Consider the following 230,686-nt stretch of genomic DNA (forward strand, 5'->3'; position numbering starts at 1 on the left):
GCGCAGGTTTGCGCCGGCTCACGCGCGAACCCGGGAACACACCTCGCATGGATCAACATAACGTCCTGATCGGCGTGCCGACCTACCGCGACGAAGTGCACGTCAACTTCGCGTTTTCGCTCGTCAACACGACGCGGGCGCTAACCGATGCAGGCGCGAAATTTCAGATGATGCATGTCGGCTCGTCCCACATTACGCGTGCCCGCAATCTCTTCGCGAACTATTTTCTAGACCATCCGGACTTCACGCACCTCCTCTTTCTCGACACCGACATGCACTTTCCGGCGGATGCGGTAATGAAACTGCTGCGGGCAAACAGGAGCGTCGCGGGCGTCGCGTACCCGTACCGGCGCGTTGACCTGACCCGTCGGATCGAACCAACGGACAGCGGCCTCTCGATGCGCGACTGGCTGGAAAAGCACGCCGACTATACCGTGCTGGTAAAAAGCAATCCGGAGGGCCGCGCACAGGTCGTCGACGGCTTTGTCGAGGCCGAACATATCGGCACCGGCATCCTGCTGATGCAGCGTAACGCTTTCGAGTCTGCGAGGCCATTCGCCGCGTGTTTCGCACCGCCGGAACAATACAGGTCGCTCATCCCCAGCGGCAACTTTTATGGCTTCTTCGACACAATCGAGGAGCGCGGCGCGTACCTGTCAGAAGATCTGTCCTTCTGCCGTCGAGCGCGCCTCGGCGGCTGCAAGATCTGGGCTCTGGTCGATCAAACGGTCGTGCACTACGGCGCGTCGGAAGTCGCCGGGCAATATTTGCGGGCGCTGCAGTTGCGCGGCAATGTCGGCTAGTTGCATCCGCTTAGCATCGCGACATACGCTGAATGCAAAGCACGCGCTTTCCCGCGCGGTCGCATCATCACGCAAAGAAGCACCATGTCAATGAAAATGCGCCCGCAGGCAGAGGCACCGAAATGTGGCGCTGCCGCCGATACCTATAGCGGTGCAATTCACTCGAAAAGTTAGATAGATCGATTCCTGCCGATAGGAAAACCACCACCGGCAAGGCGAGGAGCACGAACGCATGCGGGGTAGAAGATCGGCTTGCGTTTATGAAATGCCAGCCGGATGGAAAACGTTTGATCCATTCACGCGCATTAAGCGCACGACTTGAAATAGTTCCAGAGCCACAATGCAACGCCGGCACGCGAGCGCGAACCCGATGATGATCGGGCCGCGTGCTTTACGCACAGGACGGGTTGATTTCCATGCGCGTTGTTTCTGCGCATCGTTCCTCGGCGCCGCGTATTTCGGACATTAGAGAGAAAAGGATTCACCCCCGGTTTACCCGAGGGCAATCCCACATATTCTATCTGGAGAAAACGACGCGTTTGAACAATACTTCCCTCGTGATTCCCCATAAAACCAGAAAGAGACCTTGCCATGGAAACAATGCCAACAAGCGCGAGCGGTCTAAGAATGGAGACAGCCAATCTTTCGGATTTGTGGCGGCGACGCACGCATCTGTCGGGCGACGAAATGGCCACGATGTATAACCTCGTGCGAGGTGCGCTGCGACCCTATCACCCGCTCGAACTGCAATCTCTTCGGGACGACAAGGAAGAACTCGTCGCACAGTTCATCTATGCAAAGGTCTTTCACCTCGAACCCGGCCGTGCGGAGTCGAACGCGTGTGCCGAAAGCGCGCCGTCGAGCAACTATGCAATTTGTGCTTACTTCAGGCGCTATCTAATCGATTGCCTACGCAGTGCAAGCCACCAGCACAATGTTTCGATTGAGGCGGACGGCGTAGCGCAAGAAGTCGATAGACACGCACACGCTCTCGACGAATCAACCGAATCCATACTGATGCAATACGGACTCGATGAAGCTCGCGTGCGCTCCCTTGCGCGTCGCTTCATTCGCGGACTGGATGATCACGAGAGGATCGTGCTCGCTGGCAGCCTTGGTCGCTGTTCAGGCCTAAAGGGCGGATTATCGGGTATTGCGGCAAGCCATCGGGTGCCCTCATATCATTATCGAGCAGTGAAGCTTGGCGTCACGCTGAAAAAATCGGCGCGACCGGGAGATTTTGCCGCTACCAAGATTGGCCGGTGGCTAAGCGATGTGGTCGGTATCGCGATCGCGATTGAGAACCAAGCTGTCATATTGCTGGTCCTCAGTCTGCTTGGCGCCGAGTCCAGTGAACGAATCTCCGTTGGCTGATTCCCGGATGACCACATCTGGCATCGCGGGCCAACAAGCTGCTCGAACAGGTTCCTAGCGCGCGAGCGAACTCGCGCCAAAACACATTTGTCGGGTGACGAAATGAGCTCAAGAGATATCATCGCGATATGCCAACGCAATATGGTCTGGCATGCGAACGACTGCGCGGGCGACGTGTCGGCCAACGTCGGCTTCACTCGAGGTCATGGCACATTGAACTAAGCCTTTCGCGGAAGCGAGTTGGGCCTAGTCGCATACGCCGCCTTCACTCCAGTCACAGCGCTGCTGCCGATGCTCGGTCCCAACGAAGGTTATCTCGTGCACACGTTCATCTAACCACGTCGGGTACGCGGATGTTCCGACCGTTACGTCGTCGACATCGATATCGATATCGATATCGATATCCACGCACAGGTTATCGTGCTAATTCGCAGCACACGACAGTCTGGTGTCGGCGATAAGGTTGCGGGATCAGACAATCAACAAACGCTCTCCAAGCGTCACCACTCCTTCCCGAACGCAGCCCCTATAACTGCAATTCTGAGGACTCACCCACTTCCTTGAGCGGTTAAGCAATTGAACTTTTAGCAGGTAGATTGCCTTCGTTTGACGTGGTGTTGCGAGTTGTCCGCGGCGGCCAACTCGCGAGGCAAAGAGGTTCGGTTTTGTCCGCATGCTCGTAATGATTGAGCAAGCTTTAGCTGATCCCGTTGTAACGACGATGCGGGTTGTACAAACCGTCAACACAACACCCATATTACCGAGTCGCGGGAAGTTCTCTATCACCGGCATCCATGGTACAGATGTTCGGCGCCGGAAACGCCAACTCCGGGTATCTGCTTGAAGGTAACGTAACTACCGGCTGCGTTTGAACAAGGGAGCAAGCTCCTTCTCACACAGAAAGGCACGGCGCCCTTTTCTCGATCGTATGATCCGCATCATGCGTCCCCTCGTATCGGCTTGCCACTCCGCCGTACACGTGACGGACCTGCGCTCACGACAACGTCTAAGGTTGTTGTAGGGAAAGAAAATTATAATGGTGCGGCCCATTCACTTCCCGATCGGCCGCATGATGTGTCCCTCTCTTGCCGCGCAAGAGCATTGGGCGTCCTGACCTTCTGGCATCAGACCCCTGCTCCGCTCAAGCCGATCCATCGTATTCAGCCATGCATACTCAGTTCCGCCTTTCCTCCGCGGCTTTCGTGTTTGCGCTAGCGAGCGCACTGTCTGCGTGCTCGACGCCGAAGCCGCTTTACCAGCAAGAACAGTTCGACGCAGGCGATAGCCCCTATATGCACAAGTTCGCCGCGAAGGCGGAACCCGCTTGTGAAGCCGCCCGCCGTGCGTTGCTCAGCCAGGGATATATCGCCAGCTCGACGAGGCCCGATTCAGTCGATGGCTCGAAAAATTTCCAGCCCACCAGCGATTCGCACGCGGTGATCGAAATCCACGTGGTCTGCGCAACCGACGACCCCAAAAGCACCAGCAGTACGGCGTACGTGAACGCGGTGCAGGATCGCTATGCGCTGAAGAAGAGCAACACGTCGGCGAGCGTTGGACTGAGCGTATTCGGATCGCTGTCGCTGCCGATCGGCTCGAGCGATGACTCGATGGTGAAGGTTGCGAGCGAGACGATTCCTGCTGGCGTTTTCTATCACCGTTTCTTCGCGCTAGTCGACCATTACCTGAAGGCCGACTCCGCCCAGCCTGCCGCTGTTGCCGCCACTGCGCCGCAGAAGGAGACGCTGCCATCGATGAACGACGCCGTGCCGCCGATCGGAGCGGCCCAGACAGGTAGTGATCCGGAGAAGGCGACGAGCGGCAAGTAAGCGTCGACGGTATCGCGCGCTCGAACCTGTGCTCGAGCCGCCTTTCGTCCGCTCACTTTCCCGCCTTGCATCCAGCGACGAAGATGCGAACAGCCTGACGTGCGATGCTGCCGCGCCCGGACGCGCCGGGGCGCCGTCTCGTGGCGCAAAGCAGCCGCGTACGGATCCCGCGCAGCATCAGGTGCAGGAATTGCTCGGTCGCGAGAACCACGTCATCGAGCTGCAGCGTCCCGTCGGGCCACCGCCGCGCACAGATAGTCCGAAAACGGGCTCCATGCCGCGCAGTCTGCCCTGCTTGTCGATGCGCTTTGATCAGAAGCAAGCCGTGCAGTTCACCAGGCCCACGTCATTGCGACAGTCTTTCGTCGCGCCCTACCGGATTAGCCAAACGTTGAGTGGTACAACCTTCACCCAAGCTTTTTATCTAGCACCGACGACGGCGTCACAACCTCTTTAGATTCCGGTCGCTGCGCGCCGCTCTCGCCGAGTCGAGGAGCCATGACGACCAGAGCAACCGCCGAGATCAAAGCCGGCACAGCGAGCAAACTGAATACCGCGCCGAACTGCCAGCCGAGGCCCATCAGCGCAGCACCGACCAGCGCTCCCGCCACACCGCCGATCCGACCGATGCCGAGCATCCAGGCCACGCCTGTCGCTCTACCGCGCGTCGGGTAGAAGCTCGCGGCGAGCGCCGACATCGACGTGACAGCGCTTGTCACGCTCGTGCCCGTCAGGAAAATCAGCGTGCCGAGCCAGATCTGATGACCGACGCCACGTCCAACCAGCAGCACCAGAACCGCAACGAGCAGGTAGGTGACCGCGATCACGCGGTTGCCGTTGATGCGGTCCATGATCCAGCCCACGCACAGGTTGCCCAGCACGCCGCCTAGTGGAAAGAGCGAAGTCATCAGCGCCGCCTTCTCGCCCGAGAGCCCCGTGTCTCTGAACAGAGTGGGCAGCCAGTTGGTCAGCAGGTAGTAAATCAGCAGGCCCATGAAGTAGGCGAGCCACAGCATCAGCGTGCCGAAGCGGTAGCGCGACGACAACACAAGCGCGAGCGCCGATTGCGCTTTTACGCTCTTGCCGCTGGTGTGCGATTCGACCGCGATAAAGCGGCAACCGTCGAATCGGCTGAGCGGCGCAATGCGCTCGAGAATCTGCGCCACGCGCTCATCTGCCCGCTTGCGCACCACCATGAACTGCACCGATTCCGGCAGCAGCAGAACCAACAGCGCGGTCAATACGATCGGACCGACGCCGCCCGCCACCAGCACGCTGGGCCAGCCGAAATGCGGAATCAGCCACGCGGATGCCACACCACCGATGGCCAAACCGCATGAAAAACCGCAGAACATCGCATTCACCGCAACCGCGCGAATCCGTGCCGGCGCGTATTCGGACATCAATGTCACGGCGTTCGGCATCGCCGCGCCCAAACCCAGTCCAGTGAGAAAACGCAGCACGGTCAGCTGTTCGATCGATGTCGCGTGAGCCGCAGCTAAACTCCATATGCCGAAGAAAAACACCGACAGGACCAGCACGGTCTTGCGCCCGATACGATCCGCACAAGGACCGGCGGCAAGCGCGCCGATCCCCAGCCCGACAAGCGCCGCGCTCATCACCGGGCCCAGCGACGAGCGCGCGACGCCCCACTGCTGCACCAGCGACGGCGCGATAAAACCCACCGCGGCCGTATCGAAACCATCGGCGGCGACAACCAGAAAGCACAAGACCAGAATCGTCCATTGAAACGGCGAAAAGCGTTGACTGTCGATGAATGCCTGCACATCCACCGTGCTTTTGGCGGTCGTCATTTTGCGTCTCCTCGAATGCCAGTGGAACGGTTTGCGGCGTACGACGTGCGCGGGGCGGCCGCCCTGCTTTGCTGGGGCTCTTTCATTGCGATGTCTCCATGATGTGTAGATGTATTTGTTATGGGGTGCTGCATATATTGCGGGTGCGTTAGCTGGGCGGCCCATCGGCATCCGCGGCGCCGTATGCGTGCCAGCCGCCGTCCACGCTCAAGACGGTGCCGGTGATGTAGCTCGCTGCATCAGAAGCGAGAAAGCAGATCGCGTGAGCGATTTCATCGGGCCGTGCGAGCCGGCCCATCGGTGTGCGCCGTTCGATCGCTTTCACGCTCATCTGGCCGTTGCGCGCGAGCGTGTTGACCAGTTCTGTGGCGACATAACCGGGCGCGACGCCGTTCACGCGAATACCGTCGCGTGCCCACTCGCATGCCATCGAGCGCGTCATTGCCGCGATGCCTGCCTTGGCGGCGCCATACGCGTTGCGCGCCGGAATGCCGGCGAGTCCCGCGATCGAACAAAGGTTGACGATCGCGCCTGAACGCTGCGCAAGCATGACCTTGCCCGCTTCACGGCACGCGACGAACGTGCCGCGCAGATGAATGCCAAGCAGCCGGTCGAATGCGTCGACGCTTTGATGAATGGTGGGATGCGACTGGTCGCCGATGCCTGCGTTGTTGACGAGCACGTCCAGCCGTCCGAACTGCGCGACCACCGTCTCCACGAGTGCCATCACCTGAGCCTCCGCTGCGACATCCACGGCGATGCCGGCATGCCCCGTGCCAAGTTCATGCGCGCGCTGCCGTGCCGCCTCTGCCTGCAAGTCGGCGATGGCGACGCGATAGCCCTCTTCCGCGAGCCGCTGGGCGGTTGCCCAGCCGATGCCGTTGGCGCCGCCAGTAACGATCGCCACGGATTGTTGTCGGCTCATGTTGTCTGTCTCCTCCGGGGCGTGCCCGCTAGCGAAGCATCGCGAGGCTCTTGAATTCGACGCGCCGGATAATGCGGCTTTCCTGCGCGACGATCAGATGCGCCGATGCCTGCAGATATGCGGGCCATTCAGGATCGGCGTCCCGTGCCGTGCGACGCTGGTCGTAGTCGGCGATGCTCTCGTAGCCCCACAGATGCACGACCTGGTTAAGTGCACCGATATCGCTCATATAGAAGCCGACCGGCGCGCCGAGGTACTTCAGCTGGATCGGCATCGCGAGGCGATCGAACACATCGATGAACTCCACCATGCCGCGCGGGCGGATCGTATAGATGCGGTGGTCGATAAAGGGTTTGCCGCTGCTCATGTGCCGGTCCTCAATACGGTTTCGGACGTCTTGACGTCGTTCAGTCCGGCGATGTGCCGGCCGGTGATATAGCCGAAGGTCATGATGGGGCCGAGCGTGATGCCGGCGCCCGGATAGTTGCCGCCCATCACGCTCGCGCGATCATTGCCGACTGCGTACAAGCCTGATATCTCGGCGCCGGCATCGTTCAGCACTTCGCCAGTCACTTTCGTCGTGATGCCGTCGAAGGTGCCGAGGTCGCCCATCACGACTTTGAGCGCGTAATACGGACCGTCGCCGATCGGCGCAACGCACGGGTTCGGATGATGGTCGTGGTCCGCGAGATAACGGTTGAACGATGTCGTGCCGCGGCCGAACTCCGGGTCTTCGCCGCGCACGGCATCGACGTTGTAGCGCCGCACGGTCGCTTCGAGCGCGGCGCCGTCCAGACCCGCGTTGCGTGCGAGTTCAGCCAGTGTGCGGCCTTTCGTCAGATAGCCATTGCGCAGCAGCGGCCCGAGCGGCACCGGTGCGGGCTTGGCAAAGCCGAGACCGTATTTTCGGATCGTCGCGTGATCGCAGATCAGCCACATCGCCGTTTCCTGCTCGTTTTTGCACGCGTCGATCATCGCGGCGCCGACGTCGTGATACGAGTTCGCTTCGTTCGTAAAGCGCCGGCCACCACGTGTGACGCCGATAATCCCCGGTTTGTAGCGATCGAGCAGATGCGGAAACACGCCGAAGGTACCGTCGCGCATCGGCACACGCGACACCGGCATCCATGCCGCCGGCTGCGGATAACGGATCGCCACCTCGGCGCCGAGTCGCTCGGCCATGCGCGCGCCGTCGCCGGTGTTGCCCGGCGGCACCGGCGAAACATGCTCGCCGCCGCGCCGCACATGCGGATAGGCCTTGGCGATACGGGCCACGTCATGAGAAAAACCGCCGCAGGCGAGTACGACACCACGCCGCGCGGCAATCCGAATTTCACCGTTCTGGCCGCTGACGAGGGCGCCGGTCACACGCTTGCCGGATACGGTCAATTCACGCGCGGCCGTGTTCGTGTGAATAGGAATGCCGAGATCTAGCGCAGACTTCGCGAGGCGCGCGGCCAGCGCGTTGCCGCTCGTGACCTGCACGCCGCGCCGGTATAGCGCGAGATCCTTAAGATGGCTCGCCAGCCGCTTCGCCACATACACGGCCGACTTCAGCGAGCGAGTCGCGTTGAAGAAGTGCTTGAGATCCGCGTTCGACGAATTGAACATCATGCCGATGAACGTGATCGTCTTCAGCGGCGGCCGCAGGCGCACGATGTCCTTGCCGAGTTGGCGCGAATCGTAAGGCGCGGCCACCACCGAGCGTCCGATATCCACGCCTCCGCCGACATTCGGGTGATAGTCGGGATACAACGTCGGCACGAATTTGACATCGGTTTCGCGCTCGAAGAAATCGAGCATCTGCGGACCGGTATCGAGAAACGCATTCACGGCGGCTTCATCGAAAAACGCGCCGGTCTCGTTGCGCAAATAGGTCAGCGCGGCTTCGCGCGTGTCGCTGACGTGATGGCTTTGCGCATGGCGATTACCGGGAATCCATAGCACGCCACCTGAATAGGCGGTGGTTCCGCCGAAGAACGCTTCTTTCTCGATGACAATCACATCGAGTCCCTGCTTGCGCGCGGTAATGGCGGTAGAAAGGCCGCCCGCGCCCGAACCGATCACGAGCACGTCGCATGTCAGCCCGGATGTCCGCATTGCGGTAGTCATGATTTGCATCCTTTGAATGAGGAGTGAGCGTGCCGGTCTAGCGGGCGACGCCAGGCCCTTCGAAGCCCGGCCGCGGCACCAGATCCATCAACATGCATTCGAGCCCGCCATCGACGACGACTTCCGCGCCGTTCACATAGCCCGCGCGACGGCTGGCAAGGAAGGCGACGACTTCGGCGATATCCGCCGGACGGCCGATGCGGCGGCTTGCCGTCATCGCACTGCGGCGATTCTCGACATCGCCTTGCGCATAGAACGCTGCCGATAACGGCGTGCGGATCATGCCGGGGCACACCGTATTACTGCGTATGCCGCGCGGTCCCCATTCGGCCGCAATCTGCCGCGACAGCATCGCGACACCGGCTTTGCCCGCGCTATAGGCGCCGCTGTAAGTCTGCGGATGATGCGCGGCCACCGACGCCACATGCACGATGCTGCCGGTGCGCTTTTCCAGCATGCCGCGCCCGAATTTTTGTGAGCACAGCATGTAGCCGGTCAGATTCACGCGAAGCATGGCGCTCCATGCTTCGAGGCCGATGTCCTCAATGCCGCCGGGCCGCAGCAGTCCCGCGTTGTTGACCAGCACATCGGCCGCGCCATAAACCTCCTCGACGCGTTCGACGGCGCCCTGAACGCTATCCGGATCGCCGATGTCGCAACCGAGCGCGAGCGCCTCTATACCTTGCACGCTGAGGGTCTGTGCCAGCTCGGTGCACTTCGCTTTGTCACGGTCGAGCAACGCGAGACGTGCGCCCGCGTCACCCAGCACTTGTGCAATCGCGCTGCCGATACCGCCAGCCGCTCCGCTCACCACGCATACGCTGCCTTCGAGCACGAGCCAGTGTGCCGGGCTTTCGGTCGCCTTAATTTCGTTAGTCATCCAAATCTCCACGTCTCTGATGAACCGGCGTTGACCGCTCGACACCATTCCCGCCGACCGCTCTATGCACCCGCTCCTTTCATGGAAAAAAGTATAGCCACACGAACTCGCCCGAGATTGGACAAAGGCGGCACATCGCAGGACAATTCGTACACAGGAGACAAAACGGCATGAGGAAAATCCCTAACTACGATCTGTACGGAGAGTCGGCGCGCCCGCCTTGGTACGATGCGTTCAATTTCGAATGGATTCCCGAGCGTAGCCGTCCGAACGACTGGCATATCGAAGCCCATCGGCACGACGCGCTGCTGCAGATTCTGTATATCCGCAGCGGCGGCGGCCATGTCGTGATCGAGAGCGAAAAGCTGGCTTTCGAGCCGCCCTGCGTCGTGCTGATACCCGCGCAAACGGTGCATGGATTCGCGTTTTCGCCCGATGTCGACGGGCTCGTGATTACCGCTGCGCAACGGGCGCTGGAATCGATCTCGAAGGTGGTGTCGCCCGGCCTGTTGCCGGTGCTGCAGCGCGCGGCGCTGATCCCGGTCAGAACGTCGGCAAGCGACGATACCTTGATGCCGCTTTTCAGATTGCTGGAGCAGGAATATCGCGGCAATGCGCGCGGCCATATTGCCGCTGGCATGTCGCTGCTGATTGCACTTTTTGTGCAAGTGGCCAGATTGGGCGACGCGGTTTCCGCGCCGGTGCCCGCCGCGGTGGCGGACCGGCGCAGCAGCCAGATCAAACGGCTGCGCGAACTCGTCGCCGTGCATTTCCGCGAGCATCGGCCAGCCGAGTTCTACGCAGGCAAGCTCGGCGTGACGGCTGCGCAACTTGGCCGGATTTGCCGGGATGAACTCGGCCATTCGCCGATGTCGCTAGTCAACGACCATCTGATACGGGAAGCCCAGCGCGACCTGGTCTATTCCGGCTTGACCATCAAGCAGATCGCGCACGCGCTCGGTTTTGAGGATGCGGCCTATTTCAGCCGCTATTTTCGTAAACAGACGGGCGCCACGCCAACCGAATTTCAGGCCGCGGCGCATAAGGATTTGTCGCTAAGCTAAGACCGCGTGCGCGGCGCCAGTCGCACTGGCGCGACCGTGACAGTCACACCGCCGCGACGCCGACGTAGTTTTCCGCCATCGCGGTGGCCGCTGCGCGCGAAGTCGTGACGTGCTCCAGTTCGGCAACCTGAAGCTGTTGCTCGAAGGGCGAGGCGCCCTCGATCCGGTGCATCATGCTCGTCATCCAGTAGGAGAAATGCTCGGCCCGCCAGATGCGCTTCAGCGCGGTTTCACTATAGCTGTCGAGCAGATCGCTGCGATTTTCGACGTAGAACGCACGCAATGCATCCGTCAGCACCCGGACGTCGGCGACGGCAAGATTCAGCCCTTTGGCGCCGGTCGGTGGCACGATGTGCGCGGCGTCGCCAGCGAGAAAGAGCCGTCCGTGCTGCATCGTGGTCGACACGAAACTGCGCATGCCGACGATGTTCTTCTGGAAAATCTTGCCGTCCACGACTTTCTGGCCGTCGTACGAATCGACACGCGCATGCATCTCAGCCCAGATTCGGTCGTCGGACCAGTTATCGACCGAATCCTTCGGGTCGCATTGAAAATACATGCGCTGCACGTTTGGCGAGCGCGTGCTGACCAGGGCAAACCCGCGTTCGTGCCGCGCGTAGATCAATTCGTCCGACGAAGGCGGCCCTTCACAAAGAATGCCGAACCAGCCGAACGGATACACACGTTCATAGTCTTTGCGCAAAGCCTGCGGGATCGCCCCGCGCGACACGCCTTGCGAGCCGTCGCAGCCGATCACGAAGTCGCATTGCAGTTCGCGGTCTTCGCCTTCGTGACGATAACGGATCGACGGTGTGTCGGTATCGATGCCGTGCAGCGACGTATCCGACACGTTGAAACGCAACGCCCCGCCGGCGGCGACGCGCGCGGCCACCAGGTCCTTGATAACTTCGTGCTGCGCGTAGACCGTGATCGAATGGCCGGTGAGTCCGGTCAGGTCGATGCGCCGCCGCTCGCCTTCGAAAGCCAGTTCGAAACCATGATGCAGCGCGCCTTCGGCCTTCATCCGCGCGCCGACTCCGGCTTCGGTGAGCAGGTCCATCGTGCCCTGTTCGAGCACGCCGGCGCGGATAGTGGATTCGATCTGTTCACGGCTGCGCGTTTCGAGCACAACGGATTCGATGCCGCGAAGATGAAGAAGATGGGAAAGAAGCAGGCCTGCCGGCCCGGCACCGATGATGCCAACCTGAGTGCGCACGAGTGTCTCCTGAATGCGGCGATTGATTTGGCTCAAGTTTGACGATCACTGGCGGTATCGCGCAACGCGATATTACAGATAAGCACTATCCTTTTTTGAGATAAATCCTGGCATCAAGACGACCGGGCGCCGCGGCATTCGAGTGTAATGACAAAACGGGTAGGACCTGGGACTCACCAAGCCTGAAAACGTATCAGAGGTTGACAATCTCGCCCGGTGAATGAGGCGTGAGCCAGTGGATTTCATAGGAGCCCGCAGCGAAGCAGGCTGCGACAAGGCCGAATGTAGCTGCAGCCCATCCTGTTCGTCGAAGCCTCGAAATCCTGGCGCAATTGGGGGGTGTTCATGTAGACAGATTTAATTCGGTCTACGGCAAAAGCACGTCAGGTTGCGCCCACCTCACATCCAACGCGCGACTACCGCGAAGCGCCATCGGCGAGCCGCGCGCGGCGGCGCCGATCGAGCGTGAACACTGCGACGAACGAGATCACGTTGGCCCCTAGCAAGTACCACGCAGGCGCCATCGGGTTGGGCGTGATCGTCGCCAGCCAGGCCACCACCAGTTGCGCTGTGCCGCCGAAAATCGTCGTCGGCACGCTGTAGCAGATCGACACGCACGTGCTGCGCACGGCCTGCGGAAAAATTTCAGGAATGACGCACAGATGGAACGGCGACATCAGCACGCGCAGCAAGGTCAGAAACGCGACCATGCCGAGAAAGACACTGCCAGTGCCCGCGTGCAACACCCACGCGAACATGGGCAGCACCGCGAGAATCGACAGGAACTGCGGCACGACCAGCAAGCGGCTGCGTGGAAAGCGGTCGAAATAAATCCCCGCGCTCAACGACGCGACAATGCCGACGCCGCCCGTGACAAAGCCCACGAGCATCGAAGTCGAAGTCGGCAGATGCAGCACGCGGATGCCATACGTGGTCATGTAGTGGCCGACCACATACACGGTGATGGTCGGGCCGATCAGCACGCAACAGGCGAGCACCAGTTCGGACAGGTGCGCATCGACGATGCCGCGCAGCAGTTCGCGATTGCTCTTCACCGCGTGTTCGGCGTTGAGCGTCTCATGCAACCGGCTGCGGATGTAGATGCCGAGCGGCGCGATCAGCAGTCCGAGCATGAACGGAATGCGCCAACCCCATGCACTCAGTGCTTCGGCGGATAACACCGACGACACGGTATAGCCGACCAGTCCGCCCATCAGCGCGGCGATGCCCTGCGTCGCGAGTTGCCAGCTCGTATAGAGGCCGCGGCGACCCGCCGCCGCGGTTTCGAGCAGATAGGATGTGGCGGGTCCGGCTTCGCCTCCAGCAGAAAGTCCTTGCAGCAAACGCCCGACGACAACGAGCAAGGGCGCGAAGATGCCGATGTGCGCATAGGTCGGCGTGAACGCGATGATCGCGGTGCCCAAAGCCATCAGGGCAAACGTCAACGTCAGCGCCGCTTTGCGCCCCCGCCGATCGGCATACGCGCCGATAACCACCCCGCCGAGCGGACGTGCGACGAAGCCGACGCCGAACACGGCCACGGAAGCGATGACTTGTGTCGCCGGCGAGAACGACGGAAAGAACGCACGGCCGATGAATACCGAGAAGAATGCGTAGACAGTGAAATCGTAGAACTCTAGCGCGTTGCCGGCGACAACTGCCACGACATCGCGTATGGATGGCGAAGCGCGAACCTCGGATCGCCTCACGGACGCTGCCTGGGTACCAGCGGAAAGTTGCGACACAAACTGTCTCCCGTTTATTCGAAGTGCCGACGACCCCTGCCGTCCGCGTGAAAAAATAGTGATATTCGGCATTAATACTGTCAACGCAACGCCAAAATTCCTCATGAAATGGAAACGATGGCGCAACTCTTGCATAGCGAGGCGAAGGTGTCTGCCAGTGTGAATTGGCAGAGCGCCTCGCGGACCATGTGACCGGCTTGCGTCGCACGGCGCCGGCTGCGAGCGAACGTCTTTCCTCACGCGATTATGGGCAATCACGTTCGATTCAGCGATGCTCTCGCGCCATCGCGCGACTGAAGTTGAAGTTCACTGCGCGCGCCGTCACGCACGCGATACGTTACATCGTGAGTAGCGCTCCTCCGCGCCCTGCCGATACGTCACGCCAATCACGTCTTGAGCCGATCGCTCCATGCGCAACCAAAAGTGAACAGCGCCACCGGAACCGTCCTTCCTCTTGTCACCATCACGCAATACGCTAGAAAAAAGGCGGCGTCGACAACCCGTCCCTTTCCCTCATCGCATGTGCTGTGGGCGCGTGCAACAACGCCAGGAGCCGTAGTGAAACATATTGCAAAGGTGGTGGAACTCGTCGAGTCGAAGAAGGACGACTACATCGCGCTGGCCAACGACATCTGGTCACTTGCCGAAATGCGTTATGCCGAATTCGAATCGGCGGAACGGCACGCGTCAGCGATCGAAGCAGCCGGCTTTACTGTCACGCGCGGCGTCGCCGGCATGCCGACGGCGTTCATGGCGCAAGCCGGCAGCGGCGGCCCCGTGATCGGCTTTCTCGGCGAATACGACGCGCTCGCGGGCCTGAATCAGGAGAGCGGCGCCACGGCGTGCCGGCCCGCCGTGGGCGCGGCGAACGGCAACGGCCACGGCTGCGGCCACCATCTGCTCGGCACCGCATCGCATCTGGCCGCCGTCGTAGCGCGCGACTACTTCGCGGCGCATGGCATCGAGGCCACTGTTCGTTTCTACGGCTGCCCCGCGGAAGAAGCTGCGGCGGGCAAGACCTTCATGGCCCGCGCCGGTCTCTTCGACGATCTGGATGTCGCGTTGTGCTGGCATCCGTCGGTGGCCAACTCCGTCTTCATGAACGCGACGCTGGCCAACGTTCAGGCGTATTTCCGCTTTCACGGCAAGGCATCGCATGCCGCGCTCGCGCCGCACCTGGGGCGCAGTGCGCTCGATGCAGCCGAGCTGATGAATATCGGCGTCAATTATCTGCGCGAGCACATGCCCGATCAGGCTCGCGTCCATTTCGCCTACATCAACTCCGGCGGCATATCGACAAATGTCGTGCCGGCTCTTGCCGAGACGCTTTATACGATCCGCGCGCGAACGAGCCCCGAAGCGATCGAACTGTTCGAGCGCGTGAAGCAGATCGCAGAGGGTGCCGCACTGATGACCGGCACGCGTGTCGAGATGGTGTTCGACAAGGCCTGTTCCAACGTGCTGCACAACGACACCCTCGACACGGTGCTGGATCGGAACATGCAAGCCATCGGCAGCATGAACGTGACGGCGGACGAAGTCGCTTTCGCCGCGGAGATTCAGAAGACCATCAACCCTGACGATCTTGCGAATGCGTCCCGGCATTTCGCGGCGGCGCTGCGCGATCCTCGCCCGATCATTCCCGAGATCCTGCCGTATCGCCCGGACGTAGAGCGGCCAGTTACGGGCTCGACGGACGTCGGCGATGTGAGCTGGGCGGCGCCGACGACGCAATGCCTGACAGCCTGCTATGCATGGGGTACGGGCTTTCATTCATGGCAGATGGTTTCGCAAGGAAAGCTTTCGCTGGCTCACAAGGGCATGCTGCTCGCCGCCAAGACGCTCGCCGCCACCGGCATCGACCTCGCGGGACAACCCGAGACCTTGCGCGTTGCCCGTGAAGAACTGCATCGCAAACGCGGCATGAAGCCGTATCAATGTCCGATACCCGGCGACGTCACTCCGCCGCCGGCACGCGCTGCGGGCGCACTCGCACCTGCGTCGCAAGCCGTGACTGCCTGAGGTCACTTCACGTTCAATCGCTCGATTGCATAGCTCGCCTCACGCCAACGCGTGGGGCGATGCTCTGTTCAGAACGCCCGCGGCTCGATTAGAAGCGCTTGCGGATACCGATCGCAACCACGCTTTGATCATCGCCCGGTTGGCTCAACGAGCCGTTCGCCAACGTGGCGATCGCATTCTTCTGGTTGACGACATAGCCGAGGCGCACATAGAGGGCCGTCACTTTCGACAGGTTATAGTCGTAACCGAGCCCAAGCGCCAATGAATTCGACGCGGGCCTGCCCGCGACATTGCGATAGACGGCGGAGAACTTGACGTCGTTGGTCCCCTGCCGCGCATTCACGCCGATCATGTGCGTCGTGGCAATGCAATATTGCGCGTAATCCGGAACTGTCATGTTGAACTCATATGACAGTCTAACGCCGCCGAAGTCGTACATTGCGCCTGCGCCCAGCCACTTGTTCCTCACCGAAGGCAATGCCGCCGTCGGGTCCGTGCGGATGACATCGTAGAACGCGCCGACATACAGCGGTCCGTTCAGGTATTCCAGTTGGGCGCCCTGAAAGTAGCTTTTCGGATAGCCCGGAGTCGTGACGCCGCGCGGCGCGCCCATCACTTCGAACTGAAAGCCGCCAATGATCGGCGTCATATACGCGACCGCATTGCTGATCCGGGAGTCACCGATCGTCGCCGCCTTGCCGAGATCCAGGCTGAGCGCCGCCAGCGAGCCATAAGGAGAAAACGCGCCGACGCCATAGAACGGGTCGAGCGCGAGAGAGAGCTCGGTCGGATACTGGCGGCCCATTTTGATGCGCCCCCAGTCGTTCGAAATGAGCGAGATATTCGCTTCCCGGCTAAAGAACGTACTCTCGTTCTGCGCCGTGGTGCTGCCCGCCGTGCCGTTCGTCAGCTTGATGGCCGACTCCAGGTTAAAGCGCACGTAAAGGCCGCCGCCCAGTTGCTCGACGCCGAGAAAGCCGAATCGCGACGTCGCCCCCGCGCCGCTTTCCATGCCCAGAACTTCCTTGCTGCCCGCGTGGCTGTATTGCAGGCCGGCATCGGCGACGCCATACAGGATCGTTCCACTCGTGCCCACGAACGCATCCGGCACCAGAATCTGAAACGACTCACCGGCCCATGCATGTGATGCGCAAAGCAGTTCCGCGACGGCTAATGCGATGATGGTCTTCCCGCATTTTTTCATTTTCTACGTACTCCAAACCAATTGAAAGATTAATAGTTATTTGAAGCCAACCTGCCTGCGGACGATCAGATCCCGTTCACGAAGGACGTGCGCATCGCAAAGTGCTTTGCGCCACCGAAGAACGTGGGAAAGTTCTGGTTATCCGCCCGCATCCGCATGCGCACGGGCGACTCGAGCGCGCGCATCAACGCGTCGATCGAAGGAAACGTCAACTGGTTGCGCTGCATGTACGAGACGCGCTCGAAAGGCATCGCGTCGCACCAGTCAAGGCGAGTGAAGACCTGCACCTGAATCACGTCGGGATAGTCGAGCATGATTTGCGGATGGTGGCTGACGTAGTGGCGTAGCCACGCGTTGAAGTCCTCCGCCTGTCCGGCGTAGTGCACGAGGTAACTGCATGTTTCCTCGCCATCCGCGCCTGCCGGCAAGCGGCCGAGCGGCAGGAAAGTCCGCGTGAGCATGGCCTGCTGCGTCATCTGCTCGCCCGCAATATGCCGCCATAACGCGGAGCCGGCGAATTCGAGCAGTCGGCCTCCTGGCATCAATTGCGATTCCAGCGCCTCGATCGAATCGAATACGAGTCTCATCGCGGCACGCGGCGCGGCGCCGTCGCGATGATAAGTTTCGACGGCCGCCGGCCTGTGCAATTCGGCGCAGCGCAAATGCGGAATCCGCGCGAGCTCCGCGCGGAACTCGGCAAAAGCGTCGGCCTCCGCCGGCGACGTGTGTTCCCGAGCAGTCAGGAAGTAGGAAATCATGGTTACGTCAGACCTTCTCTTGTTCGGTTGAGGGATGCTCCGCCTTTCGCACGGGCGGCGCCTGCACGTCAGGAGGAATCGGGCTGACGTAGGGACGCCCGTCCGTATGAAGTGCGAGCTCGGCCTTCGCGGCCTCGATATGCACGGGGTCGAGGCACAATTGGACCGCCGTGCCGGCGATGACCTTCGCGGCGTGCACCAAGCCCTTGTGCGCAGCCGGCAGCTTGCCCTGCGCGACGAGCTGCCACGTGTGCATGTTCGTGCCGATCGCGTAGCACGCACCGAGATACTGCGCCGTCGGCACGATCCAGCTCACATCGCCGACGTCGCTCGAGCCCGTCAGCGTGCCAGGCTCATCGTGCAACAAAAGTGCGCGCACGCTCAGGCCACGTTCGTTCGGATCGCCGCGATACGACTCGATGCACTCGTGCAAATCGGCGTCGGTGATCCGCTGTGTCAGTTCGCTCGCGAATGCCTGGTCAACTTCGTCGAAAGGCGGTGCCCCGAGCGTCGCGAGCGTGTCCATCATCAATCGCTCGATCACCCCGTTGCGCAGCACGTTCGAGCATGCGCGATCGAATTCGATGCCGACCTGCGTATCGGTCATCAGCGCCGCGGCGCGTCCAATCTGCTCGACGCGGGCCACCAGTTGGCGGGCGTCGTCGAGATTGGGAGACCGCACAACGTACAACACTTCGGCATTGGCCTGCACCACGTTCGGCGCGTATCCACCGGCATCGGTGATCGCGTAATGCACCCGCGCATCCGATGGCATGTGCTCGCGCATGAAGTTCACGCCGACGTTCATGAGTTCGACGGCGTCCAGCGCGCTGCGGCCAAGATGCGGCGACGCGGCCGCATGAGACGCGATCCCCGCGAAACGGAACGCCATCTGAATGACGGCGAGGGACTTGTACTTGAACACGCCCGAATAGGGACCCGGATGCCAGGCCAGTGCCGCGTCGAGGTCGTCGAATGCATTTGCACGCGCCATGTAGGTCTTGCCCGCGCCGCCCTCTTCCGCGGGGCAACCGTAATAACGCACGATGCCCGGAAGCTGGTGGCGCGCGAGATAGTCGCGCGTCGCGATCGCCGCCAGCATCGCGCCGGCGCCGAGCAGATGGTGGCCGCACCCGTGACCATTCGCGCCCTCGCAAGCCGGCATCGGCTCGAACGCTCCCGCGACCTGGCTCATCTCTGAGAGCGCATCGTATTCACCGAGAAAGCCGATGACTGGACCATCCTCTCCGCACTGCGCGCTGAACGCCGTCGGAATGCCGCCGACATTGCGCGTCACGTGGAATCCTTCGCGCTCGAGCACGGCGAGCTGCGCTTCAACGGATTGAAACTCCTGCCAGCGCGTTTCGGCGAGCTCCCATATCTCGTCAGAGAGCCGGATCAAGCCATCCTTCTTCGCATCGACGAGAGCCGCTATTTCGGCCACGCGCTCATTCGACAACTGACTCACGATTGCACTCCTGCGTATTGCGACGGAAACGCGCCGCGCAACGTGCCTCGCCGGCGCGCATCACCGGCGGCAGCGGCGACGGGCGGCTCGACGTCGGACGGAATGGGACACTGGTACGCCGCGTCGGCCGACTGCTCCTGCAGCGCCCGTTTCGCGTCGGCGAGCGCGGCCGGATCGTGATACAGCGCTGCCGCCGTGACGGCCAGCACCTTGGCGGTATGCGTCATCCCCTTGTGGGCAAGCGACGACTTGCCCTGCGCGACCAGTTGCCATGAATGGAACGGCGTGCCGAGCGCGAAGCATGGCACGAGGCACCGGGCCGTCGGCACCACCCAACTGACGTCGCCCACGTCGGTCGAAGCGGCCAGCACGGGCGGAATCCGCTCCGCCGGCAAGACAGCGTCGTGGAGTTCGCCCTTCAGATGCGCAGCGCCGAATATGGCGAGGCTCGCGCGCGCTTCTTCCTTTGAAATGGCTTGCTGCATCTGGCGCGCGAAAGCCCGGTCGTCGTCGTCGAACGGGACGGGTCCGAGCGCCTGCATGCGCGCATACATCAGATCCGAGAGCGCCGGATTCGGGCGCATATTCGACATCGCCTTCTCGACGCGCGCGTGCATCGTCGTCTCGGTCATCATCGCGGCGCCCTCGGCGATCCGTAGCAGACGCGCATGGATCGACTGCACGACTTCAAGCTCGGGCGCGCGTATCTGGTAGACAACCTCCGCGCGAGCCTGCACGACGTTCGGCGCGCGGCCGCCCGTATCGTGAATCGCGTAGTGCAGGCGCGCGTCGGACGGAATGTGCTCGCGCAGGTAATTGGCCGCCACGTTCATCAACGCGACCGCGTCAAGCGCGCTGCGTCCGAGATGCGGCGCGGCGGCCGCATGAGCAGCCCGGCCGGAAAATGTGAAGCGCGCATGCAGTGTGGCGAGCGTCGACATTGCGTCGATCGCATAGATGCTGGACGGGTGCCACGTCAGCGCGGCGTCGACGTCGTCGAACACACCGGCACGCGTCATGAACGTCTTGCCCGCGCCGCCTTCCTCGGCGGGACAACCGTAATAGCGGATGCGGCCGGCGACACCTGTGTCGCGCAAATGATCGCGAACCGCCAGCGCGGCGAGCAACGCGGCGCTGCCCAGCAGATTGTGGCCGCAACCATGACCGTTGCCGGCATTCACGACCGGCGCGCGCGTCGCGGAGCCCGCGACCTGACTCAACTGGGGCAATGCATCGTACTCGCCCAGCAGGCCGATCACCGGTCCGTCCTCGCCCCATTCCGCAACGAACGCGGTCGGAATGCCCGCAAGGCCTTGCGTCACTCGAAAGCCTTCACGCGTCAGCTCTCTTATCTGAAGGTCGGCGGACACGTGTTCCGAGTAAGCGGTCTCCGCAAGGTCCCAGAGCCTGTCGCTCAGGTGCGTGCACAGCGCGCGATGAAGCTCGATGCGAGCGACCACGTCCCGTTCTGCTTCGTTGAGCTTCAACATAATGTGACTGATTGAAAGGTGTTTCAGTGCAGCGCGAGATTGCTCTGCAAGATCGACGATCGATGACTTGCGCGGTATGAGGATGCAGCGCGGTGGACACTTCGCTTGGGGCGAGGAAAAAGATCGCGGCACACCATCTCTTCATAACAAACGCCGGGGCACTGTCATCGGCGTGAGAAATGGTTATGTTTATTCGTTGACGGGTCAAACCGCGAAAAAAAAGATGCGCATGAAACGCGCGTCAAATTGCTGTGGCCCGGGTTTTGCTTTGTGCTGCGGCCAGCGCATTGCTAGGATTGGCTCAGCACGCATTCGACCGCATGAAAGACACGCCTGCTCATTGGGTCGGACGCATTGGCCTCGTCGAGAATGGTGTCCTTCAGGCTTTGAATGAAGACCTTCGCCGCCGCGCTTAGCGGGGTTCCGCGCCGATACATCAGGTTCACTTCCACTTCGGGGATGGTCTCCGTCACGGGCAGCACGCACAGCCCTTCTTTCGCGACGAGCAGTTCCGCGAGTGGCCAGGGCATGATCGAGAGGACGTCGGTGTTACAGATCAGGCCGATCATCATCGACGAGGAATGCGCGACGTGCACGCGCGGCTTGTAGCGGCGAAAGTACTCTCCGAACGGGCCGTCGCCTTCGGCGTCGTTTTCCGTGAAGTCGCGGTTCAACACCCAGCTCGCGCCCTTCAGTTGCGACAACGTGCGGCATTTCGCGAGCGGATGCCCCGCGCGTCCCACTACCGCGTAACCCGTGAGGAAGAGCGGCACTTGCTGGAATTCGTCCCGGCATGAAGGCGGACAGGCGCGATTCACCGAGAGGTCGAGTGTGCCGTCACGCAGTTTCGGTACGGCGACGCTCAGCAGGCTCTCGTAGAAGACGAGCCGCGTATCGGGCATTTCCTGCTCGAAGCGCTTCATGATGCCGCCAAGCAGCGCGATGGCGATCCACGTCGGCAGCGCAACCGTCAGCCGCTCCCTGCCCGCTCCGGAGAAGCGGTCCATCTCGTCTTGCGCGCGTCGCAACTGCTGAATCATCAGACGCGCATGCGCCAGCAAAGCCTGCCCAGCGTCAGTCAGAATGATCCCGGAGGCCTCGCGGACGATCAATGCCACGCCAACCTGGGCTTCGAGTTCGCGCATCGCCTTGGTGACCGCTGCCGGTGAAAGTTCGAGCGCCTTCGCTGCGTTGCGAATGCTTCCAGTATCGGAAATCGCGACGAGCGTGCGCAGTTGATGGATCTTCATGAGGGCGGTGTCTCCACATCCAGTTCGCAACCAAAAGTGAACGGGCTTACTTCCATTGATGCCCGCCGCAGCCCTTCTCGCCTGGTGCGCATGCGAACGGGTGCAGCTCCCTTGCGTGCCGATGGGCGGTATCGTCCTCGGATATCGGAGCACGTGACGGAACATGGTGCAAAGGTAATGCAGTCTGCCGCGTCAATAAAGCGAAAAGCGCGGCCTTGCCAAATCGACAGGCCGCACGACGCGTGGAGTGAATGACACGAGCGCAGACAGGCGGGAAAACGCACCAGGCGATGATGAATGCCGGAACGAAGACGCCGCGAGCAGCGAGGCCCCGGTCTTCCAGGGCCGACGGGCTCGCGCCGCATCAGAAGAAGTGCTGCACGCCGAAGCGCAGCGAGGCCTGCGAACTCGTCGACGAAGGAGCGAGCGACGGCAGGGCCGCCTTGGCGCCGCCGCTCGCGTGTTGATATGTCGCTTCGGCGTAAAGCATGGTGCGCACCGAAAGATGGTACAGGTCCGACAGCGCGACCGTGGTGTAGGCGTGGCCGTTGAGCCAGGTCATCGACTAGGGCTTCGGTGCGAGGAGCGTTTCTGCCCACATCGGGTGATGTATGTTGCTACCTTCAAACGGCGGGAATTTTTCGAAATCCGCACGCATCTCGTGTCTCACCGGCGAGTTCATCGCGCGCGTGATCGCTTCGGCGCTGTCGAACATCAGCTTGTTGCGCTGCATGTAGTGCACCCGTTTCCACGGCATCGCATCGACCCAATCGACCCGCGTGAAGATCTCGATTTCGCGCACGCCGTCAAAGAACTTCATGATCTGCGGATGATGCGACAGATAGTACGCAAGCCATTCGTCGAAATTCTCGGCGCGGCCCGGATAGTGAACGAGAAACTGGCAAGGCAGCGCCCCTTGCGGCACCTGCGCGTGCGAATCGAGCACCGGAAAAGGCCGCCTCGCCATGACCTGCTGCTCGACAGTACAGGTCGCGAGGCTTGGGTACTCGTCCCTCGCGAGTTGCTGCAGATGTCCGTCGGAGGCAATCGCCGACTCCAGATCAGCAAGGCGTTCGAAGTCGAGCTGCATGGCGAAGATCGGCGATGGACCGTCGTCCGTGTAATAGTCATTCGCCGCGGATGGCGTGTACAAGCGCGCGCGGCTCAATGCGGGCGTATTCTCCACGCACGCGCGGATACGCTGCCGATCCTCGTCGCTGATACGCGCACTCGGGTCGGGATGCTGGAAGGTGACGAGATAGGAGAATTGCATGTTCGGTCCGAGTGGTTCAATCGAATGGGTTGACGGCGCGGGCGGGCAATTCACTTCAAAGTTCGAGCAACATCCTTTGCACGGTGTCGCGATCCGCTTGGGCGCGATCACGCGGGGCCGCATTGTTCGTGCCGAAGCTGGCGAGTATCAGCATGAGTGCAATGCGCAACTTCTGCGGCGAGAGATCGCCACCTGCAACTAATCCGTCGGCGGCGAGGAAGCGCTGCTTCGGCACCGTGCCGCGAGGCGCGCGCGTGGCCTGCACGACCACCACACCGGCCGCGACGGCGGTGCAAAGCGCCTCGCGCTCTCCGGACGCGGGGCGCCCAGGCGCAAGCCCCGCGGAGACGATGCCGCGCGCACCCGCCGCGACAAACGCTTCGATTGCCGCGCCGTCCGCACCCGCATACGACATGGCAATGTCGATCCGCGGCAATGCAGTCGACGTTGCTGCATCCAGTATCGATGCAAAACGCGGGACCCGCCGCGACGGCCCCTCATCACGAAACACGCGACGTCGCCAGACCACGCCGGCATCCGCATCGATCCTGCCGAGCGGTCCATACGGCGCAGCCTCGAATGCCGCGAGTTCGAAGCTCGCCGCCTTGGTCACGTCACGCGCGGCGAAGAAGAGGCCGCCCATCGCAACGAGCACGCCCGCACCGCGCGAGTCCGGGGCGACGGCCAAGGCGACCGCGCCGCGCAGATTCGCCGCTGCGTCACTGCCATCCGTGTTTGCGGGGCGCTGAGCGCCCGTCAGCACCACGGGCTGATCGAGCTCCAGCACGAGGTCGAGAAACCAAGCGGTTTCCTCGAGCGTCGCCGTGCCGTGCGTGATCACGAAACCCGTCAACGCAGGATCGCTCGCAGCGGTGTCGCGGACCAGCGTGGCAAGCTCCAGCCAATCGCGCGGACCGATGGACACGCTCCCCAAACTGCGAAACGGCACAGGCACGATCTCGACATGCGGGACCAGCTCGCCCAAGCGTTGCAGCAGATCGTCGATCGGATGGATGACGCCGCTGTCGGCGTATTCGATCCAGTCGAACCGATGACGGCCATGCATCGCAAACGTGCCGCCGGTACCGATCACGGCGATGCGAGGACGCCTTGCAGGCGCAGCTTTTTCGCCGACGAACGTGGACACGGCGGTCGACACTGCGGGAGCAATCGGCTTTGTCACTTGAGCGCCGCTCATGCCTGCACCCTCACGAACAGCACGTCGGCCTCGACCTTGGTCTCGTGGTGCCGGGTGTCGCGCGACACAGGCGCGGCAAGCGCACGGCCCGTTCGCACATCCACCAGACCGGCATGTAGCGGACACTCCACTTCGTGCCCTTCGAATTCGCCATCGCTGAGCAAAGCCGCGCCGTGTGTGCAAATGTCGTCAAGCGCGTGAATCTCATCGTCGACACGGAACAGTCCGATCTTGACGCCCTCGATGTCGATGCCACGGCACGCGCGCGCGCCGAACACCTCGTCAAGCGATCCGATTGCAAACCAACCGTCGTCGCCACGCACATACTCGCGTGCGTCAGCGGAATTTATCTGAATCACTGCGTTCATAGCGCCACCCGTCGCTGGAGATCGACAGGTTCGTGCATCTTCACCGCGCCGATCAGGTCGGTGAGTTTTGCCACGCCGTGCCGCTTGCACCACTCTGTCAGATCGTCGATCAAGCGCGGCATCGCCGTCGGTGAAACGAAGTTCGCGGTGCCGACCTGCACCGCGCAGCAACCCGCGAGAAGAAACTCGAGCGCGTCCGCGGCCGTGGCAATGCCGCCGCATCCGATTACGGGAATCTTGACGGCCTGCACGCATTGATAGGCGATCCGCAGCATGATCGGCTTCGTGGCGGCGCCCGTGAGGCCGCCCATGACATTCGCCACACGCGGCCGGAATGTCTCGACATCGATCGCCATGGCAAGAATCGCGTTGCTCACCACGAGCGCATCCGCCCCCGCGTCTTGAGCAGCCAGCGCAACCTCGACGACGTTGCCCGCATTGGGCGTCATCTTCGGCCAGACAGGCAGCGAGGTCGCGGACTTCATCGCCTTGACCACTTGCCAGGTGGCTTCAGGATCCATGCCGAACGCCTGACCGTTCTTCTTCAGGTTGGGACAGGAGACATTCGCTTCGATCGCTGCGACGCCCGGTACACTGATTTTTTCCGCGAGCCTGCCGAACTCCTCGATCGTGTTGGCCGAAATGCTCGCGACGAGCGGCGGACTGTAGCGCCGGTAGTACGGGACAGTCTGTTCGACATAGTAGTCGCTGCCCTTGCTTGGGATGCCGATCGAAAAGAGCGTGGCGTCGCGAAACTCAGCGACACGCGGCGGCGGCACGCCTTCGCGCACGTCATGAGTAATCGTCTTGGTGACGATTGCGCCGAGACAGTTGAGGTCGAATATCTGCGATGTGCCTTCGGCGAAAGTACCCGACGCCGGCATCACCGGATTGGTGAGCTTGAGCGAACCGATATTGACACTGAGATCTACCATGATGTCGTTTCCTGAAGATCGAAGACCGGGCCTTCCCAGCACACACGGCGGTAACTAAGCTCCTGTGAACCCGCCTCTTTTCGAAATGGCCGCACGCATGCATAGCACGCTCCGTAACCGCAGCCCATGCGTTGTTCGAGCGCGACCTGACCAGGGATGTTCAACTGCGCGGCCACGCGTTGCAACATGACGAGCAGGCGGTTCGACCCGCACGTGCTGACGAATGTGATGCGCCGTTGCTCGTGAACTTTCCGGATCAGGCTCTCGACCTGGACCACGTCGCTGGTCTGCTCGTCATCGGTGACGGTGATGACATCGGCGCCCGCGGCTTTCAGATAATCGGCCGACATCATCAACGCATCACTGCGCGCGCTGAGGATTGCGGTGACATGCGCACCCGCCGCGATCGCCTGCTGCGCGAGCGGCGCCATCGTCGCGAGGCCGACGCCGCGGCCAAGCAGCAGGACGTGCGCCGGCTCCGCCGGTGCGGGAAGCCCGAAGCCGTTTCCGAGCGGACCCAGCGCGTCGAGCGTATCGCCCGGCTGAAGTTGGGCCAGGCCACGTGTTCCCGCGCCTTGCACCTTGTAGAGAAATTCGAGGCGGCCGTCTTCGGCGGCCACGCAGTAAATGCTCATTGGCCGACGCAGATAAGGCGTGTCGTCGTTCGAAGCCGGACACGCGAGATGAAAGAATTGCCCGGCGCGTGCAGTCAGCGCGAGTTCAGGCGCCGTCAGCACAAGATGCTTGTACTCCGCGTTGACCCATGCGTTCGAGCGCACCTGGCACTGGTTCTCCGCAATCGTCGCCGCACTCTGGCACGTGTGACCGACATCCGCGTTCGCGCGATCCGGACACAACGAGATCACGCACGCGGCCGCCACATCAGTGGCCGTCTCGCTTCGCGCCGCATTCGGGCCTGTCGAAAGTGTGTTCATAAGAATTCCATCCATCAAACGGTTCGGGTCATTTCGCCGAATCCGGACTTGCGCAATGCGGTCAACGAAGCGAAATCACTGGCTAGCGGCAACATCCGATCATCGGGCTCCATCATGTGAAGCTGCGTGAATCGCATTTCACTGACCAGCCACGTGCCGGAGGGCGTGCGCTCATACTTCTCTTCGGTGACCGCCCCAAGCAGTACCGCATGCGCGTCGTCATCACGCAGCGCGAGTTGCCAGAGCCGCCAGGTGCCGGTCGCGTGCATGGCGTCGGTGACTTCGAGTGCTTCACTCAGGTAGTAATGCATTGCGAAGCGCCAGGGCGAACGCTGAAACCATTCGCAAAGAGCGGCGCGTCCGACGAGATCGTTGCCGAATCCCGTGCCGCCGATCCACACTGCGCGTTCGGTGAAGCATGCGGCCTGTTGCAACGCGATTTCGCGCATCACATGTTGCGGCTGCCGTTGATAGTCGCTCGTGTATTTCGCATCGGCGAGCGCGGCGTAGCGTGCCTTCAACGAGCGGATCGCGTCGATCGCTTCGAGCCGGGCGACACGCGCCTCAAGCGAGCGTATCGGCGAATGACGTTCTGCCATCATGGCAGCTCCTTCAAAGGAACCGATGTGTCGGCCAATCGGCCTGCATCGATCCGCCTGCGAATGCTCACGAGACGTTCCAGATGCCGCCGTTCACGGCTCTGGTTGACCGTCACGCCTGCCGTCACGCAACCATCGCGCAGCGAAATCACCGTCGCATCCGCCGATGAAAGCGAACCGCGCACGACGATTTCATCTCCGGGTTCGTGCACGCCCGTCACCTGAATTGCGTGGCCGAGTTGATCCGTCCACATCCATTGAATCTCTGTATACGGTTCCGCTCGCCCAGTGATGATCTCAGCTACGGCACGCGCCTGGTTCTCGGCGTTGCGCCACGTTTCCTGTCTGACGTGGCGACTGGAAGCGCTGTCCAATGTGCATGCCGCGTCTCCGGCGGCGTAAAGCCAGGGCGCGGAAGGGCTGCGGCAGAATGCGTCGACCAATACGCCGCGTTCGTCCGAGAGTCCTGTGCCGCGCAGGAACGCGGGATTGCAGTCGACGCCGATCGCGATCAACACGCAGTCGGCATCGATGCTCACCGGCGCGCCGTCCTGCAGCGCGTCGATGCGCAATGCCAACCCGCAGCCGCCAGCTGCGCCCGCGCGAACGATCCCGGTGACATTGACCCGTGTTCGCAGGTCAACGCCCTTCGCGGCATGTTCCTGTGCAAGCCACCCAGCGACCTGCGGAGGCAGACAGCGCCCCATGATGCCTTCGCCCGCCTCCAGCACCGTCACCGGCACGCCGAGACGAATCGCGGACGAGGCCACTTCCATCCCAATGACGCCCGCGCCGATGATCGAGAGTTTGCGGCAGCCTTCGAGCGACGAGCGCAACGCGAGGCAATCGTCCAGCGTGCGCAGCACATGCACGCCTTCGATGGGCCGCGTGAGAAAACGCGGACGCCTCGCGAGGCCGCCCGTCGCGACGACCAGCAGATCGAAGTCGACGGTTGCGCCGTTGTCCAGATGCAGGCGCCGCGAATCGACCTCGAGTTTCCGCGCGCTCGCGCGCACACGCTCGATGCCGGCTCGCGTCAGCGACTCGCTGGTCCAATAGTCAGACGAGGTCAGCACGAGACTGTCTTGCGTCTTCGTACCCAGCAGCAGCTCTTTCGACAGCGCGGGACGCTCGTACGGCGCATGCGGTTCGTCGCCGATCAGCGTGACTCGCCCGGCATGGCCAAGGGCCTTCAGATGCTGGGCGACGCGTCCGCCGGCATGACCCGCGCCGACGATCGCGACATGTGGCGAGCTCATTCTTGCGGCCCCTTGTTTGCTTCTGCGTTGCACGTCACGCGATACAGCACGCAGCTTGCCGTGACGCAACGATAGCGGCGGGCTTCGCGCGGCGGGATCAGGATGGCCTCGCCCGCCGAGAGGACGTAGTGCTCATCCGCTGCGACGATGTCGACGCGCCCTTCCAGCACTGCGGCGAGTTCTTCGCCAAGAAGGCCTGCTTCGAGTTCGACCTGCTCGTCGCATTGCATCCGTTGAGTCGACGCTGAAAGCGCCGCGCCATCGGCGACATTTCGCTGGACCGGCAACTGGGCCGCCACGCCTTCAGAGGGAATGGCCGGCAACAGCGTGCAATGCGCGGCGCCGGCATTCGACGGAATCGCTTCGCTCACGATGCGTTCTCCCGATTGGCCAGCGGGTAATAGGGAGCTTCGTCGTCGCTGCGATATTCGGCACGCGGCGGCGTCACCACGTTCAGACGCATGCTCATGCCCGCGCCTTCGTAGGTGTTGACGCCGTAGTGACTCAAGCCGGCGGGAATGATCATGCCCTCGCCCGTGTTCAGGCGCCGCTCGATCTCCTCGCCGTTGTCGTGCACCTCGAAAATCGAACAACCGCCCTTGATCTGCAACGACGCCTCTTCTCCGTGGCTGTGCGCTTTCGCGGGCAGGCCGTGGCCCGCCGTTTCGACAAACTTGATGACCGCGACGCTCATCGTCTCGCCGATCATCGTCTTCATGTAGAGGCCGTCGGCGACAACCTCCTTGAGTGCGTGGTCAACACCAAAAATGCGGCACTTGGGCATGATCTGGTCCTTTACTGACCGAACGCGTGAGCGTCAGATGGCGGGGCGCATGGAAAACGTTTCGTCCGCCACGAAGCGGAAGGGATCGTATCCGTCGATCACGAAAGGCTGCTGATAGAACTCGATAGCGGGCGCGACTTCGGCCAGCGACAGCAGCAGATACATCAGCGTCTTTGCGTCTTCGGGCAGCTTGTCCAGTTCGAACTGGTTGAGCCATGCCACGATGTCGTCGACCCTGGCGAGCATCGCGTCCTTGAATTCGACGATGGCGGCCATGCCCGCCGTATGGCGCCGCGTCGTGCGTTCGGTTTCGGTCGGCAACGCCCACGCGTCGACAAACCGGTTCAGCTCTTCGAAGGCGGCCGGCAGCGGAGCGCGTGACGATGCGTCCTTCGTGAGATCCGCGCGCTTAGTGACGACGATGACTTTCTGTTCCATGACCTTTACTCCACAGTGGCTTCGGCTTGCGCCAACAGGCGTTCGATGACGTGATAGCTGTGCCGCACCAGCAGTTCGTTGTCCTGCAGCACCATGAATTTCTTCACGCCGGTTTCTGCCGCCCGTTGCGTACGTTCGAGCGTGCTGAGGTCTTCGAGCAGCACGTCGCGCAAAGCCACTTTCATGTACTCGAGGAAAAAGCGGCCACCTGGCGTCGTCATTTCGGGGTAGTACACGCGCGCTTCGAAAAGCGTCTTGTTATGCGCGATTGGACGGAAGTTGTAGGCCTGGCAGTAGTTGGGACGCAGCGACAGATAGAAGTCCGGAAACATCACATTGATGTCGAACAGCCAGTTCTCGCTCTTGGTCCAGTTGACGCCCTTGGGCAACGCATCGAGCGGGAACTCATGACGCGCGCTGCCGATACCCGCGCGCAATGCGGACGCGGCGATCGGGCGCTTCGAACCCGCGTCGGACAACGCTTCGGCCGCGGCCGCGCCGCCCGAGGTCACCGCTTTCGGGTTCCCATAGACCGACTTCTGGTTGCCCGCCAGCGACAGACGTCGATGGAACTCGCCACACAGCGCGTCGAGCGGCGGCATGCTGCCACCCGCGCTCCTGTCGATGGCGTCGGCGATCGAATTGCCATGCACATACGCGACGTGATACGCCTCCTGGAACGCGTCGAGCGCGAGCTTCCAGTTGCAGTCGACCACCGTTTCCCACGCGAAGCCCACCTTCAGCTTGTCGAACGGATAGCCTTCGACCTCTCCGTACATCGGCCTGAGAAAGTCGGCGAGCGAGAGCTCGGGCTGCGGGTCCATGTTGACGAAGATGAATCCTTGCCATACATCGCACGCGACGCGCGTCAGTGCGTAGTCTTTGAAGTCGAGCCCGAAAAAACATTGCTCGTCCGGAACGCCTGTCAGGTTGCCGTCCAGGTCGTACGCCCAGCCGTGGAACTTGCAGAAGAATTTGCGCGTATGTCCGGTCTTGTCATACGCAATCTGATTCAGCCGATGCGAGCAGACGTTGTGCATCGCGCGAATCTCACCGTCCTTGTTGCGCACGACGATGATCTCCGTGTCGCAAGCGTCGAGCTTCTTGACGAAGTAGTCGCCCGCCTCCGGGATTTCCTCGACACGACCGACCTGCAGCCAGGTCTTCTTGAAGATGTGCGCCTTCTCGCGCTCGTAGTACTCGGGCGAGATATAGGGCTCGACGGGAATCAGTCCAGAGCCTAGTTCCGCGTAGCGCGCGGTCAACGTGCCCTCCGGGGCGGGAATCGCATTCATGAACGGCGTCCTTCGTGAGGTGAAAGCTGAATCACTGAATAATGAATGTCATTCTGTTTTCAACCAAAACCGCTGTCAAGCGCTTTGTGAAAACTTTTTGAAGCCGCGCCGATGGCGAGGCATCCAGCGCACAGGCGATTGTTAGAATGGCGAGTCAATCAGTTGAATCACCTACCGAAGGAGGAGTGGTGCCGCAGGTAAAAAAAGCAGAAATTCGCGAGGCAATTTTGGCGTCAGCCTTCGCAGCATTCAGCCGCAAAGGCTATTCGGCGACCACGATGACAGAGATCGCGCGCGAGGCGGGGACCACCGTGGCAAACCTGTATGTGTACTTCGATTCGAAACTGATCATCCTGTATGAGATCTATCAGCCGTGGCTGACTCGGCAACTGCACGCGCTGCGCACCGAGGTGATGCTGCTGTCGAATCCGCGCAGCAAGATTCGCCGTATCATCAGCGGAATCTGGGCGGATATTCCGGCGGCCGATCATGCTTTTGCCAACTCGCTCATCGACGCGCTGGCGACCGCGCCAGCAGACCTTCGCAAGCCGGTCAATCTGCTGCAACCCGTCGAGGTGTTCGTGACGCAGCTTTTGCTCGACTCGCTTCCGCCGGAACGGGCCGGCGTAGTCCACGGCGATTTGCTGTCTCACCTCATCTGGATGGCGTTCGATGGATTCGTCATCAATCACCGTATCGGCGACGATCGCGACATCGACAAAATCTCGGGCATGATGGCCGACCTGCTGCTTGGCGAGCAGGAGTCGGAAGCGCGCTAGCAGTTCATCCGCGACGAAGCGGAATTTTGAAAACTTTGACAGCACGCAAAAAAGAATGCCATTCTGTATTTAGGCTGCTGCCTTTAGCGGCCGGACTCCCTAATCCTCTGATTGTTCACGGCGTAAGACCTCGCTGCGGCGCACACTGAATCGGCGCTGGAGCGCGGACCGAACCTGCCGGACAATCAGGTGGTCGGGCAATCAATGGCGTTACTATTTGCCTGAGGTGCTGGCATGGCCGCAATCTCCGAAAACGCGCAATTACGTTCGTTCAACCCGCCGTCCAGAACCACGTATCTGGTCCTGGTCCTGTGTTTCCTGACGATCGTCGCCGAGGGCTACGACATCGGTGTGATGGGAACGATCGTCCCGTCCCTGCTGAGCGATCCCGTCTGGAAGCTCACCCCGATGGAAATCGGCGCCATGGGCAGTGCCGCCCTGTTCGGCACCTTGTTTGGGTCGTATTTCATCAGCGTGATCAGCGACCTGGTCGGCAGAAAACTGCTGCTGATCAGTTGTGTCGCCCTCTTCTCGCTGTCGATGCTCGGCGCAGCGTGGGCGCCGACGCCGTTCGTGTTCTCCGTTAGCCGGTTCATTGGCGGGCTCGGCCTTGGAGGAGTCATTTCAGCGGCAGCGGCGCTGACCGTCGAATATTCGCCGTCTGACAAGCGCAATCTGAATTTCGCGCTGATGTACTCGGGCTACTCGCTCGGTGCGCTGCTATCCGCGGTCATCGGTATTTTCTTTGTGCAATCGCACGGATGGCGCTTCGTCGTTGCGCTAGGGGCGAGTCCGCTGCTAGCGCTTCCTCTTCTCGTGTGGCTTCTGCCTGAATCACTCGACTTTCTGCTTGCGAAGGGCGAAGAAACTCAGGCGAAGACTTTGGCCCAACGCCTGGGTATCGATTCATCCGTGTTTCAACGTGCAAGCCGCAGCGCGGCACCGAAACCCTCGCTTGGCGCCGTGTTCCGCGAAGTGTTCTCGCCGCAAAATTTCTGGGCAACGGTTTGTCTGTGGGTTGCGCAGGTTGCCGCCGTGCTGGTGATTTACGGTTTGGGCACGTGGCTGCCGCAACTCATGCGCAAGCTCGGTTATGACCTCGGTTCGAGCCTGTCGTTTCTCGCGGTGTTCATGCTGTCGTCCGCGTTGGGCGGCATCCTCATCGGTCAGATTAGCGACCGCCTGGGCGCGCGCAAGACCATCGTTGCGGGCTATATCATAGGCGCGCTCTCGGTGTGCGGCCTCACCCTCAAGGGAAGCCTCGTCTTCAACTATGTGCTCGTCGCACTCGCCGGCTTTGGCAGCATTGGCGTCGCGATGGTTCAGTTGGGCTTCATCGCCAACTTCTACCGCGCACATGCGCGTGCGAGCGCGACCGGATGGGCCGTTGGCATTGGACGTTTTGGCGCGATGAGCGGTCCGATGGTCGGCGCCTATCTCGCCGCGCACAACGTCGAAGTCCAATGGAATTTCTACGCGTTTGCCGCCTCCGCACTCGTTGCTGCGCTGGCGATTGCTTTGACTGGCAACCCGCAGTCACGCGTGGCGCGTGTCGACTCGTCGAGCGTTTCGCTGGAAGGCTGAATGGATTTGCAAAGCACGCGCAGGTCGCGAGGCACTCAGCATTGACGCACTGCGCACTTTCCCCAAAACAGACAACGGAGACAAATCGATGAGCATCGGCTTGGGCACCCTGGCCCGGATCGGTCATCTCTATCCGTCTGGAGGACTCTGCGACTTCGAGGTTCAGTTGATGGCGCCCGAGGGCGTGCAGTTCGTGACAACGCGCTTGCCGTTCCGCGATACGTCACTCGAATCCGACACGAAGATCATCGACAACCTTGAATACCATGCGGGCTTGCTCGCCGACGCGAAAGTCGATCTGATCGCGTTGAATTGCACGGCGGCAGGTGTGGTCAATGGCCCCGACGCAATCAGGCGGCGAATCACGGACGCGACGGGCATTGCCGCCGTGACGACGATTGATGCGGTACTCGCTGCTTTGGAAGCACTGTCGGCCTCAAGAATTGCGTTGCTGACACCCTATCGGCAAGAGGTCGTACTGAAGGAAATAGGCTTTCTGCGCGCACATGGGATCGACGTCGTTGGCCACGCAAGCCAGCCATGCCAGACGCCTTTGGAGCAGGCGGCCATCACGCCGGAATCCTGGCTCCATCTTGCGGCAGGAATCGCAGGCAGCTTTGACGCCTTATTGATAAGTTGTGCAGGTATTCAAGTCAGCCCGGTGATCGAGACGCTTGAAAACGAGGTCGGGGTTCCCGTCGTCACGAGCAATGCCGCTTTGCTTTGGTATTGCCTGTGCCGGTTCGGAATTGTCGAGCGGCCTACGGGCTACGGCTCACTTCTCGCGAAGATTCTCGCCCGCGGACCGGCTCTGCCCGATGCGGGCACCACGACTTTGCAAGAAGTATCGCCAGCCGCGTCACTTGCTCAACGTACGATATAGCTCGTTGGCGCGCGCCTCGCCACTGCGGTAAGGCACGCTTAGCCGGCTGAAGCCGGCCACGCACCGCGCTTCAGACCGGCTTGCCTTCGCTGCTGGCCCAGTTGCGCATCAGCGTATTGCTCGACAAGCTTTCGTCGATCAACTTCTTTGCGGTTTGGATTCCGGCAATCGGCAACCCGGTTGGATCGAGCACGCCGATCTGCACCAGCACCGACGCTTGATCCCAATAGATGTGCTCGTTGTAAAGCTTGTCACCGCGGAAATGAACGACGGCAAGCATCGGGATCTCGATGTACTTGCCCGTCGGCGCAAGACCCGGCAACAGCCAGTCGATTTCGCGATCGTGAGTCGCACAAAAAATAAATTCGTCGACGAGGCGATCCGCGCCGATGGTGCGTGAAATCGGAATGAGCCGCGTATCGTCGGGATTGGCGTAGACGAAATGGTATTTGTAAAAGCGCTTGAGTTGATCGTGGCCGACGCCGCCCGTCATCGTCGGAATGTGATTGACATACGGCTCGGCAACCATCGTGGGCAACACGGCGTCGACATCGCGCGCGGCGAATTCGTAGTAGCAGTGCAACTCCCACAAATCATTCAGATCGTAGACGGGCCCGAGCACCTTGCGCAGAATCGCGAGCGTGCGCGAATAGGCCATCATCGCGGCCGGCTTGTCGAAGTGCTCGCGCTCCGGCGTGGCGAACGCGTGGTCGCAACCGGCGTAGACATACTGCTCAATTCGCGGATTCGCACACAGCGCGGCCTGGATCTTCTCGCGCGTCGCCGGCGGGCAAAGCGCATCATTGCCCGCAAAGTGGAACACCATCGGACAGTGAATCGACGGCACCTCGTGCAAGAACGCGTCCAGACCCACGCCGTAGTAACTCACCGCGCAGTCGACATCGGTTCGCGCAGCGGCAAGCATCGCCAGCTTGCCGCCGAGGCAGTATCCGAGCGCACCGACCTTGCCGGCCTGTTGCGGCAGCGCGCGCAGTGCCTTGAGGGTCGACGCGATGTCCTGGACCGCGAGCGTCAGGTCGAGCCGCGCGTTGTAGTCGAGCGCCGCGGCAAAGTCCTCGTCGCCATAGCCCAGCTCGACGCGCGGCTTCATTCGCCAGAACAGATCCGGCACCAGCACCACATAGCCTTCTTCCGCGAAGCGGTCGGCCATGGACTTCATATATCCGTTGATGCCGAAAATTTCCTGCAACAGGACGAGGCCGGGCCCCGAGCCCTGTTTGGGCTTCGCAAGATAAGCGGAAAACGTCGCCCCGTTATCTCCGTTGATCTGAATGAACTCGCCGCTCATGATGCTTTCCCTTTCGTTTCTGAAGTGCTTGAGTTGTGGCTTCCGAACCGTTCACACGACGCCCGAAAGACTCTTCTGCGCCGCCTGCCGGTCCGCAGCCAGGCCGGCCGCAAGCTGTTGCGCCATCGCGCCGACGTAGACTTCATCGACGCCGTTCGCGAGCGCCGCAAGCGCTGCGTCGACGACCTCGGTGACCGAGAGTTTCGGCGGGGGAAAATCGCGGCTCATGTCGGTATCGATCGCGCCGGGAAGAATCGACAGCACGCGCACGCCGTGCGGCGCGAGCTCGGCCCGCACGCCTTCGGTCATGCGCAGCGCGGCCGCCTTCGACGCACACAGCGATGCCATCGACGGCAACGTGACTCGCGCGAGAATCGATGACACATTGACGATTACGCCACCCCCGCGTTGCAACGATGGCGTGAACGCCCGGATCATGTTCAGCGTGCCGAAGTAATTGACCTCCATCTCGGCGCGCGCCGCGTCGCGATCATTCGCTGCAAGCATGGGCTCGAGCCGATTGATGCCCGCGTTGTTCACGAGCAGATTTGCATCGCTTGCGACGGCTGCCGCCCGCGCCACCTGCTGCGGGGTCGTAATATCGAGCTCGACCGGCACGACACGAGCATCGCGATACGCCAGAGTCCGAACATCCCGCGCGCCCGCGTATACCTTGCGCGCGCCCTCTTCCAGCAACTTCGCCACGAAGCTCGCACCGACACCGCGATTGGCGCCCGTCACGAACGCGACACAGCCTTCAACTTGCATACTTACCTCCGAATGTTCAGCCTGCCTGGACCTGTGCCACTGCGCCACGATCCGCTGAATGCGCCCATCAAATCCCGTAAGCGAGAATGCGGCCCGCGTCGTCGATGTCGATACGCACCGCGTCGCCCGATCGCATTGCGCGATCGAGCCGCGCGATCACAATGGGCCCGGCGCTCGTCACCACGCTCGCAAGATGCACATCGCGACCGCCCTCTGCCCCGACGCGATGACGCACAACGGTCGTCTCGGCGACGAAGCCGCCCTCCACCGCGCGCTTGACCCACTCGGCGCCGCCGCATGCGGGGCAGCAATAGCGCGCGGGGAACAGCGCCGATCCACACTGCTTGCACTGGAACACGTGGAATGTCATTGCGCACCTCGCCGATCTCGCTCGAGCACCACCGCATTCGCGCACATGCCGTAACGATACTCAACCATGCCGTAGCCGCTCACGACCGCGCGTTGCGCGTCGCGCACCTGGCGCTCGCCCGCCGCGCCGCGCAACTGCGTGATCGCCTCGACGAGGCCGTGCATGCCGCCCGCGGCGCCCGCCTGTCCCGCAGACAACTGGCCGCCGGATGTGTTGACGGCAAGCTCGCGCAAGCCGATGCGCGCGATCAACGCGCGCAGATCGCCGTCCGGAGCAAAGCCGAGATCGGCAAGTTGCGCGAGAACCATCACGGGGTAGTCGTCGTAGACGGATACCAGGTCCATGTCGTCCGGCGTGAGCCCGGCTTTGCGCCAGAGATCGTCGGCAATCGCCGCGAGCGAGGTCTGCAGGCCATCGTCCGACTGGTGGTCGGGGTTGTACAGACATTGCAGCGCAAGCACGCGCACGTTCACCGTGTGGCGCACCAAATCGGCGCGCGCGAGGATCACGGCATTCGCACCGCTCACGACCGGCACGCAATCGAAGCGGCCAAGCGGCTCGGCGACCATCGGCGCGTCGAGATACGCGTCGATCGTCAGCGGCGTGCGATAGACAGCCTGCGGGTTCTGCGCGGCCCAGCCGCGTTGCGCGACGCACAGCGCGCCGTAATCGCGGCGCGTCAGGCCATGCCGTTTCGCATGACGCTGCGTGAGCATGGCGAACAGACTGTTCGGGCCGCCGTTCTCGAGCGGACGCAGCAAGTTGCGTGTCGTCAGGTTGTAATGCTCGACCAGTTGCTTGAAGTCGGCGGGTTCGAAACGGTCGCCGGACACCAGCGCGATGACCTTCGCGTCGCCGTGCTGAATCGCGCGGATCGCGTGCTGAAGCAGGTTGATCGCGCTCGCGCCGCCGTGGCAATCGTCCATGCACCAGCGCGGGCTGAGGCCGAGGCGCCACGCGACGTCGATGGCGTGATCGGGCGCGAGCGTGAAGGACGCCACGCCGAGGCCGTCCACGTCCTTCGCCGACAAACCCGACTCGGCGAGCGCCGCGCCGAACGCTTGCGCAAGCAGATCTCCGGTGGACGCCGCCGTCGGCTGACGGCGGTACGGCACCTCGACGGCCGCCGTCAGCAGCACATCATGGAGCACGTCAGGGAAGTGGCTGAATGGCATGAGGGATGTCCTTGCATCGTCGGAATCAATGCTCACGCCGCACCGCGGTTTCGTGCGTGAACAGCAGCGTGATCACGGTGATCATGCCCATCGTCATCAGCAGCACAGCCACCGGCCAGGCCGCGTGATAGTGCGCGAGCAACGCGGTCGCAATGAGCGGCGACAGTCCTCCCGCGAACACCGAAGCGATCTCGTGCCCGAGTGCGAGGCCTGAGTAACGCACCTTGGGCCGGCGACTCGCCGATGTGCTCCCGCTGTGTGCTTGCGGCAGAAAACGTTCGCGTGCTTGCCATCTTGAGCTCCTGGTGTGCATCCGGAGATGCACTCGACGTTGCTGATGCGTCTGCCGTGCCATGCTCGCGCCAAGGGCGTTCGGAGCGACGGAATGGGGGTTACGTCATGAACGCTTGAGCCGGTATCCCGACGCGTCGAGGTCCCACGTCGTCCACGTGACGCCTTGCTCGCGCAGCTTGAATTTCTGAATCTTGCCGTTCTCCGTCTTCGGCAGCTCTTGCGCGAAGTCGAGATAACGCGGCACGGCGAAATACGGCAGACGGGGTTCGCAGTAGCGAATCAGGTCGACTGGCTCGAGCGTTTCGCCAGTGCGCAACACGAGCGCGGCCATCACTTCGTCTTCGGCAAGCGAGGATTTGACCGCGAAAACTGCCGCTGTTTCGACTGCCGGGTGGCTCAACAGAACTTGCTCGACTTCGAACGAAGAGACGTTCTCGCCGCGGCGCCGGATCGCGTCCTTCTGCCGATCGACGAAACGGTAATCGCCGTTGGCTTCACGCACGACGCAATCACCGGTGTGAAACCACAGGTTGCGCCACGCCTCGACCGTCTTCTCGGCCATGCCGAGATAGCCGCTTGCGAAAGCGAACGGTTCGTCGGCACGCAGGATCAGCTCACCGGCTTCGCCATCGGGCACCGGCTGGTCGTGTTCGTCGACGACGCGCGCGTCGAAGCCCGCGGAGAGCTTGCCCATATAGCCCGGCCTGTGCTCGCCGATGACGCTGCTGATCACGCAGTTAGTCTCCGTTGAACCGTAGCCGTCGATCAAGGCGATGCCGCAGCGCGACGTGAAGTCTTGCTGGAAATGCCCCGGCACGCCCGGCGCAAGCGCGATGCGTACGCGGTGCTCGCGCTCGTTCCGCGCGACCGGACGGCCCAGCAGGATCGGCACCATCGCTCCGAGCACGAAGGTCACCGTCGCGCGGGTTTCGACCAGTGCGTCGAAAAAGCCGCTTGCGGAGAAACGCCGGTCGGCGACGAGCGCAGCGTCGTGAATTAATGCCTGAAAAAAGCTGTTGATTGCATTCGTGTGAAAGAGCGGCAGGCAGGTGTACAGCACATCACCGGCGACGACGCCGAGATCGCGCGCCGTGTTCTTGCCCCACCAGTAGAACTGCGCATGCGGACAGACCACACCCTTCGAGAGGCCCGACGTGCCCGAGGTGTAGAGCACGGCGAACGGGTCGCCATCCGCGAGCACGGCCGCGTCGAGCAACTCGCCTGCCGGCGGCAGTGGGACCGACGTGTAGCCTGCGGCGCTTGCCGTTTTTTGCGCCTCGGCTTCGGCATCACCCGCTTCGCCTTCGCCTATCAGCCAGATGGTTTGCAGACAAAGGTCTCGCGCATCGAGTGAGAGAACGGCATGGACCAATTGCGTTTCGGCGACGAGCAGGCGCGCGCCGCAGTTGCGCAGAATATGTTCCAGTTGCAGACCGCGCGATGCGGTATTGATTGGGACCACGACCGCGCCGAGCCATCCGCAGCCCAGCAGGACCTCTATGAATTCAGTGCGGTTGCCGCACAGCAGCGCGACGTGATCGCCACGCTTGACGCCTTGCGCGGCGAGGGCGCCGGCGCGACGCGCGGCGATCTCGACGGCGTCGGCGCCCGTCCATGTCGTCGTGCGATCCGAGAAGAGCGGCGCACTGCCGTTTCGGGCCGCGCGCGAGGCCAGCAAGGCCGGCAATGTGCGATTTGCGACGAGCTTGTGCGGCTCGCTGTTGCAGTGCTCGACGATTGTCTCCGTGGGTCCCATTTGCTCGTGTCTCTGATGTGTGTGAGGCGAGTCTAGGATCGGGTAGACTATCCGTCAAATTAATCAATTTCTCTACGCTGATAAATATGACTGATTTTGATAAGGTCGATCTGAACCTCTTGCGCGTCTTCCTCGTGATCTTCGTGGAGCGCAGCCTGACGCGCGCTGGACAGCAGCTCGGACTGTCGCAGCCGGCGGTCAGCTACGCGCTGGGACGTCTGCGGTCCCTGTTCGACGATCCGCTATTCATCAGGTCAACGGAAGGCATGCTGCCGACTCCGAAGGCGGAACAACTGGCTGCTCCGCTCGGCCGCGCAATCGGGTCGATCCGGGAAACGCTGGGCCATAGCGAACGGTTCGATCCCGCTTCGAGCTCGCGCGAATTCCGGCTATCGATGTCCGACGTCGGAGCCCAGGTGTTTCTCCCGCTCATCTGCGAGAAGTTGCAGCGCGTGGCGCCGCTGGTCCGCATCGCGGCAGAGCAGGTGCCGCTTCCGGTGATCGAGGAAAGACTGCGGCTGGGACAGCTCGACTTTGCGATTGGAAACATGTCCGCCCTCAAGCGGGTGACGAATTCCGCGCTCCTCTTTCACGAGGAATACGCGTGCATGACGCGCAAGCGTCCGGGGCTGCCGGCCCGGCGTCTGTCGGAGCAAAAGTTTCTCGAGTTATCGCACGTGACCGTGGCGTCGAGCGACAGCAGCCACGTGGAGATCGACGATGCATTGCGCACGCGCGGCCTTCATCGGCGCATTGTTTTGCGCGTGCCGCATTTCACGGTGATTCCGCAAATCCTTCTACGCACCGACTGGATGGTGACGCTGCCACGCGGGGTGGCGCGCGTGTTCAACGAATCGGGGCAATTTCTGATTTATCCGGTGCCGGTCGAACTGCCGCACATTGCATCCACCGTGTATTGGCACCCTTCGTTCGACGCCGACGAGGGCAACCGCTGGTTTCGCGAGATGCTTGTCGAGACCTTGCATCTGGATTAGAAGCGCCTGCGCACGGGGCATTGTCACGTTGTCGAGGCGGTCGCTTAAGATCGCGTGATGGAGAAATCCAAATCGCTCTTCTATGGGGGCGTGGAAGTCAAGGCCAGTTCGATGGAAGAATTCGCGCGCGCTGATGCCTTGGTACAGGTTGTGCATCGCCGGCCTGCGGGTCGGCTGTTACGACCATGACGCAGGCTGGCGATGGACAACCTGTAAAGGCGGAGCTTGGCGAGCCGGATGACGCTGCGAGCGCTGCAATACCGCTTCAGGGCAGCGAGGGAGGCCGCCGAAATTGCGGCTGCGGATTTCCAGTTTCGCGACCTGCGCGCCAAGGCAGGAACAGATAAGACTGAAGCAACGGGCGACATTCGGCACGCTCAGAAACAGCTCGGCCACGGCTCAGTGGTCATGACGGAGCATTACGTGCGGCCAACCCACTAGTTGGTTTTGCGGAACAAAACTGGGGTTGAAAAAATCGCTGAATCCTTTGGTGGGCCGGGTCGGATTCGAACCGACGATGTCCTTTCGGAGGCGGATTATGAGTCCTCGCGAGAATGCAAGAAAATCAATGGGTTATGCCATTTTCATTTCCGCAATCAGGCTGGTTTCACGCCCCGGAAAGCCTTGCAATTTAAGGAACGCGTATCGATTTGCGGAAATGCCATAACCCGACGCCGCAGCGCGCAAGAATAGCACCCGGTCGGCCAAATCTGAAGGATGCGGTACAACCAACCTGGCGTCATCCGTCCGTCACGTCCCGTCCCGCTTACGCCGTTCGAGATGCCCATGTGGGCATATCAACGTCGGCCATCCTGCAGTTCATCCCGTCCCGGTTACCGCCATTCCGCAATGCCTGGTTCCGGGCAGCGTGGATGGGCGCATTCGACCGTTCCGGTCCTTGGACACCACGTCGTGTCAATGGCAGGTGCCGAGTGCAGACGATCCCCCGGAGGGCAGAGGTACGAATGCACGCCCATGCGTGGCAACCGTCCGCTTGGAAACGTCAACTTATGGATCCGCCGATGAAGGAATACACGGCCTGGGCGGATGATCGAACTCGTACGTCGGTGCGTCCTGGCATCCCGGCGCGAGTCGCCCTTCCTCAAGCCGCGAATTCCCGATCTTGCAACACAAGGGTTCGACTCACGGCGCCAAACATAAAGCGCAATAGCGGCAGACGTCAAACACCCCGAGGCGCAAGCGGCCGTCTGATCAGCCCCGCTTACCCGGGTCGAGCCAACGTTGGATGCGTACTCCCGCCCCGGGTGGACGGCGACGTGCAGCAAATGCCCCACCGTCCGGTCGGTCCGGCAACTTCAAGCCGTTCCTGATTACCCTGTATGCCAGGAGGCGGACTGCCACGGAAACGCGACCGTGGATCACCGGCCGCGAGGCGCGCATGCTGGAACCGCCCTGGTGTTTATTGCCGGCTCATGCTGACGGCAAGCTGGCTGTTGACCGAGTTGACACCCGGCACAGTCTTCGCAGCATCGATGGCCTTCTGGATCTGGTCGTCGTTGGGCACCGATCCCGTCAGCGCAATGCTGCCGTGCTTCACCAGAACCACGATATGCGATGAATCAAGACCTGCCGTGTGAGTTAGAGCTTGGCGCACGGCTTTCGTCAATCTGCGGTTTGCTGTGCGCTGTTCCTTTGCGGTAGGGGCGGACGCTGCCTGAGAATCCGGTGTGGCAGACGCATTGCCCGGTTGCGCAAAGGTGTTCGCAATAGTTGCAACCAATAGTACGGCAACAATCGTTTGAATTGACTTGACCAGCTTCATTTCACTTCTCCTTTTCCATATCGCCGTAGCGAACACTTGAACCAACAGGCAAACGGTCCCGTTGACGCCTGCGATTAACCGGGCGGACAGGCGCACCGGAAGGCGCTTTCTCCGACTGTTTCCGGGTATGGACTAGAACTTGTGGCGCATGGCAATCCGCACCAGGGTCTGGTTGGTGTTCGACGAGTCGCCTGCATTGCCGATGTTGGCGACTGCGGGAGCGCCGGTCGAAGAGGTGCCGGCTGCTTTCTGGTAAGCGCCTTCAACATACACATCGGTACGCTTGGACAGCGAGTAATCCGCAATCAGACTGAACTGGTTAAAGTGTTGGTTGCCCAGATTTGTGCCATTCGCCGTCGCAATGTTGTTGCCTTTGGTGTAGTTATAGGCCGCTCCAACATAGAAGGCCGGCGTAAAGACCCACTTCAGCCCAACGTCGACATTGTTGAATATCGCAGTTGCGCCACTCAACGCGCCAATGGACGCGTACTGCGTGTTCGAATACGACAAACCGATCAAGGCCGGTCCGATCGTGTACGTCCCACCTGCCACTACGACCTGATAGGCATTTGCGCTTTCATAGCCTTTGTTCAGGATCCCGGTCAATTGGGTACCGCTAGCGTTGCCCGTAAAAAATCCGGTTCCAGGGGTCGCGCCCGTCGGGTTCTTGAAGTACAGATAGGCCACCCCCAAAGCTACCGGACCGTGGTTGTAGGCCGCGCCCGCGGAGTAGCCTCCACCGCCAGTGATATTGCCAGGCATGCCACCTACGCTAAGTTGCGCACCGAAAGACAGACCGCTGAAGCTCGGACTCGCATAGCGGATTGCATTGTTGGTACGTAGCGAGTTGGCGGTATTATCCAGATCGCCGGGGTGCATGAACAACTGACTGCCGATATAACCCTGGATGGTGACGGCCTGAGCGTAATTCACCACGGAGTCATACTGTCGGCCCAACATCACGTCACCATAACTCGCGTTGCTCAAACCTACATAGGCCTGACGTCCAAACGCTGTACCGCCTTGTGCAAAGGCCCCGGTGTTCAGGTTGACACCCGACTCAAGCGTAAAAATAGCCCTGAGGCCACCACCGAGGTCTTCCGAACCTTTCATTCCCCAACGGCTGCCAAGCGGCCCGTTAAGAGAGTCCATGTAAAACTTTCGTCCTCCGCCCGGAAGGGTTGACGCGGTGACGTTGTTGTTGAACATGAGTCCTTCGTCAAGGACCCCGTACAGGGTCATACTGCTTTGTGCATGCGCCACTGAGGCGAATGCACAAAGTGCTGCCACAGCGAGTAGCGACTTTTTCATCGAATGATCTCCAGTTGATTGCGTTCGTTTAATTTTTTAAAAACAGGGGTACACCTGAAGTTTCTCCTGTCGAACCTGCGTTTATCGAAGTCAAGACAAACGTAAGTTTTTTTTGGTGATCGATCGTCTGATGGCAGACATAATTTCAATTCATATAATTTGCAGTCCTATATGTAAAAGCGAATTTGATCGATCTTTATTGTGATGTTCGCCACACCATTAGTGGTGCGCCCGTCCTCGCCAGATCGTCAAGGGAGTCGGATTACCTTGCCACGGCTCTCTCCAGGTTTACCCACGTCAGCTCCGGCTTTTGGGCGACTCACTCCGGATGGGGGTTGCGCGAAGTCGGCATCACGAGCGCATCGCCGTCGATCACCACTTTTCCTCCCACCGTGCACACGGTCGATAGTACGACGCGCCGTTTTTGCGGAATTAGCTCCCTGACGGTCACCGTGGCGTGTACTGTATCGCCCGGGCGTACCGGTGCCCTGAAGCGCAAGTTCTGGCTCAGGTAAACGGTCCCGGGCCCCGGCAGACGGCCGGCAATGGCCGCGGAGATCACACTCGCGGTCAGCATCCCATGGGCAATACGGCCCTTGAACTGGGTCGTCTGCGCAAACTCCTCGTTAATGTGCAACGCGTTGTTGTCGCCCGATGCGCCCGCGAAGAGGACGATGTCTGCTTCGGTAATGGTCTTGGCGAACGTGGCGCTCATGCCCACCGTGAGGTCTTCAATGTCGTGTCCTTCGAGTTCGTTCATGGCTTCTTCAGTGAGGGAGCCCTGGTGGGCAAAATCCGGGTCATCGGGCGACGAATCAGACGTCCCGTCGTCCATGAGCCGATAGTCGCGGCGCGAGTGCACCAGGAGGTGACAGACTTGCCGAACGAACACATCATTGCTGTCCTCGCTCAGAGTGCGCATAGGGTTGCGGCGTCGCCGGCGATCTACATCCCGGCATAGTTGGGCCCGCCACCGCCCTCGGGCACAACCCAGACGACGTTCTGTGTCGGGTCCTTGATGTCGCATGTCTTGCAGTGCACGCAGTTCTGCGCGTTGATCTGCAGCCGGTCCGAGCCATCTTCGTTCTTCACGAACTCGTACACGCCTGCCGGGCAGTACCGGCTCTCGGGCCCTGCGAATGTCGCCAGGTTCACGGACACGGGCACGGATGCATCCTTGAGCGTCAGATGCGCGGGCTGGCTTTCTTCGTGGTTGGTGTTGCTGATGAAGACGCTCGACAGGCGGTCGAAGGTTAGCTTGCCATCGGGCTTGGGATAGACGATCGGCTCACACGCGGCTGCGGGCTTGAGATAGACATGGTCGGGTTTGTGGCGGTGGATGGTCCATGGGATGCGGCCCTTGAGCACGAACTGCTCGATACCCGTCATCAGCGTGCCAACGGTGCGCCCCTTTTTGAACCATTGCTTGAAATTGCGCGCCTTGTTGAGCTCGCGGTACAGCCACGATTTCTCAAACGCGTCCGGATACGCAGACAGCTCGTCGTGCTTGCGGCCTGAAACGATGGCGTCGTAGGCCGCCTCGGCGGCCAGCATGCCGGTCTTGATAGCCGCATGGCTGCCCTTGATACGGCTCGCGTTCAGGTAGCCAGCGTCGCAGCCGACCAGTGCGCCACCCGGGAACACCGTTTTCGGCAGGGAGAGCAGGCCACCGGCCGTGATGGCGCGCGCGCCATAGGCCAGGCGCTTGCCGGTGACTTCGCCCTGGTCGTTCTCAAAGTAGCGTCGAATACCAGGGTGGGTCTTGAAACGCTGGAATTCCTCGAACGGGCTGAGGTAGGGATTCTGGTAGTCGAGGCCAACCACAAAGCCGATCACAACCTTGTTGTCTTCCATATGATAAAGAAACGAGCCGCCGTACGTGGCCTTATCGAGCGGCCAGCCTGCGCTGTGCAGGGCCAGCCCGGGCTTGTGACGTGCAGGGTCGATTTCCCACAGTTCCTTGATGCCGATACCATAGCTTTGAGGATCGCGGCCCTCGTCGAGCCTGTACCTCGAAATCAGCTGCTTGCCCAGATGCCCGCGTGCGCCTTCGGCGAAGATGGTGTATCTGGCGCGCAGTTCCATACCGAGCTGGAAATTCCCGGTGGGCTCGCGGTCCTTGCTGAGACCCAGGTTGCCGGTGGCCACGCCCGCGACGGACCCGTCTTCGTTGTAGAGCACCTCGGCAGCGGCAAAGCCGGGAAAGATTTCCACACCGAGGTTTTCGGCCTGCTGCGCCATCCAGCGCGTGACGTTGCCCAGGCTGACAACGTAATTGCCATGATTGTTGAAGCAGTCGGGCAGCAACCGGTTTGGTACGCGTCTGGCACCCGTTTCGGTGGCCATGAGAAACACGTCCTCGGTGACCGGCTGGTTCAGCGGTGCCCCCAGTTCTTTCCAGTCCGGAAACAGTTCGTTGATCGCCGTGGGATCCATGATCGCGCCCGAAAGGATGTGAGCGCCGGGCTCGGATCCTTTTTCGAGCACCACGACAGATACGTCCGTCCCCCCGGCAGCCGCCAGTTGTTTGAGTCGGATAGCGGTGGCCAGACCCGCGGGGCCGCCGCCCACGACTACCACGTCGTACTCCATGGCTTCGCGCGGACCATACTGCGAGAGCATTTCCTCGTGTGTCATAAAATTTCCTTGTGACTCGTCACTGAACGCAACGAGTCCGACGAAAACGTTGTTCTGAGACCTACACCCGCTCCAGCACCACAGCGATGCCCTGCCCCACGCCGATACACATGGTGCACAGGGCGTAGCGCCCGCCGGTGGCGTGCAGCCGATTCACGGCCGTCGTGGCCAGGCGTGCGCCGCTCGCACCCAGCGGGTGACCCAGCGCAATCGCACCACCCCACGCATTGACGCGCTCGTCGTCGTCCCCGAGACCCAGCAGACGCAGCACTGCCAGGCCCTGCGCGGCAAACGCTTCGTTCAGTTCGATCACGTCGATCTGCTCCAGTTTGAGTCCGGTAAGGGACAGCACCTTCTGCGTGGCCGGCGCCGGGCCAATGCCCATGATGCGCGGCGGCACGCCCGCGGTGGCCATGCCAACCACCCGGGCCCTGGGTACCAGACCGTTGCTCAGCGCCGCGGACTCGCTGGCCAGCAGCAGCGCGCAGGCTCCGTCATTCACGCCGCTGGCGTTGCCGGCGGTCACCGTGCCATCGGCTCGCACCACGCCCTTGAGTTTGGCCAGCGCCTCCAGGCTGGTCGCGCGCGGGTGCTCGTCGCGACTCACGACGATCGGTTCGCCCTTCTTTTGCGCAATGGTCACGGGCACGATCTCGCGCGCCAGATGGCCGGCCTGCTGCGCCGCCACCGCCTTGAGCTGGCTTGCTAACGCCATGCGGTCCTGTGCTTCGCGCTCGATCCTGTAGTCAGTGGCGACGTTCTCGGCCGTCTCCGGCATGGAGTCCACGCCGTACCGGTCCTTCATCAACCTGTTGATGAGCCGCCAGCCAATCGTAGTGTCATAGATGGCGTTGGCGCGGCTGAATGCGGCCTCGGCCTTGGGCATGACAAACGGTGCGCGGCTCATGCTTTCGACGCCGCCGGCTACCATCATCTGCGCTTCGCCGCTCCTGATCGCACGCGCGGCCGTGCCGACGGCGTCCAGTCCTGAGCCACACAGGCGGTTGACCGTGGCACCGGGCACCTCGAGCGGCAAGCCGGCCAGGAGGCTGGCCATACGGGCGACGTTGCGATTGTCTTCACCGGCCTGGTTCGCACAGCCGTAGATCACATCGGTCACGGCCGACCAGTCCACGTTGGGGTTGCGTTCCATCAGGGCCTTGAGCGGAATCGCGCCCAGGTCGTCAGTGCGGACGCTCGAAAGTGCTCCGCCATAGCGGCCAATGGGCGTGCGGATCGCATCGCAGATGTAAGCATGGGTCATGGTTAGGATCCTGGTTTCCGAAGTTAGAATTTCGCCGGTTTTCTGGTTCGTCGGCTGCCGCTTCAATCGCGGCTGCCAACGCAAATACACTGCACGCTAGCAAGTGCGCATAGCCAGGCGTTTGGCCTCAGGCGGGAACACGCACCACGTACCGTCATGGTGCTGGAAGAAAAAAATGGCAACCGGGCCCTCCGGTTTTACTGCCTCGACGCGGACATAGCGCCCCTGATTCAAGTGTCTGCGGGCGAATCGGGTCACACGAAACCGCGTCGCCATAGTTGGCGCCAGCCATTTCTCGACAAGTACGCGCAGGGACTTTTCTGCCGTGTTCATCTGCGACTCCTTCATTGTTCCCGTTGATACGGCCTCGCCCTGGCGCACTCGCGACTACAGCTTCGGCCACAAGGTACTGGGTCACTTCGAGTGATTGATATCCTGACGTCATCCGGCGAAGCAACGCTGCTCACCAGCGCACCGTCGCCGGCGGATGTCTAACTTAGGACACTCGACATCCGGGAGCGATGTTTCGGTATGCGGAGTGATCAGGCCATCAATACGGCCAGGTCTCCTCGCACAAAGTCGCCGCCATTAGCGTGGGCCAGTTCATCCATGGCCGCTTGCAGGGCGGCCAAGCCCTGCTGGCGTGCCCAGAACACCGGGCCGCCTTCCCAGCGGGGGAAGCCGTACCCTTGCACCATCACCACGTCGATGTCCGTTGCGCGACCGGCCACCCCTTCGGCGAGCAACCGTGCAGCCTCATTGACCATCGCCAACAGCGCGCGACGTTGTATCTCTGCGTTGTTCAGCAAACGGCGTTCGATGCCGCGATCGACGGAAGCCTGTTCGATGATGCCGCGCACCGTCTCATCCGTGGCCGCAGATCGCTTGCCGTCCGGATACGTGTAGTAGCCGGTGCCGGTCTTGCGGCCCAGCCGCCCCTGCTCGCACAGGTGGTCCAGGATCGCGACGTAGCGTTCATTGGGGTTGCGGGTGGCCGCCTGGGCCTGGCGCATGCGCCAGGCGATGTCCAGTCCGGACAGGTCGGCTACGGCAAACGGGCCCATCGCCATGCCAAAGGCCTGCAGCGCAGCGTCGACCTGCTCAGGCCAGGCGCCGTCTTCCAGCATGAACTCGCACTGCTTCCGGTAGGCGTTGTAGATGCGGTTGCCAATGAAGCCGAAGGCGTTGCCGGTCACCACCGGCTGCTTGTGCAGGCGCTTCGCCAGTTCCATGCCGGTCGCCACTACGTCCGCAGCAGTCTCAGCGCCTCGCACGACTTCCAGCAATTTCATGACATGCGCCGGACTGAAGAAGTGCAGACCCAGCACGTCCTGGGGTCGAGAGGTGATCCGCGCAATGGCGTCCACATCCAGGTAGGAGGTGTTGGTGGCCATCACGGCGCCGGGACGCGCATGCGCGTCAATCTTCGCAAACACGGACTGCTTGACTGCCATGTCTTCGAATACGGCTTCGATGACCAGGTCTGCGCGGCGCAGGTGCGCCCAGTCGGTGCTCGGCGTGAGGCGGGATTCATTGTCTTGCGCCGCGCTCACCTTGAGCTTGCCGCTGGCCACGCGGCTGCCGTAGTGTTCGCCGATCCGCTCGCGGCCCCTGCGCAGCGCGGCTTCATCCTGCTCCAGCAGGATGACATCCAACCCTGCGTCGAGAGCGCTGATGGCAATGCCCGAACCCATGGTGCCGGCGCCGATGATCGCAACCGACTGCACGGGCCGCGGGGCTGTCATGACTGCCTGCGTGAGTTTCATCGCTTCGCGTTCGGCAAAAAATTGATGACGCAGGGCGAACGCTTCGGCCGATTGCCGAAGTTGCTGGAACACGACGCGCTCGTCGGCCAGTGCATCGTCAATGGGCAGCTGAAGCGAAGCCCGGATCGCCTCAACTGCCGCCACGACGGCAGGACGGTGCTTGCCCGCGCGCAACGCCGATTGCACCGCGGACTCAATGGCTGCCGGATTGTCTTCGGGTACCTCCTCGTCGCGAATGCGGCACTTGCGTCCGGCCAGACTTCGGGCGTGTGCGATGGCGGCGCCGCGCACGTCGGTATCAACCGCCGCGTCGATCAGGCGCAATTCCAGCGCCTTGCCACTCGGGATGCGCTCGCCGCTGCAGATCATCTGGATCGCGCGCGCCACACCGACCCGACGTGGCACCCGCTGGGTGCCCCCAGCGCCCGGGATGATGCCCAGCCCCACTTCGGGCAGACCGACCACCGTGCCCAACATAGCTACCCGCGCGTCGCAACCTAGCGCGAGCTCAAAACCCCCACCCAGTGCAGCGCCATGCAGCGCGGCCACGACCGGCCTGGAGCAGGCCTCGATGGCGGCGATCACCGTCGGAAGCTCAGGCGGACCCAGCGGTTTGCCGAATTCGCGCAGGTCCGATCCGGCCATGAAGGTGTTTCCGGAACCGATCAGCACGCCTGCCTGCAGACCGGGCGTCGTCTGCAGCATATCGATGGCCTGCAGCAAGCCGCGCCGGACCTCAAGCGAGCCGGCGTTGATGGGCGGGTTGTCGATGATAATGACCAGCACATCGCCGTCGCGCTCGGTACGGACCGCTGTATGGACCGCGGTATGGACTTTGGGCTTCATGTCGGTCTCCCGCCTGCTCAAAGTGCCGCGACCAGTTCGGGCACGGCGGCGAACAGATCCGCCTCCAGACCATAGTCGGCGACGCTAAAAATCGGTGCCTCCGGATCCTTGTTGATCGCCACGATCACCTTTGAATCCTTCATGCCCGCCAGGTGCTGGATGGCCCCTGAGATGCCCACCGCAATGTACAGCTGGGGCGCCACGATCTTGCCCGTCTGTCCCACCTGCAGGTCGTTCGCGGCGTAGCCCGCGTCCACCGCCGCGCGGCTGGCACCGATGGCCCCGCCCAGCTTGTCGGCGAGCGGCGTGATCACTTCGTTAAACTTATCTGCGCTGCCAAGTGCACGGCCGCCAGAAACAATAATTTTCGCGGCGGTAAGTTCCGGGCGATCGCTCCTGACAAGCTGGCTGCTGACAAAACGCGCTTTGCCACTGTCAGCCGTCGGGGTGATGGTTTCCACCACGGCAGAGCCGCCGGAAGCGGCCGTGGCATCAAAGCCGGTGGTGCGTACAGTGAGCACCTTGGTGGCATCGCCGCTTTGCACCGTGGCAATGGCGTTGCCCGCATAGATGGGACGATCAAAGATGTCGGCGCTCTCGACCCGGGTAATCTCGCTGATCTGGCCCACGTCCAGTCTGGCCGCCACCCGCGGCGCGATGTTCTTGCCGCTGGCCGTGGCGGCAAAGAGGATGTGGCTGTAGCTACTGGCTATCCCGAGTACCTGGGCGGCGACGTTTTCAGCAAGACCGTGCGCGAAGACATCGCTATCGGCGTGGAGCACCTTGCTCACCCCGGCAATCCGGGCCGCCGCCCGAGCGGCGGCTTCTGCGTTGCTGCCGGCCACGAGGATGTGGACTTCGCCACCGCAAGCAGCGGCTGCCGTGACGGTGTTCAGGGTCGCGCCGTGCACGGAGTTGTGGTCGTGTTCAGCAATAACAAGTGCGGTCATTTGATTCAACTCCTCAGATCACTTTGACTTCGTTACTGAGCTTGTCCACCAGCGTGGCCACGTCAGGTACCTTGATGCCGGCGCTGCGCCTGGGCGGCTCGGAGACTTTAACCGTCTTGATGCGCGGGGTTACGTCGACACCCAGGTCGCCCGGCTTGACGATCTCGAGCGGCTTCTTTTTGGCCTTCATGATGTTGGGCAGCGTCACGTAGCGCGGCTCGTTCAGGCGCAGGTCGGTGGTGACCACCGCCGGCAAATCGAAGGACAGGGTTTCAAGCCCGCCATCGACTTCGCGGGTGACCTCGGCCTTGCCTTCAGCGACCTCGATCTTTGAGGCAAAGGTGGCCTGAGGCAGGTCAGCGAGCGCGGCAAGCATCTGGCCGGTCTGGTTGCAATCGTCATCGATAGCCTGCTTGCCCAGAATCACAAGGCCGGGCTGCTCCTTGTCCACCAGCGCCTTGAGTAGTTTGGCGACAGCCAGGGGTTGCAGTTCTTCGCCGGTTTCGACCAGGATGCCGCGATCGGCGCCGATCGCCATCGCCGTGCGCAGGGTCTCCTGACACTGGGCAGTGCCACAGGAAACCGCGACGACTTCCGTCGCCACACCCTTTTCCTTCAAGCGAATGGCCTCTTCGATGGCAATTTCATCAAAGGGGTTCATGCTCATCTTGACGTTGGCGATGTCGACACCCGTGCGATCTGACTTGACCTGCACCTTGACATTGAAGTCGACCACGCGTTTGACCGCGACCAATACTTTCATATCTGCTCCTTGACTGCGAATGACGGATTCAAATCAACGATCGGTCAGGGTTCGTCGATGGTGATGGCGATCTTCCCGAACTGACTTCCCGCTTCCAGTCGGTCGAGCGCGGCATGCACATCACCCAACGGATAACGGGAGTCGATCACCGGGCGCAATGCCGCGCGTCCGGTGAGCGCGAGCAAATGGCGGAACTCATCGAGATCCCCCAGGGTTGAACCGAAGAGCTGAAGCTGCCGAATGAAAATGCGGCGCAGATCGGCTGGCGGCTGATCGCCGGTTGTCGCGCCGCACGTCACGATGCGGCCACCGCGAACCAGCGACTTGAGTGCGCTCGACCAGACTGCCTGACCCACATTCTCGATCACGACATCGACACCACGGCCGCCCGTCAGCGCCATCACTTCCCTGGCGACGTCCTGCGTCGTGCCGTTGATCGCATGGTCCGCTCCCATCGCCAGCGCGCGCTGCAATTTGGGGTCGTCACGGGAAGTGACGATGGCCCGGCTACCCGCCAGCTTCGCTAGCTGCAGCGCGGCCAGAGACACGCCTCCGCCGATACCGAAGATGAGCACCGTCTCCCACGGCTTGAGCTGTGCTTTGGTGAAGAGCATCCGCCAGGCCGTCAGATGGTTCACACCCAACGCGGCGGCTTCCGCGAAATCCAGCGATTCAGGCATCGGAAACACGTTCGTCGCCGGCAGGCAGACGTATTCGGCAAGCGTGCCATCGCGGTGTTCTCCGAGGTACTGGATCGACGTGCACAGCACCCCTTCGCCCCGCTGGCAGAACTCACAGCGCCCGCAGGCGATACCGGGATGCACTACCACGCGCTGCCCAGGCGACAACGAGGTCTCCGAGGCATCGACCTCCTCGACGATGCCGGCACCATCAAGCCCCATGATCTGGGGTAACCGGTGCGTGATGCCGGCGCCACTGTCGCGCATGTAGAGGTCGACGCGATTGAGGGTAGCGGCTCGCATGCGGACCAGGACTTCGCCCGGGCCGCGTGCCGGCCTCGGCCGTTCGCCGATCTCGACGACTTCGTTGCCCCCGTGACCCGTGATGAATACCGCCTTCATGATCTTTACCTCGTCGATGATTGAAGTTGCCGCCGGGGCTGCCTCAGAAAGCGGCCATCCCGGTAATCGCGCGGCCGAGAATCAGCGCATGCACGTCGTGCGTACCTTCGTAGGTGTTGACCACTTCGAGGTTGACCAGATGACGGGCAACGCCGAACTCATCGCTGATGCCATTGCCACCGAGCATGTCGCGCGCCATCCGGGCAATGTCGAGCGCCTTGCCGCAGGAGTTGCGCTTCATGATCGAGGTGATCTCCACCGCCGCCGTGCCCTCGTCTTTCATTCGGCCCAGACGCAGGCAGCCCTGCAGGCCGAGCGTGATGTCGGTCAGCATGTCGGCCAGCTTCTTCTGGATCAACTGGTTGGCCGCCAGCGGCTTGCCGAACTGTTTGCGGTCCAACGTGTACTGACGCGCACGCTGAAAGCAGTCTTCCGCAGCGCCCAGCGCGCCCCAGGCGATGCCGTAGCGGGCCGAGTTCAGGCAGGTGAACGGGCCTTTAAGGCCGCGTACGTCCGGAAAGGCATTCTCTTCGGGGCAGAACACCTCGTCCATCACGATCTCGCCGGTAATGCTGGCGCGCAGTCCGACCTTGCCGTGAATGGCCGGCGCCGAGAGTCCCTTCCAACCCTTTTCCAGGACGAAGCCCCGGATCGCGCCCTCGTCATCCTTGGCCCACACGACGAACACGTCGGCGATCGGGCTGTTGGTGATCCACATCTTCGAACCGGTCAGCGAGTAGCCACCGGCAACTTTCTTCGCCCGGGTAATCATGCTGCCGGGGTCAGAGCCGTGGTTCGGCTCCGTCAGGCCGAAGCAACCGATCAGCTCGCCTGTCGCGAGCTTCGGGAGGTATTTCTGTTTGGTGGCCTCGTTGCCGAACGCGTTGATCGGCACCATCACCAGCGAGCTCTGCACGCTCATCATCGAGCGGTAGCCGGAATCGATCATCTCGACCTCGCGTGCCACCAGGCCGTAGCACACATAGTTCATGCCCGCGCCACCATAGGCTTCGGGAATCGTCGAGCCCAGCAGGCCAAGCGCGCCCATCTCGCGGAAGATCGCAGGGTCGGTCTGTTCGTTGCGGAAAGCGTCGAGCACCCGGGGGGCGAGTCGCTCCTGGCAGTAGGCGCGCGCCGCATCGCGCACCTGGCGCTCGTCTTCGTTGAGCTGGTGATCGAGCAGCAGCGGGTCGCTCCACTGGAACGAAATATGTTTGGGGCTTGAGGTCATGATGGTGTTTCCAGCTCAACAATGGGGAAAGGAACGGCTGGCCGGCGACCGGCCCGGCGTCTGCTCAGTCGCGTCGCATCAGCTCGCGGCCGATGATGATCTGCTGGATCTGCGTGGTACCTTCGTAAAGGCGCAACAGCCGCACGTCACGATAGAAACGTTCAACCTTGTATTCGTTGATGTAGCCGGCTCCGCCATGCACCTGCACACCGCGATCGGCCACCCGCCCGACCATCTCGGTGCAGAACATCTTGGCGCATGACGCACGCATGCTGACATCCGGATCGCTCTGGCCGGCCGGCTTCGCGTCGTATCGCAGCGCACAGTCCTGCACCATTGACCACCCTGCGTACAACTCCGCTTGACTATCCGCCAGCATGGCCTGTACAAGCTGGAAGTCGCCAATACGCTGACCGAACTGCCTGCGTTCCTTTGCATACGCGACCGACTCCTGAAGCACGCGCTGCGCGACGCCACAAGCCAGCGCCGACACATGCAGGCGCCCCCGGTCGAGCACTTTCATCGCCGTCTTGAAACCCTTGCCGGGCTCGCCGCCGATGATGTTCGCAGCCGGCACCCGCACGTTGTCCAGAACCACATCGCAGGTTTTGGTGCCGCGCTGCCCCATCTTTTTATCGGGCTTGCCGAGGCTCAGACCAGGCAGACTGGAAGGCACGATGAAGGCCGAGATCCCGTTGGCACCCTCGCCATCCGTGCGCGCCATCAGCGTGAAGGCGCCGGCGCGAGGCGCGTTAGTGATGAAGCGTTTCGTACCGTTGAGGACGTAATAGTCACCGCCGGCGTCCTTGACCCGTTCGCCACGCATCCTGATCGCCGCCGCGTCCGACCCCGCGTCGGGCTCGGTCAAGGCGAACGACATGATCAGATCGCCGCTGGCCACGCGTGGCAGAACCTCGCGCTTCTGCGCTTCGGTACCGTCCATCAGGATGCCTTGCGAGCCGATGCCCACGTTGGTGCCGAACACCGAACGGAACGCCAGGGCGGTCTGTCCCAACTCATAGGCCACAGCACATTCCTGCGCCATCGACAGGCCGATGCCGCCGTACTCCTCCGGGATCGACAGGCCGAACAGCCCCATCGCCTTCATGTCCTCGACGATGTCGGCCGGCACATCGTCGAGTTCTTCGACCGTGTCCTCGGCGGGGACCAGCCGCTCACGAATGAAGCGCTGAACAGAAGCCAGCAGAAGGTCGAATGATTCGTTATCAAGAGCCATGTGTGTTCCCTAAAATGTCGATGCGCAGAATCAGGTCTCAGCGGTGCTGGAACACCGGTTTGCGTTTGTCGAGGAAGGCTGTCATGCCTTCTCGCGCGTCAACGCTCGCAAAGCGGGCATGCAGTTGGCGGCGCTCGAACAGGACGCCCTCGGATAGCGACGATTCGTAGGCGCGGTTGACCGATTCCTTGATCGCCATCAGCGCAGGCAACGAGTAGCTGGCGATGGTCGCAGCCAGCGCCATGCTTTCGTCAAGCAAGGCTTCGGCCGCCACCACGCGCGAAACCAGACCGCTACGCTCGGCTTCCGCGGCGTCGATGGTGCGTCCACTCAGACACATGTCCATTGCCTTGGCCTTGCCGACAGCGCGCGGCAGCCGCTGCGTTCCGCCGGCACCCGGCAACATCGCCAGCTTCACTTCGGGCAGAGCGAAGCGGGCACTATCGGCGGCAATGACGATGTCGCAGGCCAGGGCGAGTTCGCATCCGCCGCCCATGGCAAAGCCCGCGACCGCTGCGATCACCGGCTTGCGCACACGGCGGATAGTCTCCCAGTTACGGGTGATGAAATCGCTCCTGTACACGTCCATGTAGGACCAGCCCGCCATCGCGGCGATGTCAGCCCCCGCCGCGAAGGCCTTCGCGTTGCCGGTAATGACGATGGCGCCGATACCGTCGTCGGCATCGAAGCTCAGCAGCGCAACGCCTAACGCGTCCATCAGCGCGTCGTTAAGGGCATTCATCTGTGCTGGCCGGTTCAGCGTGATGACGCCGACCCGATCCACCGTTTCAACGACGACCGGTTGCTCCTGCATGGTTCCTGCTCCCTGTTTGATTCAGTCAAAATGATGCTGATGCGCTCGTTCAGCGCGGATGGGCCAGTCTCGCGTCGGGACTTTCAGGCTGCGCTCTGGCTTCAGCCGTCCGTGTCGCGCAGCGTGTCGCGCAGCTTGAACTTCTGAACCTTTCCAGACGGCGTGGTGGGCAAACTGTCGCGTACGATCACCCGTTCCGGGATGTATTGCACGGCGACCTTGTGCGACTTCAGGAAGTCGACGATGGCTGGCAAATCAACGTGTTCGCCTGTCCTGGGGACGACGACGGCGCAGGCGCGCTCACCGAGGCGCTCGTCCGGGTAGGCCACGATGGCCACCGCGGCAATCGCCGGATGGCGGTACAGCAGCGCCTCGATCTCGACGACGGGAATGTTCTCGCCGCCGCGAATGATCACGTCCTTGCTGCGACCGCTGATACGGATGTAACCGCCCTCGTCAATGTGCGCGAGGTCGCCGGTATCGAGCCAACCCTCCGCGTCGGTCGCGTTCAGATGGGCGCGGTTCAGATAACCGCCGAAGTTCGAGCAGGAGCGCACCAGCAGGCGCCCGATTGAACCAGCGGGTAACGGCGCATCGTTTTCGTCGACCACCCGCACCTCGACCCCCGGCAGCGGACAGCCGTCGGTCGTGAACGCACGCTCGTCGTCGTCATCGAGCTTCGTTAGCGTGACCGCGCCAAGCTCGGTCATGCCCCAGGCCGAAACGATCTTGGCGCCGATCGCCTTGCGCGCATGTTCGACCAGTGGCCCGGGAATCGGCGCGCCTGCACACAGGAAGGTGCGCAGCGTGGAGACTGCCTGCCCGCTCTCGATCACCGCGTTGGCGAGATCGGTCAGAAACGCGGTCGACGCCATGGTGAAGCTCACGCGCTGGCTTTGGATCAGCTCGATCGCCGCCTTCGGCTGCCATATATCCTGCAGCACGGCTGTGGCGCGCAGCATGATCGGCATCATCAGGCCGTACATGAAACCAGTCTGATGTGCCATGGGCGAAGCCATCAGGACCACGTCGTCCCGGCCCAGGCGCATCGCTTCGGCGTAGGGAACAATGTTTGACATCAACGTGTTGGACGAATGCATCACGCCCTTGGGCTCGCCGGTCGTGCCTGACGTGTAAAGGAGTTGTGTGATTTCGTCGGGGCCGGGGCGGTGGCGGCTCAGGATCGCCTGTGCATCGGGGTCCAGTTCCCATTTCGGGCCGCTCAGCAGCGCCTCGAAGCTGTTGACACTGGGTTGGCTATCCGTTTCACCGCCAACCACCACGACATGCTGCAGATCCGGCAACGCTGTCTTCAGTCCGTCGGCCATCTGCTCGAAGTCGAATCCGCGAAACAGCCTGGGAACGATGAATACCTTGCTGCGGCTGTGGTTGAGCATGAACGACAGTTCGCGTTCACGGAAAATATGCATCAACGGATTCAGGACCGCGCCGATCCGCGAGCAGGCGAGATACGTCAGCGTGAACTGCCACCAGTTGGGCAACTGCAACGATACAACGTCGTTGCGACCGACACCGAGACGCGTGAGCCCCACCGCGATGCGGTCGGTCATCGTCGCCATCTCGCGGTAGGTAAAACATGTGGTCGTGCCGTCTTCCACCTGCCGCGCTGTGAGCGCAGTCTTGTCAGGGCACTCGGCCACACACGCGTCGAGATCATCGTTGATGGTGCGATCGTGCCACAGCCCACCCGCGATGCTCGCCGCGCGCCGCGGCGGGATCAGAACGGCGTTGAACTCCATGTCGTATCTCCGTTGATATTTTGTGCCTGCATGTGCATTCGGCTTTATGCCGGAACGGCGCCACGTCCCGCGCGGGTGCGCGCGATGATCGTCTTCATGATCTGGGCGGTGCCGTCACCGATCTGGAAACCCAGCACGTCGCGCAGGCGCTGCTCCATCGGCCCGCGATCGTAGCCGCCGTGCCCGAACGACAGCAGACACTGATGCACCACGTCGTAGGCGAGTTTCGGGCCCCACCACTTGCACATCGCGGCCTCTGCCGTATGGGGCAGGCCGCGATCTTTCAACCAGAGCGTCTGCAGGCAGAGGAGCCGCGCGGCTTCGACCTGAGTCTCGAAGTCAGCGAGCGGGTGCGACACCCCCTGAAACGCCGACAGCGGCTTGCCAAACGCCTCGCGCTGGGCCACATACTCCCAGGTCTCCTCCAGGCTGACCTTTGCAACAGCGAGCACCTGCAGGCCGATAAGCGCACGTGAGAAATCAAAGCCCTGCATCACTTGCACGAAACCCTGTCCTTCGTCCCCAAGCAGGTGATCGACCGGCACGCGTACGTTCTCGAAGAAGATCGATCCGCGGCCAATCGCGCGCTGGCCATGACAGTTGAAACGGTTGCGCGTAATGCCGGGCAGATCCATCGGCACCAGCACCGCCGAGACGCCGCGTGCCCCCGCTTCGATCGAGCCCGTGCGGGCGAACACGACTGCCGCATCAGCCTGGTCGGCAGCGGAAATCGAGGTCTTCTCGCCATCGAGCACGTAGTGATCGCCCACGCGCTCCATGCGCAGACGCAGGTTTGCGGCATCGGACCCGCCTCGCGGCTCGGTCAGCGCGATCGCGAGGAGCGCGCGGCCCTGTGTCAGGCGCTCAAGCCAGGGCTTCGCAATCTCGGGCGCGGCGTGATGCGCGAGAATCTGGCCATTCAGCGAAGCCAGCAGATTGATGTACGACAGGCTCAGGTCCGCACGGGCGATTTCTTCGTGGATGACGCCCGCAGCGAGGCACCCGAGTCCCTGACCACCATACTCTTCGGGCAGTTCGGGCGCGATGAAACCCATCTGGCCCATCTCGAGCATGAGATCGCGATCGAGCGTGCGCGTCGTGTCCCGCTCCTCGAAGCCGGGCGCGACGCGCCCTTGCGCAAAGCGCCGGGCGTGTTCGCCGAGCGCGACGAGGTCTTCATCAAGATAGGGGTTCATGGTGTCTCCAGGATGGGGCGGATTTCGGGCGCGCTGCAATAGCGCGCCAGAGGAAATCCTTTATGTGCGATCGGGCGTTACTTCGCGTACTTACGGAACTCAGGTTTGCGCTTTTCCTGGAACGCCCTGACCCCTTCGCGCGACTCTTCCGTGTCGTAGTACAGCTTGAGTGCGTACATGCCCATGCCCGCGATACCCGCCTGGTGCGCGGTGTCCATGTTGAAGGAGCGCTTGGCGATCGCAATCGCGGTCGGGCTCTTCTCCATAATTTCGTCGCACCACTTCTGCACTTCAGCGTCGAGTTGCTCATGTGGCACGACCGCGTTGACGAGGCCCATTGCCAGCGCTTCGGCGGCCGGATAGCGGCGGCACAGATACCAGATCTCACGCGCCTTCTTCTCGCCGACCACCCGTGCGAGAAAAGCCGTGCCGTAGCCCGGATCGACCGAGCCGACCTTCGGGCCCGCCTGCGCGAAGACAGCCTTCTCGGAAGCGATCGTGAAGTCGCAGATCGTGCACAGCACGTTGCCGCCGCCGACCGCGAAACCCTGCACGCGCGCGATCACAGGCTTGGGTACATCGCGGATCGCGGCGTGTAGTTCTTCCATCGGCAGGCCGATGGTGCCGCGGCCATCGTATTGTCCTTCATGGGCCGACTGGTCGCCGCCCGTGCAAAAGGCCCGGTCACCCGCGCCGGCCAGCACGATGACGCCGATCTCGCGCGAATAGCCCGCCTTGTTGATGGCGTGGATCAGCTCGTCGCAGGTCCGTCCGCGAAAGGCGTTCATCCGGTCCGGCCGGTTGATCGTGATCCATGCCGCGCCGTTGCGTACTTCGTAGAGGATGTCTTCGTAGTTCATGATGAGTTCCTTGCAGATAATTGGGGTCAGCCGGCCATCGTCAGGCCGCCGGACACGCTGAGCACCTGTCCCGTGATGAAACCGGCGTCGTCGCTGGCGAAGAAGACAATCGCGCCTGGTAGATCGTCGGGCTGCCCGATGCGGCCCAGCGGGATCGAGCGCTGGAACGCGTCCATCAGCTTCTCGGGATTGCCCGCGCCTTCCTTGTATTCGGCGAACAGCGCCGTGTCGGTCGGACCCGGGCACACAACGTTGACTGTGATGCCGTGACGGGCATGCTCGCGGGCAATGGTCTTGGAAAACGACACGAGGCCGCCCTTGCAGGCTGCGTACACTGCCTCGCCAGACGAGCCGACCCGCGCCGCGTCGGAGGCAATGTTGACGATGCGGCCCGCCTTGCGCTGCGCCATGCCCGGCAGCACCGCGTGATGCATATGCAGCGCACCGGTCAGGTTGATCGCGATCAGGCGCTCCCACTGGGCCGGCTCAGTCTTCGTGAACGGCTTGAACACATCCCAGCCGGCGTTATTCACCAGCACGTCGATGGGGCCGAGCTTCGCTTCGGTGGCCACCACCGCCGCATCCACCTCGGCGCGGTTCGTGATATCGCAGCGGATGGCTTCGGCGACGCCGCCCGAGGCGCGAATCTCGCCGGCGACTTTTTCAGCTGCTTCCAGCGAACGATCCAGCACCGAGACGCGCGCGCCTTCCGCCGCGAAACGGCGGCACGTCGCCCCGCCGATCCCACCACCGCCGCCGGTCACGATCACCGTCTTGCCTTCGAGTCTTTGCACAGTCTTCTCCGTCAGTTGTCAGGGGTACTATTACGCCTTGATGCGACGCCGTTTGCGCCACCCATATACGTCAACATATTTACGTATAATAGTGAGGCAGCACGTCGAAAACAAGAACAACCTTATTGGGAGAATCCCTTGGTATCGAGTAAATCAGACATCGGAATCAAGTTGGAGCTGGCTAATCGACTGTTCTTTCGCCTGTATCAATGCGCAAACATGTTGCATAAAACAGGGACCAAGGCAGTGGAGGCGGAGGGGCTGACGACGCAGCAGTGGGCAGTTCTCGGCGCGCTCTCGCGGCCGGACGCGGAAGGCGGAATAAGCGTCGGAGATCTGGCTCGTTATCTGATGGTGAGCCGGCAAAACCTGTCCGGACTCGTCAGCCGCATGGAGCGCGACGGGCACCTGACCAGCGCCGCAGATGGACGGGACCGTCGTTCGAAACTGATTACGATGACGGAGTCAGGGCGAAGGCTCTGGATTCGCGAGGCGACGCCCAAGATCCACGACTACTATCAGCAGGTGCTAGAGGATTTTTCGATCGATGATGTCACTCATACGCTGCATTACTTGCTCAAGCTTCTGGACAACATGAAGCGCCTGGACGACGCAACCCGGGCGGAGACCGGTGAGGAGGACTGATCCATCCCTTCGGACACCCGCAGCGAGGGTCAGCGGGCGGCGGCTTCGTAAGCGCGACAGGAAGCACCGTGTTCTGCTCGCGTACACGCGTCAACCCTGCGCCCGAAACATCGCCCTGTCGTTCCATCTCGGCTCGCGTCTCTGCGCCCGCGCGCACGCGGGCAGAAACGCATAAAAAAGTCCAGGCCATCAAGGCCGGCGGGTCGTTCCGTCCATGCCCGGTTGGCGCCGCGGGAGGCCGGAACCGCAGGCCGACGGGGCGCTGTATTGCGGGAACTGTCGCAGCAAGGGTCGCGGTCTGCTCGACCAGGCGCTGCGTGACGGCCGCGAGCCCCGAACTGCCGCGCTAGTTTGGTCGACGCATTCAGGTGACCGGGAAGCACGAATACAGCCGCTGGACGGACTGCGAACGCAGGACCGGACAGCGGCACCGATGCGCCCAGTCCTGCATCAGGAGCCGTGCTATCCACACTCGGGCTTTAGAGAGGCCGACTTTTTAACCCGAGACCGCTCCCGGAGTGAGGTCGTTCGGCATCGTAGGCTGGATTTGAACTCAAAAGTTTTTTGAGGGGAATCGTGATGGCGGTCAATCCAATGCCACCACGGCCGAGCCGCTGAGCTTGAGCTCGCCGCACTGGTTGTGCACCGTCAATTCGAGTGCCACGCGCTTTTCCCCGTCCTCGACGAATTTGTCGGTGACCTTGGCTTGACAACGGACCTCGTCGCCGACGTGCGTGATTGCGACGAAGCGCACGCCCATTCGGCGCATGGCCCCCTGGTTGACCCAGTGGATCAGAACGCGGGCCAGGTAGGCCATAGACAGCATGCCGTGCGCAAAGACATCTGGCATACCCACCTTGCGGGCGAAGTCAATATCGATGTGCAGGGGGTTGTAGTCGGACGAGGCACCCGCGTAATGGCCCAAGGTGTGCCGGCTGATCGGCCCCTCGGCCAGACCGGGCAAGGCGTCACCGATCTGGACGGCGTCGAAGCGTAAGGTTTTCATCGCAGTCCTCCCAGCGTGGGGTTGCGGACCACCATAACGGTGCGCAGGTCCGCCACGGGCGCCCCGTCGCTCCTTTTGACCCGTGTTTCCCAAACCAGAAAACCCAAGGCCCCCTCCCTCTTCTCGTAGAGGTCGACGATTCGCGGCTTAAAGCGTAGCGTGTCGCCAGCAAAGGCCAGCCGGTGGTAGGTGAAGTGCTGCTCGCCATGCAGGACGCGCGCGTATTCGATCCCGAGCCGTTCATAGACCTCCATTGGATTAGGTGCCTCCATTTCCAGGCAAAACAGGAACGTCGGTGGAATGGGCAACGACGGGTGGCCGGCGGCACGCGCTGCTGTTTCGTCCGAATAAACCAGATCGTCCTGACCGGTTGCAATAGCGAAGGCACGCAGGCGGCCACGCTCAACCTGCACACAGAACGGTTTCAACTCCGTGCCTATATATCGTGTGTCGAACATGGCTCCTCGCATCAAATGAATGCCAACATGATCGTCATCTCTCAAGACCATGGATGTCGAGCGTCTTAGCGTACTCGACAAAGAAGTCCAGGCTGCGCGGGTTCTGCATCGTGTCGGGGTTGGCGACCTTGGCCGCCTCCATGCCCAGCAGCAGCTTGCGCACCGGGACTTCCATCTTCTTGCCACTGAGGGTCCGGGGAATCTCTCTCACCTGGACAACCGCGTCCGGCACATGCCGGCCTGAGGCCTTGGTGCGGATTTGCTGCCTGATGCGTTCGCTCAGCGCCTCGTCCAGTTCGATTCCGGGCTGCAACACCACGAACAGAGGCATGAACGAAGGCCGCCCAAGGTACTCCAGATCGATCACAAGGCTGTCGCGCACTTCGTTCAACTCCTCGACGACGCGGTAGATTTCAGCCGTCCCGATCCGGATGCCGGAGCGGTTGATCGTGCTGTCGGAGCGGCCGTAAATGACTGAACTGCCGGAGGATGTGAAACGTATCCAATCGCCTTGGCGCCACACCCCCGGGTACATTTCGAAATAGCTATCGCGGTAACGGCGCCCGTCGGGGTCGTTCCAGAAATACAGCGGCATGGAAGGCATTGGCTGGGTGATCACCAGTTCGCCCACCTCATCAACCACGGCTTGTCCCGCCTCATTGAACGCATAGGCCGCCACTCCCAACTCCGGACACTGGATTTCACCCGCGCGCACCGGCAGCGTGGGGGCACACGCGACGAAACAGGAAGCGATGTCGGTACCGCCACTGACTGAGGCGAGCCACACGTCGGGCTTCACGTCCCGGTAGATCCACTCGAACGCATCGACCGGCAACGGTGACCCGGTCGAGAGGATGGTGCGCAGCTTTTTGAGCGGTGCATAGTCTCGTGGCCGTAAGCCGTCTTTCTTGTTGCCTATGAGGACCGCTGCACCCGTGCCAAACACGGCCACCTCCTGCTCGTCCATGAAACGCCACAGCGCGTTTCCGTCGGGCCAGGACGGGTGTCCGTCATAGAGGACGATCGAGGCGCCGGTCACCAAGGCACCCACCAGCAGGTTCCAAACGGTCCACGCCGTGCTGCCCAGGAAAAGTAGGCGGTCACCCGGCCGGAGGTCGTTTTGCAGCCCCATTTCCTTGAGATGAGTCAGCAGGATGCCGCCGTGACCATGTACCATGGCCTTAGGCAACCCCGTGGTTCCCGACGAGTACAGGATCCATAGGGGGTGATCAAAGGGAAGCCGCTCGTAACGGGGAGCGGCATCGTTGGCGATGACAGCATCCCAGCGAAAGCGGTCGCGCCAGCCGACCAGCCGTTCGCAGTCCAGCGGGCCGGCCACCTGCACCACATGCTCGACACTGGGCAATTCGGCCAATAACTCCTCGACCACCTTGAGACGATCGTGTTGCTTGCCGTTGTAGCTATAGCTGTCAATGGCGAAGAGCACCTTGGCCTCGATCTGGCGCAGACGGTCCAGGACCACCGGTGCACCCATGTCGGGTGCACAACTTGACCAGATGGCTCCGATGCTGGCACATGCCAGGAACGCGATCAAGGTTTCGGGTCGGTTCGGCATGTAGCTGGCTACTCGATCGCCGGGCTGGACACCCCAGTTTCGCAACGTGGCCGCGAGGGCAGAGGTCGATCGCTCCAGATCCGCCCATGATATGTGTTGGAGCGGCACGTCCTCGCTGCGCGCGATCACTGCGGGACGTTCCGGCGTGGCGTTGCGGAACACATGCTCGGCAAAGTTGAGCCGGACATTGGGGAACCATTCCGCTCCTGGCATGGTGCGACGGCCTAGCGCCGGTTCTCGCACGCCGTCGGCGCGTATGTCGAAGAAGTCCCAGATCGATTGCCAGAAACCCTCCAGGTCATCGACGGACCAGCGCCACAGTTCGGCGTAGTCTCGAGCAACGATACCCTTTTCTTCCGAAAGCCAGCGCTGGTACTGCACCAGTCGGCTCGACTGAAGTTGTTCGGTGCCAGGGGTCCACAGGATTTGGGTGGTCTGGGGTATTGTGTCGTTTTGCATGGCAGGCTGGAATCCAAGTTGGAATTCAGTAGTAGAAATCTTCGAGGTGCCGTTCAGATCAGAGCAATTCACGGGCACAATCAGAGTCGAAATGCAGCGGGTTGTAGTCCCCGGAGGCCCCGGCATATACGCCCACGGCATGACGCGCCATGGGACCCACGATCAATCCTGGCAAGGCGTCACCCACCTGAACGTCATTAAAGCTTTCGACTTTCATTCCAGGCTCTCCTGCTTAGACTGGCGGACCACCATGACAGCGTGCGAATCGACCGGCTACCGTTCTCATCAGACCAGACCTGTCGTGTAGTAGACGCCGATCACGAAGACCACCGCGAGCGTCTTGATCAAAGTCACAGCGAAGATTTCGCGATACGATTGGCGGTGCGTCAGGCCGGTAACGGCCAGCAACGTGATCACGGCGCCGTTGTGCGGCAGCGTGTCCATGCCGCCGCTGGCCATCGAGACCAGACGGTGAAGCACTTCCATCGGTATCTGCGCAGCCTGTGCGTTCTTGATCAATAGATCCGATGTAGCGGCAAGCGCGATACTCATGCCGCCCGAAGCGGAACCCGTGATGCCGGCCAATGTGCTGACCGACACCGCAGCGTTCACAAGCGGGTTCGGAATCGTCTTGAGCGCATCGCCTATCACGACGAAGCCGGGGAGCGCCGCGATCACCGCGCCGAAACCGTATTCCGATGCTGTATTCATCGCCGCCAGCAATGCGCCCGCCGCCGCCGTTTTCGTGCCTTCCGCGAAAGCGGCAGCCACGCGCCGAAATGCCGTAAAGATCACAAGCGCAATCCCAAGCATCAGCGCGGCCTCGACTGACCAGATTGCAGTCACGGTCTTGATCGACGTCATCACTGGGACATGCACCCCGGGAAGAACTTGCGGCGCCACGGTGTACGACGCGCCATACCAGGCCGGAATCCACTTTGTGAACAGAAAGTTCGCGACGCCCACCAATACGAGCGGCATGATCGCGAGCAAAGGATTGGGCAGTGCATCGGCGGCGACGCGTTCCGGTTCGTTCACGAGCGAGTTGCCGTAGCCTTCGCCTTTCGCCATGACGCTTCGGCGGCGCCATTCGAGATAGGCCAGGCCAACCACGATCATGAAGATGGAACCGATCGTACCCAATGTGGGCGCGGCCCAACCGGTGGTCTTGAAGAAAGTGGCTGGAATGATGTTCTGAATCTGCGGCGTGCCGGGCAGCGAATCCATCGTGAACGAGAACGAGCCGAGCGCGATCACGCCGGGCATCAGCCTTTTCGGAATGTTGCTCTGGCGATAGAGTTCAGCCGCGAACGGATAGACCGCGAACACGACGACAAACACCGAGACCCCGCCGTATGTAAGAAGCGCGCACACCACGACGATCACCACGTTTGCACGTGAGCGGCCGATATACCGAATCGCGGCGGCCACGATGGCCGCGGCGAAGCCCGACATCTCGATCACCTTGCCGAACAAGGCTCCGAGCAGGAATACCGGGAAATAGAGTTTCACGAACCCCACCATCTTCTCCATGAAGATGCCAGAGAACACCGGGGCAACGGCTGCGGGCTCGGTCAGCAGCACGGCTGCCAGCGCGGCGATTGGCGCGAACAGAATTACGCTGTAGCCACGATACGCGGCCAACATCAGAAACGCCAATGCAGCAAGAGCAATAAGCAAGGTCATACACGTCTCCACTCCTGACTATTTAAGAAACCTCGACCCCGCAACTCCTTTGACTTTCAGGTACCGTGCTTTCCCCAACTTTGGCCACATGCCAATCGATTGCCGTGTGAGAGCCCGTAGCCTGTCAATCCGCGACTACGTGAAAACTGCCTGAGCATTACCGCACGCTGCCAAGACGCATCCACCGATCCATCACGGAGCTATCCACGGCGTCCACATGTCGCGACACCACGCTGAGCAGGTCGAGGTCCATACGCGTCAATATATTTACCTATATTAGGTTGATCGCACAGCGAAAACAAGAACAACCTTATCGGGATAATCCCGCGGCATTGGCCAAATCAGACTCATTATCCGAATTTCAACCGCCAATCGACTGTTCCGCCCCCGTATCAATGCGCAATGATATTGCATAAATGGGAACCGGGAGACGGAAGGGCTGAAGACGCAGCAGTGGGCAGTTCTGTGGGTTCTGTTGCAGTAAGGCGGTCCGCAATGATGTGCGGAACGACACGAACGACTGAAAGCTCGGTGAGGGCGTTGAATCCGGCGGCGGCCCGAGTGCTCAAACGCCTGCATTATCCGCTCGACGCGAGCCTGAAGTGCGTGCGCTGGTACGTGGCCTATCCGCTGAGCCTGCGGTACCTCGAAGACATGATGGCTCAGCGCGGCGTTTCGGGCGATCACGCCCCGAAGGAAGTCGCCTTGGGGGATTCGACTGTGCACCGCCTGGCCATCAAGCTGCCGCCGGTGCGGGAGAAAGCGTTGCGGCGACGCAGGCGGTCGGTTGGCAAGAGTTGGCACATAGACGGGACGTACATCCGCGTCAAGGGCGAATGGCGGTAGCTTTACCGGGCCGTCGACAAGGACGGCAACACCATTGACTTTCTGCTACGCGCCCATCGGGACAAGGCTGCAGTGCGGCGTTACTTTGAGAAATCGATCGCCCAGAATGACTCGCCCGAGACGTTGACCATCGAAAAGAGTGGCGCCAATCTCGCTGCGTTCGAAGCAATCAATGCCGAACGTGAAGCGCGCATCAGGATCCACCAACCCAAATTTCCGATACTTCCGCAATACCATCACAGCGTGATATATAGAGTCCGCTGCCCAGGTAACGCCGACAGGGCCACCGGCCAGATTTTTTTCCGCAAAAATCCGAATTGCGGAAATCGGTGTTCACTACATGAAAACCCGCAAACCCAAGCCAGGCTTGGTGGGCCGGGTGGGAGTCGAACCCACGGTGTCCTTTCGGAGGCGGATTATGAGTCCGCTGCCTGCAACCAGCACGGCGTCCGGCCCTGGGAAACTAAGACAACCAAGAAAAAGACCCGGTCTTGAAGTCCGGGCCTAGTCACTGACAGGCCGACATACTACACGAAAAAGGGGCTTCCATGACCGCTTCGCTCTCACGAAACAACCAGGAAGCCCCTAGATTTTCTACATCCCGCTTGCTTCGATCAATTCCCTTCGAGGAACGACTTCAGCTTGTCCGAACGGCTCGGGTGACGCAGCTTGCGCAACGCCTTTGCTTCGATCTGACGGATCCGCTCACGCGTCACGTCGAACTGCTTGCCGACTTCTTCGAGCGTGTGATCGGTGCTCATCTCGATACCGAAACGCATACGCAGCACCTTCGCTTCGCGCGGCGTCAGCGAGTCGAGCACGTCCTTCACGACATCGCGCATGCTGGCATGCAGCGCAGCGTCGGCCGGCGCGACCGTGTTCGTATCTTCGATGAAGTCGCCCAGATGCGAATCGTCGTCGTCACCGATCGGCGTTTCCATCGAGATCGGTTCCTTCGCGATCTTCATGATCTTGCGGATCTTGTCTTCCGGCATTTCCATCTTTTCAGCCAGCGTAGCCGGATCCGGCTCGAGACCGGTTTCCTGCAGAATCTGACGCGAGATGCGGTTCATCTTGTTGATCGTTTCGATCATGTGAACCGGAATCCGGATCGTACGCGCCTGGTCCGCGATCGAACGCGTGATGGCCTGACGAATCCACCACGTTGCATACGTGGAGAACTTGTAGCCACGACGATATTCGAACTTGTCCACCGCCTTCATCAGGCCGATATTGCCTTCCTGAATCAGGTCGAGGAACTGCAGACCGCGGTTCGTGTACTTCTTCGCAATCGAAATCACGAGACGCAAGTTCGCCTCGGTCATTTCGCGCTTCGCCTGACGCGCCTTCAGTTCGCCGGCCGCCATCTGACGGTTGGTTTCCTTCAGATCCTTCAGCGGCAACACAACGCGCGCCTGCAAGTCCAGCAGACGTTGCTGCTGCTCGCGAATCGCCGGAATGTTCCGCGTGAGGATCGCGCTATACGCATGACCTTCACCAACGATCTTGTCGGCCCACTCGAGATCCGTCTCGCTGCCCGGGAAACGCGCGATGAATTCCGCACGCGGCATGCCGCACTTGTCGACCACCGTATGCAGGATCTGACGCTCGACCTGACGCACTTCGTCCACTTGCGCACGCAGCGTGTCGCACAGACGCTCGACAGTACGCGCGGTGAAGCGGATCGTCATCAGTTCGTTCTGGATCGTTTCCTGCGCCTTCAGGTAAGACTTCGACTTGTAGCCTTCCTTCTCGAACGCACGACGCATCTTGTCGAACCATTCGCTGATCGACGCGAATTTTTCGAGCGACGCACGCTTGAGCGCTTCCATCTGCGCTGCATTGGCCGTGGCTTGCGCCGTGCCGTCGTCCTCTTCCTCGTCGTCTGCGTCTTCTTCGACGTCTTCTTCTTCGCTCTCGATCGCTTCCGCTTCCTGCACGGAAAAGCCATCCGCATCTTCCGCGTTGGCGTCGATCAGGCCGTCGACCAGTTCGTCGATGCGGATTTCCTCGTTCGCGACGCGCTCAGCCATGGCGAGAATGTCGGCAATCGTGGTCGGGCACGCGGAGATAGCCATCACCATGTGCTTGAGGCCGTCTTCGATCCGCTTGGCGATTTCGATTTCGCCTTCGCGCGTGAGCAGCTCGACCGTACCCATTTCACGCATGTACATGCGGACCGGGTCGGTGGTGCGGCCGAATTCGGAATCGACGGTGGACAGCGCAACTTCCGCTTCCTCTTCGACTTCGTCGTCTGACGAAGCCGCCGGCGCGTTGTCGTTCAACAGCAGCGTTTCAGCGTCCGGCGCCTGCTCGTACACAGCCACGCCCATGTCGTTGAACGTGCTGATGATGCCTTCGATCGCCTCGGTCTCGGTGAAGTTGTCCGGGAGGTGGTCGTTGATTTCAGCGTACGTGAGGAAGCCGCGCTCCTTGCCGAGCTTGATCAGCGCGCGCAGTTTCGAGCGGCGCTCTTCAAGTTCCTCGACGGTGCCAGGCTGCGACGACGCGAACGCGTCTTTCAACAGCGCCTTTTCCTTTGCACGACGATCGCGAGCCTTGACCTTTTCAACCTTGCCAGGAACTGCAGCAGGGGTTTCTTCGCTCTGGGTTGCGTCGTCATCGACGGGTACTTCGTTCAGCTTTTTCGTCATGGAGTTCGCCGTACCGGCTGTAGTCTCGACTCGCGGCTGGTGGACAACAGCCGGTTGAACCGTGGATACTGGAGTCTCGCGCACTGCCGCATCGTCCTGCGCGGCAGCCGCTTCCCTTGCGCTTCTGGCACTCGGCCGTTTCGTGGCCGGTTGTACAGCTTTCGCCGCCCTGACCGGCTCCGCTCGCGCAGCGGAAGAGGTCGAAGATTTCTTCCCAACTGCAGGTGTGACGCTCGCGGCAGACGTTTTTCTGGCGGAAGAAGCTAACTTGGCCTCGGTGACCTTTCTGGTCGGCTCTTTCGAGCTTGTGCCTGTCGCTTTTTTCCCGCCCGTAGTTCCGTCTGAAGTCTTTGCCATCGCATCGCCTTTTCGCCTTTGCTAGGAAAACCTTTAAAAAACAAACCGCTGGAAACCTTTTATTATAGCACCTAGGTCCCGCCCTTCCCGCCTACAGCCCAAGCTGGCGCTTCATGTCAGCCCGCTTCTGATTCAGGTCCGTTAGCTCCGCGAACTCCTCCGGCGTGTGCCGGGATTGCCGCGAAAGCTGCTCCAGGCGATCGCAGTATGCGTCGTACCGCATCTTCTGAATCGCCGCTTTCAGCTCCTCTCCGACAATCCGCTCCTGCTCGCGCCGTTCCTCGATGACGGTCGCATCTTCCGGATCCTTCAGCAGTAAATCCCGGACGTTTTCATCATAGTCTAGAATTTTGCGAAAGATTTCCTCGAAAGTTGGGGCGTTTGCGCCGTTTCGCAATAGGTCGGACAGCAACTGGAACTCCGCCGAATCGCCCAGCGCGCGCGCATGCGTCGTCACTTCCTCGAACAGTTCGCCATGTCGCGTGACGGTCAGAAGCGCCTGTTCGGCTTCTTCGTCGAGCATTGCGACAGTGCGCGGATGCATCACCAGATTGCGTAGCGTCTTTTCTTCGATACCGGTCACGCTGCGCCGGTCTTTGCGGGCCGGCGCCGAACGGGCAGCCGCCGCGATCCGGGCGTCGACCTCGCACAGCGCGGCCACTTCGTCGAACGGCACATCGAGCCGGTCGGCGAACATATGCATGATCTGCGCGCGCAGCGCATTGGCCGGCAGCGCCTGCAACAGCGGCTTGGCGTCGAACAATGCGCGGGCCTTGCCTTCGGGCTGATCCAGTTCCTTGCCGGTCAGCACCTCGTTCAGCATGAACTGCGACAGCGGCATGGCCCGTTCGACCTGCTCGGCGAACGCCTCGGTGCCGAATTCACGCACGTAGCTATCCGGGTCGTGCTCGGACGGCAAAAACAGGAACCGGATCGTCCGGTTGTCCGCCGCATGCGGCAGGCAGGCGTCCAGCGCACGGCGCGCGGCGCGGCGGCCGGCCGAATCGCCGTCAAAACTGAAGATGACCGTATCGGTCTGGCGCATCAGTTTCTGCACATGAATCGGCGTGCAGGCCGTGCCGAGGGTGGCAACCGCGTTCTGGAACCCCAATTGGGCCAGCGCGACCACATCCATATACCCTTCGACCACCAGCACATAGTGCTGCTCGCGAATCGCCAGCCGCGCCTCGAACAGGCCGTACAGCTCGCTGCCTTTGTTAAATAGAGGCGTTTCCGGAGAATTCAAATACTTCGGTTCACCGCTGTCCAGCACGCGGCCGCCGAAGCCGATCACCTGCCCCTTTACATTGCGTATCGGGAACATGATCCGCTCGCGAAAGCGGTCGTACCGGCGGTTCTGGCCCTGCGCGTCGGACTTCTCGCTGACAATCACCAGACCCGAGTCGACCAGCGAATCGTCCCGATAGTCCGCAAACGCGGCTTCCAGGTTTTGCCAGCCGTCCTGCGCGTAACCGAGCCCAAAACGGGCCGCGATCTCGCCGGTCAGGCCGCGCTTCTTCAGATACTGGATCGCGACCGGCGCGCCGCGCAGCTGCTTGCGGTAGAAATCGCAGGCGGTTTGCATGACGTCGGAGAGCGCGGTCGTAACAGCTTTCGAGGCCGCCGGCGCATAACCGCCGGCCCCGCCGCCGCCTCCATATCCGGGCGAAGGCTCGTTCGGCACGGTCAAACCGACCGATTGCGCCAGTTCGTTGACAGCCTCGGGGAACGTGGAGCCGACGTGCTCCATCAGGAAACCGATGGCCGTGCCATGCGCGCCGCAGCCGAAGCAATGATAAAACTGCTTAGTCGGACTAACCGTAAACGAAGGGCTTTTCTCGTTGTGAAACGGGCAAAGCCCCATGAAGTTCGCGCCGCCCTTTTTCAACTGCACAAACCGGCCGACCACGTCGACGATATCGACGCGGTTAAGCAGGTCCTGCAGGAATGACGGTGGAATCACAGTGAATGACGCTACCTTAAAAGCCTAAGGCTGCACGCCCCATCATGCGACGGCGCGCGCAGACCGGAAATACGGGAATTACTTCGCGAGCGCGGCTTTGACTTGCGCCGAGACGGCGGTCATGTCGGCGCGGCCGGCCAACTTCGGTTTGAGCACGCCCATCACCTTGCCCATGTCTTGCGGACCGGCGGCGCCGGTTTGTGCGACCGCGGCCTGGACTTCGGCGACGATCTCCGCTTCGGACATCTGCTCCGGCATATAGGCGGACAAGATGGCCAACTCCGCCTTTTCCTTATCGGCCAGATCCGTGCGGCCAGCGGCTTCGAACTGGCTGATCGAGTCTTTGCGCTGCTTGATCATCTTGTCGATGACGGCGGTGATTGCCGTGTCGTCGAGTGTGACGCGCTCGTCGACTTCGCGTTGCTTGATCGCGGCGAGCAACAGGCGAACGGTGCCGAGACGCTCGGTCTCACGCGCCCGCATGGCGGCTTTCATGTCGTCGTTGATCCGATCCTTGAGACTCATCATTCACCTGAATGCGTTGGAATTTGAAAGACCGGCAAAGCCATCTGCATCAACACAAAAACCCGCTTGGGACTGCTTCCTCAAGCGGGTTGGCGCAAATTCGCGTAGTGGATGCGACCCTGCCGGCTGGCCCGAAAGGGCCGTGTTTTCCGTGATGGCACCTGCTATGCCGCCACCGGTTGGATGTCGCCGCTCCGTTCTACGGGACCCGCGGCAACGCCAGAATCAATAGAACTTCTTTGGCAACATCTGGCCACGTAGACGCTTGAAATGGCGCTTCACAGCTGCCGCTTTCTTACGTTTTCGTTCCGCCGTGGGCTTTTCGTAAAATTCGCGTGCGCGCAGTTCCGTCAGCAGCCCGTTTTTCTCCATCGTGCGTTTGAAGCGGCGCATGGCGACTTCAAACGGCTCGTTATCTTTTACGTGGATGGTCGTCATTTTTCAATAACGGAACTCTGTAAAGGTTCAGGAGTATAGCAGAGCTTTCTCACAAAGCCAGGTCGCCGTCAAGCCCCTCGGGCATACTCCGCGGCCGCCTGGCCGGCCGCCACGCCCGACGCCCAAGCCCACTGGAAGTTGTAGCCGCCGAGCCAGCCGGTCACGTCGACCGCCTCGCCGATGAAGTACAGGCCGGGCGCACGCGTGCTCATCATCGTTGCAGACGACAAGTCGCGCGTATCGATGCCGCCGCGCGTCACTTCGGCCTTGCGGTAGCCTTCGGTACCGTTCGGGGTGAGCGTCCAGCGCGACAAAGCCTCACCGATGCGGCGCAGCGTCTTGTCCGGCAGATCGGCGACGCGTGCTTCGGCGGGAATCTGGTGGGTTTCCAGCCAGACGTGGGCAAGCCGCTGCGGCACCCATTCCGACAACAGGTTGACGATCTGGCGCTTAGTGCCGGTTTTTGCTTCCAGCAACGCCGTCGTCGCGTCCTGCTCAGGCAGCAGATTGATGTGGATCGGCTCGCCGGGCTGCCAGTAGCTCGAAATCTGCAGCACGCCCGGGCCGGACACGCCACGATGAGTGAGCAGCAGGTCTTCGTTGAACTCGGCACCGGTCTTTTTGTTGCCGGTTGCCAGTTGGACTTCCAGCGATACGCCGGACAGCGCCGCGAACGGCTCCCAATCGGCGGGGGCAAATGTCAACGGAACGAGCGCCGGGCGGGTATCGATCAGCTTGTGGCCGAATTGCTTGGCGAGCCGGTAGGCAAAGTCCGTCGCGCCGATTTTGGGGATCGACAAGCCACCGGTCGCCACCACCAGCGCGCGCGCGGAAATCGAACCCGACTGCGTGTCCAGCGTGAAGCCGTCCGCGGCGCCCTGGCGCACCTGCTCGACCGCGAGCGGCGCGCGCCATGCGACGCGGCCGGCGTCGCACTCGCTCTTCAGCACGTTGATGACGGCATCGCTCGACTGGTCGCAGAACAGCTGGCCCCTGTGCTTCTCGTGCCACGTCACGTGATGACGCTTGAGCAGCGCCATGAAGTCGCGCGGCGTATAGCGCGCCAATGCCGAACGGCAAAAATGGGGGTTGGCCGACAGATAATTGGCCGGCCCGGCGTACAGATTCGTGAAGTTGCAGCGGCCACCGCCGGAGATGCGAATTTTCTCTGCCAGGCGTTGCGAGTGGTCGATCAGCACCACGCGACGGCCGAGTTGCCCGGCCACCGCCGCGCACATCATGCCGGCCGCGCCCGCGCCGATTACCGCGATATCGAAGGATTCCATGGGGTCGCATTGTACCTGCGCGCCTGCGTGCTCTTACCCGCACTGCTATACTTTGAGGCTTGCCTTTTCACTTTCCGGGCGCCCGGACTCAGTCCACCGCGCCCGCCCAAGCCCACCAATCATGCTCGTTCTCGGCATCGAAAGCTCCTGCGACGAAACCGGTCTCGCGCTCTACGACACAGAGCGCGGTCTGCTCGCGCACGCGCTGCATTCGCAAATTGCGATGCACCGCGAATATGGCGGCGTGGTGCCTGAACTGGCTTCGCGCGACCATATTCGTCGCGCGCTGCCGTTGCTCGAAGAAGTGCTGGAGCGCTCCGGCGCGGCGCGCAGCGACATCGACGCGATCGCGTATACGCAAGGGCCGGGACTCGCAGGCGCGCTGCTGGTAGGCGCAAGCGTCGCGAATGCGCTGGCCATGGCGTGGGACAAGCCGACCATCGGCATCCACCATCTCGAAGGGCACTTGCTGTCGCCGTTGCTGGTGGATGAGCCGCCGCCGTTCCCGTTCGTCGCGCTGCTCGTCTCGGGTGGTCATACACAACTGATGCGCGTGACGGATGTGGGCGTCTACGAGACGCTCGGCGAAACGCTGGACGACGCTGCCGGCGAAGCGTTCGACAAAACCGCCAAGCTGCTCGGTCTCGGCTACCCGGGTGGACCGGAAGTCTCGCGGATGGCGGAATTCGGCACGCCTGGCGCGGTCGTGCTGCCACGCCCGATGTTGCACTCCGGCGACCTCGATTTCAGCTTCAGCGGCTTGAAGACCGCTGTCCTCACGCATGCGAAGAAGCTCGGTGGCGCAAACATCTGCGAACAGGCGAAAGCGGATCTGGCGCGCGGCTTCGTCGACGCGGCGGTGGACGTGTTGGCAGCAAAATCGCTGGCCGCACTCAAGCGGACCAAACTCAATCGGCTCGTGGTGGCAGGCGGCGTAGGCGCGAACCGGCAACTGCGCGAGGCGCTTTCGGCAGCGGCCAAGAAGCGCAATTTTTACGTGCACTACCCGGACTTGTCGCTGTGTACGGACAACGGTGCAATGATCGCATTGGCCGGTGCTTTGAGGCTGCAACGCTGGCCCGATCAATCGGGTAAAGACTACGCGTTCACGGTCAAGCCACGCTGGGATCTGACTTCCCTCGCACGCTAAGCTTCACAGCGATGCCGTAAAAAAGCCGCGTCGAAAAGCGGCTATTTTATTAAAACAAGCAAAGCTAGCGAGCAGTATCAAGCCGCCCGCTTATCCCGCTCGATCACCGCGTAAGCGCTGTGATTGTGAATCGATTCGAAGTTCTCAGCTTCGAGCACATACGCGACGATCCGCTCATCCGCATTCAGACGCTGCGCAACATCGCGCACCAGGTCTTCGACAAACTTGGGATTTTCATACGCACGCTCGGTGACGAACTTCTCGTCCGGGCGCTTCAGCAAGCCCCACAGTTCGCACGACGCTTCTTCTTCAGCGATGCAAATCAGTTCTTCCACCGCGACGTCACCTGCCAGCTCGGCGTTGATCGTCACGTGCGAGCGCTGGTTGTGCGCGCCGTATTGAGAAATTTTCTTCGAGCAGGGGCACAGGCTCGTGACCGGCACCAGCACCTTGAGGAACAGACGCGTCGCGCCGTTGCGGGTCTCGCCCGTCAACGTCACTTCGTAGTCGAGCAGGCTTTGCACGCCCGACACCGGCGCGGTCTTGTTCACGAAGTACGGGAACGACACCTCGATGCGGCCCGCCTCGGCTTCGAGCTTTTCGAGCATCGCGGCGAGCATCGTGCGGAAGGTTGCCGGTGCAAGCGGCGCCTTGTTCTCTTCGAGCAGCGCCACGAAGCGCGACATGTGTGTGCCCTTCTGATCAGCCGGAAGATGCACGTCGAGATTCCACGTACCCACCGTCGGCTGCACGTCGCCGCCTTGCGTACGCACCGTCAGCGGATGACGAACTGCCTTGACGCCGACCCGCTGGATAGGGATCTGACGCGTATCCGGCGTGCTTTGCACGTCGGGCATCACAAAGGCGGGGTTCATCTGGTTCATTCTTTTGTCCTCAGCGGCCGTGCGGATCAGGGCACGCAACGGCGAACGCCGGCCCCTGCCGGCGTTGGATGATGGACCCGAAGGTCCATCGATTCAAGTTGGAGATTGCTATGGCCGCCATAGCATCGCGGCGACACAACGATCGGCGGCGAAATTACGCGACGCGTTTCACCGACGACTGACCGGCGGCCGTGCCGCTCGAGAGAAAGCGCTCGCGGATCGACTTGGCAATGCCCGCGCTGTCCAGACCGCATTGAGCGAGCAGCTTGGCCGGATCCCCATGATCGATGAACCGATCCGGGAGGCCCAATTGTAGTACGGGTCGCATAACCCCACTGGCAAGCAGGGCTTCGACGCAGGCCGAACCCGCGCCACCCATCACGCAGCCTTCTTCGACCGTGACGATGGCGTCGTGCGTTTCGGCCAGTTGGCGGACCAGATCGGCGTCCAGCGGCTTGACGAAGCGCATGTTGGCCACGGTTGCATCCAGTTGTTCGGCAGCCGCCAGCGACGGCGCCACCATCGTGCCGAACGCGAGGATCGCAATCCGCTTGCCGGCCGGCTGCGACGTTTCGCGACGGATCTCGCCCTTGCCGAGCGGCAGCGCCGTCATCTGCTTGACGGTCGCCACACCAGCGCCGGCGCCGCGCGGATAACGCACCGCCGTCGGGTTCGGTTGCTGCAAAGCGGTGAACAGCATCTGGCGGCATTCGTTTTCGTCCGACGCGGCCATCACCGTCATGTTCGGGATACAGCGCAGGAACGCCAGATCGTAGGCGCCCGCGTGTGTTGCGCCGTCCGCGCCGACCAGACCCGCGCGGTCGATTGCGAACACCACCGGCAGATTCTGCAGCGCGACGTCGTGAATCAACTGATCGTAAGCACGTTGCAGGAAGGTCGAGTAGATCGCGACAACCGGTTTCATGCCGTCCGCAGCGAGGCCGCCGGCGAAGGTCACTGCGTGCTGCTCGGCGATGCCGACGTCGAAGTAACGATCCGGGAAACGCTTTTCGAACTCGACCATGCCCGAGCCTTCACGCATGGCCGGCGTAATGCCGACCACGCGCGGGTCCAATTCGGCCGCGTCGCACAGCCATTCGCCGAACACCTGCGTATAGGTCTTCTTCGACGGCGTGGTTGCAGGCTTGATGCCCTCGGCCGGATTGAACTTCCCCGGGCCGTGGTACAGCACCGGATCGGCTTCGGCCAGCTTGTAGCCCTGGCCTTTCTTCGTGACGACGTGCAGGAATTGCGGACCACGCAGTTCCTTGATGTTTTGCAGCGTCGGGATCAGCGAATCGAGATCGTGACCGTCGATCGGACCGATGTAGTTGAAGCCGAATTCTTCGAACAACGTGGCCGGCACGATCATGCCCTTCGCGTGCTCTTCGAGCTTACGGGCGAGATCGAGCATTGGCGGGGCGACGCGCAGCACGCGTTCGACGCCCGCACGCGCGGCAGCGTAGAAGCGGCCCGACATCAGACGCGCCAGATGGCGATTCAGCGCGCCGACCGGCGGCGAGATCGACATGTCGTTGTCGTTCAGGATGACCAGCAGCGGCACGTCGTCTTCGACGCCGGCGTTGTTCATAGCCTCGAAGGCCATGCCGGCCGTCATCGCGCCGTCGCCGATCACCGCGATGCCCATGCGATTCTCACCCTGCAGCTTGCTGGCGATTGCCATGCCGAGCGCAGCGGAGATCGAGGTGCTGGAGTGCGCGGTGCCGAAGGTGTCGTATTCCGACTCGTCGCGCTTCGGGAAACCCGAGATGCCGCCGAGCTGACGCAGCGTGTGCATCTGGTCGCGGCGGCCAGTCAGGATCTTGTGCGGATAGGTTTGATGGCCGACGTCCCAGACGATCCGGTCACGCGGCGTGTCGAACACGTAGTGCAGCGCAATGGTCAACTCGACCGTGCCGAGGTTGGACGAGAGATGGCCGCCCGTCTGCGATACGCTGTCGAGCACAAAAGCACGCAACTCGTCGGCAAGCGGTTGCAATTGGCGGCGATCGAGACGGCGCAGGGCCGCCGGGTCGTCGATGGTTTTCAGCAAGTCGTACATCGTCGTTCCATTGTAGGAAAACTTACGCGCCCGCACTTCATACATGCACCTCGTAGCGGGAGGTGCGCGGCGGCGGGCTTTCGCGTTCAGCTAACCCGGTTCACCACCAGGTCGGCCAATTCGGCAAGACGCTGCGCGCGCGCGCCAAACGGCGCGATCGCGGCGTGGGCGTCGGCGCGCAGTTGTGCAGCGAGCGCGCGCGATGCATCCAGCCCAATAATCGATACGTAGGTCGGCTTGCCGTCCTTCGCATCTTTACCTGCCGTCTTGCCGAGCGTCGCGGAATCGGTCGTCACGTCGAGAATATCGTCGACGACCTGAAACGCGAGGCCGACAGCGGCCGCATACGCATCGAGCGAACGCATTGCGTCCGCACTCGGCGTTTCGCCCGCCAGCGCGCCCATGCGCACCGCAGCACGCAGCAAGGCGCCGGTTTTCATCCGGTGCATGGTTTCCAGTTGCGCGCGCGTCAGCGTGTGGCCGACGCTCGCCAGGTCGATGGCCTGGCCGCCGCACATGCCGATCGAGCCGCTCGCGAGAGCCAGTTCACGCACGAGCGATGCCTGCTGCGCCGGGGCCAATACGTCCGACGTCAGCGCAACAAAAGCCTGAGATTGCAGCGCGTCGCCGACCAGCAAGGCCGTGGCTTCGTCATATTTGACGTGCACCGTGGGCTTGCCGCGACGCAGCGCGTCGTCGTCCATGCATGGCATGTCGTCATGCACGAGCGAATAGACGTGGATCATTTCCAGCGCCGCCGCCGCCGCATCGAGGCATTCAGCGCGCGCGCCGGTCAGCTCGCCGGCCGCGTGGCACAGCAGCGGGCGAACCCGCTTGCCGCCGCCCAGCACCGCATAGCGCATGGCTTCGTGCAGTTGTGCCGGCTCGGTCGCTTGCGTGGGCAAATAATGTTCTAGTGCCGCTTCGACGCGTTCGAGCACCGAGCGCGTCCATTGTTCGAATGTCATAGGTCGTCCCCGCTTTCTGTAGCGGCTGTGCCTGCGCTATTCACGGGCAGCGGCTTGAGCGTCTCGCCATCGAGCACGCGCACCTGCTGCTCGACCTTCTCGAGCTGCTGCTGGCAAAACGCCACGAGGGCCGCGCCGCGCCGGTAGGCGGTGAGCGATTCTTCGAGGCTCAGACTGCCGCCCTCCATCAGCGCGACCAGCCCTTCCAGCTCCGCCTGGGCCGCCTCGTAGTTCTCGGGCAGCGGCGTGGTGTCGACGCCCTCAGCAGGCGCGGCAGCAGTATCCTTCGATGCGGTCTTCGCCATGAATAGTCGCAAAATTAAAACAAGTCGGACATTCTACGGCAAAAGCGACATTTCCGATCCGCTCGCCGCCCCGCGCCCCGCCTTTGCCCTCCACACCCTGCCCCCAGTTTCGCAGAAAAATATCTGTAGGTCTGCGGCGAAAACCGCGAACTTCCTTGACATTTTTGACCCAAATCAGTCACTTAAGCGCCCCAAGCAGGGGGAAACGGGTATAATCTCGGGCTCCCTAAATCGAATCTTCGATGGTTGGGTTGTTCACTGCTTTCACGTCTTCATCGGGAGTGGGAATGTCCAATCTGAGCAATGCATTGCAGTTGCGGTCTGTTCACAGCCAGCTGCCAGTCACGGCTTACTTTGACGAAGCGCTTCTAACGCGCGAAATCGACACCCTTTTCAAGAAAGGTCCTCGCTACATCGGCCACGAACTCATGGTGCCCGAGGCGGGGAATTATTTTGCCTTGCCCAGCGAAAGCGAGGGGCGTGTGCTCGTCCGTAACCAGCAGTCGCAAGTCGAACTGCTGTCGAACGTGTGCCGCCACCGGCAAGCCATCATGCTCAACGGCCGCGGCCAGACGGAGAACATCGTCTGCCCCCTGCATCGCTGGACGTACGACCTGAACGGCCAGCTCCTCGGTGCACCTCATTTTGCGGATAACCCGTGCCTGAATCTTGGCGGCACGCCGTTGCAGAACTGGCAAGGCTTGCTGTTCGAAGCGCAGGGGCGCGACGTCGCCCGCGATCTGGCGCGCCTGGGCACCAAGCAACACTTCGATTTTTCGGGCTTCATGTTCGATCACGTCGAAGTGCACGAGTGCAACTACAACTGGAAGACCTTCATCGAGGTCTATCTGGAGGACTATCATGTCGCGCCGTTCCATCCGGGTCTCGGCAGCTTCGTCAACTGCGACGACCTGACGTGGGAATTCGGCGACTGGTACAGCGTGCAGACGGTCGGCGTGCACAAGGATCTCGAACAGCCGGGCAGCCCGACGTACCGCAGGTGGCACGACGCCGTGCTGCGCTTCCGCGACGGCCAGCCACCCGAGTTCGGCGCGATCTGGATGGTGTACTACCCGGGCATCATGATCGAGTGGTATCCGCACGTGCTGGTGGTGTCATGGCTGATTCCGCGCGGTCCGCAGAAAACCACCAATGTGGTGGAGTTCTATTACCCTGAGGAAATCGCGCTGTTCGAACGCGAATTCGTCGAAGCCGAGCGCGCCGCCTATATGGAAACGGCCCGCGAAGACGACGAAATCGCCGAGCGCATGGACGCCGGCCGCCGCGCGCTGATGGAGCGTGGCGAATCGCAGGTTGGCCCGTATCAGAGCCCGATGGAAGACGGCATGCAGCACTTCCACGAGTTCTTGCGGCGCGAATTGGGCGCAATCTGATCGCGAGCGAGTGAATACAAGCTTCAAAGCATGGAAAGACGGGCTTCGGTCCGTCTTTTTTTGTTTAGACTAACAGCATGTTTCGGCCATCCGCGAACGGCGCCAAAACCGCCGCGCGAGAGCCGCAATCGACTGCTCAGGAGACGTCATGCCCCACACTCACCACACCACACTGATTTCCGCGACGAATCTCGCGGAACGGCTTTCCGCTGCGCCGGGCAGCGTGTTCGTCATTGATTGCCGCTTCGATCTGGCCGATACCGAGGCGGGGGAAAGAGCCTATACGGCCGGACATCTGCCCGGCGCGCACTATCTGCATCTCGATCGCGATCTGTCGGGGCCGAAGACGGGCACCAATGGCCGCCATCCGCTGCCGGACCGTGCGCGTCTCGTGGAAACGCTGGAGTCGCGCGGCCTGAAGCAAGGTCAACAAGTGGTCGCCTATGACGGGCAAGGCGGCATGTACGCCGCCCGCGCCTGGTGGCTGCTACGCTGGCTCGGCCACGATTCTGTCGCAGTTCTCGACGGTGGACTGCAGGCATGGGCAGCAGCCGGTCAGCCGCTGACGCAAGACGCGCCGGCGCAGAATACCGGCGACTTCAAAGCCGGAGCACCGCTCTCCGTGACAATCGACGCCCAAACGGTCGAGCGCAATCTCGGCACGCGGGAGCGCATTGTGGTCGATGCGCGCGCACCGGATCGCTATCGCGGCGAAAACGAAACACTCGACCGCGTCGGCGGCCACATTCCCGGCGCGCTCAATCGCTTTTTCAAGGACAACCTCACCGCGGACGGCCGCTTCAAGCCGGCGCATACGCTGCGCGAGGAGTTCCATGCGCTGCTGGCCGATACGCCACCGGAACACGTCGTGCTGCAATGCGGCTCGGGCGTGACGGCATGCGTCAACGTGCTCGCGATGGAGGTCGCCGGGATGCACGGCGCGGCGTTGTACGCGGGATCGTGGAGCGAATGGAGTTCCGATCCGGCGCGGCCTGTTGCCACCGGCCCGAATCCTTAAGCGTAGAGCGGGACGATTAGTAAGAAGGCCGTTGCCGCTTCCCTGCGGCAACGGCCTTTTTTCATTCTTCAAGCCGGACACATCCGCTTGCCTTTACGCGACGCCGTGCTGCTTGAACCACACCAACGCGCGGCGCCAGCCATCCTCGGCATCGGCCTTTTTGTAACTCGGCCGATAGTCCGCGAAAAACGCATGACCCGCATCGTCATACACGACGAATTGCGAACCGCGTCCCGCCTGCGGACCGTGGGCGACGGCCTGCTTCATCTGCTCCAGCGTGTCCTGAGGGATGCTTTGATCCTGGCGCCCGTATAGGCCTAACACCGGCGCATGCAAATCCGCCACTTGATCGAGCGGATTGGCCGGCGTCATCGCGTCCCTCGCGCCCGTCACACGCCCATACCAGGCCACGCCCGCCTTCAGCCGCGGATTGTGCTCGGCATACAGCCACGCAATGCGCCCACCCCAACAGAAGCCGTTCACGCCGAGCCGGTTCAGATCGCCGCCGTGCTCGCCCGCCCACGCGACGGTCGCGTCGAGATCGGCCATGACCTGCTCGTCCGGGACCTTACTCACCAACTGATCGTTGAGTTGCTGCATGCTTGTGTACACGGTCGGATCGCCCTGCCGCTCGTACAGATTCGGCGCGATCGCGAGATAGCCCTGTTTGGCGAAGCGCCGGCACCCGTCGGCGATATGCTCGTGAACGCCGAATATCTCGTGGACGACGACGATCACCGGCAAATACGTCTTGCCCTTCGGCTGCGCGCGGTAAGCCGGCACCAGCGTGTCACCCGAACGCACGGCCACCTCGCCGGCTTCGAGGCCTTCGCTATCGGTATGAATGGTTTGCGCCGACACCGGCAGCACGGCCGCGGCGAAACCGGTGCCAAGTGCGGCTTTGATGAAAGTGCGTCGATTGAACGGAACGTGCGGGACCAGGCTGTCGATATCAGGTTTTAGCATGCGGCGCTCCTCAGGTGAACGTTGGAGGCAACAGGATACGCTGCACGCGCATCCTGTTGCACAACGGCCCTGCTAGCTGCCAGCGCCCCTCAAGTGCAGCTCAGTGCAGCTTGACCCGTGGCAGCGTGGTGCGGCGCAGCCAGTGCGCGAAGGTGTCGAGCACCATCCGCGCATAGCCATGCAGCGCGGCGATATGCAGCCGGTATAGCGACATGTACATGAAGCGCGCGAACAGTCCCTCGATCAGCATATTGCCGCCGATCACGCCGCCCATCAGATTGCCGACCGCGCTGAAATGCCCGAGCGACACCAGCGAACCGAAGTCGCGATAGGTAAATTCCGGCAGCGGCTTGTTATCGAGCCGGGCCGCGAGCGCCTTCATCAGAAAGCTCGCCTGCTGGTGCGCGGCTTGCGCACGCGGCGGCACATTGCGCTCGTTGCCGGGCCACGGACACGCCGCGCAATCGCCGAGCGCGAAAATGTTGTCGTCGATTTCGATTTGCAGCGTGCGGCGCACGATGAGTTGCCCGAGGCGATTGACCGGCAAGCCGTCGAGTTGGCTCAGCACAGCGGGCGCCTTGATGCCTGCCGCCCACACGGTCAGATCGGCGCGCACCGTCTTACCGCTTGCGGTGCGAACGACGCCGGGCGCGACTTCCGCCACTGTCTCGCCGATCATCAGCTTGACGCCGAGCTTGGTGAGCAATTCTGCGGTAGCTGTCGACACGCGCTCCTGCAAGGCCGGCAAAATGCGCGGCCCCGCTTCGATCAGCACAATGCCGACGTCGTGCCGCGGATCGAGCTTATGCAAGCCGTACGCGGACAACACCTGCGCCGTATTGCGCAACTCAGCGGAGAGTTCAACGCCCGTCGCGCCGCCGCCGACGATCGCCACCTGGATACGTGGCTCCGTGGAAGGCGACGTGCTCGATTGCGATTCGACGGGTTCATGCACCTGATGCTCAGCACGCATACACGCCGCGATCAGCCGTTTGCGGAAGCGCTCAGCCTGGCTGACCGTGTCGAGCGCCAGGGAGAACTCAGCCGCGCCGTTCACGCCGAAGAACGCCGTCGTGCTGCCGATAGCGATGATCAGCGTGTCGTATTCGAGCTCGCGCACGGGCAGCAACTCGGCGCCGTCGTCGTCGAGCACGGTGCTGAGCGTCAAACGTTTGTTCGCACGGTCGAGACCGGTCAGCTCGCCCTGTTGAAACTCGAAGCCATGCCAGCGCGCTTGCGCCGCATATTCGAGCTCCTGCGTGAACGGGTCCATGCTGCCGGCCGCGACCTCATGCAGCAGCGGCTTCCAGATATGGGTCGGATAGCGATCGACGAGCGTCACCTGTGCACGCGGACCACCCCTGTTCTTGTGTGGCGCATAGCGGTCGCCTAAGCGCGTCGCCAGCTCCAGCCCCCCTGCGCCCCCGCCAACGACGATAAAACGATGCATTGAATTCTCCGTGTTTGCCGATGGGTTGTGCGTCGAGACGGCGCGCATGAGATGCACGCGCGCGCCGCCCGTCAGCGATTGTCCGCGAGCAGCACGGGTTATCACAAGCCGTCAAAACACATGTGTGACATGCGCACGACGATATCGCGCCCCGTCATACGCGTGTCAATGCGCTTCTTCCCAGTTCAAACCAGCGCCCACTTCGGCGACCAGCGGCACTTTCAGCGCGGCCACACCGCACATCAGCTCAGGCAAGCGCTTGCGCACCTCGGACAATTCGCTATCAGGGACTTCGAGAATCAGTTCGTCGTGCACCTGCATGATCATGCGCGTGCCGACCTTCGATTCCTCGAGCCACTTCTGGACCGCGATCATCGACAGTTTGATCAGGTCGGCTGCCGTGCCTTGCATCGGCGCATTGATTGCCGCGCGCTCAGCGGCCTGCCGGCGCGGACCGTTGCCGCCGTTGATCTCCGGCAGCCACAGGCGGCGGCCGAACACGGTTTCCACATAGCCCTTGGCCTTCGCGCTCAGACGCGTTTCGTCCATATAACGCGCGACACCCGGATAACGCGCGAAATAGCGGTCGATATACAGCTTGGCGGCGTCGCGCGTAATGCCGAGATTCGCGGCAAGGCCGAACGAACTCATCCCGTAGATCAGGCCGAAGTTGATCACCTTCGCCACGCGCCGCTGATCGTTCGAGACTTCGAGCGGCGTCACGCTGAAAATTTCCGCGGCGGTGGCGCGGTGAATGTCTTCGCCTTGCGAGAACGCACGCAGCAACGATTCGTCGCCGGAGATGTGCGCCATGATGCGCAACTCGATCTGCGAGTAGTCGGCGGAAACGAGCTTGTGGCCCGGCGGCGCGATGAACGCCTCGCGAATCCGGCGGCCTTCGCCGGTGCGCACGGGAATGTTCTGCAAGTTCGGATCGTTAGACGCCAGACGGCCCGTCACCGCCACGGCCTGCGCATAGTTCGTATGCACGCGGCCCGTTTCCGCGTTGACCATGCGCGGCAGCTTGTCGGTATAAGTCGACTTCAGCTTCGACAACCCGCGATGTTCGAGCAGGATCTTCGGCAGCGGATAATCTTCGGCGAGCTTTTGCAGCACTTCTTCGTCGGTGGACGGTGCGCCGCTCGGGGTCTTCTTGACTACCGGCAATTCAAGCTTCTCGAAGAAGATCTGACCGATCTGCTTCGGCGAACCCAGATTGAACTCGCCGCCGGCCAGTACGTATGCCTCACTTTCGAGCTGAATCAGACGCGTGGCGATTTCGCTGCTTTGCTGACGCAGCTTCTCCGCGTCGATCAGCACGCCGGTGCGCTCCATCTTGCGCAATACGCGCGAAGTCGGCACTTCAATGTCGCGATACACGTACTCGAGCGTTTTCTCCGCGGCCACTTGCGGATACAACGCCTGATGCAGACGCAACGTGATGTCGGCGTCTTCCGCGGCGTATTCGGCGGCCTTGTCCAATGCGACTTCGTCGAAACCGATCTGCTGCGCGCCCTTGCCCGCCACTTCTTCGTACTTGATGGTTTTGATGCCGAGATGGCGCAGCGCGAGGCTGTCCATGTCATGCGTGCGCTGCGATTCGAGCACGTACGATTGCAGCATCGTGTCGTGTTCGACGCCGCGCATTTCGATGCCATAGTTCGCCAGCACCTGCTCGTCGTACTTCATATGCTGGCCGACTTTCTTGTGCTCGGCGCTCTCCAGCCAGGGCTTGAGCTTCGCGAGCACTTCCTCGCGCGGCAGTTGCACGGGCGCGTCCGGTCCGCGATGCGCGAGCGGCACATAGGCCGCATGCCCGGCTTCAACCGAGAGCGACAGGCCGACGATTTGCGCCACCATTGGATCGAGCGACGTGGTTTCCGTATCGAACGCGGTCAGTTCGGCCGCATTGATCTTCTCGAGCCACGCATCGAACTGTTCCCACGTCTGCACGGTGTCGTAGCGACGTTCGAGGTCCACGGTGGGCGCCGGCGGCACATCGGTTTGCGGACCTTCTACTGCGTCCGCGGTTTCCACTTCGCGCAGCCAGGTCTTGAAGCCGTAGCGCGTGAACACGTCGCGCAGCTCCTCGCGCGATTCCGGACGGCTTTCCAGGCTTTCCTCGAGCGACACGATATGGCCGGTCAGATCGCAATTGCGCTCGACGGTAACGAGTTTTCTCGCCATCGGCAGAAAATCGAGCGCACGACGCAGATTGTCTCCTACCGCACCTTTGATCTCATCCGCATGTGCGACGATGCCATCGAGCGAATCGTATTGCGTGAGCCATTTGATCGCGGTTTTCGGTCCGCACTTCTCGACACCGGGAACGTTGTCGACGGTATCGCCGATCAGCGACAGGTAGTCGATAATGCGCTCCGGCGGCACGCCGAATTTGGCGAGCACGCCGGCGCGGTCGAGCGTTTCGTTGGTCATCGTATTGATGAGGGTGACATGATCCGACACGAGCTGCGCCAGATCCTTGTCCCCAGTCGACACGATCACGTTCATGCCGCGTTTTTCGGCCGCGGTGCTGAGCGTGCCGATCACGTCATCGGCTTCGACGCCTTCGATCATCAGCAACGGCCAGCCGAGCGCGCGCACAGCGACGTGAATCGGTTCGATCTGACGCGAGAGGTCGTCCGGCATTGAAGGACGATTCGCCTTATAGTCGGGATACCAGTCGTCGCGAAACGTTTTGCCCTTGGCGTCGAACACGCACGCGCTATACTCTGCTGTGACTTCCTTGCGCATGCGCCGCAGCATGTTGATCATCCCATAGAGCGCACCCGTCGGGCCACCCTCGGGTCCGCGCAGATCAGGCATCGCATGGTAGGCCCGGTACAGATAACTCGAACCGTCGACCAATAGCAGGGTCTTACCTTCAAGGCTTCGTTCTTCAGGCATTATGACTAAGAGAAAAGTGATTCCGAGTCTGCGATCACTCGCAGATCAAGAGCGCGCAACGGCCAAGAAGGCCCGCGCATCGTGGCAGATGTTCACGATTATGGCAGAGTTTATCGAGGCGACCGAGTACCTCTCGGAGATTCGCCCGGCTGTCAGCATCTATGGTTCAGCACGCCTGAAACCGAACTCGCCGTATTACAAACTGGCCACGCAAATCGCGCGCAAGCTGTCGGACGCCGGCTTCGCGGTGATCTCAGGCGGCGGCCCCGGCATCATGGAGGCGGCCAACAAGGGCGCACATGGGGGCAAGGCGCCATCGGTGGGTTTGAACATCGAACTGCCGCACGAGCAATCGGGCAATCAGTGGCAAGACATCTCGTTGCGCTTCCGCCATTTCTTCACGCGCAAGGTCACGTTCGTGAAGAACTCGGACGCGGTGATCGTGATGCCGGGCGGCTTCGGCACGCTGGACGAGCTGGCCGAAGTACTCACGCTGATTCAAACCAAGAAGTCGCGCCACGTGCCGATCATTCTGGTGGGCGCCGAGTTCTGGGAAGGCCTGCTTGCGTGGTTCAAGAACTCGCTCACGCCGATGGGCCTGATCAATCCGACGGATATGGACTTGATGCAGGTGATCGACGACCCGGACCAGGTGCTCGAAGCGGTGCTGAAGTTCTACGAAGACCGCGAAGAGGCCGAGCCGCATCCGGCCAAGTCGGACGAAGACCGGATGTTCTATCTGTGATTTCCAGTACCGCGTGAGATAGCGCGATACGGGTCGACACAGATCGATGCGAGCTAACGGGCGGCGTCCATGCCGCCCGTTTCCGTTTCATCGGCCTGATCGCCTTGCGCTTGCAACCATTCGCAGAACTGCGCCACCAACGGCGCCTCCGCCACCTCGCGTCTTGCGACCCACCAATAGCCGCGTGCATCGATACGCGGACCCGGCAGCGGCACCACGAGCCGCCCCGACGCCAGTTCGTCCGCCAGCAACGGCAACGGACCGAGCGCCACGCCGAGCCCGTCCACCGCGGCCTGCAACGCCAGATAGAAGTGATCGAACGACTGCTTCTTCCGGCATTTCGCCGTCACGCCTGCTGCCGACAACCAATTGCTCCATGCTTCGGGCCGCGTGTCCGAATGCAGCAGCACGTGCCGCGCGAGATCGTCGGCGACATTGATCGGCGAGCGTTTCAGCAATGCAGGGCTGCACACCGGAATCTCGCTCTCGCCGAGAAAATGGCCGCTCACGCAGTTCTGCCAGTGGCCCGGCCCGCGCCGCACAGCGACGTCGAAACTGTCCAGCGTTTCAACGGGCGCATTCGATGTCGATAAACGCAGCTCCACGTTCGGTGCCTTGCGCTGAAACTGATTCAGGCGCGGCAGCAGCCATTTCATCGCGAAGGTGGGCAGCGCATTCACCCGCAGCACACGGACGACGCCCGTGTCGCGCAATTGGTCGGTGGCGAGCGCGATGCTGTCGAACGCGGCCTGCACGGTCGCCAGATAGCGGCGGCCGTCGTCGGTCAACCGCACGCGCTTGCCGCGGCGATGGAAAACCTGCACGCCGAGCCACGCTTCGAAAGCGGCGACCTGCCGGCTGATTGCACCGTGCGTCACATGCAATTCGTTCGCCGCCGCGGTGAAGCTTTCGTGCCGTGCGGCAGCTTCGAAGGCGCGCAGCGCCGGAAAAGGTGGAAGGTTACGAGCCATGCTTGTGATTCTAGATCACAAGCGCGGGCTTAAAAATCGTTTTGTTTGCCGGCGGTTCGGCGCTAACCTCCGGAGCATGAAATGGAAGCTTAGCGATATGGACCACAATCTCACCTCGTCCGAGCCCGCACTGGCGACTGCGCCTACACCGACGCTGCGGGAAATCTTCGGCGGTTTTCTCGGCCTTGGGCTGATCTCGTTCGGAGGCGCGCTGCCGCTCGCGCGGCGCGCGCTGGTCGAACGACGCCACTGGCTGAGCGCGACGGAATTCACGGACCTGCTTGGCTTGTGCCAGTTTCTGCCGGGCGGCAACGTGATCAATCTCTCGGTGGCAGTCGGGATGCGCTTTCGCGGCGTGCCAGGCGCGCTGGCCGGCTTGCTCGGGTTGATCGCGGGGCCGTCGCTGGTGGTGATCGGCCTTGGCGTGTTGTACGAACGCACGCAAGACGATCCGCATGTCCGGCATCTGTTCGCCGGTCTCGCCGCGGCGGCGGCCGGTCTGCTGGTCTCGATGGCCGTGAAAATTCTGCTGCCGTTACGGGATAAACCGATGGCGGCGCTGATCGCGGCGCTCGGCTTCATCGCCATCGCGATCATGCGCCTGCCGCTTCTACCGACCATGCTGGTGCTCACACCGCTCAGCATCTACCTGGCGTCGAAGGCCACACGATGACCGATACGCTCATTTCGCTCGCCGTCATTTTCAGTCAGCTTTCGCTGCTCGCGTTCGGCGGTGGCAATACGATTCTTCCGGAGATGCAGCGTCAGGTGGTGGATGTGCATCACTGGATGCCGGCCAGCGAATTCAGCGCGCTGTTCGCGCTCGCGCAAGCTGCGCCGGGACCGAATCTGATGATCGTGACGCTAGTCGGCTGGCATGTGGCGGGTTGGGCGGGGATGCTGGTGACGTCGGTGGCGAAGTTCGGACCGTCGTCGATCGTGACGATTCTCGCGCTGCATGCCTGGAATCGTTTCAAAGACCGCCCGTGGCGGTGCTATGCGCAGGCCGGGCTGGTGCCGGTGACAGCCGGCATCGTCGCGGCGAGCGCGGCCTTGATCGCTGAAGCGTCGGATCCGACGGCGATCGCGTGGGCGATTACCGCCGCAATCGCGGTGCTGGCGTTGAAAACGCGCATCCATCCGCTGTGGCTGTTGGCGGCTGGAAGTCTGATTGGGCTGACGGGGTTTGGGCAGTTTTAAGCCAAGGGTAAGGCGAGCTGTGACGACGCTCGCCTGCGCCTTATAAAAGACCGCTTACTGAAACGCTACTTCAGCGAAACTGCGCAGCTTGCGGCTATGCAAACGATGCAACCCGTTCATACGCAGCAACTCCATCGCCTTCACACCGATCTGCAGATGCTGGTCGACCTGCGCGCGATAGAACTGATCGGCCATGCCGGGCAGCTTCAACTCTCCATGCAAAGGCTTATCCGACACGCAGAGTAAGGTTCCGTAAGGCACGCGGAAGCGGAAGCCGTTCGCGGCAATCGTGGCGCTTTCCATATCGAGCGCGACGGCGCGGCTTTGCGACAAGCGCTGCACCGGCTCGCGATGATCGCGCAACTCCCAGTTGCGGTTATCCACGCTCGCCACCGTGCCCGTGCGCATCACGCGTTTCAACTCGGCGCCATCCAGCTGCGTGACCTGTGCAACCGCGCGCTCCAACGCCACTTGCACTTCGGCAAGCGCTGGAATCGGCACCCACAGCGGCAAGTCGTCATCGAGCACGTGGTCTTCGCGCACATAGCCGTGCGCCAGCACGTAGTCGCCCAGACGCTGTGTGTTACGCAGCCCGGCGCAATGGCCCAGCATGATCCACGCGTGCGGACGCAGCACGGCGATGTGATCGGTGATCGTCTTCGCGTTCGACGGCCCTACGCCGATGTTGATCATCGTGATGCCGCTGCCGTCCGCGCGCTTCAGGTGATACGCGGGCATCTGCGGCAGACGCGGCGGCGCCGTGCCTTCCTGTGCCTGCTCACCGAGATTTTCGTTGTACGTGATCACGTCGCCCGGTTCGACGAACGACGTGTATTCGCTGCGGTACGCGCGCAGTTCTTCGTCGTCGGTATGGGCCATCATCGCGCGGCCGAGTTTGACGAACTCGTCGATATAGAACTGGTAGTTCGTGTACAGCACGTAGTTCTGGCAATGCGTGGGCGACGTCGCCGTGTAGTGCTTCAGCCGATGCAGCGAGAAATCGACCCGCGCCGCCGTGAACAGCGCCAACGGATGCGGCTCGCCCGGCAGCGGCTCATACGTGCCGTTGACGATCCGGTCGTCGAGCAGCGCGAGGTCCGGCGTGTCGAATACATCGCGCATCAGGAACAGACGCTCGCGATCCAGATCCCCTTCGAGGTGAATACCTTCAGCGAACGCGAAATGAATCGGAATCGGCTGATCGGACACGCCCACTTCGATCTGCACATGATGGTTCTTCGCCAGCAAGCGCAATTGCTCGCGGTAGTAGTTGCCGAACAGATCAGGCCGCGTCACGGACGTCTCGAACACGCCCGGACCCGCGACGAAACCATATGAGCGGCGCGAGTCGATATGCGTGTTGACTTCCGTGCACACTCTGACGAACGGGTAGCACGCGCGCACGCGGCGTTCGAACAATTCGTTGCGGCGGTAGCGCGCGAAGGCGTCGCGCAGAAACGAGGTGTTCGCTTCGTAAATGGCGGACAGGCGGGTCACGGCCTCGGTGGCGTCGTCGAAAGATTCGGTTGGGAAGCTGTTGGCGGGAGTCTGCACCGCGCGTTGATTGGTATCGTTGTTCATCTTCATTCGCCTCGATTGATGAGACGACATTACCACGGAACCCGGGCTCGCAAAATGACTCTGCGGCGCTTGCGGCAAATGCGCCGACAACGGCCGCGAGATGGCGGGCACGCCGCGCGAAAGCGGCGCAAAATAAGGCGATCGCGCCCGTAGGCAAGGCTGGATTTGCTAGAATCGGGGCACCATATTGGAGAATCACCATGAAGCCGCTCCTTCCCATCGCCGTTGCGCTGGCCCTCGCCTTCGGCAACGCCGCGATGGCTGCCCAGCCCGTCGATGCCACGCCGCCCCCGGATCAACCGCAGTCCGCCAACGAACGGGCCGGCCTGCCGGACCTGAAGGCAATCAACCGGCCGGCCGCGGAAGTCAGCTCCAAGGTCGAAATCAACGTGCCGCGCACACCGAGCTTCTACGAGCGCAGCGCCAACGGCACCGAAATCACCGAATATCGCGATAAAGGCAAGCCCGTCGAGATCAACGTGCATTCGAACCTCGGCACGCGCTATCAGATGAGTGCACCGCTCGACACGTCGCCCACCGTGCGCGACAACGGCCGCGCCAGCACGCGTTTGCCGTCGGTGAATCTGCGCTATTGATGGATACCTGAGCGGCGGCCCGGCGTAAGCCGCCCCTTCGATTCCGTGCGGCCTGCGAGACATTGCCACCGGGCCTTTAGCCTGCTTGCTGAATTGCGGCACGCTGGTTACGGCGCCTAGTTGCAGCACAGGCTCGCCACCCTGTCTTACCGCGCTTTCGACACCGCTTTTTGACACACCGACACACCTCGCACTGGCCGCAACGCGCCAGCCCGACCAACCTGATCCGACGCTTCCCGCATGGCTGTCTTCACCGCTGTCACCGAACCCCAACTAGCAGAATGGATGCGCCATTACGATCTCGGCGAAGTCGTCGAATTTCGCGGCATCCCGTCCGGTATTGAGAACAGCAACTTCTTTCTGACCACGACGCGCGGCGAATACGTCCTCACGATTTTCGAAAAACTGACGGCTGAACAACTGCCGTTCTATCTCGATCTGATGCAGCATCTGGCGGCGCACCGCGTGCCGGTGCCGGACCCGATGCCGCGCGAAGACGGCGCGCTGTTCGGTACGCTGCACGGCAAGCCGACCGCGATCGTCACCAAGCTCGAAGGCGCACCGGAGTTGGCGCCCGGCGTCGAACACTGCGTCGAAGTCGGACAAATGCTCGCGCGCATGCATTTGGCGGGCCGCGATTACGCGCGCCATCAGCCGAATTTGCGCAGCCTGCCGTGGTGGAAGGAAACAGTGCCGACCATCCTGCCGTTTCTGGAGGGCGTGCAACGCGACTTGCTGTCGTCCGAACTCGCTTATCAGGAAACCTTCTTCGCTTCAGCCGATTACGCAGCGCTGCCCGAAGGCCCATGCCACGCCGACCTGTTCCGCGACAACGCGCTGTTCGCGCACGCCGCACCGGAGACCGGCCACGAAGTGCGCCTCGGCGGTTTCTTCGACTTCTATTTCGCCGGCTGCGACAAGTGGTTGTTCGACGTCGCCGTCACGGTCAACGACTGGTGCGTCGACCTCGCCACCGGCAAGCTGGACGGCACGCGCACCGAAGCCATGCTGCGCGCCTACCAGACCGTGCGTCCGTTCACCGCCGAAGAAAATCGCCATTGGGGTGACATGCTGCGTGCGGGCGCGTACCGTTTCTGGGTCTCGCGCCTGTATGATTTTCATTTGCCGCGCGCGGCCGAGCTGCTCAAACCGCACGACCCCGGCCATTTCGAGCGCATTCTGCGCGAACGCCTGACCGGCGTTGCACTTCCAGGCATTCATACCTCATGCAACTGATCGAAGTCCCCGCGAAAACCGGCTATGTGTGGTTCCGGCAGGGTATCTGGCTGTTCCGCAAGAACCCGCTCGCGTTTCTGACGCTGTTCTTCACCTACCTGCTGGTCATGACGCTGGTGTCGCAGATTCCGGTGATCGGCGGCGTGCTGCCACTGGCGTTTATTCCAGGCGTCGCAGTCGGCTTCATGGCGGCGTGCCGCAATACGATCGCCGGCAAGCCGGTGTTTCCGACCATTCTGGTGGACGGCTTTCACTCGTACGGCCCCGTGGTCGCCAAACGGCTGCTGGTGCTCGGCGTGCTGTATGTCGTCGCGATGGCGCTGGTGCTCGCCGGCTCGGCGCTGGCCGACGGCGGCATGCTGCTGAAGGTGATGCTCGGCGGCGCAGCGATGGATCAGGACGCGATCGCCAACAGCAATATCCCGCTCGCGGTGGTCACTGCATTCGCGTTCTACATTCCGGTCGCGATGATTTTCTGGTTCTCGCCGATTCTCATTGCGTGGCACGACGTGCCGCCGGTCAAGGCGATGTTCTTCAGCCTCGTCAGTTGCTGGCGCAATCGCGGCGCGTTCATCGTGTTCGGCGCGCTGTGGTTCGCAGTGGCGATGACGGTGTCGCTCGGTTTGTCCGCGGTGATGCAGGCGCTGGGCGCAGGCGACTTCGCATTTGCGATCCTGATGCCCGCCACGATGATCGTTACGACCATGCTGTATTGCTCGTTCTACGCAACCTATCGCGGCTGCTTCGGCGTACAAACGCCCGAAACACCGGACCTGCCGACCACCCCGGCGGCTTGAGTGTTTTTTGCGCGCGAGCGCCGGGCGCTGGTCCGGCGCTCGCGCGCCACGCCGCTTTGGGGCACCGCCTGTCTCCGCTGCTTCCTCGAATTCCCAACCGCACTCGTCAACGCAAGGTGATTTGCGGCACAATGGTTTGCGCGCAATCGATTTGCACGCTCTTTCAGACGAGATGCATCATGACCCAGCGCCCCGCTTTGCCCTTCACGCTTGACGAGCAACTCTGCTTCGCGCTCTATTCGACCTCGCTCGCGATGACGAAAGCGTACAAGCCGCTGCTCGACAAGCTCGGCCTCACGTACCCGCAATATCTGGCGATGCTGGTGCTATGGGAAACCGACGACGTTACGGTCAAGGACATGGCTGCGCGTCTGAATCTCGACTCGGCCACGGTCACGCCGCTGCTCAAGCGCCTGGAGGCGCAAGGCTACCTGGAACGGGTGCGCGGCGTCGAAGATGAGCGGCTCGTCTACATCCGGCTGACCAAGGCCGGCACGGCACTGAAGCGCCAGGCGCGCGAAGTGCCGGCGGAAATTTTCTGCGCGACCCAGCAGACGCCCGAATTCCTGCTTCGTCTGCGCGACGATCTGACGCGCCTGCGCACCACCCTCAACGATTACATGGACCACTAGCCAGCCTGCTGCAGAAGCATGCTATCGGTTTGATACGTAAATTAATTTGCACACAAATGATTTGTGTACTATCTTTATCGCATGCTGCTTCGATAGCGATCAGCCAGAACGGCAAGCAAGCAGCGGCAAGCATGCGGATCCTGACAACCCAGATTAAGGAGCAGCAAAATGAACGTACTTTACAAAGCAACTGCAACTAGCACCGGTGGCCGTGACGGCCGTGCAGTGTCGTCAGACAATGTGCTGGACGTGAAACTGGCCGCACCGCGCGAGCTGGGCGGTAACGGCACGGTGGGCACGAACCCGGAACAGCTCTTTGCCGCCGGCTACTCGGCCTGTTTCCTGAGCGCGATGAAGTTCGTCGCCGGCCAGCGCAAGCAAGCTTTGCCGGCAGACACACAAGTCACGGCGGAGGTGGGCGTCGGCCCGAACGACAACGGCGGCTTCGCGCTCGACATCGAGTTGCGCGTTTCGCTGCCGGGCCTTGCTGCGGATGCGGCCAAGGAACTGGTCGACGCGGCGCATCATGTCTGCCCATACTCGAACGCCACGCGCAACAACGTTGCGGTGCGTTTGCAAGTCGCGTAAGCGGCGAGCTTGCCTGAACTCCGGCGGCCGGGCGTTGCACTGGCCGATATTGTGGTGCTGCTAGTGTTGATCGTCGCGACGATGTTCGCGTTCTGGCGATCGGACCGCTGGGCAGGCGGCTTACTGATGCCCTATGTAGCTTGCGTGGTGTTCGCCGCGGAGGTGAATCACGCGTGGTGGCAATCGAACCCGGCTGTCTGTAAGTTCATGACAGCTTGGGCGCTTCACCCGAACAGCAATAGCTTAGTACTGGCTCATCCACGACGGTTGGCGGGGGTTCGCCTCGCGATCCAGCTTGCGCATACGGAATTCGAGATCGTACAGATCGGTAGCTTCGGCGAGAAATGCGTCAGCGCGTTCTTTCGCAAGCTGATCGGGCGATTTGGTCAGAAACAGGAACAAGCGGCTCAGCAGGTACATGGTCAACCTCGACGGTGAATTTAGGCGTTAACTCCTAAGGGATAACCCCTATTATAGGGAAAACCCTAGGATTGCGCCAATCTTCTTTTCGAGGTGTTGTTCCTGCGTCACCTTTCGTCGGCTGAGGCCGTACTGACGGCACCTTCCGCGATACGGCCGGCGCCCGTGCGGCGCTGATGCTTGAAGAACTCCCACACCAACGTGCTCGCATCCGGCCCTTTGGCGGAGTGAAACGGCACCGCGTCGTCGCCGCCGCTCCAGGCGTGCGCGAGCCCTTGCACGCGGCACAGCCGCACCACGCGTCGGCCGCCGCGCAGGTAGTCGCGCATGACCACACCGCCTTTGCGTTCTTCACGCACTTCGCCAGATTTGCGCGCGCCGCTCTCGTCGACGATCCGGTTCAGCCGGAGAAATTGCGTTGCCAGTTGGTCCGCATTGACAGGCGCGACCACGTGATCGGCGTCGCCGTGGATAATGATGGCCGGCATGCCGGGGTATTCCGCCACATTGACGACTTCGTCGACCAGTTCGACCGGTTCGCCGCGCGCGCCACGGCGCATCACGTCCATCGCCGTGATACCGGAACGCGCCTCGCCCAAAGCCGGGCCGGAATGCAATGCGACTGCCGCAAAATGCTCCGGATGGTTGACTGACAACAGCGCCGTCAAGCCCGCGCCCGCGGAAATCCCGGCGACATACACCCGCTCGCCGTCGAACCCATGCTGCATGACGAGTGCATCCACCAGCGAAACCACGGCGAGCGCCTCGGCGCCGCCGGCGCTTTCGCTCGCGTCGTACCAGTGCCAGCAGCGGTGCGAGTGCACGTGCTTCGACTGCTCCGGATACACCACCGCAAAGCCGAACCGGTCGGCCAGCACATTCATGCGCGTGCCTTCGGCGAATTCATCGATCGATTGCGTGCAGCCGTGCAGCATCACCACCAGCGGCATGGCTTCGAGCGCATGGCCGGACGGAATGTACAAACCATACTGAAGATGATTGACGAGCCGCCCAGGCGACGCAGGCGCCGAATGGAACGAACGGGTCCACGAACCGCTCGCCCAAGCCGATGCACGCGGACGGACGCGCGATTCCCGGGCGACGGCGCGCGGCGCCTCGCGTTTCGTGGGAATGCGCACCGCGGTCGCTTGTTTGAGCGGGCGGACCTTCGTCGAAGGCTTGGTGGTGGCGGGCCGCACCGGATGCGCGGTGATGCGCTTGGTGGTTTTGTGGGCGTGCTCGGTCTGAATCGCGAGCAGCCGCTTGAGACCGCGCAGCCAGATTTTCGATAAACTTTTTGCCATCGGCGGATAACCTCGCAAAAAGGGACAGGGGCCGTTCGGTGGAACGACACTTCGTTGTGCAATGCACAATAACACCAATCCTCATGCGATGCTGGAAGCATTGGTTACAGCCCAACACCGAAATTTCCGCTCGACGAACCTTGTCGCGGGACTCGCGTCAAACCGCTGCACGGCTTGTTCGCCAACCAACCTTCAGCGACAAAAACGCGGCACCGCGTCAAGTCCGCGCTGTGGTCCCCGTCTATACTGGCGGTTAAATAATTGACGTGCGAGCCTCGTGCTGCGTCGGCGATTCGCGCCGTTCGCGCGTTAAATCACTTCCAACCCGATTCTACGCGGCCGTGGTCGCGCTTTTTGCCATGCCCGATTTACCTCCCCATCTGTGGTATTTGATCACCAGCCTCGGCGGCGCCGGCATGACGCTGCCGCTCGCGCTCGCCATCGCGCTTTGGCTGACGGTCGGATACACATGGCGACTGGCTGCGGGTTGGTTGTTGTTGCTTGGCGCGGCTGTTGGCATTGTGACCGTCACCAAGCTGGCGTTCCTCGGCTGGGGCGTCGGCGTGCGCGAACTGGATTTCACCGGCGTCAGCGGTCACGCGATGTTGTCCACCGCCGTGTACCCGGTCGCGCTGTTCCTCATGTTATTGCCGACGCGACCGGCGATCCGTCTGATCGGCGTGTTGCTCGGCCTCGCTGCGGGCATGGCTGTCGGGCTGTCGCGGGTCGCGCTCAGTGCTCACTCGCCGTCCGAAGCGATCACCGGCTGCCTGGTCGGCGCGCTGGCCGCGCTGGTTTTCGTTCGCATGGCGTGGAACGCCGAGCCGGGCCGGCTGTCGGCGCTGTCCGTCACCGCGAGTCTGATGATCCTCGCAGTGACGATGCACGGCGTCCACGTGCCCACTCAGCGCTGGGTCACGCATATCGCGCTGAAGGTTTCCGGTCACGAAAGGCCGTTCATCCGCGCACGCTGGAAGGCCACGCGTGACGATCGCGCCACCATGGTGCCACTCTCGCAGACCTTCAACACGCTTGCGCCGCCGCGCTCGTCCGGCGTCTAACGCACTCCGTGCAGGTTCATGAGCCGCTTTATGCGTCCAGCTGAATAATCGTCATGGGCCACCGTTATAACCTTTCATATATTACGATAGCGTTTTAACCCGCCGCTCCGGCCCATGCCGGACCTCTGAGCCTCCATGACACTGTCCCGCCGCTTTCTGAAACATGCGCTGCTCATCGCCAGCGCCGTCTCCGTTGCCGTCAGCGCCAATGCGCGTGCCGACGAACTGGTCGTCTCCGCCGCCGCCAGCCTGACCAATGCGTTCAAAGCGGTCAGCGACGTCTTCGAACAGCAGCATCCGGGCACCAAGGTGCTGTTGAACTTCGGCGCGTCCGACGTGCTGATGCAGCAGATCGCCAAAGGCGCGCCCGCCGACGTGTTCGCCTCCGCCGATCAGAAGGCGATGGACAAGGCCACAGCCGAAAAAGTCATCGTGCCGACAAGCCGCAAGGACTTCGCCGCCAATTCGCTGGTGCTGATCGTGCCGACCGACAGCCGTTTCGCGCCGGCCACACTGAACGATCTGGCGTCGGCGAATGTGAAGCGCGTCGCTTACGGCGATCCGGCGTCGGTGCCCATCGGCCGTTACGCGCAAGGCGCGTTGCAGGCCGCAGGCGTCTGGGACGCTGTCAGCGCCAAGGCCGTGCTGGCGGCTAATGTCCGCCAGAGCCTCGACTACGTGTCGCGCGGCGAAGTCGACGCCGGCTTCGTATTCAGCACCGACGCCGCGGTCATGCCGGACAAGGTCAAAGTCGCGCTGAACGTGCTGACACAAACGCCGATCACTTACCCGATCGCGCAGGTCGAAGGTAGCCGCCACGCTGCGGATGCGCAGGCGTTCATCAGTTTCGTGCTGTCGCCGGCCGGCCAGGCAGTGCTAGCGAAGTACGGCTTCAAGCCGGCGCATTAATTTGCGTCATTGATTTGCATCATTAATCAGCCTTATTAAAGATCTCGCACGCTCATGCAACAGGCCTGGATTCCGCTCTTGCTGTCGCTGAAAGTGGCGGGCTGGGCCACCGCGCTCAATCTGGTGTTCGGCGTCGCCGCCGGTTTTGGCTTGGCGCGCTGGCGTTCGGGCGCGCGCGATGTGATCGATTCGCTGCTGATGCTGCCGCTCGTGATGCCGCCCACCGTGCTCGGCTACTACCTGCTCGTGTTGCTCGGACGGCGCGGCGTGATCGGCGCCTGGCTCGACCGCCTCGATATCCAGTTGGTGTTCACCTGGCAAGGCGCGGTAATCGCATCGACAGTGGTGGCGTTCCCGCTGGTGCTGAAATCGGCGCGCGCCGCCTTCGAAGCCGTCGATCCGCAGCTCGAACGGGCTGCGCGCACGCTCGGTGTCAGCGAGACAGCGATCTTTTTTCGCGTAACGCTGCCGCTCGCCGCGCGCGGCATTCTGGCTGGCGGCTTGCTGGCTTTCGCCCGGGCGCTCGGCGAATTCGGTGCGACGCTGATGATCGCGGGCAACTTGCCAGGGCGCACGCAGACGCTTTCGGTGGCCGTCTATTCAGCCGTGCAAGCCGGCGACGACAGCACCGCCAATTTCCTCGTGCTCGTCACGTCGGTGACGTGCGTGGTGATCCTGTTGCTCGCGGGCCGTCTGGTGCCGCAGCACACGCTTTTGACGTCCCGCTGATATGCCGCTCGCTGTCGACATCCGCAAGACCTTCAGGAGCGCCGAGCGCAGCTTTACGCTCGACGTATCGTTCCAGGCGACCACGCAGCGCGTCGTGCTGTTCGGACCATCCGGTGCGGGAAAAAGTCTGACCTTGCAGGCTATCGCCGGATTGCTGCGCCCTGACGAAGGCACGATCACGTTGCACGGCAACGCATTATTCGACAGCACGCGCGGCGTCGATCTGAAACCGCAATCGCGCCGGATCGCCTATCTGTTTCAGGACTACGCGCTGTTTCCGCATCTGAACGTGCGGCAGAACATCGGCTTCGGGTTGCAGCCGGGCTGGTTGAACCCGCGCGTACGGATCGCGCATCCGCAAGTCGACTATTGGCTGGACGCGCTTGAACTACAGAGTGTCGCTGGGAATCATCCGGCGCAGCTTTCGGGCGGGCAAAAGCAGCGGGTGGCGTTGGCGCGAGCGCTGGTCGCGCAGCCTCGGTTGCTGTTGCTCGACGAACCGTTTTCCGCGCTCGATAGCGCTTTGCGTCAACGCATGCGGCGCGAGCTGTCGGACCTGCAAACGCGCCTGGACATTCCGATGGTGTTGATCACGCACGATCCCGACGACGTCGCCGCCTTCGGCGATCAGGTCGTGCAGGTCAGCGACGGCTGCGTACGCGAGAATCAGCCGTTCGCCGGCTACGCGCGCAGCACGCCGTAAGCGCGCGCCTTCAGTCCCGCCGTCAGTCTTTCACGCCGAGAATCACGCTCGACGCCTTGAACGCCGCGATCGCGGTGCCGCCTTCTGCCAGGCCGAGTGCGTCGACGCTTTCGTTCGTGACGACGGCGGTTATCACGGTGCCACCTTCAAGCGCCAACGACACCTCCGCATTGACCGCGCCGCGTTTCACGCTCTGCACCGTACCGCGCAGCTGATTGCGCGCCGACAGCTTCAGCGGCGCGCCGCTGGCGTCCTCGACGAGCAGCACCACCCACGAAGCCTTGATCAACGCGAACGCCGCCGAGCCTTGCGCGAGACCGAGCGTCTCAGTACTTTCGTGCGTAAGCACCGACACGATCGTGTGACCGCCGGGCAGCGCCAGCGACACTTCATCATTGATCGTACCGCGCACAATGCTTGAAACCGTCCCATACAGCTGATTGCGCGCGCTTGTTTTCACGCCGATGCGCCCGATCAGATCCCAATCCGTTGCGAAGCCTTCGATCGCCGCCCCCGCACGTTCGAGAAAGCGCCGATGCTCGCGCTCGACGGCGCGAAACGTCTCGATCAGCTTCACCGCGCGCGGCGTGAGCGTCGTGCCGCCACCGCCTTTGCCGCCGGTCGAACGCACGACAAGCGGCTCGCCGGCGAGGTTGTTCATTGTGTCGACGGCATCCCACGCGCCTTTGTAGCTAATGCCCACCGCTTTTGCCGCGCTGGTGATCGAACCGGTTTCGCCAATTGCTGCAAGCAGCGCGATGCGTGCCGCGCCGCCGAGCGTTTGCGCGCCGGCCTGGAACCACACTGAACCACCGAGTTCGAGCGGTTCGTGGGACGAATCGGGGTGGTCGGACGTCATAGCGGAGAGTGGTCGATGAGCGGAGGAAAGGGCAGCAAATGATTATAGCGACGCAGGCGTCGATGGGCGGCTACACGAGACGCCCCCGCCGGCCGCTTACAGCGCGTACTGCGCAATCCCATTCCCAAACGACCAGTTCTCCTTCAGCACCTCGACGAGATTGATGAACACATCCTCTCGTCGCAGCCCAGGCGACTCCGCCAATTCATCCGCCATACGCTTGTACAGCGCCTTTTTCTGCTCGAGCGTGCGGGTATTGTTCAGCGTGATCTGAATCAGCACCAGATCGTCGCTGCGCTGCACGTTCAGATACTGCTTGTCGTACACAAAATTGCGGGCGCTCGGTTCGTTGTCGGTCGAGCGTCGGCGGCTGGTGTTGGGGCTGAGCGAGCACGTCGCGGGCGCGAATCTGCCGGCGTTGCTCGCCAGGCTCAATGCGCACGATCCGGGTCTGGTGGTCGAATTGCATCTCGGCACGTCCGCCGCGCTGCTCGCGCAATTCGACGAACGGCGGCTCGATGCGGTGATCATCCGCTACGGCGCCGATGAGCCGCCACGCGACGACACACAGGTGCTTTTTAGCGAGCCGCTTGATTGGCTTGCTACGCCGGAGTGGCTGCCGCGCGTCGGCGAACCGTTGCCGCTGGCTTTGCTTGCCGCGCCGTGTAACGTGCGCGCGGTCGCGCTTCAAACGCTGAACGAGGCGGGGATTGCGTGGCAGGAAGTGTTCGTGGGCGGAGGCGTGGCCGCCGTCGGGGCGGCGGTCGCGGCCGGCCTCGCGGTGTCGCCGCTGGCGCGCAGAGTGGCCCCGCGAGGTTTGATCGACGTCGGCGCACGGCTGGGATTGCCGCTGCTGCCGGAATCGCGCGTCACGCTGCATTCGCGGGTTCGCGAGAAGCGCTCGATGGAGACGCTGCGGTTGGTGGCGAATGGCTTGGCAACGCACTGACAAACCATCGCCCGCTTTAAATCGTAGGGCGGCTTCAAAGACCAAGTGGACCTCGACCCCCGACAAACCGCCGCCGTTCGCGCGGCGCTGGGTCCGCCGGGCAGCAAAACCAGGCGCAAACGCGCTGCCTGAGATCGAGGTCAGTGAAGGATCGGCGGCAGCGAACCGCTGCTGGCCGTAGCAGGATTGGCCGTTACGTTCGCGGGACTAGCCGGCGCGGTCGCGGATTTAGCCGGTGCGCTCGTGGGGGATACGGCTGGTTTGGCCGGCCCGGTTTTCGCCGCGACCTTCACCTTGTGGGCGCGCCCCGTATGACCTTGAACCAGGTTGGCGTGCATGATCTTAGCCTGACCGGGTTTCGCTTGAGCGAACTGCGCGTGCGGCTTTTTACCCTGTACCACGACGGCCGGCTTCGGCTTCAGCGCGCCCTTAACCGCCCCTTTGGCCGTACCTTTGGCCGCGACTTTCTTCACGTTGCCATGCGCCGGCTTCGCGCCGCTCTTCGACACCGACGCCACCCGCTGCGCCGCATGCTGACCGCTCGCCGCGTGCTTCGGTGCCATCTTCGCGCCGGTTGTAGACTTGAGCTTCGATCCATCCACCGTTTTCTTTGCATGCTTCGCGGCATGCCCGGTGGCCTCGGGTGGGTTCCACACTTCAGCATACCCAGCGGCCATTGCCGCGCCGGAAACACACCACACGGCAACCGCCGTTGCTACTGCTCGAACCCACATCTGCTGCTTCTCCTGATCTTCGACTTCATAACGAGCCGGAATTATATTCCCTTGCAATAATCCACAATTGGACTAATATCAATATCAAGTACATATAAGGACTCACACACTCATGTCTCACGCCGCCCGCGCCCCCCAACCCGAACCGCAGATTCGCCGGCCTGTGCCGGAACCTTCGCTCGCGGAAATGTCCGCGGCGGGCCTGCGTGCGTTCTTCAACATCGCTCGCGACTGGGACCTGAGTGCCGACGAGCAGATCGTCCTGCTCGGCTCGCCCGGCCGCTCCACCTTCTTCAAATGGAAGGCGGCACCGGAAACGGCACGCGTGGGGCGCGATACGCTCGAACGTCTGTCGCTGCTGCTCGGCATTTATAAAGCGCTACAGATTCTGTTGCCGCAGCCCAGCACCGCCGATGCCTGGATCAAGCGCCCCAACAGCGCGCCGCCGTTCGGCGGCCGCCGCGCGCTGGACCGCATGCTGGCCGGCAACATCAGCGACCTCGTCGCCGTGCGCCAGTATCTTGACGCGATGCGAGGCGGCTGGGCGTGACAGAACCGCATTGGCAGGACCGCTGGCACACCGCGCCGCTTGACTGGTCGCCAGCGTATCGCGTGATTCCGACGCGCTTTCCGGCCGTCAATCTGTTCGACCGGGTCGCTTCGCCGGAAGATTTCGACGCCCTCTACGCGCTCGAAGCGATGACCAACGACCGTCTGCGCACCGAAGTCGGCGAACTCGATCTGGTGCCTCGCGAAGAGCGCCGTTTCGGGCCGGGTTATGGGCCGATCATGGCCGCGCTCACACACCTGAATCCGCTCGGCAGCCGCTTCTCGGACGGCACCTACGGCGTGTTCTATTGCGCCCGCTCACGCGATACCGCGATCGCGGAAACGCGCTATCACACGGGTAAATTTCTGGAAGCCACCTCCGAGCCGCCGATGCGTCAGCAGATGCGTCTGTACACGGTGTTGGCGCAAGGCGAGGTGGTCGACATACGCAACGATGCATCGCTCGATCTCGCGGTGCTGTCGCCGGACGACTACCTTGCGGGACAAACGCTCGGCCGTGCCGTGCGTGAATCCGGCGCGCCGGGCATCGCGTATCCGTCGGTGCGGGATGACGAAGGCGAGTGTCTCGCCGCGTTCAGAACGACGCTTTTACGCGACTGCCATCACGCAGCGTATCTGGAATACAACTGGAACGGCAGCAGCGTCGATATGGTGTTCGAACTCAATCAGGTGGGCTGACACACCAACGGATCTCAGGCGGCCTCAAGAAGGCAAAGCCAGCGCCGCCGCGCCTTCCGCGCGCGCCGCTTCGACCGAGATCGACCAGCGCCGCAACCTGTGGGGCTCGACGATCGTCAGTTTGCCGCCCGGTCCGAACGCGCCGGTGTCGATGAACACCTGTGAGCCGATCTGCTGGATGTCGCGCATCGGCGTGTGGCCGCAGTAAGTCAGCGAGAGACCGCGCTGCCGCAGCGGATCGCCGTTGCCTATCGCCAGATCGCGGCCCCACAGCAATTGCTGGCGCACGTCGGCTGAAAAATTCGCGGCGTCGAGATCGGCGTCCGTACCGAAGAATTCGGCATGCAGAATATTGAAGCGCTCTTTACCGCTGCCGACCACACGTACAAGCGGCAGCATCCGCAGACGTTCCGCGTAATACTGCAAACGCTCGTCGGTCAAACCCATCGCCCACGTGCCGCCGATCCCGTACCACCATTGGCGCCGCAAGCGCCCGTCGGCAACGGCGCATAACGTGTCTTCGTGATTGCCGAGCACGGCGTAAAACCACGGCTTGTCGAGGAGCGCCAACGCCTGCTCGGAATGCTCGCCGCGGTCCACCAGATCGCCGACCGAAAACAACCGGTCGTGCGCCGGATCGAACGCGATCTCACGCAGCAGATAGCGCAGTGCATCCATGCAGCCATGCAGATCGCCGACGACAAAGTCGCGACCGCTCAGATTGACCGCGTGATGTTGCACGGGAGTGACGAGTACGGATTCCATTCGACCATGATAGTGCGGCGCGCGCGGATGCGTATGCGCGCTTCCTATCTTTTCGTCGTGCCTTGCACAGTGCAATCGTCGCGAAAACGGCGCATTTTCGGCATGGCTTACCGGAAATACGCCGCATACGCAGTCGTTATTGCTGCGAGCGGTACATGCGGATGCGAGCCGCGTGACGTTATGCCGATGACAGCCGTGTGAAAACAATATGAAAACGGCACGCAGTGCGACAAAAATCGCTGCCTGCCAATCGCCTTCCAACTGAAAGCAGTGCGCAAGGCCGTTGCGAAAGACTATCGCCTCTGATGCGCCCGTTCGACAAATGGCGCCCGAAGCGCAGGTAGAATCCGCGACATACCGATTGGCTCGACTCCCCGACTCCATGCTCACAAAATACTTTCCACAAGTTTTACGCAATCGACCGCGCATGCTGATCGGCCTGGCAATCGGCGTCGCCGCCGCGCTCGTGGTGCCCGAGCACACACGCTCCATGGTGCGTGGCCTGGTCGGCTGGGACGCCGCCGTATGGAGCTATCTCATCCTGATCTGGCTGCACATGGCCTCCGCCGACGAAGGCCGGGTCCGCGAGTCCGCTCTACGCGACGACGAAAACGCGGGCGTCGTGCTGGTCGTGATCTGCGTCGCGACCATTGCCAGCATTGCCGCCATCGTGCTCGAACTGGCCTCGGCAAAGGGCACGGCCGGCGCTTCGACTGCGTGGCACTACCTGCTGACCGGCCTCACGATGATCGGCGCATGGTTCATGATCCCGACCATTTTCACGACGCACTACGCGCGCCTTTACTACGACCCGGACGCGAAAGAGACCCCGCTCCTGTACCCCGACCACAAGCTCCAGCCCGACTACTGGGACTTCATGTACTTCTCGTTCACGATCGCGGTGGCCTCGCAAACCTCCGACGTCGTGCTGCGCTCGCGTACGATGCGCCGCGCGGCGCTCGCGCAGTCGATCCTGTCGTTCTACTTCAACGTCGCCGTACTTGGCTTGTGCGTGAACATCGCGGCAGGCCTGGTCGGTTCGTGACACTGTCGCGCCGCCGGTTTCTGATCACCGCTCCCCATTCTGCAAGCCCCGTGTAAAACCCGGACGACGTCCGCCCGTTTTACACGCGGCCCGTTAGCCAACACCTGCCATCCCCGCTGCGCCCCACCCTTCGGGCGCACGCTTCGCACGCCCACGCCCCGGCCGAAAACTTGCTGGCACAGCGTTTGCTGTGGTTCGCAGCGTATTGCCAATCGATCTGGCCAGCCCCCGTCCAATCGACGTCTGGCGTCGAAGCACCCATTACTGGCCAGCGGGACGACGATCTTTGCACTACATTGACCAGTACGCGCCCTCGCGTCACGCATCGCGCGGTATCCGGCTCTGGAAGCCCAATGAGCGCTGTGATCGCATGCCAATTGCATCCACACCGCAGCAGGACGAATCTGGAAAAGACCGATGGAATCTCCAAACGGGTACGCGCCACGGATCTACTTTTTTCATTCGCTTCTCGTTGGGCCACTCGATGCCTGGCCTGCGCAGTTCGCTCACGCAGCCGCGCTGGGCTTCGATCATGCGCTGATCGGCAGCATCTTCGAGCCGGGCCGGGCAGGACACGGACAGGTGGTCGGCGATCACAGCCGGCTGCATCCGGTATTCAACACGCAGCAACCGGCCACCGCGGCAATCAGGGCTCTCGCGGACGCCGCCCGTCAGAAAGGCTTGACCCTGCTGGTCGATCTCGTGATCGACCGGATGGCCGCCGATGGCGCGCTGTACGCCGAACATGCCGGATGGTTCCACCCATTCGAGTCTGAAGAGGCGCGGCTCGACCCACGCCATGCGCATCGCGAGGACAACGTCGCCTACGCGAACTTCAACGACGCCCACAGCAGCACGGCGCTAACCGGCTGGTGGACGCGTCAGCTGCTGGCGCTGGCCGACGCGGGCGTCGGCGGCTTCCGTTTCGATTCGCCGCATCGCGTGCCGGCTGCCGTCTGGCGGCAACTCGGCGACGCGGTGCGCGCGCAGCATCCGGATGTGCGCTTCCTGGCCGCGACGCCGGGTCTGACACGCGGCGATCTGCTCGGTCTCGAAGGCGTAGGCTTCGACAGCGTGTTCTCGTCGGTGCGCTGGTGGGACTTCCGCGCCAGCTGGATGACCGAAGAGCATGCAGCGCTGGCGCGCATCGGCGCGCCGATCGCGTTTCCCGAAGTTCCTTACGGCACGCGCCTCGCTGCCGATCTGAGCGATGCGCACGACGCCGCCGTGGTCGAGCGGGCTTACCGGCGCGCGCTGTTTGTAGCGGCCTCGACCGGCACCGGCTGGATGATGCCGATGGGTTTCGAATACGGCATCACGGAGCCGATGTGGCAAACGCACGGCGACCCGTCGCGATATGCCCTCGCTTGTCAGTCGAAACAGTTCGATCTCTCGGAACGGATCACGCATGCGAACGCAGTCGTACGCGATACGAAAACGCTGCACGCCAACGGCGAACTGCGTCCGTTGAGCGGGCCGGGCGCGCCGGCCGCCGTGCTGCTGCGCGCCGACCAGCCGGACCTGCGCAATGCCGGCGAAGCCGTCCTGATCGCGATCAATCCCGAACTCGGCGCGCCGGTACACGTCGATCCGGCGCGCTTCCTCGCGGGCGTGCCGGGCAATTTCACACGCTTCGTCCCGCTCGAGGCGCCTGGTCATGTCACGCCGGCCGGCTTGACGCCGTTCACGCTCGCTCCCGGCGCATGTCACCTGTTCCGCGCCGTGGCAGACCAGCCGATCCGTCTCGCACCGCCGATCGATAAGGCAAGCAGCAGGCTCAGCGGCCATAAGACCGTGCTCGACGCGATTGCCGCGCCGCGCGTGGCAATCGAAAGCGTGACGCCCTCGGTCGATAACGGACGCTTTCCGGTCAAGCGCGCGGTGGGCGAGCGCGTCGAGATCGGCGCGGCGATCTTCGCCGAAGGTCACGACAAGATCGCCGCCGCCGTAGTCTGGCGCGCCGCCGACGAAACCGCATGGCATGAAGTGCCGATGGTCCCGGCGCCACCGGCCGGCCTCGACCTCTGGCGCGCGCGCATCCCGCTCGAACGCCTCGGCCGCCACGAGTTCACCGTGATCGCGTGGCGCGACGACTTCGCCTCGCTGGTCGAGCATGTCGAGAAGAAGCTGAAGGCCGGCCAAACCGTCGAACTGGAACTCGAAGAAGCCGCGCATCTGTTCGCGCTCGTGCTAGCCGAAGTGGAAACGTCTGATGGCGCGGTGACCGGGCCGCTCGAACAAATCGTCAGAGACTTCACCAAGGCCGACTCCGACGCGAAGCTCGCGCTGATCCTCGCGCCGGCTACGGCGAAGGCGATGACCGCCGCGCGGCACCGCCCGTTCCTGAGCCGCGATCCGATCATCTACAAGATCGAAGCCGAACGCACCGCCGCGCGCTTCGCGAGCTGGTACGAGATCTTCCCGCGTTCGATGAGCGACGACGAATCGCGCCACGGCACCTTCGCCGACGTGATTACGAAACTGCCGCGCGTGCGCGACATGGGGTTCGACGTGCTGTACTTCCCGCCGATCCATCCGATCGGTCTCGCCAATCGCAAGGGCCGCAACAACACGCTGAACGCCCAGCCGGGCGACGTCGGCAGCCCGTATGCGATCGGTGCGGCGGAAGGCGGCTACACCGCCGTGCATCCGCAACTCGGCACGCTCGACGACTTCAAGAAAATGCTGGCTGCCGCACAAGCGCACGGCCTCGAAATCGCGCTCGACTTCGCGATTCAATGCTCGCCCGATCATCCGTGGCTGAAAGAGCATCCGACATGGTTCGCGTGGCGTCCCGACGGCACGCTGCGTTACGCGGAAAATCCGCCGAAGAAGTACCAGGACATCGTCAATCCGGACTTCTATGCGCACGACGCCAGGCCCGATTTGTGGCTCGCGTTGCGCGATGTGATCCTGTTCTGGATCGAAGCGGGCGTGCACATTTTCCGTGTCGACAATCCGCACACCAAGCCGCTGCCGTTCTGGGAATGGATGATCGACGATGTTCGCTCGCGTTATCCGGACACGATCTTCCTCGCCGAAGCGTTCACGCGGCCGCGGATGATGAACCGGCTCGGCAAGATCGGTTTCTCGCAGTCGTACACGTATTTCACGTGGCGCGAATCGAAGCGCGATTTCATCGACTATATGACCGAGCTCACGCAAACCAACGCGCGTGATTTCTATCGGCCGAATTTTTTCGTCAATACACCGGACATCAATCCGCGCCATTTGCAGTCGTCAGGGCGCTCGGGCTTTCTGATTCGCGCGGCCCTGGCGGCGACGCTCGCCGGCTTGTGGGGCGTGTACTGCGGCTTCGAATTGTGCGAGGCGGCCGCGCTGCCGAATAGCGAGGAATATCACGACTCCGAGAAGTACCAACTGCGCGCATGGGACTGGCACCGGCCCGGCAACATCGTTGGCGAGATCAGTGCGTTGAACCGGATCCGCCGTGCGAACCCGGCGCTGCAAACGCATCTCGGCTTAACGTTCCTGCCGGCGCACAATGACCACGTGCTGTTCTTCGAGAAAGCAACCGAAGCACGCGACAACGTGATTCTCGTCGCGATCAATCTCGACCCGTTCAATGAACAGGGCGCCGACATCGAATTGTCGTGGGACACTTTCAAGCGTTGGAATCTGCATGACCACGACGCACTGGAAGTGACCGATCAGATGACCGGTGCGCGCTTCGAATGGCATGGCCGCTGGCAGCACGTGCAGCTCGGCTCGGGCCAGCCGTTCTCGATCTGGCGCATCGCGCCCCTCGGCGGCCTGCCCGCCGACCGCCCGGATGATGCCGACAGCGACTATCACGCAGACGACGCTGGCAACCCAATCCTAATGGAAGGTGCGACATGAAGCGTGACGATCCAGCCCAAAGCACGTCGCAGGCACATGCGAGCACAGCCGCCGGCAGCGCGGCGAAAGCGCGGACGTCGCGGCGCGGCAAACCCGCCGCGCTCAGCGACGACCCGCTCTGGTACAAAGACGCGATCATTTACCAGGTACACATCAAGTCGTTCTTCGACGCGAACAACGATGGCGTGGGTGACTTTCCAGGCTTGATCGCAAAGCTCGATTACATCGCCGAACTCGGCGTGAACGCGATCTGGCTGTTGCCGTTCTATCCGTCGCCGCGGCGCGACGACGGCTACGACATCGCCGATTACCGCAATGTGCACCCCGATTACGGCCAGCTCGCCGACGTGAAGCGCTTCATTCAGGAAGCGCATGTGCGCGGCATCCGCGTGATTACCGAACTGGTGATCAACCACACGTCGGATCAGCATCCGTGGTTTCAGCGCGCGCGCCGCGCGAAGCCGGGCTCGAATCATCGTAACTACTACGTGTGGTCGGATACCGATCAGAAGTACCAGGAAACGCGGATCATCTTCATCGATTCGGAGCCTTCGAACTGGACACACGATCCGGTTGCGGGCGCTTATTTCTGGCACCGTTTTTATTCGCACCAGCCCGATCTGAATTTCGACAATCCGGCCGTGCTGCGCGAGGTGTTGCAAGTGATGCGCTTCTGGCTCGACATGGGGATCGACGGTCTGCGGCTCGACGCGGTGCCGTATCTGGTCGAACGCGAAGGCACCAACAACGAAAATCTGCCCGAAACACACGCGGTTCTGAAGAAGATCCGCGCGACCATCGACGCCGAATATCCGAACCGGATGCTGCTCGCCGAAGCAAACCAGTGGCCGGAAGACGTGAAGGAATATTTCGGCGACGAAGACGAATGCCATATGGCGTTCCACTTCCCGCTGATGCCGCGCATTTACATGTCGATTGCGAGCGAGGACCGCTTCCCGATCACAGACATCATGCGGCAAACGCCTGACCTCGCCGAAACCAACCAGTGGGCGATTTTCCTGCGCAATCACGATGAACTGACGCTCGAAATGGTCACCGATTCGGAGCGCGACTATCTGTGGAACACCTATGCGAGTGACCGCCGCGCGCGGCTGAATCTCGGCATTCGCCGCCGCCTCGCACCGCTGATGGAACGCGACCGCCGCCGTATCGAGCTGATCAATTCGCTGCTGCTGTCGATGCCCGGCACGCCCGTGATCTATTACGGCGACGAACTCGGCATGGGCGACAACATCCACCTCGGCGACCGCGACGGCGTGCGCACGCCGATGCAATGGTCGTCGGATCGCAACGGCGGTTTTTCGCGCGCCGATCCTGAACAACTGGTGCTGCCGCCGGTGATGGGCTCGCTGTACGGCTTCGATGCAGTCAACGTCGAAGCGCAAAGCCGCGATCCGCATTCGCTGCTGAACTGGACGCGCCGCATGCTCGCCACGCGCCGCGCGAAGCAAACTTTTGGGCGCGGCACGATCCGCTTCCTGAAACCGGAGAACCGCAAGATTCTCGCCTATTTGCGCGAGATGCCGGGCGAGCCGCCGATCCTGTGCGTGGCGAATCTGTCGCGCGCGCCGCAGGCGGTAGAACTCGATCTGTCCGAGTTCAACGGCTCGGTGCCGATCGAAATGACCGCGGATTCCGTGTTCCCCGCGATTGGCCAGCTTACCTATCTGCTGACTTTCCCGCCGTACGGCTTCCTGTGGTTCATGCTGTGCGAGAGCGGCCAGCGTCCGACGTGGGCGCAAGCGCATTCCGAACCGCTGCCCGAATTCGTCACGATCGTGATCCGCGAGGGTCAGGTCGGGCCAACGCCGGAAAATGTCCGTCTGCTGGAATCCGAAGTGCTGCCGTCATGGCTGAGCCGGCGCCGCTGGTTTGCATCGAAGGATCAGAAGATGCACGCCGTTCGCCTCGCCGCGCTGACCACGATTCCAAACGGCGGCTTCGCCTTCACCGAAATCGAAGCGGACGTCGGCAATCACACCGAACGCTACGTGGTGCCGATCGCGATCACGTGGGGCGGCGAAACCACCACGCCGCTGTTCATCCAGCTGGCACTGGCCCGCGTGCGCCGCGGCCGTAACGTCGGCCACTTGACCGACGCGTTCGCACTGCCGATCTTCGCGCACGGCGTGCTGCGCAAGCTGCGCGAACGCGCGGTCGTTCCGACCGTGCAGAAAAGTGAAATCAGGTTCATCCCGACCGAGCGTTTCGCCGAACTCGATCATCTGGGCGAGCGGCCCGACGTTCGCTGGCTCGCGGCCGAGCAAAGCAACAGCTCGCTGATCATCGCCGACGCCGCGGTGCTGAAGCTGGTGCGGCGTCTGGTGAGCGGAATTCATCCGGAAGCGGAAATCAGCCGCTATCTGACGCAGCTCGGCTACGCCAACACCGCGCCGCTGTATGGTGAAGTGGTGCGCGTCGATCCCGAAGGCGTGCCGCATACGCTGGCGATCCTGCAGGGCTTTATCGACAATCAGGGCGACGCGTGGAACTGGTCGCTCGACTTCCTGCGCCGCTCGGTCGACGAGCTCGCGATTGCCGTCGATGCGGACGCGCAGTCGCCGGATCGCGACGACGAGGCGATTCTGGTGGAGAGCTATAGCGAGCTGGCCGGCACCATCGGCAAGCGGCTCGGCGAATTGCATGTGGCGCTCGCATCGCCCTCCGACGACCCGGCCTTCGCACCGGAGCGCGCCAGCGCCAAACAGGTGAAGGCATGGATCGACGGCACGCTATCGATGCTCGCCGGCGCGCTCGATCTGCTCGCGCCACGCATCGATCAAATGACCGACCCGGAAACCAAAGCATTGGCGCAAAGCCTGATCGACCGCCGCCCGGCACTCACCGAAGCCGTCAAGAAGCTCGTGCCGGCCGAAGCAGGCGCGCTGCGTATCCGCATTCACGGCGACTTCCACCTGGGTCAGGTGCTGGTCGCGCAGGGCGACGCCTATCTGATCGACTTCGAAGGCGAGCCTGCGCGTTCGCTCGAAGAACGGCGTCAGAAGTCGAGCCCGCTGCGCGATGTGGCCGGTTTGCTGCGCTCGCTTTCGTATGCGAGCGCGGCAGCGCAGTCGACGATGGAAAGCGCGCCGCCGCAAACCGCCGATCGCAAGCGCGTGCTGTTCGAACGTTTCCGCGCCAGCGCTGCGGGAACGTTCCTGAAGGAATACCGCGCCGCGATCGCAACCGCGGAGCCGCCGTTGGTCGCCAGTTCCTCCGGGGAGCCAGAAGCGGAACAGGCCTTGCTCGATCTGTTCCTGATCGAGAAGGCCGCTTACGAGATCCGGTACGAAGCGGCCAATCGTCCGACGTGGATCGGTTTGCCGGTGCGCGGCCTCGCCTCGCTCACCAGCCGTTTGCTCGGCGACACCGGCACGCCGGTCCACGATTCATCCACCCAGGCGTCGGGCGCCGCCGCACCGCCTAACCCGGCCGAGGGCGACTATGAGTGAGCACGATCCGGCCGCAGGCCTTCAACCGCTCGATATCGACGCGCTCGTTGAAGCGCGCCATCCGGATCCGTTTTCGCAACTCGGCCTGCATGACACGGACGCGGGTCCGGTGGTGCGCGCGTTGCTGCCGAATGCCGCGCACGTCAGCGTCATTGCGCGCGCCGATGGTGCAACGCTCGGAGAGCTTCAGCCATTGCGGCCCGGACTGTTTGCCGGCCGCGTCACGTTTGCGGTGCCGTACCGCTTGCGCATCGACTGGCACGGCGTGGTGCAGGAGATCGAGGACCCCTATTCGTTCGGCCCCGTGCTCGGCGACGAACCGTTGGGACGCCTCGCCGGCGGCGATCCGTATGCGGTGCTCGAATGCCTCGGCGCGCGCCCGGTGGAAGTAGACAGCGTGCCTGGCGTGCGCTTTGCCGTGTGGGCGCCGAATGCGCGGCGCGTCTCGGTGGTCGGCGACTTCAATTCGTGGGACGGCCGCCGCCACCCGATGCGGCTGCGTCATCAGGCGGGTGTGTGGGAATTGTTCGTGCCGCGCGTCGGCGCAGGTACCCGCTACAAATACGAGTTGCTGTCCCGCGACGGTCATCCGCTGCCGCTGAAGGCCGATCCCTGCGCGATGCAGACGGAAAAGCCGCCGGGCACGGCGTCCGTGGTCGCGCATGTCGACGACATCGAGCAGTTTCAATGGACCGATCACGACTGGATTCAATCTCGTGCGGCCAGGCAAACCGCGAATGCGCCGATCTCGATCTACGAAGTACATGCCGAATCCTGGATGCGCGTCGCTGAGGAAGGCCAGCGCGGCCTCTACTGGGAAGAACTCGCCGAGAGGCTGATTCCGTACGTGAAAAGCATGGGCTTCACGCACGTCGAATTCATGCCGATCGCCGAGCACCCATTCGGCGGCTCGTGGGGCTATCAGCCGCTCGGACAGTTCTCACCCTCCGCGCGTTTCGGCAAACCCGAGCAGTTCGCCGCGTTCGTCAACACGGCGCACGAGGCCGGCCTCGGCGTGATTCTCGACTGGGTGCCCGCGCATTTCCCGAACGACGCGCATGGTCTGGTCGACTTCGACGGCACGCCGCTTTACGAGCACGCCGATCCGCGCGAAGGCTATCACCAGGACTGGAACACGATGATCTACAACCTCGGCCGCAACGAGGTGAGCGCGTTCCTGATCGCATCGGGCCTCGCGTGGTTGAAGCGCTATCACGTCGACGGTTTGCGGGTCGATGCAGTCGCGTCGATGCTGTATCGCGATTACTCGCGCGCCGCCGGTGAGTGGGTGCCGAACATCCATGGCGGGCGGGAAAATCTCGAATCGATCGCCTTTCTGAAACGGCTGAATCATGAGGTCGGCTATGTGCCGGGCGTGCCGGGCGCGATCACGATCGCCGAGGAATCGACCGCGTGGCCCGGCGTCACCGCGCGCATCGAATACGGCGGCCTCGGCTTCCAGTTCAAGTGGAACATGGGCTGGATGCACGACACGCTGCACTACATGCACGAAGACCCCATCCACCGCCGATACCATCACCATGAGATGACGTTCGGCATGGTGTACGCGTACTCGGAGCGCTTCGTGCTGCCCCTCTCGCACGACGAAGTGGTGCACGGCAAGGGCTCGCTGCTCGGCAAGATGCCCGGCGACGCGTGGCAACGCTTCGCCAATCTGCGCGCGTACTTCGGCTTCATGTGGACGCATCCGGGCAAGAAACTGCTGTTCATGGGCGGCGAATTCGGCCAGATGGCGGAATTCGATCACGACACGTCGCCGCATTGGCATCTGCTCGACAACGCGAATCACCACGGCGTGCAGAAACTCGTGCGCGACCTGAACCATCTGTACAGCCAGGAGCCGGCGCTGCATCTGCTCGACAGCGAGCCGGGCGGTTTCGAATGGCTGATCGGCGACGACAGCAGCAACAGCGTATTCGCCTATCGCCGCAGCGATGGCGCGGGCCGCGAACTGGTCGCGGTCTGCAATATGACGCCGGTGCCGCGGGTCGGCTACCGGATGGGGATGCCGCGTGGCGGCCGCTGGGTCGAAGTGCTGAATACCGATGCCGGCGTGTATGGCGGCTCGAACATGGGCAACGGCGGGCTGGTTCATACCGAGGAAATCTCGAGCCACGGCAGGTCTTTCTCCGCTTCGCTGATTTTGCCGCCGCTGGCGACGATCGTTTTGCGCGCGGATTGATTGTCGTTGTGCCGTAACGCGAGCGCGCGGCGCATGCGTCGCGCGCTCGTTGCATGAAGACCCACGATTGCGTCCATAAGTCAGAACAAGGAAGGGGAATCATGTCGCATGCAATGCCCGACCGGCTTCTGCCCGGTTCACCCTATCCGCTCGGCACCAGCTGGGACGGTCTCGGCGTCAACTTTGCGGTGTTCTCGGCGAACGCGCAGAAAATCGAGCTTTGCCTGTTCGACCCCAACGGCCGCAAGGAAATCCGGCGTTTCACGCTGCCCGAATGCACCGACGAAGTCTGGCATGGCTATCTGCCGAACGCGCATCCGGGCACGGCGTATGGATTTCGCGCGCATGGTCCGTATCAGCCGCAGCATGGTCATCGTTTCAATCCGCACAAGCTGCTGCTCGATCCGTATGCGCGCAAGCTGGTCGGGCAATTTCGCTGGTCCGATGCGCTGTTCGGCTATCGCGTGCATTCGAATCGCGCGGATCTTTCCATCGACAGGCGCGATTCGGCCCCGGCCATGCCGAAGTGCGTCGTGGTCGACGAAGCGTTCGACTGGTCGCACGACAGGCGCCCGAATGTGCCGTGGGGCGAAACCATCGTCTACGAGACGCATGTGCGCGGTGCGTCGATGCTGCGTGCCGATTTACGCCAGCACGAGCGCGGGACGTTCGCCGCACTCGCTTCGCCGGAATTTATCGAGCATTTGCAGAAGCTCGGCGTCACCGCGGTCGAATTGCTGCCGGTGCATGCATTTCTGAACGACCGCTTTCTGGTGGAGCGCGGCCTGCGCAACTACTGGGGTTACAACACCGCGGCGTTTTTTGCGCCGGAGCCGTCGTATCTGAGCACGCATCGGCTCGACGAAATGCGCATCGCCGTGCGCCAGTTGCACGCGGCCGGCATCGAAGTGATTCTCGACGTGGTCTACAACCACACCTGCGAAGGCAACGAAATGGGGCCGACCGTGTCGTGGCGCGGGCTCGACAACGCCAGCTACTACCGCGTGATTCCCGGCGACGAACGCCACCATATCAACGACACCGGCTGCGGCAACACAGTGAATCTGGCGCATCCGCGCGTGCTGCAAATGGTGATGGATTCGCTGCGCTACTGGTCGACCGCGTTCAACATCGACGGTTTCCGTTTCGATCTCGGCGTGACGCTCGGCCGCGAGCAACACGGCTTCGACCCCGGCTCCGGTTTTTTCGACGCGTTGCGCCAGGACCCGATCCTGTCGCAGCGCAAGCTGATTTCCGAGCCGTGGGACATCGGCCCAGGCGGTTATCAGCTCGGCAATCATCCGCCGGGATTCGCCGAATGGAACGACCGTTTCCGCGACACCGTACGCCGTTTCTGGCGCGGCGACGCCGGCTTGCGGCCCGACCTGGCCGCGCGTCTGACCGGTTCGGCCGATCTGTTCAACCGGCGCTTCAGGAAGCCGTGGGCATCGGTCAACTTTGTCGCATCGCACGATGGTTTTACGTTGGCGGACATCGCCGCGTACGAGCACAAGCACAACGAGGCGAATGGCGAAGACAACAACGACGGCCACAACGAAAATTGCAGCCGCAATTGGGGCGCCGAAGGCCCGACCGACGATCCGCAGATTCTCGAAACCCGTGCACGCGTGGCCCGCTCGCTGACCACCACGCTGCTAATGGCGCTCGGCACGCCGATGCTGCTGGCGGGCGACGAATCGCTGCGCACGCAGAACGGCAACAACAATGCGTACTGCCAGGATAACGAACTATCATGGCTCGACTGGGAGCGCGCGCAAGGACCGGAAGGTCGCAACATGACCGAGTTCGTCGCGCGGGTGATCGCGCTGCGCAAACAGCATCCGTTGCTGCGCGAGACGCGTTTTCTGTTCGGCGATCGCGAAGTGTTGCCGGGCCTGTTCGATGTCGGCTGGTTCGACCAGAACGGCGATCCGCTAACCATCGAAGCGTGGCAGGACCCGGAAGGCCGCGCGTTCACACTGCGGCGCGCCGGTCCGGGCTTGAACGGCGAAACGGAAGTATTGTTGATGATGCTCAACGCGTCGGCGGAAATGCTGCGTTTTACACCGCCCGCACCGCACCTGGAATGGCATGTGCTGTTAGATACTGCCGAGCCGGAAAGCGCGTCGCATCGGTTGGCCGTGCCGGAGATCGAAGTGGCCGCGCATAGCGTCGTGATGCTGGCGGCGCAGCCGGTCGGCGAGGCGGATTGGCAGGCGGGCTGGAAGGCCGGCGCGCAGCACGGGCGGCGGCTCCTGACTGCGCTGCCGCCCGATCCGGGTGCGCAGCAACCGGGCGACGACACGTCGCCGAGCACGTAAGCGGTGCCTGCATGGCAACACGAGCAACACGGTAAGGCCGCGTTGCGCTACGCGCAAGGCCACGTCACGACGCGTTGGAGACGTAAGGCACGGCTCGAAAGCAAAACCGAATGGTGGCGAATCATGTCCGAAAGTCCGATTGATCCTCACGCGCATCACCACGCGCATTGCCTGCCGTTCGGCGCACAGTTGTTGGGCGCATCGGGGACGAAACCGCGCACCCGGTTTCGCTTCTGGGCGCCGTCGTGCAAAACAGTGCAGGTGGAAATCGAAAACGGACCGGCGCAAGGCGCGCACGACATGACGCCCGCCGGCAACGGCTGGTTCGAAGCAAGCGCCGATTGCGGCGCGGGCGCGCTCTACCGATTCCGGCTCGACGGCGCACTTGCAGTGCCCGATCCGTCGTCGCGCTTCCAGCCGCAAGACGTGCATGGTCCGAGCGAAGTGATCGACCCGCGCGCTTACCATTGGGAAAACACGCACTGGCATGGCCGGCCGTGGGAAGAGACGGTGCTGTACGAACTGCACGTCGGCGCATTAGGCGGCTATGCGGGCGTGCAGAAGCGTTTACCGGCGCTCGTCGCGCTCGGCGTAACCGCCATCGAGCTGATGCCGTTGAACGATTTTCCCGGCAAGCACAACTGGGGCTATGACGGCGTGCTGCCGTATGCGCCGGATTCCGCTTACGGCCGCCCCGAAGAACTGAAAGCACTGATCGACGCGGCGCACGGCCTCGGCCTGATGGTGTTTCTCGATGTGGTCTACAACCACTTCGGTCCTGACGGCAACTATCTGCACGAATACGCGCGATCGTTTTTCCGCGAAGGCACGCACACGCCATGGGGCCCGGCGATCGACTTCGAGCGCGCCGAAGTCAGCGATTTCTTCACCGACAACGCGGTGTACTGGCTCAATGAATATCGCCTCGACGGTCTGCGTTTCGACGCGGTGCATGCAATCGACAATCACGCGTGGCTGCGTGAATTGTCCGATCATATTCGCGCGAAGGTGCAGCACGGGCGCCACGTGCATCTGGTGCTGGAAAACGAACACAACAGCGCGAGCCTGCTGGAAACGCATTTCGACGCGCAATGGAACGACGACGCGCACAACACGCTGCACGTGCTGCTGACCGGCGAAACCGAAGGCTACTACCACGCCTATGAGGACCAGTCGATCCGCAGATTGGCGCGTGTGCTGTCGGAAGGTTTTGCGTATCAGGGCGACCCGTCGCCGATTCATAACGGTGCGCCGCGTGGCGAGCCGAGCAAGCATCTGTCGCCGACCTCGTTCGTGATGTTCTTGCAGAATCACGACCAGATCGGCAATCGCGCGTTCGGCGAACGTCTGCGCAAGCTGACATCCGACGATGCGTTGCGCGCCGCGACCGGCCTGTTGCTGTTGTCGCCGCAAATCCCGTTGCTGTTCATGGACGAGGAATGCGGTTCGACTCAGCCGTTCCTGTTTTTCACCGACTACACCGGCGAGCTTGCCGAGGCCGTGCGTGAAGGACGCCGCCGTGAGTTCGCACGCTTTTCGTCGTTCAGCGACGAAAAGCGTCGCGCGCAGATTCCCGATCCGAACGATGCGAAGACGTTTGCTGCGTCGTCGCCGCCTGCGTCTGCTGAAGCGAGCGCACCGGAAGACGCAAAAGACCGCCTCGAATGGATGCACTTCTATAAATCCGCGCTCGCTGTGCGGGCGAAACTGATCACGCCGCGCCTGAAGCACGCGAAAGCGCTCGGCGCGATGGTGCTGGCAGCGGAAAACGGCGCTGACGCCAATGCACTGATCGCACGCTGGAAACTCGGCGACGGCGAGACTTTGTCGATCGCGTTGAATCTATCGAAAGACAGCGTGCCGTTCGGCGACGTCCCCGCCGGCAAAGTGGTTTTCGAAACGCCGCCGCGCGTACGCGAACAGATTGACGCCAGGGTATTGCCCTCGCATGCGTTCGTCGCATGGCTGACCGGCGATGTCAGCGACTATGCGATCGGCCACGATGCCCGCATCGCAGGTATTCAGGAGCACAACGCGTGAGCCCTACCCGACACCCGAACGATACGATCACGACCCTCGCCACGCGCGCCGGCTTCGAGGTGCAGTGGCGGGACGCGCATCACGCGACGCAGCACGTGCCCGAGAATACGCTCGCCGTGCTGCTCGAACGGATGGGTTTGCCGTGCGGCAGCGCAACGCAGATTCGTCAAAGCGCTGCCGCGCTCGAAGCCGAACTGTCCGGCCGCAAATTGCCGCCGCTGATGACCGCCGAGGTCGAGCGCGGCATCGCGTTGCCTGCCGCCGCGATCAAGTCCGACAGCCACTATCGGATCGAACTCGAAAGCGGCTCGATCATCGACGGCCGCTTTACCGCGCCCAAAGGCGAAGAGGCCTTGCTCGCGCCGATCAGCGAGCCCGGCTATCACACGCTCGTGATCAACGAGCAACGCATGACGCTGGCCGTCGCGCCGTCGCGCTGCTACACGGTCGCCGATGCGTGGCGCACGCTGCACGGCGACTCAGCGCAACCGCCGCTGCTGTGGAGCATCGCTGCGCAGCTATACGGCTTACGCCGCACGGGCGATGGCGGGATCGGCGACTATTCGGCGCTCGCGCAGCTGGCGATCGAAAGCGCGAAGCGTGGCGCCCATGCGCTCGCCGTCAGTCCGACGCATGCGATGTTCAGCGCGGAGCCGAATCGCTTCAGTCCGTACTCGCCGTCGTCGCGTTTATGGCTGAACGTGACGCATATCGATCCCGCCGCGGTGTTCGGCGCGGATGCTGCCCGCGCCGCGCTCGACGCCGCGCAAGCGGCCGATGCATGGTCCAGGTTCGAAAACTTGCCGCTGATCGACTGGCCTAATGCGGTCGTGTTGAAGCTGAAGGTATTGCGCGCGCTATATGAGAACTTCTGCTCGGAAGAACGCGCGCAGCACACGCCGCGCGCACTGGAATTTCACGGTTTCTGCGAACGCGCCGGCCGTGCGCTCGAAGATCATGCGCGCTTCGAAGCATTGCAGGCGGCGCAACTCGCGCAGGAGGGCGGCAACGGTCACTGGCGCGACTGGCCCGAAGCGTTGCGCAACCCGCGCAGCACCGAAGTCGAAGCATTCGCCGACGCCAATCGTCTCGAAATCGATTTTCATCTCTTCCTGCAATGGCTCGCTGCCAAGGGTTTGTCGCACGCACAGCACGCGGCGTGCGACGCCGGCATGGCCGTCGGCTTGATCGCCGACCTCGCGGTAGGTTGCGACAGCGCCGGCAGCCATGCGTGGTCGTATCGCGACGACATGCTGCAAGGCATTTCAGTCGGCGCGCCACCGGACCTGTTCAACCAGGCGGGACAGGCGTGGGGCCTCACCACCTTCTCGCCGCGCGCGATGCGCACGCAGGGCTTCTCCGCGTTCATCGACATGCTGCGCGCCGCGTTCGCCCATGCGGGCGGCATCCGCATCGATCATATTCTCGGCCTGCGGCGTTTGTGGCTCGTGCCGGAGGGCGAAAGCGCGCGCAACGGCGCCTACCTGCGTTATCCGCTCGAAGACCTGCTGCGGCTGATCGCGCTCGAGTCGTGGCGGCATCGCTCGATCGTGATCGGGGAGGATCTCGGCACCGTGCCGCCCGGTTTTCGCGAGCGACTCGACGAGCACGGCATCGCCGGGATTCGCGTGTTGTGGTTCGAGCGCACGGGAGATGGCAAGGGTTTCAAGCCGCCGCACGCGTGGGACCGCAATGCAGTGGGCACCACGACGACACACGACCTGCCGACCGTAGCAGGCTGGTGGCGCGGCAGCGATATCACGTGGCGCAACCGGATCGGCCAGACGATGGCGCGCGCCGACGGCCGCGACCCGGTAGCAATCGCCCAGGATGAACGCGCCGACGATCGCGCCGCCCTTTGGGTGTCGTTCCAGCAAGCCGGCGTCGCCGCGCCGGACGTTGCTGCGCCGCCGCCCGACAACGCGCCCGTGGACGAAGCGTTGGCCTTCATCGCCGCAACGCCTGGGCCACTCGTGACTTACCCGCTCGAAGATCTGCTCGCGCAAGTCGAGCAGCCGAACCTGCCCGGCTCGATTGACGAGCATCCGAACTGGCGCCGCCGCGTGAGCTTGCCGATCGACGCGCTATTCGAGGACGCGACGTTTTGCGATCGCCTGCTGGCGGTCGACCGCGCACGCAGCGCCGCGAACCGTTCCGCTACTAACGCTTCTTCGGAGCCTGATACGCCATGACCGTCCCGCGCTCCACGCTTCGCCTCCAGTTCCATCGAGGCTTCACCTTCGACGATGCCGCGAAGCACGTCGACTATTTCGCCGCGCTCGGCATTAGCCATCTGTACGCATCGCCCGTTACGACCGCCGAGCCGGGCTCGACGCACGGCTACGACACCGTCGACTACACGCAGGTCAGCGCCGAATGCGGCGGCGAGGCCGGATTGAAGCGCCTCGTCGATAAGTTGCACGCGCACAACATGGGGCTGATCGTCGACGTGGTGCCGAACCATATGGGCGTGAGTAGTTCGAACAACGCGTGGTGGCTCGATATCCTCGAATGGGGCCGGCACAGCGCGTATGCACGATATTTCGACGTCGATTGGCATTCGCCCGATCCGGCTTTGCGCGGCAAGGTGCTGGCGCCGACGCTCGGCGCACCGTACGGCGAGGAACTCGCGGCAGGTCGCATTGCGCTGCATTTCGCCGCCGATACCGGGCGCTTCTATATCGGCTACGGTCCGCATGTGTTCCCCGTGTGCCCAATCGATTACGCGTCGATCCTGCAAAGCGCCGAGCGCCCCGATCTCGCTGCACTGGCCGAGCGCTTCCTGGGTCTGACGACGCAGCCTGCCGATCAGCCCCGCGCCGCCGAAGGACGCGACATGCTGCGCGAATTCGTCGTGCAGAACGGCACCTCGGCGATCGAGATCGCATTGGCAACGTATGCGCCGGGGGACCCGGCCGCGCGTGACCGCTTGCATCGGTTGATCGAACGGCAGCACTTCCGCCTTGCGTGGTGGCGCACCGCTTCCGATGAAGTGAACTGGCGGCGCTTCTTCGACATCTCCACGCTGGCCGGTGTGCGCGTAGAACGGCCCGAAGTGTTCGATGCCGTGCACGCGCTGGTTTTCCGTCTGTACCAGGAAGGCGTGGTGGATGGTTTGCGGATCGATCACATCGACGGCCTCGCTGAGCCGCGCGAATACTGTCAGCGCCTGCGGCAGCGCCTCACCGAATTACGCGACACCGCGCCGTACGTGGCCGTCGAAAAGATTCTGGGCCGCGGCGAACCATTGCGCGACGATTGGCCAGTGGACGGCACGACCGGCTACGATTTCATGCGCGACGTGGGCGCACTGCTGCACGATCCGGCCGGCGCCGAGCCGCTCGCGGCGACGTGGGCCGAACTCACCGGTCGCAGTTCGCGCTTTGCGGACGAAGCATTGGCTGCGCGGCGTAAGATCCTCACGGAAAACCTGCCAGCGGAACTGGACCGCGCAGCGCGTGCATTGCATCGCATCGCCCGTGATTCGCTGACGACGCGCGACTTCACCTTCACCGCGCTGCGGCGCGTGTTGACCGAGCTGGTCGTGCATTTCCCGGTGTATCGGATCTATCCGCAGAGCGGGCTGCGCAACGCCACCGATAACGTCTATTTCGAGCAGGCGCTGGCGGGCGCGAAAGAAACGCTCTCGCGTGCGGACCATGTCGTGCTCGAACGCGTCAACGCGTGGCTCGGCGGCAGCGCCGAAGAAATGCCGAATGCACGGGCTAGCGCACCGCCTCAGCAAGGCCAGAACGGCGCGCCGCCGAGTCATGCGGGCTCCGCGCGGCGCACCGCGCAGACGCTGTTTTCGCAACTGACCGCGCCGGTCGCCGCGAAGGCGATTGAAGACACCGCGTGCTATCGCTATGGCCGCCTGCTGTCGCGCAACGAAGTCGGCTCGGATCCGGGCGAATTCGCGTTGTCGGTCGAGCAGTTTCATGCGGGGAACATGGAGCGCTCACAGCGTTTTCCTCACGCGATGCTCGCCACTGCCACGCACGACCACAAACGTGGCGAAGACGTGCGCGCGCGGCTCGCGGTATTGAGCGAGATTGCGCACGACTGGAGCGCGATGTTGCGCGCCTGGTCGACATTGAACACACCGCATCGCCGTGCGCTCGACGGCAAGCCGATCAGCAGCGTCAACAAGGACGCGACCTATGACTGGGCGCCCGGCCCTGCGGCCGAAGCAATGCTGTATCAGACGCTGGTGGGCTGCTGGCCGCCGGAATTATCGCCGGACGATGAAGCCGGCGTCAGGGCACTAGCCGAGCGCGTCGCGCAATGGCAGTTGAAGGCGCTGCGCGAAGCGAAGCTGCAAACCAACTGGCTCGCGCCCGACGAAGCGTATGAGGCTGGCTGTCGCGACTTTCTGTTCGATATCCTGGCGCCGCAGCGACGCGATGGATTTTTGCGCGAGTTGTCTGCGTTCGTCGCGCGCATTGGCCGAGCTGGCGCGCTCAATGGCTTGCAGCAGACAGTGTTGCGATTGGCATCGCCTGGGATTCCCGATCTTTATCAGGGTACTGAGTTGTGGGACTTCAGCCTGGTCGATCCCGACAATCGCCGGCCGGTCGATTTTGCAAAGCGTGAGGCGTTGCTTGTACAGACGCCGCCGTCGGAATTTTTGCCGAGTTGGCGCGATGGACGTGTGAAGCTCGCGGTGGTGCAACGCGTGCTGGCGTTGCGTGCGCATTTGCCGGAGTTGCTGAGTCAGAGTACGTATCTGCCGCTCGTGGTACGCGGTGCGCATGCGTCGAATGCGATCGCGTTTGCACGGCGGCATGGGAATGCGTGGGCTGTTGTTGTCGCCAGCCGGCTTGCTGCTGGATTGCTTGGTGAGACCGGCGATTTGCCTTTGGTCGATGTGGTCAGATGGGGCGATACGGCGGTTGAAATGCCAGCTGATCTGGCTGGGCGGGCTTTGTTTGACTGGTTGAGTCCGGCGGCGCCTAAGGTCGATGACAATGGGTTGCTGTTTTTACGCGATGCGTTGGGGGTGATGCCGGTTGCGGTGTTGGTGGAGGATGGAGTACCAAAGGTTTAGGTTTTTTGCCTTTGGCGGCGGCATTTGTCTGTGTGCCTGCGGCGTTGGCCTGTTCTTGTTCTGTTTGCCTGCTCGGCGCTTTTTAGCTGTGCGCTTGCGGTGTTGGCCTTTCCTTGATTTGTTAGTGGTCTATTCGCGTCGCCCCTGTGCGGGGCAGGCACTTACTTTCTTTGCCGCCGCAAAGAAAGTAAGCAAAGAAAGCGGCTTCACCCCGCTAACTCTTAAGCGGGTCCCCTGGCTTGGAGGAGGTAGTGGAGCATCTAGAATCGGTGTTCTCGCACACTCCGCCCTAGTGACAAGGCAGTCATACTTCCGGCGGCGCTGCGCGCGCCATGGCGGTACTTCATAATACCGTCGGGCGCTTTTCGCGCCTGCGGTTGCTCAGGTGCAACGGCTTGTGTTTGCTGCGTTAGCGTAGCTCGCGACTACGCTTCGTTCGGCACTTTTTTCCGTGCCTGCGGTGGCTCGCCGCTCGCCCTCAAGCCCCCCATGCCTTGCCGAGGCGCTAGCGTCTCACTCGGAGTGGTAGCTCGTACTCGCACACTTGGGCGCCTCGCCGAGACGAAGCCAATGGCCTCCATTGCGCACAAACGAAGCCACGGGTTTCCCATGCAGACCGGTCCGCGACGCACGTAGTGCGGAGTGGGAGGAATGATGCCGGAAGCGTATATCCGCTATCGGTGTTGGGAAGTACCGCCACGGCGCGCGCAGCGCCGCCGGAAGTATGACTGCCTTGTCACCAGCGCGGAGTGTGCGAGAACACTGATTCCAGATGCTCCACTACCTCCTCCAAGCCAGGGGACCCGCTTAAGAGTTAGCGGGGTGAAGCCGCTTTCTTTGCTTACTTTCTTTGCGGCGGCAAAGAAAGTAAGTGCCTGCCCCGCACAGGGGCGACGCTAATAAACCACTAAGAAATCAAGGAAAGGCCAACCCCGCAGGCAAACAGCCAAAAAGCGCCGCGAAGGCAAAAAAAGAAAGCAAAGACCAACGCCGCAGGCACACAGAAGAATGCCGCCGCCAAAGGCAAAACCCCCTATCACCCTCCTTCATCATCAAAAACCTTCGGATAAACTCTCACGAGCACAATCCGAGGCCCCTTCATTTTCTTGACGACGACGTCAAAACGATCAAACTCAACCCTCTGCCCCTCAGCGGGCAAATCATTGAGCGCTTGAATCACGAGACCACCGACCGATTCAGCCTTGCCCTCATCAATATCGATCCCCAACGCACGTTCCAGCGACACCACCGGCAAACTACCCTTGCCCATCAACGTCCCGTCATCCATACGGGACCAATCAGCGTCGCCTTGACGGAATTCGTCATGAATCTGCCCAACCAGCGCGCCAAGCAGATTGTCCAGCGTCAGAAAACCAATCGGCTTCGCGTTCTTGTGACCGACCAGCGCGAAATGCGGCGCGCCCTTCCGAAAGCGGCGAAACAGTTCAAGCGCGGGCATATCCGGTTTGACGTACTGCACAGCCCGAACGTATTTGGAAAGATCGTCGAGCGTACTGCCCGCATGACGCGCCAGCAGCAAATCCTTCAAATGGATCATGCCGGCCACACGCTCGCCAGCAGCGTCTTCGAACAACGGGTAGCGGCTGAAGCGATGCCGCGCCACCACCTGCATGTTCTCGCGCAACGGCAAATCGCGCCGCAAGCCAACCATTTCATAAGGCGGCCGCATCAGATCGGACACGGTCATGCGCGAAAAATCCAGCGAATGCGCAATCGTGTTCCATTCGTCCTGGCTGTATGCGCCGTCCGGCGAACCAAGTCCCGTCGCTACGTTCGCATAGCGGCCGCGCAAGATCAGCTTGAGTTCGTCGGTCGAATAGTGCGAGTCGTGGCCGTGATCCGCCGCGAGCCCCGCGAGCCGCAGCACCGCGTTGGCGCTGGTATTGAGCACCCAGATCGCCGGATACATCGCCCAGTAAAAACCGTAGAGCGGCGTGGCGGCCCACAGCGAAACCTTCTCTGCTTCGCGAATTGCCAGCGACTTCGGCGCCAGTTCGCCGACCACGATATGCAGGAACGAAATGCACGAGAACGCGAAGAACAGCGAAATGCCGTGGATCAGCTTCTCCGACTCCACGCCAAGCAAACTGAAGAGCGGCGTAAGCAGTTGCGCAAACGCGGGCTCTCCGATCCAGCCCAGCCCGAGCGACGCCAGCGTGATGCCGAGCTGACAGGCCGACAGATACGCGTCGAGCCGGCCATGCACCTTCGCCAGCAGACGTCCGCGCATGCCGTGCTGGGCGGCAAGGCTTTGCACGCGCGTCTGCCGCAGCTTGACCAGACCGAATTCGGCGGCGACAAAAAAACCGTTGAGGGCAACGAGAAACAACGCACCAATAAGGGCGACAACCTGGATCAAAGCGGAAGGCTCCGGCAACAAAAGTTGTCAGTATAGAGGGCGAAAGCTCAGCGAAAGCTAATCGCGCCCAGGAAAACGCCGCGACGTCCGGCGCTCACGCAGTTGCCGTCGCGCTGAGCGGCACACGCAACGCGAGCGTGCCCGCTTCGGCGTCTTGTGTGTCGCTTTGCTCGAAACTGCCGCCGTGGGCCTCCGCGACGCGCTTGCACAGCGCGAACACCCACGCGATCCGTTTGGCTTCGCGCGGTTCGCGTGCCTGTTTGCGAGCGAACGCTTCAAGCACATGCGGCAACGCAGGATCGTCCAGCGCGGCGGCTGTCACGTTGAAGGTGACGGTAGCGTGCCACGTGGCGGCGTCCGCGCGTGCGGCCAGCGTGACGGTCGCGCCCTCCACGCTCGCTTCGACGGCGAAGGTGAGCATCAGCCACAAGGCGGCGGCAAGGCGTTCCCGGTCGCCGTTAAGTTGCTCGGTAGCCAGTTGCGAGTCGATTGCGATCTCGACGCCGCGCGAGCGGGCCAATCCCGAGCGGACTTCTTCAACCGTTTCGTCGAGAAAAGGATGTAGCGGAAACGGCGCATAAGCGAGCGCCAGCGTTTTGGTTTCGGCGCGCGTCGCGTCGACGATCGTCTCGAGCAGCTTCACTTGCTGGTCCACGCCACTGCGAATGCCGGTCACGGCGCGCTGCGAGTTGGGGTCGTTCGCATCGAGCTTGCGTTCCAGTACGTACGCCCAGCTATGAATGGCATTCAGCGGACCGCGCAGATCATGCGACACCAGCGACAGCACGTGGTCGCGCATGAACAGCGCGGTCTCCGCCCGCAGACGCGCGGTGCGTTCGGATACGGCGAAACCGGGACGAACCGGCTGGCCGCCGCCGGCTCCGATGGAAGAGGTTGTCACGATCAAGGCCTCTCACGCGGTATATGAATTGTTAAAAGAAGCCCCATTATAGGCATGCTGCCCCGCGCAACCACCCTGGCCGGACGGCCAACGTGGCCGCAAACCCCATGCCACGCGCCAATCCTCGGCGATGCATCGCCAACGCGCCTACAATGTCGGTTTTTACGATTTGACCTAAGGAGCGACTCATGTCGACTGTGACTACCGAATCCGGCTTGAAATACGAAGACATCGTTGAAGGCACTGGCGCCGAAGCGGTTGCCGGCAAGACCGTCAGCGTGCACTACACCGGCTGGCTGACCGATGGCCAGAAGTTCGACTCGAGCAAGGACCGCAATGACCCGTTCGCCTTCGTGCTGGGCGGCGGCATGGTCATCAAGGGTTGGGATGAAGGCGTGCAGGGCATGAAGGTCGGCGGCACGCGCAAACTGACGATTCCGCCGCAACTCGGCTACGGCGTGCGCGGCGCGGGCGGCGTGATTCCGCCGAATGCGACGCTCGTGTTCGAAGTCGAATTGCTCGGCGTCTAAGTTTTTCGCTGCTTGTAATTAGACATCGCAATGGGTCACGCCGCCGTCACCGCGCCTAGCGTTTCGTTGCGCCGTTACGGCGCGATCGAAGCGTCGGACGTGCACGACTTTCATCAGGTCGTGCTCGGGCTCGACGGCGCGATGGTGATGGCGGTAGACGGCGTCGCGCAACAGATCGACGCCGGTTCCGCGTGGCTCATTCCAGCCGGCGCGCGGCACGATTACGCGGGCGTCGGCGAGAACCGGCAATTGGTGCTGGATCTGCCGGCCGCCTCATTGGCCGTGCCGGAACGTCTGTTCGACCGCGCCCGGGCGGTGACGGTGGATGCCTCTCTCACGCAACTCGTGCATCGGATTGCGGCGCATGCCACAGGCGGCGCCCAAGGCGACGATCTGGATACCCGCCGTTTTCATTGGGACGCTGCGGCGCGTTTAGGCGCAGCGTTGGTAGCTGACGCAGGCACGACGGCTGGGGCACAAGCGCCCGGCGCCGGGCTCGACTTCGCGCGCATCGACCGCTGGCTGCGCGCGCATTTATCGGAGCCGCTGCGTGTCGCCGACCTCGCCGCGCATTGCGGCTTCGGCATGCGGCGCTTTCATCAGCTTTTTATCGACGCCTTTGGCGAAACGCCGCATCGTTATTTGCAGCGGCTGCGGCTCGATACGTCGATTACGCTGCTCGCCGATCCGCGCCGTTCGTTGACCGACATCGCGTTCGAGATCGGTTTCGGCGATCAGAGCGCTTACACGCACGCTTTTACGCGGCGTTTCGGGCTGGCGCCTGGGCAATGGCGCGCGCTGCGCCACTGAATGCCACTGAGTTTTCAACGCGAGCCGCCTCGCGGCCCGCGTTTCCCTTCCTGGTAAAGGTGGTCAAGCGGATTAACCCGCCAAACCACGCTCCAGATCGCCGCGAATATCGCCGGCGTTTTCGAGCCCCACAGCCAGACGGATCAACCCTTCGCTAATGCCAGCCGCCGCACGTGCTTCCGGCGTCACGCGGCCGTGCGTGGTCGTAGCCGGATGCGTGATGGTGGTGCGCGTATCGCCGAGGTTGCCGGTAATCGAGCAGATCTTCGTACTGTCGATCACGCGCCAGGCATTCGCGCGCATCGCCTCAGGCGTATCGCCCTTCAGTTCGAACGACAAAATCGCGCCGCCGGCCTTCTGCTGGCGCATCGCCAACGCGTGCTGCGGATGCGATTCGAGCCCCGGATAGAACACGCGATTCACGGCCGGATGCGTGTCCAGCCACCGCGCGATTTCGAGTGCGTTCGCCGACTGCTTTTCGACCCGCAGCGACAGCGTTTCCATACCCTTGAGCAGCACCCACGCGTTGAACGCGGACAGCGTCGGCCCGGCGCTGCGCACGAACGGAAACACCTTTTCCATGATGAACTGCTTCGAGCCGACCAGCGCGCCGCCGAGCACACGCCCCTGGCCGTCGAGGAACTTGGTGGCCGAATGCATCACGACGTCCGCGCCGAGCTTCAACGGCTGCTGCAAGGCCGGGCTACAAAAACAGTTGTCGACCACGAACAGCGCATTGGCCGCCTTCGCGATCTTGCTGATTGCTTCGATATCCGCGACTTCGGTCAGCGGATTCGACGGCGTTTCGAGGAAGAACATCTTCGTCTCGGGGCGCACGGCGTTTTTCCACGCGTCCAGATCGGTCGGATCGACGAAGGTCGTCGTAATGCCGAACTTGCTGAAGATCTGCGAGAACATGCCGAGTGTCGAACCGAACAAGGCTTGCGAGCTGACCAGATGGTCGCCAGCCTGCAACGCCGACATCACCACCGACATGATCGCGGCCATCCCCGAGGCAGTAGCCATGCACGCTTCGCCGCCTTCGAGCGCCGCCAGACGGTCCTGGAACATCGAGACGGTCGGGTTCGTGAAGCGCGAGTAGGTGTAGTTGTCTTCGGAATTCTTGAATTTTTCGGCGGCGTCCGCGGCACTCGCGAAGACGAAGCTCGACGTCAGGAAAATCGCTTCCGAATGTTCGTTGAAGTCGCTGCGCACTGTGCCCGAGCGGACTGCCAGCGTATCGAAGTTCAGGGAGTCGTCCATGTTGGTTCTGGTTTCCAATGTTCCATGGCTGCATCTGGCGTGGCTCACATGAGACGAGCGTGCAACGCCAAACGACAGCAACAAAAAAGCCCGCTTTTGCGTCGGCATAAGCGGGCTTCATGTGCGGGGGAAAGCTGGAGCGGAGGCGGATGACTGCGGCTTTTCCACCATTCGCTTTAGCTGTTTCGGGTTGCCCCGCGTCCGCAAGCTGAGATCAAATCGACGCAAGCCGTCATGCTAACACGCTCGCGGCATGGCGTGCAGTACGCCACGCCGGTTGCGGGACCGCTCAACCCACCGACAATTGCAAATGCAGTTGCGAGCGTGCCGGGCCGCCGTCGATCGCTTCGCTCGCGGCGTCGCGATCCGATTGCGAGGACGGCGCGAGACGCGCGGTTTCGATGCGGTCGAGGTACTCGGTGGTCACATCGCCGGTCACGTAGTTGCCGTCGAAGCACGAAGCCTCGAATTCCTTCAGCGCCGGATTGATGTCGCGCACCGCCTGCTTCAACGCGTCGACGTCCTGATAAACGAGATGGTCGGCACCGATCATGCGCGCGACTTCTTCGTCCGAACGGCCGTGGGCGACGAGTTCACCGCGTGTCGGCATATCGATACCGTAGACGTTCGGGAACTTCACCGGCGGCGCCGCCGAGGCAAAGATCACCTTGTTCGCGCCCGCGTCGCGTGCCATCTGCACGATTTCGTGCGAGGTGGTGCCGCGCACGATCGAATCGTCGACGATCAGCACGTTCTTGCCCTTGAACTCGATGCCCATCGCGTTCAGCTTCTGGCGCACCGACTTCTTGCGCATCGCCTGGCCCGGCATGATAAAGGTCCGGCCCACGTAACGGTTCTTGAAGAAGCCTTCGCGATACTCGACGCCCAGCTTCTTGGCGACCTGCATCGCAGCCGGACGGGACGAATCGGGAATCGGCATCACAACGTCGATCGCGACGTCGGGCAATTCGCGTTTGATCTTCTCGGCGAGATAGTCGCCCATGCGCAGACGCACGTTGTAGACCGGCACGCCGTCGAGCACCGAGTCCGGACGCGCGAGGTACACGAGTTCGAAAATGCACGGGTTCAGGCTCGGATTCGTCGCGCATTGCTGGGCGTGCAGATTGCCGTCAAGGTCGATGAAAATCGCTTCGCCCGGCGCCACATCGCGCACGAACTCGAAACCGATACCTTCGATCGCGACCGATTCCGACGCCAGGATCCACTCGACGCCTTCCGCCGTTTCCTGCTTGCCGAGACACAACGGACGAATGCCGAACGGGTCGCGGAAAGCAAGCAGACCATAGCCGGCGATCAACGAAACGATCGCGTACGAACCCCGCACCCGGCGATGCACACCCGACACGGCGTTGAACAGTGCGGCCGGATCGAGTTGCAGGCTCGAACTGGACAGCTGCAATTCGTGCGCGAGCACGTTGAGCATCACTTCGGTATCGGAATTCGTATTGATGTGGCGGCGATCGATGCGGAACATCTCATCTTTCAGCTGCTGCCAGTTGGTCAGGTTGCCGTTGTGCGCGAGGATGATGCCGAACGGCGCGTTCACGTAGAACGGCTGGGCTTCTTCTTCGCTCGACGCCGAACCGGCGGTCGGGTAACGGACCTGGCCGATGCCGGTATTGCCAGGCAGGCTGCGCATGTTGCGCGTGCGGAACACGTCGCGCACCATGCCGTTGGCCTTGTGCATGTGGAAATTGCTGCCGTTCGCTGTCGCGATGCCGGCGGCGTCCTGACCGCGGTGCTGCAGAAGCAGCAGGCTGTCATAGATCAGCTGATTGACCGGAGAGTGGGAAACTACACCTACGATGCCGCACATGGCATGTCCTTCAAAGGTACGAAATTCGTAACGGCGGCCGGTGCCTGCGATGGAGCGTAAAAGCAGCCGGATTGCGCCGGAGTACTGCGGGCTTCCTCTGATCACCCGCCTGATCGTCACACACGGACGTAGGCAGCGAGCGTCTCGGGAAGCAGCGGTTTCATTGCGTGCACGCCGTCGACCGCATAGGGCCGAAGCAGGGCGTTGCGCCAGAATTCCTGTTGGGGCAGTTCGGTCAAGCCTGCCAGGGCGACCAGAATCAGCACCAGAACGACCCCGCGCACGAGGCCGAACATCAAACCAAGCGAGCGGTCTATGCCGCCCAAGCCCGATATCTGCACGATGCGGCTCAGCAGCGCATTCAGCACGCTCGCCACCACCACCACGCCGATCACCACCAGCGCGAACGCCAGCAGCCATTGGGTCAACGCGCCGCCCGGCCACGTGGCAGGAATAAACGGCACGACGTCCCCGACAAAGCGGCAAGCAATGAAAAACGCCGCGATCCAGCCGATCAGCCCGAATATCTCAGACAAAAAGCCACGCCATGTGCCGCGCAAAGCCGACAAACCGATCACCGCCATTACAGCGTAGTCGAAGGCGGTGAACATCGCTCGCTTACTGAGCAGCGCCGTTGTTCGCGCCCGACGTCAAGCCAGCCTCGCGAACCTTCGCAATTGCGGCGCTGGCCGCTGCACGGTCGGCGAACGGGCCGGCGCGCAACAGCGTGCGGGTCGTGCCGTCTGCCTGCTTCCGGCGTTCGGTATATGCGGGCACGCCGGCCGCTTTCAACTTGGTTGCCCAATTGCGCGCGCTGGTGTCGTCCGGGAAGACGCCGAGCTGCACGGCGAAGCGGCTGCCGGGCGGCGACGCGGGCGTGCCGGAATCGGCGTCCGCGGTGGCGGCGGTGCTGTTCGTGCTGTCCTCGCCCGGGGCCGGAACGTTCGCGGCGCTATGTGCGGTCTGCGGTTTCGCCGGTTTGGCCGGCGTCGGCGCCGCGGGAGCCGTGTTGGCTGCGACGGCCGGCGCTTGCGGCTTGGCAGCGGGCTTCGCTGCGCTCGTTGCCGCGCTCTGCTGCTTGGCGGCGCCGGACTGACTTTGCGTGGCGGCCGTTGCCGGTGCAGCCGGTGCGAGGCCGGAAGCGGCGAGTGCCGAGTCGGGCGCCGGATTGTCAGGTGCTACGCCGGCCTGCGTATCTTCGTCGGCCTTGCTGGCCTTCGGCGCGGGGCGGCTCGGGATGTCGATGGATATGTCGTCGGTGACGGGCTTAGGATGCGAATCCAGCACCATCGGCAGGACGACTACCGCTGCCACGACCAACGCGATTGCGCCAACGAGCCGGCGCCGCGCACGCTGCTTTTCAGGCAACGTGGGGTCGAGCAGCATCGCATCGGCGTCTACGGCGCGCTCCGTGCGGCGGGTTCGCCGCTCCACGCGTTCGCCACGGGCGGCACGAGTGGAATTGGTATTTGCGCCACGCCGTGCGGGCGTGTCGTCTTTCTTGCCGAACGAGAAAATTCCCATGAATCGCTTGGTTCGAGCCTGGCGCCCGTTCAGTGTTGCTGCGATTTACGGTAGGCCATCACGCCTGCTACCGTATAGAAACTGCCGAAAACCACGATTCTATCATTCTCTGACGCTCGTTTTAGCGCGTCTTGGAAAGCCTCTGCCGGTGTTGCGTAGCGCGTCACACTGCTATCGGCGCTGTCGCTCACGCCCTGCTCACGCAATGCGGCTTCGAGCTCCTCGGCGGAAGCCGCACGCGGAGTCGGCAAATCGGTCACGCACCAGTGGTCGATTTCACCTTTCAGGTGGGCCAACACGCCGGCAATGTCCTTGTCGCGCATCGCGCCGAACACGGCGTACGTGTACGGGAAAAAGCCCATATTGCCGAGGTTTTGCGTAAGCACCGCGGCGGCATGCGGATTGTGGCCGACATCGAGCACGACGGCCGGCTTGCCGGGCAGCACCTGAAAGCGCCCCGGCAATTCGACGTTGGCAAGGCCGAGCCGAATGTCCTGCGCCGAGACCGGCAATCGGTCGCGCAGCGCTTCGAGAGCGGCGAGCGCCGCCGACGTGTTGATCAACTGGTTCGCGCCACGCAGCGCCGGATAGGCGAGCGCCGAGCGGCGCATCGTCGGGCCCACATAGCTCCATTGCTGGCGCTCACTGCCCGCCTGCCCTTCGTAGCGGAAATCGCGTCCGAATAGCCACAGTTCGGCGCCGATCTGTTCGGCATAATCGATCAGCGTTTGCGGCGGCACCGGATCGGCACAGATCGCCGGTTTGCCCGCCCGGAAAATACCGGCCTTTTCGAAGGCGATTTTCTCGCGCGTGTCGCCCAGATAATCGGTGTGATCGATATCGATGCTGGTAATGATCGCGCAGTCCGTGTCGAGGATGTTGACCGCGTCCAGGCGGCCACCGAGGCCCACTTCGAAAATCGCCGCATCGAGTCCGCGCGAAGCGAACAGACTCATGATCGCCAGCGTCGTAAATTCGAAATACGTCAGCGTGACCGGTTCAGCGAGGCTCAGGCGCGCGGCTTCAACTGCTTCGAAGTGCGGCAGCAGATCGGCATCGCTCGCGGTTTCGCCATTCACGCGCGCGCGCTCGTTGAACGACAACAGATGCGGTGACGTATGGCAGCCGACCGTAAAGCCGGCGCGCAGCAAAATCGATTCGAGGATCGCGCAGGTCGAACCCTTGCCGTTCGTGCCGCCGACCGTGATGACCGGACACGCGAACGACAACTGCATCGCGTCGCGTACCTTGGAGATGCGAGCCAAACCCATGTCGATGCCGACCGGATGCGCGGATTCAAGGTGCGTGAGCCACGCGTCGAGAGTGGGGAATGTGGTCATCGAAAACTACAAGTAGAAATGCGGGCAGCCGTCGCGGCGTCACGAGACCGTGATTATCCCGGAAATGACAGCGCGCCGCTTGATGACTCTCGCGGCGCGCTATTTTTTGACTGCTTTTCGTACTAACGCCGCGCTTCGGCGGCACGGCGCTGATTCATGCTTTGGCGAATCGATACAGCCGCTTCGCTTATCGCTTACGCGACGGCGTCAGCCGGCTGGCGGCTCAGCAGCGCCATCAGTTGCGCGAGTTCTTCACGCAGCTTGCGACGATCGACGATCATATCGATCGCGCCCTTCGTCAGCAGGAACTCGGCGCGCTGGAAGCCTTCCGGCAGTTTCTCGCGCACGGTTTGTTCGATCACGCGCGGGCCGGCAAAGCCGATCAGCGCCTTCGGTTCCGCGATCACCACGTCGCCGAGGAAGGCGAAACTCGCCGAGACGCCGCCCATGGTCGGGTCGGTCAGTACCGAGATGAACGGCAGCCTGGCTTCGGCCAGCCTGGTCAGCATCGCCGTGGTCTTGGCCATTTGCATCAGCGACAGCAAGCTCTCCTGCATCCGCGCGCCGCCCGAAGCGGTGAAGCAGATGAACGGCACTTGCTGTTCCAGCGCGTTCTGTGCGCCGCGCGCAAAACGCTCGCCGACGACCGAACCCATCGAGCCGCCCATAAACGAGAACTCGAAGCACGCGACCACTACGGGCAGCGTGTGGATTGCGCCGCCCATCACGACCATTGCGTCGGTTTCGTCGGTGTCGTCCATCGCCTCTTTCAGGCGATCCGGGTATTTGCGGCTGTCTTTGAACTTGAGCGCGTCGACCGGCACGATTTCCTGGCCGATTTCATAGCGGCCTTCCGGATCGAGCAGGCCGTCGAGCCGCTCACGCGCGCCGATGCGCATGTGATGGTCACATTTCGGGCAAACATGCAGATTGGCCTCGACGTCGTTGCGGTACAGCACCGCTTCGCACGACGGGCACTTGATCCACAAGCCTTCCGGAATCCCCTTGCGGTTCTTCGGATCGGTTTGCTTGATTTTCGGCGGCAGCAGCTTATCGAGCCAGCTCATATTGAATCCTTCTGGGGTCAACGGTTGCGCAAACGGCGGGACAAACCCGCCGCTCACACTACAGAAGACAAAAATAACTGTTATCGGGCAGTCGCAACGCTGTCCAGCGCCTCACGCACTTCGGCGACGAAACGCGTGAGCGTCTCGGCAGCGGTGTCAGGCGCGGCTTGTTCGAGCAATTGCACGATACGGCTGCCGATCACGACGGCATCGGAAACCTCGGCCACCGCACGCGCCGTTTGCGCGTCGCGGATACCGAAACCGACGCCCACCGGCAGGGGTACGCGCGACTTGATGGCCGGGATTTTACTCGCGATGCTGGAAACGTCCAGATTTGCCGCTCCGGTGACCCCTTTGAGCGACACATAATAGACGTAGCCGCTGGCGATTTTGCCGACTTCCGCGATGCGCTCGTCCGTTGAGGTGGGCGCAAGCAAAAATATCGGATCGATGCCGGCGGATCGCATCTGTTCCGCGAAATCAGCGCACTCTTCAGGCGGGTAATCGACCACCAGCACGCCGTCTACGCCCGCTTCCTTCGCGGCCCTGGCAAACTCTTCGGTGCCCATGCGCTCGATCGGATTGGCGTAGCCCATCAACACGACCGGCGTCTTGTCGTTGGTTTCGCGGAAGCGCTTGACGTCGGCGATGACGTGGCGCAGCGATACGCCGTGCGCCAGAGCGCGCTCGGACGATTGCTGGATCACGGGACCGTCGGCCATCGGGTCGGAAAACGGCACGCCAAGTTCGATCACGTCCGCGCCACCGGCGGCGAGCGCATGCATGAATTCGACCGTGCGAGCCGGGTCCGGGTCGCCGGCCGTCATGAACGGAATCAGCCCTTTCTTACCTTGTGCGGACAGCTCAGCAAACGTGTTCTTGATACGGGACATGGAATATTCTCGGATTTGGGTTACTGCGCGCTTATTGCGCCTCGGTTTGCCGTTCAGTTTCGGCTGCAACCGGCCGGGTAACAGCGGAAGCCGCCGCGGCCGCGCTGACGCGTTCGCGCGCTATCGCGCAGTAACTTTCATTGATCTCATAGCCGACGAATTCGCGCTGCTGACGGGCGCAAGCGACTGCGGTGGTGCCGCTGCCCATGAAGGGATCGAGCACGCGCCCGCCCTTCGGACAACTTGCCAGCACCATACGCTCGACAATTTCCAGAGGCTTCTGGGTCGGATGATCGACGCGTTCGGCGTGTTGCCGATGCAGTCGCGACACCGACCAGACATCCTTCGGATTATAGCCAAGCTCCAGCCACTTGCTTCCTTCGAACAACTTACGCGAACGCGCCTTCTTCGTGACAGCATCGTACGGGATGCGGACGGGATCGAGATCGAAGTAATAATCCTTCGACACCGCGAAAAAACCGATGTTGTCGTGCACCGATGTGAAGCGGCGCACCGTTCCGCCCATGCTCGGCACGCGCCGGTCCCAGATGATTTCGTTGATCATCGTGAGCTTCGTCTTCAGGAAACAGAAGATTTCCGGCGCGTACTGCCACGTGCAGAAGATATACAGCGAACCAGATGGCTTGAGCTTCGGAATGGCCAGCTCGAGCCAACTGCGCGTCCAGGCGAGAAAATCGTCGCCTGAACGCATGTCGGAGTCATTGCCATAATCCTTGCCGAGCCCGTAAGGCGGATCGCAAAGGATCAGGTCGATCGACCCGTCGGGGATGTTCGCCACATCGGTCAGAAAATCGCGGTTCAACAGCTGGATGCCGGCAGGCACCTGCGGCAACAAAGATGCAGGCACCTCGGCCGCCATGATGCCGACGGCCGGGTTGGTTTCAACCGCGGGCTGGGGCTCGTCGAACTCGTCGCGCATCGTCGCGGCGCTCAGAACTGGATACCCGATCGCTCAGCGACCGTGTGCATGTCCTTGTCGCCGCGGCCCGACAGATTGACCAGAAGGTACTTGTCCTTCGGCAGCGTGGGCGCGAGTTTCGCGGCGTAGGCCAGCGCATGGCTGGATTCCAGTGCCGGAATGATGCCTTCGATGCGACAGCAATCGTGGAAAGCTTTAAGCGCTTCTTCGTCGGTGATGCCGACATATTGCGCGCGCTTACTGTCTTTTAGCCACGCATGTTCGGGGCCGACGCCTGGGTAGTCGAGGCCTGCCGACACCGAATGTGTCTCGATGATCTGGCCGTTCTCGTCTTGCAGGAGATAGGTTCGATTGCCGTGCAGCACACCCGGGCTTCCGCCGATCAGCGACGCCGCGTGACGGCCAGTTTCCAGTCCGTCACCCGCTGCTTCGACGCCGATCAATTGCACCGATGTGTCGTCAATGTACGGGTAAAAGATGCCCATCGCATTCGATCCACCGCCAACGCACGCGATTACGGCGTCCGGCTGGCGGCCGACCAGTTCCGGCATCTGCACCTTGCACTCATCGCCGATCACGCGCTGGAAGTCGCGCACCATCATCGGATAAGGATGCGGTCCCGCGACCGTACCGATAATGTAGAAGGTGTTTTCGACGTTGGTGACCCAGTCGCGCATCGCTTCGTTGAGCGCATCCTTCAGCGTCCGCGAACCGGACTCGACCGGCACGACAGTCGCGCCGAGCAGCTTCATCCGGTACACGTTGGCGGCCTGACGGCGGACGTCTTCGGCGCCCATATAGACGACGCATTCCATGCCAAAACGCGCCGCAATGGTCGCCGTTGCGACGCCGTGCTGGCCCGCGCCGGTTTCCGCGATCACGCGCGGTTTGCCCATACGCCTGGCAAGCAGCGCCTGGCCGATCACGTTATTGACTTTGTGAGCACCGGTGTGATTCAGGTCTTCGCGCTTCAGGAAAACCTGCGCGCCACCGAGCAGTTCGCTCCAGCGTTGCGCGTGATAAATCGGCGACGGACGGCCAACGAAGTACTTCAGCTCGCGCTCGTATTCAGCGACGAATTCCGGGTCTTTCTGATATTTCTCGTACGCGGCACGCAACTCGTCGAGCGCGTGAACCAGCGTTTCGGCGACGAACACGCCGCCATATTGGCCGAAGTGGCCCCTTTCGTCAGGCAAGTTATACATAACGATCACTCTTCTCAGTGTGGCGCGCGGAGTTCATGCGAGAAAACCGCGCCACCAGAATCATTCGGCGTCCGCTTCGCGCACTGCGCGTACGAACGCCGCCATCCGGGCGTGATCCTTCACGCCCTTGGCGCCCGGCACCTCGATGCCGCTCGAGACATCGACCGCGTACGGGCGCACGCGATGGATCGCGTCACTGACGTTTTGCGCGTTCAACCCACCACTCAAAACGGCCCGACGCGCGAGCTCTGCTGGAATAAGTGACCAATCGAAAACCTTCCCGCCGCCGCCATAACCTTCGACATGGGTGTCGAACAGAAGGCCGCTGGCTGCTGAATAGTTAAGCGCCGATTTTACCAAATCAGCGGGCTGAGTATCCGCCGCGATGCGCAACGCGCGCAACCAAGGCAAACCCGCAAAGCTGGCGAGCGATTCGCACTGCTCCGCGGTCTCGTCGCCGTGGAATTGCAGCAGCGTAAGCCCGACATTGCTTCCGACTTCGCGGACCCAGTCCGGCGTCGCGTTGACGAACAAGCCGACTACCGATACGAACGGCGGCACGTCGTGCACCAGCTCGACCGCCTGCGCCACGCTGACCGAGCGCGGACTGGGGGGATAGAACACGAGGCCGATCGCGTCAGCGCCGAGGTCGATCGCGTGCGTTACATCTTCAGGCTTCGACAAGCCGCAGAGCTTGATACGCGTGCGGCGCGGCGCGGCTTGACGCGGTTCGCCGGCTTGGGCTTCGGCCGCCAGGTTTTCGGTTGAATTCATGATTCCGGTTGCTCGCTCCATACGGTACTCCACGGCACGCTGCCGGTCTGCGGCGCGGGCACGGCGAATTGCTCAGGATAGCCCACCTGCGCCAGGTACAGGCCGTCCGGCATGAAGGTCGGCGCGGCGCAATCACGATCGCCGCTGGCGAGAACTTCTGCTATCCATTCGACCGGATGGCGTCCGCGGCCGACAGCAACGAGGCATCCCATCAGGTTGCGCACCATGTGATGCAGAAACGCGTTCGCTCGAAAGCGGAAATGGATGAAGTCGCCCTGTTGCCGCAAGTCGATCTGATACAGATGCTTGACCGGCGTTTTCGCCTGACATTGCGACGAACGGAACGCAGAAAAATCGTGTTCGCCGATCAGGAAGACAGCGGCGGCACGCATCGCGTCGACGTCGAGCGGCATGTGCACCCAACCGGCCCGCGTGGCCAGCATCGGCGAGCGCACCGGGTTCACGTACAGCACGTAATGATAAGTCCGCTCGAACGCCGAGAAACGCGCGTGGAACTCGTCGGGCATCGGCTTCGCCCACTGCACGGAGATGGTGTGCGGCAGAAACGCGTTGGTGCCGCGAACCCATGAAAAATCCGCGCGATCGAGTTCGGTATCGAAATGCACGACCTGGCCGAGACCGTGCACGCCCGTATCCGTACGACCCGCGACGACCGTTTGCACCGTCGTCTGCGCGAACTCGCGAAGCGCCCGTTCGAGTTCGTCCTGCACCGTCTTGCCGTGCGGCTGCGACTGCCAACCGCAGAATGCCGAGCCGTCGTACTGGACGCCTAAAGCGATACGCTTCTTCACGACAACGGTGCGAGCGTCGAGAGCAACGTGCGGGCTTCGATGCGCGTGGCCGGATCGTTCGCTTCGATCACTTCGTTGATGAGCGCGCGCGCACCGGACAAGTCGCCGAGGTCGATGTATTCGGCGGCCAGATCGAGCTTGTTGCGGGCGATGCGCTTGAGATCGGCCTGCGTGAAAGCCGGTAGCGGCTGAGCGGGGCTCGGCGGCAACTCGAGGTCGAAGTCCAGGTTCAGCGCGCCGAAGCCAGCCGCGCCGAGGCCCGCAACCGCCGCGTGGCCTGCCGTGCCAGAGGCGATTTCATTGGCGATATGCGGGGCATCGTCGTCCGCATCGTGAGGCGCAACTGCCTGGTGCGCGGCAGTCTCCGGGGACGCAACCGGCTGCGTCGCGAGCGATGCGGGCGCGATCGCGGCGGCATCGCTCGATTCGACGCGCGGCGGCAATGGCATGTCGAGACTGCTGAACGCATCGACGGCATCGCGGGGAAATTCGGTCGGCACCGCCGGCGCGGGCTGAGCTTGCGCGGCGGGAGCCTGCTCGAAGTGTGGTGCGCTCGCTGGCGATGTGTCCTGTGACGAGAACGGCGCTGCGGGCGCCGGATGCGTCGACGCGTCGCTGTCCGGCTGGCCGAACGGCGAAGTCGTGTGCGGCTCGACGTACTGCTGCGTAAAATCGACTGCCGGTTGCGGCACGTTCAGATCGTCGTGCGGCTTCGTGAGCGGCGCAGCTGGCTCGTCGTCCCATTGCAGACGGCGGGGTGGCAGCTCCTCTTGATGCAGGACCTCGCTGACCGGCTCGAGCGGCGTCATCGGCAACGCTTCGGCGCCGAGTTCGGCGGCGGCGGCAATGCTTGCGGCTGTGGTCGCGCCGTCGAAGTTTTCGTGATTGGCCGGCGGAATGGGTTCGGACGTAAAGCCGCCGTGAGCGGCTGGCGAGACGTCGGGGGTCGGTTGCGCTGGTTCGAAGGGCGCGGGCGTCGACTGGCGCTCTTGCCAGGGGTGCTCGGACGCGGCGGGCTCTTGCGCCGGGAAGGGGGCGCTGGTCGTTTCGGGTTGGAGGGCCGCTGCTTCGCGTTCTGCTGTCGCACCGTCTGCTGTCGCACGTTCTGCTGCTAGCTCCGCTGCATGTTCTGCCGCCTCGCGTTCTGCCTCCGCACGCTCCGCTGCCTCACGCTCCCGCGCTGCTGCTTGTCGCTGTTCCGCTTCACGTTCCGCCGCGGCACGTTCTGCGGCTTCCCGCGCCGCCGCCTCGCCTTCTGCGGCCTCACGCTCTGCTTCCACCAGTGCCGCCGCGCGCTGCATCGCTACGTCGTCGCTCACGTCTGCCGATTCGCTCACGGGAAGCTGTTCACGCGTCGAAGCGATCTCCTGCGCGCCCGCCGCTCGCGCTGACGCCGTCACGTTATCGTCTGCACGCGTAGCTTCAGCCGACGCAATCCCCTCGCGCTTACGGCGACGCAGACGCAGAGCCGCCAGCAATGCGACCAACGCTGCGCCAACCGCCGCCGCCACGCTCAAATTCGTTTGCGACATCGCGGGTTCGTTCGACGTGGAATTCGCCGCACCGCTATGACCGGCCACGACCGCCGCGGACGATGCCCCCATCGACGGCTGCGCGCCGGTCGAGGCGGTGCCCGTCGCTGTCGTCGAACCGCCGATGCCGTGCTTCTGCAACTCCATCAGCACACGGTTTTTCAGCGCAAGCAATTGCTGCAAGCTCGATACCTGGGCATGCGCTTGCGACGCCGGCTGAGCGACCGTGGCTGGAGCAGCCGTTGCGCCAGGCGCCGATGCTCCTTCGGCTGGCTCGCTGGCGGAAGGCTGGATCGACCCGGACCAGACATTTGCGCCGCTGGCCGGCAGGGTGGCCGAAGCGGCCGCCTGCGAACCCGCTAGCGGCGCGGACGAAACCGCGCCCGTCACGGCTGCGCCACCCGCCGACACCGCGCTCGCCCCCGGCGTCGCGGGGGTTGCCTGGGGCGCTGCGCTGACAACGCTCGTCACTGCGGGTGTTGCGGGCGCTGCAGCGTGAGCCGCGGCGCTTGCCGCGCTCGCTGCCGCGGCATTGACCTGCGCTCCCCCGCTCGCCGCACCAACCGCCGCTGCCACGTTCGACGCGGAGGCAGGCGCAGGGGCGGATGCAGCAACAGCCGCAGCCCCCGCACTCGCCGACGAAGCCGCCAAGGCCCCGGAGGCATCCAGCGCCGGCACCGTCAACAGAGCACCCATGCGCATCCGGCTCGGGTCATGGCTCATGAAGGCGTTCGGATTCGAATCGAACAACGCGCGTGAGGCGCGCGCGAGCGTCGCCCGGTCGTGCGATTGCGTGACGGCAATCGCCACATCGTTCAGCGACTGCCCAGGCCGAACCGTGTACTGACTGCCTGCGGCATATGACGTGGACGCGGAAGCCGACGCGCCCTCGGACGCGCTCGCGGCGTCGCCGGGCGCGGCCAGCGCGTTACCTGCGCCGGCGCCAACGCCGGCCACCGCGAAAGCCAAAGCAGCCGCGGCCGCCGCCAACCGGCCTGCACGTTGATGAATAAACATAGCCCGAAGGGAAGAGAGTCGAAGGTTCATCGGGACTCCTGGCGCATCAGCGCGCAGCCCTTGTTTGCGGTTGGAAAGAGACAAGATAATCGGGGCACACAATGAAAAAAGCGTCGCGGGAAATGCGACGCTTTTTGAGTTTTCTACGCGTCGTGAACGCGTAGTTTACTTTACTTGTCGAGCACAATGCGAAGCATGCGACGCAGCGGTTCGGCCGCGCCCCACAGCAGCTGATCGCCGACCGTGAAGGCCGACAGATATTCGCCGCCCATTGCCAGCTTGCGCACACGGCCGACCGGCACCGTCAGCGTGCCCGTCACCACCGCGGGGGACAGATCGCGCATCGACGCTTCACGCTCGTTCGGCACGACCTTGACCCAGTCGTTGCCCGACGCGAGGATGCTGTTCACTTCGTCCAGCGGCACGTCCTTGTTCAGCTTGATGGTCAGCGCCTGCGAGTGGCAGCGCATGGCGCCGATCCGCACGCAGAGGCCATCCACCGGAATCGAACCCGGCGCGCCCATGGCCGGCTTGCCGAGGATCTTGTTGGTCTCGGCGCCGCCCTTCCATTCTTCTTTCGACATGCCGTTGCCGAGATCCTTGTCGATCCACGGAATCAGCGAGCCGGCGAGCGGAACGCCGAAGTTGTCCGTCGGCATACGGTCGCTGTTCATCGCGCTCAGCACGCGGCGGTCGATATCGAGAATCGCCGACGACGGATCCGCCAGATCTTCCTTGGCCGCGCCGTACAGCGTGCCCATTTGTTGCAGCAGTTCGCGCATGTTCTGCGCGCCCGCGCCCGAAGCAGCCTGGTACGTCATGGCCGTCATCCAGTCGACGAGGTTTTCGCGGAACAGGCCGCCGAGCGCCATCAGCATCAGGCTGACCGTGCAGTTGCCGCCGATGAAATTCTTCTGGCCCTTGACCAGCGCGTTCTTGATCACGTCGAGGTTGACCGGATCGAGAATGATGACCGCGTCGTCCTTCATGCGCAGCGACGAAGCCGCGTCGATCCAGTAGCCGTTCCAGCCCGCTGCGCGCAGCTTCGGGAACACTTCATTCGTGTAATCGCCGCCCTGGCAGGAGATGATCGCTTCGCACTTCTTCAGGTCTTCGATGCTTGTAGCATCTTTGAGCTTGGTCTCGTTTTTGGCGAACGACGGCGCGTTGCCGCCCGCATTGCTGGTGCTGAAAAACACCGGTTCGATCAAGTCGAAATCGCCTTCCTGCTGCATACGTTGCATCAGGACGCTGCCGACCATACCGCGCCAACCTACGAGACCTACGTTCATGACTTCATACCCTTCGAGTGGAAACTTCCCCGCATCTTTGCCCGCAGTGACCGCGCGGGGAAGATGAGCGGGCACGACGGACGATCAGCGTTTCGTGATCGTTTTCGGGGTAATCGTTTTGATGGTAATGGCGAACTCAACCACACGGGCCGTTTTGCCGTGCAGTTCGGAAATCGAGGAGATTTGGGAGATCTGCGCCATCGCTACAATATACACGAAAACCGGAATCTGGCGACGCCATCGTCCGTATTACGCGCGAATTGGCCTGTTTTCGAGGCCAATTCGCGTTTTAAAGGCCGTTTGAGGACCTAACGACTGCTTGGGCTTAAACGCTTTACAGCGCGGCGACCACCGCGTCGCCCATTGCTGCGGTGCCGACTTGCTGGCAGCCCGGCGTCAGAATGTCGCCAGTGCGGAAGCCTTGCTCGAGCACCTTCTTGACCGCGTTTTCAATACGGTCAGCTTGTTCCGCCTTATTCAGCGAATAACGCAGCATCATCGCGGCCGAGAGAATCGTGGCCAGCGGATTCGCCACGCCCTTGCCGGCGATATCCGGCGCGGAGCCGTGCGACGGCTCGTACAAGCCCTTGTTGTTCTTGTCGAGCGAGGCCGACGGCAGCATGCCGATCGAACCCGTCAGCATCGCGGCTTCGTCGGAGAGAATGTCGCCGAACATGTTGCCGGTCACGATCACGTCGAACGACTTCGGGGCCTTCACCAGTTGCATGGCCGCGTTGTCGACGTACATATGCGACAGTTCGACGTCCGCATATTCCTTCGACACGTCGATCATCACGTCTTTCCAGAACTGCGACGTTTCGAGCACGTTGGCTTTATCGACCGACGTCAGCTTCTTGCCGCGCTTTTGCGCCGCCTGAAACGCAACGTGCGCGATACGGCGCACTTCGGGCTCCGAATAACGCATCGTGTCGAAACCTTCCTTCGAACCGGCAAAGAGGCCATCCGGCGCTTCGCGTACGCCGCGCGGCGAGCCGAAGTAGATGTCGCCGTTCAGTTCGCGCACGATCAGGATATCGAGGCCCGAGACGATTTCCGGCTTCAGCGAAGAAGCGCCCGTCAGTTGCGGATAGCAGATCGCCGGACGGAAGTTCGCGAACAATTGCAGGTGCTTGCGCAAACCGAGAATCGCCTGCTCCGGACGCAGCGCGCGTTCGAGCGTGTCGTATTTCCAGTCGCCAACGGCGCCGAACAGGATCGCATCGGCTTCCTTCGCCAGCGCGAGCGTCGAATCGGGCAGCGGATGACCCTTCGCTTCGTAGCCTGCGCCGCCAACCGGCGCCTCTTCGAGTTCGAACTTTTCGCCGAGCACGTTCAGGACCTTGACGGCCTCCTTGACGATTTCGGGACCGATGCCGTCGCCCGGCAAGACTGCGATCTTCATGCGAATTTCCTTGATGATTTTCTTCGAGACTTCTGAGCTTGAATCAGCGAACGGGATCTAGGCCCTTACGCCTTTTTAGCCGACGATGCGGTGATTGAGCCACGGCTGCTTCGCGATCCGCTCCGCTTCGAACTGGCGAATCTTGTCCGCGTGGCGCAGCGTGAGGCCGATATCGTCGAAGCCGTTCAGCAGGCAGTATTTACGGAAACCCGCGACCTCGAACGGATATTCGGTGCCGTCGCCGACGCGCACGACTTGCGCTTCAAGGTCGATCGTCAGCTGGAAGCCGTTGAACGCGTACGTTTCGTTGAACAGGTGATCGACTTGCTGTTCGCTCAGCACGATCGGCAGCAGGCCGTTCTTGAAGCAGTTGTTGTAGAAAATATCCGCGAAGCTCGGCGCGAGCAGCGCACGGAAACCGTATTGCTGCAACGCCCACGGCGCGTGCTCACGCGAGCTGCCGCAGCCGAAGTTCTTGCGCGCCAGCAACACCGACGCGCCTTGATAGCGCGGCTGGTTCAGCACGAAATCCGGATTCAGCGGACGCTTCGAATTGTCCTGACCCGGTTCGCCGTGGTCGAGGTAACGCCATTCATCGAACGCGTTCGGCCCGAAACCCGTGCGCTTGATCGACTTCAGGAACTGCTTCGGAATGATCGCGTCCGTATCGACGTTCTCGCGATCGAGCGGCGCCACGACGCCGGTGTGTACGATGAATTTATCCATGACGCTTGCGCCTGTTTCAAGACCGGGCGATGCGCGTGGCAGCCGCAAAGCTACCCGCCGCATCGCCGGCAAAAATCGAAAACCGCTTATTTGTCAGCGTGGTTGCTGATCGAATTGCCGAGGTGCGACATGTCCTCGCCGAATCCGTGTACCGTATTGCAGCCGGCCAGACCGAACAGCAACCCAGCCAACGTACCGAGCGCGAAGCGGCGCAATAGAGTGGTGCGATTCATGTTCTTCATCATGCGAATTATCCGAGCTTGCGAATATCGACAAAATGCCCTTCGATGGCCGCAGCGGCAGCCATTGCGGGGCTCACGAGGTGGGTACGGCCACCGGCGCCCTGACGACCTTCAAAGTTACGATTCGACGTGGACGCGCAACGTTCGCCCGGATCCAACCGGTCGGCGTTCATTGCGAGGCACATCGAGCAACCCGGTTCACGCCATTCGAACCCGGCATCGGTAAAGACCTTGTCGAGGCCCTCACGTTCCGCCTGGGCTTTCACGAGACCCGAACCCGGCACGACCATCGCCAAACGGATATTCGATGCGACGCGGCGGCCGAGCTTCTTCACGACGTATGCCGCAGCGCGAATGTCTTCAATGCGCGCGTTGGTGCACGACCCAATGAAGATTTTATCCGGCTTGATGGATTCGATCGGCGCATTCGGTTCGAGCGCCATGTACTTCAACGCGCGTTCCATCGCGTCGCGCTTGACCGGATCTTTTTCGCGTTCCGGATCCGGCACCCGGCCGTCGATCGCCGTGACCATTTCCGGCGACGTGCCCCACGTGACTTGCGGCACGATCTCAGCCGCGTTCAGTTCGACCACGCGATCGAATTGCGCGCCTTCGTCCGACTTGAACTGCTTCCAGTACTCGACCGCGTGATCCCACTCGACGCCTTCCGGCGAGAACGGACGGCCCTTCAGGTAATCGATCGTGACGTCGTCCACAGCAACCATGCCGGCGCGCGCGCCCGCTTCGATCGCCATGTTGCAGACCGTCATACGGCCTTCCATCGACAGCGCGCAAATCGTCGAGCCGCCGAATTCGATCGCGTAGCCGGTGCCGCCCGCCGTGCCGATCTTGCCGATGATCGCGAGCACGATGTCTTTTGCGGTACAACCGCGCGGCAACGGGCCTTCGACCTTCACCAGCATGTTCTTGCTCTTCTTCTGCAAGAGCGTTTGCGTGGCCAGCACGTGCTCGACTTCCGACGTGCCGATGCCATGCGCCAGCGCGCCGAACGCGCCGTGCGTGGAGGTGTGCGAATCGCCGCAGACGATCGTCATGCCCGGCAGCGTGGCGCCCTGCTCCGGCCCGATGATGTGCACGATGCCCTGACGCAGGTCGTTCATCTTGAACTGCGTGATGCCGTAGGCGTCGCAGTTGCTGTCGAGCGTATCGACCTGCAGCTTCGAGACCGGATCGGCGATGCCGTGGCTGCGATCCGTGGTGGGCACATTGTGATCGGAGACCGCCAGATTCGCGCTGATGCGCCAGACCGGACGCTCAGCGAGCTTCAGGCCTTCGAACGCCTGCGGGCTGGTGACTTCGTGCAGCAGGTGGCGGTCGATATAGAGAATCGTCGTACCGTCTTCTTCCGTGTGGACCACGTGTGTGTTCCACAATTTGTCGTAGAGAGTCTGTGCCATGGTATGCGGGGTAGGAATGACTGCGGGCTGACTGTGTCGGTCGATTATGCCACGCGGCAGCCCGCTTTGGGCCCCTCCACCAGGGAGAAAACCGATAAAAAACAGGGAGTTGGGTGGTAGTGGCGATACCTGTATGGGTGTTACCCGGCATGGGATTTCGTGACGATGGCAGCGGTAAAAACATGGCGCGCCGGCCAAAGAACAAGGCGGAAGCGGCCAGCCCTGGTGAAACCGGTCACGCGGCTAACGCCGGGAAAGTGTCTAAACATCGCCCGAGGCAGTTCGCCAACCTCGTACCAGAAACGATTTTCGACGTAATCGAAGCTGAAGCGAAAACCGTGTTGGACGAGGAGAGTGAATCGAATGAGGAGATGGGGCATACACCGGACAACGCCTAGTCCGCGGCATGCGGGCTCCATCCCCCACACCTAGCGTGCCAGCTCGAAGCCGAGTTGCGCGCGGCCGAGCGGCGTTAAGTCGCTTTCCCGCGCGCGCCCGACAAAGTCAGTCTCGAAGTGACCCGCAGGAAAATCCTGCGGACTTTCGCCACGCAGGAAGCTCGGCAACTGGCGCTTCAAATACGGTATCGCCGAACTGTGCGACGTGGCGAATCTCTCGGCGCGCTCGCTGCATCGTTACTTTGTGCGGCATGTGGGTGAAAGCGTCGGGCGCTATTTGAACCGGCTGCGCATCGGCTATGCAACGCGGCAATTAACCGACACGCGCTGGCTGATCGCGTTGATCGCTACGAAAGCGGGCTTTCCGAACCTCGCAAATTTCAATCGGCAGTTTTTGTCGGGGCGCGGCATGACGCCGAGTGCGTCCCGGCGCTTTTTCGAAACCCACGGCCATGCACGAAGGACGCCGCTTCGATACCGGCCAGCCTCAAGACACGCCCGCCCTCGCCCGAACGAACGAGACGGCGCCAAGCCCGCACACCGGCTTAACGGCACGGCACCACGCGATACAAAAACAAAACGCCCCAACGATAAACCCGTTGGGGCGTTTCCAATCAGCACAGACTCTACGCTCATTCGCAGCAAACAAACCGCCACGAACCACGCAGACTCAAACCCGATCAACGTTGCGCGAGCGGCTTCGCTTCACGTTGCGTGTCGCCGATGAACAGCTGACGCGGACGGCCAATCTTCTGTTCCGGATCGGCGATCATTTCGTTCCACTGTGCAATCCAGCCGACCGTACGCGCCATCGCGAAGATACACGTGAACATCGACGTCGGAATGCCCAGCGCGCGCTGCACGATGCCCGAGTAGAAGTCGACGTTCGGGTACAGCTTGCGCGACACGAAGTATTCGTCTTCCAGTGCGATCTTTTCCAGCGCCATGGCCAGCTTGAACAGCGGGTCGTCGTGCAGGCCCAGCTCTTCCAGCACTTCGTGGCAGGTTTCGCGCATCAGCTTCGCACGCGGATCGTAGTTCTTGTACACACGGTGACCGAAGCCCATCAGCTTCACGCCCGAGTTCTTGTCCTTCACCTGCTTGATGAACTCAGGAATATTGTCGACCGAGCCGATTTCTTCCAGCATGTTCAGTGCGGCTTCGTTCGCACCGCCGTGCGCCGGGCCCCACAAACAAGCGATACCGGCTGCGATACACGCGAACGGGTTCGCGCCCGACGAACCGGCGAGACGCACGGTCGAGGTCGAAGCGTTCTGTTCATGGTCCGCGTGCAGGATCAGGATACGGTCGAGCGCGCGCACCAGCACGTCGTTGACCTTGTACTCTTCGCACGGGTTCGAGAACATCATGTGCATGAAGTTCGCGCTGTACGACAGGTCGTTCTTCGGATACGCAAACGGCTGACCGATGCTGTACTTGTACGCCATCGCGACCAGCGTCGGCAGCTTCGCGATCATGCGAATGGCCGACACTTCACGGTGACGCGGATTGTTGATGTCGAGCGAGTCGTGATAGAAGGCCGACAGCGCGCCGACCGCGGCGACCAGAATCGCCATCGGGTGCGCGTCGCGGCGGAAGCCACGGAAGAAGAAGTGCATTTGCTCATGCACCATCGTGTGCTTCGTGACGGTGCCTACGAACTCCGCGTTCTGCTGCGCGTTCGGCAGTTCGCCCTTCAGCAGCAGGTAGCAGGTTTCGAGGAAGTCGGCGTTTTCCGCGAGGTTGTCGATCGGGTAGCCGCGGTACAGCAGCTCGCCCTTGTCACCGTCGATATACGTAATCGCCGAATTGCAGGCCGCCGTCGACATGAAGCCCGGGTCGTACGTGAACTTGCCGGTCTGGCCGTACAGTTTGCGGATGTCGATCACGTCCGGGCCGAGGGTACCCTTGTAAATCGGCATTTCAACGCTCGGCGAATTGTCGCTGAACGATAGCGTGGCTTTAACATCTGACGGGGTCATAGCACATCCTCAATCGAAGTATGGAAACAGGGTTTCGATAATTTGCACGCCTGGAACAACGGACAAGCGGGGCGCTTAAGCGTTTCGCAGCAGCTCCAGCACCCGGATCACGTCCGGGTCGGCAAGGTCGCCCTCTGGTTCCTTGCGCACGAGCAGCAAGTCCATCAGGTCGTTATCGCTCAGCTCGAGCAGGCGGGTGAGTGCGCCTACATCGGCGTCGCTGAGGTCATGCTCATATCGGCTGAAAAAACGTCCAAAGATCAGATCGTTTTCCAGCAAGCCGCGCCGAGCGCGCCAGCGAAGGCGCGCGCGGCGAAGAGGGTCGGACTGATGCGATGTTTCGTTCATTTCAGTACGCGCCGGGCCGCCCCCAAGCGTACTGACCGCCCCCTCGGGGGGCAGCGAACGATAGGGAGCGTGGGGGTTGTTCATCCTAGACAGCGCGGCGAACCATCAATTCCTTGATCTTGCCAATCGCCTTGGTCGGGTTCAGGCCCTTCGGGCAGACGTCGACGCAATTCATGATGGTATGGCAACGGAACAGACGGTACGGATCTTCCAGGTTGTCGAGGCGTTCACCGGTCGCTTCGTCGCGGCTATCCGCGATGAAGCGATAGGCTTGCAGCAGGCCCGCCGGACCGACGAACTTGTCCGGATTCCACCAGAAGCTCGGGCACGAAGTCGAGCAGCTTGCGCACAGGATACATTCGTACAGGCCGTCCAGTTCGTCGCGTTCTTCCGGCGACTGCAGACGTTCCTTTTCCGGCGGCGGCGTATCGTTGATCAGGTACGGCTTGATCGAGTGATACTGGTTGAAGAACTGCGTGAAGTCGCAGATCAGGTCACGCACGACAGGCAGGCCCGGCAGCGGGCGCAGCACGATCTTCTGCGGCAGGTCGTTCAGGTTCGTCAGACAAGCCAGACCGTTCTTGCCGTTGATGTTCATTGCGTCCGAACCGCACACGCCTTCGCGGCACGAACGGCGGAACGACAGCGTTTCGTCGACAGCCTTCAGCTTGACGAGCGCGTCGAGCAGCATGCGTTCGTGCGAGTCGATGTCGATCTCGTACGTTTGCATGCGCGGCGCTGCGTCCTTATCCGGGTCGTAGCGGTAAATTTCAAATGTACGCTTAGCCATTTCTGAATTCCTTTGACTTGTGCCTTAGAAGGTCCGCGCTTTCGGCGGAACCGATTCGACTGTCAGCGGTTGCATGTGAACCCGCTTGTAGTCGAGGCGATCGCCTTCGCTGAACCACAGCGTATGGCGCAGCCAGTTTTCGTCGTCGCGATGTTCGAAGTCGTTTTGCGCGTGCGCGCCGCGGCTTTCCTTGCGCGCTTCGGCGGAGACCATCGTGGCGCGTGCCACTTCGATCAGGTTCGCCACTTCCAGCGCTTCGACGCGCGCGGTGTTGAACACCTTCGACTTGTCCTTCAGGTGAATGTTGTCGACACGTTCAGCCACTTCGCGAATGCGCTCGACGCCTTCTGCCAGCAACGCCGAAGTACGGAACACGCCGGCGTGCGCCTGCATCGTGGCGCGAATGTCGTTCGCGACGTTTTGCGTGTATTCGCCCGACGAGGACTTGTCCAACTTGTCCAGACGCGACAGCGCGAAATCGGCGGCGTCGGCCGGCAGCGGCTTGTGTTCCTTGATGTCCTTCACGTGCTTGACGATGTGGTTGCCGGCCGCGCGGCCGAACACCACTAGGTCGAGCAGCGAGTTCGTGCCGAGACGGTTTGCGCCGTGCACCGACACGCACGAGCATTCGCCCACTGCATAGAAACCGTTGACCGGCTCTTCGTGACCGCGCGACGTCCCCACGACCTGGCCGTGAATGTTCGTCGGAATACCGCCCATCTGATAGTGAATGGTCGGCACGACCGGGATCGGCTCCTTGATACAGTCGACGTTCGCGAACTTCAGCGCGATTTCGCGGATCGACGGCAGACGCTTCATGATCGTCTCGGCGCCGATGTGCGACAGGTCGAGCAGCACGTGATCCTTGTTCGGACCCACGCCGCGGCCTTCCTTGATTTCCTGGTCCATCGAACGCGAAACGAAGTCGCGCGGCGCCAGATCCTTCAGCGTCGGCGCGTAACGTTCCATGAAACGCTCGCCGTTCGAGTTACGCAGAATGCCGCCTTCGCCGCGCACGCCTTCGGTAATCAGCACGCCCGCGCCGGCCACGCCGGTCGGGTGGAATTGCCAGAATTCCATGTCTTGCAGTGCGATGCCCGAACGCGCAGCCATACCCAGGCCGTCACCGGTGTTGATGAACGCATTCGTGGATGCCGCGAAGATCCGGCCAGCACCGCCCGTGGCGAACAGCGTGGTCTTGCCTTCGAGGATGTAGACGTCGCCGGTTTCCATTTCCAGCGCGGTCACGCCGAGCACGTCGCCGTCGGCGTCGCGGATCAGGTCCAGCGCCATCCATTCGACGAAGAACTGCGTCTTTGCTGCAACGTTCTGCTGATACAGCGTGTGCAGCAGCGCGTGACCGGTACGGTCAGCTGCCGCGCAGGCGCGTTGCACCGGCTTTTCGCCGTAGTTCGCGGTATGGCCGCCGAACGGGCGCTGGTAAATCGTGCCGTCGGCGTTACGGTCGAACGGCATGCCGAAGTGTTCGAGTTCGTACACGGCGTTCGGTGCTTCGCGGCACATGAACTCGATCGCGTCCTGGTCGCCGAGCCAGTCTGAGCCCTTGATCGTGTCGTAGAAGTGATAGTGCCAATTGTCTTCGCTCATGTTGCCAAGCGATGCGCCGATGCCGCCTTGGGCAGCCACCGTGTGCGAACGCGTCGGGAACACCTTCGAGAGCACGCAAACCGACAGACCGGCGCGCGCGAGTTGCAGCGAAGCGCGCATCCCCGAGCCGCCTGCGCCGACGATAACCACGTCGAAACGGCGACGCGGCAGAGAATTCTTGATTGCAGCCATTCTTTTACACTCTCCAGAGAATCTGCGCAGCGTAGCCCGCACAAGCGAGCAGCCAGACGATCGTCAGCGACTGAAGCAACAGGCGCGTGCCAACGGGCTTCACATAGTCCATCCAGATGTCGCGGATACCAACCCACGCGTGATAGAACAGCGAGAGCAGCGTGACGAACGTGGCGAGCTTCATCCATTGCGTCGCGAAGATCGACGCCCAGCCGTCATACGAGAAATCGCGCGCGCCGAAGAACCACGCAAGCAGGATCACCGTGTAGATCGCCATCACGCAGGCGGTGATGCGCTGGGCGAGCCAGTCGCGCAGACCGTAATGTGCGCCGACGACGAGACGCTTCGGACCGATTCGGTTATTAGCTGCCATTTTTTTAGAATGCTCCGAAGAGTTTGAGCGCGAATGCAATCGTCAGAAGCGACGAAACGACCAGCACCACGATGGAGGTTTGCTTGCCCTTCTCTTTAGTCGTGAGACCGTGGCTTGTGTCCATGAACAGGTGACGGACGCCGGCGCAGAAGTGAAACAGGAAGGCCCACGCGAGAACGAGCGTGATGAGCTTGACGACGATGTTGGAGAGGAAGCCTTTGAATACTTCGAAACTAAGTTCGGAAGTGAGGCTCTGATCGAAGAGGTACAGCAGGAACGGAAGAAAAACAAAAAGCAGACCACCGCTTACGCGGTGCAAGATCGACACTCGCCCCGCTAGCGGGAGACGGTATGCCGTCAATATCTGCCCGATACCGATGTTCCGGAATTCCGGCCTCGGTTTTTTTACGGCTTCAGCCATGCTAGACCCCTACTATGTAGTCACACTAATCCGCAATTTTAGCGCCTTTTTATATCGCGCTGCAGCGAAAACCACTGCAGGTCCGCTACAGCGTGCGCGATAAAGGCGCCTTCAAACAGGCGCGCGTGTGGGACGCTGCGCCTTCATTCAGCCCGACTCAGCTTAGATCGTTCTGATAGTAGTACCCGGTTGTGACATACCAACCACGCCGGACTTCAACCGGCCGGTCCCCGTATGTATAGGACACGCGCTCCACCGACAGCAGCGGAAAGCCCGCCGGCACATTCAATAGATCAGCCACTGAAGGGTCGGCCGCGACCGCGCGGATTTTCTCCGTCGCGCGGATCATGCGCGTGCCGAATTCAGTCTCGAACATCGCGTAGAGGGGACCTTTGTACTCCGACAGGCGTTCGAGCGTGAGTCCGCGGAACACGCCGCCGGGCAGCCAGATTTCGTCGAGCACGGTGACTTCGCCGTCGAACTGCAGCAAGCGCTTGATCAACACCACCGGATCGGCGGGCTTCAGATCGAGTTGCCGGGCGATGTCCGCCGAAGCGCGCAAGCGCCGGCACTCGAGCAGGCGGCTGACGTGCGGATGTTCCGCGCCGTCATCAGCCAGTAATCGGAGGAAGCGAAACTGGGCGCGATCTTCGTTGTGCGTTGCAACAAAAGTACCCTTGCCCTGGCGGCGCACCAGCAGGTTGTCGGCGGCAAGTTCGTCGATCGCTTTGCGCACTGTCCCCTGACTGACCTTGTATCTGGCCGCCAATTCGACTTCACTAGGAATGATCTCGCCGGGTTTCCATTCGCCGCTTTCGAGGCTCTGTGTAATCAAGCCCTTGATCTGCTGATACAAGGGGCTGAAAGTGGGCGACATAGCGGGCGCGGCAGCGGACACACCCTCGCCTGCAGCCCCTTGGCCGTTCGGATTCGTGGTGTTCGCCGGGTTCGAAGTCATCCGCGCATTTCATCATAAAGGGCTGGGCCGCGTCTAGGGTTTTCCCCGCAACAGATATGTCTTATATAAGACATAAGATAATGTTGACTTTGCGCCGTCCGACTCCTACACTCCTTGTCGAGCAAGGGTTTGCGGGTTTTTCGGCGGCTGTTTTGTGCAGCGCCGCGACGCACCGGCGGCCATTCTGCACCATGCTGTTCCCACGCAGTCCAGGTTTCGATTCGCCGCCGTTGTCTGATCAGACGCTTGCCGAAACGCGCTGTTTGCAGGAGCCCGCACGGTGCAGCGACTACCCGGCGCCTTTTGTGCCCCGCTCCCGCTCTCTCAAGAAAACGCCGGGCCGCCCCAAGTTTTCTTGCCCCCTCGGGGGGCCTGGCGCGAAGCGTCAGGTTTGGGGGCACTCAGTAGTACAGGTTTCCGGCATGGCGGTCTCGCCGCAGCGCGCTGCACAGCCCCGATACAAATACAGGGCCGTACGCGAACAGTGAATTCCGCCGTGTTTCACAACGCTTCGCTGAACGCACATATAGAATGGCGTTTTCCCTAGCGTCTAACGCATCGTCCTGGAGATTTCTCAATGGCTAAGCCCGCAAAGCGCGTTGCCGTCACCGGCGCCGCAGGTCAAATCGCTTACTCCCTGCTGTTCCGCATTGCCAATGGCGATCTGCTCGGCAAGGATCAGCCGGTGGTCCTGCAACTGCTCGACCTGCCGCAAGCGCAAGCCGCCGTCAAAGGCGTCGTGATGGAACTGGATGATTGCGCATTCCCGCTGCTGTCGGGCGTCGTGATCACTGACGATCCGAAGGTCGCATTCAAGGATGCCGACGTCGCTCTGCTGGTCGGCGCCCGTCCGCGTTCGAAAGGCATGGAACGCAAGGATCTGCTGTCGGCCAACGCCGAGATCTTCACGGTTCAGGGCAAGGCGCTGAATGAAGTCGCCAGCCGCGACGTAAAGGTGCTGGTGGTCGGCAACCCGGCCAACACCAACGCATACATCGCCATGAAGTCGGCGCCGGATCTGCCGAAGAAGAACTTCACCGCCATGCTGCGTCTGGACCACAACCGCGCGCTGTCGCAACTGGCCGCCAAGTCGGGCAAGCCGGTCGCTTCGATCGAAAAGCTGGCTGTGTGGGGCAACCACTCGCCGACCATGTACCCGGATTTCCGCGTCGCCACCGCAGAAGGCCAGGACCTGACCAAGCTGATCAACGACGAAGAATGGAACCGCAACACGTTCATCCCGACCGTCGGCAAGCGCGGCGCCGCGATCATTGAAGCGCGCGGCCTGTCGTCGGCAGCTTCGGCAGCTAACGCGGCGATCGACCACGTGCGCGACTGGGTGCTCGGCACGAACGGCAAGTGGGTCACGATGGGTATTCCGTCGGACGGTTCGTATGGCATTCCGGAAGACATCATCTACGGTGTACCGGTTACGTGCGAAAACGGCGAGTACAAGCGTGTCGAAGGTCTGGAAATCGACGCGTTCTCGCGTGAAAAGATGGACGGTACGCTGAACGAGCTGCTCGAAGAGCGCGACGGCGTTCAACACCTGCTCGGCTAAGCGTCTGATGCAGACGAACCGGAACTCCGTGGCGTCATCGCGGCGGGTTCCGGTTTTTTACGTGCGAATGGCAGGTACGGCGCTTCGCCACGCCGACGTTCGCATCTGATCCGAACGCGTTTTGCGCGGCTGCTTGACGACGATCGAGCAGAGCGCGTCCGAATCAGACTTCACTAAACATTACTCACGCCCCTGACGCCGAAGATGCGCGCCCTCACACCCGCCGAAGTGCTGTTTGACGGCGAAGCGCCGCCCGCTGTGCTGCCTGCCTGCGATCACTACGCCGGCAGCGAGAAGCTGATGCTGAAATCGCTCGCGTTGCAGCAGCAATTGGGCCCGGTGTTCGACATCACGCTCGATTGCGAAGACGGCGCGCAGGTCGGCCGCGAAGCGGAACACGCGGAGCTGGTTGCGTCGCTGCTGGGCAGCGAGCATGACCGCTTCGGCCGCGTCGGCGTGCGGATCCATGACTTCGACCATCCGCACTGGCGTGACGACGTCCGCGTCATTCTGCGCGCCGCAAAGCGAGCACCCGCTTACATCACCCTGCCGAAGATCCGCAACGTCCCCGATGCCGCCGAAATGGTCGCGTTCATCGAAGCGACGCGGCGCGAACTCGGCATCGCTCAACCTGTGCCGGTACAACTGCTGGTCGAAACACATGGCGCGCTGACGCGCGTGTTCGATCTGGCCGCGCTGCCCGGCGTGGAAGCGCTGAGCTTCGGCCTGATGGACTTCGTCTCCGCGCACGACGGTGCAATTCCCGATACCGCAATGCGCTCGCCCGGCCAGTTCGATCATCCGCTGGTGCGGCGCGCGAAGCTCGAAATTTCAGCGGCCTGCCATGCGCATGGCAAGGTACCGTCGCATAACGTCAGCACGGAAGTGCGCGACATAAGCGTGGTCGCCAGCGACGCCGCCCGCGCCCGCAACGAGTTCGGCTACAGGCGGATGTGGAGCATCCATCCGGCGCAGATCGAAGCGATCGTCGCCGCGTTTGCACCGCGCGACGAAGAGATCGTCACGGCCACTGAAATCTTGCTGGCCGCACAGTCCGCGCAATGGGGACCGACGCGCAATCACGACACGCTGCACGACCGGGCCAGCTATCGCTACTACTGGTCGGTGCTGCGCCGCGCGCAATCCACGGGCCGCGCCGTCCCGCAAGACGCCGCGCCGCTCTTCATGAAAGTGGGCGCTAACGGGCCATCCGCATCATGAGCACGATGATCAACGCGGCAGCCGGCGCGGCAGCGCTGGACGGCGCCCACGCGCATCGTGCAACGGAATCAGGCCATTGCCTGTCGCAGCGGTATGCAGGCATCGAATGCGCGGTTCAACGGATGGTTCAGCCAGAAGCAACGAGCAGGCACAACGGAGATTGCGGGAGATGAGCGAGACAACGCAAACCGCCGGCACACAAGGCGGTCCTGGCTTCAAACCAAAGAAATCCGTCGCGCTGTCGGGCGTGACGGCGGGCAACACTGCGCTGTGCACGGTCGGCAAGACCGGCAACGACCTGCACTATCGCGGCTACGACATTCTCGATATCGCGAGCACCTGCGAATTCGAAGAGATCGCGTATCTGCTGGTGCACGAAAAGCTGCCGACGCAAACCGAACTGACCGCTTACAAGACCAAACTCAAGGCGCTGCGCGGGCTGCCCGCGAACGTCAAAGCCGCGCTCGAATGGATTCCGGCCGCCGCGCATCCGATGGACGTGATGCGCACCGGCGTGTCGGTGCTCGGCACGGTGCTGCCGGAAAAAGACGACCACAACCTGCCGGGCGCGCGCGATATCGCCGACAAGCTGATGGCCTCGCTCGGTTCGATGCTGCTGTACTGGTATCACTACTCGCACAACGGCAAGCGCATCGAAGTCGAAACCGACGACGATTCGATCGGCGGCCACTTCCTGCATCTGCTGCACGGCGTGGAGCCGTCGAAAGCGTGGGTCGACGCGATGCACGTGTCGCTGAACCTGTACGCCGAGCATGAATTCAACGCGTCGACCTTCACCGGCCGCGTGATCGCGGGCACGGGTTCGGACATCTACTCGGCGATCACCGGCGCGATCGGCGCGCTGCGCGGCCCGAAACACGGCGGCGCCAACGAAGCCGCGTTCGAGATCCAGTCGCGCTACCAGACGCCCGACGAAGCCGAAGCCGACGTCCGCCGTCGTGTCGAGAACAAGGAAGTGGTGATCGGTTTCGGTCACCCGGTGTACACGATCTCCGACCCGCGCAACAAGGTAATCAAGGAAGTCGCGAAGAAGCTCTCGAAGGAAGCGGGCAACATGAAGCTGTTCAATATCGCCGAGCGACTTGAAACAGTGATGGCAGATGTGAAAAAGTTGTTTCCAAATCTCGACTGGTTCAGCGCGGTTTCGTATCACATGATGGGCGTGCCGACGGCGATGTTCACGCCGCTTTTCGTGATCGCCCGCGCTGCTGGCTGGAGCGCGCACGTCATCGAGCAGCGGATCGACAACAAGATCATCCGTCCGAGCGCGAATTACACCGGCCCCGAGAATTTGAAGTACGTGCCGCTAAATAGGAGAAAATAGCGGTCGCTGTGCGCTTACGAAGCGCGTGCAGTTAAACCTCGCGGTTCTCCAGACGGCCAACCGCGCAATGTTCAACTGAAATTAGATAGAAAGGTTCTCCTCCATGAAAAAGCTGATGATCGCCGCCGTGATTGGCGCCCTGTCCACGACGACGCTAATCGTCGCGACTGACGCCGTCGCGCAAACGGCGACCACCACGAAGCCGGCTGCCAAGGCTGTGGCGAAGCGCCCGCAACCGAAACGTCTGATCAAACGCAAGCCGAATCCGGCCAAGGAAGCGAAGGTCGATCCGGTTCCGGAAGGCTCGGAAAAGTGGTCGTGCAATGAAGGTCTGGCGTTCGACCTGAAGGGCGACATGAAGCGTGACCAGATCGTCACGGTTCACTGGGCGAACAAGAACTACAATCTGCCGCGTGAATCGACCACCACGGGCGCAGACCGCTTCCACGACGCCGCAACGGGTATGGACCTGGTTGTGATCCCGACCAAGGCGATGTTGTTCTCGGATAAGGACAGCTCGCGTCTGGCCGACGAGTGCAAGACGGCAGCCATGGTGCAAGGTGCACCGGCTCCGACGCAATCGAACGCGATCAACAAGACCAACTAATCAGTTACATCAGGAAAGCTCCCCGATGTCCGCTCCGATTTCCAACGTGCGACCCGACCCGGACCCAGTCCTGGTCGATATCGTCGATTACGTGCTGGATTTCCCGATCGACAGCACGCTCGCGCTGGAAACCGCGCGTAACTGCCTGATCGATACACTCGGTTGCGGACTCGAGGCGCTCACCTACCCGGCCTGCACCAAGCTGATGGGACCGATCGTGCCGGGCACGATCGTCCCCAACGGCGCCAAGGTGCCGGGCACGTCGTTCCAGCTCGACCCGGTTCAGGCCGCCTTCAACATCGGCGCAATGATCCGCTGGCTGGACTTCAACGACACCTGGCTTGCCGCCGAGTGGGGGCATCCGTCGGATAATCTCGGCGGAATTCTGGCCACGGCCGACTGGCTCTCGCGCACTGCCATCGCAGCAGGAAAAAAGCCGCGGACGATGAAAGACGTTTTGATCGCCATGATCAAGGCGCACGAAATTCAAGGCTGTATCGCGCTGGAGAACGCCTTCAATAAGGTCGGGCTCGATCATGTGCTGCTGGTGAAGCTGGCATCGACCGCAGTTGTCGGTCAACTGATTGGGCTGACCCGCGACGAGTTGATCAACGCGATTTCGCAGGCGTTTGTCGATGGACACGCGTTGCGCACGTATCGTCATGCGCCGAATACCGGCTCGCGCAAGTCGTGGGCCGCAGGCGACGCGACCTCGCGCGCCGTACGGCTCGCGTTGATCGCGAAGACCGGCGAGATGGGATATCCGTCGGTGCTGACGGCCAAGACGTGGGGCTTCTACGACGTGCTGTTCAAGAGCAACGCGTTCAAGTTTCAGCGCCCGTATGGCTCGTACGTGATGGAAAACGTGCTGTTCAAGATTTCTTTCCCGGCTGAGTTCCACGCGCAAACCGCGGTGGAAGCAGCGATGACCTTGCACACGCAGCTCGCCGCTAGCGGCAAGCGCGTCGAAGACATCAAGAAGATCACGATCCGCACGCACGAAGCCGCGATCCGCATCATCGACAAGAAAGGCCCCCTGAACAACCCGGCCGACCGCGATCATTGCATCCAGTACATGATCGCCGTGCCGCTGATCCATGGCCGCCTGACGGCCGCGGACTATGAAGATTCGATCGCGCACGACCCGTGCATCGATGTGCTGCGTGCCAAGATGGAATGCGTCGAAGACGCGCAGTTCACGAAGGATTACCACGACCCGGAGAAGCGTTCGATCGCCAATGCACTGACGATCGAATTCAACGACGGGGCGACGTTCGACGAAGTCGTAGTCGAATACCCGATCGGTCACAAGCGTCGTCGCGAAGACGGGATTCCGTTGCTGGTCGAGAAGTTCAAGACCAACCTCGCGCGCCGCTTTCCGGTCAAGCAACAACTGGCGATTCTCGACGTGTCACTGGATCAGGCAAGGCTCGAAGCCATGCCGGTCAATGAGTACGTCGATCTGTACATCATCTAGTCAAGTTAAGTTAAGTACCGTAGTTCCGCGATCAAACCAAGGAAAACACCATGGCCCACAACCTCCACAAAACGCTCAAGGAATTCGACAGCGGTTCCGGCAAAGGCAAGTTCTACTCCCTGCCGCAACTCGGCAAGGCACTGAACATCAAGATCGACCGCCTGCCGGTTTCGATCCGTATCGTGCTGGAATCGGTGCTGCGTAACTATGACGGCAAGAAGATCGCCGAAGAACACATCGAGCAACTCGCGAACTGGAAGCCGAACGCTGCACGCGTCGACGAAATCCCGTTCGTCGTGTCGCGCGTCGTGCTGCAAGACTTTACGGGCGTGCCGCTGCTCGCTGACATCGCTGCAATGCGCGGTGTTGCGCAACGCGTCGGCAAGAACCCGAAATCGATCGAGCCGCTGGTCCCGGTGGATCTGGTTGTCGACCACTCGGTGCAGATCGATCACTTCCGCGAAAAGAACGCGCTCGACCTGAACATGAAACTGGAATTCCAGCGCAACAACGAGCGCTACCAGTTCATGAAGTGGGGCATGCAGGCATTCGACACGTTCAAGGTCGTGCCGCCGGGCGTCGGTATCGTTCACCAGGTGAACCTGGAATACCTCGCACGCGGCGTTCACAAGAAGGCCGAAGGCGCGGACACCGTCTACTACCCGGATTCGCTGGTCGGCACCGACAGCCACACCACCATGATCAACGGCATCGGCGTGGTGGGCTGGGGCGTGGGCGGTATCGAAGCTGAAGCCGGCATGCTCGGCCAGCCGGTGTACTTCCTGACGCCGGACGTGGTCGGCGTCGAATTGAAGGGCAAGCTGCGCGAAGGCGTGACGGCGACTGACCTGGTCCTGACCGTGACCGAACTGCTGCGTAAGGAAAAGGTTGTCGGCAAGTTTGTCGAGTTCTTTGGCGAAGGCACGAAATCGCTGTCGCTGCCGGACCGCGCGACGATCGGCAACATGGCGCCGGAATACGGCGCGACGATGGGCTTCTTCCCGGTCGACGAAAAAACCATCGACTACTTCAAGGGCACGGGCCGTACCGACGCTGAAATCTCCGCCTTCGAAAACTACTTCAAGGCACAAGGCCTGTTCGGTATTCCGAAGGCTGGCCAGATCGACTACACCAAGGTCGTCACGCTGGATCTCGGCACGGTTGCGCCGTCGCTGGCAGGTCCGAAGCGCCCGCAAGACCGCATCGAAATCGGCAATGTGAAGTCGACCTTCAGCGACCTGTTCTCGAAGCCGGTTGCAGAAAACGGTTTTGCGAAGAAGGAAGCCGATCTGGACGCGCAATACACCACGAGCAACGGCGTCAACGTGAAGAACGGCGACATCCTGATCGCTGCCATCACGTCGTGCACCAACACGTCGAACCCGAGCGTGCTGCTGGCCGCCGGCCTGCTGGCCAAGAAGGCGGTGGAAGCCGGCTTGACGGTCGCTCCGCACATCAAGACCTCGCTGGCGCCGGGATCGCGCATCGTCACGGAATACCTGACGAAGACCGACCTGCTGAAGTACCTCGACAAGCTCGGCTTCACGCTGGCCGCTTACGGTTGCACGACCTGTATCGGCAACGCGGGCGACCTGACGCCGGAACTGAACGAAGCGATCACGAAGAACGACATCGTCGCGGCAGCGGTGCTGTCGGGCAACCGTAACTTCGAAGCGCGTATCCACCCGAACATCCGCGCGAACTTCCTGGCCTCGCCGCCGCTGGTCGTCGCTTACGCGATTGCGGGCAACATCACGCGCGACCTGATGACCGAGCCGGTTGGCAAGGGCAAGGGCGGCAAGGACATCTACCTGGGCGACATCTGGCCGACCAGCGAAGAAGTCAACGACCTGCTCAAGTTCGCGCTGGACGCTGACGCGTTCCGCAAGAACTACTCGCAGCTCACCAAGAAGGGCGACCTGTGGAGCAAGATCGAAGGCGAAGAAGGTCAAGTCTACGACTGGCCGAAGTCGACCTACATCGCTGAGCCGCCGTTCTTCGGCAAGGACTTCTCGATGACGCCGGCCGACAGCATTGCTGCGGTCACGAACGCACGCGCGCTTGGCATCTTCGGTGACTCGGTCACGACCGACCACATCAGCCCGGCTGGCTCGATCAAGGAAGACTCGCCGGCAGGCAAGTGGCTGAAGGCAAACGGCGTGCAGAAGGCCGACTTCAACAGCTACGGCTCGCGCCGTGGCAACCACGACGTGATGATGCGCGGCACGTTCGCGAACGTCCGGATCAAGAACCTGATGATCCCGGCGAAGGCAGACGGCTCGCGCGTGGAAGGCGGCCTGACCGTTCACCAGCCGAGTGGTGAACAAGAGTCGATCTATGACGCAGCGATGAAGTACATCGACGCCGGCACGCCGACCATCGTGTTCGCGGGCGAAGAGTACGGCACGGGCTCGTCGCGCGACTGGGCTGCGAAGGGTACGCAACTGCTGGGCGTGAAGGCTGTGGTCGCACGCAGCTTCGAGCGGATCCACCGTTCGAACCTGGTGGGCATGGGCGTTCTGCCGCTGCAGTTCAAGGGCTCGGATAGCGTGCAATCGCTCGGTATCACCGGCGAAGAAACGTACGACATCGAAGGCCTGGGCGCTGACTTCAAGCCGCAACAGGAAGTGACGCTGGTGATTCGCGGCAAGGACGGCAAGGAAAAGCGTGTGCCGGTGCTGCTGCGTATCGATACGCCGATTGAAGTGGACTACTACAAGCACGGCGGGATTCTGCCGTTTGTGTTGCGTTCGCTGCTGGCTGCTTAAGGCCGGCGGTAGAGCAAGCGGTTTTGCAGGAGCTGCGTCCTGTGGAGGACGCAGCTGATTTTTGAAGCCCGACTTTGGTCGGGCTTTTTTTGTGGTCTTTTACTTTTGGCCGCGGCCACTTTGGAAAGCATCCGGGTTGTCGGTAATCCGGCGTTGGGTCATGCGGGTGTTCCACTCAGTGTCACCCGGTACGGGCACGGCGGCGCGCGTGGTAACGTGTGCGCGCTGCTGCGAGGCCCAGTTGAGCAACGCTGCCTGGTCGAATGTGTCGTTTCCGGCCGACGAACGCGCGATCCATTCCGGCTGCTTCGACACGGAAGGCCGCGTGGCAGGACGAACGGTGCGGCTCAACGCGAGGCGCTCTTCGACATGCACCTCGGTCATGCGTGCTCCCGCGACTTTGCGCTTCGCCTTTGCGGGGCGGGTTGTCGGGGCTTCGCGGGTGGAAGCTTGCACAGTCGGCTGCTGCACGGCGCGCCGCGATAGCTGCGTGTGCTCGCTTCGAGGCGCCGGCGCAGCGGCAACGGGGCTTGGCGCGGCTGCCTTAGGCACCATGCTGGCTACCGAAGGCACACTCTGCTGAATTGTCTGCGCCTCTTCAACTGCCAACTGAGCCAGCTTGATCGGCTCTTGAGAATGATCGACGACGGACGGGCTGCTGACCACCGGCACAGCCGGCAGCGTCACGGCCAGTTCGCTCGCCTTGTTGGCGTCTCTCGTCGCGCATGTAGCCAGCAACCCGGCCAGCGCAATGCTGCAACCCACGAAGATCGCCCCCCCCAGTACGTAATCCGAACGCGACGAGCGCGGACGTACCATGCCTGTCTCAAGGTAGCGCTTTGCTTCAGCCATCGCCGCGTCGAAGCGGCGGGAATCCACACGTTGCGGCGGCACCTTATAGAGCAAAACGTGCTTCGCGCCCGGAGGAAACGGACTTGGGTGTGCCCGCTGCGGCCGGCGTTGCACCGCGTCCTGCACCGCCTGTTGTGCTTCGGTCTGAGCCACAGGTTTGGGTTCGCATTGCACTGCGTGTTGTGCCGCGACCCGCGCCGTACGTCGTCGCGAGCCGAAAGGCGGCGGCAAACCATCAAATGGCAGCGGCTCCGGGATCGCCAGTGCGCCTTCGATCAAGTCCAGCGGTCGGTTCATCGTATGGTGCTCCGGTGAGGGGCGCATCGCAGATTCGATGCCGAAAACGGACTCGCCGCGACAGAAGCTTCCGTCGCGGCGAGTCTGGTCGCAAGCCGTCCGTGACACAGCGTGGGCGTCCTGCGAGTGGCCGCCCCGGGCATCCGCCCGCGGTGCCGGCCGCGGCCGCGAAGCGCGTGCACGCTACATATAACTGATGGTATAGGTGGCGGTGGCGTTGGCCGGCCCGGGGGTAATGGTGCCGGTGGTCTGGTAATAGCGGGCCGAGAACGGAAGCTCGATGTGTCCGTCCGATTGCCATCGCGAGGTGACGTCCCATGCTGAGCCGAATTGCACGGATGTCTGCGAGCCGGAATCGCCTTTCAGGACCTGCACGCCGACGCCGGTAGCCGCGCCGGTCTGCGACGACAACGCCAGCACGCCGGCGCTTTCATAACCGGATACGGTCTGGCCGTCCAGCGTCAGCGCGACGGAGAACGCGCCGGTACTGCCCTGTTTGCAGTCGAGTTCCAGCGTGAAATCCCGCGACGGCGAGGTTGAACCGATGCCGGATCCGAGACCCGACTTGCCATTGGCCGCAAACGTGCCGAGATTGACCACGGGATTGGTGTCTCCGACGACCGAACACGTGCTCTTGGTAAACACCACGAAATCTTGCAGGCCCCTGATGAAATACATCGCATTGCCAGACTGGACCAGCAAATTCTGGCTCGGGTCCGCCACGCTAAGCACGTGCACATAGTTGCTCGGCAACTTGCTGTCGGAGCTCGTGGGGGTCGCCCCGATCTTGACCAACTCGATGTCCACGGTGAATGGCACGGAAACGCTCTTGGTCACCGAGTCGACCAGCACATCGGTTTTCCAATCGGCCGCGGTATTGCCGCGATCGCCGTTGTAAGTCACGTAGATTGCCAGGCCATTGCCGATCCGGGTGCTGGTGGTCAGGTCGGGGCGGCGCACATACGCGTATTGGCTCGTCAACGGGTAAGTGATATTCAGCAGGCAATTGGCGGTACGGCTGACGCCATAGGCGCTCATCAGCACCGTGCCGATCGGCGCGTCCTCCGGCACCAGGATTTTCTGGGTCATGTCAAGCAGCACGACGCTTTCGCCGCTACCCACCGAACAGTTCAGCGTCGCATGCGCTGTTCCGGTGCCGAGCAGACTCAGCGCCACCCAGGGCAGCAGGCGCCGTATCGACGAGCGCCCGAGTTTCAGTATGGTTTCCTTGATCACAATTGTCCTTTTATCAACATGGGAAGTCGCCACGCAGGTGGCTGCCGCAGTCGCGGGCACGCATGTTCAACCCGATGTCTGCACCGGCCTGTGCGAGCGCGTCGACGCGGCCTGGTTCGCTTCCGGCGCGAGCGGCTGGCACACCGCGTCGAAACGTTGCAGATGCTTGAGGGGGCCCGACTTGCCGTCCGCGGAGGCCGGCGTCTGCTCGGGCAACATGAGCAGGCAGCTATTGCGATCTTGCTGGCCCCACTTGACGATCAGCTTCTCGACTCCCTCGGCGAGGCGCGCGTACAACTGCCCGTTCTGACCGACGGTGCCGACCGCGTTGCCCGCCGGATCGACCACGGAGGCGCCGAACGGCAGCACGTTGCCGCCAGGCAGCGTTCCCCGCACCAGGACCGGCCGCCCGACCACGGTGCCGTAGCGGACTTTGACGATTGCGCCGTTCCGGGGCGCAACCTGTTGCCGCGTCGTGAGAAGCTCGACGTCGTCGGGAAGCCCGTTGGGATCGATGGACAGTTCGTTGAGCCGGTACGGATTCAGGTACGGCACCACCGCACGGCCATCGCCGTCGAGCACGACGGCCGAATACCCGAGCACACGCGCACCGGCGGCCGCAGGCGCTTCCACGATCGCGATCGACTGCGAGTTGTACGGCGAAGCCGTGACACCGCCGGCATCGGCGACCAGCATCCCGCTGGCGCCCGCAGACATCGCGCGATAGCGGTCGGCCACATCGAAGCTGCCCTGCAGCGCGCTGTAGTGCGAGCGGTACAACACCGACCCGTTGCCGCCGACGTCACGGTTCGACTCTCGCGTCACGCCGATGCTGTAGTCGAGGGAGTTGTCTTTCAGTGCCGTGCCGTTGACGGTGGAGCGCACGCTGGTGCCATCCGACCCGTTGGTCGCGGCCACGTTGAGCGTCGGCGCGCGCGACTTGCCACCCAGCGGCACGGACAGCGACAGCATGACGATGTTTTCCATCCGCCCCAGCGAGGTACGGCTGCGGCTCACCGAGGCCGTATAGCCCAGTGAACGGAAGCTGTTGCTGTAGCCGATCTGGAATTGGGTGTCGCTGCCCGAACGGTCCCAGAAGTTCTGGCTGTAGCCGCTGATGTAGAGATTGCCGCCGCGCTGGCCGAGGCCCTGGCTCGCTGTCACCGAGAGCCGGTTACGCGGCCTGCTCGTCGCCCACGAGGAATCGCTCAGCGTGCCGCGCCGCGCCTGGTCGCTGTACTGCAGCGCATTCTGCAGGTCCATGTAGCCCGACGACGAGAAACGGTACGCCGCCACCGACAGATTGCTGTTGGTGGCCGTGATCAGCTTGCTGTACGTTGCACGCACGCTGGTGCCGTTGCGCTTGAAGCCGCCGGACGACGCCCATGACTTGGTGATATCGAGCGCGACCGCGCCCACGGGGGTGCTGAGCGCTCCGCCCGCGAGTACGGCGCCGTAGTCGTTGGTGAACTGGGCTCCCGCATACGCGGTGAAGCTGTTGGACAGGCCTCGTTGCACGGTTGCCTGGACCACCTTCGGCAGGTAGCTCAGCCCGCTGTATCGCACCGTACCGGCGACCACGCTGTAACGCGTCCTGCCGGGACGCAGCAGTTGCGCGACCGACGCGTAGGGCACCTTGAACTCCTGGACACGGCCGTCGGCCTCCGTCACCGTGACATTGAGGTCGCCGCCGTACCCGGTCGGGTACAGATCTTCGATCACGAATGCGCCCGGCGCAACCGAGGTCTCATACAGCACGGCATCGCCCTGGCGCACCGTCACACGAGCGTTGGTTTGCGCGATGCCGCGGACCACCGGCGCGTACCCGCGCATCGACTCCGGCCACATCTGGTCATCGGTCGCAAGCTGTACGCCGCGAAATGCAAAGGTGTCGAAGATCTCGCCGCTGGTGTTGGATTCGCCCAGCGTCACGCGCGCCTTCAGCGGCGTGATGTCCCGTTGCACGTAGGTCCGGATCGAGCTGTAGCGAGAAGGTTCGCGTTCGCGCCATTGGTACGAGCCGCTATGGCGGAACATCCAGCCGCCGACGTTAAAGCCGGCATTGATGCCGACGTAGGCCGACTGCTGCGTCAGGTTGCCTGACTCGCTGCGATAGAAGGTGGCGTTGTAGCCCAGCATGCCCGCCGTGACGCCCGAATCCCACAGCGCCGGGTCGACGTAACCCCGGGCGCGGCGGCGCAGCATTGCCTGCGGCAGGCTGACGTCGAGCCGAAGGTCCGCGGTGTCGAGGCTGGCGTGCGCGCCGTCGGTCAGCTCCTCGATGGTGACGCAGCCGGCCGGGTCGGCCAGCCGCGCGAGCGTGTCCGTGGGGACCTGTGCGACATCGATGGCCAGCCGATCGAACAGAGTGCGCGACACGCAGATGCGCGCAGCCCCGTCGGGGCCGTCGCCCGACTTGACGGCAACGGTTTCGCGGGCGATGAAGCGATCCGCCACATAGACGTCGACACGGTACTCGCCGGGCAGCAGCGGGTTACCGTTGGCGAACCGGGACAAATCGACGGTCTCGCCCGAACCGGAGCGGAGGAAGTCCTGGTCGAAGCTCGCGCTGGCGAGCAGCGGAGTCGGCTGGCCGCTCTGCGCAAGGGCAGATGCGCTGCCGTCCGCGGCCGAAGCATAATGCGCCATGCTCATGCTGGCCCACAACACCGCGGCGGGGAGAGGCTTGAGAACCGGCGGGCGCGCGCGAGCGCGCACCGCCCACGGACGGGCTGTGCGATTGATTTCCATAGTGACCGAAGGTGATGTGCGCCGCACCTGGCGCCGGCTGCTGGGCGGGGGGGGGGCGCGGAGCGGAACAGAACCGGGGGCGTCAGGGTGCGCCGAGTGTGCTTTCTCCGTGGGCAATACCACCGTAGTCGGTGATATAGCCAAACGTCACACGCGCTTTCTCGAGCTGCGCCGGAAGCGGCGAAGCGAAGCGGAACAGGTGGGTCGCGCCCGGAGCGATCATCGCCCCGTCGCGGGCGGACACGGCTTTGCCCTCGGGACCGACCTCGACCGTGGCGATATTGACGTAGTAAGCGCTGGGGTTGCTCGCCTGGACGCCCTGGACGCGGCCATTGCCGTCGCGCTGCACCTGCCATTGCACTTGTTGCGGGGCGGCCAGCGCGCCCTCGTCGGTCAGCGCTGCCGGGCGCAGGAATATCTTGACGCGCGTGCGGATCGCGAGCTGCATCAGATTTTCGCCTTCGGCAGCTTGCGCCTTGGGCGGAATATCGAGCACGTTCAGCCAGTACAGCGACTCTTTGTCCTCGGGCACGTTGTCGCCGAGAAAGGAGAGTCGCAACGTCTGCCCCTTGCCCGGCTCGACGCGGGAAATCGGCGGCGTGATAACAAAGGGGGCGTCGGCCTTGTCGGGCGTCGCCGTCGTGTCGCCGCGATCGACCCATGCCTGCACCAGCGCGGGCAGTTCACCGCGGTTATTCATGCGCACGGACACTTCGCGCTGCCCCTCGGGATAGATCACGCGCGTCCCGAACAGGACTATATTGGCCGCCGCCTGAGTGCTGACGACAAGCGCAAGGGCGAGGACGAGGAGATGCAGCCGCGAGCGACCGCGCATCGGCGTTCTGAATGAGAGCATAGTGGAATCCAGCCTACGAAGGAGGGCTGGACGCCCTCCTTGTCGCAAAACGGCTCCGTGCAAACCACGGAGCCTTGCAGACGGTGCTTACAGGTAGTCGATCGAGTAGGTCACCGAAGTTTGTACGTCACCCGCGGTGGCAGCGCCGGTTGCATAGTACTGGGCGCCATAGATCATGGTTGCAGCGCCGTCCGTCAGCGCCGTAGCGGCGTAGCTGCGCTGCGACTCGTCGCCGGCTTTCAGTGCGACGCCGTCGGCGTTCAGAAGCTGAACCTGCACCAGCGTTGCGGCGCCGTTGTTGTTCAGGTTGCCGCTCGTGCCGTCGACGTTCGGACCCGCTTCGAAGAAAGCGCGAACCTGCGTGGCGTCACCCGAGCACTCGCTCAGCGCGATGGTGAAGTTGGTGGCGCCGGCGGTGCTGCCCTTCGTGCTCAGCGTGCTTGCCGACACCGTCGGGAGCTGGACGGTGGCGTCCTGGTTGCCGCCGTTCACGCTGATCGTGCAGGTTTGCGCTTCGATCGCACCGTTGAAGGTGATGGTGCCGTCAGACGCATGAGCAGCCATTGGCAGAGCGAGCGCGGCGGAAAGAACGCCGAAGGCGATTTTTTGGTTCATTTGATTTACCTTTCTAGTAAAAAAGCAGGTGTTGACTGCTGTCGCGCCATGCGGCGGCACTGCAGACAACGATGCATTCTGGCATTCCATTCGGTATCCTTACATCAAAAAACATCCAAATGTGAAGTGGCGAAACTGGCAATGGCGGTGGCGCCATGCCCCCTCGCGCTCACATGCCGTGGCGCGAGGGGGGCGGTCAATAAAGACCGGTCAGGCAGATCAGCGACGTGCCAGCGACACCAGGCCCGCGCCGATGCCGGTGGCGAGCAACACGCCGCCGACCAGCAGCGCCGCGGCGACCTTGCCGAAGGTATCGCCCAAGCCGACCGCGCCGCCGGTCAGTTCCGGCGCTTCCCTCACAGTGAGATCGGTGGACGACGCCGGACGGAACATCGCCATGATCGAGCTCGTCGTGATATCCGACCAGCTCCAGGCACCAGCGACGTTCGCCGTTTCCATGCGGTTGAGTGCACGCATTTGCAGCTCCTTCATTAGCGTCGGATCGTCTGGACTCCGACGTTGTGAAACAAAGCCGCATCATCCCGGGCGCTTGGCGTGCAGCGGTCGCGCCGTGCGGGACGAGGCAGCCACCGGATTTACGTCAGTGCCGGATAGGTCGGGTCGAGCAGGGCGTTCATGTTCTCGTTGAACCACGCAGCCGTCGGGCTCCAGTCGTTCATCAGGCCATAAATGGCGCCGCCCACGAGGCCGACGACCGCACCGGCGATTGCGCCGACGCCAGCCGAAATGATGCCCGCGCCAACGATGCCCCCGGTGCTGCCACCGGTAATGCCACCCTTGAAGAACCCGGTACCGAAGCCCGTGAGCGCACCGAGGACGCTGGCGCCCAGGCTCGACCAGAAGCCGGCGCCGGCGACGTGTTCCATTTCCATTACGGTCAGTTCTCGCATTGAAATACCTCTTTGAAATAGTTGATTGGCGAACAAGGAAAGGCCGGTTCGCCGACGGCCTGAATTGTCATCGGGCCCGGCGCCGTGCGCCGATGTGCGACGAGCGCCTCACTGCGATGCGACCGGCAGCGGTACGAACGTGGCGCGCCCATGTTCCAGCAGCAAAGCCCGCTGCGCGCTACGGATGGTTTCGGGGCGATGGGCGATCAGAATGCGGGTGATCGGCATCGCGCTGACGGCCTCGTTGATCGCGAGTTCGCGCGCGACGTCGAGATGGCTCGTGGCCTCGTCCAGCACCAGAATGTCCGGACGCCGATACAGCGCGCGCGCCAGCAGCACACGCTGGCATTGGCCACCCGACAACGACGAACCCATGTCCCCCACCAGGCTCTCGTAGCCCATGGGCATCGAGGCGATGTCGTCGTGGATCTGCGCCAGTCGTGCCGCCTCCTCGACGCGCGCCTGGTCCGGCTCGAGATCGAAGAAGCAGATGTTGTCCGCGATCGATCCCGCGAAGAGGATGTCGTCCTGCATCACACAGCCGATACGGTCGCGGTAGTGCCGCAGGCCGACGTGGCGAATATCGACGCCGTCGACTGCAATCGTGCCCTCCTGAGGATCCAGCAGCCCCAGCAACAGTTTGGCCAGCGTGGTCTTTCCCTGTCCCGAGGGCCCGATGATGGCGACCGATTCCCCGGCGGCGATATCGAACGAGCAGCCGTCGAGCACCCATGGCTCGCCTTCGGCATAGCGATAGCGCAAGTTACGGACGGAGATGGCAGGAGGGGCTTCCCGTCGCGCGCTCGGCACAGGCGCCACCGTCCCTTCCATATCGGTCTCGACTTCCGTCAGCACGATATCGGCCAGGCGTTCGCCGTGCAGCCGCAGCATGCGGAACTCGATCAGTGCGTCGATCAGGCCGGAGCCGCGCCCGATGAACTGGTCCGCGAAGCTGATGTAGGCCACCAGCATGCCGGCGGAGAAATTGCCGTCGAGGACTTGCTGCGCGGCGAGCCAGATGAGCGCAACCCGGCCCAGACCGGAAACCAGTCCATTGACGGCGGAGAAGCCGATGGACAAACGCTGGATCGCGATTCCCTTGTTGGTGGTCTCGACCATGGTGTTGGTGTAGAGCGCCATGCGCGCGTCCTGCTTGTTGGCGAGCTTAATCGCCTGGACGCCGCGAATCGACTCCAGCAGTTGGGACTCGGTCCGTGCCGCATGGACGATCTGGTCCTCGTTGGCTCGCCGGAACGGACGGTAGGCGGCCGCGCGCAGCAGCGCGTACACGACGAACAGCGCAAGCACGAGCCAGGTCAGCGTGCTGTTGTAGAAGAAGAGCATGCCCAGCGTGACCACGGCCATCACGCCGTCGAGCAAGGTGCCGACGAAACGGGATGTCAGCGTGTTCTGGATCGTGCCGACCGCGCCGAAGCGCGACACCACGTCGCCGATATGGCGCTGCTCGAAATAGGCCATCGGGAGCCGCAGCAGATGCGCGCAGACATTGGCGCTCCATTGCACGCTGAGCAGACTGGAGAACCATGTCACGACCCACGAGCGCAGCGCCGTGATAGCGATCTGGAACAGCGCCACCATCGCGAAGCCGAGGCCTAGCAGGGTCAGCAGGCTGCGGTCGGACGAGACCAGCACATGGTCCATCACCCACTGCATGTAGAACGGCGTCATGATGCCGAACAGCTCCAGCGCCACCGACAGGGTCAGCACCTGGACGAAGGCCGAGCGGATGCCGAGTACGCTGCCGATCAGCCGCAGCATCGAAATCGATTCACGCTCGCTCTTGCGCTCGAACGCGGCGGTCGGGAGCAATTCCAGCGCGACGCCGGTGAAGCAGCGCGAGACTTCGTCCATCGGCACCCTGCGCGCGCCGCGCGCGGGATCGTGGATGACGATGTGGTCGCGCTCGACGCGCTTGAGCACCACGAAGTGACTCATCTCCCAATGCAGGATGCAGGGGCGGCGCAGTTGGCCGAGTTCGTCCAGCTCGAGCCGCAGCGCGCGCGACGCCAGCCCCAGGCGCTGGGCGATGCGCATCACGTCGCCCAGCGTGGTGCCCTTGAGCGAGGTAGTGAAGCGCTGGCGCAGATGCATCATGTCGATGTCGTGGCCGAAGAACCCCGCCACCATGCCGACGCAGGCAAGACCACATTCGGCCGCTTGCGTTTGCAGGATCACCGGTAGCCGGCGCCCCCAGCCAAAGCGCAGGGCATTCAGAATACTCATCGTTCAGATCTCGTTGCCGGCATGCACGCCGTGGGCGGCAAGCCGGTAGTTCGTAACAATTCGGTTTCAGGTGCTGGCGCGGCGGCCGAGCGCGTAGAGCGGTTCCAGCACCCACTCGATCAACGTGCGCCGGTCGAGCAGCAGATCGGCATCCAGTGCCATGCCGGGTCGCAAGCGCTCCGTGCGGTCGTAGACCGCGATGTCCTGGCGCTCCAGCGCGACGGTCAGCCGGTAGTGCTGCTCCTGCACGTTGGGGCGGCCGGTCAACGCCGCGACTTCCTGCGGCGACAGCGCGCTGCGCGAAATTCCCGTCACCCGGCCGAATTGCTGGCCGAACTTCTGGTAGGGGTAAGCCTCGTAGCGCAGCACCACGGTCTGTCCCGGATGAATGAACCCGATCGCGCGGCTTGGCACCATCAGCTGCGCTTCCAGCATGCCGTCGGCGGGCAGCACCGACACTGCTGTCTGTCCTGCGGTGACGATCTGCCCGACCTTGAACAGGATCGTCCCCACCACGCCGTCGGTCGGCGCACGCAACACGACGGAGCGGCGCGCTTCGTTCTCGACGATCGCCTGTTCGGTTTCCGCGAGCTTGCGTCCCGTTTCGTTGCGCCGCTGCCGCGCATTCAGAGGCTGCTCGCGCAATTGCTGGCGCACCTGGGCCAACTGGCCCTGTACGTCGAGCCGGGTGCGCACGGAGTCCTGCAGGCGAGCCTCTGCGTCGAGGACACTGGCTTCCTGCTGATCCACCTGCGAGTTCGACGCGTAGCCTTGAGTTCGCATCATCGATAGCTTTTCGAGCTGGCTCCGGGCGAGTTCCACCTGGCGCACGCGATGCGTGTGCTGCAGTTCGAGTTCGCGTAGCTGGCCCTCCAATGTCGCCGCCCGTTCCCTCAGGCCGCGAGTGGCTTCCTCGGCCAGCACTGTCTGACCGTTCAGATCGCTCTGGAGGCGATCGCGCTGCGTTTCGAGTTGTGTGCCAACCATTTCACGTGCATCGCCCAGCGAGGTCGCGACGTCGGCTGATACCGTCATCAGCGGATCGCCTGCGCGCACGCGCTGGCCTTCGCGGACGTCGATTTTTTCCACCGTGCCGGTGACCGGCGGGCTGACGTTGAGTACGCCGGCGGTGGGCACGAGTTGCCCCATCACGCGTTCGCGCTTGGTATAAGAGCCGAGCGCCATGAAGGCCGCGATAGAAACGGTGATCACGGCCACGATCGCGATGATCAACCAACGATAAGGCGGCGAGTACAGCGCCACCGTGCCAATCAACTTGCCCTTGCTGGCTTCCAGCGCCTCAGGGCGAAACAGCGAGTCATCAGACATAGCAATCCATCAATGAAACCCTTGGCGGCAGACGCCTAGCCGGCAGTCAGACATCCAAATTCGTTCAGGTCGTCCTGAGCGATCGTGCCCAGCACGGCCGACAATTTCAGCCTCGCAGTGATATAGCGGAAACGCGCATCGGCGAGGTCCCGCACCGCCTCGAAATACTTCTGTTGCGCCGTCAGCTCGTCGACATTGGTGCGCAGCCCGACCTCGCGGCCGTAATGCGTCGACTCGACGCGGCTGTGCGCGGATTCCACCGCACGCTGCTGCGCCTTGAGCTTGGCCGCGCCGTTGACGATGCCGAGGAACGCGGCCCGCGCGTCCTGGCGTGCGCGCCGGCGGGCGTCCTCGAGCAGGTCGCGGCGCTGCGCGCGGCGGCTGTACGCTTCGCGCGACGTCGCCACGGCCCCGCCGCCGGAGAACAGCGGGATCGTCACCGTGACGCCGATCATCGACGTTCGCGTCTTCGAGGTTGTGCCGAACAGCTCGTCGAGCATGTTGCTGTTCTGCGCGCGGCTCCAGTTGCTGCCGTAGCTGCCTTGCAGGTTCACCACCGGCAAATGGCCCGCACGCGCCGTCGAGATGTCGGCCTGCGCCTCGTCGAGCTGGAACACGGCCGCGCGGACTTCGAGGTTGTCCTGTTCCGCACGCGCGAGGGTCTGCTCCAGCTCGGCCATGGGGGGCGGCGGCCGGCACACGCCGGCAAGCGGATCGATGTCCGCCGCCCGCAATCCGGTCAGGCGCTCAAAGGCACCGTCCGCGACGTCGAGATCGTTGACCGCGCCGATCTCGCGCGCCTGCGCGTCGTCGTAATTGGCCTGCGCCTCGTCGACGTCGGTCCGGGTTCCGTCGCCGATCTTCAGCGCCAGACGCGCCTGCTCGAGCTGCTTCCCGAAGGTTTCCTTGGCCGCGCGCGCGGCCTGCAGCACTTCCCGCTGATACAGGATCTCGAAGAACGCATCGGAGACGTTGCTCACGAGCTGCTGCTGCGCAGTGGCGAGATCTACCTCGGCGCCGCCGGCCCGCGCGACACCGCGCTGGTAGTCGGCATAGCGGCTGAGGTCGAACAGCGGCTGCGTCAGCGTGACCGCGTAGTAGTGGCGTCGCACGCCGGCCGCATACGCCGCGCTCGGCTGGTCCTGGCGCGTGTACGAACCTTCGAGCTGCACCTTCGGCAGCAGTCCGGCCAGTCCTTCCCAGCGCTTCTGCGCACCGGCGCGCTCGCCGTGACGCGCGGCCGAGATCGCGGAGTCGAACGTGCGCGCGGTCGCCACTGCCTGCGCCAACGTCGTTGCGTGCGCCGCCGGCACCGGTGCGGCGAACGCGAACCACAGCAGCGCCCACAGGCTTCGGCGCCGCAGGCGCAGGGCGCCGGCGATGCGCATGCTCGTTCCGGCAACGTTCGAGACGCGCAGTTTGGACGCCGACGCCCGCGGCGAAAATCGCAATTCATCCATTTTTTCGGACGCTGATGCGCCGCGTTGCGCCATCGCAGTGTTCGGGATCGCTTTCATACCAATCCGCTCTCGCTGGCATAGCGGATCAGATCCGCAGTGGAATGAACGCCGAGCTTGCGCATCGCGGTGTGCTTCTGCGAGCCGATGGTGCTCACCGAACGCCGGTATTGCAAGGCGATTTCTGACAGCGAGAGTCCAATCGCCGTCAGGCGCACGACGTCGAGTTCCTTGTGAGTCAAGCCGCAACCCAGCGCGTGCGCCGACCGGCCATCTTCCATGCTCTTGCGCATCGCCGACGACAGATAGCAAGTCGCTCCCGCGTGGACATGCATACAGGCCCCAATGACTTCCTGAGCAAGATCGGACTTGCCGACTAGCGCGCGCACACCGAGTTGCATCGTTTTCGTCAATATCGCAGCATTGCTCTGCGCGGTCAGGACGATCACCTTGCTTCGCGGCGCCGATCTGCGCACCGCGCGCAATAGCTCCAGGCCGTCGTACGAACCGCCTTGCGCGGGCATGGTGAGATCGGTCAACACCAGATCGGTCGGCTCGCGAGTCAAGGCGGAAACGAGGTCGCGTCCGTTGTTGCACACATGTCGCAGTTGCAACAACGGCTCGCGTTCGACGAGCAGCCTGAGCGAGTGCAGGACGGCCGGATGATCGTCGGCGATCGACAACTTGATGCTTGCCATGTGAGATCCAGATGAATGAACGTGTGAGTCGCGCCGCCGATACAAGCTGGGCACGGCCAGCGCTTCTGCGCGCCGGCTCGCTCGCCGTGACGCGCTGCGGAGATCGCGGTGTCGAAAATGCTCGCAGTCTCGACTGCCTGCGCCAATGTCGTTGCGTGCGCCGCCGGCGCCGATGCGGCGAACGCGAACCACAGCAACGCCCACGCGCTTCAGCACCGCAGGCGCGCGACGCCAGCGACACTCGCGCCTGTCTTGGCAACGTTTGAGACGCGCATTTTGGACGCCGACGCCCGCGGCGAAAATCGCAATTCATCCATTTTTTCGGACGCTGATGCGCCGCGTTGCGCCATCGCAAGGCCCGAGCATCGGCGGCTTTGTTGCAATAATGATTTCAGGATGAGCCAATTCTGATATGAAGAGGACTGCTTATGCAGCCAACGAGTAGAATTGCTCGGCGGGAGTTTGTCCGGCACCGTCGTCTTTCCTCTGCCCCTTGGCGATCATGTGCACCACCTCGATGCCACCAGGCAGGATGCGGGCACAACGAAAATTCTTGAACCCGAGCATGGGTCGGGTGCGCCGCTTGATCGCGCGGTGGTCCTGCTCGATGATGTTGTTCAGGTACTTCGTCTGGCGGATCTTGATCGGTGTTTCGCGCTCGGCGTTGATGGCTTCCAACGCAGCCAGATTTGCGCCACTTTTGTCGATGGTCACCGTCTCGGGTTCGCCATTCCGGGTGATCGATTTTTCGAAATACCGCTACGCCGAAGCCTTGTCCCGATGGGCCCGCAAGAGAAAATCAACGGTGTTCCCAACCTTGTCGACCGCGCGATACAGGTATTTCAATTGGCCCCTGACCTTAATGTAGGTCTCGTCGACACACCAGCTCTTGCCGACGGGGCGCTTGTGGCGGCGAAACGCTTTCTCCAATACCGGCAGCAACTTGATGGCCCAGCGGTGCACAATCGAATGATCGACCGAAACACCGCGCTCAGCCATCGTTTCTTCGAGGTGCCGCAGGCTTAGCGGATAGGTGACATACCAGCGCACGCAAGTCAGCATAATCTCGAGCGGATAATGCAGGCGTTTGAGTACTCTGGCCACTGCCGGATTCAACGTCTTCATTGAGGTTTCAATCGTTCATGTCGTTCCGCACATCATAGCCGACCGCCTTACGGCTTTATCGCAATAAGGCGATGTATGCTGCAGCCCACGAGACGAATGATGTGATCCATGAAGCAGAACCTGAATCCAGCCGTGGCGCGCGTGCTCAAGCGCCTGCATTGCCCGCTCGGCGTGATCCTGATGTGCGTACGCTGGTATGTCGCCTATCCGCTAAGCCTGCATCACATTGAAGAAATCGTCGCTGGGCGTGGGATCTGCGTTGATCATTCGACCGTGCACCGCTGGGCGCTCAAGCTGTTGCCGGTCTGGAGAAAGCGCTTCGCCTTCGCAAGCGGCCAGTTGGAAAGAGCTGGCGAATGAACGAGACGTACATCCGCATCAAGGGCGAATGGAAGTATCTCTACCGGGCCGTCTGCAAGAACGGCAACACCATCGACTTTCTGCTGCACGCCCATCGGGACAAGACTTCAGCCCGGCGTTACTTTGAAAAATCGATCGCTCAGCATGGCATGCCCGAGACGGTGACCGTCGACAAAAGCAGCGCCAAGCTCGCCGCGCTCGAAGCGATCAATGCCGATCGTGAAACACCCATCAAGATCCGCCAGTCCAAATATCTCAACAACCTCGTCGAGCAGGACCATCGGGCGATCAAGCGGCGCACCCGACACATGCTGGGGTTCAAGTCTTTTCGCTGCGCCCGCATCCTTCTGGGCGGCATCGAAGTCATGCATATGGTCACCAAAGGAAAGATGAAGTGTGCTCGCAGAACCCATCCGTCCGCCGCCGATCAATTCTGCGAACTGGCAACATAAGCAGTACTTCGCATATCGATCACCTTTCTTCCGCGAGCCTTACTGCGACAAAACCACAACGGGGACGCTGTTATTCACCAATTATCGAGGCGAGAAGCTGACTCCCAACTGACCCGCCTTCCTTACTTCGCTTCCTCGACAACCTGTCAGGTGCAGTCCAGGCTAGTACACTACATGGAAGTACGGTACGGGCAACAGGTCCGCCCGGCGGTCATTGAGCCATTGCGCGCGGGCAAGTGACTGGCACTTCGGACAGTGCCGGTTCCCACACGTAATAGGGTGCGCCCCATTCACAGAACGCCAGGCACAGACCTCCGCTTCCCTCCCACTACCGCGTCAGCGGTTTAGTACAATTGCGAATATCTGCAGCTGCAGATATTCGCAAATTCCGGGCCAATCCTCTAAATTTCGAAACGTAGTTGTGCATTTAAATTTACCGCGCAACATGGGTCAATAGCGCATCAACCGCTTCCAGACTGCGCGCAGGGCATCCTCGCCTTTCGCCGCCAACGAAAGTACTATCATTATCGCGATCAATGCTTCGCCAACAAGAAACAGGCATGCAACACGGACAATAGCGACTGCGTGTCTCATCATGAAATCTCAATCGTTCATCAAAGATACGTGCCTCACGTTGCATATGAAAGCCATTACGGCGGCCTCGGATCAACACCAGCATACTGTACCGGATACACCCGATCCATTGTCTTGCGAGCGTTCAGGCTCCACCTGCGACGAACCGTTCGTGCGCAAAGCCGCTGCCGTACGCGCTGGCTTGCACCCGATTCCTAGCCCCCTGCTGAGGGCATTGCCGATCATGGCGGCCATCCTGTGGTGCACTTGGCTCGGGGCGGCACTCGCTCAACCGGTTCCATCGCCCTCCCCCGCCTCGCCGTTGCCGGGAGCAGCCGATGTTCCTGTGAACGTCGGCGTGCAAGTAAAGATTGAACACTTCGGCCCCGACGATGCAGCCCGGATCCGAAGGACAGGCTTTAAGTTCGTCAGGTTCGGTGTCTGGACAGACCGCTTGCCCGACGCGGCATATCAAAAGCGCGTGGCCGAGGCATTCTCCGTTGCACGTATTGCAGGACTGCCCGTGCTGTTGACGGTCCGTTCGACCACGCCGGTCATTTCTGCACAGACCGCTCCGGCGGCCCGCAGTAAAGCCCTGGCGCAAGCCGGGACCGCATTCGGACGGACAGTCGCCGCGCTGCGGCATTCCTATGCCAGTCAGTTGCTCGCCATTGAAATCTGGAACGAACCCGATCTGCCGAAGTATTGGCCGACCGGCGATGCTTTAGCGACGTTCAGTCCGTACATACGCGCCGCCTGCAGCCAGTTGCAGGGAACTACGGCGCGGGTTCCAACCTTCGGCTTCGGATTCTCCCGTGCGCCGCTGTCAGGCTCACTGCCGGATGCCCTGCTGCAACAGGTTGTGAGTACCGCGCCTGGCTGCATCGGCGCAGTGTCCTATCACGCGTACGGCATGTCTGCCGACGCCATTCACAATACCATGCGTAGCACGCGCGCACGCTATGCGATGCCCGCCGTAGTCACCGAATGGGGCGTTCCGTCGATCGCAACGACCGACGGTAACGAAGGCCAGGCGTCGCGTGTTCGTGCATTTCTCAACACACTGCGCAGCACGGGAACGCCGCTTGTGTCGATTTACGAATGGAAGGACACGTCTTCGGGAAGCAATAACCGTGAGCGCAACTTTGGACTATTGACGTCCGAGGGAGAGGATAAGCCGTCACTCGGTGCGACCAGCAAGGCTCTGCGCTCCTTCGAAGTATCAGGTCCCGCGAGCGGCGCCAGTCGCTGACCGGCGCCGTGCATGACCTGCTGCACAGAGCCGATCGGCGAGCAGCGTCATCGAAAACAGCGCGACGCTGGACAGATGACGTGTATAACTTCCCAGATCGGGTTCGAACAGCATCGAAACGCAGACATGGCCGATGATGAGGCCGGCGAGCACATCATGCGAGCTCGCATACGGCGCCTTCGACCGCCCACCGAGCCTTCGCAACGCGGGCCACACTGCCAGCGCAACGAAGATCTGCATCGCGAACTCCTTGATTCCCGGTGAGGTTAGCGCCGCGAAGTTCAGGCGCCCGATCGCGTATGCATAGTCAGCGGCAAAGCCTATGAACGTGGAAGGATCGACCGGGTTGTAGAAACTTGTGCGCGCGCCGTAAGGCGATTGATAGACGAGATACTCGACGGCCATGTCGCGCGGATGCAGCAGGGCGACATAGACCGGGCCCGGTAACAGGGCGACCAGCACGACCACGGTGACAACCGCAACCATCTTCCAGCGCAACGTCATCCGCTGCAGGACGAACACCCCGACGGCGATCACGACGATCAGCATAAAATAGCTGCGCACTAGGGCCGCATAGCCGCCGTACAGCGCCAGCCCTGCAATGATCGCCCGGCGCGGATGCGCATCGTTCGCGAATCTGGCCAGGACGAGCGACGTCACGACCACCAGGGTGTCCTTGCTCGCGACGAAGAGATTGAAGAATACACACGGCACAGACAGCAACAACGCAGCAACAACCAAACCGATACGGTTCGCGCGACGCATCATCATCCAGATGAAACACACGCCGACACCCGTTACAAACACATTTAGCAGACTTGGCCCGAACAGTGCATAGAACTTCGCCACCGCATCGAACGAGGTGCCTGAATAGGTATCCGCCCCCACCATCTGTGCCTGGATTTTTTCGGCATCGCGGAAAATGAAATCCGGCAGAAACGTGCTGGCCTTCACGTAGACAATCAGGTAAAGCATCGCGTATACGGTGCCAATGAACCTGACGACTCCCCGGCTCAGAGAGGGACCGGCCGCCAGCAATTTATCCAGCACGATGCATCGCCTGATCTGTGAGTCCGGCCAAATGCAAACCTTTATTGGCCTTGCTGATAACCCATGCGAGCCATGCCGCGATCATGACGCTCGCGAAAAGATGCGAGACTGCAGCGCCCTGTTGACCAAAACGCGGAATGGCGATCCATGCGAGCGGCACGCTGATCACGCCCAGCGTGAACATGCCAAATGCGACTTGCCGCCCGGCTTTCAGTGCGATCGCTGCAGACCATAGCAAGTCAGATCCCGATCGAAGCACGAACGAGGCTAGCAGGATGACGAGCGTGGTTCGCCCTCCGGTGCCCAAAGACTTGTGGGCAAAGCGAAAAATCAGGTCGTGCACGCTGAAGACAGCGAGCGAAATAGCGACAGTCACGGCCAGGATTTTCACTATGACGCGACGAAGAATCGGGGTAACGCGGCGCGGCTCGCTACAAGCTGCCCTGACGAGGGACGGGCCTGCCGTCACGACGAACACCGTATAAGAAACCGTCTGTACTGCATTTGCAATTGCCCACAGGAACACATAGCGGCCAAATTCATCGTGACTTAGCAAAGGCGCGGCAACGAAGCGCTCCGCATATTGCATACCGGACAGCAGCACTGTCGCGATGTAGAACGCAACGCCTTCTTTCCACACACCCGCCGTGCGGCGCCAGTCGAAACGCGCGGGCGCCGATTGCACACCTGACTGTCGCAGCTCCATCGCGCGAATCGCTTTCCACGCCCACCCGATCACAACGAGATTTGCGCCGATCCACAACACGAACACCGCTTCGATACTGGCTATCCAATGAAACAACAGGCCGGCAATCGCGAAGCTAGGCCACAAGCCGGTACGCACGAAGAGCATCAGCGAGCCTGTGTTAGCCCGGTGTAAGGAAAATACGTACGAGTTCGCTTCGAACGCGTAATGTTCCGTGATGGCTACTGCCACCATTAGAGAGAGCGCGGCAGGCGATGCTGCTCCCAGCATTGCCTGCCCGCCCTCGTGCCAGACGATCACAGACGCGGCCCCGACAAGCAGATAGAAGCTGGCGTAAACGCCCCCCAGCATGCGCACCTCGAGCATCGCCGGGAGCGGATCCGTCTCGCTCAAGCGGCGGTTGATTTCCGCGCTGAAGCCGAGTCCAAACAGTTTGGAAGCGATCACCGATACGGCTACCGCCATGCCATAGTCGGCGAAGGCCGCAAAGCCAAGCATGCGTGTCGCCACGACAGTCAAACATAACTTGGCGGCAAGCGAAGACCCGCGCAGCAGAAAACGCATCAGCATTGCTGCGCCTTTACCGCTTGAGCCACGTTCGCTGCTTCACACAGCGCTTTGATGACGCGTGCGCGGCTCGCCCGAATCGACGCAATCCGGCCATGCGTCGCTTCCCAGAACTGCTCGATCGCACGCGGTGCGAAGATTCGGTCAATCACGGCATTGGGATCGAAGCCGGCTGCATTCACAACCCAGTCGTCCACGCCCATATCGCCATATGCGCCGAAACCTTTGCGCTCATAGCTGAGATGGAACGCCGGTACGCCGGCCAGAATCGATTCGAGCGCACCGTGTAACCGGACTGAAACCACCACATCGGGCTCGTCCTCCGCAAGCAGTCTCCCAAGACCTGGCAAGTGACCGCTCACTCCGATACGCCGATAGTAGGCAGCGTCGTCGTTGCCGCGGCCAGTGCTTTGAACAGCGAAGCTGACACGGCAACGCTGTTCGAGCATCGAGATCAACTCGCGTGCGGACGACCAGTATCGCTCGCATTGCTCGCTGGTCCAGCTGGGCGCTTCGCGCAGCACCATCGCTACATGCTTGATTGTGCCTCCGCGGGACGCCGCAGCCGTCCATGGTACGGCTGCTCGTTCTCCAAATTCCAGTATCGCGAGATCCGGCGCGCGTTGCGTGTTCGCATTCGCGCGCAGCAACTCACGCGAACGGTCGTCGCGCACGAAAACCGATGTGAAGCCGCCGAGAAGCCGAATAAGGTGCTGTCCGAATACTTCCGATACGGGTCCAGCGCCGGTCCGAGTTGGACCGATGCTCTGTGGCAGATAGACCGTGGGTTTGCCGGACGCGCGTGCTGCGCGCATCTGGAGCATGTGTCCCACTTCCAACTTGAGTGCTTCGGTGGCATTTCGCGCGCGCAGGTAGCCGCCGCCCACCCCGACGATCAGGTCCACTGATTTCAGTAAGCCGGCAAGCCGCCGTGTACCGCGCGTCGATCCCGAGCCTAGCACGCCCGCAGCCGCTACGATGCGTCCCAACCCTTTGTTCGCTATAACGGGCGCGCCGAGCACCGTATCGAAGTCAGCGAACGATTCAGGATCGGCGGCTACGATCGTGACCTCCGTATCGTCGCCCAGCGCTTCACGCACCATCTTCACAGACAGGTCGACAAGCAGTCCGTCGCCGGAATTCCTGCGACTATAAGCATGCAGCAACGCAACGTGTTTCTTCTGACTCATCGGAATGTTTCCATCGTGACATCGTGATAAACATCGAGCGTGCGCCCGACCATCTCCGCAGCGGAAAAGTGCGCCATTACGCGACCGCAATTCGCGCTCATCTGTGTTCGCAACGCCTGATCGCCGAACAGACGCCCAACGGCATCTGCAATATGGGAGGGATCGTCGACGTTATCGACCACAAGACCGATCTGTTGCGCCGCGATCAGCTCGTCGGCACCCGCCACACGGGTTGTAACGACAGGCAGATGCGCTACCATCGCTTCGAGATAGACATAAGGGAACCCCTCGTAGCGGCTCGGCATAACAAACAGGTCGAATGCCGGAAAGTAGCGGCGCGCATTCACCACCTTCCCAAGCAGATGCATATTGGAAGGCAGACGGTCGACGGATCGACCCGCGGCCCGTTCGACGTCCCCCATGCCGATCACGGCGATGCGGATCTGATCACCGAAGCGTTCTTGAAGAACTTCCGCGACGCCGACCAGCCGATCGACGCCTTTCTGAAACTCGAACCGCCCGACAAAACCTACGGTAAAGGCGTCCGGATCGAGGCACAGCGCTTGCCGGGCCTCTTCGCGCGGCAGCAGTTCGAATACGGACGCACCGTTGTGGATAATGGTCGTGATCTGCTCGGGGAGCCCCAGCGCATCGTTCGCATGCCGTGCTTCGTCAGTGGACACAGCAATCAGACGATCCGTGCGCAGGGTGCCGAACAATCGCTCCATCGCGCCGTAGAAGCGCTTTTTGCCGCGCGCCAGGTAAGGATTCAGCGTATAGAATGCGTGCGGCGTGTAAATCTGCTTCCATGTGCCGACACAGGCTCGCGCCAAAACGCCGGCTTTCGAACTGTGGCTGTGCACGATATCCGGCTGAATTGCCATGAGGCGCCGGAACACGTGAAAAAACGCGATCGCGTCCCGCCACGACACGTCGCGTTGCATCGGCACACACGCGAACGACGCGCACTGGCCGACAATCCGGTCGGTCAGAATACTGGTATCGAGACGCTCGCCGAGCGGCGCAATTAGATGCACTTCAACGCCGCGTGAAATCAGTCCTTGGATCAGGTCTGCCACATGCACAGCGACACCACCTCCCGCCGCCTCGACGACAAGTGCAACGCGTAGCGCTCGTGCCACTACGGGTGCCGCGCCGGGTGCGACCATACTCGTATTGTCGCGCATCATCTGTGCCTCCATGCGCCGACGGCCTGTGCGACGCGGCATATGAAGCTGCGCTCTTTCTCCTGTCGATAGCTGTACGGGAAGTAGCGGTAGGCGCCAAACTTGCCTCCGTATCGTCCGAGATGCGTTGAGAGTCCGTTCAGTATCACTCCCGTCGCCTTGACGCCGCCGTGGGCAAGCCGTTTAACGGATTCACGCAGATCCCCGATACGGGTCTGGCCGGCACGAGCGACGAGCAGCAGGAAGGACACGTGACGCCCGAGGATCGTCGCGTCCGCGGCTACAAGCAACGGCGGTGCGTCAATCATCACATAGTCGTAGCGCTTCCTGAGTTCCGCGATTATTTGACTGGTACGCTCACCCAGCAGCAAGTCGCCAACATTCGCCGGCAAGGCGCCAGTCGCGATGAAATCGACGTTACGGATAGCACCCTGATGGATGACCTCCGATTCGCTGGCGTCGCCAGACAGCACCTCGGAGAGTCCAGGTTCCCGGGCCACGCCGAAGTACTGATTCAGATAGCCGCGACGCATGTCCGCATCGATGACGACAACCCGCTTGCCGCCTGCGCCCAACACGGCCGCCAGATTTGCGAGCACGAACGATTTCCCTGTGCCCGGTTCAGCGCCTGTCACAAGCAGCACGTTATTGTCGCTGTCGAGGCTCGAGAATCGCAACGCCGTGCGTAGGCTGCGCAGACTCTCGACGGCGGGATCATCCGGAGCTTCGAGCGCGAGCACGTGTGACCCGGACGCCTTCGCTTCAATGCGCTCATCCAGCGTACGCTGCGAAGCCGCGGTCGGCACCGAAGCGTAGACGCTTAGGCCGAGGCCACCTTCGATTTCATCGGGCATCGCAATGCCACCGAACAGCAGATCGCGCGAAAACGCGAGTCCAATGGCAACCACCAACCCGACCAACGCCGCGCCGGCGATAACAACGGGCCGATTGGGCCTCACCGGATCCTCGGGCACGACTGGCAAGTCGACAACGCGCACGCTGCCGACATTCCCCGCCTTGGTAAGCTGTAGCTGCTGCGAGTTGTTAAGGAGTGCCGTGTACAGATCAGTATCGACCCTTACGTCAAGCATCAGCCGTGCCGCGTCCTGCTGCAGGCCGGGCAGGTGTTGGATCCTGACGTCGAACCCCGCCTGCTGCTGTCGGAGGTCAGCAATTTGCCGATCGATCGCAATCAGGCTCGGATGGGCCGCATTGAAGCGAGTCGCGAGTTCCTGACGTTTCTGTTGCAGCAGTAGCATCTGCGTCTTTAATTCTGCTGTCTGCTGTAGCGCGAGCCGAGCCTCCTCAGGCAAGTCAACTGTGCCGTTTGTATTGCGCATGGCCGTGTAGCGCTCTTGCGCCTGCTCGAGCCGCTGCTTGATAGACGGGAGCTGGCTGTCAACAAATGCCAGCGAATGCGCGGCATCGGCGGATTTTCGCTCGATATTCTGCCTGACGTACTGATTGCCGATCTCGCGCAACAGACCACCGACGCGCTGCGCGTCATCGCCGAGCAAGGTCGCGATGACCACGTCCGACTGCTTGATCTTTTCCTGAACATCCAGCTTGTCCTGCACATCTAGAATGGTCCTAAGGCGAGGATTCCGAATCAACGTGAATCGTGTTCCGGGCAACGCATGGAAGCCAGCCACACGCAGTACGACGGGCCCGTAGGACGTTGGGAATGTCGACTCAACACCAATGTGCCCACGTACGGGCACGTCGAGATCCGAGCCAGAGAGACGCCAGCCACCGCCTTCCTCCATGGTCAGCGTGAACTTGTCGCCTTGGATATCCTTCGGCACATCGAAACGGTCGACCAAGGCACTTTCCTGCCCCCATGCATAGCCACCTATGCCAAGCAGACCGGGTACCGTCAAGTTGCGGTTAAAACGCGAGATGAAGTCGCCGATCAGCGGAAAGCGTTTCGGGCGGACGTCGATGTAATACTTCATCTGATCCACCGCACGCGTGACAACTAGCCGCGATGCCAGAATCTGTGCTTCGGCAGCTGCTGACGACTTGGCGTTGAACAACGACGACATGGTGCTCGGCAGACTATTGATACCAGAAGTGTCGAGACTGCTCTCGATCTGCACCATCATGTCTACCTGATATTTCGGATGTACGAGAAACGCGTACGCGGTGCCGAGCAGCGCGAAGACTACCGCGATCGCGGCGATGAACCAACGGTGGATAAGCAGCACGTCGAGAACCGCAAAGATATCGAGCTCGTTCTTGGTGTCGGGGATATCCCCTGCAACTGACGACATAGGATTTGAATTAACGGATCTGGAAGCGGTTTCTGGTAGTGGATGCAGCGGTTCGGCGCAGGCGTTCTTCATGAATCCGCATGGAGCGAATTGATTCGTTCGCGCCATGCGGTGACACTGTGTTCCAGGCGTGTCATGCACTGCTCGAATGCAGAGCGCTGCCCACCATACGGGTCCGGAATGTCGGCTGGCCGGCCGTTCGTAATTCCGAGACAGAAAACACGTCCACGTGTGAACGGATAGCGGGTCTCGACATAGCGCCGTTGCACATCTTCCATAACCAAGATGAGATCGGCGCGCGTACATTGTGCTGCGTCAAGGTTGCGTGCGCGATGGGAGGCGAGATCGAACCCTTGTGCGGCCGCCACCTCGAACGCATGCGAGGCGGCGGGGTAACCAACGAGCGCCTGGATGCCGGCCGAGGCGACCGTCACCTGAGGCAAATACTTGCGCAGCAACACTTCAGCCATCGGGCTACGGCAGATATTCGCGTGACACACCACCAGCAAGGACGAGATCATCACCAGCCTCCGGTCGTCGCTCGTTGCAGGTTGTAAGCGGCAGCCGTGCCGCCGACGAGTTGAGAAACGACCCGATTCCAGCGCACCACGCCTGGCGCGTCCACGTAAACAACGTCGTCAGACTGAAGGGCGAACTGCTGTGCGAGCGCCATCGCCTGCGGCGATTCCGCATTGAGATGGAACACCTGCGTGCTGCGTCCATTCGAAGGCGGCCGGATCAGATAGATTTCCGACGGGTCGCCCGTCACCTGGCTCAGTTGCGCGGTGCCCAGTGCCTGCGCAAGCGTTAGACGTCCGTCTGAAAGAAAGCGCACCGGTCCCGGCTTCTGTACTTCGCCAATGACAAACACGCTGAAATCCGTTGCAGGCGGCACACGCACTTCATCACCGTTGGCGAGCATAATCCGAGTCGCGTCGATCCCACGCTTTGCGAGCCGGGGTACATCGATCTGGTAACGCTTGCCAGCGCGGGTCAGCCATACGTGGCTCGCACTCCCGCTATCGAGTACGCCCATGGCCTCATGGAGCGCATTCGCAAGGGTCATCGGGACGTCCGTGATAGGCTTCACGCCAGGCGCATGGACCTCGCCGTTGACGAATACCTTTTTGCTGCGGAAGCCGACGACGCGCAGCGAGATCTGCGGGTTGTTGAGATATTTTTTGAGAGCCTGCGTCAGGCGCTGTTGCGCCTGAACTTCGGTCAGCCCCGCGACCTGGATCAACTTCACATACGGAAACTGAATATAGCCTTCGTGACTCACAACGTACCCGGGCAGGCTCTGGCTTGCCAGTCCGACGCTCTGTGGCTGCGCGCCACCCGTCGTACCGATGTCGTAAGTCACGTTTGGCATCACCAGTTCCGGATGATCCCAGACAATTACCGACAGAACATCGGCTGGGCCGATGCGGTACGACGCTGGCGTGCCGATCAGCGAATCCACGGCGGCATTATCGGAATCGTCGAGCATGTCGTTTTGCGCGATCTGCTGGATGAGCTTCGTATCAATTTCAGTCACCGCAATGGGCGGTGTGGTGTCGCTGGCACCAGTTCCCGAACCGCTGTCGAACTTCATGCCCGGTGCCAACACGCATCCAGCCAGTAAAGACATCGCAAGAAGCATGAGCCACACGCTCGCGCGTGCAGGGAGGGGATACCACATAGTTCCTCTTCAGGTCTAGGTTGAACGCCGTGTTGGGCAGACATATGCGGCAATAGCCGCCAGATGTCCGTGCAGCTTTGAGCCGCATTCGCTCGGGACGTTGTCAGTGTTATGACGGCGGTTCGGACGTCACCGCTGGTTGAGGCAAAGCGTACGCACGACCCGCGCATACACGCAGGAATCAGGAGATCAGTAAGCGGTTGCGCCAGTGAACCCCATGAAGATAGTCAGAAATATGATCTTCAGATCGAACAGGAACGTCCAGTTACGGATGTAGTAGAGATCGAAATCGACACGCTTCGCCATCTTTTCGATGTGATCCGTCTCGCCACGTAAGCCGTTCACCTGAGCCCATCCCGTAATGCCGGGCTTGGTGCGGTAACGATGGATATATCCGGCGACGACCCCCTGATACAGGTGGTCGTGTTCGACCGCGTGCGGACGCGGCCCGACGACGGACATCTCACCACGCAGCACGTTGAAAAACTGCGGCAATTCATCGAGACTCGTGCGCCGCAAAAGGCGGCCCACCCGCGTTACACGCGGATCGTTTCGCGTAGCCTGGCGCACCACCCCGTCCTGCTCGACGTGCTCATGCATCGTACGAAACTTGAAAATACTGAATATCCGTCCGTCAGCGCCCTTTCGCTGCTGGGTGAACAAAACCGGCCCCTTCGACGACAACTTGACGGCCGCAGCAATCACAACAATCAGCGGAGCCAACGCGATCAGAGCGACTGCCGCAAATAGCCTGTCGAAAATTGCTTTTTGCAGAAGCTCCATGGACGACATCGGGGAAGCCATCAGATTGATCGCTGGTACGCCGATCAGATCAATCGTTTCGCCACCCAATATCGCGATCCCGGGTACGTCAGGAATGAAACGGACATTGACCAGGTCGCGGCTGAACTCATCGAGAACGCGCAATACCATGCACTGTTCTGACATCGGCAACGCAAGCCACACTTCCTGAATATTTTCGGCGCGCACATGCGCTGAAAATCTCGCAAGATCCCGATATACCGACAGATCCGGATTACATGTCGCTGGATGTACTTCGACATCGAATATCGCCACCGCCCGAAATCCGGAAACCGGCGTTTCATCGATCCTGCGAACCACTCTGGCGCAGCACTCGCCGGCGCCGACAATCGCCACCTTGCGGAGGTCACGTCCTGTCACACGCACCCTAGCCAGCACCGCGTGCGCAATCAGACGTGAAGCAATCAACCCAAAACCGGCAGTGAACGCCCATAAAACCCACCAGAGACACGAGATGTACGTCGTCCGGTGTAACGCGAACATCGATGCAAGCGCACAGGCCTGAGCGAGCGCCCATGCAAAGCCTATATGGCTAGCCAGCCGCAGCTTCGAGCGACCTCGCCATGATCGATAAACGCCGAATACCGGGAACAGGATCAATGCGAAAGTGATCGAGAAGGCAGCGAATGCCCATCTCACAACACAATGTTCTGCATCGCAGGATAACGGCATCGAAACTGCGATAGCGCTTGATACGATCAGCGTCACGTCAAGCATTCGCGCCAGCACCCCCAGCCGTTCCCGCGCACGTTCGTGTCGCGAGCGATTCAGGGTCGTTTCCATAGCTATTTCACAACCATTTAAGAACTACACTTCAAAAGCTGCATCTTTTGAGTGGCAAGCGTGGCCGACCGCTGTCGAAGCCGGCGATCGTGCAGGGTGATCGTGGCTACGTCACGACAAATACCGCCGGCCGCTACACGCTGCTGGCATTCAGACCCAGATCGCTCGGGGGGGCGAACGCACAACCGCCAGCTGCATCGGCTGCTGGCGGCAACTTCAACCTTCATTGTGTTAGCCATTCTTAGCCCGTTTCGGCTGCGGTGCGCTCCCCACAGCCTTGCGAACCTTCGCTACCTGATCGGCGCTCACCGCCGGAGCGTGGTTGCCCCAGCTCGCACGCACGAAGGTCAACACGTCGGCAATGTCCCGATCGGTCAGGCGTGCGTCGAAGCGCGGCATCCCGTAGTGCGTGGGCGCCGCTGCGGTCGACGGCATTTCCCCACCGAGCAGCACGAGATGGATCAGCGACGTCGGGTCAGCCGTGTTGATCGTCGTGCTCAGCGCCAGCTTCGGAAACGTTGCGTCATAGCCATTGCCGGTCGTGCGATGACAGGCTGCACAGTTGTCGAGGAACGTCAGCGCGCCGTTGCTGTGGTCGGAACCGGCACGCAGTGCCTTGGCTGCGGAATCGACATAGGCCAGCGCTTTCTGGCCGGAGGAGACCGGCGCAAGCGTCTTCAGGTAGCGGACGATCGCGGTGAGGTCGGCATCCGTCATGTGCTGGGTGCTCACGCCGACCACCTCGGCCATCCCGCCGAACGCAGCCGAGTGAGCGGTGCGCCCGCTCTTCAGAAATTCGACGATCTCCGCCTCGCTCCAGCTTCCCAAGCCGTCGTTCATATCGCCACGCAAGCTCTTCGCCAGGTAGTCGGCGATTACGCCGCCCGAGAGAAACGTTTTGCCGTCGTCGGTCAGCGACCTTTCCTGCAACGCGATGCCGCGCGGTGTGTGGCAAGCACCGCAGTGCGCGAGGCCTTCCACCAGATATTTGCCGCGCAGGATCGGATCGTTCGGCGCAGGCGAGTCGTCCACCACCGCATTCGGCGCAAACGCCATGCGCCAGAACGACAGCGGCCAGCGCATCGACAGAGGCCACGGAATATCCGGCGCCTGGTTCTGCTGCGAGACCGGTTGCACGCCATTCATGAAGTAAGCGTACAGCGCCTTTACGTCCGACGGCGTGACCTTCGCATACGACACATACGGCATGGCCGGATACAGCGTCGAGCCGCTCTTCGCGATGCCGTGACGGACCGCCTTGTCGAAATCGTCGAGCGTGTAGTTGCCGATGCCCGTGCCTTTATCCGGCGTGATGTTCATCGAATAGATCTTGCCGATCGGCGAATCGATCGGGAGACCGCCCGCGAACGGTTTGCCGCCTTTGGCGGTGTGGCAGGCGATACAGTCAGCCACGCCGGCCAGGTACCGGCCCCGTTCGACGAGTGCCTCCTGATCCGCCGCACTTCCGGCCGCGACGGTGGATACTGCAGCGTTCGCCGGGGCAACGGCAGCGCCTTCGGCAAACGCGCCAACCGCCCATCCCGCGCAGCCGACGATCGCCGCAGAACACATGGCCAGCACGATTTCTTTCATTGTCACGTTAGCCTCCTTACGCCTGCACCAGCGGACCAGCGTTCTTCAGATACTGCTCGCGGATCGCCTTGGCGGAGTGGTAAGCGAGCGCGGCGACGAGCCCAGTCGGGTTATAGCCCATGTTCTGCGGGAAGGCGGACGCCCCCATCACAAAGACATTCGATACGTCCCAGCTTTGCAGATACTTGTTGACCACGCTGGTTTGTGGCGACGAGCCCATTAGGGCGCCTCCCGTCGTGTGCGTCGATTGGTAGAGGCGCGTGTCGTAATGCGAGCCCTTCTTCCGAACCGCCACGAAAACCTTCTCCGGATTCATCGCCTTCGCGACTTCTTCCATACGCTTGCCCATGTAGCCGAGCATGTCGTATTCGTTGTCGTGCCAGTCGAAGGTCATGCGCAGCAGCGGCAAGCCATAAGCGTCCCGGTAGGTCGGGTCGAGATCCAGACAGGCATCCTGATAAGGCATGACGGAGCCCGCGATACCGATCGTCATATAACGCTGGTAGGCGTCCGTCACACCTTCCTTCCACTTGCTGCCCCATGCCGGCGTGCCGGGAACCGTCGGCGTCATCTTGATCGGACGGCCGCCGTAGCGTACGTGGCGAATGCTGGCTCCGCCCACGAAGCCAAGCGGACCGTGGTCGAACTGGTCGCCATTGAGGTCATCCATGCCGATACCGCCCGCGCCCGTGCCGATAAACGGATTGAGTTGCGTCCCCTTCGGCAGCAGCACGTTGACTCCGCCGTTCATCTGATACGCGTAGTTGCGGCCGACCACGCCTTCGCCCGTCTTCGGGTCGTATGGTTTGCCGATGCCCGACAGCAACAGCAGCCGGACGTTGTGCATCTGGAACGCGGCGATGATGACCAGATCGGCCGGTTGTTCGATTTCGCGGCCCTGCGCATCGATATAGGTCACTCCGACGGCCTTCTTCTTGTCGGAGTCGAGCAGGACCTTCGTCACATACGCGTGCGTACGTAGCTCAAAATTCGGCTTCTTCAGCAGGACGGGCAGGATCGTGGTCTGCGGCGAGGCCTTCGAATACATGTAGCAGCCGTAGCCTTCGCAGAAGCCGCAGAAATTGCACGGTCCAAGGCGCACGCCATACGGGTTCGTGTGCGCCGTGGACGAGTTCGCTGCCGGAGCGGGGTAGGGATGAAAGCCGGCCTCACGCGCAGCCTTCTCGAACAACTGCGCACCGAGTGAATTTTGCAGCGCAGGCGTGGGGTATTCGCTGGTGCGTTTGCCCTCGAGCGGATTGCCGCCCGCCTGGATCTGGCCGTTCAGGTTGCCCGCCTTGCCCGAGGTGCCGAACACCTTTTCGGCGAAGTCGAAATGCGGTTCAAGTTCGTCATAGGTAACGCCGAAGTCCTGGACGTTCATGCCTTTGGGGATGAACTTCTTGCCGTAGCGCTCTTCGTAACGCGTACGCAATTCGAGCTCTTCAGGAAGCACGCGGTAATGCATGCCGTTCCAGTGGAAGCCCGCACCGCCCACACCGTTGCCGAGCAGGAACGATCCATGCTGACGATAGGGCACCGCGAGATCGTTGACGCCGTGACGGATCGTCACCGTCTCGCGCGCGAGTTCCTGAAACAGCTTGCCGCGCACGGAATACGTGAGCTCGTCCACCACCTTCGGATATTGCGCGTCCGTCGGCGTGTCCTGCATCGCGCCACGTTCCAGCGCGACGACGTTGAGTCCGGCATCGGTCAACTCCTGTCCGAGGATCGCGCCCGTCCAGCCGAAGCCCACGATCACACAGTCGACCTTATTCTTCTTGATTGCCATTTCCTTAGCCCCTTAATCCCGCTTCCCGTCGATCGAAACCGGCCCATACGGATACTTGACTCCCGGCTGATCGATCCAGTCCATGAAGTCGGCTCGCGCGCCCGGGAAGCCGACCATCTTCCATCCCACCATACCTTTGTTGCCGCCGTGAATCGGGTCGGCGAAGAAACCTTCTTTGGTATTGGCGAGCAGATAGGCGAAAAACGTGTGCGCGGGAACTCTATCGAACTCGATCCTGCCGTGCTCCATGTCGCCGAGTACCTGCGCCTGGGTAGGCTTGTCCAGTTGTGCGAAGGTTTTTCCGTCGTACTTCTTTGCGCACTCGTCGTCACAGGCCCTGATGCCGTGCCGGTAGATGTCGCGCGGCGTGAGGCTCAGCTGGTAGCCCATCTCGGGCGGCTGATCGGGGTGGAAGGGGCCTTGCATGTACCAGAGCTTGCCTTGTCCGAACGGCGCTTCCATCTGGCGATCGATGAATTCGGGCACGCCTGCGCCGATCGCCCCGGGACCGAGTTCGTCTTCCGGAATGAGCCGGTCGACGGCCGCGCCGATGAAGCTCCATTCGGCCTCGGTGAAGTACTGCGGTTTATACGGCGCGTTGCCGGCGCTGGCAGCAGCGGGCTCAGCGGTGTCGCTGCAAGCCGACTGCGTCAGCACGATCCCAGAGGCGACAGTCGCCGCGGGCACGATCGCGAGCACCTGGCGCAGAAAACGACGGCGCAGCTCCTTGTCGTGAGACATGGTCTGTTTCTCCATTGTTGGGGTAGTTGACCGCGCGAACTGGATCGTAATCGCGATGCTCGCGCAAAGCGGGCGAGTCCGCCGATCAGATCCCCGTTCTCCATGGCCGCGACGGACGACCGTTTTGCGAGTGTGCGTGCCTCTCCAGCTACGACGGCGACGCCCTCGTCCACACATCGGCGTGCCACCTCGACCGCCGCATTGAGCGTGTGGATGTCAGTGTGGAGTGGATGAATACGAGCACCCAGCGAGGGCGGCCACAAGAAATAGCGCAATATATTTCACGATGATTAAGTGTATTTATTTAGTTAGCGGCCAATCTAGACACTGACCCATAGTGCGTGAACGCAGCGCCAGTTGCAAAAAGCGACACCCGAGCAAGCCGCGACAGTGCCGTGAAACAGGAGATACAAAACAGATGTCGCCGTGGCCACATTTCGTCCGGAAGGCTACCAAGCAACAACTTGCAGAAAAATCGAAGTTCTTCCAATTTCCGCTGGATCTTAGATCTTGCTGACCGCCAGCAATGTATTTTGCCGAGCGTCGAAGACCAGGCATTCAGGGATCTGACCCAGGCGTGGGTAAAGCTGAATCGGCGGAACTGGCCGCGTTGCTGATGCGACGTGCCAATCTGGCCGCGGAACTGGCCGGACGCCCCGACTTCGCCTTCCGGTACCGTCCCGCGCACATCTGCGCGACTCCTTACGAAAAACAGCGGACAATTGCCTAGCACTTGACCGATCCACCTTGTCGCACCTAGAGTCGCGGCACGCGACTTTCGATGCCGCGGGTTTGTTGATCACCCTCGCCATTTGCAAAACGTGAACCGTTCGCCTCACCCTCTTATTAAAGATGCTTCTGTCGTCTTGTGACGGCTAGGACCAAACAAAGCCACGACTCGGTCGCGCACCGTTACTCATCGCAAATGATCAGCAGGCCTAGAGGAATTTAGTCTGGCAGTGTCTGGCCAACCGGTGCACGCTCCACGTCGGATACGCGAACAGCTGGGAGGCGCGGACAGCCTTGGTGCTTTGCGGACTTCAACGGTCCTTCTATTTCCACGGCAACGGGGGCGACATAGCAGAAGTGATGTGTTCGATCAACGCTCTAACCCGAGCAGGTAACGCGACGGATTGCGAGAACACTGCCTGGATCGTATCCAGCGCCATCAGCCAGCCTTGCAACCTCACTTCGACCAGCCTTGCCGAACGGACCTCGTCGTTTGCCAAGAAGGCTGGTAGCGCCGCCAGCCCGAGGCCCTCGACCGCCGCATCGCGCAGCGCCTCACCGCTATTGGACACAAAGCGGGGAGGAAGGGTCAGAGAGCGGATCTCATGGCTGCGTGGGTGCTCGAATTGCCAGATGTGTCCAGATGTCGCATTGGCATACGCAAGGCAGGCGTGGCGAGATCATCCAGCGTGCGTGGCAGCCCTTCTCGCTTCAGGTAGGCCTCGCTTCCATAGATGCCACGCCGGCTGACGGCAATCCGCCGGGCCTTTAAAGAACTGTCTTCCAGGCGGCAAATGCGGATCGCCAGGTCGTAGCCGCGTGCGCCTATGTCCACGTAGCGATCGTCCAGATCCAGCCTTACGTCGACCTCCGGATGCATGAGCATGAATTTGCTAACGATGGGGCTCAGCTTGGCGCGGTGCTTGACGTGCTGGTGCAAGGCCGGCGCGACCGGCACGCCGCCACGCGCCTTATGCGCATGCTGCTCAGGAAGCATAGGCGTGCCCCACGTGTACTGATTACTGACAAGCTCAAAAGCTATGCGGCGGCGAACCGGGATCTGGGGATAAACGTCGAACACCGCCAGCACAAGGGGCTGAACAACCGGGCGGAGAACTCGCACCAGCCGACACGAGTCCGCGAGAAGGTGATGCGTCGCTTCAAATCAGCGCGTCAGCTGCAACGTTTCTCTTCGGTCCACGACCAGGTAGCCAATCTCTTCATGCATTGCCGCTACCACACCGACGCAAGGGAAAGGCGGGCGCTACGCACCGAGACCTTCGAGGCGTGGGAAAGCGTGACGGGCACTGCCATGTTGGAGCGCCTTGCCGCATAAAATAGCTATCCTTATGTACCGCGTGTTCGAGCGCGTGCCGGTCGACAACTTGACAATACCTTTGTACGTGCTGACCGTCTTGTTGCTATCGAAGAGGCGTTTGGCGATTTGCGCGATCCGCACAGCCGCGCAGCCGCACACCGGGCGATGATGCGATTGCCATGCCCAGGATTCCAGCATCCAGATCACACACGGCAAAACCCGTCCTTGAATTTAACTAACTCATCAATTAGCATGGATCGATGAACCCGAAACGCTCGTCCGCGAAGCCACTCGGTCGCCGCCCGGCTATCGAGGACTTCGATGTGCGCGAACATCTGCTCGACACCGCGACACGGCTCTTTTCCGAACGCGGCATCGCGGCCACAACGGTCGCGCAGATCGCCGCCGAGGCGGGAGTCACGTCGGCGCTGGTCCATTACTACTTCACGAATCGCGAAAAGTTGCTCGATGCGGTGGCCGACGAGCGGCTCGCCCGTGCGGCGGAATTCGTCTGGCGCCCGGTCGTTGAAGACGCCGCAAGCGATCCCTTCGCGCTGGTTCACGAATTCGTCGCGCGGCTGTTCGACGTGACGGACCGCATGCCCTGGTTGCCGCCGCTCTGGCTGCGGGAGATCGTCAACGAAGGCGGCCTGCTGCGTGAACGAATGATGCAGCGCATCCCGTTCGACAACATCAAGCGCTTCAGCAGCCGTGTTGCGCACGCGCAGCAGGACGGCGCCGTCAACGCCGAACTGGAAGCCATGTTGCTGTTCAACTCAATTCTGGCGCTCGTGATGCTGCCGCTCTCCACCGCGAAGATTTGGCAAAGCGCGCGAGGTCTGCCTGTCATCGAACGTGATGCGTTGCGCCGGCACGTGACCGCGCTGCTGATCGGCGGCATGCAACCGCTGCCGCGCCCGGCGCCACCGAAGCCCCGCGCCGTCCCACGGAGCAAGTCATGAGCCGCTTTTCCCGCGTTTCGGTTTGCCTGCTGTTCGCCGCGACGGCATTGGCGGGTTGCTCGCATCGCGATAACAGCGTCTATCAAGGCTATGTCGAGGGTGAGTTCGTCTATCTCGGCTCGTCGCAGTCCGGCAAGCTTACGCAGTTGGCGGTCGCACGAGGGCAGACGGTTGACGCGAGCGCGCCGGTGTTCACGCTCGAATCCGTAGACGAGACCGCCGCATTGCAGCAGGCACAACAGCAACTCGCTGCGGCACGCGCACAGCTAGCCGATATCCGGACCGGCAAGCGCCGTCCCGAAGTGAACGTGACCAAAGCGCAACTCGCGCAGGCCGTCGCCAATGCGCGCAAGGCCGCATTGCAATTGACGCGCGATGAAGCACAGTACCGCGTAGGCGGCATTCCGAAAGCACAGCTCGACGATTCGCGCGCCAACGCCGACGCCACCGCCGCGCAGGTCCGCGAACTCAGCAACCAGGTGGATGTCGCTTTGCTCCCCGGCCGTTCGCAGCAAATCACCGCGCAAAGCGCACAGGTCGACGCCGCGCAGGCGGCCGTCGCACAGGCGCAATGGAAGCTCGACCAGAAGCGCGTCAACGCACCGGCGCAAGGACTCGTCTACGACACGCTGTATCGAGTCGGGGAGTGGGTACAGGCGGGCAATCCTGTCGTGCAGATGCTGCCGCCGCAGAACGTGAAAGTTCGCTTCTTCGTACCGGAGACCGTGGTCGGCAAGCTCGCCCCAGGCCGTGCGCTTTCCATTCATTGCGACGGTTGCACCGCCGATGTTCCAGCGAAAATCACGTACATATCGAGCGAGGCCGAATACACACCGCCGGTGATCTACAGCAACGAGAACCGTGCGAAGCTGGTGTTCATGGTCGAAGCTCATCCGTCCGCCGCCGACGCAGTCAAGCTTCATCCCGGCCAACCCGTCGCGGTGAGCCTGCGATGAACCAGCCCGCGCCGCAATACGCGATCGACGTGCACAAGCTCAACAAGCACTTCGGCGACAAACATGTCGTCAACGACGTGACGTTGCAGGTTGCGCGCGGCGAGATCTTTGGCTTCCTCGGGCCGAACGGCAGCGGCAAGACCACCTCGATCCGTTTGATGTGCGGGCTGCTTACGCCGGACTCTGGCACCGGCACCTGCCTCGGTTACGACATCGTCCGCGAGAGCGCGCAGATCAAGCGCAACGTCGGCTATATGACGCAGCGCTTCTCGTATTGGGACGACCTGACGATCCGCGAGAATCTCGATTTCGTCGCACGCATCTATCAGATGGCAAACCGGCGCGAAGCGGTCGATCGCGCACTCGAATCGCTCGGACTGCAAAGCCGCGCGAATCAGTTGACCGGCGCGCTATCCGGCGGCTGGAAACAGCGCCTCGCGCTCGCCGCCTGCATGCTGCACGAGCCGCGATTGCTGCTGCTCGACGAACCGACCGCGGGCGTCGACCCGAACGCACGCCGCGAATTCTGGGAAGAGTTGCACCGCCTCGCGGCGCGCGGCATTTCGGTTCTGGTCAGCACGCACTACATGGATGAAGCCGAGCGTTGCCACAAGCTGGCGTACATTGCGTACGGCAAGCTGCTGGCGCAAGGCACCTCGAAGGAAGTGATCGAATCGCAGAATCTGGCGACATGGACCATCTACGGTGAGCACCTGAGCAAACTCTCGGAACAGTTGCGCAAAACGCCCGGCGTCGATCAGACCGTCGTATTCGGTTCAGCGCTGCATGTCAGCGGCAGCGACCACGCAACGCTCGAAGCCGCCGTCAAACGCGCGACCGAGGGCACGGCGCTACGCGCCGAGCGCATCGAAACCGGGCTTGAAGACGTGTTCATCTACCTGATGAGCCACTCCGCCGACAACTACGGAGCGCAATCGTGAGCACGCGCGTCCTGTTCTCGCTCTCGCGCTGGTGGAGCATCGTGCTCAAAGAGTTTTTGCAATTAAAGCGCGACCGGATCACGTTCGCGATGATCGTCGGCCTGCCGGTCATCCAGCTCACGCTGTTCGGCTTCGCGATCAACACCGACCCGAAGCATCTGCCGACTGCCGTCATCATCGGCGACGAGAGCACGTTCTCGCGCAGCTTCGTCGCGGCGATGAAGAACTCCATGTATTTCGACATCGTCGAAACCTTGCCCAACGAGGAGGCCGGCCGCCGCGCTCTGGCCCAAGGCCGGGTGCAGTTCGTGTTGTCGGTGCCGGTGGATTTTTCGCAACGTCTGCTTCGCGGTGAACGCCCTTCGCTGCTGGTCGAAGCCGATGCGACCGACCCCACCGCGACGAACACCGCGCTCGCTGCGCTCCCGGGCCTTGTGCAACCGGTCGCGGATAAGGACATCACCGGGCCGCTCGCCCATCTGAACGGTACCGCTGCCGCATTCGACGTGCAGGTGCACCGGCTCTACAACCCCGAAGGCATCACGCAATACAACGTGGTGCCGGGCCTGATGGGCGTGATCCTGACGATGACGATGGTAATGATGACTGGCCTCGCAATCACCCGCGAACGCGAGCGCGGCACGATGGAAAACCTGCTCGCCACGCCCGTGCTGCCGATCGAAGTGATGACCGGCAAGATCGTGCCTTACGTGATGATCGGGCTGGTGCAGGCGTCGATCATTCTCGCTGCGGCGCGCTACGTATTCGATGTGCCGTTCGCGGGCAGCCTGCTGGCGATCTATCTGGCTGCGCTGCTGTTTATCGCGGCGAATCTGACGGTCGGTATCACGCTTTCGTCGATTGCGCAGAATCAGTTGCAGGCGATGCAGCTGACCGTGTTCTATTTTCTGCCGAGTCTGCTGCTATCCGGTTTCATGTTCCCATTTGCGGGCATGCCAGGCTGGGCGCAATTCATCGGCAATCTGCTGCCGCTTACGTATTTCAACCGGCTGATTCGCGGCATTCTGCTCAAAGGGAACGGCTGGGCCGACCTGTGGCCATCGGTATGGCCTGTGGCGTTGTTCATGGTCGTCGTGATGAGCATCGCGCTGCGCTTCTACCGGCGCACACTCGACTAGGAGGACCGGTCGATGAAGCCGCTCGCTTTCTTATCCGTCGTCGCGCTGTGCGGGTGCGCGGTGGGGCCGGATTTTCATACGCCGGCGGCGCCGGATACGCAAGCCTACATACATGAAGCGCACCCCGCTGCGACCGTCTCGGCCAGCGGTGTGGCTGGAGCATCGCAGACATTTGTCGCGGCTGAGCATGCAACACCGATGTGGTGGAAGCAGTTTCAATCCGATGCGCTCAACCGTCTCGTCGAGCAGGCCCTGCAACAAAGCCCCACGCTCACGCAAGCCCGCGCGAAGCTGATCGAGGCGCGCGAAAACTACAACGCGCAATTCGGCGCGACCACATTTCCGGCTGTCGACGTGACGGTATCCGGGGTGCGGCAGCAGGTCGATATCGCGGCGTTCGGCATTCCGAAAGTGCCCAATCCGGGGCCGTTTACGCTTTACAACGCGTCGGTGAGCGTGTCATATGCGCTCGATATTTTCGGTGGAAATCGCCGGGCGCTGGAAGCGCTAATGGCGCAAGTCGACTATCAGTCGTTCGAGTTCGAAGCGGCGCGGCTCTCGCTCGCGGGCAATGTCGTCTCCACTGCCGTGCGGCGCGCATCGCTGCAGCAACAGATCACGTTGACGCAGCGCCTCGCTGACACCCAGGCGCGACAACTGACGATCACGGAAGGACGGTTCGCGGCAGGCGGTGTCTCGCAACTCGACGTGCACAGCCAGCGCACGCTGCTCGCGCAGACCCGCGCGTCGTTGCCGCCACTCGCGACACAACTCGCGCAGACCGATCACCAACTCGCGATCCTGCTTGGCATGCCACCCTCGAAGGCGGACTTCGCCGACCTGACGCTCGATTCACTGCATCTGCCGGACACATTGCCGCTCACGCTGCCGTCGACGCTCGCGCGCGAACGGCCCGACATCCGTGCTTCGGAAGCGTTGTTGCATCAAGCGAGCGCGAATGTCGGCGTGGCGACGGCGAACCTGTATCCGCAGTTCGCCCTTTCCGCTGGGATCGGATCGGAGCGCACCAACATTCGAGACGTAGTCAGTGGGCTGAACATCTGGAATTTCGGCCTCAATCTGACGCAACCGATTTTCCGCGGCGGCGAACTCCGCGCGAAGAAACGCTCTGCACAGGCGGCTTACGATGCTGCGCTCGCTGACTATCAGCAGACAGTGCTGCAGGCGTTGCAACAGGTTGCGGACACGCTGACGGCACTGCAAAACGATGCCAGTGAACTGCAGGCGCGCGATGATGCAGCACAGCAGGCGCAGGCGAGCCTGGATATCGCGCACGCGCAGTATTCGGCGGGTGGTGTCAGCCAGTTCGGCCTGCTCGATACGCAGCGTCAGGTGTTGCAGACCACGCTCGACCGTACCCGCGCGCAGGCCGACCGGTTCGCCGATACGGCTGCGTTGTTTCAATCGCTGGGTGGCGGGTGGCAGGCTGCGACGACGACTTCAACGCCGTAGCCATCCCACACCTCCGCAATCACGTTACGCCGCCACCGCCCGCGCCGCATTGCGCCCACGCAGCCATTCCAACGCCAGCAACAGGCAGGTGGAGAACACGATCAGAATCGTCGCCAGCGCCGCGATAGTCGGGCTGATATTTTCGCGGATACCGGTAAACATCTGACGCGGCAAGGTCGACTGATTCGCACCGGCGAGGAATAGCGTCACGACGACTTCATCGAACGAAGTCGCGAACGCGAACAGCGCACCCGAAATCACGCCCGGCGCGATCACCGGCAACGTGATGCGGAAGAACGTCTTCACCGGATTCGCACCCAGCGACAAACTCGCGCGCACCAGGTTGTAATTGAAGCCCTGCAACGTCGCCGCCACCGTCGTCACGACGAACGGCACACCCAGCGACGCATGCGCGAGAATCAGCCCGATATACGTATTCGCCAATCCAAGCGGCGCAAAAAACAGATACATGCCGACGCCGACCACCACCACCGGCACGATCATCGGCGAAATCAGAATCGCCATCAGCAGCGCCTTGCCGCGGAAGTTCGCTTTGGTCAGGCCGATTGCCGCCAAGGTGCCGAGTACCGTCGCCACGACAGTCGCCGACGGCGCCACGATGAAACTGTTCTTGGCCGCCATGCGCCATTCATCGGACCCAATCAGGTTCTCATACCAGCGCAGCGACCAGCCCGGAATCGGATACACGAGAAACGTGCTCGACGAAAACGACAACGGGACGATCGCCAGTACCGGCAGGATCAGATACAGCAGCGTGAGCACGGCAAGCGCGCGCAACGCGAAGTACCACACGCGTTCAATCAAGGACGTATGCGGCGCAAACAAGGGCTTGGCAAGTTTCATCGCGAGTAAGCTCCGTTCAGGCGATCAGCCGAGGCTCAGGGACGAACGCGTAAAGCGTCCGTAGATGACATACAGCACGAGCGTCGCGGCGAGCAGCAAGCCGCCGAGCGCACACGCCATACCCCAGTTGATCGTCACGTTGGTGAAGTACGCGACGTAGTAGCTGACCATCTGATCGTTCGGTCCGCCAAGCAATGCCGGCGTGATGTAGTAGCCAATCGCCAGAATGAACACCAGCAACGCGCCCGCGCCGATGCCCGGATAGGTCTGCGGCACGTACACGCGCCAGAAGGCCGCGAACGGATGGCTGCCGAGCGAGATCGCGGCGCGCTGGTAGGTCGGTGGGATCGACTTCATCACGCTGTACAGCGGCAGGATCATGAACGGCAACAAGATATGCGTCATCGAGATGTACACGCCGGTGCGATTGAACAGCAGCGACAGCGGATCATGCAGCAGCCCGCTGCCGATCAGCGCCTTGTTCACCAGCCCCTCGCTTTGCAGAATCACGATCCAGGCCGCGACGCGCACGAGGATCGAGGTCCAGAACGGAATCAGCACGAGAATCATCACCAGATTCGCGCGACGGTCTGAGAGCGTGGAGATCCAATACGCAAGCGGGTAACCGAGCAGCAGCGCGAAGATTGTGACGGCCGCGCCGATCACAAAGGTACGGCTGAACACGGCGAGATAGATCTGTTGGTCGCGATCGGTCGGAATAATGTGACCGAACGCGTCCTGCTTATGGTCTAACGAAGCCAGCAGATAGAACGGCGAGTACGCGCCTGAGTTCTTCGCGATAGCCTGCCAGTAAGCGATGTCGTTCCAGCGTTCGTCGAGTTCGACGAACTTCGCGTGAACCTGGGCAGGCGTGAGCGTCATCGGCTTGCTGTTGTCGTCGGCGAACGGCATGGCGTGGGCCGATTTTGCGACCAGCGAGCGATAGCCCGGAATCTCCACGTTCAGCCGCCGTGCGAGCGCACCCATACCGTCGCTGTCCGCGATCGCGGTGAGGTCTACAGCCAATGCGGCGTAGGCGGCATCAGGAGGCAGCGTTTTGCGATCCCAGCCGGCGAGCGCATTCAGCGTATGCGGCAATGCGTTGACCACTTCCGGATTCTGCGCGGCGCGCGTCAGCAGCGTGCCGATCGGCACGACAAAAATCAGCAGCAGAAAAATTGCGAGCGGCGCAATCAGCAGCAGCGCCATTGCGCGCTTTTTCGCTTCGGCGGCCTTCAGTTCGCGCTTGAGTCTGCCGCTCGACTCAGGCGTCGTATCGGCGGCGATCGTCATCGTAGTCACACCCGTCCCCTAGGCCACGCGCGCATATCAGTCAGACATGCGCGCGTTTTATTGCATCGATACGGCGCGGCTTCACCAGGCAAGCCGCGCCTTCTCACACCCAGCTATTTACTTCGAAGCCCACGACGAAAAACGCTGCTCCAGTTCATCGCCATGGTCGGTCCAGAACGCGAGGTTCTGCAGCACCGCATTCTTGCCATTGGCCGGCGAGTTCGGCAGATTGGCGAGCGTCTTCGGATCGAGCGCCTTGATTGCCGTCACGTTCACCGGACCGTACGCGATGTGGTGCGCGTAGTCCTGCTGCGGCTTCGCCGAAATCGAATAGGCGATGTACTTTTCCGCTAGCGCCTTGTTCGGCGTGCCCTTCGGAATGCCCCAGTAGTCGAGGTCGTAAATGCTGCCGTTCCACACCACCTTGAGGTTCTTGCCTTCCTTCTGCGCGGCGTCGATGCGGCCGTTGTACGCGGTAGACATCACCACGTCACCCGCCACGAGGAACTGCGGCGGCTGCGCGCCCGCTTCCCACCACTGGATATTCGGCTTCAGTTCGTCGAGCTTCTTGAATGCGCGGTCCTGGCCTTCCTTGGTGGCGAGCACTTTGTAGACGTCCTTCGGCGGCACGCCGTCGGCCATCAGCGCGAACTCGAGGTTGTAGCGCGCGCCCTTGCGCATTGCGCGCTTGCCCGGAAATTTCTTCACGTCCCAGAAGTCAGCCCAGCCGGTCGGCGCGGTTTTCAGCTTGTCGGCGTTATAAGCGAGTGCCGTCGACCACACGAAGAAACCCACGCCGCAGGTTTGCGGCGCTTCCGGAATCAGATCCGACTTCTTGCCGATCTTCGACCAGTCGAGCTTCTCGTACAGTCCTTCATCACAGCCACGGCCGATGTCGCCGGATTCGACTTCCACCACGTCCCAGTTCACATGCTTCGCTTCGACCATCGCCTTCACTTTGGCCTGCTCACCGTTGTATTCGACGGCGGTCACCTTATTGCCGGTTTGCGATTCGAACGGCTGGTTGAATGCGACCTTCTGCGCGTCGCCATTCGCGCCGCCGAAATTGACGACCGTCAGTTCTGCTGCATTGGCCTGCGCGGCGCCCAGCGCGAGCGCCACAGCACCGACAGCGATGGCGCAGCGCGATTTCCCGATCTTGCTCATGGTGTGTTGCTCTCCTTTGGTGGTGTACTTTCAGCTAAATACAGTGCGACTTTTTTTGTGCTGCTTATGCGACCTGCCTGCGTTGAACTACCCACGCGTCACATGCGTTCACGCCCCCGCGAACACCCGCAGATGCTCGGGCGCGAACTCCAGCGCGACCGGTGCGCCGGGCGCGAAGGTATCGAGCAATTCCGTGCCGAGCGGCACCTTGACGAAGCACTCGTCCTGTTCCGGCAGGCCACAACGCATGCGCACGTGGTCGCCGAAATAGATCAATCCGCGCGCCTCGCCGCTTAGCGCGTTGGCGCCGGGCCGCGACACGCCGTTCGCGAGCTTCATGCGCTCGGGCCGGATACACGCAACTGCCGGCGTACCCGCCCGCGCCCCACCGATATTGCGGCCCGTGAGCCGCGTGCCGTCAATCAGATGAAACTCGCAGTACTCACCGTCGACGTCCGCGATCGTGCCGCGCAGCTTGTTGCTGTCGCCGATGAAGTTCGCGACGAACTCGTTGCACGGCGATTCGTACAGACGGTCCACGGTATCGAGCTGCTGCACGATCCCTTTGTCGAACACGGCAACGCGGTCGGACATGGTCAACGCCTCGCCCTGATCGTGCGTGACGTACACGAACGTGACGCCGAGCTTCTCGTGCAATGATTTAAGTTCATACTGCATGTGTTCGCGCAACTGTTTGTCGAGTGCGCCGAGCGGCTCGTCCATCAGCACGAGCTTCGGTTCGAACACCAGCGCCCGCGCCAGCGCAATACGTTGCTGCTGACCGCCGGAGAGCTGCGCCGGATAACGCTTTGCGAAGCTCTCCATGCGCACCATCTTCAGCGCGTTATCGACGCGATGCGCCCGTTCTTCGGCCGAAAGTTTGCGCACGGTAAGCGGATACGCGACGTTCTGCTCGACCGTCAAATGCGGGAACAGCGCGTAGTTCTGAAACACCATGCCGATGTTGCGCTTATGCGGCGGCACGGTATTGAGCAGCGTGCCGTCCAGCCAGATTTCGCCGCCGGTGGGAAATTCGAAGCCCGCCAGCATCATCAGACAAGTGGTTTTGCCGGAGCCTGACGGCCCGAGCAACGTCAGGAATTCGCCCTGATAGATATCCAGATCGAGCTGTTTGACGACCAGCGTTTCGCCGTCATATGTCTTGCGCACACCCCGAAAGCTGACGATCACGTCATCGGTTTTCATCGTACTAGTCTCCTCTGTCGATTGGAGTTAGCGCTTCAGCTGTCGATCAGAGTTGGCGCTTCAGCGCTTACTCTGATCCCATGCAAAGCTCTTACTCTGATCCCATGCAAAGCACTTACTCCGATCCCATGCAAGATGGTTGCTGCGTTCCGGCTGGCTCCCTCGTCGAAACAGAGGGATTGCAACAATTGCGTGGCTCACTATAGTCCCTTACGGTTCTACAATATGGAACCATTTCATTATTCCGGATAGAACCACTTGGACACCGTGATCTTGTCGGATTGGCTTGCCGCGCGGCTCGACCGCACGGCCGCCGAACCGGTCTACAGGCAGACGCTGCGGCTGATGCAGCAAGCCATCCTGACCGGCCAGCTGCCGCCGGGCACCAAGCTGCCCAGCTCGCGCACGCTTGCCGCGGACCTCGGCATCGCACGCAATACGGTGCTGCACGTCTACGACCAGTTGACGGCCGAAGGCTATGTGATCTCGACCACCGGCAGCGGCACCTATGTCGCCGACACGCGGCCGGACAGCGCCGCGGTAAATGCGCGCAAGAAGCCGGTGGCGAGTGTCGACCTGGAGGGCAATCCAGCGGCAGCGGCGTCGGCCGCGGCTGCGAAGCCGCCGAAACGCGAGCTCGACGACCTCTCGACCCGCGGACGAAGGCTGATCGATCAGGCCGGCGTGTCAGCCAAACAATGGGGCGCTTTCATGCCGGGTGTACCCGACGTCTCCGAATTCCCGGCGCGCACGTGGAGCCGCTTGCAGGCAAGGTTGTGGAAGGAAGCCAATCCCGATCTGCTGACCTATGCGCCCGGCGGCGGCTACCGGCCGCTGCGGCGCGCGCTGTCCGATTACCTGCGGGTTGCGCGCTCGGTGAATTGCACGCCGGACCAGATCATCATCACGACGGGCATTCATCAGTCGATCGATCTGGCAGTGCGTTTGCTGACCGATGTCGGCGATCGCGCCTGGGTCGAAGAGCCGTGCTATTGGGGCGCGCGCAGCGTGCTGCAATCGTCGGGGATTACGCTAGTACCCGTGCCCGTCGATGACGAAGGGCTCAACCCGCGCGAGCAGGATCTGCAACAGCCGCCGCGTTTGGCGCTGGTCACGCCGTCGCATCAGTATCCGCTCGGCATGGTGATGAGTCTCGCGCGCCGCCGCACGCTGCTCGAGTACGCGCGCCAGCACAACGTGTGGATCATCGAAGACGACTACGACAGCGAGTTCCGCTACGGCAGCCGTCCGCTAGCGTCGCTGCAAGGACTCGACGACGCCGGCCAGGTGATCTACGTCGGCAGTCTCGGCAAGATGCTGTTTCCGGGTTTGCGGATCGGCTACATGATCGCGCCGGAGCATCTGGTGGATACGTTTCGCACGGGCGTTGCCGAGTTGTATCGCGAGGGGCAGTTGATGCAGCAGGCGGTGATGACCGATTTCATCATGGACGGCCATCTCACTTCGCACGTGCGGCGCATGCGGGCGCTGTACGGCGAGCGGCGGCAGATTCTGATCGACGCGATCACCGCGCGTTTCGGCGACGAACTGCCGGTAATGGGCGACGAGGCCGGTTTGCACCTGGTGCTCGGCTTGCCCGATCATGCGAACGATCGCGCGGTAACGGCGGCCGCTTATGATGCCGGCGTGATCGTGCGGCCGCTCGCCAGTTACTACAGCAGCGAGACACCCGCGCGGCGCGGGCTGCTGCTGGGTTATGCGTGCGTGGCTAACGACAAGATCGGCCCGGCATTCGACACGCTCGCTCGTGTGATCGAGCAGACGGCGTTGAAAGCGCCGACGCGCGCCGCCTGACCGCACGCCTTTGCAATAGCATAGGCGTGCGGTCCACAAAGCATCACTTCAAGCCAAAGTCCACCCGCGTCGTCGCGCCCTTGTCCTTGATGCCTTCAGCGTTCAGTTTCGGCGCGACGACAAACACGCGGCTGCTGTCGATCTTGCCTTCGAGATACTGCTGTACGCTTTGCGCCCGCTCTTGCGCAAGATTACGCAAGCTAGCGTCGTCGATCGGTGCGTTGGCGGCCAGCGCGCTCTTCATTTCGTCGTCCGGCAGGCTCTTGGTCAAGCCGACAAAGTTGCGCGGCTTCTTGAAGTCGGCGGCCTTGTAGGCCTTGGTCAAGTACTTGTCGTATTCCTTCGGATCGACGGTGACGGTCGACAAATCCACGCTCTCGCCATTGCCCACCACGTCCTTGATCTTCTGCTGCTTGACCACCCGCTCGACATAACGGTCACGCAACCCTGGTTCGTCGACAGCAGGATCGACGCGGCCGATCAGGTCGATACGAATCGACGTCTTGTCGGCCAAGGCCTTCACGATCGTATCGAGCTTTTTTTCACCGGCGTCCGAGAGTTTCGCCGAACCCGGATCGAACTCGACGTAGCCCAATTCCTCGCCACCGCCGCCGAATGCGTTGGCGATCAGCGAGAACGGCGCGGTCACGGCCTTTTGCAACAGATTCAGCACCGCATGCCAGATCAGCCCGCCGACGCTGAACTCAGGATTCGACAACGAACCCGACACCGGAAGATTCACGTCGATTTCGCCGCGCGAATTTTTCAGCAGCGAGATCGCGAGACGCACCGGCAACTTGGTCGCCGTATCGTTCTCGACGTGATCGCCGAACGTCAGTTGATCGATGAACAGGTGGTTGTTCGCGTTCAACTGATCGTTGTCGAGCTTGTAGTGCAGATCGACGTTCAGCTTGCCCTTCGTGATCGGATACCCGGCGTATTTCGCCGAATACGGCGTGAGATTGGTGAGTTCGATATCGTGCGCGCTCGCAGTCAGATCGAGCGCCGGTTTGGCGATCAGCGGATTGACCGTGCCGCGAATCGACAGCGGGCCGTTGGCCGCCAGCTTCGCGGCGATGTCGACAGGCGCCGCCGTGGTCGATTGCGTGCCGAACGCGCCGACCGTGCCTTGAATGGCGACCAGATTCGCGGTGAAGTTCGGCTTGACGAAGTTGTCGGTATAGGTCACGCGGCCCTGTTGCAGCACCAGCTGGCCGAAATGCAGCTTGACGGGGCTCTGGGGAGGCGTGGCGGCGGTCACGGTGGCCGGTGTAGCCGCCGATGCCGGCACCGGCGCGGACGCTACCTCAGGCGCCGATGCAGCTTGCGGCGTCAACGGCACCGGCGCGGCGCCGCTCTTGTCGCGCGTCAGCGACTGTGCCGCGCCACTTTCGTGCGCGACCACGTCGCTGAGGTTCAGCTTGCCTTGTGCGTTGAGCAGCACACGGCCATAGAACTTCGTGAACGTCACGCGCCCCGCGTCGACAACGGTGCCGCGATCGTCGTAGTCGGCCTTCAGGTTGGTCAGCGCGAGCGAACCCCAGCCGGCGAACGGGTCCGACGTGGCCTTGTCGAGCATCCTTACGTCGACTAGCGCCATATCGCCGCGGTACGTCGCTTTCAGCGCCTTCTCCTGGGTCAGCGCAAGGTCGCCGTTCGCGTTGAGCAACGCGCTCGCGATCAACGCGTTCAGCTTGCTGCCGAAGTACGGTTCGAACGCCGCCGCGTCGAGCCGGTTCGCATTCACCTTCAACGCGAGTTTGAGCGGCGTCGCCGTGACATTGCCGGTCACGCCGAGTGTGCCTTTCTTGTTCAGCGTCGCTTGCAGATCGATCGGCAGCGGGCGGCTCAGGTCATCGCTGATCTGCTGCACTTTGAGTTGCAGCGGCGTAACGCTCAGCTTGACCGGTTGCGGCGTGGTGTTGTCCGTGAAATTGGCGGTCGCGTCTTTCAGGTTGAGCTCGCCGATCTTGTAGTGCCACGCGGGCCCTTGCTCTTGCGCCTTCTTCACCGCGTGAATCGCCGTGCGTTGCGGCTCGGTTTGATGCGGGCCGGCAAGCGCGGCGAGGTCGATGCTGCCGTCCTTCAGACGCTGCGCATTGACCATCAGGCCGGTCGTGTCGACGCCGGTGATATCGGCGGTGCGGCCCGCCACGTCGACCTGCTTGACCGTCACGCGGCCTTGCGCGAGCGAGACGACCGGTTCCTTGCTGCCACGCGCCGCGAGTTTCAGCGATTGCAGATCCAGTTGCGTATCGGAGACCATCACCGCCGCCGGCGACTTCGACCAGTTCGCGCCGATGTCCGCCGTCGCGGACAGCGCGCCGTCGACAACTTGCGCCGCGGTCGCGGTGTCGAGATACGGTTGCAGCAGCGGCAACGGCAGCGACTTCAGGTCGAGCTTCGCGCTGGCGGTCTTCGCGACGAGGCCGAATGCGCCCGCCGCGCCGAGCGAACCGGCGGCATCCTTGAAGGCGGTGTTCACCGTGTAATGTGCTGGTGCCGCGGCGAGCGTCGAGAAATCCGTCAACGTGACGGCCAGTTTTTGCAGGCCGAGGTCGACCGGTCGCGAGGCCGCTTCGTCGTGCACATTCACCGTGCCGTCGTTGAGCACAAAGCGTTTGATCGACAGGTCCAAAGGCGGTGCGGCTTTTTCCGCAGCAGCTGCGCCGGATGCCGCAACCGGCGCGCTCGCCGGATTCTTCGCCGTGGCGGATGCGGGTGCAGATGCAGCCGCAGGTGCAGAAGCCTCAGCAGCAGGCGCAGATGCGAACATCCGCTCGACACTCAGCACACCCGCCTTATCACGCGCAAGATTGGCGCTCGGCGCGTCGATGCGGATATCGTCGAAGTGATACACGCTCTTTAACGGTTCGAGCGTCGCAGCGGCCACATGCAGCGCATGCGCCGCGAAGAACGGCGCCTTGCTCTGATCGCGCACGTCCACATCGCTCATATCGACGGTGCCCGCCACGCGCAGTGACGGCTCGTCGTTGGTGACCACGAAGTTGAGCTTGAGATCGGTGGACAGCTTGCCGCTCTGCACGATCACCGGCAACCTGGTCGGCACGTAGGAGATGAGGCGCGGCACGTCGAGCCCGTCAAAGCGCAGCGACACTTCCGATTCGCGCGACGCCGCAAACGGCTTGGTCTTGCCGTCGATCGCAAGCGGACTGCCGTCGATCCGCGCACGCAGCAGCGGCTCGACGAAGATATTGGTTTTCGAAGGCAGCGTTGCGATGAACGGAATGCCGAGCTTCCATTGATCGATCACGTGGGTGGCGCCGAGCAGCTTGTCGTCGAAAGTAATCTGGCCGTTTTCGAGCCGGATGTTCGACACGGAGAAGAGCGTCGGCTTGCTGGCGGGCTGGGACGGCTGGCCCGCGAACTTCTCGATCAGATCGGTGAAATTGAAGCGCTGCGCATCGTAGCGAACGATATGAAAGCGCGGCGAATCGAGCTGTATTTCGTCGATGATCGGCGCCGCGCGAAACAGCGAACTCCACGACGGCTGCACGATGAGCCGCGAAATATCGACGAAATCGCCCGCGCCGCCACGCTCGCCGATATGCACGCTATCGGCTTCGAGCTTGAGCGTGTACGGATTGAGCGCGATGCGCCCGATCGTTGCAGGCCGGTCGAGTTGCTTGCTGAGTTGCTGTTCGGCGATGTGGCGAATCAGCGGCGGCGCCGCGAAAAAGCCCAGCAGGCCAAACACTACGAGGAAGATCAGCAGACCTGTGATGACACGCCGGGTACGGCGTGACTGCGCGACGTCGCGCAAGGTCCGCATGGAAGATGCGAGTGTTGCTTTATTGAGGCTTGCCATGCTCGGTCTTGGGTAATGCGGCGGCAAGCCCGCCGCGAAAACGAAAATCCCGCAAGCGGCAGTATAAGTCGTGAATCTTGCGTGGGACAGAAATGTAAGCCGTGACTTACACAATCATCCGCGACACAGAAAGTCGCGCGCGTTGCACCAGGCAACGGCACGCGCTTGCTTATGCATCACTCATGGATGACCGTCATATCACTGACGTACAACGGCCGGCGGTTGCCAGCTGCCGTCGGTGGCTTGCGGCTTCGGTGCATACAGACGCAGCACCAGTTGCAGATCGGCACGCGGCGCCGGCAGCCAGTTGCCGCTCTTGCCGCGCGCCGACGACACCGTCACGTCGAGCGAGCCGTCGCGATTGCGGCGCGCGCCATTGCGATCGCCGACGGCCAGACGCGCCGGTGCGCTTTCGCCGAGCGCGCCGTCTTTGGTATAGGCGGTGATCGACCAGAAGCCGCGCACTGGCGGCAACTGGTTCGGCGCGAAGTGGATCACGTAGCGGTTCCCGCCGTTAAGCGCATGACCGTCGCTGTCCTGCGTGACGACGGCGCGCACTTCGTCGTCTTTCGTGCCGATGCCCGATTGCGCATAGGCGGCGTAAGCGCGCATCGAATAGTCGGGACCGTAGTTGCCCACGCCGTCGCCGAACCAGCTCCAACCATTGCCGGTCAGCAAATTGGAAGGCGGCGTGACGATGCGCTCGCGGCCGTCGGTGAAACCCGCGGCAATCGCCTCGGTGGCGCTCGGCAGCGTCACCGGCTCGCCGGGCTTCACGCCGAGGTCAGAGAGGATTTTCAATGCATGCGGATCGGCCGGTGTCGGCGGATTGTCCGGCAACGCCTGGGCAAGCCGGCTGAAGAAACCGTTCGCGTCGAGCGCGGCAACCTGCGCGGCCGGCGTACCGGACGCTGCCGCGGCGGCGGCATCGGCAGCGTTGCTGCGCGGCGGCGTAATCGACGCCGAGCGCGTGTCGCCGGCATAGACGCCCAGCGGCGCCACGCGGATCGCGCGTTGCAGCTTGCGCACCGCCGTCAGGTCGCGCGTGCCGTTCGACTGAATGCGCACGCTCACCCATGCGTTGCGGGTCGGCACATCGACGCGCGTGACGCCCTTGGGCAGATCGCCCTGCCAGCCCGGACCAACGAACGCAATCGTTTGCGCCTTGATGCCCGCTGCGCGCGTGGCGAACTGCGTTCCGGTCGACCAGACCACGTTGGTCCACATGTCGAGCACGCGGGCGTCGACGTAGCGGCCGTGCGAATCTGGCAACGAGACGATCACCGGCTCGGCGCCGACGTCCAGCCAGCCGGTCGAATCGAGCGTGTCGAGGCCTGGCTGCGGCGGATTGGCGGTGCCGACCGGCGGCAAGGCCTGTGCATGACGCAGCGTATTGATCGGCGCCTGGCCCGGATCGGTGCCGACCGCCGCATCGCGCGCGACGCCCATCAGCACCAGCGGATAGCCGAACACGTACGAATCGGCGACTTCGTCCTTGATCCAGCCGGTCGCTTTTTGCGTGGCGGACGGTGTCGACGCGCAACCGGCCAGAAATGCGAGGCCTGCGAGCGATGCGCAGGTCCAGTGAAGCGAAAACAGTTCTCGGCGATTTTTTATCATTCGTTCAGGTGGCGGAACGTGCGGCCCAGGGGATACGTCGGTGTGTAGCGGAACCTGCTTGCGTGGCCTCCCCAAGCTCTACGCGGACAGTCTGGGGTCGCCATGCCGGCAACATCGGGTTGTATCGTATCCTTACTTACCAGGCAAGCGCAAAGGCAAGAATTGAGCCTTGTAATAAGCGAAGCGCGCGAGGTTCATTTGCGGTACGGTTGACCGTTTTTACGACGCCTCGCTTACGTTCTCCTTTGGCCAGCCGCCGTTGTCAACCATTCGCCGCCCTTTTTGCATCGGGAGCGTTTCATGTATACGCCTGCCCATTTTGAAGAGAACCGTCCAGAGGTTCTCCATCGCCTGATCGTCGACCAGCCGTTCGGCACGCTGATTACAAATGGGCCGAACGGGCTCGATGCGAACCATCTGCCATTCGACGCGCAGCTAGTCCCCGCAGAGGGCATCATGGAAGCCGCGCCCGCTGGAACCGAAGGGGCCGCACGCTCTCACTGCATCCTCCGCGCCCACGTCGCCCGTGCGAACCCGGTCTGGCAGGAAGCCGCTACCTACCCGGAAGCCCTCGTGATCTTCCAGGGCCCCGCCGCTTACATTTCGCCGAACTGGTATCCGAGCAAACACGAAGCGCATCGTCAGGTGCCGACTTACAACTATATGGTGGTGCACGCGCACGGCCGGATCGTCGTGCGCGACGATGAAGCTTTCGTGCGCGGCCTGGTCGCGCGGCTCACTCGCAAGATGGAAACCGGCGAACCGGCGCCGTGGAAGATGGGCGACGCGCCGGCCGACTATCTGTCCCAGATGCTGGGCGCGATTGTCGGCCTCGAGATCGAAGTGACGCAACTGGTCGGCAAATGGAAGCTCAGCCAGAACAAGGACGCCGCCGACCGGCGTGGCGCTGCCGAAACCTTGCTGGCGCGCGCGAGCGACGAACAGCAGGCGGTCGGCCAGGCCATGCTGGACGCGCCGCCGGCGTTCTGATGGAGCGCTTTCGGCCGCCTTCCCGAGCAATAAAAGACGCCCTTGACATTCCCATCATGGGAAGGTTGATACTCGGTTCATGATGCGGCCCGATGCCGCCACGAGCCTTGCCTACGATGACCGAACTTGCCACTCCCCAGCGTCCCGCGGACGCGACCGCCAAAACCGCCGAACTCGACATCGACGGAATGACCTGCGCGTCCTGCGCGATGCGCGTCGAAAAGGCGCTGGCCAAAGTGCCGGGCGTCACGCGCGCGTCGGTGAATCTCGCGACCGAAAAAGCCAGCATCGACAGCGACGCGACCGTTGCTACGGAAACACTTGTCAACGCCGTACGCAAAGCGGGCTACGAAGCCACCCCCGCCGCAAGCGTCGAAGCCGCCACAGCGGCACAAGCGCCGCAGGCCACGGAACTGGCGATCGGCGGCATGACTTGCGCATCGTGCGCGATGCGGGTGGAGAAGGCGCTGGCAAAGGTGCCGGGCGTCGCGGGCGTGTCGGTGAATCTGGCAACCGAAACAGCAACTGTCAATCTCGTCGATGCGGCCTCGAGCCCGCCGGACGCGCTGATCGAAGCCGTCAAGAAAGCGGGCTACGAGGCGACGTTGATCGCGCCGCCAGACGCGCCGCCGGCCGCCGGCGGCGCCGCCATCGCCGACAGCAAGCGCGACAAGACGCGTCGCGAGTTCTATGCCGTGCTCGCCTCAGCCGTGCTGACGCTGCCGCTCGTCCTGCCGATGGTCGGCGAGTGGTTCGGGCTTCACGCGATGCTTTCACCGTGGCTGCAACTTGCGCTCGCATCCATCGTGCAATTCGTCTTCGGCGCGCGTTTCTATCGGGCGGCCTATCGTGCCGTGCGGGCGGGCGCCGGGAACATGGACTTGCTGGTGGCGCTCGGCACGTCGGCGGCTTATGGGATCAGCGTCTACCAACTGGCGGGCCATCCGGGCGACGTGATGCATCTGTATTTCGAAGCGTCGGCGGTGGTGATCACGCTGGTGCGCTTCGGCAAATGGCTCGAAGCGCGCGCCAAGCGCCAGACCACCGATGCGATCCGCGCGCTCAACGCGCTGCGCCCCGACCGCGCGCGGATTCGCATCGGCGCGGACGAACGCGAGGTGCCGCTCGCGCAAGTGCGGGTCGGCACGGTGGTGATCGTGCGGCCGGGCGAGCGCGTGCCGGTCGACGGCGCGGTGCTGGAAGGCCGCACGCATATCGACGAATCGCTGATTACCGGCGAAAGCCTGCCGGTGCCGAAGCAGGTGGCCGATCCGGTCACCGCCGGTTCGATCAACGGCGAAGGCGCGATCGCGGTGACGACCACCGCGATCGGCGCGGAAACGACGCTGGCCCGGATCATCCGCCTCGTCGAAAGCGCGCAGGCCGAGAAGGCGCCGATTCAGCGGCTGGTCGACCGGGTCAGCGAGATCTTCGTGCCGGCGATTCTGGCGATCGCGGCGCTGACGCTGGTGGGTTGGCTGATCGCCGGCGCGGGTGGCGAGACCGCGATCCTGAACGCAGTCGCCGTGCTGGTGATCGCCTGCCCGTGCGCGCTCGGACTGGCGACTCCGGCGGCGATCATGGCCGGCACCGGCGTCGCCGCGCGGCATGGCGTGTTGATCAAGGACGCCGAGGCGCTGGAAACCGCGCATCGGGTGAGCGTTGTCGCGTTCGATAAAACCGGCACGCTGACGATCGGGCAACCGTCGATGACGGCATTCGAACCGATCGGCGGCATCGGTCGCGATGAGGCGCTGGCACTCGCCGCAGCGGTGCAGCGGCATAGCGATCATCCGTTGGCGCGGGCGGTGGTGAAGGCTTATGAAGAGGCGCGAGCAAGCGATTTGCCCGCGGAGACCGTAGTTGAAGCGACGTCAGCAAATGACGGCGCCGCGGCGCGGAGCAATGGCCCGCTCGGTGGTTCCGGGTTCGCTGCTGTAGCGGCATCCCCTGTGTCGATGACTGAGGCAATCACCGCGACCGCCGCGCGCGCCGTGCCTGGCCGCGGCGTGGAAGCCGATATTCAAGGCGATACCCTGGCGCTCGGCAGCACACGCTGGCTCAACGAACTGGGCATCCAGTTACCGTCGCAACTCATCGAACGCGCGCGAGAACTCGAAGCCGCGGGCCACACTGTCTCCTGGCTGATGCAGCGCGATCCGCAAACACCCGCCGCGCTCGCGCTGATTGCCTTCGGCGACACAGTCAAACCGACCGCGCGCGCCGCCGTCGAGCGACTCGCGCGGATGGACGTCAAAAGCGTGCTCGTCACCGGCGACAACCATGGCAGCGCGGCGAGCGTCGCCAAGGCGCTGGGCATCGACGAATTCCACGCCGAAGTGCTGCCGGAGGACAAGGCCCGCGTGATCCGCGACCTGAAATTCCGCAGCGCAGGCATTGTCGCGATGGCGGGCGACGGCATCAACGACGCTCCCGCGCTTGCCGCCGCCGACATCGGCATCGCGATGGCGACGGGCACCGACGTCGCAATGCACGCGGCCGGCATCACGCTGATGCGCGGCGATCCGGCGCTGGTGGCCGACGCCATCGACATCTCGCGCAAGACCTGGCGCAAGATCCAGCAGAACCTGTTCTGGGCGTTCGTCTATAACCTGATCGGCATTCCGCTTGCCGCCTTCGGCCTGCTGAATCCGATGCTGGCTGGCGCGGCGATGGCGTTTTCGAGCGTCAGCGTCGTCACCAACGCGCTGCTGCTGCGCACCTGGCGCGGCGTCTCGGGGCGCCGCTGATCGCCGGAGCAGGTTGACCGCGTTGTAGTCCGCGTTGTGATCCTTGCGACCCATTACACGGCGCTTTCAATAAACTAAAGAAAACCGGTCGCGCGGTCGTAAACAGGACATCGATGTCGGCCATGCCTACGCATGGCCGGCGCATCACCCTTCCTCCTTTACTCCGCAATCGCCGATGGAACTTCTCTCTTTGCGCCGCGCCAGCGTGGGCGCCAGGCTGGCAATGCTTTCCTGCGCGCTCGTGGCGCTGATTTTCGCCGCCTTCACGTGGGGGTTGACCCGCAGCGCGGGCACGCAGATCAGCGATCAGGTTCTCGAACGCATTGCCGATAAGGACCGTTCGATCGCCGCAATGATCACGCTGTTCGACAAAGCGCTATCGACAGAAGTCGATCGCTCGATGTCGCTGTTCGCGAGCTTCCTGCCCAGCGGCTATACGCTCGACGAAACCCAGAAGATCGACATCAACGGCGTTGCCACGCCGACCTTCAAGGCCGGCGACAAAGTCCTGAATATGGACTTCTCGATCCCCGACCAGTTTCTCGAACGCAGCGGCTCGGTCGCCACCGTGTTCGCGCGCAGCGGCGACGACTTCGTGCGCGTGACCACGTCGCTGAAGAAACAGGACGGCTCGCGCGCGATCGGCACCCTGCTCGACCGCAAGGGGCCGGCGTACGCGCTGATTGTCGCGAACCAATCCTATACCGGGCTTGCCACGCTCTTCGGCAAACGTTTGATCACGCAATATCGACCGATTACGGACGCGAGCGGCCGGGTGATCGGCGCGCTGTTTGTCGGCGTGAACGTGGACTCAGAGATCCAGTCGGTCGAAGACGGTATTCGCAAACTGAAGATCGGCGACAGCGGCTATTACTTCGTGGTCAACGCTTCGAATGGCGCGGAGCGCGGCAAGCTGATCGTGCATCCGGCCGCCACCGGCCAGATCGCCGACAACGCCAACGCGCCGTATCAGCAGATGCTGGAGATGAAACAAGGGCAGCTCGAATACAGCTCGGCGGATACGACTCTCGGCGAGCGCAACGCGCGCGACAAATACGTGTCGTTCATCACCGTGCCGGAATGGCACTGGCTGGTGGGCGGTGTCGCGCCGCGCGACGAGGTGATGGCCGACGTCACCGCTACTCGCAACCGCTTCCTGTTGATCGGTTTCGCGCTGGTCGGGGCGTTCGCGGCGGTGTTCCTGATCGCCGTGCGCCGCTTGGTGAGCCGCCCGCTCGATGAAGCCGCCAAGGCGTCCGAGCGCTTCGCCGCGGGCGACCTGAGCGTGCGCGTGGCGCAAGGCGCGCGTGCTCGCGCCGACGAAATCGACCGCCTGATGCAGTCGATCGACGGCATCGGCGAAGGTCTTGCGCGCATCGTCTCGCAGGTGCGCAACGCATCGACCGATATGTCTTACGGCACCGAGAAGATCGCCACCGGCAGCGGCGACATCGCCGCGCGCATTGCCACGCAAGCGAGCAGCCTCGAAGAAACCGCGGCCAGCATGGAGCAGATCACCTCGACCGTGCAGCAAAACGCCGACCATGCCGCACAGGCCAACACGCTCGTCACGAACGCCGCCGACGCCGCGCTGGAAGGCGGCCGCGCCGTCGAACGCGTGGTTTCGACGATGGGCGAAATCAGCCGCTCGTCGCAGAAAATCGCCGAAATCACCAGCGTGATCGAAGGCATCGCGTTCCAGACCAATATCCTCGCGCTGAACGCCGCCGTCGAAGCAGCGCGGGCAGGCGAGCATGGCAAGGGCTTCGCGGTGGTGGCCTCGGAAGTGCGCGCGCTGGCGCAGCGCAGCGCGGCGTCGGTGAAGGAGATCGAGGGCTTGATCGCCGAATCGACGGCAACCGTCAAAAGCGGCTTCCGGATCGCCGAAGAAGCCAGCTCGACGATGCAGGGCATCGTTCACCAGGTCGGTCAGGTGCGCTCGATCATGGCCGAGATCAGCGTCGCATCGCGCGAGCAATCGGGCGGCATCGAACAGGTCAACCTCGCCGTCACCCAGATCGGCGAGGCGACCCAGCAGAACGCGACGATCGTCGGCGAGGCCGAACTCGCGGCGGCCGAGTTGCGCGACCAGGCCGCGCGTCTCGCGCAGGTGGTCAGCGTGTTCAAGCTGGAAGCCGGGCGCGACTAAGTTGCCGGTGCGGCGCGCCTCGTTTCGTCGTGGCGCGCCGCCGCGCCGTGGTCAGAACTCGACGTCAAGTTCGTCGATCTCTTCCACTTCCTTCTGGGCGTCGGCAATCCATTGCTGCATTTCGGGCAGCGCCATGATGCGCTGTCCGTATTCGACGATCTCCGGATCGAGCTTGACGTCGTAGGTGACGAAACGCGTCACCACCGGCGCGTACATCGCGTCGGCCGCCGTGCGCTCGCCGAACAGGAACGGGCCGCCATACTGCTTCAGGCATTCGCTCCAGATCGTTACGATGCGTTCGATATCCGATTGCGCACGCGCCCACACCTTGAAGCCGGGAAAATGCGCCTTGAGATTCATCGGCAATGCCGAGCGCAGCGAACTAAAACCTGAATGCATCTCGCCGCAGATCGAGCGGCAGTGCGCCCGCGTGCGGAGGTCCTTGGGCAACAGCGCCGCCTCCGGCTTCAGTTCGTTCAGGTATTCGGCAATCGCCAGCGTGTCCCAGATCTTGATACCGTCGTGAAAGAGACACGGCACCAGAATCGACGGCGACAGCAGCAGCAATTCGGCGCGCGCGGCGGGATCGTCGATCGGCATCACGATCTCTTCGAAAGGCAAACCACTGAACCTGGTCAGCAGCCAGCCGCGCAGCGACCACGACGAATAATTCTTGCTGGTGATGGTGAGCGTGGTATTCGTCATACGTTCCTCCTGATAAGGCGTTCGCGCGACGCCTGACGATGCGCGTGCACGCTGCCGTGCGTCGGCGCACCAAAGCGCGGCAATTCCGGCCCGCTCCGGTTACTTGCGCAAATGCTATGCCAATCTGCACCTATGACGCGACAGCGCGTATGCTTGATTGGCACGTGACTTGCCTCTATTCGAATTCCTTCCTTTCTAGCATTCGTGCGAAGGTTATGAACCTGTTCGCATATCCCACATACCAGGCGTTTGCCGACATGATGCTGCCGATGCGGCACGGCGCGGCTCTGGTCAATCACTCGCTGGACGCATGGCCTGCGTTCGGCGAAACGTCGCACGGACGCTCGATACGCGCGGCCTGCGATCTTTGGGCACTCGCCGGACTCACACCCGTTAGACCGCCGTTCAGTATTGAAAGTGTTGTGACGGAAGGCAAACCGGTGACGATCATCGAGGAAGTCGTCGCGCACACGCCATTCTGCTCGCTGTTGCATTTCCGCAAGGACACCGCGCTTTCCACTCCACAGCCGCGCGTGCTGGTGATCGCGCCGATGTCCGGCCACTTCGCGACGCTGCTGCGCGGCACCGTGCACACGATGCTGGCCGAGCACGATGTCTACATCACCGATTGGCACAACCCGCGTGACGTGCCGCTCAGCCAGGGCCGCTTCGGTTTCAACGAATTCGTGCAGCACGTGATCGACTTCATCGAAACGATCGGACCGGGCGCGCATGTGCTGGCGGTGTGTCAGCCGACGGTCGCCGCGCTCGCCGCCGTCGCGCTGATGGCCGCCGACGATCACCCCGCGCAGCCCGCCAGCATGACGCTGATGGCCGGCCCGATCGACACGCGCATCAATCCGACGCGCGTCAACGAACTGGCGAAGAGCAAGCCGCTCGAATGGTTCGAACAGAATTTGATCAGCGCGGTACCGTTCGGTTTTGCAGGCGCGCACCGTCGCGTGTATCCGGGCTTCGTGCAGCTCACGGCGTTCATGTCGATGAATCTCGGCCGCCATCTCGACTCGTTCGAGACCATGTACTACGAGCGCGCCAAGGGCGATCCGGCGAAGGCCGACACGATTCGCACCTTCTATGAAGAATACTTCGCGACGATGGATTTGACCGCCGATTTCTACCTGGAAACCGTCGATACGGTTTTTCAGCGGCACGCGCTGCCGTTGCATGAACTCGAAGTGGACGGACGCAAGGTCGAACCGTCGAAGATCCGGCGCACTGCGCTGCTCACCGTTGAAGGCGAAAAAGACGATATCTGCGCAGTTGGACAGACGCTCGCGGCGCAGGATATGTGCGACAAGTTACGGCCTTATTTGAAGACGCATCACGTGCAAACCGGTGTGGGGCACTATGGCGTGTTCAACGGACACCGCTGGGAGCGGCAGATTTATCCGCGCGTGCGCGCTGTCATTTACGACAACGAGCCGCGCGCGGTGGTGGTCAGTTCGCGCGCGGGGACGATTCAGCCCGTGCCCGCGGCGACGGCCGCCGAGGTGACCCCGGCGGCGCCGGCTGCGTCTGCGGTGATGGATGTCGACGTGGATGCCGAGGTAACTGCCAGGTCGAATGGCGCCGCCGCGAAACCGCAAGCGGCGCGCTCGGCGCGTCGGCGGTCGCCGGCAGCGCAATGAGCTGTTTCTTCTAAAGGCCGTTACACGAGAGCCGCCGCAACTGCGGCGGCTCTACTCTATTCAAGCCGCGACGCTCTTCCAGGGCGTCACCGCCGGCACTTCGCACGGACCTTCTACTTCGATCGATTTGAAATCGGCCGGCGAAACGATCTCGATGTACTCCATATCTTCCGAATAATCGAACAGATAGTGGACGATGCCCGGCGCCTGGTGCACGCAATCGCCGGCGGCGACGAGTGTTTCCTTGTCGCCGTACATGAAGCGCGCCCAGCCCTTCAGCATGATCACAATGTGGAAATCGGCCTCATGACGGTGCCAGCCGGTGCCTTGCTCTGGTGCGTGATTCGCCTTGACGAGTTGCGCGAGCACCTTGCCGCCGGTCGCCTGGGCAATGCCTAAATCGCGGTAGAGAAAAAAGTCGCGTAAGCCCTGATCCACGTAGGGCGTGTCTTGCGGACGGACATGCGAGAACTGCGTAGCGAATTCGGTAGACATGATCGCGCTCCTCGAGAGTGAGCCGGTACTTGAAAACGACGCGTTGGAGTGTCGGTTGCAAGCATCAAGCGGGCCAGTTTCCGAGCCCTGGCTTTCCGCGACCGCGATGCGGTTCATGCCGCGCCGCACTGGGCTACGCGGTTCAAACAGTTGATGCCTGATTTGAAGTTTACGCGCTCGGGCGGAACATCTGGAACATCGCGCCAATTTCAGCATAGTCCGCGCGGTAGCCGGCGCGCATGATCGGCTGCGCGGCGTGCGTGTCGAACAGACCGTCCTTCAGATACGCTTCGTTGATGTGCACGCCGACCACCTGGCCGAGCGACAGATAATTGTCCATCGGCTTGCCGTCGAGCGTATGCAAACGCACCACTTGCAGCAGCTTGCATTCGAGCGCGGCCGGCGACTCCGCGACATGCGGCACCGCTACGTTGCGGCCCGGCGCCGCCGTGAGGCCCGCGAGTTCGAATTCGTCGACGTGGGGCGCGACCGGCGCCGATGAGCGGTTCATCTGCTCGGCGAGCGGTTTGCTCGCGAGATTCCATACGAACTCGCCGGTGGCTTCGATGTTGGCGACGCTATCCTTACGGCCCTCGCTGCAAAACCCGATGATCGGTGGAAACGAAGCGAACGCGCCGAAGAAGCTGTACGGCGCGAGATTCAGCGCGCCTTCGGTGTCGCGTGACGAAATCCAGCCGATCAGCCGCGGCGCGACGATTGCCTTGAATGGGTCATGCGGGAGACCGTGGCCGGCGGCGGGATCGTAGAAGTAGTGGGACATGATTGGTGCGGTTAGGCGTTGTGGGTCGGGAAAGGTGGTTATACCGCAGTCGCGTGTGTGCTGCCTGGGGACGAGCAGCCACATTGTTGATGGCTCGCTCCCCCCACACTTCACCCGCGGCTGATCACCCGCTTGCGCCCTTCCTTGACCTGCGCGAGATGCGCATCGTCCCAATCGTAAAAGCCCGCGCCGTTGCGCACGCCGACCCGTCCGGCGTCGACCTGCGCGCGCAGCAGATCGAGCATGTCTTCATCTTTGGCGAGTTCCGGCATCAAATGCGTCGAGATGTCGAGGAACGTATCGAGGCCGCCGAGATCCGCGCCTTCGAGCGGCCCGACAATGCCCCAGCGGCGCCCCAACGACGCCTTCATCACGCGATCGACCACATCCGGCGTGGCCGCTCCCGAGCGCACGATGTTCAGCGCCTCGCGCAGCACCGCGAACTGCAGCCGGTTACCGACGAAACCCGGAATCGCCTTGGCCAGCACCACCGGCTCCATGCCGATCACGCTCATCAGCGCGGCGGTCTGCTCGGTCACTTCCGGCAAAGTCGCAGTGCCAGGCACCACTTCGACGAGCGGAATCATGTGCGGCGGATTCCAGAAATGCGCGATCAGGAAACGCTCCTTCGCGCGCAACGGAGCAACCAGTTGGTCGGGCGGAAAGCCGCTGGTGTTGCTCGCGAGAATCGCGTCGTCGGACATCAACGCGGCTAGCGACGCATATAAGCGATGCTTCAGTTCGAGCACCTCGGGAATCGCCTCGATCACGAATTGCGCCGACGCCATCACGTCGAGTTCCGCGTGCGTCTCGATGCGCGCGAGCGCCGCCTGTTTGGCGGCTTTGTCGATCCGTCCGGCGTCGATCAGTTCGTCGAGTACCGCTTCCGCTTTCGGCGCAACGCTTGCGAGGCGCGCCGGATCGACGTCATGAACGATCGTCCGATGCCCGTGCAATGCGCTTTGCGTCGCGATGCCGACGCCCATCAGTCCCGTGCCCACTACGCCTATGACTGCCTTGTCCACGCCGCTCTCCTGCTGCCTTCGATGAAAACTTTCAAGCATAGCGCAGCACGCCTGTTTCCAACGCCGAACGTGACAAAGCCGGTCTTCCATGAGGAAAGACCGGCTTCGTGGACTTCACGCCGCGTCGAGCGGCGCCGTCATCCGCGCATCAGTCACGCGGGGACGGCGGCGGGCGATGATCGTCGCGGCCGTGGTGACGCGGATCGTCGTCGTGCGGATGACGGCGCATCCACTCGTCATGTTCCCAGTAGCGATGGCCGTCGTAGTAACGATCGCCATGCCAGCCGATATTGATCGAGACGTCCACCGGCATCACGTGCGGCTGACCGTGAACCGCGGGACCCGGCCCGTTTTCGACAACGACGCGCTCCTGTGCAAAGGCGCTACCGGCGGCGAGCAAAGCACCACTGGCCAGCAGGGTAGCGAGAATCGAACGCGACGTCTTGTTAAAGGTTTTCATAGTGACCTCCCAGGCAAAGTTTTGTGTCAAGCCGGCGTCCGTATTCGGTCGACCTTGGACTGCAAATTCAGGTTCAGACCAGACGCCGTACGCTTGAGACGAACTTTAGCGACGCAAACCGCGTGAAGACGTGAGCACTTGTAAGCGTACATTTCATACACGGGGAGCAGTGAACAGCGCGCTTTTTTGCCTTCGCCGCCGGTCTATAGCGTCATGCGCGCCGGAATGGCAGCGTCGCGCAGCGGCGCCATGTCAGGCGCCGTTACATTCATTTCGGCGGGGAAATATTCGGACAGATCAGACATTCGGCGAGCATGCAGCCAGAAAAACAAAAGCCACGGCACGCGTTTAGCGGGCAGTGGCTTCAATAAGGCGAGGCGCACTCGAGGTGTGCACCTATGCGCGGTGATCCGCGCTCAGGCTGTACAACGTGGCTGTTTAGTCGGTCAGCTTGACGCCGAACAACGTAGCCTGCGCTTGGCGCACACGCTGTGCTTCGCGGCTACGCGCTTCGTACGAGTAGTCCGAATCCAGCGGCAGATGGGGCGACGCAAAGAGGTCGCTGACCTTTTGGAACAGTGCAAAAATGAAGCTCATGGCGACTCCCGGTTGGTTACTGCAATTTGCTAGGGTTTTCCCTTAAGAAGAATTATAGGGTTTTCCCTAGGCAAAAGCTAGTGCAATGCAGCAATTTTTCGAACGTGGTGCGTTGCCACAGGCTTTAAGTTCATGGTGCGTTGCATCATGACAACGACCCCGTTTCTTTCATTTTCAGGGTCGAAACCGGCCGCCTATTGGAGCGTGCTGGACTGCGGCTTCCGGCTTCGCGCCGGCTTCGCGCTCGTCATGCTTTTGCGCGGGTTGACCACGGCGGCGTCGACAGTGCCTGCCGCCGCACTCTCCGACTGCACCAGCGTCGCGTTATTGACGGACACGATCAGGCCCGGCAGGGTCCGCGCGGAATTGTCCTGCGGCTTGACCGACGTTCCCGACGCCGAAAACTCGACGCTCAGCGCCCAGTGCCCCTCATGAATGCCTTGATCGCGAAGAAGTGCGCGGATCAATTCGTCGATGGAATATTTGTGCTCGCTGGTCGGCATGGTGGCTCCCGTCAGAAATTGCGCTGGCGTATCCGGTCCGGCTTCGCAACAGCAACGAGAGTGTAAAACGCGAATTTGACTTGCGAGAAGCCGGCGGCGGGCGGCGCCTTACGGCATCTATCCGGCGAAACGTGGTGAGCGGGAGAAGCGCCGGCCAGGCGGGCGGCAAAATGAGTCGCCGCGACCAGCTGACGCCGGTGCGGCGATCATTGAAGATCAGTGCGAATTGGCTGCTTGTGGCTTGTGCGCGTGCTGTGTTCGCGCGCCGCGCTTGCCACGGGACGGACTGGCGACTTGCTGAGTTGCGGCCGGCGACGAGGCGGCAGCGGCATTTGCAGCCGCCGCGTTGGCCATCGCCATGTGGGTGTCGAGCAGGCTGGCCATGGCCGCTTGCTGGTTTTGCATCATCTGTTCGATACGGTGCTGCTGGGCCGTGGTTTCACGCGTCAGACGCATCAGCAACACCGTCTGCGTGATACCGATCGCAACCGTGACCAGCAACGCGCCGACCACGATCGACAGCATCCATTTCATGCGGCGTGAATGGTCAGTCGCGGCGCGGCGTTGATCGGCGATCACGCCATACAGCGCATCGACGGTATCGGCGAAGGCGGTTGCGCGCGCGCGGTCGAGTTCAGGCGCGACACGCAATGCCGCCGCAGCCGCTTCGGCGCGCTGGGCCGCCCTGAACTGCGCGCCAAACGCGGCGTTGGCCTGCGCCGACACATTGCCCGACGGCTGGCCTTCGGACTTCGGCTCGGCGGCTGCCACAGCGCCGCTTTCAGGCGAAGTGCGCTCCGTTGTGGCATTAGCGGCTTCGGCCACAGCCGCTTCGCGCGAAGCCGTTGTCGCCTTGGCGAAAGTCGCCGCAAAGCGCTGCAGCGGCACGGACGGTTCGCCGCCAGCTGTGGTCGCGGAACCGGTATCCGCCGACGCACCCGGCTCGCCCGCTTGACGCAGCGCGGTCACACTGCGCGCCACGGTCGCCGCTGCCATCGCGGACGTGAGCGGCGCTGCTGCGGGTTTTTCTTCGACAGCGGCCTCGGCGGCCGGCTTCGCTTCGGCAAAAGCCAATTCGTCCAGCGGCAATGTCGCCTCAGCCTGCGCGGTCAGCCCGCTCAACTCTGCGTTGACCGAGGCCGGTTCATCGGACTTCGCAGCGCGAGACGCGCGGCGCGCCGCTTTCGCGTCCGACGACACGCTATCGGCATCGATCGCGCCGACCGCCGCCAGCACCACATCGGGTAATTCGAAACCATGCAGCGTGCCTTGCCGCACGTCGATGTTCATCGCTTCGAGTGTGGCGCGGGTGGGATCGTCAGGGAACAGGTCGAGCGTACTATCGTCGCGCGAAGCGTCGCTCAGTTGCGCGAGGCGTTGTGCTGAGCGCGCGGCGCGCGCCAGCTTGTTTTCGGTTTCGGTCGAGACGGTGGCCTGGCGCCGTTTCTTTGAAGCGGCGCGCGGAGGCCGGGACTGCGTGGATGCTGCGGAATCTGCCATAGAGAAAAAAGCGGTCGTCGCCAAAAAGCGGGCGCCGAGCACCGCTCGTCAATACCATTGGAATTTTTCGAGACCGCATTGTCGCATGGCCGCATGCACCTGCCGAAGCCATTCGCCGACGATTTGCCAATTTTAAGACGGCTCCCCGTCTGGCCGGA

The 230,686-nt window shown here is 62.3% G+C and carries 192 protein-coding genes, 1 tRNA gene and 12 pseudogenes (1 of these 205 only partly in view); 65 read left to right on the plus strand and 140 right to left on the minus strand.

All coding sequences use genetic code 11. The features are described from left to right. Window positions 1-47: 47 nt before the first annotated feature. From WN982_RS37600 to WN982_RS37610, 3 genes and pseudogenes are all read left to right on the plus strand, one after another. Window positions 48-803, plus strand: coding sequence for a hypothetical protein (locus WN982_RS37600; RefSeq protein ID WP_341317031.1), 756 nt, complete (start codon window positions 48-50; stop codon window positions 801-803). A 591-nt stretch (window positions 804-1,394) separates the two neighbouring features. Beyond that, window positions 1,395-2,177, plus strand: a complete 783-nt coding sequence (locus tag WN982_RS37605; RefSeq protein WP_341317032.1) for a hypothetical protein — start codon at window positions 1,395-1,397, stop codon at window positions 2,175-2,177. 1,166 nt (window positions 2,178-3,343) lie between these two features. Continuing rightward, a pseudogene (locus WN982_RS37610) lies at window positions 3,344-3,883 on the plus strand (DUF2242 domain-containing protein); the annotation flags it as partial. Between the two features lie 175 nt (window positions 3,884-4,058). On the opposite strand, the gene WN982_RS37615 reads toward WN982_RS37610, so the two are convergent. The 6 genes from WN982_RS37615 to WN982_RS37640 all read right to left on the minus strand — a co-directional run bounded on the left by WN982_RS37615 (window position 4,059) and on the right by WN982_RS37640 (window position 9,737). Beyond that, window positions 4,059-4,328, minus strand: coding sequence for a TetR/AcrR family transcriptional regulator C-terminal domain-containing protein (locus WN982_RS37615; RefSeq protein WP_341317033.1), 270 nt, complete (start codon window positions 4,326-4,328; stop codon window positions 4,059-4,061). Window positions 4,329-4,413: 85 nt separating this feature from the next. Beyond that, window positions 4,414-5,820, minus strand: a complete 1,407-nt coding sequence (locus tag WN982_RS37620) for an aromatic acid/H+ symport family MFS transporter (RefSeq protein WP_341317034.1) — start codon at window positions 5,818-5,820, stop codon at window positions 4,414-4,416. A gap of 148 nt (window positions 5,821-5,968) precedes the next feature. Next, the gene (locus tag WN982_RS37625; RefSeq protein ID WP_341317035.1) at window positions 5,969-6,745 is read right to left on the minus strand and encodes an SDR family oxidoreductase; all 777 of its coding nucleotides are present in this window, start codon (window positions 6,743-6,745) and stop codon (window positions 5,969-5,971) included. A 28-nt stretch (window positions 6,746-6,773) separates the two neighbouring features. Next, the gene (locus WN982_RS37630; protein ID WP_341317036.1) at window positions 6,774-7,112 is read right to left on the minus strand and encodes an NIPSNAP family protein; all 339 of its coding nucleotides are present in this window, start codon (window positions 7,110-7,112) and stop codon (window positions 6,774-6,776) included. Then, on the minus strand, window positions 7,109-8,857 hold the full coding sequence (locus tag WN982_RS37635) for an FAD-dependent oxidoreductase (RefSeq protein ID WP_341317037.1): 1,749 nt from the start codon (window positions 8,855-8,857) through the stop codon (window positions 7,109-7,111). The genes WN982_RS37630 and WN982_RS37635 overlap by 4 nt, the downstream gene beginning before the upstream one ends. Window positions 8,858-8,894: 37 nt before the next feature. After that, window positions 8,895-9,737: an SDR family oxidoreductase gene (locus WN982_RS37640; protein ID WP_341317038.1), complete on the minus strand. Its 843-nt coding sequence runs from the start codon at window positions 9,735-9,737 to the stop codon at window positions 8,895-8,897. A gap of 170 nt (window positions 9,738-9,907) precedes the next feature. On the opposite strand from WN982_RS37640, the gene WN982_RS37645 reads away from it, so the two are divergent. Further along, window positions 9,908-10,801: a helix-turn-helix domain-containing protein gene (locus WN982_RS37645; RefSeq protein WP_341317039.1), complete on the plus strand. Its 894-nt coding sequence runs from the start codon at window positions 9,908-9,910 to the stop codon at window positions 10,799-10,801. Window positions 10,802-10,844: 43 nt separating this feature from the next. On the opposite strand, the gene WN982_RS37650 is transcribed toward WN982_RS37645, so the two are convergent. After that, complete coding sequence (locus WN982_RS37650; protein WP_341317040.1) at window positions 10,845-12,017, minus strand: 4-hydroxybenzoate 3-monooxygenase; 1,173 nt, start codon at window positions 12,015-12,017, stop codon at window positions 10,845-10,847. 416 nt (window positions 12,018-12,433) lie between these two features. Beyond that, window positions 12,434-13,681 carry an MFS transporter gene (locus WN982_RS37655; RefSeq protein WP_341317041.1) on the minus strand — a complete coding sequence of 416 codons (1,248 nt, stop codon included), beginning with the start codon at window positions 13,679-13,681 and terminating at the stop codon, window positions 12,434-12,436. A gap of 639 nt (window positions 13,682-14,320) precedes the next feature. On the opposite strand from WN982_RS37655, the gene WN982_RS37660 reads away from it, so the two are divergent. Further along, window positions 14,321-15,784, plus strand: coding sequence for an amidohydrolase (locus WN982_RS37660; protein WP_341317042.1), 1,464 nt, complete (start codon window positions 14,321-14,323; stop codon window positions 15,782-15,784). An 88-nt stretch (window positions 15,785-15,872) separates the two neighbouring features. On the opposite strand, the gene WN982_RS37665 is transcribed toward WN982_RS37660, so the two are convergent. From WN982_RS37665 to WN982_RS37745, 17 genes are all read right to left on the minus strand, one after another. Continuing rightward, the gene (locus WN982_RS37665) at window positions 15,873-16,988 is read right to left on the minus strand and encodes a porin (protein WP_341317043.1); all 1,116 of its coding nucleotides are present in this window, start codon (window positions 16,986-16,988) and stop codon (window positions 15,873-15,875) included. A 65-nt stretch (window positions 16,989-17,053) separates the two neighbouring features. Continuing rightward, entirely contained in the window at window positions 17,054-17,746 is a 693-nt protein-coding gene (locus WN982_RS37670) for an ethyl tert-butyl ether degradation protein EthD (RefSeq protein WP_341317044.1), read from the minus strand. A gap of 7 nt (window positions 17,747-17,753) precedes the next feature. Beyond that, window positions 17,754-19,214 carry a M20 family metallopeptidase gene (locus WN982_RS37675; protein ID WP_341317045.1) on the minus strand — a complete coding sequence of 487 codons (1,461 nt, stop codon included), beginning with the start codon at window positions 19,212-19,214 and terminating at the stop codon, window positions 17,754-17,756. Further along, window positions 19,211-20,704, minus strand: coding sequence for an amidohydrolase (locus WN982_RS37680; RefSeq protein WP_341317046.1), 1,494 nt, complete (start codon window positions 20,702-20,704; stop codon window positions 19,211-19,213). The genes WN982_RS37675 and WN982_RS37680 overlap by 4 nt, the downstream gene beginning before the upstream one ends. A 290-nt stretch (window positions 20,705-20,994) precedes the next feature. Further along, on the minus strand, window positions 20,995-21,954 hold the full coding sequence (locus WN982_RS37685; RefSeq protein ID WP_341317047.1) for a LysR family transcriptional regulator: 960 nt from the start codon (window positions 21,952-21,954) through the stop codon (window positions 20,995-20,997). A gap of 364 nt (window positions 21,955-22,318) precedes the next feature. Continuing rightward, window positions 22,319-22,516, minus strand: a complete 198-nt coding sequence (locus tag WN982_RS37690) for a hypothetical protein (protein WP_341317048.1) — start codon at window positions 22,514-22,516, stop codon at window positions 22,319-22,321. Window positions 22,517-22,519: 3 nt separating this feature from the next. Next, on the minus strand, window positions 22,520-23,227 hold the full coding sequence (locus WN982_RS37695; protein WP_341317049.1) for a hypothetical protein: 708 nt from the start codon (window positions 23,225-23,227) through the stop codon (window positions 22,520-22,522). A 55-nt stretch (window positions 23,228-23,282) separates the two neighbouring features. Beyond that, window positions 23,283-24,425, minus strand: coding sequence for an asparaginase (locus WN982_RS37700; RefSeq protein ID WP_341317050.1), 1,143 nt, complete (start codon window positions 24,423-24,425; stop codon window positions 23,283-23,285). Beyond that, entirely contained in the window at window positions 24,422-24,793 is a 372-nt protein-coding gene (locus WN982_RS37705) for a non-heme iron oxygenase ferredoxin subunit (RefSeq protein ID WP_341317051.1), read from the minus strand. Before WN982_RS37705 ends, WN982_RS37700 begins: the two co-directional genes overlap by 4 nt. Further along, the gene (locus WN982_RS37710; RefSeq protein WP_341317052.1) at window positions 24,790-25,728 is read right to left on the minus strand and encodes a dihydroorotate dehydrogenase; all 939 of its coding nucleotides are present in this window, start codon (window positions 25,726-25,728) and stop codon (window positions 24,790-24,792) included. The genes WN982_RS37705 and WN982_RS37710 overlap by 4 nt, the downstream gene beginning before the upstream one ends. Then, entirely contained in the window at window positions 25,722-26,663 is a 942-nt protein-coding gene (locus WN982_RS37715; protein WP_341317053.1) for a dihydroorotate dehydrogenase electron transfer subunit, read from the minus strand. The genes WN982_RS37710 and WN982_RS37715 overlap by 7 nt, the downstream gene beginning before the upstream one ends. Before the next feature lie 14 nt (window positions 26,664-26,677). Further along, on the minus strand, window positions 26,678-27,265 hold the full coding sequence (locus WN982_RS37720; protein WP_341317054.1) for a nuclear transport factor 2 family protein: 588 nt from the start codon (window positions 27,263-27,265) through the stop codon (window positions 26,678-26,680). Next, entirely contained in the window at window positions 27,262-28,521 is a 1,260-nt protein-coding gene (locus WN982_RS37725; protein ID WP_341317055.1) for an FAD-dependent oxidoreductase, read from the minus strand. Before WN982_RS37725 ends, WN982_RS37720 begins: the two co-directional genes overlap by 4 nt. After that, a complete protein-coding gene (locus WN982_RS37730; protein ID WP_341317056.1) occupies window positions 28,518-28,892 on the minus strand; it encodes a cupin domain-containing protein in 375 nt (124 codons plus the stop codon). The genes WN982_RS37725 and WN982_RS37730 overlap by 4 nt, the downstream gene beginning before the upstream one ends. Continuing rightward, window positions 28,889-29,305: a cupin gene (locus WN982_RS37735; RefSeq protein ID WP_341317057.1), complete on the minus strand. Its 417-nt coding sequence runs from the start codon at window positions 29,303-29,305 to the stop codon at window positions 28,889-28,891. The genes WN982_RS37730 and WN982_RS37735 overlap by 4 nt, the downstream gene beginning before the upstream one ends. Window positions 29,306-29,338: 33 nt before the next feature. Next, window positions 29,339-29,743 (minus strand): hypothetical protein, encoded by a 405-nt coding sequence (locus tag WN982_RS37740; RefSeq protein ID WP_341317058.1) that lies wholly within the window; start codon window positions 29,741-29,743, stop codon window positions 29,339-29,341. Between the two features lie 5 nt (window positions 29,744-29,748). Beyond that, window positions 29,749-31,038 (minus strand): SRPBCC family protein, encoded by a 1,290-nt coding sequence (locus WN982_RS37745; protein ID WP_341317059.1) that lies wholly within the window; start codon window positions 31,036-31,038, stop codon window positions 29,749-29,751. 278 nt (window positions 31,039-31,316) lie between these two features. Here WN982_RS37745 and WN982_RS37750 point away from each other — a divergent pair, with 278 nt between their 5' ends. The 3 genes from WN982_RS37750 to WN982_RS37760 all read left to right on the plus strand — a co-directional run bounded on the left by WN982_RS37750 (window position 31,317) and on the right by WN982_RS37760 (window position 34,284). Further along, on the plus strand, window positions 31,317-31,817 hold the full coding sequence (locus tag WN982_RS37750) for a TetR/AcrR family transcriptional regulator (protein WP_341317060.1): 501 nt from the start codon (window positions 31,317-31,319) through the stop codon (window positions 31,815-31,817). A gap of 234 nt (window positions 31,818-32,051) precedes the next feature. Further along, on the plus strand, window positions 32,052-33,401 hold the full coding sequence (locus tag WN982_RS37755) for an MFS transporter (protein ID WP_341317061.1): 1,350 nt from the start codon (window positions 32,052-32,054) through the stop codon (window positions 33,399-33,401). An 88-nt stretch (window positions 33,402-33,489) separates the two neighbouring features. Then, window positions 33,490-34,284, plus strand: coding sequence for an aspartate/glutamate racemase family protein (locus WN982_RS37760; RefSeq protein WP_341317062.1), 795 nt, complete (start codon window positions 33,490-33,492; stop codon window positions 34,282-34,284). 70 nt (window positions 34,285-34,354) lie between these two features. Here WN982_RS37760 and WN982_RS37765 read toward each other — a convergent pair whose 3' ends face one another. The 6 genes and pseudogenes from WN982_RS37765 to WN982_RS37790 form a co-directional block, all read right to left on the minus strand. After that, the gene (locus tag WN982_RS37765) at window positions 34,355-35,593 is read right to left on the minus strand and encodes a dienelactone hydrolase family protein (protein ID WP_341317063.1); all 1,239 of its coding nucleotides are present in this window, start codon (window positions 35,591-35,593) and stop codon (window positions 34,355-34,357) included. Window positions 35,594-35,644: 51 nt separating this feature from the next. Next, entirely contained in the window at window positions 35,645-36,361 is a 717-nt protein-coding gene (locus WN982_RS37770) for an SDR family oxidoreductase (protein ID WP_341317064.1), read from the minus strand. A gap of 67 nt (window positions 36,362-36,428) precedes the next feature. Next, window positions 36,429-36,731, minus strand: a complete 303-nt coding sequence (locus WN982_RS37775) for a zinc ribbon domain-containing protein (protein WP_341317065.1) — start codon at window positions 36,729-36,731, stop codon at window positions 36,429-36,431. After that, window positions 36,728-37,906: a thiolase family protein gene (locus WN982_RS37780; RefSeq protein WP_341317066.1), complete on the minus strand. Its 1,179-nt coding sequence runs from the start codon at window positions 37,904-37,906 to the stop codon at window positions 36,728-36,730. The genes WN982_RS37775 and WN982_RS37780 overlap by 4 nt, the downstream gene beginning before the upstream one ends. A 25-nt stretch (window positions 37,907-37,931) precedes the next feature. Then, window positions 37,932-38,132, minus strand: a pseudogene (locus tag WN982_RS37785) (MFS transporter); the annotation flags it as partial. 171 nt (window positions 38,133-38,303) lie between these two features. Then, the gene (locus WN982_RS37790) at window positions 38,304-39,956 is read right to left on the minus strand and encodes an ATP-dependent acyl-CoA ligase (RefSeq protein WP_341317067.1); all 1,653 of its coding nucleotides are present in this window, start codon (window positions 39,954-39,956) and stop codon (window positions 38,304-38,306) included. Window positions 39,957-40,042: 86 nt separating this feature from the next. Here WN982_RS37790 and WN982_RS37795 point away from each other — a divergent pair, with 86 nt between their 5' ends. Both WN982_RS37795 and WN982_RS37800 read left to right on the plus strand, forming a co-directional pair. After that, entirely contained in the window at window positions 40,043-40,951 is a 909-nt protein-coding gene (locus tag WN982_RS37795) for a LysR family transcriptional regulator (protein ID WP_341317068.1), read from the plus strand. Between the two features lie 237 nt (window positions 40,952-41,188). Then, window positions 41,189-41,392 (plus strand): tyrosine-type recombinase/integrase, encoded by a 204-nt coding sequence (locus tag WN982_RS37800; protein ID WP_341317069.1) that lies wholly within the window; start codon window positions 41,189-41,191, stop codon window positions 41,390-41,392. Between the two features lie 979 nt (window positions 41,393-42,371). On the opposite strand, the gene WN982_RS37805 is transcribed toward WN982_RS37800, so the two are convergent. From WN982_RS37805 to badH, 17 genes are all read right to left on the minus strand, one after another. Beyond that, on the minus strand, window positions 42,372-42,734 hold the full coding sequence (locus WN982_RS37805) for a BON domain-containing protein (RefSeq protein ID WP_341317070.1): 363 nt from the start codon (window positions 42,732-42,734) through the stop codon (window positions 42,372-42,374). A 132-nt stretch (window positions 42,735-42,866) separates the two neighbouring features. Further along, window positions 42,867-44,045: a porin gene (locus WN982_RS37810; protein ID WP_341317071.1), complete on the minus strand. Its 1,179-nt coding sequence runs from the start codon at window positions 44,043-44,045 to the stop codon at window positions 42,867-42,869. Window positions 44,046-44,364: 319 nt separating this feature from the next. Continuing rightward, window positions 44,365-44,805 (minus strand): MaoC family dehydratase, encoded by a 441-nt coding sequence (locus WN982_RS37815; protein WP_341319556.1) that lies wholly within the window; start codon window positions 44,803-44,805, stop codon window positions 44,365-44,367. A 185-nt stretch (window positions 44,806-44,990) separates the two neighbouring features. Next, complete coding sequence (locus WN982_RS37820; RefSeq protein ID WP_341317072.1) at window positions 44,991-46,682, minus strand: electron transfer flavoprotein-ubiquinone oxidoreductase; 1,692 nt, start codon at window positions 46,680-46,682, stop codon at window positions 44,991-44,993. A 61-nt stretch (window positions 46,683-46,743) separates the two neighbouring features. Continuing rightward, the gene (gene pcaF, locus WN982_RS37825) at window positions 46,744-47,946 is read right to left on the minus strand and encodes a 3-oxoadipyl-CoA thiolase (RefSeq protein WP_341317073.1); all 1,203 of its coding nucleotides are present in this window, start codon (window positions 47,944-47,946) and stop codon (window positions 46,744-46,746) included. A gap of 96 nt (window positions 47,947-48,042) precedes the next feature. Beyond that, window positions 48,043-48,279 carry a hypothetical protein gene (locus WN982_RS37830; protein ID WP_341317074.1) on the minus strand — a complete coding sequence of 79 codons (237 nt, stop codon included), beginning with the start codon at window positions 48,277-48,279 and terminating at the stop codon, window positions 48,043-48,045. A gap of 209 nt (window positions 48,280-48,488) precedes the next feature. Beyond that, entirely contained in the window at window positions 48,489-50,558 is a 2,070-nt protein-coding gene (locus WN982_RS37835; protein ID WP_341317075.1) for a 3-hydroxyacyl-CoA dehydrogenase NAD-binding domain-containing protein, read from the minus strand. Window positions 50,559-50,575: 17 nt separating this feature from the next. Beyond that, complete coding sequence (locus WN982_RS37840; RefSeq protein ID WP_341317076.1) at window positions 50,576-51,508, minus strand: FAD-binding protein; 933 nt, start codon at window positions 51,506-51,508, stop codon at window positions 50,576-50,578. A 13-nt stretch (window positions 51,509-51,521) separates the two neighbouring features. Next, on the minus strand, window positions 51,522-52,271 hold the full coding sequence (locus tag WN982_RS37845) for an electron transfer flavoprotein subunit beta/FixA family protein (protein WP_341317077.1): 750 nt from the start codon (window positions 52,269-52,271) through the stop codon (window positions 51,522-51,524). 44 nt (window positions 52,272-52,315) lie between these two features. Beyond that, window positions 52,316-53,353, minus strand: a complete 1,038-nt coding sequence (locus WN982_RS37850) for a zinc-binding dehydrogenase (RefSeq protein WP_341317078.1) — start codon at window positions 53,351-53,353, stop codon at window positions 52,316-52,318. A gap of 43 nt (window positions 53,354-53,396) precedes the next feature. After that, complete coding sequence (locus WN982_RS37855) at window positions 53,397-54,584, minus strand: acyl-CoA dehydrogenase (protein ID WP_341317079.1); 1,188 nt, start codon at window positions 54,582-54,584, stop codon at window positions 53,397-53,399. Window positions 54,585-54,648: 64 nt separating this feature from the next. Next, a complete protein-coding gene (locus tag WN982_RS37860) occupies window positions 54,649-55,821 on the minus strand; it encodes an acyl-CoA dehydrogenase family protein (RefSeq protein ID WP_341317080.1) in 1,173 nt (390 codons plus the stop codon). A gap of 37 nt (window positions 55,822-55,858) precedes the next feature. Beyond that, entirely contained in the window at window positions 55,859-56,635 is a 777-nt protein-coding gene (locus WN982_RS37865) for an enoyl-CoA hydratase (protein ID WP_341317081.1), read from the minus strand. Window positions 56,636-56,736: 101 nt separating this feature from the next. Further along, the gene (gene aliA, locus WN982_RS37870; RefSeq protein WP_341317082.1) at window positions 56,737-58,395 is read right to left on the minus strand and encodes a cyclohexanecarboxylate-CoA ligase; all 1,659 of its coding nucleotides are present in this window, start codon (window positions 58,393-58,395) and stop codon (window positions 56,737-56,739) included. Window positions 58,396-58,439: 44 nt separating this feature from the next. Beyond that, window positions 58,440-59,591 (minus strand): cyclohexanecarboxyl-CoA dehydrogenase, encoded by a 1,152-nt coding sequence (aliB, locus tag WN982_RS37875; protein WP_341317083.1) that lies wholly within the window; start codon window positions 59,589-59,591, stop codon window positions 58,440-58,442. A gap of 77 nt (window positions 59,592-59,668) precedes the next feature. Further along, complete coding sequence (badI, locus tag WN982_RS37880; RefSeq protein WP_341317084.1) at window positions 59,669-60,451, minus strand: 2-ketocyclohexanecarboxyl-CoA hydrolase; 783 nt, start codon at window positions 60,449-60,451, stop codon at window positions 59,669-59,671. Between the two features lie 26 nt (window positions 60,452-60,477). After that, a complete protein-coding gene (badH, locus tag WN982_RS37885; protein ID WP_341317085.1) occupies window positions 60,478-61,245 on the minus strand; it encodes a 2-hydroxycyclohexanecarboxyl-CoA dehydrogenase in 768 nt (255 codons plus the stop codon). A gap of 171 nt (window positions 61,246-61,416) precedes the next feature. Here badH and WN982_RS37890 point away from each other — a divergent pair, with 171 nt between their 5' ends. After that, window positions 61,417-61,890 carry a MarR family transcriptional regulator gene (locus WN982_RS37890; protein WP_341319557.1) on the plus strand — a complete coding sequence of 158 codons (474 nt, stop codon included), beginning with the start codon at window positions 61,417-61,419 and terminating at the stop codon, window positions 61,888-61,890. A 586-nt stretch (window positions 61,891-62,476) separates the two neighbouring features. Here WN982_RS37890 and WN982_RS37895 read toward each other — a convergent pair. From WN982_RS37895 to WN982_RS37915, 5 genes are all read right to left on the minus strand, one after another. Further along, the gene (locus tag WN982_RS37895; RefSeq protein WP_341317086.1) at window positions 62,477-62,896 is read right to left on the minus strand and encodes a MaoC family dehydratase; all 420 of its coding nucleotides are present in this window, start codon (window positions 62,894-62,896) and stop codon (window positions 62,477-62,479) included. After that, window positions 62,893-63,354 (minus strand): MaoC family dehydratase N-terminal domain-containing protein, encoded by a 462-nt coding sequence (locus tag WN982_RS37900; protein WP_341317087.1) that lies wholly within the window; start codon window positions 63,352-63,354, stop codon window positions 62,893-62,895. The genes WN982_RS37895 and WN982_RS37900 overlap by 4 nt, the downstream gene beginning before the upstream one ends. Before the next feature lie 34 nt (window positions 63,355-63,388). Continuing rightward, a complete protein-coding gene (locus WN982_RS37905; protein WP_341317088.1) occupies window positions 63,389-65,389 on the minus strand; it encodes an acetoacetate--CoA ligase in 2,001 nt (666 codons plus the stop codon). Window positions 65,390-65,447: 58 nt separating this feature from the next. Beyond that, the gene (locus WN982_RS37910) at window positions 65,448-65,606 is read right to left on the minus strand and encodes a hypothetical protein (protein ID WP_341317089.1); all 159 of its coding nucleotides are present in this window, start codon (window positions 65,604-65,606) and stop codon (window positions 65,448-65,450) included. Between the two features lie 68 nt (window positions 65,607-65,674). Continuing rightward, on the minus strand, window positions 65,675-67,075 hold the full coding sequence (locus WN982_RS37915; protein WP_341317090.1) for a GntP family permease: 1,401 nt from the start codon (window positions 67,073-67,075) through the stop codon (window positions 65,675-65,677). A gap of 531 nt (window positions 67,076-67,606) precedes the next feature. On the opposite strand from WN982_RS37915, the pseudogene WN982_RS37920 reads away from it, so the two are divergent. Next, a pseudogene (locus WN982_RS37920) lies at window positions 67,607-68,167 on the plus strand (IS6 family transposase); the annotation flags it as partial. A 122-nt stretch (window positions 68,168-68,289) separates the two neighbouring features. Here WN982_RS37920 and WN982_RS37925 read toward each other — a convergent pair. The 6 genes from WN982_RS37925 to WN982_RS37950 all read right to left on the minus strand — a co-directional run bounded on the left by WN982_RS37925 (window position 68,290) and on the right by WN982_RS37950 (window position 75,144). Further along, window positions 68,290-68,377, minus strand: a tRNA-Ile gene (locus tag WN982_RS37925). Between the two features lie 158 nt (window positions 68,378-68,535). Continuing rightward, window positions 68,536-70,932, minus strand: a complete 2,397-nt coding sequence (gene rpoD, locus WN982_RS37930; RefSeq protein ID WP_341317091.1) for an RNA polymerase sigma factor RpoD — start codon at window positions 70,930-70,932, stop codon at window positions 68,536-68,538. 91 nt (window positions 70,933-71,023) lie between these two features. Then, window positions 71,024-72,895: a DNA primase gene (gene dnaG, locus WN982_RS37935; protein ID WP_341317092.1), complete on the minus strand. Its 1,872-nt coding sequence runs from the start codon at window positions 72,893-72,895 to the stop codon at window positions 71,024-71,026. 78 nt (window positions 72,896-72,973) lie between these two features. Next, window positions 72,974-73,420, minus strand: coding sequence for a GatB/YqeY domain-containing protein (locus tag WN982_RS37940; RefSeq protein ID WP_091804708.1), 447 nt, complete (start codon window positions 73,418-73,420; stop codon window positions 72,974-72,976). A gap of 225 nt (window positions 73,421-73,645) precedes the next feature. Further along, complete coding sequence (rpsU, locus tag WN982_RS37945; protein WP_054034832.1) at window positions 73,646-73,858, minus strand: 30S ribosomal protein S21; 213 nt, start codon at window positions 73,856-73,858, stop codon at window positions 73,646-73,648. Window positions 73,859-73,926: 68 nt separating this feature from the next. Next, window positions 73,927-75,144 carry an NAD(P)/FAD-dependent oxidoreductase gene (locus WN982_RS37950; RefSeq protein WP_341317093.1) on the minus strand — a complete coding sequence of 406 codons (1,218 nt, stop codon included), beginning with the start codon at window positions 75,142-75,144 and terminating at the stop codon, window positions 73,927-73,929. 121 nt (window positions 75,145-75,265) lie between these two features. Between WN982_RS37950 and tsaD the strand changes: the two genes are divergently transcribed. After that, complete coding sequence (tsaD, locus tag WN982_RS37955) at window positions 75,266-76,294, plus strand: tRNA (adenosine(37)-N6)-threonylcarbamoyltransferase complex transferase subunit TsaD (RefSeq protein WP_341317094.1); 1,029 nt, start codon at window positions 75,266-75,268, stop codon at window positions 76,292-76,294. 77 nt (window positions 76,295-76,371) lie between these two features. On the opposite strand, the gene folE2 is transcribed toward tsaD, so the two are convergent. The 4 genes from folE2 to WN982_RS37975 form a co-directional block, all read right to left on the minus strand. After that, window positions 76,372-77,178: a GTP cyclohydrolase FolE2 gene (folE2, locus tag WN982_RS37960; RefSeq protein WP_341317095.1), complete on the minus strand. Its 807-nt coding sequence runs from the start codon at window positions 77,176-77,178 to the stop codon at window positions 76,372-76,374. Window positions 77,179-77,332: 154 nt separating this feature from the next. Further along, window positions 77,333-79,240 carry a 1-deoxy-D-xylulose-5-phosphate synthase gene (dxs, locus tag WN982_RS37965; RefSeq protein WP_341317096.1) on the minus strand — a complete coding sequence of 636 codons (1,908 nt, stop codon included), beginning with the start codon at window positions 79,238-79,240 and terminating at the stop codon, window positions 77,333-77,335. A gap of 86 nt (window positions 79,241-79,326) precedes the next feature. Beyond that, entirely contained in the window at window positions 79,327-80,208 is an 882-nt protein-coding gene (locus tag WN982_RS37970; protein ID WP_341317097.1) for a farnesyl diphosphate synthase, read from the minus strand. Beyond that, window positions 80,205-80,513, minus strand: coding sequence for an exodeoxyribonuclease VII small subunit (locus WN982_RS37975; RefSeq protein ID WP_341317098.1), 309 nt, complete (start codon window positions 80,511-80,513; stop codon window positions 80,205-80,207). The genes WN982_RS37970 and WN982_RS37975 overlap by 4 nt, the downstream gene beginning before the upstream one ends. Window positions 80,514-80,800: 287 nt before the next feature. Between WN982_RS37975 and WN982_RS37980 the strand changes: the two genes are divergently transcribed. Beyond that, entirely contained in the window at window positions 80,801-81,907 is a 1,107-nt protein-coding gene (locus WN982_RS37980; protein WP_341317099.1) for an aromatic ring-hydroxylating dioxygenase subunit alpha, read from the plus strand. Between the two features lie 148 nt (window positions 81,908-82,055). Continuing rightward, window positions 82,056-82,925, plus strand: coding sequence for a sulfurtransferase (locus tag WN982_RS37985; RefSeq protein WP_341317100.1), 870 nt, complete (start codon window positions 82,056-82,058; stop codon window positions 82,923-82,925). A 93-nt stretch (window positions 82,926-83,018) separates the two neighbouring features. On the opposite strand, the gene WN982_RS37990 is transcribed toward WN982_RS37985, so the two are convergent. The 3 genes from WN982_RS37990 to polA form a co-directional block, all read right to left on the minus strand. Next, window positions 83,019-83,891 (minus strand): dienelactone hydrolase family protein, encoded by an 873-nt coding sequence (locus WN982_RS37990; protein WP_341317101.1) that lies wholly within the window; start codon window positions 83,889-83,891, stop codon window positions 83,019-83,021. A gap of 100 nt (window positions 83,892-83,991) precedes the next feature. Further along, window positions 83,992-85,341: an NAD(P)/FAD-dependent oxidoreductase gene (locus WN982_RS37995; RefSeq protein WP_341317102.1), complete on the minus strand. Its 1,350-nt coding sequence runs from the start codon at window positions 85,339-85,341 to the stop codon at window positions 83,992-83,994. Between the two features lie 165 nt (window positions 85,342-85,506). Then, entirely contained in the window at window positions 85,507-88,248 is a 2,742-nt protein-coding gene (polA, locus tag WN982_RS38000) for a DNA polymerase I (protein ID WP_341317103.1), read from the minus strand. A 1-nt stretch (window position 88,249) separates the two neighbouring features. On the opposite strand from polA, the gene WN982_RS38005 reads away from it, so the two are divergent. Continuing rightward, window positions 88,250-88,993, plus strand: coding sequence for a TIGR00730 family Rossman fold protein (locus tag WN982_RS38005; protein ID WP_341317104.1), 744 nt, complete (start codon window positions 88,250-88,252; stop codon window positions 88,991-88,993). Between the two features lie 53 nt (window positions 88,994-89,046). Here the strand turns inward: WN982_RS38005 and WN982_RS38010 are convergent, their stop codons facing one another. Next, window positions 89,047-89,964, minus strand: coding sequence for a transcriptional regulator GcvA (locus WN982_RS38010; RefSeq protein WP_341317105.1), 918 nt, complete (start codon window positions 89,962-89,964; stop codon window positions 89,047-89,049). 97 nt (window positions 89,965-90,061) lie between these two features. Between WN982_RS38010 and WN982_RS38015 the strand changes: the two genes are divergently transcribed. Beyond that, window positions 90,062-90,637: a chromate transporter gene (locus WN982_RS38015; protein WP_341317106.1), complete on the plus strand. Its 576-nt coding sequence runs from the start codon at window positions 90,062-90,064 to the stop codon at window positions 90,635-90,637. Next, on the plus strand, window positions 90,634-91,164 hold the full coding sequence (locus WN982_RS38020) for a chromate transporter (RefSeq protein ID WP_341317107.1): 531 nt from the start codon (window positions 90,634-90,636) through the stop codon (window positions 91,162-91,164). Before WN982_RS38015 ends, WN982_RS38020 begins: the two co-directional genes overlap by 4 nt. A 54-nt stretch (window positions 91,165-91,218) precedes the next feature. On the opposite strand, the gene WN982_RS38025 is transcribed toward WN982_RS38020, so the two are convergent. Continuing rightward, window positions 91,219-92,745: an AMP nucleosidase gene (locus WN982_RS38025; RefSeq protein ID WP_341317108.1), complete on the minus strand. Its 1,527-nt coding sequence runs from the start codon at window positions 92,743-92,745 to the stop codon at window positions 91,219-91,221. A gap of 200 nt (window positions 92,746-92,945) precedes the next feature. On the opposite strand from WN982_RS38025, the gene WN982_RS38030 reads away from it, so the two are divergent. The 6 genes and pseudogenes from WN982_RS38030 to WN982_RS38055 form a co-directional block, all read left to right on the plus strand. Then, on the plus strand, window positions 92,946-93,341 hold the full coding sequence (locus WN982_RS38030) for a hypothetical protein (protein ID WP_341317109.1): 396 nt from the start codon (window positions 92,946-92,948) through the stop codon (window positions 93,339-93,341). A 240-nt stretch (window positions 93,342-93,581) separates the two neighbouring features. After that, on the plus strand, window positions 93,582-94,577 hold the full coding sequence (locus WN982_RS38035; protein WP_341317110.1) for a homoserine kinase: 996 nt from the start codon (window positions 93,582-93,584) through the stop codon (window positions 94,575-94,577). Further along, on the plus strand, window positions 94,568-95,374 hold the full coding sequence (locus WN982_RS38040) for a BPSS1780 family membrane protein (protein WP_341317111.1): 807 nt from the start codon (window positions 94,568-94,570) through the stop codon (window positions 95,372-95,374). The genes WN982_RS38035 and WN982_RS38040 overlap by 10 nt, the downstream gene beginning before the upstream one ends. Before the next feature lie 179 nt (window positions 95,375-95,553). Further along, the gene (locus tag WN982_RS38045) at window positions 95,554-96,006 is read left to right on the plus strand and encodes a MarR family transcriptional regulator (RefSeq protein WP_341317112.1); all 453 of its coding nucleotides are present in this window, start codon (window positions 95,554-95,556) and stop codon (window positions 96,004-96,006) included. Window positions 96,007-96,174: 168 nt separating this feature from the next. Continuing rightward, window positions 96,175-96,594, plus strand: coding sequence for an organic hydroperoxide resistance protein (locus tag WN982_RS38050; protein ID WP_341317113.1), 420 nt, complete (start codon window positions 96,175-96,177; stop codon window positions 96,592-96,594). 63 nt (window positions 96,595-96,657) lie between these two features. Further along, a pseudogene (locus tag WN982_RS38055) lies at window positions 96,658-96,714 on the plus strand (tryptophan-rich sensory protein); the annotation flags it as partial. Window positions 96,715-96,837: 123 nt separating this feature from the next. On the opposite strand, the gene WN982_RS38060 reads toward WN982_RS38055, so the two are convergent. Together WN982_RS38060 and WN982_RS38065 are read right to left on the minus strand one after the other, a co-directional pair. Continuing rightward, entirely contained in the window at window positions 96,838-97,014 is a 177-nt protein-coding gene (locus WN982_RS38060) for a DUF3563 family protein (protein WP_341319558.1), read from the minus strand. A 107-nt stretch (window positions 97,015-97,121) separates the two neighbouring features. Next, a complete protein-coding gene (locus WN982_RS38065) occupies window positions 97,122-98,318 on the minus strand; it encodes a PHB depolymerase family esterase (RefSeq protein ID WP_341317114.1) in 1,197 nt (398 codons plus the stop codon). Window positions 98,319-98,677: 359 nt separating this feature from the next. On the opposite strand from WN982_RS38065, the gene WN982_RS38070 reads away from it, so the two are divergent. The 4 genes from WN982_RS38070 (at window position 98,678) to WN982_RS38085 (ending at window position 101,720) form a co-directional block, all read left to right on the plus strand. Beyond that, window positions 98,678-99,379: a phosphatase PAP2 family protein gene (locus WN982_RS38070; protein WP_341317115.1), complete on the plus strand. Its 702-nt coding sequence runs from the start codon at window positions 98,678-98,680 to the stop codon at window positions 99,377-99,379. Between the two features lie 135 nt (window positions 99,380-99,514). Further along, on the plus strand, window positions 99,515-100,288 hold the full coding sequence (gene modA / locus WN982_RS38075; protein WP_341317116.1) for a molybdate ABC transporter substrate-binding protein: 774 nt from the start codon (window positions 99,515-99,517) through the stop codon (window positions 100,286-100,288). A 54-nt stretch (window positions 100,289-100,342) separates the two neighbouring features. Then, a complete protein-coding gene (gene modB / locus WN982_RS38080) occupies window positions 100,343-101,017 on the plus strand; it encodes a molybdate ABC transporter permease subunit (RefSeq protein WP_341317117.1) in 675 nt (224 codons plus the stop codon). Between the two features lies 1 nt (window position 101,018). Further along, window positions 101,019-101,720 carry an ATP-binding cassette domain-containing protein gene (locus tag WN982_RS38085; RefSeq protein WP_341317118.1) on the plus strand — a complete coding sequence of 234 codons (702 nt, stop codon included), beginning with the start codon at window positions 101,019-101,021 and terminating at the stop codon, window positions 101,718-101,720. Window positions 101,721-101,742: 22 nt separating this feature from the next. On the opposite strand, the gene WN982_RS38090 is transcribed toward WN982_RS38085, so the two are convergent. Beyond that, complete coding sequence (locus WN982_RS38090; RefSeq protein WP_341317119.1) at window positions 101,743-102,579, minus strand: TOBE domain-containing protein; 837 nt, start codon at window positions 102,577-102,579, stop codon at window positions 101,743-101,745. Between the two features lie 96 nt (window positions 102,580-102,675). Continuing rightward, window positions 102,676-102,927: pseudogene (locus WN982_RS38095) on the minus strand (tautomerase family protein); the annotation flags it as partial. On the opposite strand from WN982_RS38095, the pseudogene WN982_RS38100 reads away from it, so the two are divergent. Next, window positions 102,914-103,528: pseudogene (locus WN982_RS38100) on the plus strand (LysR substrate-binding domain-containing protein); the annotation flags it as partial. The pseudogenes WN982_RS38095 and WN982_RS38100 overlap by 14 nt on opposite strands. Window positions 103,529-103,668: 140 nt before the next feature. Here WN982_RS38100 and WN982_RS38105 read toward each other — a convergent pair. Continuing rightward, window positions 103,669-104,262, minus strand: coding sequence for a hypothetical protein (locus tag WN982_RS38105; RefSeq protein WP_341317120.1), 594 nt, complete (start codon window positions 104,260-104,262; stop codon window positions 103,669-103,671). Between the two features lie 112 nt (window positions 104,263-104,374). On the opposite strand from WN982_RS38105, the gene WN982_RS38110 reads away from it, so the two are divergent. Together WN982_RS38110 and WN982_RS38115 are read left to right on the plus strand one after the other, a co-directional pair. Continuing rightward, window positions 104,375-104,812, plus strand: a complete 438-nt coding sequence (locus WN982_RS38110) for an MbcA/ParS/Xre antitoxin family protein (RefSeq protein WP_341317121.1) — start codon at window positions 104,375-104,377, stop codon at window positions 104,810-104,812. Continuing rightward, window positions 104,809-105,510 carry an RES family NAD+ phosphorylase gene (locus tag WN982_RS38115; RefSeq protein WP_341317122.1) on the plus strand — a complete coding sequence of 234 codons (702 nt, stop codon included), beginning with the start codon at window positions 104,809-104,811 and terminating at the stop codon, window positions 105,508-105,510. The genes WN982_RS38110 and WN982_RS38115 overlap by 4 nt, the downstream gene beginning before the upstream one ends. A 24-nt stretch (window positions 105,511-105,534) precedes the next feature. Here the strand turns inward: WN982_RS38115 and WN982_RS38120 are convergent, their stop codons facing one another. Next, window positions 105,535-106,275, minus strand: coding sequence for a metallophosphoesterase (locus WN982_RS38120; RefSeq protein ID WP_341317123.1), 741 nt, complete (start codon window positions 106,273-106,275; stop codon window positions 105,535-105,537). A 382-nt stretch (window positions 106,276-106,657) separates the two neighbouring features. On the opposite strand from WN982_RS38120, the gene WN982_RS38125 reads away from it, so the two are divergent. The 8 genes from WN982_RS38125 (at window position 106,658) to treY (ending at window position 126,265) form a co-directional block, all read left to right on the plus strand. Then, complete coding sequence (locus WN982_RS38125) at window positions 106,658-107,320, plus strand: DUF1345 domain-containing protein (RefSeq protein WP_341317124.1); 663 nt, start codon at window positions 106,658-106,660, stop codon at window positions 107,318-107,320. A gap of 417 nt (window positions 107,321-107,737) precedes the next feature. Continuing rightward, window positions 107,738-111,181, plus strand: a complete 3,444-nt coding sequence (locus tag WN982_RS38130; protein WP_341317125.1) for a maltotransferase domain-containing protein — start codon at window positions 107,738-107,740, stop codon at window positions 111,179-111,181. Continuing rightward, window positions 111,178-114,654 carry a maltose alpha-D-glucosyltransferase gene (gene treS, locus WN982_RS38135; protein WP_341317126.1) on the plus strand — a complete coding sequence of 1,159 codons (3,477 nt, stop codon included), beginning with the start codon at window positions 111,178-111,180 and terminating at the stop codon, window positions 114,652-114,654. The genes WN982_RS38130 and treS overlap by 4 nt, the downstream gene beginning before the upstream one ends. Continuing rightward, entirely contained in the window at window positions 114,647-116,857 is a 2,211-nt protein-coding gene (glgB, locus tag WN982_RS38140; protein ID WP_341317127.1) for a 1,4-alpha-glucan branching protein GlgB, read from the plus strand. The genes treS and glgB overlap by 8 nt, the downstream gene beginning before the upstream one ends. 101 nt (window positions 116,858-116,958) lie before the next feature. Next, complete coding sequence (glgX, locus tag WN982_RS38145) at window positions 116,959-119,178, plus strand: glycogen debranching protein GlgX (RefSeq protein WP_341317128.1); 2,220 nt, start codon at window positions 116,959-116,961, stop codon at window positions 119,176-119,178. 123 nt (window positions 119,179-119,301) lie between these two features. Beyond that, window positions 119,302-121,218 (plus strand): malto-oligosyltrehalose trehalohydrolase, encoded by a 1,917-nt coding sequence (treZ, locus tag WN982_RS38150; RefSeq protein WP_341317129.1) that lies wholly within the window; start codon window positions 119,302-119,304, stop codon window positions 121,216-121,218. After that, complete coding sequence (malQ, locus tag WN982_RS38155) at window positions 121,215-123,410, plus strand: 4-alpha-glucanotransferase (protein ID WP_341317130.1); 2,196 nt, start codon at window positions 121,215-121,217, stop codon at window positions 123,408-123,410. Before treZ ends, malQ begins: the two co-directional genes overlap by 4 nt. Further along, window positions 123,407-126,265 (plus strand): malto-oligosyltrehalose synthase, encoded by a 2,859-nt coding sequence (gene treY / locus WN982_RS38160; protein WP_341317131.1) that lies wholly within the window; start codon window positions 123,407-123,409, stop codon window positions 126,263-126,265. The genes malQ and treY overlap by 4 nt, the downstream gene beginning before the upstream one ends. Window positions 126,266-127,301: 1,036 nt before the next feature. Here the strand turns inward: treY and WN982_RS38165 are convergent. Both WN982_RS38165 and WN982_RS38170 read right to left on the minus strand, forming a co-directional pair. Further along, window positions 127,302-128,645, minus strand: a complete 1,344-nt coding sequence (locus tag WN982_RS38165; protein WP_341317132.1) for a hemolysin family protein — start codon at window positions 128,643-128,645, stop codon at window positions 127,302-127,304. Window positions 128,646-128,739: 94 nt separating this feature from the next. Continuing rightward, on the minus strand, window positions 128,740-129,546 hold the full coding sequence (locus tag WN982_RS38170; RefSeq protein ID WP_341317133.1) for a HAMP domain-containing sensor histidine kinase: 807 nt from the start codon (window positions 129,544-129,546) through the stop codon (window positions 128,740-128,742). Between the two features lie 188 nt (window positions 129,547-129,734). Here WN982_RS38170 and WN982_RS38175 point away from each other — a divergent pair, with 188 nt between their 5' ends. Next, window positions 129,735-130,076, plus strand: a complete 342-nt coding sequence (locus WN982_RS38175; protein WP_027803023.1) for an FKBP-type peptidyl-prolyl cis-trans isomerase — start codon at window positions 129,735-129,737, stop codon at window positions 130,074-130,076. Between the two features lie 30 nt (window positions 130,077-130,106). After that, the gene (locus WN982_RS38180; protein ID WP_341317134.1) at window positions 130,107-130,886 is read left to right on the plus strand and encodes an AraC family transcriptional regulator; all 780 of its coding nucleotides are present in this window, start codon (window positions 130,107-130,109) and stop codon (window positions 130,884-130,886) included. A gap of 72 nt (window positions 130,887-130,958) precedes the next feature. On the opposite strand, the gene WN982_RS38185 is transcribed toward WN982_RS38180, so the two are convergent. From WN982_RS38185 to leuC, 17 genes are all read right to left on the minus strand, one after another. Beyond that, window positions 130,959-132,149, minus strand: a complete 1,191-nt coding sequence (locus tag WN982_RS38185; protein ID WP_341317135.1) for an O-succinylhomoserine sulfhydrylase — start codon at window positions 132,147-132,149, stop codon at window positions 130,959-130,961. A 289-nt stretch (window positions 132,150-132,438) separates the two neighbouring features. Next, window positions 132,439-133,986, minus strand: coding sequence for an amidophosphoribosyltransferase (purF, locus tag WN982_RS38190; RefSeq protein WP_341317136.1), 1,548 nt, complete (start codon window positions 133,984-133,986; stop codon window positions 132,439-132,441). Between the two features lie 116 nt (window positions 133,987-134,102). Next, window positions 134,103-134,597, minus strand: a complete 495-nt coding sequence (locus WN982_RS38195; RefSeq protein ID WP_341317137.1) for a CvpA family protein — start codon at window positions 134,595-134,597, stop codon at window positions 134,103-134,105. Between the two features lie 7 nt (window positions 134,598-134,604). Continuing rightward, window positions 134,605-135,510: an SPOR domain-containing protein gene (locus WN982_RS38200; RefSeq protein ID WP_341317138.1), complete on the minus strand. Its 906-nt coding sequence runs from the start codon at window positions 135,508-135,510 to the stop codon at window positions 134,605-134,607. Window positions 135,511-135,539: 29 nt separating this feature from the next. Beyond that, window positions 135,540-136,850, minus strand: coding sequence for a bifunctional tetrahydrofolate synthase/dihydrofolate synthase (gene folC, locus WN982_RS38205; RefSeq protein WP_341317139.1), 1,311 nt, complete (start codon window positions 136,848-136,850; stop codon window positions 135,540-135,542). Window positions 136,851-137,044: 194 nt separating this feature from the next. Next, window positions 137,045-137,917, minus strand: a complete 873-nt coding sequence (accD, locus tag WN982_RS38210; protein ID WP_341317140.1) for an acetyl-CoA carboxylase, carboxyltransferase subunit beta — start codon at window positions 137,915-137,917, stop codon at window positions 137,045-137,047. An 80-nt stretch (window positions 137,918-137,997) separates the two neighbouring features. Next, a complete protein-coding gene (gene trpA / locus WN982_RS38215) occupies window positions 137,998-138,810 on the minus strand; it encodes a tryptophan synthase subunit alpha (RefSeq protein WP_341317141.1) in 813 nt (270 codons plus the stop codon). A gap of 31 nt (window positions 138,811-138,841) precedes the next feature. Continuing rightward, window positions 138,842-139,750: a site-specific DNA-methyltransferase gene (locus WN982_RS38220; protein ID WP_341317142.1), complete on the minus strand. Its 909-nt coding sequence runs from the start codon at window positions 139,748-139,750 to the stop codon at window positions 138,842-138,844. Between the two features lie 11 nt (window positions 139,751-139,761). Continuing rightward, window positions 139,762-140,955, minus strand: a complete 1,194-nt coding sequence (gene trpB, locus WN982_RS38225; RefSeq protein WP_341317143.1) for a tryptophan synthase subunit beta — start codon at window positions 140,953-140,955, stop codon at window positions 139,762-139,764. A gap of 60 nt (window positions 140,956-141,015) precedes the next feature. Beyond that, a complete protein-coding gene (locus tag WN982_RS38230) occupies window positions 141,016-141,729 on the minus strand; it encodes a phosphoribosylanthranilate isomerase (protein WP_341317144.1) in 714 nt (237 codons plus the stop codon). After that, window positions 141,726-142,541, minus strand: coding sequence for a tRNA pseudouridine(38-40) synthase TruA (gene truA, locus WN982_RS38235; RefSeq protein ID WP_341317145.1), 816 nt, complete (start codon window positions 142,539-142,541; stop codon window positions 141,726-141,728). Before truA ends, WN982_RS38230 begins: the two co-directional genes overlap by 4 nt. Next, the gene (locus WN982_RS38240) at window positions 142,538-145,120 is read right to left on the minus strand and encodes a FimV/HubP family polar landmark protein (protein ID WP_341317146.1); all 2,583 of its coding nucleotides are present in this window, start codon (window positions 145,118-145,120) and stop codon (window positions 142,538-142,540) included. The genes truA and WN982_RS38240 overlap by 4 nt, the downstream gene beginning before the upstream one ends. Before the next feature lie 140 nt (window positions 145,121-145,260). Then, complete coding sequence (asd, locus tag WN982_RS38245) at window positions 145,261-146,382, minus strand: aspartate-semialdehyde dehydrogenase (RefSeq protein WP_341317147.1); 1,122 nt, start codon at window positions 146,380-146,382, stop codon at window positions 145,261-145,263. A gap of 334 nt (window positions 146,383-146,716) precedes the next feature. Further along, on the minus strand, window positions 146,717-147,784 hold the full coding sequence (leuB, locus tag WN982_RS38250) for a 3-isopropylmalate dehydrogenase (RefSeq protein ID WP_341317148.1): 1,068 nt from the start codon (window positions 147,782-147,784) through the stop codon (window positions 146,717-146,719). A gap of 75 nt (window positions 147,785-147,859) precedes the next feature. Beyond that, complete coding sequence (leuD, locus tag WN982_RS38255) at window positions 147,860-148,510, minus strand: 3-isopropylmalate dehydratase small subunit (RefSeq protein ID WP_341317149.1); 651 nt, start codon at window positions 148,508-148,510, stop codon at window positions 147,860-147,862. Window positions 148,511-148,596: 86 nt separating this feature from the next. Then, on the minus strand, window positions 148,597-148,755 hold the full coding sequence (locus tag WN982_RS38260) for an entericidin A/B family lipoprotein (RefSeq protein ID WP_154557950.1): 159 nt from the start codon (window positions 148,753-148,755) through the stop codon (window positions 148,597-148,599). Window positions 148,756-148,760: 5 nt separating this feature from the next. Then, entirely contained in the window at window positions 148,761-150,170 is a 1,410-nt protein-coding gene (gene leuC, locus WN982_RS38265) for a 3-isopropylmalate dehydratase large subunit (protein ID WP_341317150.1), read from the minus strand. Between the two features lie 149 nt (window positions 150,171-150,319). Here leuC and WN982_RS38270 point away from each other — a divergent pair, with 149 nt between their 5' ends. Beyond that, a complete protein-coding gene (locus WN982_RS38270) occupies window positions 150,320-150,568 on the plus strand; it encodes a hypothetical protein (protein WP_341317151.1) in 249 nt (82 codons plus the stop codon). A gap of 30 nt (window positions 150,569-150,598) precedes the next feature. Here the strand turns inward: WN982_RS38270 and WN982_RS38275 are convergent. After that, window positions 150,599-150,751 (minus strand): annotated as a pseudogene (locus WN982_RS38275) (YbiU family protein); the annotation flags it as partial. A 10-nt stretch (window positions 150,752-150,761) separates the two neighbouring features. Here WN982_RS38275 and WN982_RS38280 point away from each other — a divergent pair. After that, a pseudogene (locus WN982_RS38280) lies at window positions 150,762-151,117 on the plus strand (helix-turn-helix transcriptional regulator); the annotation flags it as partial. 131 nt (window positions 151,118-151,248) lie between these two features. Here WN982_RS38280 and gltA read toward each other — a convergent pair. From gltA to WN982_RS38315, 7 genes are all read right to left on the minus strand, one after another. Further along, entirely contained in the window at window positions 151,249-152,550 is a 1,302-nt protein-coding gene (gltA, locus tag WN982_RS38285; protein ID WP_341317152.1) for a citrate synthase, read from the minus strand. Between the two features lie 75 nt (window positions 152,551-152,625). After that, a complete protein-coding gene (locus WN982_RS38290) occupies window positions 152,626-152,898 on the minus strand; it encodes a succinate dehydrogenase assembly factor 2 (protein ID WP_341317153.1) in 273 nt (90 codons plus the stop codon). Window positions 152,899-152,983: 85 nt separating this feature from the next. Then, complete coding sequence (locus WN982_RS38295) at window positions 152,984-153,688, minus strand: succinate dehydrogenase iron-sulfur subunit (protein WP_179739517.1); 705 nt, start codon at window positions 153,686-153,688, stop codon at window positions 152,984-152,986. 24 nt (window positions 153,689-153,712) lie between these two features. Beyond that, a complete protein-coding gene (gene sdhA / locus WN982_RS38300) occupies window positions 153,713-155,488 on the minus strand; it encodes a succinate dehydrogenase flavoprotein subunit (RefSeq protein ID WP_341317154.1) in 1,776 nt (591 codons plus the stop codon). Window positions 155,489-155,492: 4 nt separating this feature from the next. Next, window positions 155,493-155,861 carry a succinate dehydrogenase, hydrophobic membrane anchor protein gene (gene sdhD / locus WN982_RS38305; RefSeq protein ID WP_115104956.1) on the minus strand — a complete coding sequence of 123 codons (369 nt, stop codon included), beginning with the start codon at window positions 155,859-155,861 and terminating at the stop codon, window positions 155,493-155,495. Between the two features lie 4 nt (window positions 155,862-155,865). Beyond that, window positions 155,866-156,282: a succinate dehydrogenase, cytochrome b556 subunit gene (gene sdhC, locus WN982_RS38310; RefSeq protein WP_028196108.1), complete on the minus strand. Its 417-nt coding sequence runs from the start codon at window positions 156,280-156,282 to the stop codon at window positions 155,866-155,868. 157 nt (window positions 156,283-156,439) lie between these two features. Continuing rightward, entirely contained in the window at window positions 156,440-157,240 is an 801-nt protein-coding gene (locus WN982_RS38315; protein WP_341317155.1) for a GntR family transcriptional regulator, read from the minus strand. 577 nt (window positions 157,241-157,817) lie between these two features. On the opposite strand from WN982_RS38315, the gene WN982_RS38320 reads away from it, so the two are divergent. The 6 genes from WN982_RS38320 to acnA all read left to right on the plus strand — a co-directional run bounded on the left by WN982_RS38320 (window position 157,818) and on the right by acnA (window position 166,219). After that, on the plus strand, window positions 157,818-158,801 hold the full coding sequence (locus tag WN982_RS38320; protein ID WP_341317156.1) for a malate dehydrogenase: 984 nt from the start codon (window positions 157,818-157,820) through the stop codon (window positions 158,799-158,801). Between the two features lie 204 nt (window positions 158,802-159,005). Beyond that, the gene (locus tag WN982_RS38325) at window positions 159,006-160,022 is read left to right on the plus strand and encodes an aldolase/citrate lyase family protein (protein ID WP_341317157.1); all 1,017 of its coding nucleotides are present in this window, start codon (window positions 159,006-159,008) and stop codon (window positions 160,020-160,022) included. 169 nt (window positions 160,023-160,191) lie between these two features. After that, window positions 160,192-161,367, plus strand: a complete 1,176-nt coding sequence (gene prpC, locus WN982_RS38330) for a 2-methylcitrate synthase (RefSeq protein ID WP_341317158.1) — start codon at window positions 160,192-160,194, stop codon at window positions 161,365-161,367. Between the two features lie 103 nt (window positions 161,368-161,470). Beyond that, complete coding sequence (locus WN982_RS38335) at window positions 161,471-161,974, plus strand: hypothetical protein (RefSeq protein ID WP_341317159.1); 504 nt, start codon at window positions 161,471-161,473, stop codon at window positions 161,972-161,974. A 25-nt stretch (window positions 161,975-161,999) separates the two neighbouring features. After that, window positions 162,000-163,451, plus strand: a complete 1,452-nt coding sequence (locus tag WN982_RS38340) for a bifunctional 2-methylcitrate dehydratase/aconitate hydratase (protein ID WP_341317160.1) — start codon at window positions 162,000-162,002, stop codon at window positions 163,449-163,451. Window positions 163,452-163,501: 50 nt separating this feature from the next. Further along, the gene (gene acnA, locus WN982_RS38345) at window positions 163,502-166,219 is read left to right on the plus strand and encodes an aconitate hydratase AcnA (protein WP_341317161.1); all 2,718 of its coding nucleotides are present in this window, start codon (window positions 163,502-163,504) and stop codon (window positions 166,217-166,219) included. Window positions 166,220-166,318: 99 nt separating this feature from the next. On the opposite strand, the gene WN982_RS38350 is transcribed toward acnA, so the two are convergent. The 11 genes from WN982_RS38350 to WN982_RS38400 form a co-directional block, all read right to left on the minus strand. Further along, entirely contained in the window at window positions 166,319-167,368 is a 1,050-nt protein-coding gene (locus WN982_RS38350; RefSeq protein WP_341317162.1) for a hypothetical protein, read from the minus strand. Between the two features lie 183 nt (window positions 167,369-167,551). Next, window positions 167,552-168,604, minus strand: coding sequence for a fimbrial protein (locus WN982_RS38355; RefSeq protein WP_341317163.1), 1,053 nt, complete (start codon window positions 168,602-168,604; stop codon window positions 167,552-167,554). A gap of 66 nt (window positions 168,605-168,670) precedes the next feature. Then, complete coding sequence (locus WN982_RS38360; protein WP_341317164.1) at window positions 168,671-171,259, minus strand: fimbria/pilus outer membrane usher protein; 2,589 nt, start codon at window positions 171,257-171,259, stop codon at window positions 168,671-168,673. A gap of 178 nt (window positions 171,260-171,437) precedes the next feature. Then, a complete protein-coding gene (locus WN982_RS38365; RefSeq protein ID WP_341317165.1) occupies window positions 171,438-172,190 on the minus strand; it encodes a fimbria/pilus periplasmic chaperone in 753 nt (250 codons plus the stop codon). A gap of 108 nt (window positions 172,191-172,298) precedes the next feature. Continuing rightward, the gene (locus WN982_RS38370) at window positions 172,299-172,826 is read right to left on the minus strand and encodes a fimbrial protein (protein ID WP_341317166.1); all 528 of its coding nucleotides are present in this window, start codon (window positions 172,824-172,826) and stop codon (window positions 172,299-172,301) included. Between the two features lie 219 nt (window positions 172,827-173,045). Continuing rightward, complete coding sequence (locus tag WN982_RS38375; protein WP_341317167.1) at window positions 173,046-173,303, minus strand: hypothetical protein; 258 nt, start codon at window positions 173,301-173,303, stop codon at window positions 173,046-173,048. A 119-nt stretch (window positions 173,304-173,422) separates the two neighbouring features. Further along, window positions 173,423-173,737: a hypothetical protein gene (locus WN982_RS38380; protein ID WP_341317168.1), complete on the minus strand. Its 315-nt coding sequence runs from the start codon at window positions 173,735-173,737 to the stop codon at window positions 173,423-173,425. Between the two features lie 108 nt (window positions 173,738-173,845). After that, complete coding sequence (locus tag WN982_RS38385) at window positions 173,846-175,981, minus strand: peptidase domain-containing ABC transporter (protein WP_341317169.1); 2,136 nt, start codon at window positions 175,979-175,981, stop codon at window positions 173,846-173,848. A gap of 66 nt (window positions 175,982-176,047) precedes the next feature. Beyond that, window positions 176,048-177,310 (minus strand): HlyD family efflux transporter periplasmic adaptor subunit, encoded by a 1,263-nt coding sequence (locus tag WN982_RS38390; protein ID WP_341317170.1) that lies wholly within the window; start codon window positions 177,308-177,310, stop codon window positions 176,048-176,050. 35 nt (window positions 177,311-177,345) lie between these two features. Then, window positions 177,346-178,803, minus strand: coding sequence for a TolC family outer membrane protein (locus tag WN982_RS38395; RefSeq protein WP_341317171.1), 1,458 nt, complete (start codon window positions 178,801-178,803; stop codon window positions 177,346-177,348). Window positions 178,804-178,823: 20 nt separating this feature from the next. Further along, complete coding sequence (locus WN982_RS38400; RefSeq protein ID WP_341317172.1) at window positions 178,824-179,465, minus strand: response regulator transcription factor; 642 nt, start codon at window positions 179,463-179,465, stop codon at window positions 178,824-178,826. A 108-nt stretch (window positions 179,466-179,573) separates the two neighbouring features. Here WN982_RS38400 and WN982_RS38405 point away from each other — a divergent pair, with 108 nt between their 5' ends. After that, on the plus strand, window positions 179,574-179,876 hold the full coding sequence (locus tag WN982_RS38405) for a hypothetical protein (protein ID WP_341317173.1): 303 nt from the start codon (window positions 179,574-179,576) through the stop codon (window positions 179,874-179,876). 15 nt (window positions 179,877-179,891) lie between these two features. On the opposite strand, the pseudogene WN982_RS38410 reads toward WN982_RS38405, so the two are convergent. Further along, window positions 179,892-180,590: pseudogene (locus tag WN982_RS38410) on the minus strand (IS6 family transposase). A 108-nt stretch (window positions 180,591-180,698) separates the two neighbouring features. Here WN982_RS38410 and WN982_RS38415 point away from each other — a divergent pair. Then, window positions 180,699-181,402, plus strand: a protein-coding gene (locus tag WN982_RS38415; protein ID WP_341317174.1) for an IS6 family transposase whose coding sequence is annotated in 2 segments (ribosomal slippage) — window positions 180,699-180,894 and window positions 180,894-181,402 — 705 coding nt in all. Because the reading frame shifts where the segments join, the coding sequence is not laid out codon by codon here. A gap of 165 nt (window positions 181,403-181,567) precedes the next feature. Here the strand turns inward: WN982_RS38415 and WN982_RS38420 are convergent. Beyond that, window positions 181,568-181,675: pseudogene (locus tag WN982_RS38420) on the minus strand (transposase zinc-binding domain-containing protein); the annotation flags it as partial. A gap of 646 nt (window positions 181,676-182,321) precedes the next feature. Between WN982_RS38420 and WN982_RS38425 the strand changes: the two are divergent. Continuing rightward, window positions 182,322-183,227 carry a glycosyl hydrolase gene (locus WN982_RS38425; RefSeq protein ID WP_341317175.1) on the plus strand — a complete coding sequence of 302 codons (906 nt, stop codon included), beginning with the start codon at window positions 182,322-182,324 and terminating at the stop codon, window positions 183,225-183,227. Here the strand turns inward: WN982_RS38425 and WN982_RS38430 are convergent. From WN982_RS38430 to WN982_RS38465, 8 genes are all read right to left on the minus strand, one after another. Further along, window positions 183,198-184,277, minus strand: a complete 1,080-nt coding sequence (locus WN982_RS38430; protein WP_341317176.1) for a hypothetical protein — start codon at window positions 184,275-184,277, stop codon at window positions 183,198-183,200. The genes WN982_RS38425 and WN982_RS38430 overlap by 30 nt on opposite strands. Beyond that, complete coding sequence (locus WN982_RS38435) at window positions 184,267-185,349, minus strand: phosphoribosylaminoimidazole carboxylase (RefSeq protein WP_341317177.1); 1,083 nt, start codon at window positions 185,347-185,349, stop codon at window positions 184,267-184,269. The genes WN982_RS38430 and WN982_RS38435 overlap by 11 nt, the downstream gene beginning before the upstream one ends. 197 nt (window positions 185,350-185,546) lie before the next feature. Beyond that, a complete protein-coding gene (locus WN982_RS38440) occupies window positions 185,547-186,740 on the minus strand; it encodes a polysaccharide pyruvyl transferase family protein (protein ID WP_341317178.1) in 1,194 nt (397 codons plus the stop codon). Further along, on the minus strand, window positions 186,737-187,930 hold the full coding sequence (locus WN982_RS38445; protein ID WP_341317179.1) for a glycosyltransferase: 1,194 nt from the start codon (window positions 187,928-187,930) through the stop codon (window positions 186,737-186,739). Before WN982_RS38445 ends, WN982_RS38440 begins: the two co-directional genes overlap by 4 nt. After that, window positions 187,927-190,272, minus strand: coding sequence for a polysaccharide biosynthesis tyrosine autokinase (locus WN982_RS38450; RefSeq protein ID WP_341317180.1), 2,346 nt, complete (start codon window positions 190,270-190,272; stop codon window positions 187,927-187,929). The genes WN982_RS38445 and WN982_RS38450 overlap by 4 nt, the downstream gene beginning before the upstream one ends. Continuing rightward, window positions 190,269-190,721, minus strand: a complete 453-nt coding sequence (locus WN982_RS38455; RefSeq protein WP_341317181.1) for a low molecular weight protein-tyrosine-phosphatase — start codon at window positions 190,719-190,721, stop codon at window positions 190,269-190,271. The genes WN982_RS38450 and WN982_RS38455 overlap by 4 nt, the downstream gene beginning before the upstream one ends. Continuing rightward, a complete protein-coding gene (locus tag WN982_RS38460) occupies window positions 190,721-191,794 on the minus strand; it encodes a polysaccharide biosynthesis/export family protein (RefSeq protein WP_341317182.1) in 1,074 nt (357 codons plus the stop codon). The genes WN982_RS38455 and WN982_RS38460 overlap by 1 nt, the downstream gene beginning before the upstream one ends. A gap of 276 nt (window positions 191,795-192,070) precedes the next feature. Beyond that, the gene (locus WN982_RS38465) at window positions 192,071-193,486 is read right to left on the minus strand and encodes an undecaprenyl-phosphate glucose phosphotransferase (protein ID WP_341317183.1); all 1,416 of its coding nucleotides are present in this window, start codon (window positions 193,484-193,486) and stop codon (window positions 192,071-192,073) included. Window positions 193,487-193,503: 17 nt separating this feature from the next. On the opposite strand from WN982_RS38465, the pseudogene WN982_RS38470 reads away from it, so the two are divergent. After that, window positions 193,504-193,721 (plus strand): annotated as a pseudogene (locus WN982_RS38470) (IS5/IS1182 family transposase); the annotation flags it as partial. Here WN982_RS38470 and WN982_RS38475 read toward each other — a convergent pair. The 4 genes from WN982_RS38475 to WN982_RS38490 form a co-directional block, all read right to left on the minus strand. Continuing rightward, complete coding sequence (locus WN982_RS38475; RefSeq protein ID WP_341319559.1) at window positions 193,718-195,079, minus strand: cytochrome c; 1,362 nt, start codon at window positions 195,077-195,079, stop codon at window positions 193,718-193,720. The pseudogene WN982_RS38470 and the gene WN982_RS38475 sit on opposite strands and share 4 nt — an antisense overlap. A gap of 16 nt (window positions 195,080-195,095) precedes the next feature. Further along, the gene (locus WN982_RS38480; RefSeq protein WP_341317184.1) at window positions 195,096-196,871 is read right to left on the minus strand and encodes a GMC family oxidoreductase; all 1,776 of its coding nucleotides are present in this window, start codon (window positions 196,869-196,871) and stop codon (window positions 195,096-195,098) included. Between the two features lie 12 nt (window positions 196,872-196,883). Next, entirely contained in the window at window positions 196,884-197,612 is a 729-nt protein-coding gene (locus WN982_RS38485) for a gluconate 2-dehydrogenase subunit 3 family protein (RefSeq protein ID WP_341317185.1), read from the minus strand. Between the two features lie 1,318 nt (window positions 197,613-198,930). After that, window positions 198,931-199,227 (minus strand): LysR substrate-binding domain-containing protein, encoded by a 297-nt coding sequence (locus WN982_RS38490; protein WP_341317186.1) that lies wholly within the window; start codon window positions 199,225-199,227, stop codon window positions 198,931-198,933. A gap of 21 nt (window positions 199,228-199,248) precedes the next feature. Here WN982_RS38490 and WN982_RS38495 point away from each other — a divergent pair. From WN982_RS38495 to WN982_RS38520, 6 genes and pseudogenes are all read left to right on the plus strand, one after another. Beyond that, window positions 199,249-199,677 (plus strand): annotated as a pseudogene (locus WN982_RS38495) (DDE-type integrase/transposase/recombinase); the annotation flags it as partial. Between the two features lie 242 nt (window positions 199,678-199,919). Beyond that, entirely contained in the window at window positions 199,920-200,621 is a 702-nt protein-coding gene (locus WN982_RS38500) for a TetR/AcrR family transcriptional regulator (protein ID WP_341317187.1), read from the plus strand. Next, window positions 200,618-201,577 carry an HlyD family efflux transporter periplasmic adaptor subunit gene (locus WN982_RS38505; RefSeq protein ID WP_341317188.1) on the plus strand — a complete coding sequence of 320 codons (960 nt, stop codon included), beginning with the start codon at window positions 200,618-200,620 and terminating at the stop codon, window positions 201,575-201,577. Before WN982_RS38500 ends, WN982_RS38505 begins: the two co-directional genes overlap by 4 nt. Continuing rightward, window positions 201,574-202,518, plus strand: coding sequence for an ABC transporter ATP-binding protein (locus WN982_RS38510; RefSeq protein WP_341317189.1), 945 nt, complete (start codon window positions 201,574-201,576; stop codon window positions 202,516-202,518). Before WN982_RS38505 ends, WN982_RS38510 begins: the two co-directional genes overlap by 4 nt. Beyond that, entirely contained in the window at window positions 202,515-203,657 is a 1,143-nt protein-coding gene (locus tag WN982_RS38515) for an ABC transporter permease (protein WP_341317190.1), read from the plus strand. The genes WN982_RS38510 and WN982_RS38515 overlap by 4 nt, the downstream gene beginning before the upstream one ends. A 12-nt stretch (window positions 203,658-203,669) precedes the next feature. Then, the gene (locus WN982_RS38520) at window positions 203,670-205,130 is read left to right on the plus strand and encodes an efflux transporter outer membrane subunit (RefSeq protein ID WP_341317191.1); all 1,461 of its coding nucleotides are present in this window, start codon (window positions 203,670-203,672) and stop codon (window positions 205,128-205,130) included. Window positions 205,131-205,154: 24 nt separating this feature from the next. Here the strand turns inward: WN982_RS38520 and WN982_RS38525 are convergent, their stop codons facing one another. The 4 genes from WN982_RS38525 to WN982_RS38540 all read right to left on the minus strand — a co-directional run bounded on the left by WN982_RS38525 (window position 205,155) and on the right by WN982_RS38540 (window position 209,660). Next, window positions 205,155-205,994, minus strand: coding sequence for an ABC transporter permease (locus WN982_RS38525; protein WP_341317192.1), 840 nt, complete (start codon window positions 205,992-205,994; stop codon window positions 205,155-205,157). Window positions 205,995-206,018: 24 nt separating this feature from the next. Continuing rightward, entirely contained in the window at window positions 206,019-207,287 is a 1,269-nt protein-coding gene (locus WN982_RS38530) for an ABC transporter permease (protein WP_341319560.1), read from the minus strand. A gap of 117 nt (window positions 207,288-207,404) precedes the next feature. Beyond that, window positions 207,405-208,454, minus strand: a complete 1,050-nt coding sequence (locus WN982_RS38535) for an ABC transporter substrate-binding protein (protein ID WP_341317193.1) — start codon at window positions 208,452-208,454, stop codon at window positions 207,405-207,407. Between the two features lie 108 nt (window positions 208,455-208,562). After that, a complete protein-coding gene (locus WN982_RS38540) occupies window positions 208,563-209,660 on the minus strand; it encodes an ABC transporter ATP-binding protein (protein WP_341317194.1) in 1,098 nt (365 codons plus the stop codon). A 258-nt stretch (window positions 209,661-209,918) separates the two neighbouring features. Between WN982_RS38540 and WN982_RS38545 the strand changes: the two genes are divergently transcribed. Then, the gene (locus WN982_RS38545) at window positions 209,919-211,475 is read left to right on the plus strand and encodes a PLP-dependent aminotransferase family protein (protein WP_341317195.1); all 1,557 of its coding nucleotides are present in this window, start codon (window positions 209,919-209,921) and stop codon (window positions 211,473-211,475) included. Between the two features lie 43 nt (window positions 211,476-211,518). Here the strand turns inward: WN982_RS38545 and WN982_RS38550 are convergent, their stop codons facing one another. Further along, window positions 211,519-215,304: a DUF748 domain-containing protein gene (locus WN982_RS38550; protein ID WP_341317196.1), complete on the minus strand. Its 3,786-nt coding sequence runs from the start codon at window positions 215,302-215,304 to the stop codon at window positions 211,519-211,521. 198 nt (window positions 215,305-215,502) lie between these two features. Continuing rightward, window positions 215,503-216,924: a DUF1254 domain-containing protein gene (locus tag WN982_RS38555; protein WP_341317197.1), complete on the minus strand. Its 1,422-nt coding sequence runs from the start codon at window positions 216,922-216,924 to the stop codon at window positions 215,503-215,505. A 300-nt stretch (window positions 216,925-217,224) separates the two neighbouring features. On the opposite strand from WN982_RS38555, the gene WN982_RS38560 reads away from it, so the two are divergent. From WN982_RS38560 to WN982_RS38570, 3 genes are all read left to right on the plus strand, one after another. Beyond that, the gene (locus tag WN982_RS38560) at window positions 217,225-217,914 is read left to right on the plus strand and encodes an FMN-binding negative transcriptional regulator (RefSeq protein WP_341317198.1); all 690 of its coding nucleotides are present in this window, start codon (window positions 217,225-217,227) and stop codon (window positions 217,912-217,914) included. Between the two features lie 116 nt (window positions 217,915-218,030). Beyond that, on the plus strand, window positions 218,031-220,664 hold the full coding sequence (locus tag WN982_RS38565; RefSeq protein ID WP_341317199.1) for a heavy metal translocating P-type ATPase: 2,634 nt from the start codon (window positions 218,031-218,033) through the stop codon (window positions 220,662-220,664). A 175-nt stretch (window positions 220,665-220,839) separates the two neighbouring features. Next, window positions 220,840-222,813, plus strand: a complete 1,974-nt coding sequence (locus tag WN982_RS38570; protein ID WP_341317200.1) for a Cache 3/Cache 2 fusion domain-containing protein — start codon at window positions 220,840-220,842, stop codon at window positions 222,811-222,813. 51 nt (window positions 222,814-222,864) lie between these two features. Here the strand turns inward: WN982_RS38570 and WN982_RS38575 are convergent, their stop codons facing one another. Then, a complete protein-coding gene (locus tag WN982_RS38575) occupies window positions 222,865-223,518 on the minus strand; it encodes a glutathione S-transferase family protein (RefSeq protein WP_341317201.1) in 654 nt (217 codons plus the stop codon). Between the two features lie 215 nt (window positions 223,519-223,733). Between WN982_RS38575 and phaZ the strand changes: the two genes are divergently transcribed. After that, entirely contained in the window at window positions 223,734-225,167 is a 1,434-nt protein-coding gene (gene phaZ, locus WN982_RS38580) for a polyhydroxyalkanoate depolymerase (protein ID WP_341317202.1), read from the plus strand. Window positions 225,168-225,227: 60 nt separating this feature from the next. Here the strand turns inward: phaZ and WN982_RS38585 are convergent, their stop codons facing one another. The 7 genes from WN982_RS38585 to WN982_RS38615 all read right to left on the minus strand — a co-directional run bounded on the left by WN982_RS38585 (window position 225,228) and on the right by WN982_RS38615 (window position 230,528). Beyond that, window positions 225,228-225,662 carry a cupin domain-containing protein gene (locus tag WN982_RS38585; protein WP_341317203.1) on the minus strand — a complete coding sequence of 145 codons (435 nt, stop codon included), beginning with the start codon at window positions 225,660-225,662 and terminating at the stop codon, window positions 225,228-225,230. 169 nt (window positions 225,663-225,831) lie between these two features. Further along, window positions 225,832-226,443 (minus strand): flavin reductase family protein, encoded by a 612-nt coding sequence (locus tag WN982_RS38590; RefSeq protein ID WP_341317204.1) that lies wholly within the window; start codon window positions 226,441-226,443, stop codon window positions 225,832-225,834. Between the two features lie 110 nt (window positions 226,444-226,553). After that, window positions 226,554-227,507, minus strand: coding sequence for a 3-hydroxyacyl-CoA dehydrogenase family protein (locus tag WN982_RS38595; RefSeq protein WP_341317205.1), 954 nt, complete (start codon window positions 227,505-227,507; stop codon window positions 226,554-226,556). 109 nt (window positions 227,508-227,616) lie between these two features. Beyond that, window positions 227,617-227,928: a hypothetical protein gene (locus tag WN982_RS38600; protein ID WP_341317206.1), complete on the minus strand. Its 312-nt coding sequence runs from the start codon at window positions 227,926-227,928 to the stop codon at window positions 227,617-227,619. A 438-nt stretch (window positions 227,929-228,366) separates the two neighbouring features. Further along, window positions 228,367-228,525 carry a hypothetical protein gene (locus WN982_RS38605; protein ID WP_341317207.1) on the minus strand — a complete coding sequence of 53 codons (159 nt, stop codon included), beginning with the start codon at window positions 228,523-228,525 and terminating at the stop codon, window positions 228,367-228,369. Between the two features lie 194 nt (window positions 228,526-228,719). Next, window positions 228,720-229,028: a hypothetical protein gene (locus WN982_RS38610; protein WP_341317208.1), complete on the minus strand. Its 309-nt coding sequence runs from the start codon at window positions 229,026-229,028 to the stop codon at window positions 228,720-228,722. Window positions 229,029-229,244: 216 nt separating this feature from the next. Beyond that, window positions 229,245-230,528, minus strand: a complete 1,284-nt coding sequence (locus WN982_RS38615; protein ID WP_341317209.1) for a hypothetical protein — start codon at window positions 230,526-230,528, stop codon at window positions 229,245-229,247. Window positions 230,529-230,585: 57 nt separating this feature from the next. Between WN982_RS38615 and WN982_RS38620 the strand changes: the two genes are divergently transcribed. Continuing rightward, a protein-coding gene (locus WN982_RS38620) for a hypothetical protein (RefSeq protein WP_341317210.1) crosses the window boundary here: on the plus strand, window positions 230,586-230,686 show its 5' portion. It continues 157 nt past the right edge of the window; the window shows 101 of its 258 coding nt (coding positions 1-101); the start codon lies at window positions 230,586-230,588; the stop codon falls past the right edge of the window.

Source organism: Paraburkholderia sp. IMGN_8 (genome assembly GCF_038050405.1).
Taxonomy (GTDB): Bacteria; Pseudomonadota; Gammaproteobacteria; order Burkholderiales; family Burkholderiaceae; genus Paraburkholderia.

What these genes read in the sequence shown, in the direction of transcription:
- WN982_RS38360 (WP_341317164.1), bottom strand. Translation starts at nt 171,259, where the DNA reads ATGAGCATGGCGCATTATGCTTCGGCCGCGGACGGCAGCGCATCTGCC.
- WN982_RS38350 (WP_341317162.1), bottom strand. Translation starts at nt 167,368, where the DNA reads ATGAACCGACCGCTGGACTTGATCGAAGGCGCACTGGCGATCCCGGAG.
- WN982_RS37790 (WP_341317067.1), bottom strand. Translation starts at nt 39,956, where the DNA reads ATGGGACCCACGGAGACAATCGTCGAGCACTGCAACAGCGAGCCGCAC.
- WN982_RS38500 (WP_341317187.1), top strand. Translation starts at nt 199,920, where the DNA reads ATGAACCCGAAACGCTCGTCCGCGAAGCCACTCGGTCGCCGCCCGGCT.
- WN982_RS37750 (WP_341317060.1), top strand. Translation starts at nt 31,317, where the DNA reads ATGACAGAGATCGCGCGCGAGGCGGGGACCACCGTGGCAAACCTGTAT.
- WN982_RS38110 (WP_341317121.1), top strand. Translation starts at nt 104,375, where the DNA reads ATGTCTCACGCCGCCCGCGCCCCCCAACCCGAACCGCAGATTCGCCGG.
- WN982_RS37950 (WP_341317093.1), bottom strand. Translation starts at nt 75,144, where the DNA reads ATGGAATCCTTCGATATCGCGGTAATCGGCGCGGGCGCGGCCGGCATG.
- WN982_RS38575 (WP_341317201.1), bottom strand. Translation starts at nt 223,518, where the DNA reads ATGACGAATACCACGCTCACCATCACCAGCAAGAATTATTCGTCGTGG.
- WN982_RS37665 (WP_341317043.1), bottom strand. Translation starts at nt 16,988, where the DNA reads ATGAAAAAATGCGGGAAGACCATCATCGCATTAGCCGTCGCGGAACTG.
- WN982_RS38510 (WP_341317189.1), top strand. Translation starts at nt 201,574, where the DNA reads ATGAACCAGCCCGCGCCGCAATACGCGATCGACGTGCACAAGCTCAAC.
- aliA (WP_341317082.1), bottom strand. Translation starts at nt 58,395, where the DNA reads ATGGAGTTCAACGCCGTTCTGATCCCGCCGCGGCGCGCGGCGAGCATC.
- glgX (WP_341317128.1), top strand. Translation starts at nt 116,959, where the DNA reads ATGTCGCATGCAATGCCCGACCGGCTTCTGCCCGGTTCACCCTATCCG.
- WN982_RS38550 (WP_341317196.1), bottom strand. Translation starts at nt 215,304, where the DNA reads ATGGCAAGCCTCAATAAAGCAACACTCGCATCTTCCATGCGGACCTTG.
- WN982_RS38445 (WP_341317179.1), bottom strand. Translation starts at nt 187,930, where the DNA reads ATGATGCGCGACAATACGAGTATGGTCGCACCCGGCGCGGCACCCGTA.
- WN982_RS37805 (WP_341317070.1), bottom strand. Translation starts at nt 42,734, where the DNA reads ATGAAGCTGGTCAAGTCAATTCAAACGATTGTTGCCGTACTATTGGTT.
- WN982_RS38085 (WP_341317118.1), top strand. Translation starts at nt 101,019, where the DNA reads ATGCCGCTCGCTGTCGACATCCGCAAGACCTTCAGGAGCGCCGAGCGC.
- polA (WP_341317103.1), bottom strand. Translation starts at nt 88,248, where the DNA reads ATGCCTGAAGAACGAAGCCTTGAAGGTAAGACCCTGCTATTGGTCGAC.
- WN982_RS37815 (WP_341319556.1), bottom strand. Translation starts at nt 44,805, where the DNA reads ATGAACGAACTCGAAGGACACGACATTGAAGACCTCACGGTGGGCATG.
- WN982_RS37895 (WP_341317086.1), bottom strand. Translation starts at nt 62,896, where the DNA reads ATGAAAACCTTACGCTTCGACGCCGTCCAGATCGGTGACGCCTTGCCC.
- WN982_RS38220 (WP_341317142.1), bottom strand. Translation starts at nt 139,750, where the DNA reads ATGCGCGACGAGTTCGACGAGCCCCAGCCCGCGGTTGAAACCAACCCG.
- WN982_RS37840 (WP_341317076.1), bottom strand. Translation starts at nt 51,508, where the DNA reads ATGACCGCACTTGTTATTGCTGAACACGACCACAACTCCGTGCACGGC.
- WN982_RS37995 (WP_341317102.1), bottom strand. Translation starts at nt 85,341, where the DNA reads ATGCATCGTTTTATCGTCGTTGGCGGGGGCGCAGGGGGGCTGGAGCTG.
- WN982_RS37980 (WP_341317099.1), top strand. Translation starts at nt 80,801, where the DNA reads ATGTCCAATCTGAGCAATGCATTGCAGTTGCGGTCTGTTCACAGCCAG.
- WN982_RS38365 (WP_341317165.1), bottom strand. Translation starts at nt 172,190, where the DNA reads ATGCGCGGTCGCTCGCGGCTGCATCTCCTCGTCCTCGCCCTTGCGCTT.
- WN982_RS37715 (WP_341317053.1), bottom strand. Translation starts at nt 26,663, where the DNA reads ATGAACACACTTTCGACAGGCCCGAATGCGGCGCGAAGCGAGACGGCC.
- WN982_RS38340 (WP_341317160.1), top strand. Translation starts at nt 162,000, where the DNA reads ATGTCCGCTCCGATTTCCAACGTGCGACCCGACCCGGACCCAGTCCTG.
- WN982_RS38450 (WP_341317180.1), bottom strand. Translation starts at nt 190,272, where the DNA reads ATGAAGAACGCCTGCGCCGAACCGCTGCATCCACTACCAGAAACCGCT.
- WN982_RS37850 (WP_341317078.1), bottom strand. Translation starts at nt 53,353, where the DNA reads ATGAAGGCGGTATTCATCACGGGTCACGGGGGCAACGAAGTCGTCGAG.
- phaZ (WP_341317202.1), top strand. Translation starts at nt 223,734, where the DNA reads ATGAACCTGTTCGCATATCCCACATACCAGGCGTTTGCCGACATGATG.
- WN982_RS37600 (WP_341317031.1), top strand. Translation starts at nt 48, where the DNA reads ATGGATCAACATAACGTCCTGATCGGCGTGCCGACCTACCGCGACGAA.
- WN982_RS37780 (WP_341317066.1), bottom strand. Translation starts at nt 37,906, where the DNA reads ATGCCATTCAGCCACTTCCCTGACGTGCTCCATGATGTGCTGCTGACG.
- badI (WP_341317084.1), bottom strand. Translation starts at nt 60,451, where the DNA reads ATGAACTACGAAGACATCCTCTACGAAGTACGCAACGGCGCGGCATGG.
- WN982_RS37690 (WP_341317048.1), bottom strand. Translation starts at nt 22,516, where the DNA reads ATGACCTGGCTCAACGGCCACGCCTACACCACGGTCGCGCTGTCGGAC.
- WN982_RS38030 (WP_341317109.1), top strand. Translation starts at nt 92,946, where the DNA reads ATGAAGCCGCTCCTTCCCATCGCCGTTGCGCTGGCCCTCGCCTTCGGC.
- WN982_RS37800 (WP_341317069.1), top strand. Translation starts at nt 41,189, where the DNA reads ATGACGCTGCGAGCGCTGCAATACCGCTTCAGGGCAGCGAGGGAGGCC.
- WN982_RS38260 (WP_154557950.1), bottom strand. Translation starts at nt 148,755, where the DNA reads ATGATGAAGAACATGAATCGCACCACTCTATTGCGCCGCTTCGCGCTC.
- WN982_RS37830 (WP_341317074.1), bottom strand. Translation starts at nt 48,279, where the DNA reads ATGAACACGGCAGAAAAGTCCCTGCGCGTACTTGTCGAGAAATGGCTG.
- WN982_RS37810 (WP_341317071.1), bottom strand. Translation starts at nt 44,045, where the DNA reads ATGAAAAAGTCGCTACTCGCTGTGGCAGCACTTTGTGCATTCGCCTCA.
- WN982_RS38540 (WP_341317194.1), bottom strand. Translation starts at nt 209,660, where the DNA reads ATGAAAACCGATGACGTGATCGTCAGCTTTCGGGGTGTGCGCAAGACA.
- WN982_RS38375 (WP_341317167.1), bottom strand. Translation starts at nt 173,303, where the DNA reads ATGCGTGCACTCAACCGCATGGAAACGGCGAACGTCGCTGGTGCCTGG.
- WN982_RS38290 (WP_341317153.1), bottom strand. Translation starts at nt 152,898, where the DNA reads ATGAACGAAACATCGCATCAGTCCGACCCTCTTCGCCGCGCGCGCCTT.
- WN982_RS37835 (WP_341317075.1), bottom strand. Translation starts at nt 50,558, where the DNA reads ATGAAGCCCAAAGTCCATACCGCGGTCCATACAGCGGTCCGTACCGAG.
- WN982_RS38465 (WP_341317183.1), bottom strand. Translation starts at nt 193,486, where the DNA reads ATGGAAACGACCCTGAATCGCTCGCGACACGAACGTGCGCGGGAACGG.
- WN982_RS37685 (WP_341317047.1), bottom strand. Translation starts at nt 21,954, where the DNA reads ATGAAGATCCATCAACTGCGCACGCTCGTCGCGATTTCCGATACTGGA.
- WN982_RS37775 (WP_341317065.1), bottom strand. Translation starts at nt 36,731, where the DNA reads ATGACATTCCACGTGTTCCAGTGCAAGCAGTGTGGATCGGCGCTGTTC.
- leuC (WP_341317150.1), bottom strand. Translation starts at nt 150,170, where the DNA reads ATGGCACAGACTCTCTACGACAAATTGTGGAACACACACGTGGTCCAC.
- WN982_RS38025 (WP_341317108.1), bottom strand. Translation starts at nt 92,745, where the DNA reads ATGAACAACGATACCAATCAACGCGCGGTGCAGACTCCCGCCAACAGC.
- WN982_RS37910 (WP_341317089.1), bottom strand. Translation starts at nt 65,606, where the DNA reads ATGAAAGTCGAAAGCTTTAATGACGTTCAGGTGGGTGACGCCTTGCCA.
- WN982_RS38565 (WP_341317199.1), top strand. Translation starts at nt 218,031, where the DNA reads ATGACCGAACTTGCCACTCCCCAGCGTCCCGCGGACGCGACCGCCAAA.
- WN982_RS38045 (WP_341317112.1), top strand. Translation starts at nt 95,554, where the DNA reads ATGACCCAGCGCCCCGCTTTGCCCTTCACGCTTGACGAGCAACTCTGC.
- WN982_RS37860 (WP_341317080.1), bottom strand. Translation starts at nt 55,821, where the DNA reads ATGGCTCTTGATAACGAATCATTCGACCTTCTGCTGGCTTCTGTTCAG.
- WN982_RS38020 (WP_341317107.1), top strand. Translation starts at nt 90,634, where the DNA reads ATGACCGATACGCTCATTTCGCTCGCCGTCATTTTCAGTCAGCTTTCG.
- WN982_RS38035 (WP_341317110.1), top strand. Translation starts at nt 93,582, where the DNA reads ATGGCTGTCTTCACCGCTGTCACCGAACCCCAACTAGCAGAATGGATG.
- WN982_RS37700 (WP_341317050.1), bottom strand. Translation starts at nt 24,425, where the DNA reads ATGAGCGGCGCTCAAGTGACAAAGCCGATTGCTCCCGCAGTGTCGACC.
- purF (WP_341317136.1), bottom strand. Translation starts at nt 133,986, where the DNA reads ATGTGCGGCATCGTAGGTGTAGTTTCCCACTCTCCGGTCAATCAGCTG.
- WN982_RS37845 (WP_341317077.1), bottom strand. Translation starts at nt 52,271, where the DNA reads ATGAAAGTATTGGTCGCGGTCAAACGCGTGGTCGACTTCAATGTCAAG.
- WN982_RS38070 (WP_341317115.1), top strand. Translation starts at nt 98,678, where the DNA reads ATGCCCGATTTACCTCCCCATCTGTGGTATTTGATCACCAGCCTCGGC.
- WN982_RS37900 (WP_341317087.1), bottom strand. Translation starts at nt 63,354, where the DNA reads ATGTTCGACACACGATATATAGGCACGGAGTTGAAACCGTTCTGTGTG.
- WN982_RS38555 (WP_341317197.1), bottom strand. Translation starts at nt 216,924, where the DNA reads ATGATAAAAAATCGCCGAGAACTGTTTTCGCTTCACTGGACCTGCGCA.
- treS (WP_341317126.1), top strand. Translation starts at nt 111,178, where the DNA reads ATGAAGCGTGACGATCCAGCCCAAAGCACGTCGCAGGCACATGCGAGC.
- WN982_RS37975 (WP_341317098.1), bottom strand. Translation starts at nt 80,513, where the DNA reads ATGGCGAAGACCGCATCGAAGGATACTGCTGCCGCGCCTGCTGAGGGC.
- WN982_RS37940 (WP_091804708.1), bottom strand. Translation starts at nt 73,420, where the DNA reads ATGAGTCTCAAGGATCGGATCAACGACGACATGAAAGCCGCCATGCGG.
- WN982_RS37985 (WP_341317100.1), top strand. Translation starts at nt 82,056, where the DNA reads ATGCCCCACACTCACCACACCACACTGATTTCCGCGACGAATCTCGCG.
- gltA (WP_341317152.1), bottom strand. Translation starts at nt 152,550, where the DNA reads ATGACCCCGTCAGATGTTAAAGCCACGCTATCGTTCAGCGACAATTCG.
- WN982_RS37645 (WP_341317039.1), top strand. Translation starts at nt 9,908, where the DNA reads ATGAGGAAAATCCCTAACTACGATCTGTACGGAGAGTCGGCGCGCCCG.
- WN982_RS37915 (WP_341317090.1), bottom strand. Translation starts at nt 67,075, where the DNA reads ATGACCTTGCTTATTGCTCTTGCTGCATTGGCGTTTCTGATGTTGGCC.
- prpC (WP_341317158.1), top strand. Translation starts at nt 160,192, where the DNA reads ATGAGCGAGACAACGCAAACCGCCGGCACACAAGGCGGTCCTGGCTTC.
- WN982_RS38485 (WP_341317185.1), bottom strand. Translation starts at nt 197,612, where the DNA reads ATGTCTCACGACAAGGAGCTGCGCCGTCGTTTTCTGCGCCAGGTGCTC.
- WN982_RS37770 (WP_341317064.1), bottom strand. Translation starts at nt 36,361, where the DNA reads ATGCAAGTTGAAGGCTGTGTCGCGTTCGTGACGGGCGCCAATCGCGGT.
- WN982_RS37670 (WP_341317044.1), bottom strand. Translation starts at nt 17,746, where the DNA reads ATGATTTCCTACTTCCTGACTGCTCGGGAACACACGTCGCCGGCGGAG.
- WN982_RS37735 (WP_341317057.1), bottom strand. Translation starts at nt 29,305, where the DNA reads ATGCCCAAGTGCCGCATTTTTGGTGTTGACCACGCACTCAAGGAGGTT.
- WN982_RS38010 (WP_341317105.1), bottom strand. Translation starts at nt 89,964, where the DNA reads ATGGCTCGTAACCTTCCACCTTTTCCGGCGCTGCGCGCCTTCGAAGCT.
- pcaF (WP_341317073.1), bottom strand. Translation starts at nt 47,946, where the DNA reads ATGACCCATGCTTACATCTGCGATGCGATCCGCACGCCCATTGGCCGC.
- WN982_RS38385 (WP_341317169.1), bottom strand. Translation starts at nt 175,981, where the DNA reads ATGAGTATTCTGAATGCCCTGCGCTTTGGCTGGGGGCGCCGGCTACCG.
- WN982_RS38440 (WP_341317178.1), bottom strand. Translation starts at nt 186,740, where the DNA reads ATGAGTCAGAAGAAACACGTTGCGTTGCTGCATGCTTATAGTCGCAGG.
- leuD (WP_341317149.1), bottom strand. Translation starts at nt 148,510, where the DNA reads ATGGATAAATTCATCGTACACACCGGCGTCGTGGCGCCGCTCGATCGC.
- folC (WP_341317139.1), bottom strand. Translation starts at nt 136,850, where the DNA reads ATGACCACATTCCCCACTCTCGACGCGTGGCTCACGCACCTTGAATCC.
- WN982_RS37725 (WP_341317055.1), bottom strand. Translation starts at nt 28,521, where the DNA reads ATGAGCTCGCCACATGTCGCGATCGTCGGCGCGGGTCATGCCGGCGGA.
- WN982_RS37795 (WP_341317068.1), top strand. Translation starts at nt 40,043, where the DNA reads ATGACTGATTTTGATAAGGTCGATCTGAACCTCTTGCGCGTCTTCCTC.
- WN982_RS37710 (WP_341317052.1), bottom strand. Translation starts at nt 25,728, where the DNA reads ATGGTAGATCTCAGTGTCAATATCGGTTCGCTCAAGCTCACCAATCCG.
- WN982_RS38050 (WP_341317113.1), top strand. Translation starts at nt 96,175, where the DNA reads ATGAACGTACTTTACAAAGCAACTGCAACTAGCACCGGTGGCCGTGAC.
- WN982_RS38325 (WP_341317157.1), top strand. Translation starts at nt 159,006, where the DNA reads ATGCGCGCCCTCACACCCGCCGAAGTGCTGTTTGACGGCGAAGCGCCG.
- WN982_RS37625 (WP_341317035.1), bottom strand. Translation starts at nt 6,745, where the DNA reads ATGAGCCGACAACAATCCGTGGCGATCGTTACTGGCGGCGCCAACGGC.
- WN982_RS37820 (WP_341317072.1), bottom strand. Translation starts at nt 46,682, where the DNA reads ATGACACACGAGGAAATGCTCTCGCAGTATGGTCCGCGCGAAGCCATG.
- sdhA (WP_341317154.1), bottom strand. Translation starts at nt 155,488, where the DNA reads ATGGCTGCAATCAAGAATTCTCTGCCGCGTCGCCGTTTCGACGTGGTT.
- treZ (WP_341317129.1), top strand. Translation starts at nt 119,302, where the DNA reads ATGTCCGAAAGTCCGATTGATCCTCACGCGCATCACCACGCGCATTGC.
- acnA (WP_341317161.1), top strand. Translation starts at nt 163,502, where the DNA reads ATGGCCCACAACCTCCACAAAACGCTCAAGGAATTCGACAGCGGTTCC.
- WN982_RS38610 (WP_341317208.1), bottom strand. Translation starts at nt 229,028, where the DNA reads ATGCCGACCAGCGAGCACAAATATTCCATCGACGAATTGATCCGCGCA.
- WN982_RS38130 (WP_341317125.1), top strand. Translation starts at nt 107,738, where the DNA reads ATGGAATCTCCAAACGGGTACGCGCCACGGATCTACTTTTTTCATTCG.
- WN982_RS38505 (WP_341317188.1), top strand. Translation starts at nt 200,618, where the DNA reads ATGAGCCGCTTTTCCCGCGTTTCGGTTTGCCTGCTGTTCGCCGCGACG.
- trpB (WP_341317143.1), bottom strand. Translation starts at nt 140,955, where the DNA reads ATGTATAACTTGCCTGACGAAAGGGGCCACTTCGGCCAATATGGCGGC.
- WN982_RS38240 (WP_341317146.1), bottom strand. Translation starts at nt 145,120, where the DNA reads ATGAACCTTCGACTCTCTTCCCTTCGGGCTATGTTTATTCATCAACGT.
- WN982_RS37990 (WP_341317101.1), bottom strand. Translation starts at nt 83,891, where the DNA reads ATGCTAAAACCTGATATCGACAGCCTGGTCCCGCACGTTCCGTTCAAT.
- WN982_RS38195 (WP_341317137.1), bottom strand. Translation starts at nt 134,597, where the DNA reads ATGTTCACCGCCTTCGACTACGCTGTAATGGCGGTGATCGGTTTGTCG.
- asd (WP_341317147.1), bottom strand. Translation starts at nt 146,382, where the DNA reads ATGAACGTAGGTCTCGTAGGTTGGCGCGGTATGGTCGGCAGCGTCCTG.
- WN982_RS37740 (WP_341317058.1), bottom strand. Translation starts at nt 29,743, where the DNA reads ATGGAACAGAAAGTCATCGTCGTCACTAAGCGCGCGGATCTCACGAAG.
- WN982_RS37630 (WP_341317036.1), bottom strand. Translation starts at nt 7,112, where the DNA reads ATGAGCAGCGGCAAACCCTTTATCGACCACCGCATCTATACGATCCGC.
- leuB (WP_341317148.1), bottom strand. Translation starts at nt 147,784, where the DNA reads ATGAAGATCGCAGTCTTGCCGGGCGACGGCATCGGTCCCGAAATCGTC.
- WN982_RS38460 (WP_341317182.1), bottom strand. Translation starts at nt 191,794, where the DNA reads ATGAAGTTCGACAGCGGTTCGGGAACTGGTGCCAGCGACACCACACCG.
- WN982_RS37720 (WP_341317054.1), bottom strand. Translation starts at nt 27,265, where the DNA reads ATGATGGCAGAACGTCATTCGCCGATACGCTCGCTTGAGGCGCGTGTC.
- rpoD (WP_341317091.1), bottom strand. Translation starts at nt 70,932, where the DNA reads ATGGCAAAGACTTCAGACGGAACTACGGGCGGGAAAAAAGCGACAGGC.
- WN982_RS38480 (WP_341317184.1), bottom strand. Translation starts at nt 196,871, where the DNA reads ATGGCAATCAAGAAGAATAAGGTCGACTGTGTGATCGTGGGCTTCGGC.
- WN982_RS37620 (WP_341317034.1), bottom strand. Translation starts at nt 5,820, where the DNA reads ATGACGACCGCCAAAAGCACGGTGGATGTGCAGGCATTCATCGACAGT.
- WN982_RS38380 (WP_341317168.1), bottom strand. Translation starts at nt 173,737, where the DNA reads ATGCGAGAACTGACCGTAATGGAAATGGAACACGTCGCCGGCGCCGGC.
- WN982_RS38065 (WP_341317114.1), bottom strand. Translation starts at nt 98,318, where the DNA reads ATGGCAAAAAGTTTATCGAAAATCTGGCTGCGCGGTCTCAAGCGGCTG.
- WN982_RS38400 (WP_341317172.1), bottom strand. Translation starts at nt 179,465, where the DNA reads ATGGCAAGCATCAAGTTGTCGATCGCCGACGATCATCCGGCCGTCCTG.
- WN982_RS38040 (WP_341317111.1), top strand. Translation starts at nt 94,568, where the DNA reads ATGCAACTGATCGAAGTCCCCGCGAAAACCGGCTATGTGTGGTTCCGG.
- WN982_RS37765 (WP_341317063.1), bottom strand. Translation starts at nt 35,593, where the DNA reads ATGAGCGGCGAGTTCATTCAGATCAACGGAGATAACGGGGCGACGTTT.
- WN982_RS38490 (WP_341317186.1), bottom strand. Translation starts at nt 199,227, where the DNA reads ATGCTCATGCATCCGGAGGTCGACGTAAGGCTGGATCTGGACGATCGC.
- WN982_RS37605 (WP_341317032.1), top strand. Translation starts at nt 1,395, where the DNA reads ATGGAAACAATGCCAACAAGCGCGAGCGGTCTAAGAATGGAGACAGCC.
- WN982_RS38120 (WP_341317123.1), bottom strand. Translation starts at nt 106,275, where the DNA reads ATGGAATCCGTACTCGTCACTCCCGTGCAACATCACGCGGTCAATCTG.
- WN982_RS37695 (WP_341317049.1), bottom strand. Translation starts at nt 23,227, where the DNA reads ATGCAATTCTCCTATCTCGTCACCTTCCAGCATCCCGACCCGAGTGCG.
- WN982_RS38535 (WP_341317193.1), bottom strand. Translation starts at nt 208,454, where the DNA reads ATGAGCAAGATCGGGAAATCGCGCTGCGCCATCGCTGTCGGTGCTGTG.
- folE2 (WP_341317095.1), bottom strand. Translation starts at nt 77,178, where the DNA reads ATGAACCAGATGAACCCCGCCTTTGTGATGCCCGACGTGCAAAGCACG.
- WN982_RS38370 (WP_341317166.1), bottom strand. Translation starts at nt 172,826, where the DNA reads ATGAACCAAAAAATCGCCTTCGGCGTTCTTTCCGCCGCGCTCGCTCTG.
- WN982_RS38015 (WP_341317106.1), top strand. Translation starts at nt 90,062, where the DNA reads ATGGACCACAATCTCACCTCGTCCGAGCCCGCACTGGCGACTGCGCCT.
- WN982_RS37755 (WP_341317061.1), top strand. Translation starts at nt 32,052, where the DNA reads ATGGCCGCAATCTCCGAAAACGCGCAATTACGTTCGTTCAACCCGCCG.
- WN982_RS37905 (WP_341317088.1), bottom strand. Translation starts at nt 65,389, where the DNA reads ATGCAAAACGACACAATACCCCAGACCACCCAAATCCTGTGGACCCCT.
- WN982_RS38270 (WP_341317151.1), top strand. Translation starts at nt 150,320, where the DNA reads ATGGGATTTCGTGACGATGGCAGCGGTAAAAACATGGCGCGCCGGCCA.
- WN982_RS38230 (WP_341317144.1), bottom strand. Translation starts at nt 141,729, where the DNA reads ATGAATTCAACCGAAAACCTGGCGGCCGAAGCCCAAGCCGGCGAACCG.
- treY (WP_341317131.1), top strand. Translation starts at nt 123,407, where the DNA reads ATGACCGTCCCGCGCTCCACGCTTCGCCTCCAGTTCCATCGAGGCTTC.
- modB (WP_341317117.1), top strand. Translation starts at nt 100,343, where the DNA reads ATGCAACAGGCCTGGATTCCGCTCTTGCTGTCGCTGAAAGTGGCGGGC.
- WN982_RS38005 (WP_341317104.1), top strand. Translation starts at nt 88,250, where the DNA reads ATGACTAAGAGAAAAGTGATTCCGAGTCTGCGATCACTCGCAGATCAA.
- WN982_RS38175 (WP_027803023.1), top strand. Translation starts at nt 129,735, where the DNA reads ATGTCGACTGTGACTACCGAATCCGGCTTGAAATACGAAGACATCGTT.
- WN982_RS38615 (WP_341317209.1), bottom strand. Translation starts at nt 230,528, where the DNA reads ATGGCAGATTCCGCAGCATCCACGCAGTCCCGGCCTCCGCGCGCCGCT.
- sdhC (WP_028196108.1), bottom strand. Translation starts at nt 156,282, where the DNA reads ATGGCTGAAGCCGTAAAAAAACCGAGGCCGGAATTCCGGAACATCGGT.
- WN982_RS37705 (WP_341317051.1), bottom strand. Translation starts at nt 24,793, where the DNA reads ATGAACGCAGTGATTCAGATAAATTCCGCTGACGCACGCGAGTATGTG.
- WN982_RS37760 (WP_341317062.1), top strand. Translation starts at nt 33,490, where the DNA reads ATGAGCATCGGCTTGGGCACCCTGGCCCGGATCGGTCATCTCTATCCG.
- WN982_RS38455 (WP_341317181.1), bottom strand. Translation starts at nt 190,721, where the DNA reads ATGATCTCGTCCTTGCTGGTGGTGTGTCACGCGAATATCTGCCGTAGC.
- WN982_RS38180 (WP_341317134.1), top strand. Translation starts at nt 130,107, where the DNA reads ATGGGTCACGCCGCCGTCACCGCGCCTAGCGTTTCGTTGCGCCGTTAC.
- WN982_RS37635 (WP_341317037.1), bottom strand. Translation starts at nt 8,857, where the DNA reads ATGACTACCGCAATGCGGACATCCGGGCTGACATGCGACGTGCTCGTG.
- WN982_RS38570 (WP_341317200.1), top strand. Translation starts at nt 220,840, where the DNA reads ATGGAACTTCTCTCTTTGCGCCGCGCCAGCGTGGGCGCCAGGCTGGCA.
- WN982_RS38105 (WP_341317120.1), bottom strand. Translation starts at nt 104,262, where the DNA reads ATGTGGGTTCGAGCAGTAGCAACGGCGGTTGCCGTGTGGTGTGTTTCC.
- WN982_RS38560 (WP_341317198.1), top strand. Translation starts at nt 217,225, where the DNA reads ATGTATACGCCTGCCCATTTTGAAGAGAACCGTCCAGAGGTTCTCCAT.
- WN982_RS38595 (WP_341317205.1), bottom strand. Translation starts at nt 227,507, where the DNA reads ATGCTTGAAAGTTTTCATCGAAGGCAGCAGGAGAGCGGCGTGGACAAG.
- WN982_RS38605 (WP_341317207.1), bottom strand. Translation starts at nt 228,525, where the DNA reads ATGAGCTTCATTTTTGCACTGTTCCAAAAGGTCAGCGACCTCTTTGCG.
- WN982_RS37745 (WP_341317059.1), bottom strand. Translation starts at nt 31,038, where the DNA reads ATGAATGCGATTCCCGCCCCGGAGGGCACGTTGACCGCGCGCTACGCG.
- WN982_RS38525 (WP_341317192.1), bottom strand. Translation starts at nt 205,994, where the DNA reads ATGAAACTTGCCAAGCCCTTGTTTGCGCCGCATACGTCCTTGATTGAA.
- WN982_RS38390 (WP_341317170.1), bottom strand. Translation starts at nt 177,310, where the DNA reads ATGTCTGATGACTCGCTGTTTCGCCCTGAGGCGCTGGAAGCCAGCAAG.
- WN982_RS38590 (WP_341317204.1), bottom strand. Translation starts at nt 226,443, where the DNA reads ATGTCCCACTACTTCTACGATCCCGCCGCCGGCCACGGTCTCCCGCAT.
- glgB (WP_341317127.1), top strand. Translation starts at nt 114,647, where the DNA reads ATGAGTGAGCACGATCCGGCCGCAGGCCTTCAACCGCTCGATATCGAC.
- dxs (WP_341317096.1), bottom strand. Translation starts at nt 79,240, where the DNA reads ATGTACGACTTGCTGAAAACCATCGACGACCCGGCGGCCCTGCGCCGT.
- WN982_RS37865 (WP_341317081.1), bottom strand. Translation starts at nt 56,635, where the DNA reads ATGCAGGAGCAACCGGTCGTCGTTGAAACGGTGGATCGGGTCGGCGTC.
- WN982_RS38320 (WP_341317156.1), top strand. Translation starts at nt 157,818, where the DNA reads ATGGCTAAGCCCGCAAAGCGCGTTGCCGTCACCGGCGCCGCAGGTCAA.
- WN982_RS37855 (WP_341317079.1), bottom strand. Translation starts at nt 54,584, where the DNA reads ATGACCTCAAGCCCCAAACATATTTCGTTCCAGTGGAGCGACCCGCTG.
- WN982_RS38435 (WP_341317177.1), bottom strand. Translation starts at nt 185,349, where the DNA reads ATGCTCGAGGTGCGCATGCTGGGGGGCGTTTACGCCAGCTTCTATCTG.
- WN982_RS38600 (WP_341317206.1), bottom strand. Translation starts at nt 227,928, where the DNA reads ATGAAAACCTTTAACAAGACGTCGCGTTCGATTCTCGCTACCCTGCTG.
- WN982_RS38585 (WP_341317203.1), bottom strand. Translation starts at nt 225,662, where the DNA reads ATGTCTACCGAATTCGCTACGCAGTTCTCGCATGTCCGTCCGCAAGAC.
- WN982_RS38315 (WP_341317155.1), bottom strand. Translation starts at nt 157,240, where the DNA reads ATGACTTCGAACCCGGCGAACACCACGAATCCGAACGGCCAAGGGGCT.
- WN982_RS38475 (WP_341319559.1), bottom strand. Translation starts at nt 195,079, where the DNA reads ATGAAAGAAATCGTGCTGGCCATGTGTTCTGCGGCGATCGTCGGCTGC.
- trpA (WP_341317141.1), bottom strand. Translation starts at nt 138,810, where the DNA reads ATGTCCCGTATCAAGAACACGTTTGCTGAGCTGTCCGCACAAGGTAAG.
- WN982_RS37970 (WP_341317097.1), bottom strand. Translation starts at nt 80,208, where the DNA reads ATGACATTCGAACAATGGACGCGCTCGGTGCTCGAACGCGTCGAAGCG.
- WN982_RS38295 (WP_179739517.1), bottom strand. Translation starts at nt 153,688, where the DNA reads ATGGCTAAGCGTACATTTGAAATTTACCGCTACGACCCGGATAAGGAC.
- WN982_RS37640 (WP_341317038.1), bottom strand. Translation starts at nt 9,737, where the DNA reads ATGACTAACGAAATTAAGGCGACCGAAAGCCCGGCACACTGGCTCGTG.
- WN982_RS38200 (WP_341317138.1), bottom strand. Translation starts at nt 135,510, where the DNA reads ATGGGAATTTTCTCGTTCGGCAAGAAAGACGACACGCCCGCACGGCGT.
- WN982_RS38185 (WP_341317135.1), bottom strand. Translation starts at nt 132,149, where the DNA reads ATGGACGACTCCCTGAACTTCGATACGCTGGCAGTCCGCTCGGGCACA.
- WN982_RS37680 (WP_341317046.1), bottom strand. Translation starts at nt 20,704, where the DNA reads ATGTTGAAGCTCAACGAAGCAGAACGGGACGTGGTCGCTCGCATCGAG.
- sdhD (WP_115104956.1), bottom strand. Translation starts at nt 155,861, where the DNA reads ATGGCAGCTAATAACCGAATCGGTCCGAAGCGTCTCGTCGTCGGCGCA.
- WN982_RS38520 (WP_341317191.1), top strand. Translation starts at nt 203,670, where the DNA reads ATGAAGCCGCTCGCTTTCTTATCCGTCGTCGCGCTGTGCGGGTGCGCG.
- WN982_RS38335 (WP_341317159.1), top strand. Translation starts at nt 161,471, where the DNA reads ATGAAAAAGCTGATGATCGCCGCCGTGATTGGCGCCCTGTCCACGACG.
- WN982_RS38530 (WP_341319560.1), bottom strand. Translation starts at nt 207,287, where the DNA reads ATGACGATCGCCGCCGATACGACGCCTGAGTCGAGCGGCAGACTCAAG.
- WN982_RS38060 (WP_341319558.1), bottom strand. Translation starts at nt 97,014, where the DNA reads ATGTACCTGCTGAGCCGCTTGTTCCTGTTTCTGACCAAATCGCCCGAT.
- WN982_RS38090 (WP_341317119.1), bottom strand. Translation starts at nt 102,579, where the DNA reads ATGACGTCCGACCACCCCGATTCGTCCCACGAACCGCTCGAACTCGGT.
- accD (WP_341317140.1), bottom strand. Translation starts at nt 137,917, where the DNA reads ATGAGCTGGCTCGATAAGCTGCTGCCGCCGAAAATCAAGCAAACCGAT.
- modA (WP_341317116.1), top strand. Translation starts at nt 99,515, where the DNA reads ATGACACTGTCCCGCCGCTTTCTGAAACATGCGCTGCTCATCGCCAGC.
- rpsU (WP_054034832.1), bottom strand. Translation starts at nt 73,858, where the DNA reads ATGACGACCATCCACGTAAAAGATAACGAGCCGTTTGAAGTCGCCATG.
- tsaD (WP_341317094.1), top strand. Translation starts at nt 75,266, where the DNA reads ATGCTCGTTCTCGGCATCGAAAGCTCCTGCGACGAAACCGGTCTCGCG.
- WN982_RS38395 (WP_341317171.1), bottom strand. Translation starts at nt 178,803, where the DNA reads ATGGCGCAACGCGGCGCATCAGCGTCCGAAAAAATGGATGAATTGCGA.
- WN982_RS38125 (WP_341317124.1), top strand. Translation starts at nt 106,658, where the DNA reads ATGCTCACAAAATACTTTCCACAAGTTTTACGCAATCGACCGCGCATG.
- aliB (WP_341317083.1), bottom strand. Translation starts at nt 59,591, where the DNA reads ATGAACCCCTATCTTGATGAAGACCTCGTCGCGCTCGGCGAACACGCC.